The sequence below is a fragment of the Kribbella sp. NPDC055071 genome, assembly GCF_053608045.1.
This window is the reverse complement of sequence record NZ_JBSGUS010000002.1, coordinates 510,344-679,987: the sequence shown is the minus strand read 5'-3', so window position 1 is coordinate 679,987 and position 169,644 is coordinate 510,344. Positions and strand designations below refer to the sequence as shown.

The 169,644-nt window shown below is 67.2% G+C and carries 159 protein-coding genes, 2 tRNA genes and 2 pseudogenes; 82 read left to right on the top strand and 81 right to left on the bottom strand.

The genetic code is table 11. The annotated features are described in order from the left end of the window. From ACWF4Z_RS06590 to ACWF4Z_RS06575, 4 genes and pseudogenes are all read right to left on the bottom strand, one after another. A partial coding sequence (locus tag ACWF4Z_RS06590; RefSeq protein ID WP_452241929.1) for an integrase core domain-containing protein occupies positions 1-298 on the bottom strand: 298 nt, incomplete at its 3' end. 287 nt (positions 299-585) lie between these two features. Then, positions 586-822: pseudogene (locus tag ACWF4Z_RS06585) on the bottom strand (leucine zipper domain-containing protein); the annotation flags it as partial. Between the two features lie 350 nt (positions 823-1,172). Further along, positions 1,173-1,688 (bottom strand): FxLYD domain-containing protein, encoded by a 516-nt coding sequence (locus tag ACWF4Z_RS06580; protein ID WP_452241928.1) that lies wholly within the window; start codon positions 1,686-1,688, stop codon positions 1,173-1,175. 314 nt (positions 1,689-2,002) lie between these two features. Then, positions 2,003-2,602 carry a muconolactone Delta-isomerase family protein gene (locus ACWF4Z_RS06575; RefSeq protein WP_452241927.1) on the bottom strand — a complete coding sequence of 200 codons (600 nt, stop codon included), beginning with the start codon at positions 2,600-2,602 and terminating at the stop codon, positions 2,003-2,005. A gap of 123 nt (positions 2,603-2,725) precedes the next feature. On the opposite strand from ACWF4Z_RS06575, the gene ACWF4Z_RS06570 reads away from it, so the two are divergent. Both ACWF4Z_RS06570 and dnaN read left to right on the top strand, forming a co-directional pair. Then, a complete protein-coding gene (locus ACWF4Z_RS06570; protein WP_452241926.1) occupies positions 2,726-3,361 on the top strand; it encodes an AAA family ATPase in 636 nt (211 codons plus the stop codon). Between the two features lie 28 nt (positions 3,362-3,389). Continuing rightward, positions 3,390-4,532: a DNA polymerase III subunit beta gene (dnaN, locus tag ACWF4Z_RS06565; RefSeq protein ID WP_452241925.1), complete on the top strand. Its 1,143-nt coding sequence runs from the start codon at positions 3,390-3,392 to the stop codon at positions 4,530-4,532. Here the strand turns inward: dnaN and ACWF4Z_RS06560 are convergent. Next, complete coding sequence (locus tag ACWF4Z_RS06560) at positions 4,522-5,289, bottom strand: alpha/beta fold hydrolase (RefSeq protein WP_452241924.1); 768 nt, start codon at positions 5,287-5,289, stop codon at positions 4,522-4,524. The genes dnaN and ACWF4Z_RS06560 overlap by 11 nt on opposite strands. A gap of 199 nt (positions 5,290-5,488) precedes the next feature. Between ACWF4Z_RS06560 and ACWF4Z_RS06555 the strand changes: the two genes are divergently transcribed. The 4 genes from ACWF4Z_RS06555 (at position 5,489) to ACWF4Z_RS06540 (ending at position 8,993) form a co-directional block, all read left to right on the top strand. After that, a complete protein-coding gene (locus ACWF4Z_RS06555) occupies positions 5,489-6,460 on the top strand; it encodes a LysR family transcriptional regulator (RefSeq protein ID WP_452241923.1) in 972 nt (323 codons plus the stop codon). Between the two features lie 45 nt (positions 6,461-6,505). Beyond that, on the top strand, positions 6,506-7,666 hold the full coding sequence (locus ACWF4Z_RS06550; RefSeq protein WP_452241922.1) for an NAD-dependent formate dehydrogenase: 1,161 nt from the start codon (positions 6,506-6,508) through the stop codon (positions 7,664-7,666). Positions 7,667-7,925: 259 nt separating this feature from the next. Then, complete coding sequence (locus ACWF4Z_RS06545) at positions 7,926-8,105, top strand: hypothetical protein (protein ID WP_452241921.1); 180 nt, start codon at positions 7,926-7,928, stop codon at positions 8,103-8,105. A gap of 180 nt (positions 8,106-8,285) precedes the next feature. Further along, positions 8,286-8,993 (top strand): GntR family transcriptional regulator, encoded by a 708-nt coding sequence (locus tag ACWF4Z_RS06540; RefSeq protein WP_452241920.1) that lies wholly within the window; start codon positions 8,286-8,288, stop codon positions 8,991-8,993. Between the two features lie 7 nt (positions 8,994-9,000). On the opposite strand, the gene ACWF4Z_RS06535 is transcribed toward ACWF4Z_RS06540, so the two are convergent. Then, positions 9,001-9,813, bottom strand: coding sequence for a tautomerase family protein (locus ACWF4Z_RS06535; RefSeq protein ID WP_452241919.1), 813 nt, complete (start codon positions 9,811-9,813; stop codon positions 9,001-9,003). Positions 9,814-9,963: 150 nt separating this feature from the next. Between ACWF4Z_RS06535 and ACWF4Z_RS06530 the strand changes: the two genes are divergently transcribed. Continuing rightward, on the top strand, positions 9,964-10,566 hold the full coding sequence (locus ACWF4Z_RS06530; RefSeq protein ID WP_452241918.1) for a TetR/AcrR family transcriptional regulator: 603 nt from the start codon (positions 9,964-9,966) through the stop codon (positions 10,564-10,566). A 52-nt stretch (positions 10,567-10,618) separates the two neighbouring features. On the opposite strand, the gene ACWF4Z_RS06525 is transcribed toward ACWF4Z_RS06530, so the two are convergent. The 5 genes from ACWF4Z_RS06525 to ACWF4Z_RS06505 all read right to left on the bottom strand — a co-directional run bounded on the left by ACWF4Z_RS06525 (position 10,619) and on the right by ACWF4Z_RS06505 (position 17,923). After that, entirely contained in the window at positions 10,619-11,155 is a 537-nt protein-coding gene (locus tag ACWF4Z_RS06525) for a hypothetical protein (RefSeq protein ID WP_452241917.1), read from the bottom strand. A 1-nt stretch (position 11,156) separates the two neighbouring features. Next, entirely contained in the window at positions 11,157-12,656 is a 1,500-nt protein-coding gene (locus ACWF4Z_RS06520; RefSeq protein ID WP_452241916.1) for an Nramp family divalent metal transporter, read from the bottom strand. A 66-nt stretch (positions 12,657-12,722) separates the two neighbouring features. After that, positions 12,723-14,867, bottom strand: a complete 2,145-nt coding sequence (locus ACWF4Z_RS06515; protein WP_452241915.1) for an acetate--CoA ligase family protein — start codon at positions 14,865-14,867, stop codon at positions 12,723-12,725. Between the two features lie 21 nt (positions 14,868-14,888). Further along, positions 14,889-16,115, bottom strand: a complete 1,227-nt coding sequence (gene frc / locus ACWF4Z_RS06510; protein WP_452241914.1) for a formyl-CoA transferase — start codon at positions 16,113-16,115, stop codon at positions 14,889-14,891. A 92-nt stretch (positions 16,116-16,207) separates the two neighbouring features. Next, positions 16,208-17,923, bottom strand: coding sequence for a thiamine pyrophosphate-binding protein (locus tag ACWF4Z_RS06505; RefSeq protein ID WP_452241913.1), 1,716 nt, complete (start codon positions 17,921-17,923; stop codon positions 16,208-16,210). A gap of 154 nt (positions 17,924-18,077) precedes the next feature. Between ACWF4Z_RS06505 and ACWF4Z_RS06500 the strand changes: the two genes are divergently transcribed. Beyond that, a complete protein-coding gene (locus ACWF4Z_RS06500; RefSeq protein WP_452241912.1) occupies positions 18,078-18,362 on the top strand; it encodes a hypothetical protein in 285 nt (94 codons plus the stop codon). Here ACWF4Z_RS06500 and ACWF4Z_RS06495 read toward each other — a convergent pair. Continuing rightward, positions 18,323-18,844 carry a hypothetical protein gene (locus ACWF4Z_RS06495; RefSeq protein WP_452241911.1) on the bottom strand — a complete coding sequence of 174 codons (522 nt, stop codon included), beginning with the start codon at positions 18,842-18,844 and terminating at the stop codon, positions 18,323-18,325. The genes ACWF4Z_RS06500 and ACWF4Z_RS06495 overlap by 40 nt on opposite strands. A gap of 38 nt (positions 18,845-18,882) precedes the next feature. Then, positions 18,883-20,250: an OFA family MFS transporter gene (locus ACWF4Z_RS06490; RefSeq protein WP_452241910.1), complete on the bottom strand. Its 1,368-nt coding sequence runs from the start codon at positions 20,248-20,250 to the stop codon at positions 18,883-18,885. A 154-nt stretch (positions 20,251-20,404) separates the two neighbouring features. Between ACWF4Z_RS06490 and sucC the strand changes: the two genes are divergently transcribed. Both sucC and sucD read left to right on the top strand, forming a co-directional pair. Next, positions 20,405-21,556, top strand: coding sequence for an ADP-forming succinate--CoA ligase subunit beta (sucC, locus tag ACWF4Z_RS06485; protein ID WP_452241909.1), 1,152 nt, complete (start codon positions 20,405-20,407; stop codon positions 21,554-21,556). A gap of 11 nt (positions 21,557-21,567) precedes the next feature. Further along, positions 21,568-22,455 (top strand): succinate--CoA ligase subunit alpha, encoded by an 888-nt coding sequence (sucD, locus tag ACWF4Z_RS06480; protein WP_452241908.1) that lies wholly within the window; start codon positions 21,568-21,570, stop codon positions 22,453-22,455. Here sucD and ACWF4Z_RS06475 read toward each other — a convergent pair. Together ACWF4Z_RS06475 and ACWF4Z_RS06470 are read right to left on the bottom strand one after the other, a co-directional pair. After that, complete coding sequence (locus ACWF4Z_RS06475) at positions 22,438-23,463, bottom strand: LacI family DNA-binding transcriptional regulator (RefSeq protein ID WP_452241907.1); 1,026 nt, start codon at positions 23,461-23,463, stop codon at positions 22,438-22,440. The genes sucD and ACWF4Z_RS06475 overlap by 18 nt on opposite strands. A 108-nt stretch (positions 23,464-23,571) precedes the next feature. Next, a complete protein-coding gene (locus ACWF4Z_RS06470; protein ID WP_452241906.1) occupies positions 23,572-24,555 on the bottom strand; it encodes a 2-dehydropantoate 2-reductase in 984 nt (327 codons plus the stop codon). Between the two features lie 195 nt (positions 24,556-24,750). Here ACWF4Z_RS06470 and ACWF4Z_RS06465 point away from each other — a divergent pair, with 195 nt between their 5' ends. Continuing rightward, the gene (locus tag ACWF4Z_RS06465; RefSeq protein ID WP_452241905.1) at positions 24,751-25,323 is read left to right on the top strand and encodes a dihydrofolate reductase family protein; all 573 of its coding nucleotides are present in this window, start codon (positions 24,751-24,753) and stop codon (positions 25,321-25,323) included. Here the strand turns inward: ACWF4Z_RS06465 and ACWF4Z_RS06460 are convergent. Beyond that, positions 25,306-26,238, bottom strand: coding sequence for a sigma-70 family RNA polymerase sigma factor (locus tag ACWF4Z_RS06460; RefSeq protein WP_452241904.1), 933 nt, complete (start codon positions 26,236-26,238; stop codon positions 25,306-25,308). The two genes, ACWF4Z_RS06465 and ACWF4Z_RS06460, sit on opposite strands and share 18 nt — an antisense overlap. Positions 26,239-26,521: 283 nt before the next feature. Here ACWF4Z_RS06460 and ACWF4Z_RS06455 point away from each other — a divergent pair, with 283 nt between their 5' ends. Then, a complete protein-coding gene (locus ACWF4Z_RS06455) occupies positions 26,522-26,725 on the top strand; it encodes a cold-shock protein (RefSeq protein WP_363689463.1) in 204 nt (67 codons plus the stop codon). Positions 26,726-26,753: 28 nt separating this feature from the next. Here the strand turns inward: ACWF4Z_RS06455 and ACWF4Z_RS06450 are convergent, their stop codons facing one another. Genes ACWF4Z_RS06450 through ACWF4Z_RS06440 form a run of 3 tightly spaced genes read right to left on the bottom strand, consistent with a single transcriptional unit; the run spans position 26,754 to position 30,880 of the window. Further along, on the bottom strand, positions 26,754-27,236 hold the full coding sequence (locus ACWF4Z_RS06450) for a GNAT family N-acetyltransferase (protein ID WP_452241903.1): 483 nt from the start codon (positions 27,234-27,236) through the stop codon (positions 26,754-26,756). After that, positions 27,233-27,646 (bottom strand): M23 family metallopeptidase, encoded by a 414-nt coding sequence (locus ACWF4Z_RS06445; RefSeq protein ID WP_452241902.1) that lies wholly within the window; start codon positions 27,644-27,646, stop codon positions 27,233-27,235. The genes ACWF4Z_RS06450 and ACWF4Z_RS06445 overlap by 4 nt, the downstream gene beginning before the upstream one ends. A 33-nt stretch (positions 27,647-27,679) precedes the next feature. Continuing rightward, on the bottom strand, positions 27,680-30,880 hold the full coding sequence (locus ACWF4Z_RS06440; RefSeq protein ID WP_452241901.1) for a tetratricopeptide repeat protein: 3,201 nt from the start codon (positions 30,878-30,880) through the stop codon (positions 27,680-27,682). A gap of 229 nt (positions 30,881-31,109) precedes the next feature. On the opposite strand from ACWF4Z_RS06440, the gene ACWF4Z_RS06435 reads away from it, so the two are divergent. From ACWF4Z_RS06435 to ACWF4Z_RS06415, 5 genes are all read left to right on the top strand, one after another. After that, positions 31,110-32,021, top strand: a complete 912-nt coding sequence (locus ACWF4Z_RS06435) for a class I SAM-dependent methyltransferase (RefSeq protein WP_452241900.1) — start codon at positions 31,110-31,112, stop codon at positions 32,019-32,021. Between the two features lie 80 nt (positions 32,022-32,101). Next, a complete protein-coding gene (orn, locus tag ACWF4Z_RS06430) occupies positions 32,102-32,713 on the top strand; it encodes an oligoribonuclease (RefSeq protein WP_452241899.1) in 612 nt (203 codons plus the stop codon). A gap of 135 nt (positions 32,714-32,848) precedes the next feature. After that, positions 32,849-32,921 (top strand) — tRNA-His (locus ACWF4Z_RS06425). Between the two features lie 252 nt (positions 32,922-33,173). After that, complete coding sequence (locus tag ACWF4Z_RS06420; protein ID WP_452241898.1) at positions 33,174-33,662, top strand: SigE family RNA polymerase sigma factor; 489 nt, start codon at positions 33,174-33,176, stop codon at positions 33,660-33,662. Positions 33,663-33,676: 14 nt separating this feature from the next. Then, positions 33,677-34,456, top strand: a complete 780-nt coding sequence (locus ACWF4Z_RS06415; RefSeq protein ID WP_452241897.1) for a hypothetical protein — start codon at positions 33,677-33,679, stop codon at positions 34,454-34,456. 57 nt (positions 34,457-34,513) lie between these two features. On the opposite strand, the gene ACWF4Z_RS06410 is transcribed toward ACWF4Z_RS06415, so the two are convergent. The 5 genes from ACWF4Z_RS06410 to ACWF4Z_RS06390 all read right to left on the bottom strand — a co-directional run bounded on the left by ACWF4Z_RS06410 (position 34,514) and on the right by ACWF4Z_RS06390 (position 40,610). Further along, on the bottom strand, positions 34,514-35,398 hold the full coding sequence (locus ACWF4Z_RS06410; RefSeq protein ID WP_452241896.1) for a dihydrodipicolinate synthase family protein: 885 nt from the start codon (positions 35,396-35,398) through the stop codon (positions 34,514-34,516). Next, positions 35,391-37,244 (bottom strand): MGH1-like glycoside hydrolase domain-containing protein, encoded by a 1,854-nt coding sequence (locus tag ACWF4Z_RS06405; RefSeq protein WP_452241895.1) that lies wholly within the window; start codon positions 37,242-37,244, stop codon positions 35,391-35,393. Before ACWF4Z_RS06405 ends, ACWF4Z_RS06410 begins: the two co-directional genes overlap by 8 nt. 75 nt (positions 37,245-37,319) lie before the next feature. Next, positions 37,320-37,796, bottom strand: a complete 477-nt coding sequence (locus ACWF4Z_RS06400) for a hypothetical protein (RefSeq protein WP_452241894.1) — start codon at positions 37,794-37,796, stop codon at positions 37,320-37,322. Between the two features lie 78 nt (positions 37,797-37,874). After that, the gene (locus tag ACWF4Z_RS06395; protein WP_452241893.1) at positions 37,875-38,867 is read right to left on the bottom strand and encodes a cation diffusion facilitator family transporter; all 993 of its coding nucleotides are present in this window, start codon (positions 38,865-38,867) and stop codon (positions 37,875-37,877) included. A 27-nt stretch (positions 38,868-38,894) separates the two neighbouring features. Next, on the bottom strand, positions 38,895-40,610 hold the full coding sequence (locus ACWF4Z_RS06390; protein ID WP_452241892.1) for an aminotransferase class V-fold PLP-dependent enzyme: 1,716 nt from the start codon (positions 40,608-40,610) through the stop codon (positions 38,895-38,897). 83 nt (positions 40,611-40,693) lie between these two features. On the opposite strand from ACWF4Z_RS06390, the gene tenA reads away from it, so the two are divergent. The 3 genes from tenA to ACWF4Z_RS06375 all read left to right on the top strand — a co-directional run bounded on the left by tenA (position 40,694) and on the right by ACWF4Z_RS06375 (position 43,025). Beyond that, positions 40,694-41,356: a thiaminase II gene (tenA, locus tag ACWF4Z_RS06385; protein ID WP_452241891.1), complete on the top strand. Its 663-nt coding sequence runs from the start codon at positions 40,694-40,696 to the stop codon at positions 41,354-41,356. Continuing rightward, positions 41,353-42,900: a phytoene desaturase family protein gene (locus ACWF4Z_RS06380; protein ID WP_452241947.1), complete on the top strand. Its 1,548-nt coding sequence runs from the start codon at positions 41,353-41,355 to the stop codon at positions 42,898-42,900. The genes tenA and ACWF4Z_RS06380 overlap by 4 nt, the downstream gene beginning before the upstream one ends. Before the next feature lie 52 nt (positions 42,901-42,952). Continuing rightward, positions 42,953-43,025 (top strand) — tRNA-Lys (locus ACWF4Z_RS06375). Between the two features lie 86 nt (positions 43,026-43,111). Here ACWF4Z_RS06375 and ACWF4Z_RS06370 read toward each other — a convergent pair. From ACWF4Z_RS06370 to ACWF4Z_RS06360, 3 genes are read right to left on the bottom strand one after another with little or no spacing between them, the layout of a single operon-like run. Beyond that, positions 43,112-43,318: a hypothetical protein gene (locus ACWF4Z_RS06370; RefSeq protein ID WP_452241946.1), complete on the bottom strand. Its 207-nt coding sequence runs from the start codon at positions 43,316-43,318 to the stop codon at positions 43,112-43,114. After that, on the bottom strand, positions 43,252-44,592 hold the full coding sequence (locus ACWF4Z_RS06365) for a phage integrase central domain-containing protein (RefSeq protein ID WP_452241890.1): 1,341 nt from the start codon (positions 44,590-44,592) through the stop codon (positions 43,252-43,254). Before ACWF4Z_RS06365 ends, ACWF4Z_RS06370 begins: the two co-directional genes overlap by 67 nt. 13 nt (positions 44,593-44,605) lie before the next feature. Continuing rightward, on the bottom strand, positions 44,606-44,827 hold the full coding sequence (locus tag ACWF4Z_RS06360) for a helix-turn-helix domain-containing protein (RefSeq protein ID WP_452241889.1): 222 nt from the start codon (positions 44,825-44,827) through the stop codon (positions 44,606-44,608). A 770-nt stretch (positions 44,828-45,597) separates the two neighbouring features. On the opposite strand from ACWF4Z_RS06360, the gene ACWF4Z_RS06355 reads away from it, so the two are divergent. Continuing rightward, positions 45,598-46,239, top strand: a complete 642-nt coding sequence (locus tag ACWF4Z_RS06355; RefSeq protein ID WP_452241888.1) for a nucleotidyl transferase AbiEii/AbiGii toxin family protein — start codon at positions 45,598-45,600, stop codon at positions 46,237-46,239. Between the two features lie 281 nt (positions 46,240-46,520). On the opposite strand, the gene ACWF4Z_RS06350 is transcribed toward ACWF4Z_RS06355, so the two are convergent. Further along, a complete protein-coding gene (locus ACWF4Z_RS06350; RefSeq protein WP_452241887.1) occupies positions 46,521-48,359 on the bottom strand; it encodes a hypothetical protein in 1,839 nt (612 codons plus the stop codon). 678 nt (positions 48,360-49,037) lie between these two features. On the opposite strand from ACWF4Z_RS06350, the gene ACWF4Z_RS06345 reads away from it, so the two are divergent. The 6 genes from ACWF4Z_RS06345 (at position 49,038) to ACWF4Z_RS06320 (ending at position 59,825) form a co-directional block, all read left to right on the top strand. Next, the gene (locus ACWF4Z_RS06345) at positions 49,038-49,388 is read left to right on the top strand and encodes an effector-associated constant component EACC1 (protein WP_452241886.1); all 351 of its coding nucleotides are present in this window, start codon (positions 49,038-49,040) and stop codon (positions 49,386-49,388) included. Further along, positions 49,388-51,607 (top strand): caspase, EACC1-associated type, encoded by a 2,220-nt coding sequence (locus ACWF4Z_RS06340; RefSeq protein ID WP_452241885.1) that lies wholly within the window; start codon positions 49,388-49,390, stop codon positions 51,605-51,607. Before ACWF4Z_RS06345 ends, ACWF4Z_RS06340 begins: the two co-directional genes overlap by 1 nt. Before the next feature lie 112 nt (positions 51,608-51,719). Then, positions 51,720-52,928: a TIGR02679 family protein gene (locus tag ACWF4Z_RS06335; protein ID WP_452241884.1), complete on the top strand. Its 1,209-nt coding sequence runs from the start codon at positions 51,720-51,722 to the stop codon at positions 52,926-52,928. 41 nt (positions 52,929-52,969) lie between these two features. Further along, positions 52,970-54,505 (top strand): TIGR02677 family protein, encoded by a 1,536-nt coding sequence (locus ACWF4Z_RS06330; protein WP_452241883.1) that lies wholly within the window; start codon positions 52,970-52,972, stop codon positions 54,503-54,505. Beyond that, the gene (locus ACWF4Z_RS06325) at positions 54,502-55,743 is read left to right on the top strand and encodes a TIGR02678 family protein (RefSeq protein WP_452241882.1); all 1,242 of its coding nucleotides are present in this window, start codon (positions 54,502-54,504) and stop codon (positions 55,741-55,743) included. The genes ACWF4Z_RS06330 and ACWF4Z_RS06325 overlap by 4 nt, the downstream gene beginning before the upstream one ends. Before the next feature lie 56 nt (positions 55,744-55,799). Further along, positions 55,800-59,825: a TIGR02680 family protein gene (locus tag ACWF4Z_RS06320; protein ID WP_452241881.1), complete on the top strand. Its 4,026-nt coding sequence runs from the start codon at positions 55,800-55,802 to the stop codon at positions 59,823-59,825. A gap of 807 nt (positions 59,826-60,632) precedes the next feature. Here ACWF4Z_RS06320 and ACWF4Z_RS06315 read toward each other — a convergent pair. Beyond that, complete coding sequence (locus ACWF4Z_RS06315) at positions 60,633-61,535, bottom strand: LysR family transcriptional regulator (protein ID WP_452241880.1); 903 nt, start codon at positions 61,533-61,535, stop codon at positions 60,633-60,635. A gap of 197 nt (positions 61,536-61,732) precedes the next feature. Between ACWF4Z_RS06315 and ACWF4Z_RS06310 the strand changes: the two genes are divergently transcribed. From ACWF4Z_RS06310 to ACWF4Z_RS06300, 3 genes are all read left to right on the top strand, one after another. Then, positions 61,733-62,911 carry a glutathione-independent formaldehyde dehydrogenase gene (locus ACWF4Z_RS06310; RefSeq protein ID WP_452241879.1) on the top strand — a complete coding sequence of 393 codons (1,179 nt, stop codon included), beginning with the start codon at positions 61,733-61,735 and terminating at the stop codon, positions 62,909-62,911. Positions 62,912-62,992: 81 nt separating this feature from the next. Next, a complete protein-coding gene (locus tag ACWF4Z_RS06305) occupies positions 62,993-63,568 on the top strand; it encodes a type 1 glutamine amidotransferase domain-containing protein (protein WP_452241878.1) in 576 nt (191 codons plus the stop codon). A 23-nt stretch (positions 63,569-63,591) separates the two neighbouring features. After that, entirely contained in the window at positions 63,592-63,981 is a 390-nt protein-coding gene (locus ACWF4Z_RS06300; RefSeq protein ID WP_452241877.1) for a hypothetical protein, read from the top strand. A gap of 235 nt (positions 63,982-64,216) precedes the next feature. Here the strand turns inward: ACWF4Z_RS06300 and ACWF4Z_RS06295 are convergent, their stop codons facing one another. The 3 genes and pseudogenes from ACWF4Z_RS06295 to ACWF4Z_RS06285 all read right to left on the bottom strand — a co-directional run. Beyond that, a complete protein-coding gene (locus ACWF4Z_RS06295; RefSeq protein ID WP_452241876.1) occupies positions 64,217-64,564 on the bottom strand; it encodes a TraR/DksA family transcriptional regulator in 348 nt (115 codons plus the stop codon). 148 nt (positions 64,565-64,712) lie between these two features. After that, the gene (locus ACWF4Z_RS06290; RefSeq protein WP_452241945.1) at positions 64,713-66,176 is read right to left on the bottom strand and encodes a tetratricopeptide repeat protein; all 1,464 of its coding nucleotides are present in this window, start codon (positions 66,174-66,176) and stop codon (positions 64,713-64,715) included. 480 nt (positions 66,177-66,656) lie between these two features. Beyond that, positions 66,657-66,995 (bottom strand): annotated as a pseudogene (locus ACWF4Z_RS06285) (ATP-binding protein); the annotation flags it as partial. Between the two features lie 734 nt (positions 66,996-67,729). On the opposite strand from ACWF4Z_RS06285, the gene ACWF4Z_RS06280 reads away from it, so the two are divergent. After that, positions 67,730-68,560: a hypothetical protein gene (locus ACWF4Z_RS06280; RefSeq protein WP_452241875.1), complete on the top strand. Its 831-nt coding sequence runs from the start codon at positions 67,730-67,732 to the stop codon at positions 68,558-68,560. 317 nt (positions 68,561-68,877) lie between these two features. Here the strand turns inward: ACWF4Z_RS06280 and ACWF4Z_RS06275 are convergent, their stop codons facing one another. Next, the gene (locus tag ACWF4Z_RS06275) at positions 68,878-69,828 is read right to left on the bottom strand and encodes an NADP-dependent oxidoreductase (protein ID WP_452241874.1); all 951 of its coding nucleotides are present in this window, start codon (positions 69,826-69,828) and stop codon (positions 68,878-68,880) included. 49 nt (positions 69,829-69,877) lie between these two features. Here ACWF4Z_RS06275 and ACWF4Z_RS06270 point away from each other — a divergent pair, with 49 nt between their 5' ends. Then, positions 69,878-70,501 carry a TetR/AcrR family transcriptional regulator gene (locus ACWF4Z_RS06270; RefSeq protein WP_452241873.1) on the top strand — a complete coding sequence of 208 codons (624 nt, stop codon included), beginning with the start codon at positions 69,878-69,880 and terminating at the stop codon, positions 70,499-70,501. A 167-nt stretch (positions 70,502-70,668) separates the two neighbouring features. Then, positions 70,669-71,082, top strand: coding sequence for a hypothetical protein (locus ACWF4Z_RS06265; protein ID WP_452241872.1), 414 nt, complete (start codon positions 70,669-70,671; stop codon positions 71,080-71,082). A gap of 232 nt (positions 71,083-71,314) precedes the next feature. Here the strand turns inward: ACWF4Z_RS06265 and ACWF4Z_RS06260 are convergent, their stop codons facing one another. Both ACWF4Z_RS06260 and ACWF4Z_RS06255 read right to left on the bottom strand, forming a co-directional pair. Continuing rightward, positions 71,315-71,980, bottom strand: a complete 666-nt coding sequence (locus ACWF4Z_RS06260; protein WP_452241871.1) for an HAD family hydrolase — start codon at positions 71,978-71,980, stop codon at positions 71,315-71,317. A 167-nt stretch (positions 71,981-72,147) separates the two neighbouring features. Further along, positions 72,148-72,741 carry a TetR/AcrR family transcriptional regulator gene (locus tag ACWF4Z_RS06255; protein WP_452241870.1) on the bottom strand — a complete coding sequence of 198 codons (594 nt, stop codon included), beginning with the start codon at positions 72,739-72,741 and terminating at the stop codon, positions 72,148-72,150. Positions 72,742-72,829: 88 nt separating this feature from the next. Between ACWF4Z_RS06255 and ACWF4Z_RS06250 the strand changes: the two genes are divergently transcribed. Both ACWF4Z_RS06250 and ACWF4Z_RS06245 read left to right on the top strand, forming a co-directional pair. Then, on the top strand, positions 72,830-73,582 hold the full coding sequence (locus tag ACWF4Z_RS06250) for an SDR family NAD(P)-dependent oxidoreductase (RefSeq protein WP_452241869.1): 753 nt from the start codon (positions 72,830-72,832) through the stop codon (positions 73,580-73,582). Between the two features lie 31 nt (positions 73,583-73,613). Beyond that, the gene (locus ACWF4Z_RS06245; protein WP_452241868.1) at positions 73,614-74,663 is read left to right on the top strand and encodes an FAD-dependent oxidoreductase; all 1,050 of its coding nucleotides are present in this window, start codon (positions 73,614-73,616) and stop codon (positions 74,661-74,663) included. Positions 74,664-74,838: 175 nt separating this feature from the next. Here ACWF4Z_RS06245 and ACWF4Z_RS06240 read toward each other — a convergent pair whose 3' ends face one another. Continuing rightward, complete coding sequence (locus ACWF4Z_RS06240; protein ID WP_452241867.1) at positions 74,839-75,498, bottom strand: hypothetical protein; 660 nt, start codon at positions 75,496-75,498, stop codon at positions 74,839-74,841. A gap of 128 nt (positions 75,499-75,626) precedes the next feature. Between ACWF4Z_RS06240 and ACWF4Z_RS06235 the strand changes: the two genes are divergently transcribed. The 5 genes from ACWF4Z_RS06235 to ACWF4Z_RS06215 all read left to right on the top strand — a co-directional run bounded on the left by ACWF4Z_RS06235 (position 75,627) and on the right by ACWF4Z_RS06215 (position 78,790). Then, on the top strand, positions 75,627-76,073 hold the full coding sequence (locus tag ACWF4Z_RS06235) for an Hsp20/alpha crystallin family protein (protein ID WP_452241866.1): 447 nt from the start codon (positions 75,627-75,629) through the stop codon (positions 76,071-76,073). Positions 76,074-76,137: 64 nt separating this feature from the next. After that, positions 76,138-76,425, top strand: a complete 288-nt coding sequence (locus ACWF4Z_RS06230) for a hypothetical protein (protein WP_452241865.1) — start codon at positions 76,138-76,140, stop codon at positions 76,423-76,425. Positions 76,426-76,669: 244 nt separating this feature from the next. Continuing rightward, a complete protein-coding gene (locus tag ACWF4Z_RS06225) occupies positions 76,670-77,146 on the top strand; it encodes an Hsp20/alpha crystallin family protein (protein ID WP_452241944.1) in 477 nt (158 codons plus the stop codon). After that, the gene (locus tag ACWF4Z_RS06220) at positions 77,143-77,508 is read left to right on the top strand and encodes a J domain-containing protein (RefSeq protein WP_452241864.1); all 366 of its coding nucleotides are present in this window, start codon (positions 77,143-77,145) and stop codon (positions 77,506-77,508) included. Before ACWF4Z_RS06225 ends, ACWF4Z_RS06220 begins: the two co-directional genes overlap by 4 nt. A gap of 937 nt (positions 77,509-78,445) precedes the next feature. After that, on the top strand, positions 78,446-78,790 hold the full coding sequence (locus ACWF4Z_RS06215; protein WP_452241863.1) for a MerR family transcriptional regulator: 345 nt from the start codon (positions 78,446-78,448) through the stop codon (positions 78,788-78,790). 232 nt (positions 78,791-79,022) lie between these two features. On the opposite strand, the gene ACWF4Z_RS06210 is transcribed toward ACWF4Z_RS06215, so the two are convergent. The 5 genes from ACWF4Z_RS06210 to ACWF4Z_RS06190 all read right to left on the bottom strand — a co-directional run bounded on the left by ACWF4Z_RS06210 (position 79,023) and on the right by ACWF4Z_RS06190 (position 82,605). Next, positions 79,023-80,051, bottom strand: a complete 1,029-nt coding sequence (locus ACWF4Z_RS06210) for a hypothetical protein (protein WP_452241862.1) — start codon at positions 80,049-80,051, stop codon at positions 79,023-79,025. Positions 80,052-80,088: 37 nt separating this feature from the next. Then, complete coding sequence (locus ACWF4Z_RS06205) at positions 80,089-80,433, bottom strand: hypothetical protein (RefSeq protein ID WP_452241861.1); 345 nt, start codon at positions 80,431-80,433, stop codon at positions 80,089-80,091. Positions 80,434-80,536: 103 nt separating this feature from the next. Continuing rightward, positions 80,537-81,166, bottom strand: coding sequence for a ferritin-like domain-containing protein (locus ACWF4Z_RS06200; protein ID WP_452241860.1), 630 nt, complete (start codon positions 81,164-81,166; stop codon positions 80,537-80,539). Between the two features lie 12 nt (positions 81,167-81,178). Continuing rightward, positions 81,179-81,838, bottom strand: coding sequence for a ferritin-like domain-containing protein (locus tag ACWF4Z_RS06195; protein WP_452241859.1), 660 nt, complete (start codon positions 81,836-81,838; stop codon positions 81,179-81,181). 62 nt (positions 81,839-81,900) lie between these two features. Further along, complete coding sequence (locus ACWF4Z_RS06190) at positions 81,901-82,605, bottom strand: class E sortase (protein ID WP_452241858.1); 705 nt, start codon at positions 82,603-82,605, stop codon at positions 81,901-81,903. Between the two features lie 228 nt (positions 82,606-82,833). Between ACWF4Z_RS06190 and ACWF4Z_RS06185 the strand changes: the two genes are divergently transcribed. Together ACWF4Z_RS06185 and ACWF4Z_RS06180 are read left to right on the top strand one after the other, a co-directional pair. After that, positions 82,834-83,499, top strand: coding sequence for a lysophospholipid acyltransferase family protein (locus ACWF4Z_RS06185; protein ID WP_452241857.1), 666 nt, complete (start codon positions 82,834-82,836; stop codon positions 83,497-83,499). Positions 83,500-83,583: 84 nt separating this feature from the next. Further along, positions 83,584-84,222 carry a TetR/AcrR family transcriptional regulator gene (locus ACWF4Z_RS06180; RefSeq protein WP_452241856.1) on the top strand — a complete coding sequence of 213 codons (639 nt, stop codon included), beginning with the start codon at positions 83,584-83,586 and terminating at the stop codon, positions 84,220-84,222. On the opposite strand, the gene ACWF4Z_RS06175 is transcribed toward ACWF4Z_RS06180, so the two are convergent. From ACWF4Z_RS06175 to ACWF4Z_RS06165, 3 genes are read right to left on the bottom strand one after another with little or no spacing between them, the layout of a single operon-like run. Next, entirely contained in the window at positions 84,192-85,151 is a 960-nt protein-coding gene (locus ACWF4Z_RS06175; RefSeq protein WP_452241855.1) for an SDR family NAD(P)-dependent oxidoreductase, read from the bottom strand. The two genes, ACWF4Z_RS06180 and ACWF4Z_RS06175, sit on opposite strands and share 31 nt — an antisense overlap. Then, the gene (locus tag ACWF4Z_RS06170; RefSeq protein ID WP_452241854.1) at positions 85,148-85,582 is read right to left on the bottom strand and encodes an SRPBCC family protein; all 435 of its coding nucleotides are present in this window, start codon (positions 85,580-85,582) and stop codon (positions 85,148-85,150) included. Before ACWF4Z_RS06170 ends, ACWF4Z_RS06175 begins: the two co-directional genes overlap by 4 nt. Before the next feature lie 57 nt (positions 85,583-85,639). Then, positions 85,640-86,509 (bottom strand): MerR family transcriptional regulator, encoded by an 870-nt coding sequence (locus ACWF4Z_RS06165; protein ID WP_452241853.1) that lies wholly within the window; start codon positions 86,507-86,509, stop codon positions 85,640-85,642. Between the two features lie 104 nt (positions 86,510-86,613). Here ACWF4Z_RS06165 and ACWF4Z_RS06160 point away from each other — a divergent pair, with 104 nt between their 5' ends. From ACWF4Z_RS06160 to ACWF4Z_RS06150, 3 genes are read left to right on the top strand one after another with little or no spacing between them, the layout of a single operon-like run. Further along, positions 86,614-87,867 carry an NAD(P)/FAD-dependent oxidoreductase gene (locus ACWF4Z_RS06160; RefSeq protein ID WP_452241852.1) on the top strand — a complete coding sequence of 418 codons (1,254 nt, stop codon included), beginning with the start codon at positions 86,614-86,616 and terminating at the stop codon, positions 87,865-87,867. Beyond that, entirely contained in the window at positions 87,864-88,601 is a 738-nt protein-coding gene (locus tag ACWF4Z_RS06155) for a DUF1365 domain-containing protein (protein ID WP_452241851.1), read from the top strand. The genes ACWF4Z_RS06160 and ACWF4Z_RS06155 overlap by 4 nt, the downstream gene beginning before the upstream one ends. Then, entirely contained in the window at positions 88,598-89,860 is a 1,263-nt protein-coding gene (locus ACWF4Z_RS06150) for a class I SAM-dependent methyltransferase (protein WP_452241850.1), read from the top strand. Before ACWF4Z_RS06155 ends, ACWF4Z_RS06150 begins: the two co-directional genes overlap by 4 nt. Positions 89,861-89,869: 9 nt before the next feature. Here the strand turns inward: ACWF4Z_RS06150 and ACWF4Z_RS06145 are convergent, their stop codons facing one another. Continuing rightward, positions 89,870-90,583, bottom strand: coding sequence for a hypothetical protein (locus tag ACWF4Z_RS06145; RefSeq protein WP_452241849.1), 714 nt, complete (start codon positions 90,581-90,583; stop codon positions 89,870-89,872). Positions 90,584-90,745: 162 nt separating this feature from the next. Here ACWF4Z_RS06145 and ACWF4Z_RS06140 point away from each other — a divergent pair, with 162 nt between their 5' ends. Together ACWF4Z_RS06140 and ACWF4Z_RS06135 are read left to right on the top strand one after the other, a co-directional pair. Continuing rightward, the gene (locus ACWF4Z_RS06140) at positions 90,746-92,725 is read left to right on the top strand and encodes a sensor histidine kinase (protein WP_452241848.1); all 1,980 of its coding nucleotides are present in this window, start codon (positions 90,746-90,748) and stop codon (positions 92,723-92,725) included. Next, positions 92,722-93,363 (top strand): response regulator, encoded by a 642-nt coding sequence (locus ACWF4Z_RS06135; protein WP_452241847.1) that lies wholly within the window; start codon positions 92,722-92,724, stop codon positions 93,361-93,363. Before ACWF4Z_RS06140 ends, ACWF4Z_RS06135 begins: the two co-directional genes overlap by 4 nt. Positions 93,364-93,921: 558 nt before the next feature. Here the strand turns inward: ACWF4Z_RS06135 and ACWF4Z_RS06130 are convergent. Both ACWF4Z_RS06130 and ACWF4Z_RS06125 read right to left on the bottom strand, forming a co-directional pair. After that, positions 93,922-94,938: a DNA topoisomerase IB gene (locus tag ACWF4Z_RS06130; protein WP_452241846.1), complete on the bottom strand. Its 1,017-nt coding sequence runs from the start codon at positions 94,936-94,938 to the stop codon at positions 93,922-93,924. A gap of 119 nt (positions 94,939-95,057) precedes the next feature. Then, complete coding sequence (locus ACWF4Z_RS06125; protein WP_452241845.1) at positions 95,058-95,603, bottom strand: CGNR zinc finger domain-containing protein; 546 nt, start codon at positions 95,601-95,603, stop codon at positions 95,058-95,060. Positions 95,604-95,671: 68 nt separating this feature from the next. Here ACWF4Z_RS06125 and ACWF4Z_RS06120 point away from each other — a divergent pair, with 68 nt between their 5' ends. Both ACWF4Z_RS06120 and ACWF4Z_RS06115 read left to right on the top strand, forming a co-directional pair. Continuing rightward, the gene (locus ACWF4Z_RS06120; RefSeq protein WP_452241844.1) at positions 95,672-96,844 is read left to right on the top strand and encodes an MFS transporter; all 1,173 of its coding nucleotides are present in this window, start codon (positions 95,672-95,674) and stop codon (positions 96,842-96,844) included. Positions 96,845-96,947: 103 nt separating this feature from the next. Further along, positions 96,948-97,190: a hypothetical protein gene (locus ACWF4Z_RS06115; protein ID WP_452241843.1), complete on the top strand. Its 243-nt coding sequence runs from the start codon at positions 96,948-96,950 to the stop codon at positions 97,188-97,190. Positions 97,191-97,197: 7 nt separating this feature from the next. Here ACWF4Z_RS06115 and ACWF4Z_RS06110 read toward each other — a convergent pair whose 3' ends face one another. The 4 genes from ACWF4Z_RS06110 to ACWF4Z_RS06095 form a co-directional block, all read right to left on the bottom strand. Further along, positions 97,198-97,575 (bottom strand): nuclear transport factor 2 family protein, encoded by a 378-nt coding sequence (locus ACWF4Z_RS06110; RefSeq protein ID WP_452241842.1) that lies wholly within the window; start codon positions 97,573-97,575, stop codon positions 97,198-97,200. A gap of 3 nt (positions 97,576-97,578) precedes the next feature. After that, entirely contained in the window at positions 97,579-98,046 is a 468-nt protein-coding gene (locus ACWF4Z_RS06105; RefSeq protein ID WP_452241841.1) for a cupin domain-containing protein, read from the bottom strand. Continuing rightward, positions 97,997-99,550, bottom strand: a complete 1,554-nt coding sequence (locus ACWF4Z_RS06100; protein WP_452241840.1) for a flavin-containing monooxygenase — start codon at positions 99,548-99,550, stop codon at positions 97,997-97,999. Before ACWF4Z_RS06100 ends, ACWF4Z_RS06105 begins: the two co-directional genes overlap by 50 nt. 87 nt (positions 99,551-99,637) lie before the next feature. Further along, positions 99,638-100,411, bottom strand: a complete 774-nt coding sequence (locus tag ACWF4Z_RS06095) for an IclR family transcriptional regulator (protein WP_452241839.1) — start codon at positions 100,409-100,411, stop codon at positions 99,638-99,640. A gap of 14 nt (positions 100,412-100,425) precedes the next feature. Between ACWF4Z_RS06095 and ACWF4Z_RS06090 the strand changes: the two genes are divergently transcribed. From ACWF4Z_RS06090 to ACWF4Z_RS06045, 10 genes are all read left to right on the top strand, one after another. After that, the gene (locus tag ACWF4Z_RS06090) at positions 100,426-101,178 is read left to right on the top strand and encodes an SDR family oxidoreductase (protein WP_452241943.1); all 753 of its coding nucleotides are present in this window, start codon (positions 100,426-100,428) and stop codon (positions 101,176-101,178) included. Next, a complete protein-coding gene (locus ACWF4Z_RS06085; protein WP_452241838.1) occupies positions 101,175-101,657 on the top strand; it encodes a cupin domain-containing protein in 483 nt (160 codons plus the stop codon). Before ACWF4Z_RS06090 ends, ACWF4Z_RS06085 begins: the two co-directional genes overlap by 4 nt. A gap of 20 nt (positions 101,658-101,677) precedes the next feature. Next, complete coding sequence (locus ACWF4Z_RS06080) at positions 101,678-102,559, top strand: alpha/beta fold hydrolase (RefSeq protein ID WP_452241837.1); 882 nt, start codon at positions 101,678-101,680, stop codon at positions 102,557-102,559. Next, positions 102,556-103,491 (top strand): DODA-type extradiol aromatic ring-opening family dioxygenase, encoded by a 936-nt coding sequence (locus ACWF4Z_RS06075; protein ID WP_452241836.1) that lies wholly within the window; start codon positions 102,556-102,558, stop codon positions 103,489-103,491. The genes ACWF4Z_RS06080 and ACWF4Z_RS06075 overlap by 4 nt, the downstream gene beginning before the upstream one ends. An 11-nt stretch (positions 103,492-103,502) precedes the next feature. Then, positions 103,503-104,279: a 2-keto-4-pentenoate hydratase gene (locus tag ACWF4Z_RS06070; protein ID WP_452241835.1), complete on the top strand. Its 777-nt coding sequence runs from the start codon at positions 103,503-103,505 to the stop codon at positions 104,277-104,279. Next, positions 104,273-105,154 (top strand): acetaldehyde dehydrogenase (acetylating), encoded by an 882-nt coding sequence (locus ACWF4Z_RS06065; RefSeq protein ID WP_452241834.1) that lies wholly within the window; start codon positions 104,273-104,275, stop codon positions 105,152-105,154. Before ACWF4Z_RS06070 ends, ACWF4Z_RS06065 begins: the two co-directional genes overlap by 7 nt. Then, positions 105,148-106,209: a 4-hydroxy-2-oxovalerate aldolase gene (gene dmpG / locus ACWF4Z_RS06060; RefSeq protein ID WP_452241833.1), complete on the top strand. Its 1,062-nt coding sequence runs from the start codon at positions 105,148-105,150 to the stop codon at positions 106,207-106,209. Before ACWF4Z_RS06065 ends, dmpG begins: the two co-directional genes overlap by 7 nt. Before the next feature lie 102 nt (positions 106,210-106,311). Beyond that, positions 106,312-106,980, top strand: coding sequence for a GntR family transcriptional regulator (locus ACWF4Z_RS06055; protein WP_452241832.1), 669 nt, complete (start codon positions 106,312-106,314; stop codon positions 106,978-106,980). Between the two features lie 47 nt (positions 106,981-107,027). Then, positions 107,028-107,927 carry a cyclase family protein gene (locus tag ACWF4Z_RS06050; RefSeq protein WP_452241831.1) on the top strand — a complete coding sequence of 300 codons (900 nt, stop codon included), beginning with the start codon at positions 107,028-107,030 and terminating at the stop codon, positions 107,925-107,927. Between the two features lie 40 nt (positions 107,928-107,967). Continuing rightward, complete coding sequence (locus ACWF4Z_RS06045) at positions 107,968-108,939, top strand: amidohydrolase family protein (RefSeq protein ID WP_452241830.1); 972 nt, start codon at positions 107,968-107,970, stop codon at positions 108,937-108,939. Here the strand turns inward: ACWF4Z_RS06045 and ACWF4Z_RS06040 are convergent. The 7 genes from ACWF4Z_RS06040 to ACWF4Z_RS06010 are packed head-to-tail and all read right to left on the bottom strand — an operon-like array spanning position 108,936 to position 115,669. Beyond that, positions 108,936-110,126 carry a hypothetical protein gene (locus ACWF4Z_RS06040; protein WP_452241942.1) on the bottom strand — a complete coding sequence of 397 codons (1,191 nt, stop codon included), beginning with the start codon at positions 110,124-110,126 and terminating at the stop codon, positions 108,936-108,938. The genes ACWF4Z_RS06045 and ACWF4Z_RS06040 overlap by 4 nt on opposite strands. Then, positions 110,011-110,778, bottom strand: a complete 768-nt coding sequence (locus ACWF4Z_RS06035) for an NADPH-dependent FMN reductase (protein ID WP_452241829.1) — start codon at positions 110,776-110,778, stop codon at positions 110,011-110,013. Before ACWF4Z_RS06035 ends, ACWF4Z_RS06040 begins: the two co-directional genes overlap by 116 nt. Further along, on the bottom strand, positions 110,771-111,649 hold the full coding sequence (locus ACWF4Z_RS06030; RefSeq protein ID WP_452241828.1) for a fumarylacetoacetate hydrolase family protein: 879 nt from the start codon (positions 111,647-111,649) through the stop codon (positions 110,771-110,773). Before ACWF4Z_RS06030 ends, ACWF4Z_RS06035 begins: the two co-directional genes overlap by 8 nt. Before the next feature lie 28 nt (positions 111,650-111,677). Further along, positions 111,678-112,847, bottom strand: coding sequence for an acyl-CoA dehydrogenase family protein (locus ACWF4Z_RS06025; RefSeq protein WP_452241827.1), 1,170 nt, complete (start codon positions 112,845-112,847; stop codon positions 111,678-111,680). Then, positions 112,844-113,404, bottom strand: coding sequence for a flavin reductase family protein (locus ACWF4Z_RS06020; protein ID WP_452241826.1), 561 nt, complete (start codon positions 113,402-113,404; stop codon positions 112,844-112,846). The genes ACWF4Z_RS06025 and ACWF4Z_RS06020 overlap by 4 nt, the downstream gene beginning before the upstream one ends. Position 113,405: 1 nt before the next feature. After that, positions 113,406-113,975, bottom strand: a complete 570-nt coding sequence (locus tag ACWF4Z_RS06015; protein WP_452241825.1) for a VOC family protein — start codon at positions 113,973-113,975, stop codon at positions 113,406-113,408. A 56-nt stretch (positions 113,976-114,031) separates the two neighbouring features. After that, positions 114,032-115,669 (bottom strand): FAD-dependent monooxygenase, encoded by a 1,638-nt coding sequence (locus ACWF4Z_RS06010; RefSeq protein ID WP_452241824.1) that lies wholly within the window; start codon positions 115,667-115,669, stop codon positions 114,032-114,034. 108 nt (positions 115,670-115,777) lie between these two features. Here ACWF4Z_RS06010 and ACWF4Z_RS06005 point away from each other — a divergent pair, with 108 nt between their 5' ends. Then, positions 115,778-117,142, top strand: a complete 1,365-nt coding sequence (locus tag ACWF4Z_RS06005; protein ID WP_452241823.1) for an MFS transporter — start codon at positions 115,778-115,780, stop codon at positions 117,140-117,142. 66 nt (positions 117,143-117,208) lie between these two features. Here ACWF4Z_RS06005 and ACWF4Z_RS06000 read toward each other — a convergent pair whose 3' ends face one another. Continuing rightward, positions 117,209-117,853, bottom strand: a complete 645-nt coding sequence (locus ACWF4Z_RS06000; RefSeq protein ID WP_452241822.1) for an NAD(P)-dependent oxidoreductase — start codon at positions 117,851-117,853, stop codon at positions 117,209-117,211. Between the two features lie 117 nt (positions 117,854-117,970). On the opposite strand from ACWF4Z_RS06000, the gene ACWF4Z_RS05995 reads away from it, so the two are divergent. Both ACWF4Z_RS05995 and ACWF4Z_RS05990 read left to right on the top strand, forming a co-directional pair. Beyond that, complete coding sequence (locus tag ACWF4Z_RS05995; protein WP_452241821.1) at positions 117,971-118,528, top strand: TetR/AcrR family transcriptional regulator; 558 nt, start codon at positions 117,971-117,973, stop codon at positions 118,526-118,528. 46 nt (positions 118,529-118,574) lie between these two features. Then, a complete protein-coding gene (locus ACWF4Z_RS05990) occupies positions 118,575-119,504 on the top strand; it encodes a carotenoid biosynthesis protein (protein ID WP_452241820.1) in 930 nt (309 codons plus the stop codon). Between the two features lies 1 nt (position 119,505). Here the strand turns inward: ACWF4Z_RS05990 and ACWF4Z_RS05985 are convergent, their stop codons facing one another. After that, positions 119,506-120,201, bottom strand: a complete 696-nt coding sequence (locus ACWF4Z_RS05985; RefSeq protein ID WP_452241819.1) for a hypothetical protein — start codon at positions 120,199-120,201, stop codon at positions 119,506-119,508. Positions 120,202-120,329: 128 nt separating this feature from the next. Between ACWF4Z_RS05985 and ACWF4Z_RS05980 the strand changes: the two genes are divergently transcribed. From ACWF4Z_RS05980 to ACWF4Z_RS05970, 3 genes are all read left to right on the top strand, one after another. Further along, positions 120,330-122,423 (top strand): catalase, encoded by a 2,094-nt coding sequence (locus ACWF4Z_RS05980; protein WP_452241818.1) that lies wholly within the window; start codon positions 120,330-120,332, stop codon positions 122,421-122,423. 303 nt (positions 122,424-122,726) lie between these two features. Next, positions 122,727-123,461: a GAF and ANTAR domain-containing protein gene (locus ACWF4Z_RS05975; protein ID WP_452241817.1), complete on the top strand. Its 735-nt coding sequence runs from the start codon at positions 122,727-122,729 to the stop codon at positions 123,459-123,461. Between the two features lie 51 nt (positions 123,462-123,512). Continuing rightward, the gene (locus ACWF4Z_RS05970) at positions 123,513-124,235 is read left to right on the top strand and encodes a GAF and ANTAR domain-containing protein (protein ID WP_452241816.1); all 723 of its coding nucleotides are present in this window, start codon (positions 123,513-123,515) and stop codon (positions 124,233-124,235) included. Between the two features lie 84 nt (positions 124,236-124,319). On the opposite strand, the gene ACWF4Z_RS05965 is transcribed toward ACWF4Z_RS05970, so the two are convergent. Continuing rightward, entirely contained in the window at positions 124,320-125,531 is a 1,212-nt protein-coding gene (locus ACWF4Z_RS05965; RefSeq protein WP_452241815.1) for a serine/threonine-protein kinase, read from the bottom strand. 153 nt (positions 125,532-125,684) lie between these two features. On the opposite strand from ACWF4Z_RS05965, the gene ACWF4Z_RS05960 reads away from it, so the two are divergent. Beyond that, the gene (locus ACWF4Z_RS05960) at positions 125,685-127,004 is read left to right on the top strand and encodes an L-fuconate dehydratase (protein WP_452241814.1); all 1,320 of its coding nucleotides are present in this window, start codon (positions 125,685-125,687) and stop codon (positions 127,002-127,004) included. After that, positions 127,001-127,750: a FadR/GntR family transcriptional regulator gene (locus ACWF4Z_RS05955; RefSeq protein WP_452241813.1), complete on the top strand. Its 750-nt coding sequence runs from the start codon at positions 127,001-127,003 to the stop codon at positions 127,748-127,750. Before ACWF4Z_RS05960 ends, ACWF4Z_RS05955 begins: the two co-directional genes overlap by 4 nt. A 55-nt stretch (positions 127,751-127,805) precedes the next feature. Here ACWF4Z_RS05955 and ACWF4Z_RS05950 read toward each other — a convergent pair whose 3' ends face one another. From ACWF4Z_RS05950 to ACWF4Z_RS05935, 4 genes are all read right to left on the bottom strand, one after another. Then, entirely contained in the window at positions 127,806-131,780 is a 3,975-nt protein-coding gene (locus ACWF4Z_RS05950) for an ExeM/NucH family extracellular endonuclease (RefSeq protein WP_452241812.1), read from the bottom strand. A 134-nt stretch (positions 131,781-131,914) separates the two neighbouring features. Beyond that, the gene (locus ACWF4Z_RS05945; RefSeq protein WP_452241811.1) at positions 131,915-132,316 is read right to left on the bottom strand and encodes a nuclear transport factor 2 family protein; all 402 of its coding nucleotides are present in this window, start codon (positions 132,314-132,316) and stop codon (positions 131,915-131,917) included. Between the two features lie 51 nt (positions 132,317-132,367). After that, entirely contained in the window at positions 132,368-132,754 is a 387-nt protein-coding gene (locus ACWF4Z_RS05940) for a hypothetical protein (protein WP_452241810.1), read from the bottom strand. A 165-nt stretch (positions 132,755-132,919) separates the two neighbouring features. Further along, positions 132,920-133,717, bottom strand: coding sequence for an endonuclease/exonuclease/phosphatase family protein (locus ACWF4Z_RS05935; protein ID WP_452241809.1), 798 nt, complete (start codon positions 133,715-133,717; stop codon positions 132,920-132,922). Between the two features lie 143 nt (positions 133,718-133,860). On the opposite strand from ACWF4Z_RS05935, the gene ACWF4Z_RS05930 reads away from it, so the two are divergent. From ACWF4Z_RS05930 to ACWF4Z_RS05920, 3 genes are read left to right on the top strand one after another with little or no spacing between them, the layout of a single operon-like run. Then, positions 133,861-134,388 (top strand): hypothetical protein, encoded by a 528-nt coding sequence (locus ACWF4Z_RS05930; RefSeq protein ID WP_452241808.1) that lies wholly within the window; start codon positions 133,861-133,863, stop codon positions 134,386-134,388. Positions 134,389-134,412: 24 nt separating this feature from the next. Further along, the gene (locus ACWF4Z_RS05925; protein WP_452241807.1) at positions 134,413-134,838 is read left to right on the top strand and encodes a nitroreductase family deazaflavin-dependent oxidoreductase; all 426 of its coding nucleotides are present in this window, start codon (positions 134,413-134,415) and stop codon (positions 134,836-134,838) included. Between the two features lie 44 nt (positions 134,839-134,882). Then, positions 134,883-137,858, top strand: coding sequence for a tetratricopeptide repeat protein (locus ACWF4Z_RS05920; RefSeq protein WP_452241806.1), 2,976 nt, complete (start codon positions 134,883-134,885; stop codon positions 137,856-137,858). Here ACWF4Z_RS05920 and ACWF4Z_RS05915 read toward each other — a convergent pair. After that, complete coding sequence (locus ACWF4Z_RS05915; RefSeq protein ID WP_452241805.1) at positions 137,841-139,394, bottom strand: alpha/beta fold hydrolase; 1,554 nt, start codon at positions 139,392-139,394, stop codon at positions 137,841-137,843. The genes ACWF4Z_RS05920 and ACWF4Z_RS05915 overlap by 18 nt on opposite strands. Before the next feature lie 133 nt (positions 139,395-139,527). Here ACWF4Z_RS05915 and ACWF4Z_RS05910 point away from each other — a divergent pair, with 133 nt between their 5' ends. From ACWF4Z_RS05910 to ACWF4Z_RS05900, 3 genes are all read left to right on the top strand, one after another. Further along, on the top strand, positions 139,528-140,607 hold the full coding sequence (locus ACWF4Z_RS05910) for a LacI family DNA-binding transcriptional regulator (protein WP_452241804.1): 1,080 nt from the start codon (positions 139,528-139,530) through the stop codon (positions 140,605-140,607). A gap of 339 nt (positions 140,608-140,946) precedes the next feature. Beyond that, the gene (locus ACWF4Z_RS05905; protein WP_452241803.1) at positions 140,947-141,204 is read left to right on the top strand and encodes a hypothetical protein; all 258 of its coding nucleotides are present in this window, start codon (positions 140,947-140,949) and stop codon (positions 141,202-141,204) included. Positions 141,205-141,282: 78 nt separating this feature from the next. After that, the gene (locus ACWF4Z_RS05900) at positions 141,283-141,735 is read left to right on the top strand and encodes an SRPBCC family protein (protein WP_452241802.1); all 453 of its coding nucleotides are present in this window, start codon (positions 141,283-141,285) and stop codon (positions 141,733-141,735) included. Here the strand turns inward: ACWF4Z_RS05900 and ACWF4Z_RS05895 are convergent. Continuing rightward, positions 141,719-142,402: a hypothetical protein gene (locus ACWF4Z_RS05895; RefSeq protein WP_452241801.1), complete on the bottom strand. Its 684-nt coding sequence runs from the start codon at positions 142,400-142,402 to the stop codon at positions 141,719-141,721. The genes ACWF4Z_RS05900 and ACWF4Z_RS05895 overlap by 17 nt on opposite strands. A gap of 323 nt (positions 142,403-142,725) precedes the next feature. Between ACWF4Z_RS05895 and ACWF4Z_RS05890 the strand changes: the two genes are divergently transcribed. Together ACWF4Z_RS05890 and ACWF4Z_RS05885 are read left to right on the top strand one after the other, a co-directional pair. Next, the gene (locus ACWF4Z_RS05890) at positions 142,726-143,652 is read left to right on the top strand and encodes a LysR substrate-binding domain-containing protein (RefSeq protein WP_452241800.1); all 927 of its coding nucleotides are present in this window, start codon (positions 142,726-142,728) and stop codon (positions 143,650-143,652) included. Between the two features lie 113 nt (positions 143,653-143,765). After that, entirely contained in the window at positions 143,766-145,238 is a 1,473-nt protein-coding gene (locus tag ACWF4Z_RS05885; RefSeq protein ID WP_452241799.1) for a short-chain fatty acid transporter, read from the top strand. On the opposite strand, the gene ACWF4Z_RS05880 is transcribed toward ACWF4Z_RS05885, so the two are convergent. The 3 genes from ACWF4Z_RS05880 to ACWF4Z_RS05870 all read right to left on the bottom strand — a co-directional run bounded on the left by ACWF4Z_RS05880 (position 145,235) and on the right by ACWF4Z_RS05870 (position 148,449). Beyond that, entirely contained in the window at positions 145,235-146,923 is a 1,689-nt protein-coding gene (locus ACWF4Z_RS05880) for an MFS transporter (RefSeq protein WP_452241798.1), read from the bottom strand. The genes ACWF4Z_RS05885 and ACWF4Z_RS05880 overlap by 4 nt on opposite strands. A gap of 28 nt (positions 146,924-146,951) precedes the next feature. Further along, positions 146,952-147,383 (bottom strand): MarR family winged helix-turn-helix transcriptional regulator, encoded by a 432-nt coding sequence (locus ACWF4Z_RS05875; RefSeq protein WP_452241797.1) that lies wholly within the window; start codon positions 147,381-147,383, stop codon positions 146,952-146,954. Between the two features lie 103 nt (positions 147,384-147,486). Then, complete coding sequence (locus tag ACWF4Z_RS05870; protein ID WP_452241796.1) at positions 147,487-148,449, bottom strand: TolB family protein; 963 nt, start codon at positions 148,447-148,449, stop codon at positions 147,487-147,489. A 128-nt stretch (positions 148,450-148,577) separates the two neighbouring features. Between ACWF4Z_RS05870 and ACWF4Z_RS05865 the strand changes: the two genes are divergently transcribed. Then, positions 148,578-149,153, top strand: a complete 576-nt coding sequence (locus ACWF4Z_RS05865) for a DNA-3-methyladenine glycosylase I (protein WP_452241795.1) — start codon at positions 148,578-148,580, stop codon at positions 149,151-149,153. A gap of 74 nt (positions 149,154-149,227) precedes the next feature. On the opposite strand, the gene ACWF4Z_RS05860 is transcribed toward ACWF4Z_RS05865, so the two are convergent. From ACWF4Z_RS05860 to ACWF4Z_RS05840, 5 genes are all read right to left on the bottom strand, one after another. Further along, a complete protein-coding gene (locus ACWF4Z_RS05860) occupies positions 149,228-150,859 on the bottom strand; it encodes an extracellular solute-binding protein (RefSeq protein ID WP_452241794.1) in 1,632 nt (543 codons plus the stop codon). A gap of 21 nt (positions 150,860-150,880) precedes the next feature. Further along, entirely contained in the window at positions 150,881-151,774 is an 894-nt protein-coding gene (locus tag ACWF4Z_RS05855; protein WP_452241793.1) for a carbohydrate ABC transporter permease, read from the bottom strand. Next, positions 151,771-152,730 carry an ABC transporter permease gene (locus ACWF4Z_RS05850; RefSeq protein ID WP_452241792.1) on the bottom strand — a complete coding sequence of 320 codons (960 nt, stop codon included), beginning with the start codon at positions 152,728-152,730 and terminating at the stop codon, positions 151,771-151,773. The genes ACWF4Z_RS05855 and ACWF4Z_RS05850 overlap by 4 nt, the downstream gene beginning before the upstream one ends. Before the next feature lie 105 nt (positions 152,731-152,835). Next, on the bottom strand, positions 152,836-154,626 hold the full coding sequence (locus tag ACWF4Z_RS05845; protein ID WP_452241791.1) for a DUF2264 domain-containing protein: 1,791 nt from the start codon (positions 154,624-154,626) through the stop codon (positions 152,836-152,838). Then, positions 154,623-155,756 carry a glycosyltransferase WbsX family protein gene (locus ACWF4Z_RS05840; RefSeq protein ID WP_452241790.1) on the bottom strand — a complete coding sequence of 378 codons (1,134 nt, stop codon included), beginning with the start codon at positions 155,754-155,756 and terminating at the stop codon, positions 154,623-154,625. The genes ACWF4Z_RS05845 and ACWF4Z_RS05840 overlap by 4 nt, the downstream gene beginning before the upstream one ends. Positions 155,757-155,889: 133 nt before the next feature. Between ACWF4Z_RS05840 and ACWF4Z_RS05835 the strand changes: the two genes are divergently transcribed. Both ACWF4Z_RS05835 and ACWF4Z_RS05830 read left to right on the top strand, forming a co-directional pair. Beyond that, positions 155,890-156,846 (top strand): helix-turn-helix domain-containing protein, encoded by a 957-nt coding sequence (locus ACWF4Z_RS05835; protein ID WP_452241789.1) that lies wholly within the window; start codon positions 155,890-155,892, stop codon positions 156,844-156,846. A 155-nt stretch (positions 156,847-157,001) separates the two neighbouring features. Next, complete coding sequence (locus ACWF4Z_RS05830; protein WP_452241788.1) at positions 157,002-158,675, top strand: hypothetical protein; 1,674 nt, start codon at positions 157,002-157,004, stop codon at positions 158,673-158,675. Positions 158,676-158,677: 2 nt separating this feature from the next. On the opposite strand, the gene ACWF4Z_RS05825 is transcribed toward ACWF4Z_RS05830, so the two are convergent. Beyond that, positions 158,678-159,766 (bottom strand): lipocalin-like domain-containing protein, encoded by a 1,089-nt coding sequence (locus ACWF4Z_RS05825; RefSeq protein WP_452241787.1) that lies wholly within the window; start codon positions 159,764-159,766, stop codon positions 158,678-158,680. Positions 159,767-159,877: 111 nt separating this feature from the next. Here ACWF4Z_RS05825 and ACWF4Z_RS05820 point away from each other — a divergent pair, with 111 nt between their 5' ends. The 3 genes from ACWF4Z_RS05820 to ACWF4Z_RS05810 are packed head-to-tail and all read left to right on the top strand — an operon-like array spanning position 159,878 to position 162,024. Further along, positions 159,878-160,525, top strand: coding sequence for a TetR/AcrR family transcriptional regulator (locus ACWF4Z_RS05820; protein ID WP_452241786.1), 648 nt, complete (start codon positions 159,878-159,880; stop codon positions 160,523-160,525). 19 nt (positions 160,526-160,544) lie between these two features. After that, complete coding sequence (locus tag ACWF4Z_RS05815) at positions 160,545-161,411, top strand: carotenoid biosynthesis protein (RefSeq protein WP_452241785.1); 867 nt, start codon at positions 160,545-160,547, stop codon at positions 161,409-161,411. A gap of 4 nt (positions 161,412-161,415) precedes the next feature. Further along, the gene (locus tag ACWF4Z_RS05810) at positions 161,416-162,024 is read left to right on the top strand and encodes a TetR/AcrR family transcriptional regulator (RefSeq protein WP_452241784.1); all 609 of its coding nucleotides are present in this window, start codon (positions 161,416-161,418) and stop codon (positions 162,022-162,024) included. A gap of 6 nt (positions 162,025-162,030) precedes the next feature. Here ACWF4Z_RS05810 and ACWF4Z_RS05805 read toward each other — a convergent pair whose 3' ends face one another. From ACWF4Z_RS05805 to ACWF4Z_RS05795, 3 genes are read right to left on the bottom strand one after another with little or no spacing between them, the layout of a single operon-like run. Continuing rightward, entirely contained in the window at positions 162,031-163,059 is a 1,029-nt protein-coding gene (locus ACWF4Z_RS05805; RefSeq protein WP_452241783.1) for an MBL fold metallo-hydrolase, read from the bottom strand. A 17-nt stretch (positions 163,060-163,076) separates the two neighbouring features. Further along, positions 163,077-163,757: an SDR family NAD(P)-dependent oxidoreductase gene (locus tag ACWF4Z_RS05800; RefSeq protein ID WP_452241782.1), complete on the bottom strand. Its 681-nt coding sequence runs from the start codon at positions 163,755-163,757 to the stop codon at positions 163,077-163,079. After that, on the bottom strand, positions 163,754-164,725 hold the full coding sequence (locus ACWF4Z_RS05795) for an MBL fold metallo-hydrolase (protein WP_452241781.1): 972 nt from the start codon (positions 164,723-164,725) through the stop codon (positions 163,754-163,756). The genes ACWF4Z_RS05800 and ACWF4Z_RS05795 overlap by 4 nt, the downstream gene beginning before the upstream one ends. A gap of 110 nt (positions 164,726-164,835) precedes the next feature. Here ACWF4Z_RS05795 and ACWF4Z_RS05790 point away from each other — a divergent pair, with 110 nt between their 5' ends. Further along, the gene (locus tag ACWF4Z_RS05790) at positions 164,836-167,421 is read left to right on the top strand and encodes a LuxR C-terminal-related transcriptional regulator (RefSeq protein ID WP_452241780.1); all 2,586 of its coding nucleotides are present in this window, start codon (positions 164,836-164,838) and stop codon (positions 167,419-167,421) included. A gap of 1 nt (position 167,422) precedes the next feature. Here the strand turns inward: ACWF4Z_RS05790 and ACWF4Z_RS05785 are convergent, their stop codons facing one another. Then, complete coding sequence (locus ACWF4Z_RS05785; RefSeq protein ID WP_452241779.1) at positions 167,423-168,421, bottom strand: aldo/keto reductase; 999 nt, start codon at positions 168,419-168,421, stop codon at positions 167,423-167,425. Further along, the gene (locus tag ACWF4Z_RS05780) at positions 168,414-169,616 is read right to left on the bottom strand and encodes a mandelate racemase/muconate lactonizing enzyme family protein (RefSeq protein WP_452241778.1); all 1,203 of its coding nucleotides are present in this window, start codon (positions 169,614-169,616) and stop codon (positions 168,414-168,416) included. The genes ACWF4Z_RS05785 and ACWF4Z_RS05780 overlap by 8 nt, the downstream gene beginning before the upstream one ends. Positions 169,617-169,644: the final 28 nt, after the last annotated feature.

Sequence of the window (169,644 nt, the reverse complement as noted above, 5' to 3'; positions counted from 1 at the left end):
ACTCGTGGGTGAAGCGTTCGAGGAGGGCCTGGAGGTCGGCGATGGTCGCGGGCTGGTCGGGTTGGGCGCGGAGCCACTTCTTCATGGTCTGCTGGAAGCGTTCGACCTTGCCCTGGGTCTGGGGGTGCCAGGGGCGGCCGTTCTTCTGGTCCACGCCCAGCCGGCGGAGCTCGGTCTCGAGCGGGTTGCGGCCGCCTTTGCCGCCGGCCAGGCGGGTGGTGAACACCATCCCGTTGTCGGTGAGTGTGGAGGCCGGGATGCCGTGTGTGGCAACGGTTGTGCGGAACTCGGTGAGCACGATCGAGCCGGTGACTCGGTGATGGCGGTGATGCGTAGCGCGTAGCGCGTGCAGTCGTCGAGCCAGGTCAGGATCTCGGTGTCGGCGCCGGGCCTGCCGTCGGGTCGGGTGAGCCGGTAGTGGGTGAAGTCGGACTGCCAGCACTCGTTGGACATCGAGGCTTCGAACCGGATGTAGGACGACTTCGGTCGTTTGTTCGGTTCTGCAGTGACCATGCCGCGGGCGGTGAGGTGGCGGGCCACGGTGGCCCGGGAGACGGTGATGTCGTGGTGGTGGGCCAGGCGCCAGGTGATCGTTTCCGGGCCGGCGTCCAGGCCTTGGCCGGCCAGTTCCTTGCGCAGCCGCACGATCAGGTCCACAACCTCCAGCGGGATCGCGTTCGGGTTGGAGGCGGGCCGTCGCGACCGCGGCTCGAAGACCGCATCGCCGTCTCGGCGGTAGCGGGCCAGCAGCTCATACAGCCACGAGGTTGACACGCCGTAGGTCGCGGCAACTTCACGGACAGGACGGTTCTGGACCACCATCGCGGTGATCAGCAATCTGTTGGATGTCATGACCGCACGCTCAGCGCGGGCAGCACCCCATCCCGCGATCTCTGGAGACATCAATCCGGCATGTCGCGAGACACGTGTCCGGGATGTCGTGAACCACAACACTGCCGGGCGCGCCCAAAGACCCTCTGACCTGCGAGATGCACATCAGACGCTCAGTCGCCTCAGGGTGATTGCCGGCTGAGTTACCGGTACCGCCAGACAGGTCCCACCAGCGTCACCAGACGCTCGATACAAATCGGTGCGGGCGACCTCCGGGTGCCGGTGACGAATGACGAAGCCCCCCAAGCCGCACCAGTGGTTTGGGGGGCTTGTTGCGTCGCCTAGAAGGTGGCTTCCGCAGTGATCTTCACGTACTTCCCGTACGTCCCATCGGGAATGCAGTTCAGCGCCTGCGTCTGGCCGGGCTCGAGGTCACCGCTGTTGCAGCTCACGTTTCCGAGCACTGTGCCCTTGGCGTCGATGAACTTGAAGTGGATGAACGCGGTAGACGTGGCATCGCTGATGTTCTTCACCGAGCCGGTGACAGTGAAGCCACCGAGCGCCGAGTCCTTCGAGACCTTCCAGCCGGCAAGCGCCTGGTGCTTGCCGCGCTCGAACGCCACGCCTGGCTTCACCTCGATCGGCTTGTTCTTCTCGGAGTCGGCGCTGACCGACTTGCTCACCTCGTTGCCGATTGAGCCGACGATGGCCACGCATCCGCCGATCCCGAGGACGGCGAGGACCGCGATGACGATAAAGACGTTGCGTGCGGTGTGCTTCTTCTTCGGCGGCGGCGGCGCCTGGTAGGGCGGCGGCCCCTGCGGCGGATTTTGGGCATGCGGATACTGCTGTGTCACGAGATTCCCCCTACTTAGAGTGCGGGCCACCCCTGACCCGAGCCATGATGATGGCCCAACCGTCACGCTGCGTCAACTACTTGGGGTGCGCGCTCTTAGACCGCGCGCCATGAACCTTCTGCCCAGCGATGCTCGGGCGAGTGTCACGCGCCCAGGATGTTGTCGAAGCTACGGCGTCGCTGATGGTGCGCGGTTGGCGCTTCGACGACGTCGTGCGCGACTGCGCGATTACCTGATCTCTTGCTCGCGTACGGCGTCGCCGAGATGTCTGCCTGAGAGCCTTCGGGTGGCGGCTGGGGTGGGTTCGTCGGTGGCTAGGTGTTTGCGTGGGCGGGGTCGCTGGGGTGGGTGGTGAGGGGAATGATCTCGGTCTGGAGCCACTCGGCCAGTGGGAGAGTGTCGACGATCTTCTGCAGCTCGTTGGCGGTTTCGGTTTGCCAGTGGCCTAGGGCTCGGCCGTCGTCGCGGCGCCAGAGGCGGATGAGCGTTCCCTCGGCGGCGTGAGCGCGTGTGCTGGTCGCCTCGCCTGCGCGCTTCTCGTCGACCAGCGCGGGGTCCGCATCCTCGGGGATCGTCAAGGTGAAGACGGTGAAGTACTCCTTGGCGTCCGGCTGCAGCGGAGTCGGTGTGGCCGGGTCGTTCGGATGTGGTGAGAGCGCCGAGACCTCGTCGTTCCGCCAGATGCGCAGCGGCATCGCGGCCAGGATCGTCTCGAGGTGGTGGGCGTCGTCGGCCTCGAAGAGTCCGAAGGTTCGCCACTCCCCTGGCTTTAGAGGTGGGCGCCACAACCGGAGCAGTTGACCCTTCGCCGCGAGCTCACGCGAGTGGGCCGCCTCCCGACCGCGGACCTCATCGACGTTCGCCTCTGTCACACCGTCAGGTACGTGCGTCGTCATCGTGACGAGAAACTGCATCCCAACCTCCAGCGCTCGCTGTGAATCCTGCCACCAGCCATCCTCTCAGCGACTTCCTAGCGACTTCTCAGCGTCCTCTCGGGGCAGTAGGCGGTCCGCCGCTCGTCTTATCTGTACTGGCGAGTGACGGAAGGGCGACACGTGGTGGGTTTGTCGATACGACAGCGCACGGGCCGCGAGAGAGAGTTGCGGTATCCGGCGGAGTCTGTGGTGGTACTAGGTGGGGTACCAGGAGCTGGAAAGAGCACGTTGTTACGGCGCCTGTATCCGGTGGACGGCGCGTACGACGGAGTGCGGGTGTTCGACTCCGAGCGCCTGCGCGCCCAATGGATGCCTGTGCTCAGAGCTGTGCCATATGCGTGGTGGCGGCCGTTACTGCATCTGGCGTACTACGTCCTTGTGCTGAAGGCGATGCGGGCAGGCAGCGGCTCGTTAGTGGTGCATGACTGCGCCACGCGACCGTGGGTCCGGCAAGTGATCGGCTGGCGGGCCAAGCGGGCCGGACTGCCTTTGCATCTGGTGCTGATCGACGTACCGGGTGATGTGGCGCGGGACGGGCAGTGGACCCGCGGCCGCGTCGTACGGGCAGGCAGCATGGCTACGCACTGCCGTCGGTGGCCGGAGTTGTTGGCGAAGGCGGTCGAGGACCCGAGTCACGTCGTACCGGGTGCTGCGTCCGCTGTTGTGCTCACGCGAGGTCAGGCCAACCAGCTCACCCGCATCACCTTCGGCACAGATTGTCGGTGGCCGGTGATTTAGTCGTACTTCTTGCTGGTGAGGAGTGCGGATGAAGGTTCGGGTTGGTCGTGAGGTGCTGGCCGAGGCGGTCGGATGGGTGGCGAAGGGTCTGCCGAGCAGACCGAGTGTGCCGATCCTGGCCGGGATGATGGTCGAGGCCGCGGGCGGTCAGGTCACGCTCTCGGGGTTCGACTACGAGAGCTCAGCGCAGGTGAGTGTTCCGGCCGAGGTCGCGGACGACGGGCGGTTCCTGGTGTCGGGCCGGCTGCTGTCGGACATCTGCCGGAGCATGCCGAGGGACTCGGTGGATCTGAGCGGCGACGCAGCGGTCGTTCAGGTGAGCAGTGGGAGTTCGCGCTTCGTGCTGCACACCTTGCCGCTGGAGGAGTATCCGGCGTTGCCCGCGGTGCCGGCCGCGAGCGGGGTGGTCGATGGTGACGTGTTCGCGCGGGCCGTGGCGCAGGTGGTGAGCGCGTCCGGGCGCGACGACACGCTGCCCGTGTTCACCGGGATCAAGGTGGAGATCCGTGGCGCGACCATCTCCCTGCTCGCGACGGACCGATACCGCCTCGCGGTCCGGACGTTCCCGTGGGAGCCGATCGATCCGGATGTCGAGGCGAATGTCTTGATCCCGGCCAAGATGCTGCACGACGTGACCAAGACGATGGCCGGCCACGAGCTCACGCTCGCGCTCGGTTCGACCCGCGCAGGGGACGGGTTGATCGGGTTCGAGGGTGGTGGCCGGCGGGCGACGAGCCGGCTGATCGATGGCGACTTCCCCAAGGTCCGCACGCTGATCCCCGCCGAGAGCGCGATCACCAGCACCGTGACCGTGGACACGGCCGCGCTCATCGAGGCCGCCAAACGGGTCGCACTGGTGGCCGAGCGGACGGCGCCGGTCCGGCTCAGCTTCGCCGACGGTACGGCGACGCTCGACGCCGGAAGCGGTGAGGAAGCCCAGGCCTCGGAGTCAGTCGAGGCAACGCTCACCGGCGAGCCGATCGAGACTGGCTTCAACGCCGGCTACCTACTGGACGGCCTCGCCTCCTTGGGCGCCCCGATCGCCCACTTCGCCTTCACCCAACCCACCAAACCAGCCAACCTCACTGGCCTCCGATCACCCGACGACAGCCCGACAGCGGAGTCGGCGTACATCCTGATGCCGATGCGCCTGCCCAAGGTCAGCCCTTGAGGAACTCACCCTCGAGCGCGCCGGCGAGGGTTGGCGACGGAATGGTGTGAAAGGTGCCGTCGTAGCCCTCAAGCTTCCCGTGCGGTAGGGCCGCCGCGGTCTGGCGGGCTGATTCCTGCAGCCACAGCGGACTGGCGTTGCTGTACAGGACCAGCGTCTCCACTGCGGTGGAGGAGAGCAGCGACGTCGGTACGGCGCTGTCCCCCATCTGCAGGCCGTCGTACACCAGGGTGTGCGCGATCGCCTCCATGCCGGCCCACATCGGGCTCTGCCGGATTTGGTCGACCACCTCCTTCGGCTGACCGACTGCCTCGAGCATGAAGAGTTCAGCCGCGCCACCCGGGTTCCCGGCCGCGACGAACTCCTGCAACCGCTCGATGTACCGCTCCGGCACCGGCGGCGCCCCCTCGACCCGGAACGGCGGCTCGAACACCGCCTGCTTCTCGAACGGCAACCCGGCCCGCAACAGCACCAACGACCCGGACGAATTCGCACAGGCGAAGCGAGCGCCGGTCGCCGACCGCACCGCCTCCAGGTCCTCCCACTCACGCTCGACCGCGTACGGCAACGTGTCGCCGGAATCCCCACGGCCACGCCGGTCATAGTTCACCACCGTGAACGCCGACGCCAGCGCCTCGGCATCCTCCACATACCGCGAGCGAGCGGTGAACCCACCCGCTACGAGCACCAGACCCGGCCCACTGCCGTACGTGTCGTACGCGATCTCGGTGCCGTCCTGCGAGACAACCTTTTCCATCACCACTCCTGTCGCCGCGAGAGTCTCTCTCCTAACCGTCGCGTGGAAGCGCGCCAGACAGACACACCCTCCATGTGATCCACCTCACACGATCCGGTCACACGGTCCGAGACCTTCCGGCACCGTGACGACCTCACTACAGTTGCGTTATGTATACAGACGACTGGTATGCAGTCTGCACTTCAGAGCCGAGCTGCTGATGCTGCTCCGTCAGCTGGAGTATCTCGTCGCCCTCGCCCGGGAGAAGCACTTCGCCCGGGCCGCGGACGCCTGCTACGTATCCCAGCCGTCCTTGTCCGCCGCGATTCGTAAGCTCGAGCAGGAACTCGACGTACCGATCGTTCGACGCGGTCGTCGCTTCGAAGGGCTGACGCCCGAAGGCGAGCGAGTCCTGTTGTGGGCCCAGCGGATCCTCGCCGAGCAGGACGCGCTCCGGCACGAGCTGTCGGTGTTGCGCGGTGGCCTGACCGGCACGCTTCGGCTCGGCGCGATCCCGACCGCGATGCCGGTCGTCTCGCTGCTCACCACCCCGTTCTGCGAGCGGCACACGAACGCTCGCGTCACCCTCGAATCGCTGTCGTCGCGCGACATCACCCACAAGCTCGCCGACTTCGATCTCGATGTAGCGATGACGTACCTCGACGACGACACCCTCGGGCAGGTTCGCAAGACGCCCCTGTACGAGGAGCGGTATCTCCTCCTCACTCCGCAGCACTCGGAGCTGGCGGAGTTGCCGGTGGCAACGTGGGCGCAGGTCGCCGGACTGCCGCTCTGCCTGCTCTCCCCCGACATGCGCAACCGCCGGATCATGAACGGCTACTTCACCGACGACGGCGTGACCGCGACACCCTCGATCGAAAGCGACACGGTCTCCGGTCTCTACAGCCACCTGCACGGCAACCACTGGTCGACCGTGATCTCGCACGCCTGGCTGCACATGTTCGGTGTGCCCGACGGCATGCGCGTCGTACCGCTGAAGAGTCCAGCCCACGGTCCGCGGGTCGGCTTGGTGATCGCGGCCCGCAGTCCCGAGCCCGTGCTGGCCCGCGCACTGCTCGACATCGCCCGCCAGGCGGGTGTCCACGATGCCCTCGACCAACTGCTCGACGTACACCTGATGGGTTCTGGCTATCTCGACATAGCGAGCAAGTCTTTGACCGTACGACCGTGACCCGGCGAGTGTGGAAGTCCCTTCGAAACAAGGAGATTCCACCCCATGGCCAAGATCCTCTGCGTTCTGTACGACGACCCCACCGGCGGCTACCCGACGTCGTACGCGCGCGACGACATCCCCACGATCACCGGCTACCCCGGCGGCCAGACCGCTCCCACACCGAAGGCGATCGACTTCAGCCCGGGCACCTTGCTCGGCAGCGTCTCCGGTGAGCTCGGCCTGCGCGACTTCCTCGAGAGCCAGGGCCACACGCTGGTCGTGACGTCCTCCAAGGAAGGCGCCGACTCTGTACTCGACCGCGAGCTACCAGACACGGACGTTGTCATCTCACAACCGTTCTGGCCGGCCTACCTGACCGCGGAACGAATCGCGAAAGCGCCGAACCTGAAGCTCGCGATCACCGCCGGCATCGGCTCGGACCACGTCGACCTGGATGCCGCGATCGAGCACGGTGTGACCGTTGCCGAGGTCACCTATTGCAACAGCATCAGCGTCGCCGAGCACGTCGTGATGATGATCCTCGGGTTGGTCCGCAACTACATCCCGTCGTACCAGGTGGTCGTCGACGGCGGGTGGAACATCGCCGATTGCGTGCAACGCTCGTACGACCTCGAGGGCATGCACGTCGGCACGGTCGCGGCCGGCCGGATCGGGACCGCCGTACTGCGGCGGCTCGCGCCGTTCGCCGTGAATCTGCACTACACCGACCGCCACCGGCTGCCGGAGTCGATCGAGCGCGAACTCAACCTCACCTTCCACCCGAGCGCGGCCGACATGGTCCCGCACTGCGACGTGGTCACGATCAACGCGCCGCTGCACCCCGAGACCGAGGGCTTGTTCGGCGACAAACTGCTCGGCACGATGAAGCGCGGCACGTACCTGATCAACACCGCGCGCGCCAAGATCGCCGACCGGGACGCGATCGTGCGGGCCCTGGAGAGCGGACAGCTCGCCGGGTACGCCGGCGACGTCTGGTACCCGCAGCCGGCGCCGGTCGACCACCCGTGGCGGACCATGCCGCACCACGGCATGACGCCGCACATCTCCGGCTCGTCCCTGTCCGCCCAGACCCGGTACGCCGCGGGCACCCGCGAAATCCTGGAATCCTTCTTCGCCGGTACACCGATCCGCGACGAGTACCTCATCGTCGACGGCGGCCAACTGGCCGGCACCGGCGCGCACTCGTACTCCACCAAGTCCTGACCGAACCGTGTACAGCTCGACAGGACGTACACGTCCACTGGGCTCGGCCGCACGCGTGGCGGTCGACCTCGATCAGGAGCAGTGGGCCTATACGTCCTGTCGAGTTGCACAGCAACCCCCGGCCTGGGTGTAAGCCGGATCACGTCGGACGTAACCGGGATCACGTGAGACGCGGGCATAACCGGTGAGTCCGGCTGGTTGAATGTATACAGAAGGCAGAATTCAAGATGGTCCCGGAAACGCCGGGGCGGAAAGGGCAATGATGATCTTCACTCGTAGGTTCGGTGCTCTGGCGGCTCGCCCGCAGTTCCCGGATGCCCCGGAGCTGCAGCAGGAACTCACCCACCCCGTGGACCTCGACGCCGAGCTCGCCCGTCTGATCACCGATGACGAACGGCAGCACGACGACCGCAAGCGCGCCGACGAGTCGGCCGCCTGATCAGGTCGCGGCGAAACACTATGTTCGGTCATGGCACTTGGTAGACTGTCTACCAAGTGCCGTGCCGTATCTCCAGTCCGTACCGGGAAGGACCTCATGACGACCCTCAGCACAGGCCCAGGGACAGGCTCAGGGGCGGGCCCAGGATCGGGCCCCGGATCGGGCGGGGAGCCGGCCGGTGTGCGGCACGTCAAGCGGCCGACGCCGCTGCGCGAGTCCGTCTACGAGGCCCTGACCGAGATGATCATCGACGGCACCCTCGAGCGCGGCCGGCACCTCGTCGAGGTCGAGCTCGCCGGGCTGCTCGGCGTCTCCCGGCAGCCGGTGCGCGAGGCCCTGCAGCGGCTGAACAACGAAGGCTGGGTGGACCTGCGCCCCGGCTTCGGCGCGATGGTGCACGTCCCCGCCGAGGACGAGGTCGACCAGCTGCTCGCGGCCCGCGCCGCCCTGGAGTCGGAGTCCGCGCGACTCGCGGCCCGGCACGCGACGAAGGACGACCTGGCGAAACTCCGTGAGCTCTGCAAGGTCGGCACGGCGTACCAGGAGGCCGGCGACATCGACGCCACCGTCCGGACGAACGGCGAGCTGCACAGCCTGATCACCCAGATGTCCGGCAACCGTTTCCTGGTCGACTTCGCGGCCCAGGTGGATCGCCGCGTCCGGTGGTACTACACGCCGGTCGCGCCGGTGCGTGGCGCCGCCTCCTGGCGCGAACACAACCGTCTGGTCAAGGCGATCGGCGACGGCGACGAGGACAAGGCCGCCCAAATCATGCGCGAACACACCGAGCACACCCGCAAGGCCTACCACGACCTCCAGTCCGGCGCCGAGCCCGTCGAGCCGACCGAGGACGCGACTCCCCGCCGCCGTCGCCGTACGACGAACTGACCCGTCGTCAGCTCGCGGGGCGGAGTTGGGCTGTGTCGGCGTAGAGGCGGGTGCCGGCGACACGGCCGTTCGTGATCTCGAACAGCCAGAGGTTGTGGAAGACCACGGGGACACCCGTCGCCTTGGGTACGGCGGTGTTGGTCAGCTGTACGGCGAAATGCCCGTCGGCCTCGATCACCTGGTCGACGTGGCTGCTGAACGATTCCCACGTCTCGGTGCCACCGGGTGTCGTTGCGAAGAAGTCCTTGAACGAGTCGCGTCCCTTGTACTCACCGCCGTACGGCAGTGAGTCGGGTAGCGACATGACGAAGTCGTCCCGGAGCATCGGGAGGATGCGGCTGCTGTCTTTGTGCGCGAACAGCTCCGTGATCGCGTAGGCCAGCTCCCCCTTCGTGTAGACCTCACGGGAGCCAGAAGCGTCGAGCGCCTCGGCCGCGACGATGTCGGTCCCGATGATGCCGTCGGCGAAGGAGAAGTTCTCGGGTGGCGTGATGGTCATCATCACGAACACGTCCGCCGGGCTGATGCCTGGATCGATGCTGAGCAGGCGCACGAGCTCCGCGTAGAACCGACGCTTGGCCGGTACGCCGCGGTCGAGGCCGTCGGTGATCCGGACGAGGGTCCAGTCCGCCGATCGCGGACCGCCTCGGAACTCGGTCGGGAACACCATCGCGCCCGCCTCGAACTCGTGGATGAGCTGGAAGTCGTCATCCGGCTTCATGGCGAGCTCGGAGACCAGCGCGTCGTGCACCGCGCGGGACAGGGCGTGCAGGTACTCGGGCGACTTGCCGCGGACTACTGAGATGTCGACGAAGGGCATGACCATTCCTCTCCAGGGCCGGCGTTCACCGTCGACCGCTTTACTATGTAGGTCATCATACATCCCGCGCACCGCGAATTTTCAGCCACTTGAGGCTCCCGGAGCGGCCTGGTAGTATGTCGGCAGGCATATTTCAGGCAAGAGGACGGCATGGCGATGGGACGACGGTCCGACGCGAAACAGAAGATGGTGCAGGCCGCCAAGCAGCTCATCCGTGAGCGTGGCTACAACGCGACGGCCTTCTCCGACGTGCTCGAGCTCAGCGGCGCCCCGCGTGGCTCGGTCTACTTCCACTTCCCCGGCGGCAAGACGGCGCTGGCGATCGAGGCGGCCGCGGCACACGCCCACGAGCAGGTCGAGATCATCGACCGGGCCGCCGAGCAGGCCGACAGCGCGACCCAGCTCGTCGAGAACTACGTCGACCTCGGGCGCAAAGGCATGGTGGCCAGCCACTACACCCGCGGCTGCGGAATCGCTCCCCTGGTGCTCGAAGGCGGCGCCCAGGACTCGGACGAAGTAGCCGAAGCAAGCCGCCACTCATTCGCCGAGATGGTCGACCGCCTCGCCCACCACTTCGTGGCGTTCGGCGTCGCCCGCCCCACCGCCCGCACGCTCGCGAACGCCGTCATCGCGGCAGTCGAGGGAGCAATGATCACCGCCCGAGCCCAACGCTCCCCGGCCCCCTACGACGCCATCCGAACCGCCCTGACCCACTACGCAAAAAGCGTCTCTCCCAAGACAGTCGCCCCGTAACCCGAGTCGGGTTGCGGGGCGACTGGCAGGGGAATCAGGCAACGCAGGGGAATCAGGCGACGCGTTTCTTGCGGCCGCGGCCGGTGGCGGCTTTGCGGGCTTCCAGGGCCGTTGCCAGGTGGACGTACTGCTCCACCGTGCGGCGTGCGTAGAGGTTGTGGTCGAGGATGCGTGGCCACCAGTGGCGGCCGATTTGTTCGTGGAGCCAGAGGAAGCCGATCGCGAAGCCCATGCTGACCAGGGCCCGGAAGGCGAGGAACTTCCACGGTTCCGGCGGGAGGCTCGGCGTACCGGTGACGACCCACGCGGTCACGACCGCGTGGACCATCAGGGCGAGCGGGAAGCCGATCGCCCAGTAGACCGCCGCCGGCGCGAACACTCCGGCGGGGACCTTCTTCAGCGCGACCAGTACGGCGTACCCGGCACCGAACAGGACGAGTGGGACGGCGAGGCCGAGGCCGGTGACCACGGCCCACCCAAGCGGCTGACCGACGAACGCCGCCAGCCCACCGGCCATGATCCCCGCCAGGAGGCCTACCGCGGCGGCCGGCGCCGAGTACTCGGCGAGCTGTTTCAGATCGGTAGTCATGTCAGCCCACTGCCACGCCGAAGCGGAACAGGCAGTAGAACAACATGCCCAGGTAGAACACCGCGCCGAACCCGATGATGACGTTGCGGATCGGACCGGGCCGGATCTTCTTCGGTAGCAGCATGTTGTTCGTCAGCAGCAACACGATGCAGTAGGCACCCATCGCGAAGGTGGACAGGAAGGCGAGCGTGTCCAGGATCCCGGCCGGACCGTCGGCCGGACCGAACAGCAGGATCAGGATGCCGAACACGATGACGCCCCACAGGAACCCGGCGTACAGCCTCGACATCGAGAACCGTTTGGCTCCGGGGACGAAGTAGTACGTCATGTCCGCCTGGCCGCGAGAGAACGAGTCGAACAGGCCCAGCGTCGCGTTCAGGCCGATGAGCGCGATGAAGGCGAAGAACAGCGTGCCCAGGATCGGGCTACCGGCCGCGGCGAAGGCGTCGGACATCGCCTTCAGTGCAGCGTCGCGGTCGCCGCCTTCGATCAGCGAAGCGACGTTCGGGTTCTGCCGGGCCGCCGACATGGCCAGCACGGTGAACGAGATCGTCACCAGCATCGTGATCCCCCAGAAGAGCAGGATCGCGTCGAACGTGACCCACTTGCGCCAGCCCTTCCACTTCGCCATCTCCGCGGGGTCCTCGGTGTCGAACATGAACCCGCGCGACGGCATCGACTCCGCCTCGCCCTCGGCCCGCAGGCCACGGATCTTCGGGATGTGCGCACCCATGCCGGCCCCGCTGTCGCGCAGCTGCAGGGTGTACCACATCTGCTGCATACCGGACGGGCCGGCGAAGGCGATCGATCCGACCACGACCGGGAACCAGACCGACGTCATCGCCTCGTGCGGGAAGTACCCGAACGCGAACATCCCGGACAGCGTCCGGCCGAGGTCGTCCCAATTGCCGACGATGGCCGCGATCACCGACGTACCGACGACCAGTACGCCGATCAGCAGGCCGAGCAGCTTCTCGAGGAAGTTGTAGATCACCGACAACATGCTGAACAGCACACCGACGAACACCAGAGCCACGCACGCGGTGACCTGCCAGGGGATGCCGGATATCTCCTCGAAGGCGGCCGCGCCCGCGGACAGATGGCCCGGCCACATGTAGATCAGGATCGCCGCAACGTAGAAGAACCACATGATCGGCTTGAAGATCCGCGCCGCGCCGAAGAAGATGCTCTCCCCGGTCGCCATCGCGTACCGGGCCATCTCCAGCAGGACGAACGCCTGCAGGGTCACACCGACCATGAACAACCAGCGGATATCCGGTCCGAACACCAGGACGAGCCGGGGCCACATGTAGGACTCGCCCATGCCGACACCCAGTGCGACCAGGAACACGGTCGGACCGAGAATGTGCATCGACGGCGGAGCGTCCGGAAGTTTCCGGATCGGCATCGGTTCGAGCCGGCCCGCGTGCCAGACCCTCTCGGTCACGGCGGCCGCGGCGGGCTCTTCTGGTACTTCTGAGGTCTTGCTCGTGACGTCCAAGGCGGACTCCTTTATTCGACGCCAACTCGCTGGATGGATACTCCCCCGCTGACCGAACCTCCCTCGCTACGAACCGAGCGGACCCGCGTTGCGGGCCCAGCGATACTTGGCACCGAGCACCTGGACGGGCGTCTCGGTGGTGTACGGGTACGCGACCACACCGTGGTCGAACAGGTACTGACTGGCTTCCTCGACCTCGACGTCACCGGACAATGAGGCGACGACGGGCTTGTCGATGCCCTTGGCCCGGTATTCCTCGACCACCTCGGCGACGAGCTTCGCGAACACCATCGGCGGCGTCACGATCGTGTGCCAGTAGCCCAGGATGAGCGCGTGGATCCGCTCGTCCTCCAGCCCGAGCGCCACGGTGTTCCGGTACGTCGAGGGCGGTTCGCCGCCGGTGATGTCCACCGGGTTGCCGGCGGCACCGAACGGCGGGATGAACGTGCGGAAGGCCGCGTCCAGGTCGTCCGGGATCTCCATCAGCGTCAGGCCGGCGTCGACACAGGCGTCGGAGAGCAGTACGCCGGAACCGCCCGCGCCGGTGATGATCACGACGTTCTCGCCCTTGGGCGTCGGCAGCAGCGGGATCCCGCGCGCGTACTGGAGCATGTCGTTCAGCCCCGGGGCCCGAACCACGCCGCTCTGGCGCAGGATGTCGTCGTACACCTTGTCGTCGCCGGCCAGGGCGCCGGTGTGCGAGCTCGCGGCGCGCGCGCCCATGGAGGTACGGCCGGCCTTCAACACGACGACCGGCTTCTTCTTGGACACCCGGGCCGCCGTCTCGGCGAAGGCCCGGCCGTCTTTCAGGTCCTCAAGGTGCATGGCGATCAGGTTGGTGTTGTCGTCGTTCTCGAAGAACGTCAGGAGGTCATCCTCGTCGATGTCGGCCTTGTTGCCTACCCCAACGATCGCGGAGACCCCCATCCGGCTGGACCGGCTGAACCCGAGGATCGCCATCCCGATCCCGCCCGACTGCGACGAGAGGGCAACGGACCCGCGCACGTCGTACGGCGTGCAGAACGTCGCGCAGAGGCTCTCCGGCAGGTAGTAGTAGCCGTAGATGTTCGGGCCGAGGATCCGGACGTTGTGTTTCTTGGCGATGGCAACGACCTCGTCCTGCAGCTCCTGCTCGCCGGTCTCGGCGAAGCCGGACGGGATCAGGATCGCGCCCGCGACGCCCTTCTGGCCGCACTGCTCGAGCGCCCCGGCGACGAACTTGGCCGGTACGGCGAACACCGCGACGTCCACGTCACCCGGCACATCCAGAATGCTGGGGAACGCCTTCAGCCCGAGCACCTCCCCGCCACGAGGGTTGACCGGGTAGATGTCCCCGGCGTACCCGCCGTTGACCAGGTTCTTCATCACCGAGTTGCCGATCTTGCCGTCCTCGTTCGAGGCTCCGATCACGGCAACGGCCCGCGGCTTCATGATCCGGTTCATCGCAGTCAGGATCTGCTCCTGGCTGTAGCGCTCAACCGGCTTGCCGGCCTCGGCGTCCACGATGATCCGGAAGTCCACCGCGGTGGAGCCGTCCGGCCCGGCGAGCACCGGGTTCAGGTCGACCTCGGCGAACTGCGGAAAGTCCGTGACCAGGTCCGACAGCCGCTTGATCAGGTCACCGACCGCGTCCTTGTCGACCGGCTCCGCGCCGCGGATGCCTTCGAGCATCTCGCGGGCGCTGATGCCGTCGACCATCGCTCGGGCCTCGTCCGCCGTCAGCGGGGCGAGGCGGAAGGTGACGTCCTTCAGCACCTCGACCAGGACGCCACCCAGCCCGAACGCGACCACCTTCCCGAACGTCGGGTCCGTGACCGCACCGATGATGACCTCCTGCACGTCACCGCCGGTGACGAGCATCTTCTGCACCTGGACTCCGACGATCTCCGCGTCGGCCTTGTAGACCAACGCGTTGTCGACGATCGCCTGGAACGCCTTCTGCGCGGCCTCCTCCGAGTCCACCCCGACGATCACACCGCCGGCGTCGGTCTTGTGCAGGATGTCCGGCGACACGATCTTCAGTACGACGGGGAAGCCGATCTCGGCCGCGAGACCGGCCGCTCCCTCGGCAGTCGTGGCCAGCCCCTCTCCCGGGGTCGGGATGCCGTAGGCGTCCGCGACCAACTTGGCCTCGGGTGCGCTCAGCGAGGTACGGCCGTCCGCCAGAGCCTGGTCGAGGATGGTCCGGACTGCTGCCTTGTCATAGGTCATTGCGAGAGCTCCAGTTCAGGATCAGATGACGCCGGCGGCCTTGAGTTCGGAGAGTTCGGCGGTGTCGATGCCGAGCGCGCCGTAGATGACGGAGTTGTGCTCGCCGAGACCGGGTGAGGTCTCGACCTGGACCGGGGAGTCGGACAGCTTGATCGGGCAGCCGACCGTCTTGAACTTGCCGCGCTGCGGGTGCTTGACCTCGACCACCGCGCCCAGCTCGGCCAGCGTCTCGTCCTCGATCAGTTCGCGGGTGGACATGATCGGCCCGCACGGCACGTTCAGCGCGTTGAGCTTGTCCATCACTTCGAACTTCGTGTGCTGCTCGGTCCACTGCTCGATCAGCGCGAACATCTTGTCGAGCTTGTCCAGGCGTGCGGCCGGCGTCGCCCAGTCCGGGTCGTCGGCCAGCTCCGGCTTCCCGATCAGGGTGGCGATCGGGGCCCAGCCGGGCGGCTGCACGATCACGTAGATGTAGTCGTTCGGCCCGCCCGGCGAGCACCGCAAGGCCCAGCCGGGCTGCCCGCCGCCGGATGCGTTCCCCGACCGCGGCACCTCGTCGCCGAAGTTGTCGTTCGGGTACTCGGGCAACGGGCCGTGGCTGAGCCGCTGCTGGTCGCGCAGCTTCACCCGGCTCAGGTTGAGCACGGCCTCCTGCATCGCCACCGTGACCCGCTGGCCCTTGCCGGTGGTCGTCCGCTGGTACAGCGCGGCGAGGATGCCGGCGACCAGGTGGATCCCGGTGCCGGAGTCGCCGATCTGCGCTCCGGTCGCGGTCGGCGGTCCGTCCTCGAATCCGGTCGTACTCATCGCCCCGCCCATCGCCTGGGCGACCACCTCGTAGGCCTTGAAGTCCTCGTAGCGGCCCGGGCCGAAGCCCTTGATCGAGGCGAAGATCAGTTCGGGGTTGAGCAGCTGCAGGCGCTCCCAGGTGAAGCCCATCCGGTCGATCGCGCCGGGAGCGAAGTTCTCCACCAGGATGTCGGAGTTCTTCACCAGGTCGGTGAAGATCTCCTTGCCCCGCTCGGACTTCATGTTCAGCGTGATGCTGCGCTTGTTGCAGTTGAGCATCGTGAAGTAGAGGCTGTCGACGTCCGGGACGTCGCGCAGCTGCTGGCGGGTGATGTCTCCGGTCGGCGCTTCGAGCTTGATCACGTCGGCGCCGAGCCAGGCCAGGATCTGGGTGCAGGACGGTCCGGACTGCACATGGGTCATGTCGAGTACACGGACACCCTCGAGGGCCGAACTCATCCACGTACTCGCTTCGCTCCGTGCGCGGATGAGGCACGAGTCGGACTGCGTTGAATGATGAACTCGCTTCGCTCGTTCATGTCGGGTCCCCTCTACTTGTACATGGTCTGGTTCATGGTTCCGGGGGCGTACGCGTCGGGGTCGACCCAGACGTTGATCAGCGACGGCAGCCCGGACTCGCGCGCCCGCTGCATGGCGGGCCCGATCTCCTTCGGGTCCCGGACCTCTTCGCCGTACCCGCCGAGCATCTTGGCGAATTCGTCGTACTTCACGTCGCCGAGCGTGTTGCCGATCCGGCCGCGGTCGTGGCCGTACTTGACCTCCTGGCCGTAGCGGATCTGATTCATCGACGAGTTGTTGCCGACGACACCGACGAACGGGAGCTTGAAGCGGACCAGCGTCTCGAAGTCCCAACCGGTCAAGGAGAAAGCGCCGTCACCGAAGAGCGCGACGACCTCCTTGTCGGGTCGCGCGTACTTCGCCGCGAGCACGAACGGGATGCCGACACCGAGCGTGCCGAGCGGGCCGGGGTCCATCCAGTGGCCGGGCGACTTCGGCTGGACGACGCCACCGGAGAACGTCACGATGTCGCCGCCGTCGCCGATGTAGATCGAGTCCTCGGTGAGGAACTCGTTGATCTCGTGCGCCAGCCGCAGCGGGTGGATCGGGTTCGCGTCGGACAGCTGCTTGGGCAGTCGCTTCTGGTACGCCGCGTCCTCCTCGGCGCGAAGCTCCGCGAACCAGGCCTTGCGATCCGTCTTCTGCAGCCGGCCGCTCGCCGCCTGGGTGACCGCCGCCAGGATCGCCCCCGGGTCACCGACCAGGCCGAGGTCGATGTCGCGGTTCTTGCCGACAGTGCGGTAGTCCATGTCGATCTGGACCACGGTTGCGCCCTTCGGCAGCCGGCGACCGTAGCCCATCCGGAAGTCGAACGGCGTACCGACGATCAGGATCAGGTCGGCGTTGTTGAACCCGTATCGCCGGGACAGGTGGAAGTGGTGCGGGTCGCCGGGCGGCAGCGTGCCGCGGGCCGAGCCGTTCATGAACACCGGGATGTCCAGCGTCCGGGCGAACGTGGTCGCCGCCTCGCTGCCGCGCGACGTCCAGACCTGTGTGCCCAGCAGTACGACGGGCTTCTCGGCCCGGACGAGCAGGTCGGCCAGCGCCTCGATGCTCGCCGGGTCACCGATGCTCTTGGTGGACGCGCGGTAGCGACCGGCCTCCGGGATGGTGGCCGATTCGATCGGCACCGAGTTGTCCAGGATGTCGCGCGGGATCTCCAGGAACGACGGGCCGGGAGCGCCGTTGAAGCACTCCCGGAACGCCATCGAGACCATGTCGGCGGCCCGTGCGGTGTGCGGCACCGTCGCCGCGAACTTCGTGATCGGCGTCATCATGTCGACGTGCGGCAGGTCCTGCAGGGACCCCATCTTGTGCTGGTTCAGCGCGCCCTGGCCGCCGATCAGCAGCATCGGGCTCTCGGCCCGGAACGCGTTCGCGACTCCGGTGACGGCGTCCGTCGTACCGGGGCCGGCGGTGACGACCGCGCAGCCGGGCTTGCCGGTGATCCGCGCGTACCCGTCCGCCGCGTGCGCGGCGACCTGCTCGTGCCGTACGTCGACCACCGCGATGCCCTCGTCGACACACCCGTCGTAGATGTCGATGATGTGACCGCCACAGAGCGTGAAGATCACGTCGATTCCCTCGGCCTTGAGGGCCTTCGCGACCAGGTGACCACCCGAGATCGTCGTTGGGTCCTGCTCCTTGACCTGTACGACGGGCTGGGATTCCGACACTGTCTGCGCCATCTGCAGTCATCTCCTCGGAGGGCCGGGGGATCGCCCGGCGTGGCTCTTCTGTCTATCGGTGCAACGAGCTGTGTAGATTGCATACCGTATGGTGTAGTCGTAGTCTTAACCCACGCCCCGGTAGTTGTCCAGAGCTCGTGACCAGGAGGCTGTGATGACCATCCACGACGACCTCGACCGGACCCGCCAGGCCGTGCTGGCGTTGGAGAAATCCCTTATGGCGTTGAGGAATCAGCTTGGCCCGCACCTCGACGTGCTGCGGTTGCTGGACGACCTCGACCGGTGTTCGACGGACCTGCGCAGGCTCGAGCAACAGGTCGGTCCGCCGCCGCGGTACGAGCTGGTGGTCATCCCCGACGACGACACCGACCACGGGTTGTGGGGCGCCGGGGACGTCGATCACGAGGGTGTGGGCGCTCCCGGTCGCAAGGCACCATGAACTGACAGGCACTGTTTGACCAGGCTTCTCAGTCGTACGTCGCGGTCACCGTTCGCAGCTCGGGCGGTGACCGCGATCGCTTCCGCGGCCTGTTCGGTCGCGACAAACGTGCGGTAGAACGGTTCGCTCCGCCTGAGTCGGCCGAGCAGCGGCAACCACCACCCCGCCAGACCCGCGGGCTCGTCGGCAGAACCCAATAAATAAAGGGCTGTTTGGTGCGCACCCGCCAGTCGATCGCGTTCGTCATGGGTCAGCTCGCCGCTGGCCAGGGCCGTTGACACGCAGAGCGCGACCAGGCGTGCGGTGGGCTCAAAGCCGGTGCGTGCGGTGTCGAGGAAGTGCGGTGCCAGTGGGAGTAGTTCCCGGCGGCCGGCCGAGCTGGTGTGGTCGTGGACCGCCCTGGCCACGGCACTCAGGACCGGATGCACGCAGGCCGGGCGGTCTGTCCACGGTTCGCGGGCGAGTCGGGACACGAGTTCCATAACGCACGGGTCCGGGCGCGGGACCCGGGCGTACGAGCTCACTCGCCTGGCCCGGCTACCGGCGTACCGAGTTGTCGGCGGACCGATAGGGCGGGGCGGCCCGGTTGTTTGAGGAGTCGCACGCTCAAGGCCGTCAGTACGCCGAGCAGGCCGGCGCCGAGGAACAACGGCCGGTAGCCGATCGCCGCCACCAGCGAGGCCGCGACCCCGATGCCGACGAGTCCGCCGACAGCCTTGGCGGAGTAGAGGATCGCCTGGTTCTGGAGCAGGCTGTTCTCGCCGAAGAACTCGAGCACGAGGTTGGCCATGATCGCGTAGAACGCACCACCGCTGAGTCCGGCGAACATCGCGCACACCACGAAGACCGCCGCAGCCCCAGACTCCGCGGCCACGACGAGGCCGACATGGGAGAAGCCCTCGACCATCAGTACGGCGGCCAGCACCCGGCGCCGGCCGAATCGGTCCGACAGGTTGCCGGCGAACGACCGGCCGAGACCGTTGACCGCGGCAAGCATTCCGGCGGCGAACCCGGCCACCGCGACCCCCAGGCTCGCGGTGACCGCGTAGCTCACCACGAACGCGATGCCGAGCAGCGAGAGCGCCGTACTGATCGCGAGCATCAGCCACATCAACGGGAGTGCGCCGGTACGCATCGCCTCCCCTGGCCGGTAGTGCCGGACGGCCGGGATGTTGTGCGGGATGTTGCGATTGAGCTTGCGGTCGATCGCCCACGACTGCGCATCGATCTCCGCGGGCCACCAGTGCCGCGGCGGATCCTTCAGCAGACCGCCCGCCACCAAGACCACCAGCAGCGCGACCAGAGCGGTCAGATCGAAGACGATCCGCTGACTGTCCTGGAAGATCGTCAACAGCGCAATGCTCGGTACGGCGCCGATGGCGAAACCGCCCGTGACGAACCCGATCGTGGCGGTCCGCCGATCCGGGAACCACCGGGCCGAGGTGGTGATGCACGCGGCGTAGACGAGGCCGGCGCCGGTCCCGCCGAGGAGCGCGTAGCCGATCAAGACACCGCCATAGCTGTGCACGTGGGCGAGCGTGGCGAGGCCGATCGCGGCGAGCACTCCGCCGACGACGACCAGTTGGGTGGGCGTGGCACGTCGTACACGCTGGAGCCAGGCGGCCGGGATCGCGACGAGGGCCTGACATGCAACGAAGACCGCAAGCAGCCACATGGTTTGCGCGGTGCCCCAACCACGGTTCGACTCCAGGCCGAGAGCGGCGGTGCCGAACGAGTACTGCAGTGGGCTGATGGCGACCATGCACGCCCACGCGGCCCACAGCTGCCAGCGACGGGAGTGGCCGGTCAGGTCGTGGGCTTCTTCTCCGATGCGGTACCGCCGGCCGTAGACGTCACGTACATCCCGGCTGGGCATCACGTGGTTCATGGGCGCGCCTCCTGACTACTGCATACCGTATGAAGTCTGTGGTACTCCTCCGCGCTACCGCTGTCCAGACCTGGAGTGTTGCGGTCGGCCTCTTGTGACCAGATTGCATACCGCATACAGTCGCCTGAAAGCAGATCGATGCCGGGAGGCCCCCGTGGACCTGATGGAGTACCAAGCCAAAGAGCTCTTCGCCCGCCATGGCGTCCCGGTGGCGCTCGGCCGGGTGATCGAGGATCCGGCCGAGGCCGCAGCCGCTGCGGAGGACCTGGGTGGACGCGTCGTCGTGAAGGCGCAGGTCAAGACCGGCGGCCGCGGCAAGGCCGGCGGGGTCAAGCTGGCGAAGACGCCCGACGACGCGGTGGAGAAGGCCGGGGAGATCCTCGGCATGAATATCAAGGGCCACACCGTGCATCGCGTCCTGCTCGCACCGGCCGCGGAGATCGCCGCGGAGTACTACCTGTCGTTCCTGGTCGACCGGGCCAACCGCTCCTATCTGTGCATCGCCAGCACCGAGGGCGGCGTGGAGATCGAGGAGGTCGCGCACACGAATCCGGACGCGATCGCCAAGGTGTCCATCGATCCTTCGGTCGGGGTCGACGCGGAGAAGGCGGCCGAGATCGTCGCGGCGGCCGGATTCCCGGCCGGTGCCGACGACGTCGTACGGAAGTTGTGGGCGGTGTTCATCGCGGAGGATGCGTCGCTGGTCGAGGTGAATCCGTTGGTCAAACTGGCGGACGGTTCGCTCGAAGCGCTGGACGGGAAGGTGACGCTCGACGAGAGCGCGTCGTACCGGCATCCCGATCACGCGGGCTTCGAGGACAAGGCGGCCGCCGATCCGCTCGAGGCCGCTGCCCACGCCAAGGGCCTCAACTACGTGAAGCTGGACGGCTCGGTCGGGATCATCGGGAACGGCGCCGGACTCGTCATGTCGACCCTCGATGTGGTCGCATACGCGGGATCGTCGTACGACGTGAGGCCGGCCAACTTCCTCGATATCGGCGGTGGCGCATCGGCCGAGGTGATGGCGAACGGACTCGGGATCATCCTGTCCGACCCGCAGGTCCGCAGCGTTTTCGTCAATGTCTTCGGCGGAATCACCGCGTGCGACGCGGTGTCGAACGGGATCGTCCAGGCGCTCGAACTGCTCGGCGACAAGGCGGACAAGCCGCTGGTGGTCCGGCTGGACGGCAACAACGTCGACGAGGGCCGGCGCATCCTTGCCCAGGCCAACCATCCGCTGGTGACCGTGGTGGACACGATGGACGGCGCGGCCGCTCGCGCCGCCGAACTGGCTGCCGAGAACTGAAAGGGACGAGAATGGCAATCTTCCTGACCGAACAGAGCCGGGTCGTCGTGCAGGGCATGACCGGGTCCGAAGGACAGAAGCACACGAGCCGAATGCTTGCCGCAGGCACCGATATCGTCGGCGGGGTGACACCGGGCAAGGGCGGCCGGTCGGTCGACTTCGCGAAGCGTTCGATCCCGGTCTACGGCTCCTGCGCCGATGCAGTCGAGGCCACCCGGGCGGACGTGTCGGTCGTCTTCGTGCCGCCTCGATTCGCCAAGGGTGCTGTGATCGAGGCTGTCGATGCCGGCGTACCGCTGGTGGTCGTGATCACCGAAGGCGTGCCGGTGCATGACACCGCCGCGTTCTTCGCACACGCCCAGGCGTCGGGCACCACGCGGATCATCGGGCCGAACTGCCCGGGCATCATCAGCCCGGGCCGCGCCAACGCGGGCATCATCCCCGCCGATATCGCCGGGCCTGGCCGCATCGGGCTGGTGTCGAAATCGGGCACGCTGACTTATCAGATGATGTACGAGCTGCGGGACTTCGGCTTCTCGACGGCGATCGGCATCGGCGGCGACCCGATCATCGGTACGACGCACATCGACGCGCTCGCGGCGTTCCAGGACGATCCCGAGACCGACGCGATCGTAATGATCGGTGAGATCGGTGGTGACGCCGAGGAGCGCGCGGCCGCGTTCATCAAGGAGAACGTCACCAAGCCGGTCGTCGGGTATGTCGCCGGCTTCACCGCTCCTGAAGGCAAAACGATGGGACATGCGGGCGCGATCGTGTCCGGTTCGTCGGGGACGGCGGCCGCAAAACAGGAGGCGCTGGAGGCTGCCGGCGTACGCGTGGGCAAGACGCCCACCGAGACCGCCGACCTGATGCGTGCAGTGCTAGCGGTCGCGGTTTAGCGGGGCGGTACTGCGGCGGACGACCAGCTCGGTCGGGACGATGACCGGGGTGTGGTGGTGTTCGCCGGCCTTGATTTCGCTGAGGAGGGCATCGACGGCGCGGCGGCCCACCTCGGCGAACGATTGGCGGATGGTGGTGAGGGGCGGCCAGAAGTGGGCCGCCTCTTCCATGTCGTCGAAGCCGACCACGCTGACATCTTCCGGTACGGCGCGACCGTGCTCGTACAGCGCCCGCAGCAGTCCGAGCGCCATCTGATCGTTCGCCACGAAGACCGCAGTGACCTTGTCGTCGGCGGCCAGCCGCCGGCCGGCGTCGTACCCGGAGCTCGCCGACCAGTCACCGTCCAGCACCGGTGGCACCTCGCGACCGTGATCGAGCAAGGTCTGCTCCCAGGAGGTCCGCCGGCGTTGAGCGGCGTACGACGTCGGCGATCCGCCCACGTGCCACACGGTCTGGTGGCCGAGCTCGAGCAGGTGCTCGGTCGCCAGACGTGCGCCCTGCGCCTGGTCGCTGTCGACAATCGGGTAGTCGTAGTGCGCACTGGTGTCGACGACGACCACCGGCAGCCCGTCCGGCACCATCACGCCGGCCGAGTGTGCCTCGATCAGGATGATGACGCCGTCGACCGCCTGCTCCCCCAGCCGGGTGAACGCGTCGGTCATCGCGTGCTCGGTGACATCCAGCACCGGCACCAGGTTGATCGCGTAGCCGCTCACAGTGGCCGCCGTGGCGATCGCCTCCAGGGAGCGCGTCGTTCCGATCGTCGACAGCTCGAAGACGATCACGCCGATGCTGCGGTACTCGCCGCTGCGGAGCGCGCGGGCCGCCTTGTTCGGCCGGTACCCGAGCTCGCGCATGGCCGCACGGACCCGGTCCCGGGTCGCGGCATCGACGTTCTGCCGGTCGTTCGCCACCCGCGAGACCGTCTGTCCGGAGACCCCGGCGAGCCTCGCCACGTCCGCCATCGACGGGCCGCGCCGCCGTACCGGTGATCGCTGCGTCGGCATCGGCATCTCCTCCCTGCGCCGCAGTGTAGACATGTTGACGTCATCATCGCGGTTCTGCGGGAGGTGGAACAGGTGGGTCCGGCGTCGCTGTGGCCGGACCCACCTGGCTCAGGTGGCCACCGGTGTGCCGATCTTGGTGGCGAGGAGGTCGGCGACGGCGTGGACCGCGCGCAGGGTGGGCGCCTTGGTGCCGGTGAGATCGGCGAGCTCGACGACCGCGGCGAGGATGACGTCCAGCTCGAGTGGCTTGTCCTTCTCCAGGTCCTGCAGCATCGAGGTCTTGTGCTCGCCGACCTTCTCGGCGCCGTTGATTCGCTTGTCGACGGAGATCTCGGGGTGACTTCCGACGGCACGGGCGATCTCCAGCGTCTCCTCCATCATCAGCCGGACCATCGCGCGGGTGCCTTGGTGCGTGGCGATCTCGACCATCGTGGCCCGCGCGAGCGCACTGATCGGGTTGAAGGCGGCATTGCCGAGCAGCTTGATCCAGATGTCGTTGCGGATGTCCGGCTCGACCGGGCACTTCAGTCCGCCGGCGACCATCGCCGTACTGAACGCCGTGCAGCGCTCCGTGACTCCGCCACCCGGCTCACCGATCGAGAACCTGGTGCCTTCGAGATGCCGTACGACGCCTGGGCCTTCCAGCTCGGTCGAGCAGTAGACGACGCAGCCGACAGCGCGATCGAGGTCGAGCACCCGGGTCACCGAGCCTCCCGGGTCCACCGACTCGACCCGGCGTCCTTCGTACGGGCCTTTGAGGCCGTGGAAGTACCACCAGGGGATGCCGTTCTGCGCGGCGACGACGACGGTCTTGTCGTGCAGGAGCGGCTCGATCAGCGGGCCGGCGCTCGCGTACGAGTTCGCCTTGAGGCCGAGGAAGACGTAGTCGGCCGGCCCGACCTCGGCCGGATCGTCGGTGGCCGGCGTCATGGCCTCGAAGTCGCCGCGCGGGCTGAGGACGCGAACCCCGTGCGACCGGATGGCCTGGAGATGAGCACCGCGGGCGATCAGATGCACCTCGGTGCCACCACGATGCAGGGCCGCGCCGACGTACGCACCGATCGCACCCGCGCCGAGAACCGCAACCTTCATGGGTGTCCCGCCTTCCGTGGAGGTTTGGTATACCGCATACAGTAGGCGGGAGCCCGAATGCGGTCAAGATCACACCCCCGGCAAGCGCTCGCCGCTTTCAGCCCGCAGAAAAAGTTCTGTGCGGACCGATGAATCGCGGCGAGCCCGTCTGTATGTACTGGCGAAAGCTCGTTCACACCGACCAAGGAGCGCATCATGGGCCGCGTCATCGTCAGTCAGTTCATCAGCCTCGACGGCATCGTCACCGACCCCGACGGCTCCGGCCGCACGCGGGCCGGCGGCTGGGCGTTCCGCTATGGGCCGGAGCCGGTCTCGGGCGACAAGTTCCGGCTCGGTTCGATCCTGGACACCGGCGTGATGGTGTACGGGCGCACCACCTGGCAACTCCTCGGCGGACTGTTCTCGACCCGCGAGGACGACTTCTCGGTCCGGATGACCAAGATCGCCAAACTGGTCGCGTCGAACTCCCTGACCGATGTCTCCGGGTGGAACAACTCGATCCTGATCGACGGTGACCTCGTTGCGGCTGTCCGTACGGCGAAGGAGTCGCGCGACGTCGTCGTGGTCGGCAGCCTCAGCGTGGTCCACGCACTACAGGCGGCCGACCTGGTCGACGAGTACCGCCTGATGACATTCCCGACCGTCGTCGGCACGGGCGAGCACCTCTTCCCGGCCGCCGACGCCCCGGTCAACCTGGACCTGGTCTCCACGGTCCAGATCGGCCAAGCCTTACTGACGACGTACGAGCGGTCAGAGGCTCGGAGCTAGCCCGAACGCGGCGAAGACGGCTTGGTTCTGGAAGACGCGGTTGTGGGTGATGCCGGCCGCGGTGATCGTGAAGACGTGCATCGTATGCAGGCGATGGACGCCACCTTCACCGCGGTACACCGCGATGCCGGCCTGGCCGTTCGCCCCGATCGGCACCACGCGCCAGTCCGTCCCCCGCAGGTCGAAGACCCGCGCCACGAACCGCAGGTGGTCGTCGCGACCGGCGTACCAGTTGTACAACGGCGGCATCTCGAGGATGACGTCGGCGGTGAGCAGCTCGGCGAACGCAGCCACATCCGCCGCCTCGAACGCCACGATGTACTTGTCGACAATCTCCCGCGACCGCGGATCGTCAGGCTCCAGTACGTCGTCCTCCGCCAAGCCGGTGTCCGCCAGCTTCGCCCGGGCGCGCTGGAGCGCACTGTTGACCGCCGCCGGGGTGAGCTCGAGCTCCGCAGCGATCTCGGCGGCGGACCAGTCCAGCACCTCGCGCAGAATCAGCACGGCGCGCTGTTTGGCCGGTAGAAACTGCAGTGCGGCAATCAGAGCGAGTCGCAGACTCCCCTGCTTCCCGACCACGTCCGCCGGGTCGTCCGGGAACGGCTGCAACCACGGGACCTCTTCACCCCGGACGAGCGCACCCTCTGGATCCTCACCCCGCGCAACGAGTCCAGACGGCAGAGGGCGGCGGTTGCGGCTCTCCAGCTCGTTCAAGCAGGTGTTTGTGGCAATCCGGTACAGCCAGGTCCGCAGCGACGCACGTGTCTCGTCGTACCGATCAAAGGCCCGCCAGGCGCGCACCAGAGTCTCCTGCAGGAGGTCTTCCGCGTCCTGAATCGATCCAGACATCCGATAGCAGTGATGAAGCAGCTCCCGCCGGTACGGCGCCGCCTGAGCCTCGAAAGCTACGGTCACGCCCCCATTGTGTTGGCAGGACGGGCCAGGTGAGGTGGCGGGCGGTGGTCGAGGAGTGCGACACACAGAGTGGCGATGGGTGGTTGGTGGTCGACTGAGCGTGCTAGGGTTTTCCGCGGTTGCAGTTTTGCAGTTCCACGTTCGTTTCGAAGCGCCCGCGGATCAGTAATCCGCCGGGCGTTTTTCTCATATCAGGACCGTTGGTCCGATCTGGGAGGGCTGGTTGCGGCAACCCGGGATCCGGCATCCGCCGGGCTCGTAGGCCCCACAGAAGGAGCAGATCATGGCCAGCGGAACAGTGAAGTGGTTCAACGGCGAAAAGGGCTTCGGCTTCATCACCCAGGACGGCGGCGGCGCCGACGTGTTCGTGCACTACTCGGCGATCGCGACGGACGGCTTCCGCTCCCTCGAGGAGAACCAGAAGGTCGAGTTCGACGTAGCGCAGGGCCCGAAGGGCCTGCAGGCGGAGAACGTTCGCCCCGTCTGAACCCAGTAATACTGACAGGCCCGGCTTTTCAGCCGGGCCTGTTCTTTTTGCTCCACAGGTACTCACCGTCGTCCAGCTGGTCGGTGCGGATGAGTCCCGCGGCCGCAGCGACCGCAGCCGACGCAGTGTGATCCGGGTGCACGTGGGCGATGACCTGCTGCGTGTTGAGCCAGTCCACCAGGCCCACTGCGGCCTCTTTCGCGTAGCCGTGGCCTTGCCAGCGGGTCCCGATCACCCAGGCGATTTCCGCCGTACCGGCGATCACTGTCGCCTGCACGAACCCGATCAGCTCGTCTTCGTGCCGGACTACCCAGTTGAGCCACTCTTCGCCCGGTCGGCCCGGTCCGGCGAGCTGGCGGCGATAGCGCGCTTCCAGCGTCTCGACGGTCGGTGGCTCACCACCGGTGAACGTGTAGAGGCCGGGGTCGGACAGTACCTTCGCCATCTCCCCGGCGTACTCGATCCGTAGCGGCAGCATGGCCAGTCTGGCGGTGTGGAACGGCGCGATCACGAATCCACGGTAGTGCCGGACGGCTCGGTCGCTCCCTCCTCGGCCGACCCGTCCGACGCTACGACCCGCATCCAGGCGTTGGTGTGCAAATCGAACTGCGGTTTGCGTTGGTCACCGGCCTGGTACGGCGCCACCCGCTCCTCGTAGTGCAGTCGCGATCCAGCGGCGACACCGAGCCGATCCCCCGTCTCCACGGTCTCCCCCTGGCTGACCGTGAGCTCCGACAGGCCGTCGTACAGATGCCAGATCGCGTTCGACTCGACCGCGACCCGCTCCGGCTCGACCTGAACCACCACGCCGGCCAAGGTCGCCCTGATCGGCGTCCCCGGTTCGGTGCGGTAGTCACGTCCGGAGTGCCCCGTCATCCCGTACTCACGAACCACCTCGGGCTTGTGCACCGGCGCTGTCATGATCAGATGTTGCGGCGGCACCTTCAGACAGCCTTAAAGCCGGGCCGGCACCGCGGGATAGGGCGCGGGCTCGACCTCCAGCTCACCCATCCGCTGCACGTACGTGCGGTACGCCCGGCGGGCCTCACCATGGGCACCACTCGCCTGGAAGGCCGACACCAGACCGAGGTGAGCGCGCTCGTCGTACTGGTCGCGCTGCAGGATCCGCAGCAGGTATCCGGCCGCCGCATCGGGGTCACGCCGACCACGCTCGGCCAGTACGCGCGCCACCCGGACATAGAGCGCCCGTGCCTCCTCACGCATCCCAGCGGCCCAGTCCGCGTACACGTCCTCTTCCAGGAAGTCCCCGGAGTACGACGCCTCTGCAGCTCGGAGCAACCGCAGATCGCTCGTGTTCAGCCCCTCCCGAGCGTCATGGAGGAACAGCTCGACGTCCACAGCGGTCTGGTCGCCGTCGAGCCAGATGGTCGCGCGGTCCGCGCCGACGAAGCGGTCCGCCGGGTACTTCTTCTCCGGGTCGAGCACCGAGCGCACGGTCGACAGGGCGACCGAGAGCCTCGGTGACGCGACCGACTCGTCCTGATCGGGCCAGAGCAGATCCAGCAACTGCACTCTGGCGACCGGGCGGCAGCGACGGGCGATCAGGATCTTCAGCAGGTCGCGGGCCTTCTTCGACGGCCACTCACCGAGCTGGACCACCTTGCCGTCGCGCAGCACCCGGAAGCCGCCGAGGCACTCGATCCGCACGGGAGCTGGTCCGGTCTCATCGGTGGCCGCGAGCGCCGCTGCGGCGTACCGGGTCGCGCCCGCCGCCAGAAACTGTTGGTGCGCACGCAGAGCCAGGTCCCGACCTTCAGAACCATGCGTTCGGCGCGCGAGCATCAGCTGGGCGCGGGCCTCGCCGAGCTGATCGCCCAGCGCGCTGCGGATGTTCAGCACCTCGTGGAGGACCTCGCCACCGCCGGCGGCGGCGTACAGCTCAAGAGCGTCGGCCAGACCGGCGCGGTCTCGCCGCTTCCGGCAGAGCGCGGCCGCCTCCTCCGCGGACGCTGCGGCCTCGGTCTTGTTACCGGCCTGCAGAGTCACCCAACCCAGCGCGACCAGTGCACCCGAGCGCCCGAGAACGGGGCCATAGGCAACGGCCTGTCCGGCCATCTCGGCCATCTTGGCGGCCCGTTGTGGTTCCTCGACAGCCAGCACCCTGGCCAGCCCCGCCAGCGACGGCACCAAGGACTGCATGTCTTTGGTCTCCTCGCCCATCGCGATCGCCTCCTCGAAACACGCTCTGGCCATGGCTCGGTCACCACGCTGCCGGTAGACCTCGCCGAGAACGGACAGCGGTTGGGCGACCCGCTTGGACTCCAGCTTTTGGTACAGCGCTCGCGAGGCCTCCAACTCACCGATGGCCTCGTCCAAACGACCCAACTTGAGCAACGCCTCGCCACGGTTGTTCAGCGCGAGCGCCCGGAACACTGCGAAGCCGGCGCGGTCCGCGAGCTCCAGTGCGATGTCCAGCTCCTGCAGACCGGGGGCATAGTCGCCCTCGGCGATGTGGTGCGACGAACGGTTCACCCGGATCCGGATCGACTGCAGTAGGTCGCCGGCACGCTCGGCATGCTCCAAAGCCCGGACGTAGTGCGACGAGTTGCCGCGCGGGTCGCTGTCCACCGCGGCGAGCATCGCGAGCACGGTGTGCACGATGGCGAGTGCTCTGTCATCGCCCGACACCTTGGCCGACTCTTGCGCAGCACCGACCAGTGCGCGGCACTCTTCGAACTCACCACGCAGCCAGTGCGCACCGGCCCACCAAGCCTGCAGCAGCGCCTCGTCCGTTGGCTGCTGCCCGTCGATCCGGCCTCGCTGGTACATGGCGATCGCCACGTCGGTCTGGCCGCGCAGGTGGTGAATGAGACCGAGGCGCCAGGCGATACCGACCGGGATCTCCCCCTCGGGCTCGATGATCCGGTCGAAGCAGTCCACCGCGCCTTGCCAGTCCCCGAGCACCTGGCGGGCTTCGCCTTCCAGTTGGTTCATGGCCGCGTCACGCAGGTCTGATGGAAGGGATGCGACCGCGGCGACCACGATCTCGGCCAGACCGCCGCTGACCATTGCATGTCCCCGCTCTGCAAGCATCTGCGCTGCCTTGGCGGGTTCGACCGCCTGATAGCAGGCCAAGGCATCTCTGTGCTCTCCCACCGACTCGAACCAGCGGCCCGCCTGCAGTGAGAGCTCTGCCATCTCCTGCTCGTCAACGGCCAACCTGTCGTTGGCAAAGTTCTTCACCAGCGGGTTGAGCTCGTATCCGTCGGCATCACCCGCCGAGACGAGCAGGCCGCGAGTTCGCAACTGCTGCAACGTCTCAGCGCTGTCAATGAGGCCTATCGCCTGGCAGAGCGCAGATCCGAACCGCGGGAGGACAGCAACTGCCGCGACCAAGCGTCGTACCGCTGGAGGCTCCGCAGCGAAGACCTCCTCGGCCAGGTAGTCGTACAGCGGGCCGTCCGACCTCAGTGCACGCCTCAATCGCGTCGCACGCTCCTCTGCGGGCACAGTCCGCAGCGCTTCCACCGCTAGACGTACGGCGGCCGGCCAGCCCTGGACCGCTGACTGCAGCGGCTCGGCGAGCTCCTCAGTGCCTTCACCCAGCACCTTTTCCAGTACGTCGAGAGTCTCGGGGACTGTGAACGCCAGAGCGGTCGCGTCGATCTCCAGCACCTGACCACGACCGCGGAGCCGGTCGATGCCGAACGGCATCGGAGTCCGGGACGCAATCACCAGGTGCAGGCTCGGGGGCGCAGTACGAACCAGTCCCTCGATCAGCTTGGTCGCGGGGGACGTCGGGTCGAGCTCGTGCAGATCGTCGAGAACGAGGATGAGGTCCTCGTCGAGGTTCTCATCGAGTGCATCGGCCAGAAGAGCGGCGTACGCGAGGGCTCTGGTCTGTTGCTCGGCGTCCGCATCCGGTCCGCGCGGGCTCTGCAGCTCGGCCGGGATGGTCTCCAGTGCGGGCACCTGACGACGCAGAGCGGTCACCAGCGCGGACACCATGGCTGCGAGCGAACCGTCCTCCGCTCGCACCGTGTGCCACGCGCACCGCCGCTGAGCGGCCCACGCACTCAGCAGCGTGGACTTGCCGAACCCGGCGTCCGCCACCACGGTCAGCAGCCGCCGCTGGACGCCCTCGTCCAGTAGCGCTACCAGCCGCGGGCGGCTCACCGTCCCCGTCGTTTCCATCGGCCGCACTTCCTCCCCAGATCCCCGAACAGGACAGCACCCCCGCAGTGGCCGTGGCAACCGTGCTGGCCCTGATCTCCCCGTTGATCGTGAAAATCTCCCAACCTTCCCGGTTCGGGTCCCGAATCGTCCGGGGCACCGGTCCCTTGCGCCCGGGACGCGGACCCTGAGCTTGCCGGAATGGCAACAAAATGCACGGGTACGGCGTGAGTCCGCGGAGACTGGCCGCATGATCGAGATTGATTGGGCGGAAGAGGCGGGTCGGCTGCGGGCATCGGCGGAGGGCGAAGCCGAGTGGAACAGAATGGTTGCCTCCAGCCTGCTCCGGCCTGGTGACAAGGTCGCCGTGGACGTGGGCTGTGGCGGCGGTGGGATGGCCAAGGCGCTGGCCGACGTCCTCGCCGGTGGTGGGACCGTGGTGGGGATCGACGCGGACCCCGACGTACTGGAGCAGGCACGGCAGTACACGGCCGGCGCGGTTCGTTGTGAGCTGGTCTCGATGGACGGCGGTGCGGAGCCGTTGCGTAAGGCAATTGGCGCACCGGCCGATCTGGTCTGGGCGGCAGGATCCGTACACCACGCTGCCGATCAGCAAGCCGCAGTGGATGCGTTGGCGTCACTGCTCGCGCCGGGTGGTCGGTTGGCGCTCGCCGAGAGCGGTCTGCCGGCCAGGAGCCTGCCGTGGGACCTGGGTATCGGTGAGCCGGGGCTGGAGGCACGGCTCGACCTGGCGCAGGACCGTTGGTTCAAGATGATGCGTGACTCGCTGCCGGGGTCGGTGCCGATGCCGTACGGCTGGACCGACGCTCTGACTCGGGCTGGTCTCACCGAGGTCACCACACAGAGTGTGCTGACCGAGTCACCGGCTCCGCTGGCGCCGGCGCGGCTTGAGCAGGTCATCAGCCAGCTCCGGCTGCGCGTGGATCGGCTTGATCCGGCGCAGGCATCACAGGGCCATGGGCATGGTCACGGGCATGGGCACGGCCTGGTGGTGTCGGGTGATCTCGAGGGACTGAGTGCGGAGGACCTGGCGACCTGGAAGCAGTTGCTGGACCCGGATGACGAGCACTACCTCGGTCGGCGGACGGACCTCGCCGTACTGGCGGTTCGCAGTATCCATCTCGGTCACGCACCTCGCTGACCAGGTTGGCGACGTACGCCACGCCGTGCTGGGGGACGGGGGCGCTGTGCTGTCGGTGCGTCGCCGTAAGGTAAGGGCCCATGAACGACCGGCTGGTGTGGATCGACTGCGAGATGACCGGCCTCGACCTGGTGGCGGACGCCCTGATCGAGGTTGCGGTTCTGGTGACCGACTACGAGCTGAACGTGCTCGGTGACGGGATTGACCTGGTGATCGCGCCTCCACCGGCCGCGCTCGAACAGATGGGTGACTTCGTCCGGGACATGCATACCGCGTCCGGTCTGCTCACCGAGCTCGAGCACGGGATCCCGCTCGCCGACGCCGAGCAGCAGGTGCTCGACTTCATCAGCGGATTCGTGAAGGAGCCCCGCAAGGCGGCCCTCGCGGGGAACTCGGTCGGCACCGACCGGACCTTCCTGGTCCGCGACATGCCGCGGGTCGAGGCGCACCTGCACTACCGCAACGTCGACGTGAGCTCGATCAAGGAACTGGTCCGGCGCTGGTATCCGCGGGTGTACTACGCGACCCCCGCCAAGACCGGCAACCACCGCGCGCTCGCCGACATCACCGAGAGCATCGCTGAGCTCCGCTACTACCGCGAAACGGTCTTCGTCCCCCAGCCGGGCCCCGACTCCGACACCGCCCGAGCCGCCGCCTCCCTCATCACAACTCCCGAAGCCCCAACCACCTAACCGAGCCGATTTCACGCCCAATCCCCCGCCACTCCCGCCCCAACCGCCTTTGCCTGTGGTCCTCGACAGGGCCGATTTCATCCGCGGGAAGTTCATCGCTATGATTGCTCAGCCGTTGCACTTGAGCGGCAAATGGTGGGTGTAGCTCAGCTGGTAGAGCACCTGGTTGTGGTCCAGGTGGTCGCGGGTTCGAGTCCCGTCACTCACCCGAAGCCGAAGGGCGACGTATCCGCGGATACGTCGCCCTTCTGCTGTTCGGGGGCCCGCTCCTGGCAGGATGTGCGGGTGAAGTCTTCTGGGAGTTTGTGGTTCGGGTACGGCGTTGTGCTGGTCGTCACGTTCCTGGTCGGGCTGCTCGCGTTCACGGTGTGGGTTCTTTCGAAGGTGTTCTGATCTCGGTGTGACCTAAGCCGTCCGTCGGTGCGTCTCTTGAGACAGAAGCATCGACCGAGAGGCTGCGATGAAATCGATAGAGGACTTCGAGGAGTTCGCCCGCGCGGGGATACCGCAGCTGTACCGGACCGCGTGGTTGCTGACGGGTGACCGGCACCACGCCGAGGACCTGGTCCAGGAGACGCTGGCGAATCTGCTTCGGACCTGGCGCCGCATCGACAATCCGGGCGCGTACGCGCGGACCGCGCTCGTCCGCACGTACATCTCCCAGCGCCGCCGCAAGAGCTGGTCCGAGCGTCCCACCGAACACCTGCCGGAACAGGCCGCCCCGCGCAGCGACCCGGACCTGCGGATGGCCCTTCAGAGCGCCTTGGCGGAGTTGGCACCGCTGGATCGCGCCGTACTGGTGCTGCGGTTCTTCGAAGATCGCAGCGTCGAACAGGTCGCGCTCGATCTCGGCAAGAACGCCAGCGCGGTCACCAGCCGCACCGCCCGAGCCCTCGACCGTCTGCGCGCGGTCCTCGGCGACGGCGTCTACCAGCTGATCGCGCACTGAACCGGAGGAGCACCATGGACACCAACCTGAGCCATCTCATGAACAAAGCGACCGAGGACCTCGAGCCGGTCAGCACGGATCTGTACGAGCGCTCACTCGAGCAGGGCCTGCGGCTGCGCCGTCGTCGTACCACGATCCTGAGCGTGACCGGGGCCGGCGCCGTCCTGGCGACCGCCGGGATCATCGTCGGCGGCCTGCAGGCCTTGGGCGGGCCGAACGAGACGGCTGCCGCGAGTATGCCGATCCCGGAAATCAAGCCGACCGCGGTGGCCAAGCCGAGCACCCCGGCGACGGTGACGCCGAAGCAGACCCTGGCCACCCTGCGCAGCCTGATCCAGAACCGGGGCACGCTGTCACAGCCTCAGACCTGGGGCAGCGCCGCGGACGGACTCTTCGGTGCGTCGTATGTCATCGACGACGGCAAGGGCGCCGCGCAGGTCGACGTGATGCTGTCGGGCGGCGGTGATCACGGTGAGGCGAACCCCTGCCAGCCCGTCGTGGCCGGCTGTACCAAGCTCTCTGACGGGTCGTGGGTGCACGTGCTGAAGGAGAGCCCGGAGTACTCGGACGGACGGCAGCAGCAGGAGGGGGTTGTCGCCAACTACGTCATCCGCTTCTTCCCCGACGGCCGCAACATCAACCTGACCAGCTACAACGCACCGGCGGAGAAGGGCCAGCAGCACACCCGGCCGAAGCCGACGTTCACCACGGACGAGCTGGTCACGATGGCGAAGAGCAAGGCGTGGAAGTTCCCGCCGGCACCGGCCAACCAGGGCAGCAAGCCGACCAAGTGATCCCCGGAGGCCCGGCTACCCACGCGGTGGCCGGGCCTCGATCACGCCAGGCTTCGATCAGGCCGGGTTGATTAGGTACGGCTCGAGTGGCGCCAGGAGGTCGATGAGCTGCCGCAACTCCGCCGCCGTACAAGGTGCTAGTGGTGGCGCACAGTGGATCGGGCCCAGACCTCGCGCATGCAGCAGCGCCTTGACAGTCGGTACGCCGGGACGCACCGCGTGGATCCTGGTCAGGGCCGTCGCGAGCTCCTGCAGCCGGTCGAGATCGGCGCCGGGGGCAACCATCTCCAGGGCCAGACCAGGTGCGAGGTTGGCGATCCCGGGGGTGATGCCGTGGGCTCCGGCGCGCACCGCCTCCGCCAACAGCTTCTCGTCACCCTGACTCACCTCGAAGCCCGGCCGCGCTATCGCGACCAGATAGCGGAACATGTCCGGGTCGCCCGAGGAGTCCTTCACGCCCGCCAGGTGCGGCATCGCCACCAGCGCCTCAGCCACCGGTTTTGTCAACAAGGTTGACCGAGGTGAGTTGTACGCAACCACCGGCAGGCCGTGCTGTCCCAGTGCCGCGAAGTGCGCGATGACCTCGTCGTCACGGTGCTTGAAAAATGTCGGCGGACTTGCCACCACCGCGTCGGCTCCGGCCGAGGCCGCGTCATCGGTGCGCCGCTCGGCTTCCGCCGTACCAGGTGCTGTCACGTTGACCAGGATCGTCCCGTCCGGGACGAGCTCCCGCCACCGCTTCGTCGCGCCCGACACGAACTCCCCGCACACCTCGGCCGGGATCAAGGGGCCCTCGCCGTTACTGCCCAACAACATCAGCCGGCGGATCCCCACGGAAGCCATTGCCTCAAGCAACGGTCTCGCCTCCTCGACCGACGGCACCCCGGGCGCCGACATCGGAGTCACCAACGGCACCACGACACCGCTCAGCAGGTCACTCACCGCCGTTCCAGCGCTTGTCGTCGAAGAGCGTGACCTCGCCGCGTTCCATCAGCGCGATCAGACTCAGGAGGGCACCCCAGGTCTGGAACGGTTCGCTGTTCGCCTTGTCGCAGGCGCCGCCGTGCTCACTGGAGTAATTCTCGTGCACGTGGCGGTGCTGGTTCCACTCCTTCAGCACCAGCCGCGAGCTGCCCTCGGCCAACCACGTCGCCGCGTCCTTCTCCCCCGCACGCAGCAACCCCAAGTACACAAGGAAATTGACCGGCGGCCAGGCCCGTCCCTCCCAGTAGCTGGTCGCTTTGTACTCGATCTGCTCATTGCGCGGTGAGGTTGGCAGAATCCATTCACCACCGAACCTGTCATCGGCGCGCAGATGCTCAGCCACCATCCGCCCGGTCCGCTGACCGGCCCCGATCCCGGCGATCAACGGATAGAAGCTCATCGTCGACAATCGCTCGGTCGGCAGTCCGGTATCGGTCCGCCGGCTGCGATAAATCCCGCTCGCCTCGTCCCAGCACGTCTCCATCGCCCGTACGACGGAGTCGTGGCGGTCCCGCAGTTCCGCCGCGGCGTCGTCGCGACCGAGGATCTCCGCGATCTCGGCGAGCGACTCGCAATCGACGGCGTACAGGCTGTTCAGCCCCACGTCGTGCGCGGCGAGCAGGCTCTTCGTCTGGTCGAACGGGACGTCGTCGAACACCGGATGCCCGTCCCACCCGCTCTCGCAGGTGGCCCCGAAATGCTGATGGATCCGCGGGATGTCCTGCGGCGAAGGGAACTCAGGATCGAAGTACGTCGACCCCGCGCAGAGCAACTCGCCGTCCCGGCGGACCCGCCACCACCACCGGTTCCAGGACAGCAGCGCGTCGAACGTCTCCTCGAGGAACCACCGCTCACCGAATCGGCGGTACAGCTCCAGGATCGTCAGCGATCCGATCGGCGGCTGCGATCCGTCGTACGTCTTCCGGCCGGTGCCCTGCTCGACGTTCGGCACGAAGCCGTCGGGGGTGAGCGCGCGCAGCATCTCGACCGCGTTGAGATAGGCAACCTCTTTGCTCTTCGGTGCCGCGATCAAGGCGTTGAAGAACGCATCCCAGCAGAACAGCGCGTATCCGCCGCGCTTGCCGACGTTCCACCAGCGACTCACACCGGTGATCACGCGGGCCTTCGACGGCTCGTAGATGGTGTTCCACGAGATCGCGTCCCGGACGATCTCGTGATGCTGCGCGACCGGATCCGCCCCGGCCACACCGATCGCGACCGACGCGGCCGCAACAATCTCCGCGATCTCGGCCAGACTCCGCTCCCGCCCAGTGCTGACTCCGACGGCACCGGTCAGCTCCACGGCCAGATACGGGCCATCGATGTCGACGTACGGATCGTCCACGGTCGGTGCGGTCGCGAAGATGTCGACGCCGGAACTGGCGCGGAGATGGTCTTCGTGGTGAGCGACGGTTCCTGGACGGTTCCACAGGTAGCTGACGGCGACCGTCAGCAACGCGCTCTTCTGCTGGTTGGCGGTCGGCGTCACCAGCGCGACGAGATCGTCTCCGGCGTGCGCGGTCTGGACCCGGATCGTGATGCCGGCCCAACTGACCGTGGTCTCGGTGTAGCTCCCGTCGTACGCGTGCCGCCCGAGCGTGACGGTCTCGGCGCCCTCGACCCGCCGGCCGATCTGGGCTGTACGCAACGACGTTCCGCGGTAGTACTCCTTCAGCCCGAAGGACAGTCCCAGGGCCTCCGGCAGCAACACCTGGGTGAGCACACTACGCGTGTCCCAGGTGTTCCAGCCACGGCCGACGCGCTCCTGGATCCGGTCGTACGCCGCTGCACTCTCGTTCGTCATCGTTCCCTCAGAGTCTCGAGTGATGGTGGTGACAGCCTTGCACCCAAAACACTGCTAATACGAATTATTCGGGTGTCACCGGCGCCGGCGGCCTCGAAGCCACCGGTTCCCGCGCGCCCAGGCCACGACCAGTCCCACCGGGACGAGCGCGATGAATCCGACATCCCAGAGACTCCAGCGCCCGGCCTGCGGGTCGCGGACCCTGGTCGGCTTCTCGGGATCCACCTCCAGCACGGCAACCGTACCGGCGGCAGGCCGCTGCTTGATGTCCTCGACGATCACCCGCGTTCCCTCGAACGGCGCCTGCAGCTCGGCGTTGAAGGTCGGACCGCGCTGGTCGTAGTTCGCGCGGATCACCTGCGCCTGCACCAGCTGACCGCGCTGACTCAGCGCCCAGTCGTCGTACAGGAACGACGCCGACAGCCCCGACATGACCGACAGCCAGACCAGACTGAAGATCAGCCCGAACGTCGACCACTCGCCGACGGGCGTCGACAACACCAGCCGCTCCAGCCACGGCCCGTCGTCCCGGGACCTCTCCGCAGCACTCATCGGCTACCGACCACCGCCAGCACGCCGTCGGCCGAGATCGCGACGTGGACAGGCTGCACGAATGCTCCTCGGGAACCGTCAGTCGACCGGGTCGATGTACCAGGCCGGCAGTGGCTCCGGCCGCAGATCGGTCAGATCGCCTGGCCGGGACAGCGTCAGCACGGCCTGCACGATCTCGGGCCGGGCGTTCAGGGCGTCCTCGACCGAGCTGAGGACCGCGGCGACGTCGGACTCGACCGCGTTGCCGACGACATCGACCGCAGCGGCCAGGAAGATCTTGTCGGCGCCGACCCACTCCATGTGCAGGAAGGTGACGCGTTCGATCTCCGGGTGATCGAGCAGCGCACGCAGCGCCCGGTTGCGGGCCCGCGGGGTGACCGCCTCACCCGTCAGAAAGTCCATGTTCCGGTTGATCAGGAACAGCGCGACCCCGGCGAGCAGCAGGCCGACAACGATCGACCCCATCGCATCCCAGACCGCGTTGCCGGTCAGCTGGTGCAGCAGGATCGCCAGCCCGGCGATCACGATCCCGATCAACGCGGACAGGTCCTCGACGAACACCGCGCGCAGGACCGGGTTCGAGGTCAGGCGCACGTACCGCCAGGGTCGGATCATCCGCTCGGCCGCACCGGCCTTCGTCTGCCGCGCCGCCTGCATGAACGAGATCGACTCGAGGACGAACGAGATCGCGAGCACGACGTACGCCCAGGTGTACGACGCGCCCTCCTCCTCGCCGTGCAACAGCGACTGGACCCCGTGCCACACCGAGACGGCCGCGCCGACCGCAAACAATCCGAACGCGGCGAACATCGACCAGATGTACCCCTCCCGCCCGTACCCGAGCGGATGCAACTCGTCGGCCGGCTTCTGCGCCCGCCGTTCCCCGACCAGCAGAAAGACCTCGTTGCCGGTATCGGCCCACGAGTGCGCCGCCTCGGCTGCCAGCGAGGCCGACCCGGTAATCACCGCAATCACCGTCTTCGCCGTCGCGATCAGCAAATTCGCGATCAACGCGACGATCACGGTCAGAAGACTCTCGTTCCCCTCCGCCGCCCCCTCCGAACTGGTCACAAGCAGACCCTAATCCCTGACCTCCCCTCAACCCAGGCAACGGGACGGCAGGTCGAACCATCTGAGGTGGTCGAAGTGTGTGTTGACCTGGCCTTCGGACTCCGCGGTGGTTTGGTGCGCGGTGGAGAGAAGCTCGCGGGCTTCGGCCAGGTAGTCCTGGAGGGCTGATTCCGGGGCGGTGCTGTCGTGGCGGGGATACGTGAGGTTGCCGTCGGCGTCGTACCCGAGGTGGGACAGGCGCATCGGCGGCTCGACGGGACCGCGGTGGTGCCGCCAGAGACCGGTGGCGGGGTCGAAGCGATAGTCGCCGAGCAGGCGCCACCCGTCGCGGGCGACGAGTTTGACCGCCTCGACGACGTACGAGAAGACCGCCTCGGAGATGAAGTAGTTGAAGTTGACCCGGACCCACCCAGGCTTGATCCCCTCGCAGCCCTGCCCGATCTCCGCGGCGAACAGCTGTGAGCGCTCCAGATCGATCCCCAGCAACGCATGCCCGTACGGACCGGCGCACGAGCACCCACCGCGGGACTGAATGCCGAACAGATCGCTCAGCAGCGCGACTAGGTAGTTGTGATGCAGATACCGTCCCGACGGCGCCCTGACCACGAACGACACGATCGACAACCGCTCCGCGTCCAGATTGCCCAGGATCTCCAGGGTCGACTCGTCCTTCCACGCCTCAACCGCACGGCGCAGGTACGCGTCCTCATGGGCCCGAATCACGTCGATCCCGACCGCCTGCTTGAGCTGAAAAGCCAGTCCGGCCCGGATCGACCCGATGATCGCCGGGGTGCCGCCCTCCTCCCGATGCACCGGGTCTGTCAGATACCGGTGCTCGAGCGGGTTAACAAACGCGACCGTCCCACCACCCGGTACGTCGGGCACCCGGTTGCGCATCAGCTCACGTCGAGCCACCAGAACACCCGGAGTCCCCGGACCACCGATCAGCTTGTGCGGACTGAGAAAGATCGCGTCCTTGTACGACAGCGGGTCCGTATCGCGGCCGCCGTACATGTCGATCTCCACGTACGGTGCAGCCGCGGCACAGTCCCAGAACGACAGAGCGCCGTACCGATGCAGCAGGGACGACACCCGATGCGTGTTGCTGACGATGCCCGTGACGTTGCTGGCCGCCGAGAACGACCCGATCTTGAGTGGGCGATCGGCGTACTGAATCAACCGCTCCTCGAGCTGTGGAATGTCGATGTGGCCGTCGGGGTCCTGGCGGATCACCACTACGTCGGCGATCGACTCACGCCATGGCAGCTCGTTGGAGTGGTGCTCGTACGGCCCGATGAAGACCACAGGACGTTGGTCCGGCGGGATCTGGTCGGTGAGGTGGTACGTGTCGTCCAGCTCGGCCGGAATGCGCAGTCCGAGGATTCCGATCAGCTTGTCGATCGCACCGGTCGCTCCGGACCCGCAGAAGATCACTCCGGTCTCGTCGTCACCCCCAACGCTCTCAAGGATGATTCGTCGGGCGTCCTCGCGCAGACGGGTGGTCTGCAGGCCGGTGCCGCTGGATTCGGTGTGAGTGTTCGCATACCGCGGCAGCACCTCCTCGCGGATGAAGTCCTCCAGGAAGCCCAGTGCGCGGCCGGACGCGGTGTAGTCGGCGTACGTGACCCGGCGTGGCCCGTACGGCCCCGGCATCACCTGGTCGTCGCCGATCACGGACGCCCGGATCCGCTGGAGCAAAGGCGTGTCCGGCGGCATCTCCGCGCGCTCCACCTGGCTGGTCATGACTCACAGTAAGGCCGCCGAGTGACGTGCGTCCTGAGAACGTGTGGATAAAGTCAAGGGCAGTCGACCGCGAGGGAGTTGGGATGGCGTTTTCCGGCGAGTTGTGGGATCGCGGCGGGGCCAAGGTGTACGACGAGATCCTCCGGCACCCGTTCATCACCGGGCTGACCGACGGGACGCTCGACCGCGACGCGTTCCGCTACTTCATCGTCCAGGACAGTCACTACCTGCGGGCCTACTCCCGTGCGCTCAGTCTGGTCGCCGCGCGCGCGACCGACGAGGACGCCGTCAGCATGTTCGCTCTGCACGCTGCCAATGCCATCGCGGTCGAGCGCTCACTCCACACCTCCCTGCTGGAGTCACTAGGGCTGACCGCCGCCGATGTGGATGCAGCCGGCTCCGGTCCGACGACAACGGCGTACATGTCCTATCTGACCGCCGTCTGCGCCACGGGCACGTACGCCGAGGCCGTCGCCGCCGTACTGCCCTGTTACTGGATCTACCGCGACGTCGGCCGGGAGCTGGTGAAGCGGTCGTCGCCTGACCCGCTCTACCGGCAGTGGATCGCGACGTACGGCTCGGAGGAGTTCGACGCGGTAGTGGAATCCGTGCTGGCGGTCACCGACGTACTGGACGTGAGCGCCTCGGAGCGTCACCGTTGTCACCAGCACTTCAGTACGACGTGCCGCTACGAATGGATGTTCTGGGACGCCGCGTACAACGAGCTCGATTGGCCGGTGGGATGAAGGACTTCTACGACGTCGTGATCGTCGGCGGTGGGCACAATGGCCTGGTCGCCGCTACCTATCTGGCCCAGTCCGGGCTCTCAACACTCGTGGTGGAGCAACAGGCCCACACCGGTGGCGCAGCGGTCAGCGAGCAGGTGTTCCCGGGTGTGGACGCGCGCCTGTCGCGCTACTCGTACCTGGTCAGTCTGCTGCCCGACAAGATCGTCGCGGACCTAGGGCTGACTCTCGAGCTCCGCTCGCGCGCGGTGGCGTCGTACACCCCGGTACGCCGTTCTGGACGAGACATCGGCCTGATGGTCGAGCGGCCGGAGGGCGCTGCGACTCGTGCGTCGTTTGCGGCGTTGACCGGGAGCGACGCGGAGTACGACGCGTGGACGTCTTTCTACGACGCTGTGGGGTCTATGGCCGCGGCCATCGCACCTACGCTGCTGGAGCCGCTCGAGTCGGCCGATGTGCTGCGGTCACGGGTGGACTCTGCGCTGTGGGACGAGCTGATCGAGCGTCCGTTCGGTGAGTCGGTGGAGCGGCGCTTTGCCGACGACACCGTACGCGGCGTGGTCGCTACGGACTCCGTGATCGGGACGTTCGCCGGACTGCATGACGAGTCGCTGATCCAGAACCGGTGCTTCCTGTACCACCTCATTGGCAATGGCACTGGTGAGTGGCGGGTGCCGGTGGGCGGCATGGGGGCTGTTACGGACGCACTGGCTGCCGCGGCTCGGAGGGCCGGCGCGGCGGTGGTCACCAATGCGGAGGTGACTGCGGTCGAGGCCGACGGGGTGCGTGGGTCGGTCACCTGGCTCGGTGGTGACGGTGAGCGTTCGGTCGACTGTTCCTACGTGCTCGCCAACGTCGCACCGGCCACTCTGGACACACTGCGCGGGCGCGAGGGCGGCGTACGTCCGGAGGGGTCACAGCTGAAGATCAACCTGCTGCTCCGCCGGCTGCCGAAGCTCAGGTCCGGTGACGATCCGCGCCGCGCGTTCGCCGGCACCTTCCACATCGACGAGGACTACAGCCAGCTGGAGTCGTCGTACCGGACCGCGCTCGCCGGCGAGCTTCCCGCCGTACCGCCGTCCGAGGTCTACTGCCACTCCCTCACCGACCCGTCGATCCTGTCACCCGAATTGGTTGCCTCAGGCCACCAAACGCTGACCGTCTTCGGCGTCCACTTCCCGGCCCGCTTGTTTGCCTCCGACAACGACGCCGCCCGGACCGAGTCGGTACGACGGATCCTGGCCGGCCTGGACTCGTATCTGGCCGAACCACTCGACGACTGCATCGCCCGGGACCGCGACGGAAACCCGTGCATCGAGGCCAAAACGCCGTACGACATCGAGGAATCCGTCGGCATGCCCGGCGGCCACATCTTCCACGGCGACCTGCAGTGGCCCTGGGCCACCGACCCCACCGACGTCGGCCGCTGGGGCACCGAAACCGACGTCGCCAACCTCCTCATCTGCGGCTCCGGCGCCCGCCGCGGCGGCGCCGTCTCCGGCCTCGGCGGCCACAACGCCGCCATGACCATCCTCACCCGCTAACCGATTTCGCATCTCCCCCAAGCCCCTGCTACGATCCTCTTCGTTCGAAAGCGCGCCGCTAGCTCAATTGGCAGAGCAGCTGACTCTTAATCAGCGGGTTCGGGGTTCGAGTCCCTGGCGGCGCACAAAAGCCCTGGTCACGAAGCTGACCAGGGCTTTCGCTTATGTGGAGCCCATGGTTTATCCCATGGCTTTGTGTCCTACCGCACTCTCACCCGTCGGTTCCTGTCGCGTCAGCGGGGTCACGATGCGCGAGCCGATCGGTAACGTCGGGTGACCGGTTGAGAGCTGTCTCCAGCGCGGCCGCCGCTTCCGGGTTCTTCGCCCGCCGCGCCATGTAGACGTCTTGGGTCAGCGACGGTCGGGCATGCCCGAGCTGGTCCGCGATCTGGCGAGCGCTCTGCCCGGCGTCGTCCAGGATGGTCGCCGTTGTCTTCCGGAACGAGTGCGACGTGATCCAGGCGAGGGCGTCAGCCTGGCTCCCTTCAGCGGCCTCGGTCGCGAGCTCCAACAGGTCGACACGGTCGCTGCCGCGCACTCGGTAGAGGTCGAGCAGCTCCTGTGCTTCAACCACCTCAGACGTACACGAGCCGTCTCAACCAGACTAACCCGCGACTGTGGCAAGCCAAGCTTGGCTGCCGTGTCGGTCTGGGACAGCCCGGCATCGCGCCGGGCGCTCCGCAGCCGCTTCCCGAGCTCGCGGCGTGTCTCGCTGCCGATCGGCGATCGCGCCTCCCGCAGGTCCCGCCGTACGTTCGTCGGGTCGCGGTAGTCACCATCACGGTTCGCGAAGATCGGCTGATCCAACCGGCCGCCGTCCATCAGTCGGCGACGGAGCATCACCAGTCCCCATGCCGGCACTTTGAGCACCCGCTCCCCCGCGCGCGACTTGGTCTTGATGCGCAGCAGACCTTCACCCTTCACACGGATGATCTGGTGCGTGATCTCCACCTCGCACGCACCGAGGTTGACCTGGTCCCCGTGCACTCCCAGCGCCTCACCGATCCGTACGCCGGTCGCGAGCATGAACGTCGACAGGTCCGGCAGGTCAGCTGCAACCGCGCCCCGATCAGCGCGCAACTGCTCAAACCAGGCGTCTCGCTCCTCATCGGTGAGTGCACGTGCTTTGCGCTTCGATACGCTCTCGATCGTGTCCACATCCCTGATCGGGTTGAAGTCCAGGGCGCCATACCGGGCAGCCAAGCCGAGCGTTCCGGAAACGACACTCCTGCAGGTCTTCGCAGTTGGCGGGCCGACCTCGGTCTTGATCTTGCCGATCACCTTGTCGAGCAGTGGCGTGGTCAGCTCCCCGAGGCGCACCTCCCCCAGCACTGGGAGAACGTGATTGTCGAGCTGGCGCCTGTAGGTGTCTACGGTGCCCGGCGATCTCTTACCGTCCCGCACCTTCTCTTCGAGCTTCTCGAACCACATCTGGGCGGCTTTCGAGAATCGGTCCATCGCGTCGAGCCCTAAACCTCCGTTAGCGCGGCGTCGATTCTTGAGGTTTTCCAACAGCTTGTTCTCTGCGAGCGTCTTGGTTCGGCCGTTCGCCTCTACCTGCCGCACCTTTCCGTCGAAGTCGCGGTAGTAGGCGACCGACCGGTAGGACGTCGCCTTGCCCTTCTCATTCGTCGCATCAACGTAGGTCCGGGTCTTGCCCCAGCCACCCAGCGGGAGGGGTTTGCGTGCCATGTCGGGATTCCTCTCAGGCTGCGGTCTTTAGGGATTCGAACCAGGCCACGACATCGACCGGGTCGTAGCGCAGGTGTTTGCCGATTCGCACACCAACTGGCCCGTCGCCGGTCAGTCGCCACTTGTAGATCGTCTTCACCGAGATCTGGAGGTAGTCGGCCACGTCGCGCACGGTCCAGCGGGGCGCGTGGTCACCGATGTGCGTCAGGCTGAGTTCTGCGATTCCTTCGCTCACTAGTGATGCCTCCTCGTCAGGCGCAGTTGGTGTGATCGGTGGACAGGTCCGGAACAGGCCTTGGTCCCCAAGCCGTCCCAGCCGTCCCAGGCGTTGCATCGCAGGTCAGCTCTGGGACGGCTTGGGGTGGTGGGACGGCTTGAGCCGTCCCAGAGCTTGAAGCCGTCCCAGGCGTGACCTGGGCGGGGACGCCTGGGACGCCTTCCCCATCGGCAGCACCGCACGCCGCGAACTCGGACAAACCCTCCAAGCCCTCCGCCGCCAGAAACCCCTCAGCCGCAAACAAAGTCGCACACACCCTGGGATGGCCCCAAACCAGACTCGAACTCATCGAAACCGGCCGCCTCAAACCCAACCACCGCCTCATCTCCGCCCTCGCCAAGACCTACGGCATCGACCCCGACAACAAACACACCCCTGCCTTGCTCGCCCAACTCACCGACGCCACCCAACCCGCCGAATCCGACCAACTCGCCTGGATCCACACCCACGCCCTCCGCAAACCACCGCCACCGCCCTCGACCAAGCCGGCCACACCGCCCGCCAAATCGCCGACCAACTAGGCCAAGGCAAATCTCCATCACCCAAGACACCTACCTACACCGCCAACCCGCCAACTCAGCCGCCGCCGAAGCCCTCGAACACGCCTTCGACGACCCCGATCTGGCATGAGCGGCGCTCTCGGCGCGGACCGAACCATGAAATCTTGCTGATGACGACCGTTGTCAGGAACTTCCGGCTGTGCTTTGGCCCTTGACCTGCGATTACCCGTGGCCAGTACCGGGCACGAATCGATGTTGGTCTGCCTCCGACGCAGCGGCGTCGCGTTCGACGGCGCAAGCCTGAGAACCGCGCCGATTCGAGACGACGGCCGCTATCACGGGCTCAGACTCGTGATGACCGCCTCGATTGCCCGCGCACAATTCAAGCTTCAACTCGATGTCAGTGTCGGCGACCCAATCACCCCCGAGCCCCAACTCATCGAGTACCAACAACTGCTCGAGGCCGGGACGTTTACCATTCTCGGCTATCCCCTCGCCACCGTCATCGCCGAGAAGATTTCCACCGCCATCGAACTCGGCGACCTCAACACCCGCGACCGTGACTACGGCGATCTCTACCGCCTGCTACGCGCCAACACCCTCCGCGCCGACGAAGTGTCCACCGCCCTCGAAGCCACCGCAGCGTACCGACGGATCACCCTGCGACCGCTCAGCTCGAGCATCACCGATCTCCCCCAGCAGCGACAGCCGTCCTACTCCGCCTGGCTACGACGTCAAGGCCGCGCTGCAACCGGCTATCCAATCAGCTTCGCAAACGCAGTCGCCGTGATCACAGCCTTCGCAGACCCACTCATCAGCGGCAAGGCTCGCGGCATGGAATGGGATCCAGAGAACGCCCGGTCGACCTGACGAACGCGTCAACCCCGGACCGCGAGGTCGAGGTTTCGACACGTCCATCAGCAGGCTGGCCAACCGGGCTGCGCAGCCTTACGCATCTGAATCAGCGAGCAGCACTGCGCAGGAATCCGAGTCGATGTGCCCGCCTATCCTTGTTACATCTGCCGAGCGATGAGCCGAAAGTCCCAAGCGACTTCGGTTGGGGGTGTAGCCGCGGGCCGCGACGCCTGCATGCGATGCTTGGCTTCGACGACCTGCGGGGCCGAGCAGAGTGCCCGTTCCCTCTGCTGTGATCAGTTAGTCTTCGGACTGGCGAGATGGCGGCCTATGTAGCCGACGTAGATCTTGCCGTCGATCGTGACAGCATCGAGATAGTGGATGCGCGGGCTGATCGACTTCTTCGCCCCGAGCTTGAGATGGGCATCCATGTACCGGCTGCCGGATGGATCGATGCTGATTGGAACCGGAAACACTCGGCAGTCGTGAAACTTGCCGTTGTTCTTCACAGTGTCACTCTCCACCGGGCTGTGGCCATGAGCCGAATAGCTGCGATAGCCGGCCGGAACATCCTTCAGGTACGCGTGGAACCCCTGGTTGAACGCTTTCGACTCGCGAGCCCGCGCGTAATCGTTCAAGGCGAGTAGGGCGGTCCACGCCTTGGAGGCACTGTTGCCGAGCAAGTCGTGGCCATTCAACTCCTCCGCAACGCGTTGATCCGCTGTCAGGACCAGGTACTTCAGTTCGTCTTGCCGCTCGAAGAGCTCGGTGAAGTTCTCCGGTGGGTTGGTGCGATCCTCGAGCGGCAGCTCGGACCACGCGTCGTCGCCCAACCCGGCCTCCATGAGCTCGCGCTGGAGGTGCCGGACCTGGTCCTGTAGCCGACCAGTCGCCTCGAGTTCTTCTGCCCAGGACAACTGCACATCTTCGAGCTCCGATTGCAGACGCGCCTGCGTGTCCTCAAGCCTGGCGATCTGCTCGAGGTCGGACAGGAGCCTGGTACGTAGCTCGCCAACACTCTCGCGTGTCGCATGCCCATGCTCTGCAAGTCGCGCAACCGCGGCAATCGATTCGATCCCAAGGTCGGCGCTGCCCAGCAGCTCGCGTGTCAGGTCCTGAAGAGCATCGACAACTGCGACGTCCAACGCAGCGTGCGGCCTCGGCTCGGCGACTCCAGCCGGCTCTATCGTGAGGACATCTTCGGGGTCTGAGCTGACCTCGCTGGCGGAGGTCTCCTCAGAAGGACCGTCGGATAGGAAGATCTCTTGCTGCACAGCGGAGAGCTGCTCGACCAGCGTCTCCGTCTCGATTCTCTGAAGACTCCGGTCGACTCGGCTGAACCTGGGCGGCAATTGTTGGCCCAGAAGCTGCTCCCGACTCGCCCAGCCCAGCATGCGCCTGAGCTTCCAGTCAGGTTCGGCGGCAATCCGCGCAGGCCCGAGGATGCGATGCCTTCGCCCGTCAACGCGGACAGCCGGATCGGCTTCCGGCAGGAACGTCCGAATACCGCCTGCTGGAACCGCATGCGAATGCCCGACTCGATCCGCGAAGGCGACGGTAGCGTGCGGATCCATCAGATACGCGCCGGCCAGGCCAACTGTCTCTGCAAGCACCGCGCCTACCTGCTGCGTCCACGCCTGCCACGGCAATAGATCCGAACTACCCGCGACGAACACGAACCCTCGGCGGTCCGGATCGCATACGACGTCGAGAAGGTCGTCGACGTCGTCCTCGCGAACGATTACCGGTTGACCGCGCAGCATCCCCAGGCCGTCCGTTGCATCAAACGCGTCCACCAGCCGCCTGACGAGACCTGGAGTCGCAGTCCAGCTGCCCGGCTCGGCGGCATCGATCTCGAGCCAAACCGACGACGGCTGATGCGGTCCTACTTCTGTTGTGAGCTGCGTCGTCCATCCGGACGGCTCGCTCAGCCGGATTCGCCGCCGCCTCGAACCATCGGGCGACGCGTCGAGAACCACGTCCAAAAAGGTGCCCTCAGCAACAATCTGGCGTCCGGTCGGCAGCGCCTCGAGGCGGAGGCTCTTGCTCAGCAGCCAACTATGCAGCTGCCTATCGATCTCGTGCTCAAAATCCTCGACGTCACCGACCTCGAAGAAACTTCGGTAGCCAACCATCTGTCCCCCAAGCCCTCGACGAAACGGCAGCGACAAACTGCCGAACCAAGGCGGGAAAGGACGCAATTGCTCGCATCTGATGCTTCAGTCGCACGTAGCGCCGCACTCAGCCCTACGACTGTTCCGCGATCCACGGGCTGAGGTGCGGCTTTTTCCCCACCACCCGCTCCATCGCACAGTCGACACAGAGCGTTACGGAGCCCGCAACCGCACTTGCGTCAGATTTTCCGCAACCACAGCATGTTGTCGCGACGACAACGTTGTCGAACTGCTCTCTCCCCAGTCGGCAGCATCGAACACCGCGATCTGGGCCGACTGTTATCCGTGCAGGACGCCTTCTCGTTCATCCGCACACGGGCCTGCTTGGACGTCTTCGACGTCGGCAGATCGGAATCGCAGTTCTGGCGGTGACTCCGCAGCCTATGGCTCAATCGCGAGCACCGTCCTGGGCGACCCGGTTGAGGCTGTACCGGGGAGCGGATTGCGGTTGCATCTCCGGAGTCACTCACCGAACACACCGACACGTCACCTGAAGTCGAGCAGGGCACGCCTGCATACATGTGCCTCGCCGCATCAGCAGAAACCTTAACGACGCTCCGCTAGAGCTCCGGTGGCTTCGGTCACCGGATAGGCCCTACGATTGGCCGGCGCCGAGATCAGGACTGGGGAGGTTCCGCGATGAACGTGACGGTTCGGGTGTCCGGACAGGACTCCGAGGACGAGTTGCGTTCCCTCCGGGACTGGCTGGCCACGGACGACGCCTTCCGCGGACGCGTCACCATGGAGACGTCGCACCGGAGCCCAGAGGACATGGGAGCGGTGATCGACCTGCTCGTCGTCGCCGCCGGCAGCGGTGGCGCCGCAACGGTCCTGGCCGGCGCGATCGCCACCTGGTTGCGGACCCGCCGATCGGACGTGACGGTGGAGATCGTCGAATCTGCTCATCAGCGTACGGTCAAGGTGACCGCCCATAGGGTCAAGGACGCCGAGGCGACGATCCGTGGGGTCCTGGGGGCAAGTGACAGCTGATGCGACTCCCTGACCCGGCTGCCTCGCGCGCCGTGCTGATCGGCACCGGGCGGTACGAGGACTCCGGACTCGACGATCTACCCGGCGTTCACGCGAACATCACCGACCTCGAACGGCAGTTGGGCGACGAGCACAACGGGTCGTTCCAGCAACTCCAGACCGTCCACAACCCGCACCGCTCCAGCGCCGTCGGCGTGCTCCTGGGTGACGAGGCGCACGCTGCCACCGACACATTCCTCGTGTACTACGCGGGACACGGCCTCGTCGACCGACACGGAGCGCTGTACCTCGGTCTCTCCACGACCGAGCCAGGGCACGTCAACTACACGGCGATGCCCTTCGAGTTCATCCGTCACGCGTTCCTCGACAGCCCAGCAACCAATCGGGTGCTGATTCTCGACTGCTGCTTCTCCGGTCGCGCCATCGAGGCCATGAGCGACCCACACTCGCTGGTGTCCGGGCAGGTCGACATCGAGGGCACCTACACTCTGACCTCTTCTGCGGCGACCCAGACATCACACGCTCCCAAGGACGCTCGCCATACGGCGTTCACCGGTGAACTGCTGAACCTGCTCGGAAGCGGTCTCCCGAACGACGCTGCCTTCATCACGCTCGACGAGATCTACACTCACCTCGCACGTACGTTGTCCGCTCGCGGCCTCCCCCGCCCTCAACGTCGCGGCACGGGTACCGCGGGGCAACTGGCGCTTTCACGCAATCAGCACCGCTCCATATCGACCCGCACACGCGGCCTCCCACGCGCCGGGGCCGATCTCGCACCGGTCGCCGCCGAGTTCGTCGTCGTCACTGCGCAGTTGCCGTTCGATCTCGACAAGCCCACTGACGCGCCGCCGCAGTGGATCCCACGGCCGAGCGGTCTCCGCGCTGCGCTCCGCAGACAACAACCGGGATCCCAGCGAGCCGAACAGCAAGCCTGGGTCGGCTGGCCTGGTCTGGCGGACGAGAAGCCAGAGCCGTTCGACGACACCGGACTGACCGTCGTGCCTGTGCCGGTCGCGAAGGACGAGATCCATGACAGCCTCACCGGCTACGCGAACGCCACCGTTTGGCCGCTGTATCACGATGCGACCCACCGTCCGGCGGAAGACCGCTCGTGGTGGGAGGCGTACGTCGTGGTCAACCGCCGTTTCGCCGAGGCAACGGCAGGGGTGACGGCCGAGAACGCCTCGGTCTGGGTCCACGACTACCAACTGCAACTGGTGCCCGCCATGCTTCGGAGACTGCGGCCCGATCTCCGGATCGGGTTCTTTCTGGACATCCCGTTTCCACCGCTCGAGCCGTTCATGCAGTTACCGTCCCGGACGGAGATCGTGCGGGGATTGCTCGGCGCCGACGCCATCGGGTTCCACAATGCGAGGAGCGCGACGAATTTCCTGTCAGCGGCCGCCAGCCTGACCGGCCACCGGCCGGAGGCGAGCACGCTCCAGATGGAGGATCGGCAGATCACGGTGGGCGCGTTTCCCGGGTCCGTCGACGCGGTCGGCATCGAGGCGGCCGCCAGAGCACCAGAAGCGATCCAACGCGCCCGTCAGATCCGTGCGGACCTCGGACACCCGCGTACGGTGCTGCTCAGCGTGCAACGCCTCGGCCACGTCGACGGGATGCGTGATCTCGACTCGACCTTGGGTATGAATCGACAGTTGCAAGCGCTGTACGAACTGCTCGCCGACGGACAAGTGGACGCCGCGAATCTCGTCGTCGTCTTACTCGTCGACTTCGTCGCCAAGGACGGCGCGTCCACGTACCTGAACCTGGGCGGAGGCATCGAGGACTCGATCGCTCGCATCAACTCGCTCTTCGCGCCGCTCGGGCGTCCGGTCGTCCACTACTTGCAACGGTCGATGCGCCCAGCGGAACTGACAGCGATCTATCTCGCCACCGACGTGCTCATCGCCACGCCGACCCGGGATGGAATGACTTCGGTGGCCAAGGAGTACATCGCGACCCACCACAACCTGGACGGCGCCGTCGTACTGTCCGAATTCTCCGGCGCCGCACCGGAACTGACTTCGGCGTTTCTCGCGAATCCCTACAGCATCGAGAACGTCAAGACCGCGATCCTCGACGCGATCAGCGTGGATCCGGCAGAAAAGCACCGCCGAATGCGCGCACTGCGCCGCCAGGTCCTGACCCACGACAGCATTCAATGGGCAGACTCGTTCCGCGCCGCGATCACCCTCGACGCCTCTCCGAGGTAGCGATGACGACGGCGCTGCTGAGGTAGGCCGCCGTCACCCGCGGCGGCGGGATCCGACCAGCGCCGCTCCGTCTCGGAACGTCTAGAGGAGGCGGGACGGTAAGTTTAGGCGTGTGAGTACTCGTGGCTCGTACTCGTCGAGGCTGTTGCCGGTGTGGCAGGAGGTGCATAGACGACTGTCGAGCGGGCTGACGGTGTGTCGTGTGCGGGTCGGGCCACTGAGTGATGCCGAGCGGGAGGCGCTCGCTGATCTGCTGGGGCTCGACCGTCTCCCGGGCTCGTATGCGACCGTCTCGCTGAACACACTGGAGCGGGCGGTTGGCGGGAGCATCCACAGTGTCGTCACGGATCTCCTCGGACCGCTGGGAAATCGAGCCGAGGATATCCGCCACGACAAGGCCGTGAAGGCCCAACTCTGGAGCTGGCTGCGTGCCCATCCCGTCGTCCAGGCCCAGCCGGCTCTGCAGCCCTGGGTCACCGCGGTGGAGAATACCGGCGTCTTCAGCTCGGTCGACAAGACCCGCTCTGAACTGGCGAAGGTGCTCAAGGTCATTCGCGAACTCCCCGCGACCGGCGCTCCACTGCCCGTCTTCGCCGACGCGGTGCTGGGCGATCCGCATGCCTTGGACGAAGGCACGCGACGCGCCACTCTGGTTCTCAAGGCCATGGCTTCGATCTTCGACGTACCACTGCCGACCGATGCGATCACGCGTAGAACGCTGTGGGCACAAGCCGGCGTGTCTGACGACGAACTGTCGTCCACCGTGCTCGTCGCCGGATTCCGTCCAGCGGGCGCCAGCCTGGTGGCGACAGTACTGCGGGCGTGCGCTGACGCCGGCGATGCGGCCTCGCTGACGCTGCGCCAACTGCGGCGCAGCCGGCTGCGTACCGGCGTAACGGAGGCGGTCTGGGTCTTCGAGAACCCGAGCATCCTCGCCCTGGCAGTCGAGCGCTTCGGGCGTACATGTCCGCCACTGATCTGTACGTCCGGCTGGCCCAGCTCCGCCGGGATCCTATTCCTGGAGCAACTGCGCGACGCAGGAACGGTGGTCTATTACCACGGTGACTTCGACGGCGAGGGCCTGCGCATCGCGGCCTCCGTGGTGGCGCGGATCGGCGCGACCCCTTGGCTCTTGACCACCGCCGACTACATCCATGCGGCGGGCGGGGCGGGACCTCCGGTCGGACGCGTGACACCGGTCCCGTGGGACGCGGACCTCGGTGCCGAACTGATCCGGCGTGGAACTTCCGTGCCGGAGGAACGAGTGGCCGAAGCGCTTCTCGACACGCTCGCTGTACAAACTGTCGGCAGTCTGCCCTAGCCTGATTCGCGCGTGTTCGGCAGGTCCAGAGGGGAGGCGGTGTGGACTCGATCCGGATACCGCCCGAGCTGTTCCGGTTCACCTGGGGAGATCGCGCGGAGCTGTACGTCGCCATCCTGCACGCCTTCACCGAGGCGAACGAACGGCTCGACACGACCCTCGGCATCGACGACCTGACCGCCGGGTTGCGAACGTTCGGCTGGGTTCCGGCCGCGTCCGACGACACGCTGCGCAGTGCTCTCGAGCAGCTGCGCGCGTGGCAACTGGTCGACTTCATCCAGGACCACACGGAAAACTACCGGACTGCTCTAGAGTACGAGCGCAACAACGTCCGCTACTCGCTCAGCAGGCGTGGCGAGGCCGCGTTCGCGGGCGTCACACACGCTATGAGCGTGCTGGCCTCAACCGGCGCCTTGCAGACCGCGGTCCTCGACGCCATCGGCGACCGGCTGGCCGACCTCGTGGTGGAGCTCGACGGAGTCTCCGATCGGCGTGTCTTCACCGCCTTGATGGAGCTCGAATCGCATCTGGAGGCCTTGCGCACGAACACCAAGCAGTTCAACGGCGAGCTGCAGAGGTTGCTACGGGTGGAAGGCGTGGACATCGCGACGTTCCACGACGTCAAGGTGTCGACGGTTGCCTACTTGGAGGAGTTCCTGACCAATCTCGATCACCGCGCGCACCTCATCCGGACCCGGATCGAGGCGGTTCTCGATCGAGGGGTCGCCTGGATGCAGCGCCGGGCGCTGATCGGCGCCGAGCTGCCGCGGTTCAGCGGTGTCGATCCCGGTCCGGCCTGGCTCGAACGCCGGCAGGCCCGATGGGAGGGCCTGCTCGCCTGGTTCGTGGGGTCGGAGACGGCGCCGCCACGGGTCGAGCAGCTGCACACCGTCGGACGCAAGGCGATCGTCACACTGCTACAGGTGCTGGACCGGATCACTGAGACCAGACGCCGCGCCAGCAGCGCCGTGGCCGACTTCCGGGAGCTCGCGCGCTGGTTCACCGTTGTCCCGGCGCAAGAGGATCTGCACCGGCTCTGGGGGACAGCGTTCGGCCTCGCCCCGGCGCGACACGCACACCTGGCCGTCGACGATCCGGAGCTCATCGCGTCGTCGGTGTCCTGGAGGGATGCGCCGCCGGTGCCGGTCTCACCGCTGCTGCGGTCGTCCGGTCAGGTCCAGAAGTTCAGCCGGACCGGACGCGTCCGCGACGTCGCGGCGTTGAAGGCCGCCCGCGCTGAGCGCGCCGCGGCGGAGCGGGCGGAACTGGAGGCCGCCTGGGAGTTCCTCGACACCGGCGGCCCGATTCGGTTGTCGCTGATGGCCAAGCTCGACGACCAGCTCTTCGAGCGACTCCGCGAGCTGCTCGGACGGGCGTTGGACAGCGTCCCAGGACGCTCTGGACATCGACGGGCGACGACCTCGGACGGCAGGGCAGAGATTGTGCTGTGGCTTCCGTCGGACGACGCCATCGCCACCATCCGTACCCCTCGGGGCGACTTCAACGGCCCCGACTACGTTATCGAAATCCGGGCAGTTCGGAACCGGGCGGTCGGGGAGTCGGGAGACTCCGGATGAGCCAACTCGCCAATCAACTCGCACTAGCCGAGCGTGACGAGATGTCCCGCGGTATCCGCGCCGTACTCGGTGTCCCGCTCGTCACCCAGCAGACCGCACCCGAGCTCTTCGACCTCATCCGCCGTCGGCAGGAGCCGATCCGCCAATGGTTCGACTACTACTGCGGGTGGGTCCTCAGACTCGAGCCCCGCCTGGGCTACGCACGGCTGGTCAAAGTTCAGCCGTCGACGGATCCTAGCCGGCCTGTGCGGCGCCGCCGATCCGGCCGGGCACCGTTCGACCGGCGCCGGTACGCCGTGCTGTGTGTCGTCATCGCCGAGCTGCTGACCGTCCCCGTGACGACCATCGGCCAGCTGGCCGAACGCGTCCGCCAGGCAACCGCCGTCGACGAGGTCATCCCGACACTGGACACCGCCAGCAAGACCGAACGGCGAGCCTTCGTCGACGTACTGCGGCTGCTCGAGAGCTACAGCGCCGTTGCCGTCGTCGATGGCAGCAGTGACGCCTACATCGACAGCGAGGACGCGAAGGTCCTCTATCAGGTCAACACCACGCTGCTGATCCGCCTGCTCGCCACACCAGTCGGGCCGTCCACTCTCGCCGTACCGATCGAAGAAGTGCCGCATCGCTTCGAGGAGCTCCTCGTCACCATCACGCGTGAGCGCCGCTATGGCCTCGCTGCCGATCCGCTCGCCGGCGAGTCAGAGATCTCGCCCACTCAGCAGAACCTGTGGCTCCGCCACTCGATCTTCCGGCGGCTGGTGGACGATCCGGTGGTGTACTTCGCGGACATGTCCCCCGCCGAACACGCCTACGTGACCTCACCTACCGGGCGGCAGCTGCTGCGGCGCGCCGCCGAGCAGGGCGGGTTCGTCTTGGAGGAACGGGCCGAAGGCGTGCTGTTCGTCGATCCCGACGGCCTCGCGACGGACAGCCGCTTTCCTGACGACGTCAGTACGGCGAAGATCACCGCGCTCCTGCTCCTCGACACACTCACCGGACCGGCCACCGTCGAGCAGCTTCACCTGACCACGAGCCGCTTGCTGAGCGATCACCCGTCCTGGGCGAAGGCCTACCGCGACGCGGACGGACCGGCCAGGTTGGTCGACGACTCGCTCGCGGAGCTGACCATGTTCGGCCTCGCGCAGATCTCCAGGGGTGTCGTCAGGCCGCTGCCTGCTGCCGGGCGGTACGCCGTACAAGCACTGCGCACATCCGGTCAGGAGACGAATCCGTGACAGTTACACGACTTGAGCACCCACCGCACGCGCCGGCAGCTCCGGAGGACCGCTGGATGCCCAGTCGCGCCGGCATCCTCAACGTATGGCGGTACTACGACGAGGTCTTCACCTTCCACGACGGACGGCTGCTGCTCCGCGGACCGAACGGGAGCGGTAAGTCCAAGGCGCTCGAACTGCTACTGCCGTTCCTCTTCGACGCCAGCCTCCGGGCAAGTCGCCTGTCGACCTTCGGCACCGGCGAGCGCACCATGCACTGGAACCTCATGGGCGAAGGCGCGTCGGGCACGACGCGGGTCGGCTATGTGTGGCTCGAGTTCGCCGGTCCGTCCGGCTGGTTCACCTGCGGCGCGCGGCTGCAGGCCGGGTCGCACACGACCACAGTCCATCCCGACTACTTCACCACGGATCTGCGGATCGAGCCCGGCGGTCTCTCCCTGGTCAACGATCTCGGGATGCCGCTGACGAGCAGTGCCTTGACCGCGCGGCTCGGCGAGCGCGGCACCGTGCACGACAGCGCCACCGCGTACCGTTCGACGATCCGTACGACCTTGTTCCCCGGCCTGAGTGAGCAGCGGTACGACGCCCTCATCATGGCGCTGCTCCAACTCCGTACGCCGAAACTCTCCCAGCGACTCGACCCGGCGCTGCTGTCTACTCTGCTGTCCCGGGCGCTGCCGCCGCTCGACCAGCAAGAGATCGCCGACCTCGCCGAAGGGTTCGAGCGGCTCGACGCACAGCGAGAGCGGCTGCGCTCTCTCGACGCCGAGGTTGACGCGGCCGGCGATCTGGCTCGTCGACAAGGTACCTATGCCCAGCGCGTCCTGCGAGCGAGCGCCGGGAAGCTGATCAGCGCGACCACCGAGCTGGACAGACTGAGCGAGCAGGCCAAGGAGACCGCAGACGAGTACGAGACGGCGATCGCCCGGGAGGCCGAGCTCGAGCGGCGACAGGACGAACTGCGAGGCGAGATTCGCCGTACGACGGCTCGCCGGGACGGGTTGACCGATTCCGACACGTACCGGGCCGGTCGGCAGCTGGACGACCTGCGGCAACAGACACAGCGCGCCCGGAACGACGCCGAACGGACAGCCGGTCTGGCAACCCGTGCCGCCGAACAGGCCGCGGCGGACGAACAAGCTCTTGCAACCGCGACGCAGGGCGTGCAGCGCGCGGAGTCCGGCGTACGGCGGCAGGGCGACGAAGTCCGGCAAGCCGCCACGAGGGTCGACCTGCTCATGCTGACCGACGAGCTCCTGCCGGAGCCGATGGTCGACGTCCCACAGGCCAAACGTCTGTTGCGGGCCACTGTTCGCAGCCGAGACACCGAGATCCAGCAGCTCGGTGACGCTGTCGACGCGCACGAGCGTGCGGTCGTACGCCGTCAGGAGGCGGAAGCGGAACTCGACCTCGCGCGCGGCGAACTGGACCAGGCTCGGCAGGACTTGGCCGCGGCAGACGACGAACGTGACCTGGCTCTTGCCGGTCTGGTGTCGAGGCTGGCCACCTGGGCACACGACTGCCGGGAACTGGTGTTCACGAGTCCGGAGGTGCTCGAGGAACAGGCCGAGTCGGAGTCGGGGCTGCACGACGTGATCGCGGCCGCGGCGACGGTCGTCACCTCGGATGTCGCCGCGAAACGGACCACAGCCCAGGCCGCGCTCGATGCACTCAACAGCACTCGAGCCGCGCTGCAGGAAGAGCTGGTGGAACTCGACGTCGGAGAGCTCCCACCCGCGGCCCCGCCGCACCGAACGGCGGATCGCACGACGGCGCAAGGCGCTCCGCTGTGGCGGCTCGTCGACTTCGCCGCGTCCGTTCCCACAGACATACGTCCCCGGCTAGAGGCCGCGCTGCAGGCTTCGGGGCTCCTCGACGCCTGGATCACTCCGTCCGGCCACGCCCGGATTCACCACGCGGCTGACGGTCACGAGTCCTGGCTTCGTCCCGTCGGCCAGCACGACACATACGCCGATCCGGCCGGGCTCGAGCCGGTGGCCGGTCCGTCGCTGGCCGACGTACTCACGCCCGAGCGCGACGGCGTTGTGGACGAGGACGCTGTACGAGGTCTGCTCGCAGTCGTTGCCGTTGCCAACGAACTGCCCGCCGACGGGCTCGTGGCGATCGGCCTCGACGGCACCTGGCGGATGGGCGCACTGACCGGGAGCTGGGAGAAGGAGGCCGCGGCGCACATCGGCGCAGCGGCGCGGCAACAGGCACGTGAGCAGCGCGCGACCGAGATCCGCGCCGAACTGGCAGCCATCGCAGCGGACAGCGACTCCCGCACAGCCGACCTGCGCGCTCTGCAGCGTCGTCTGGACGTCCTTGGCGCCGAGCTCGCGTCTGTCCCGTCCCGTGAGATGCTCGACGACGCAACCCGGCTGTTGGCCCAGCGGCAGGCCGAGACGAACTCCGCCGACGGAATCGTTCACGGCCGGATGAAGACCGTCGAACAGCGAGAGTCCCAGGTAGCTGCCGCTCTACGTTCACTGACGCAGCTGGCCGCAGAAGCCCGGTTGCCGACGCAGCGATCGGCGTTGGCCGAGGTCAGGAATGCGTTGCGGTCCTTCTCCGATCTCGCCGAGAGCTGGCTGGACGGCCAGGCCGAGCTGAACTCGACCCGCCGACAAGCCGACGAACTGCGGACACGGGCGGGACGGTCCGCGGCCGAGGCCGGTGAACGCGCCGGCGAGGCCGCCGAGAACGCGGCAACTCACGAGGAACTCGCCGTACGGCTGGAAACCATCGAAGCGAGCGTCGGACAGGACTACCGAGAGCTTCTCGACGAGATCAGTCGACTGCGCACGACGCTCGAGGAGCTCGGCCGCGCTCAGGACGATACCCGCAATCTCCGGACCCAACTCGCACGGACGATCGGAGAGTTGAGCACCCGTGTCGAGACGGCGACGGCGGCCCACGAGCAGGCCGCTGCCGCGAGAGACGCGGCTGCCGCCGACTTCCGAAAGCTCGCCATCGGCACGTTCCCTGCTGACAGCAAGCTCCCGAACCTTCCCGACTTCGTCGAAGGTCTCGCAGCGTCGGACGGCGTCCGCGCGAGCCTGGATGCGGCCCGTCTGGTGGCGGCAGCCTGGCCGAACATCCCGCACGCACCGAGCCATCTTGCCGACGCGGTCCGGCGACTCTCGGAGAGCGTGCACGAGTGCCGCGAGTCGTTGCGATCCCGAGCCGACCTCGATCTCGAGACGGACGACGACATCCAGGTCTTCACCGCGATCGTCGACGGGCTGCGCGTCGGCGCGGCCGAACTCCTCCAGATTCTGCGCCGCGACGCCGATCAGAGCCGCCTTGAGATCACGAACCAGGAACGAGAACTATTCGACCGGACCCTCACCGGCGACACCCGTCGCCACCTCGCGAACCGGATCCGGCAAGCCAACGACCTGGTGGACCAGATGAACACCCGGCTCCAGCAGGTCCGGACCGCTTCGAGGGTCGCCGTACAACTGGTCTGGCAGGTCGCGCCCGAGCTGCCCGCCGGCACGAAGACGGCGCGCGACCTGCTGCTGAAAGACCCGGCCAACCTGTCCGAAGACGACCGGGAGTCCCTGCACCGATTCCTCCGCGACCGAGTCGAGCAAGCCAGGGCCGACGACACCGCAACCACCTGGGCCGAACAACTCGCCCAGGTCTTCGACTACACCGCCTGGCACCACTTCGTCGTCAAGGTCGACCGCGGCACGGGCGACGGCTGGCAACCCCTGACCAGGAAACTGCACGGAGCGCTGTCCGGTGGCGAGAAGGCGATCGCTCTGCACCTCCCTCTGTTCGCCGTCGTGGCCGCCCACTACCAGTCCGTTCCCACCGCGCCCCGGGTCATCCTCCTCGACGAGGTCTTCGTCGGCGTCGACACCGCCAACCGCGGCCAGATCTTCGCGCTCCTCGCCGCCCTCGACCTGGACCTGATGCTGACGTCCGACCACGAATGGTGCACGTACGGCGAACTGCCGGGTATCGGCATCCACCAACTCGTCACCGCCGCCGACGGCGACGACGCCGTCACCACCGCGAGATTCACCTGGGACGGTCACCGGCTGGTGACCGACACTGCCGACTTGCCTTAGGTGCCCCGCCTCGATCGATCGACTCTTCCCATCCGTCATCACAGACGAACTGCGCTCGGCGCTCTGGACCTCTGCCGACAGCTTCAGCCGGCGCCCGTTGTCGTCAGGCGTCGATTGCGCGCGAACGACTCCCGATTCGTCCGAGGCCGCTAGCGTTCCACGAACGTGGCGAGCTTTCGGAAGCTGTCGGCGTCCGCGCCTCTGGCGGCTGCCGCCTGTACCCACCGGTGTAACTCCTGGGCACTCACGCCGAACCGTACTTCAGCACCGTCCGGCTGAGGACCGCCGATCGCAGAACTGCCCGACGAGTCATCGACGATCAGCCGACCCCACGACGCACCTCTTTACGCACCTCAATCAGCGCGAGAGGATGGTTGCCGATGAGAACTTACGCGCAACGAGCGGCCGCGAAATCCGTTACCTGTAAGGGATCCCGAGCATCATTGAGAAACGATGATCAGCTTCAGTTGGAATTCAGCGGGTTCGGGGTTCGAGTCCCTGGCGGCGCACAACAGCCCAGGCCACCTAGGTGGCCTGGGTTTCTTCATGTCCGGCGCGCCCGAGAAACGCACCAGATTGCCCCTCTGTCGGGCTCGGCGCCCCGCGTCGGTTCGTGACTGTGCGTCATGTCACACAGGCCCGCTTCCGCGATGCCGCTCTGCCGGCCGGTCCGATCTCGTCCGGCGCCAGCGGGCCGATTCCGCCGTCGGCGGTCAGCTGATCGGTTGATGGCAGCGTTTCGAGCGCCGCCGGGCCGACTTGGGTTCCTGTTCGGTTGGTTGGGTTGTCGGTTCCGTGCTGGTCGGGTCAGGCCGCCGGGGGTGGTGCGTGGGGTGCGAGGAGAGCAACGACGTCGTCGAGTGCCGGGTGGGCGGGTTTGTGCCAAATCAGCTCAACGGGGGCCAGCAGGGGCGGGACGAGAGGTCGGACGACGATCCCGGAGACCGGGACGTGCTCGGCCATTTGCGGGACGACCGGTGCCACCCCGTCGCCTGCAGCGACCGAGCGGAGCAGCGCTTCGGGGGCGTTGATGAGGTCTGGTTGTGTGAGCACCTGATCCAGGCGAGAAGGCCCGGCAGGGAGTAGGTGGCCCATGATGTGGTCCCAGATACCGAGGAAGAGGTCGCGGGGAAACATCACGATCGTCTCAGCGGCGAGGTCGGCGACCCGGATTGCTTCCGCGTCGCCGAGACGGTGCCCGGCAGGCAGGGCGAGATGGACGGAGACCTGTTGCAGGATGGTCCCGGCGAGGTCGTGGTCCTGCGTGGCGCGGACCCAGACGATGGCAGCATCGATGGTTTCTTCGCGGACCGCGAGGATCGCCTCGTGGTCGGTGCTGGTGGCCGTGGTGACCTCCAGGCCGGAGGCTGTTCCGGACAGGTTGCGCAGGGGTCCGTCCAGGACGTGCTCCATGCCTGAGACGACGTGCAGGGTGAAGTGCTGGTGGCGGCCGTTGGCGCAGCGGACCTCGTTGCGGGCGCGTTCGGCTCGGGCCAGGAGGACGCGGGCGTGTTCGAGCAGTATCTGGCCTGCGGGGGTGAGGTGCACGCTGCGCGGACTGCGCTCGAGCAGGGTGACGTGCAGGTCCCGTTCCAGGGCCTGAACCTGTTGGGATAGCGACGGCGCGGCGATGCGCAGCCTGCGGGCAGCTCGCCCGAAGTGTCGTTCCTCGGCTACAGCAACGAAGTACCGGAGCTGTCGAAGCTCCATCGCCTGCCACGTTAGCCCAGATGACAGATCTACGTTAGGCCCCGGCTCATGTGCAGAAGAATCCTCGTCCTGGCGATGGCCGGTGGTCACTGCGAGGGTGAGTAGGCGTCGCCTCGCTCCTCGATAGATCGCATTGGAGCGACCGGGCTACTCGGCCCGCACATCCCTTGTCGCAGCACCGATCCAGGAGGCTTACCGTGAAAGCTGTCGTGTACGACGGACCGCGCACAATCAGCGTGAAGGACGTACCGGACGCGGAGATCGAACGACCGACGGACGTGCTGGTGCGGATCACGGCCACGAACATTTGCGGGTCGGACCTGCACATGTACGAGGGACGCACCGACTTCGAGACCGGCCGCACGTTCGGGCATGAGAATCTCGGCGAGGTCGTCGAGGTCGGTGCGGGCGTCGACAAGGTCAAGGTCGGTGAACGGGTCGTCTTGCCGTTCAACGTCTCCTGCGGGTTCTGCAAGAACTGCGAGCGAGGTTTCACCAACTACTGCCTGACCACCCAACCGGACCCGCAGATGGCCGGCGCCGCCTACGGATTCGCCGACATGGGGCCCTGGCAGGGAGGACAGGCTGAGTTGCTGCGGGTTCCGTACGGCGACCACAACTGTCTGCGGCTGGGTGAGGACTCGGTGGACAAGGAGGACGACTACGTGATGGTCGCCGACATCTTCCCCACCGGCTATCACGCCACCGAGCTGGCCGGGGTGGTGCCTGGGGATTCCGTGGTGATCTACGGTTCGGGGCCGGTCGGGTTGATGGCGGCTCTGTCGGCCACGATCAAGGGTGCCGGCAAGGTGATGGTCGTCGACCGTCACCCGGACCGGCTCCGGCTGGCCGAGGAGATCGGTGCCATCGCGATCGACGACTCCAAGGTCGATCCTGTCGAGTTCGTGATGGACCAGACGATGGGCCTGGGGGCCGACCGAGGGTGTGAGTGCGTGGGCTATCAGGCGCATGACCCTCAGGGCACCGAGCACCCGAACATGACATTGAACAACCTGGTCAAGTCGGTGCGGTTCACCGGCGGCATCGGCTCGGTTGGGGTCTACGTCCCACAGGACCCCGGCGGCCCGGACAAGTTGGCCAAGCAGGGTGAGGTGGCCTTCGACTACGGCCTGCACTGGTTCAAGGGCCAGACCCTGGGCAGCGGACAGTGCCCGGTCAAGAAGTACAACCGGCGGCTGCGCGACCTGATCGCCGCAGGCAAGGCCACACCTTCCTGGATCGTCTCCCACGACCTGTCCCTGGAGCAGGCGGTCGACGCTTACGAACACTTCGACAGCCGCGACGACGGCTGGACCAAGGTCGTGCTGCACCCGGACGGCTCCGGCCAACACAAAGCCGGAGCAAAGGCCCGCTGACCGCCCCCCACTCTGACCCGAAGGCAAGCAGCCGGCCTGCCCACGCGGGCAAGCCGGCACTCTCACAGAACGGAGCCAGACATGGCAGGCGAGTTGCACGGCAAGCGGGTTGCGATCCTGGCGGCGGACGGCGTGGAGCGCGTGGAGCTGGAACAACCACGACAAGCGGTGCTGGATGCCGGGGCCACGACCGAACTGTTGTCACTGCACGACGGAGAGATCCAGGCCCGCGATCACGACCTGGAGGCGGCCGGGACGTTCCCGGTTGATGTCCTGGTCAAGTCGGCCTCTGCCGATGACTACGACGCTTTGTTGCTGCCCGGCGGCACGGTGAACCCCGACAAGCTGCGAGTCGACCCCGTCGCGGTCGGCTTCGTGCGCGATTTCATGGCCACCGGTAAGCCGGTCGCATCGATCTGCCACGGACCGTGGACGTTGATCGAGGCCGGCGTCGCGGCGGGCCGGACCCTGACCTCGTACCCAAGCATCCGCACTGACCTGCGCAATGCCGGCGCGAACGTCGTGGACGAACAGGTGGCGCACGACGGGAACCTGATCACCAGTCGCTCACCAGACGATCTCCCGGCCTTCTGTGGCGCGATGGTCGAACTGTTCGGTCAGGCGGCACGGCCGATCCGGGCGGGTGAGAGAGCCTGATCGAGGCCGCGCTGGCGGTGATCGTGCAGGCCAAACCCGACAAGGGAAAGGAGGTCGCGGACTTTCTCCGCGGCGCGCACTCCGTCGTCGAGCAGGAGCAGAGGACACGGGCCTGGGTCGCTCTGCAGGTCGACGAGTCGACCTTCGGGATCTTCGACATGTTCCCCGACGACGCCCGCCAAACCCACCTGTCGGGTGGCGTCGGCCAGGCACTCGACGGCAGCGGCGACTTCGGCGTTTACGCGACGGGGTTGCCTCGCAACTCCCGCTTTGAGGTCGGACTCAGCGAGACTGTCGGCGTCCGCAACGACGGGACATTCATCGACCCGGCAGCAGTTCGATCACTAGACGAGCGCGCACGCGAGTACGTGGCGCTGGCGCCCTGCCGGCCCTCGACCCGGAGCCGCGCGTGAGTTTGTCCCTGACCGACCTCCCGTGGAGCGGCTGTCTGGGAGGCGGGCCTGATCCCTTTCGTCGCCGGTCACAATCTCTTCAAGCAGGCACCATCGCTGGGCCCGACCCTGGCCCGAGCCGCAACCAGCGACGGCGTCGACGAAGGCTCACGCGTTGGCCTTCCGGCAGCAGGAGAAGTCCGAAACCCACATCATCCCGGGGACACGAAGGTCGAGGTCGCCCTCAAGGTGCTGTTCACGTGGTCCTGAGCTGGGCGCAGGTGATGCAGGTGCGGGCTGTGGGTCTGGCTTGTAGGCGGGCTGGGGGGATGGGTTGGGCGCAGTGTTCGCACGTGCCGTAGGTGCCAGCTGATAGTCGGTCGAATGCTGCGTCGATCTCCGCCAACTGCTTCTGGATCTGTTGCACAAGCGACGAGACCTGGGATCTCTCGAAGGCGATCGTCGCGCCCTCGGGGTCGTGTTCGTCGTCGGCATTGGAGTCTCGTGCGGCTGCGACCACCTCGTCAAAGTCGCCCGTCAGGCTGGCCAGCCGTCGGAGCGCTTGTCGTCGTTGCGTCTCCAGCAGGTCGCGAGCTTCCTCCACCTATCCATCATGACCCTGCATACCAAGAACGCGTCGCAGTCCCGCACCACGTCGTTCATCATCAGGATGAACGCATTGGCGTGATCCCACATTTTCACTCATCGCGGTCGAGGCCGATCTGGGCAAATCAACTGCCACTGTCGACGGATTAGACATCGTCTTCAGGTAGCTGCCGATCGGCGCGACCGGACCGGTCTAGCTCCGCGAGCTCACGGCGTGTGGTCTGCGTGTCGGGGTGTTCGACGCCCAGGATGCGTTCGCGAACGGGTAACAGCGCGCCGAGCTGGTCGCGAGCGCCGTCCTCATCACCGGCCCGTCCGGTCCAGAGGGCGAGGTGGTGCCAAGTAGCCAAGGTGTGTGGATGCTCGGGACCCAGAACACTCTCGCGGAGAGGTAGCAACGCAGCGAGCTGGTCGCGAGCGCCCGCCTCATCACCCGCCTGTCCGGTCCAAAGAGCCAGATTGTGACGAGTGGCCAAGGTGTCGGGATGTTCCGTCCCCAGTACCCGCTCTCGGATGGGCAGCAAGGTTGCGAGCTGGTCTCGGGCACCTAGGGCGTCACCAGCCTCCCCTGTCCAATGAGCGAGGTGATGACGAGTGGCCAGCGTGTCGGGATGCTCGACCCCTAGATCGCGCTCGATGACAGGTAGCAACGCGGCGAACTGATCGCGGGCACCGTCGAGGTTCCCAGCTCTTCCCGTCCAGGATGCCAAGTCGTGGCGAGTGGTCAGGGTGTCCCGATGCTCGGCGCCCAAGACTCGCTCAGCAACAGGCAATAGTGCAGTCAGCTGATCGCGCGCGCCTACTAGGTCTCCCGCCCTCCCGGTCCAAGACGCGAGGTCGTGGCGGGTTGTCAAAGTCTCAGGATGCTCAACGCCCAAGACTCGCTCGGTCACAGGTAACAACGCAGCCAACTGATCGCGCGCACCATCGAAATCCCCTGCCCTTCCCGTCCAAGACGCCAAGTCGTGGCGAGTGGCCAAAGTCTCGGGATGCTCAACACCCAAGACTCGCTCAGTCACAGGTAACAACACAGCCAACTGATCCCGCGCGCTCCGGTGCAGGCCGACCAGTCCGAGATAGCGGGCGGTCTGGTGAGTCATACCGCACAGCTCGGCAAGCATTTCGTAGCTGGTCTCGGTCCCGCCCGTGGCCTGTTTGAAGATGTCGGCGATGTGCGGCGCGAGCATCTGCCAGGTGTGCCACGTCGTGGGGTCCTGTGGATCAAGCTCAGTGGCGTTGTGGAGCAGTCTGATCGCCAGACCGATGTAGGTGTCGTACGGCTGGGCGGCGCGAACAGGGCGGCGGCTGGTGTCGCGAATCAGGGGATGGAGCCGTACGACGGTCGCGACCGCCGGCGGGTTGGTCCGACCGAGAGTCGCCAATCCGACGCCGGCCAGAGCTTGCAGGAGAGCGGCGAGCTGCTCTCCGGTGAGCTCGGCCAGTACGGGTGAGTTCGCCAAAGTGGCGGGATCGAGGATGTATGTGGGGATCGGAGCATCGGCGAACGTGGCCAGCAACCTCAGCAGGTTCCGAGCCTGCGGCATGCCTCGATCGTCGAGTAGGTCCAGGGACAGGTCCCAGGTCCGGTCGATCGTACGACGCGCTTGCACCTCGGTGGACGCACCTTCCGGCGAGGGCGCCCGACCACTGTCGAGGGCGTCACGATAGTCAGCGAATGTGGCCGGCGATCCAGGTGCGCCGGTGCGATGAGCCTGGTGGATGGTCTGCCCTGCATTGCCAAGGGCCAGGGGAAGTCCACCGAGGCGCTGTGCCAGGGCCATGGCGTCTTCCAGAGTGCCAGCTGCGGCCCCGGCATGATCGATCAGGACGGCGGCCCCATCGGCAGGGCTAAGAGTCTCGATCGGGAGCAGCTCGTACCAGCCGTTGTGATCTCTGTCGCCGTGGCGCCCTCGGACGGGCCACGTCATAGCGTCACCGTCGCGCGTTGCTATGACCATCATGCCTCGCCGGTACCGGATGGGACGGATCCACCCACGTCCGGCGATCACCGGTTCGCCGGGCGCAGCGAGGAGCCTCGTATCGTCGGCGTTATCGATGACCAGCAGCCACCGTTGGGTCAATCTGTCCAGGAGACGCCAGACCAGATCAGGGCCGCTGCCTGTGTCGGACCAGGCATCCTCGATCTCGGCGTCAGAGGCCCCCAGTTCCGCTGCAAGCAGCTGCATTCCAGTGTCGAGCTGGGTGGCTGTGGCGGCGGATACCCACCAAACGCGAACTCCGGCGCGGCCCAGGCTCCATGCGACCAGTTGCGCAACGGTGGTCTTCCCCGCCCCACCCATGCCGTGTAGGACACACACCCGGGGTTGGTGACGGCCGCGCCAGCTGTGCAGAGCGATGAGCTGCTCAACCAGTCGATCACGTCCCCGGATGTCCGGGTCGGTTACCTCCGGCGGGCGAAGCGACGCCATCGAGGCCCGTGCAGATCCAACTCGCCGGTCGGGTTTACGCGGAGCCGTCGTCGCACCGACCCCGGACTCTCCGTTTCCACCCGCAAGACGGTCCTGAACCACAGCCGACACGACGAGCAGCATCACCACCCCGGCTGTTGCCGACCAGATCACCGCAGGGTTGTGGACCCAGCGCCAAGCCGGCAGCATCCCCGTACCAATGTTGGTCGCCATCCCAAGCGTTGCGGCGAGGGCGACAACCGCGGCCGCCAACACCGCGCCGGCGCGACGCCGGGTAGGCCCGTTCATTGCCAGCCCCTCCGCAGAACGCTTCTGTCGGCGCCGACTTCGGGTACGGCGGCGTACCTGCTTCGATCCGCTGCGGGAGTCGCGGCGATCCGGCCACGAGGTTCGCGTTCCACGATCCGATGCTTCGAGCACGACGTCGCAGAAGACGCCTGTACCGAAACGTGCCGAACCAGGCCCAGAACCCACCCAACTGAAGTCACCGCAGCCCCCTACCGGCGCGCCGCGAGGACTACGGCGCGTCACCGCCCCTCACCGTGCCCGATACACAGCCAACTGTCTACTCAATGAAGAGAACTCGGTGGTGCCGGCCAGGAGCAAATGATTGACGCTGATGGGAGGATGACTTCAAGTCGCAGAGAAGAAGTGTGCAGCAAGGTTCACCCGAAACCTCTCAGCGACTGCATCCACTGGCTTGACGACAGTTAACGCCGAGGAAGGATGAGGACGTGGCAGAAGACGGCATCCCAGGCCCCCTCGCCGTGGAAGTCTGGACGGAACCAGGCGATACAGAGAAGCCCAACGAGGATTGGCACTTCGTCGACCAGCACATCCCAGGAGTCGTCCTGCTGGACGGCGGCACCGCCCGCACGGGCACCGGGTGCCGCCACGGAGTGGCCTGGTTTACGTCCCGATTAGGTACAGCTCTCAGAAAGCGCCTCCCGACCGGACCGCTCCCACACATCCTCCACTCGGCAATAGAGCAAGTGGCCTCCGAACACCGCGCCACCTGCGACCTCAGCCACCCTGCCACCCCGTCGGCGGCCGTCGGAATCGTTCGCAGACACACAGCAGACACCTGGGAGTACCTCGTCCTCGGCGACATCACCTTGCTCGTCCAGAACGAACTTGGACTGACCGTGATCGAAGACCTCCGCATCAACGCCGCAGCCACAGCCGAGAGAGCCGCAGCAGACCGCTTCCCGATCGGAACAGCCGAGAAGACGATCGCGCTCGTCAAGATGAAGCACGCCGAGCTCAGCGAACGTAACCGCACCTACTGGACCGCAGCCGCCGACCCAACCGCCGCAGAGCACGCAATCGTCGGAACACTCAACGACGTAGCACGGATCGCCCTCCTCACCGATGGCGCCGCCCGTGCACACACCTTCGGCCTCGCCAACTGGGCACAGGTACTCACCCGCGTCACCGAACCCAACGGACCACAGGCCCTCATCAAAGAAGTGCGCGAAACCGAGGAATCGGACGAATCCGGCCGCAAGTTCCCCCGCAACAAACGCTCCGACGACGCCACCGCCGTCGGCCTAACAACAACTTGACCGTCGAGGCCGTCGCCAAGCACAACGTTAAGAATTGCGACTCGATCCCGTTGCCACGAGATTCGGCAAGCCATGCAGAGCTCAGCGGTCAGTTGTGCCCGGGAGAGAACTCCCGGAGCGGAGGCATACCCGCGGCCTCCAGATCCTCGTCGAGGCACCCCGGTTCGGCAGAGTAGGCGTCGGCCCAAATCTGAGGCTCATCGATTGCTCCAGCTCGGCATCCACGCGCTCATCGATCTGAGCTGGATCGGTGGCGCCAGCTGGATCCGCTGCTGTTGCAGTCCCAAACGTAGACGGACAGATCAGGGTCTCGACCGTCAGTGCACCAACACGATTTTCCCGCGAGCGTGCCGGGTCTCGCTCAACTCATGGGCGGCCGCGACCTCGTCGAGGGGAAACGCGGCGGCAACCGGCACGCTCAGTTTGCCCTCGGCAGCGAGCGCGACAGCGATCGCAAGCCCATGTACCGCGAGAGTGTCGGCACCCGCTCCCAGAGAGGTCCCCGTCTCGTCGGCCGGCGCACTGTGCGAGATGTGTACGCCGTGCGCTGCCGCCTCGAAATCGGCGATCGTCACCACCTTTGCCGGGTCTCCCACGATGGCGATGAGGTCCGGTAACGCACCTCCTGCACAGTCGAACGCCGCATCGACACCGGCCGGCGCCAACGCGTTGACCCGCTCGACAAGCCCGGCTCCGTACGTCGTCGGCTCAGCACCAAGGGACCGCAGGAAGTCGTGGTTGCGCTCGCTCGCGGTACCGATCACGCGCGCGCCACGAGCCACCGCGAACTGGACCGCGACCGTCCCCACAGCTCCGGCCGCACCCTGCACCAGCACGGTCTGCCCGGCCTTGACCGCGAGCAGATCAAGAACCCGCGTGGCTGTCTCGACACTGCCCGCGGCACCACCCGCTTCTTCCCAACTCCACGCGGACGGCTTCGGCGCCCAGCCGCCCAGAACGGCGAAGTCGGCGTTGGCCGCGCGACCGGTCATGGACGTCACGCCGAACACCTCGTCACCGACCCGTACGCCGCTAACGCCCTCGCCAATCTGGTCGACCACGCCCGCGGCGTCGAAGCCGGTCAGGTACGGGAATGTCGTGGGCACCAGATCGCGAAGTTTCCCCGCGCGGATGTACGTCTCACCGGGCGAAATCCCGGAGGTCCGCACCGCGATGCGAATCTCACCCGGACCGGCTTGTGGCTCCTCCACCTCGGCGACCCGCAGGACGCTGGGCGGACCGTACTCGCTGAACTCGATTGCTCTCATGCGGCCGAACGTAACGGAACACCCCGTCCGCTTAGCTAAAGTGAGAGAGGTGACGGCACAAGTGGGAACGAAGCTCCGGTCCGACGCCCGCGACAACCGGGACCGGATTCTCGCCGTGGCCAGGCTGGCCTTCGCCGCCGACGGACTCGATGTGTCGATCCGGGAGATCGCCCGGCGGGCAGAGGTCGGCGTCGCGACCGTGTACCGGCACTTCGAAACCAAGGACGAACTGCTGACCGAGGCGTTCTCCGAGCAGGTGCGGCTGTGCTCCTCGCTGGTCGAAGAGGGACTCGCCGCCGATGATCCATGGACCGGCTTCAGCACGGTCGTCGAGAAACTGCTGGAGATGCACGCGCTCGATCGTGGCTTCGCGCGCGCGTTCACCTCGCAGCTCCCGCGCGCGTCAGGTTTCACCGCCGAGCGCGATCGCTCACTCCGGCTGGCGCTGGAGCTCATCCGTCGTACCAAGGAAGCCGGCTACCTGCGGGACGATTTCGTCCTGGAAGACCTCAGCCTGGCCATGATGGCCAACGAGGGCATCCGGGCCGCTTCATCCCAGCAGCGCGTGGCAGCGACCCGGCGGTTCGCCGCCCTGATCCTCCAGTCGTTCCAGGCCAAGCCAGTCGCAGCACCACTACCGCCACCCGTGCGACTACCCCTCACTCCTCGGTAGCTTGCCGCATGACTTCCTGAACCTCCGAGGACCCGCGGCGTCGCTTTCGGCGACGTCCGGATCGAGCCAGCCCGTCGCCGCGCTGATCAGCGGTGCCGGAGGCAACCATTAACCGCGGCGATCGTAGAATGCCGATCAAAATTCCTTGGTAACTAAAGAGGAGCAAGATGAGGCACAAGATCGGCAGAGCCGCGACGGCGGTCGCGGCCCTGGGAATCGTCGCCGCCACCCTCGGCGCCGGAACCGCCCAGGCCGGTACCGGGAACACCGGCGAAGCGTTCTACCGTAACGGTCATGAAGTGGCGTACGTGATCTTCGAGTCGAGAGACTCGGGCGGACCCGAGGTCGTCGAGGTCGGCGATCAGATGGCGGACAACCACTACGTCTGGGTCGAGGTCTGGGACGCCACCGCGGGGGGTCGCAAGGCCGTCTGCTCGACCAGCGGCGTGAGCTGGAAGGTCTGCTCGGTCGACATTCCCGAGGGTCACAAGGTCCGCCTCAACGTCTACCGGCTGAACCCCACCGACTCGGACTTTCTGGGCGAACTGCACACATCGACAGGCGCGCTGCCCGTAGCGTGACCTGACCTGGGGTGGTGAGCTCGTCGAGGTCGGCGTACCACCCGTCCTCGTCGTCGCCCGCCGCGGTTCGGTTGCGGCGGGCGAAGCGGATGAAGGCGATGAGCAGGATCGGACCGAGGAACATCGCGGTCGCTGGCGCCCCGCCCGCGTGCAGGGCACGCCGTATGACCTTGAAACGGCTGGTTGCCGCCGATGAAAGCTGGCTACCGGCGTGGCCATGACGCTCTGGGCTTTAGGCAAGGGGAGTTTCGTCCAGGGCTTGGGTGAGGTCGCGTGGGGTGTCGTAGATGGCGATCGCACCGGCCTCCTGGAGTTCGTCGTCGCCGAAACCACCGGACCGTACGGCGATCGCCGGCATCCCGGCCTTCTTTGCTGCCTTGATGTCCCATACCGAGTCACCGATCAGCACGCTCGGCGCATCGGATCGTGCGCCCAGCTTCCGCAGCGCCACCTGCAACAGGTCCGGCGCCGGCTTGGACTTCTCCACGTCGGCGCTGCTGGTCCAGTCCTCGACGATGCCGCGGGCATCCAACTTGTCTACGAACACTTCGACCTGGTTCTGCCGGCCAGAACTTGCCAGCACCAGCCGATGGCCGCGCTCCCTGATTGCCAAAAGCAAATCGCGCGCACCGGGCAGCGGCGCCATCTCCTCGATCATCGCCTTGACTTCCGCACCCTGCCGCTCCCGGGCCTGGTCACCCACCCGGCGTTCGAGATCCTCGCCGCCGAGCGCGGTCAACAGCTGATCGCCGCCCATACCGATCAGCCGGTGCAAACGCCAGACCGGAAACGTCTCCCCCACCGAACGCAACGCCCGGTACCACGCGAGCGCGTGCTGGTAGTTCGAATCGATCAACGTTCCGTCGATGTCCAGGACGGCAATGATGGAGTCGGCCATGGCATCCGGTACCCCTGGACTTCGGCCCCAACCGCAGGACCACCCATCCGGCGTAGCCGCGGCTCGCGGACCTGGGACAGCAGATCGTGACTACTGCCCAGGGCAGGGAAGCCCTCGCCCGTGCGCACGACCTGCTTTCAACTGCCGAAGGCCGGGCATACGACCACCTATCTCGACTCTGGGGGCAGTAGTGCGTGCAGTTGGGTGATCAGAGACGCGGTGGTTGAAGGGGCGTCCTGGAGCAGGTTCTGGCACAGGAAGACGCCCATACTCAGCGCTATCAATGCCCATGCGGCGTCAGAAGTGTTCGTCGCCGGCGTAGTGTCCAAGCGGTCGATCAGCGTCATCAGCGCGGTGTGGAGCTCGGCGCCGACGCGGCGCTGGGACATCAAGGTGTCCGGTGCGCGAGCAGCCTCGGCCCAGACCTGGATCACCAATGCTGCGGAGCCGTCGGACTCCGGGACGGTGATCAGCTCCCGATGGATGAGATCGATGATCTCCGGTACGTCGAGCGCCGGTTCCGCTGTGGCCGCCTCGCGCACAGCCTGGACCACTGGGGCCATCACCGAGTCCGCCAGCGCTGCGATGATCGCCTGCTTGCTGGGGAAGTAGCGGTAGACCGCGCCGGTCGACAAGCCGGCCTCAGCGAAGATGTCGGGCATCGAGGTGGCGTGGAAGCCGTTGCGTGCGAAGCAGCTCGCCGCGGCGTCCAGGATCTGCCGGCGGCGGGCGTCGAGGTGCTCCTGGGTGACGCGTGGCATGTCACATTATAGAACGATCATTCGCCTTGACCTCCGAAGCGCGGTCCGCTTTCCTAGAAGAAAGATCATTCGTTTTATAGGAGAACTCATGGCTGACGCCGCACATCCACCGGTCGCGCTGATCACGGGCGGAGGGTCGGGGATCGGACGAGCGGCGGCGATGCTGTTCGCCCAGCACGGCTGGCAGGTGGTGATCAGCGGACGTCGCGAGGCGCCGCTGGCCGAGACCGCCGCCTTGCACGCCGGCATTTCCTTCGAGGTCGCCGACGTCACCGAACCGGACCAGGCCCGGAAACTCGTCGCGCGCGCCGTCGCGGCCCATGGCCGACTGGACGCCTTGGTCAGCAACGCCGGGATGTTCGGTACGACGAGCACCGAAGACGTCGATCCCGCCGTACTGGCGGCGCTGTTCGGGACCAATGTGTTCGCTCCTGCTTACCTGCTCGGCGCCGCGATCCCGCACCTGCGGGCGAGTCAGGGGTCAGTGGTCAACGTCAGTAGCGCAGCCGCGCAGAACCCTCAACCGGGCGGCGGCGCGGTCTACGCCGCCAGCAAGGCCGCTCTGGACTACCTGACCAGGTCGTGGGCCGCGGAACTGGCCGGAGACAAGATCCGCGTCAATGCGGTCGCACCCGGGCCCACCGAGACTCCCATCCTTTCCGGGGTGCTTCCACCCGACAGGTTGGCGGAGATGAAGCGCCTCGAGGCCGAGCAGCTCCCGCTCAAGCGGCGCGGCGAGCCGGACGAAGTCGCGCGCTGGATCTACCTGCTGGCCGAACCGGCGTCGAGCTGGATCACCGGTCAGGTCATCGCAGCCGACGGCGGCATGGCCGTCGCCTGAGCCCCACCCTCCACCGGGAAGGAAGCACAGCATGAACAAAGTTCTCATCGTCGGCGCTGGGCTGACCGGTCTGTCGCTGGCATCCGGGCTGCGCCTGCGCGGCACCGAGCCTGTGGTGGTCGAACAAGCGCCGGTCATCACCGAGGCCGGCTGGGCCATCGGCCTGTCCAGCCGTCATCTCGGCGCCTTGGACGAGCTCGGCATCGACTGGCGCGTCTGGCCGGGGCAGCAGACAAAGAACGTCCTGATCTTCGACGGCCGCACCGGTGTGCTCGACCACATCCGGGAGGGTAGGTCGGTCGTCTTCTCCCGCACCGAACTGCAACTCTCGCTACTCGAACCCGTCGCAGACCTGGTGCGCACGGGAGTCCGGCCCACCGAGCTCACCGACCACGGCGACCGCGTCGAGGTCCGATTCGACGACGGCCGCGCGGAAAGCTTCGACGCGGTCATCGGTGCCGACGGCATCAATTCCTGGACACGCCAGCACGCCCTGGAAGGTTCGACCACCGGCTTCACCGGATGCGCGGTCGTGCGGTTCCACGCCCCGAACGTCGACAACCTCGACGTGAACTGTATCGCCGTGGGCGACGACGCGACCCTGGGCTACCTACTGCTGGACGGAGGGAAGAAGTTCCACGGCATAGTGTTCCTCTCCGGCGACGCCGGCAACCGCCGCGAGCTCAGCCTGCCCCAGCTGGCCGACCTGTTCCCCCACGTCACCGGGCCACTCGCCGGCGTGCGCGACGCCATGCGCACCGAACCAGACAGCTACTACACCAACATCAACCAGGCCCTCGTACCGCGATGGTCGCGCAATCGGGTCGCAGTCATGGGCGACGCCGCCCACGCCATGTCCCCCATCTTGGGCCAAGGCGCAGGCGCGGGGCTGCAAGATGCCGCACTGCTGGCCGACCTCCTGACTCTGCCCCACATGCCCGTCCCGCACGCACTCGCCAGCTACGAACACATCCGCAAACCCCAAGCACAGAAGGTCCAACGCGCCTCACTCGCGACCAGCCATGCACTGAGGACGGCAGCAAAACCATCGGACATCTTCCCCGACTTCACCACGCTCTGACCTGTGGAGCAGTTGACTGTGGACTAGATGGGTGGACTCGGGTAACCGACGGGCCTGGCGACATGCATCCACGTCGGGTTGATCAAGCTCTGTGAGCGATGACGAGCAGGTACCCCGCAGGAACCTTCGCGCGGTCGGCGCATTCGTGGACCGCCGGGGCAGCGCCCTTGTCAGGTCAGGTGGCGTGGCGTAACTGGTTCGTGGTCGTGGTGATGTCGGCGGCCTGTTCGGCCAGTGTGGGGTGGGTGTGCTGGAGCTTGGTCCCGGCGTCGGCAAGCGGTGACAGCAGGGTCGCGGTGTCGGAGTTGCCGAGTGCGTGGAAGACGCGGTCGACGGCTACTTGGGTGGCGGGATCGAGGCCGTCGAGGGCGGTGATCTGTGCGGCCAGTCGGCGCAGCCGGGCTGCGTTGGTGCGGGCCCATTGGTTGACGGAGCGGTCACCGGCGCGGCGATCGCGGGCCGCCTGCACTCGCTCTTCGCCAGTCATGCCGGCGGGATCGGTGGTGTGGGGATTGAGCCGCAGGTAGCGGCGTTCGGCGGCTTGCCGGCTGGCGACTCCGAGAGCCGGCGCGATCGCGGCCCAGCTTGCTCCGTGGGCGCGGGCTGCGCCGATGAGCAGCGGCTCCCAGGCCGCGAGCCGGTCTTGGACGGCCCGCAGTCCGGCCAGGGCGGTCAGCACGTCGGCCGAGCTGGCGGTACTGGCAGTGTCCGCACGCCCGGTCGGCGCGGTGTCTCCCTGGTGGGCGACCTGATGCACGGTTTCCTCGACGGCGGCGAGCGCGGCTGACGCCGAGGGCTCCGCCTCGTCCGGTGGACTGGTGGCCGTCAGGATCACTTTCTCTTACCTCCATCACGTCAGCGATCCGCTGACATTTCCTACTTGTCATCGTTTCGATGACATGTTAAAAGAGAGGTGCGTATTGACACAACTGTTGGATGAGAACTTTCAGGAGGTGTACGACGATGTTGATGCGCACTGACCCGTTCCGGGACTTGGACCGGTTGGCCCAGCAGTTCTTCGGCAGCCAGGCGGCAGGCACGTGGTCGCGCCCGACCCCGATGCCGATGGATGCCTACCGGCGAGGTGAGCAATACGTCGTGTCGTTCGACCTGCCCGGCGTCTCGCCGGACGCGATCGACCTGGACGTCGAGCGCAATGTGCTCACGGTGAAGGCCGAGCGCCGGCCGCTCGAGCTCGGCGACGGCGTGGAGATGCAGGTCGCGGAGCGTCCGCTCGGGGTGTTCTCGCGCCAGTTGTTCCTGGGCGACACCCTGGACGCCGACCGGATCGAGGCCGCCTACGAAGGCGGCGTGCTAACCCTGACGATCCCGATCGCCGAGAAGGCCAAGCCGCGCAAGATCGCGATCAGCGCCGCGGACAGCGACGACCGCAAGCAGATCGACGCCTGACCCGGGGCCGAACCGCACACCACCCGGTGAAGCGGTGCAGCAAGTTGTCGAAGAGGTGAGATCGATGACGGCAGCCAACCAGGAGCAGACACTCGCCGAGGCCGAGGTCTTCATCGACCTCGTCCTGGGCGATGACGATCTCGTCCGCGCCGAGTTCGACGCGCTGATCGCGGCCTGCTGGGAATCGCCGTCAGAGCCTCCGCGCCGGAAGCTGTCACCACCCGGCGGCGGGAAGGCCGGGCGGCCGCCGCGGCGATGGCCGCGGCGGCACCGGTCCCCGCTCACCGACAGAGCCCCGGCGCCGCGGCCACTGGGCAGGGAGCGCGGCCCTCCACCGGCGCGAAGGCGATGATCTCTCACGATCCCCAGATCAAGATGTTGCCCATGGCAACGAAAGCCTGTTGGAGGTGGTAGCCCGGCCCCGATCGAACTTCTTGACCCGGTGATGCGGCCGCCCGCGCTGACACACACTCGACCCGCGGCGACACCTGACCCTCCGCCGCACCGTCCGTCCTAGGACGACATCACAGCGGGCTGCCGCATCACCACCGGTCCACGAGCCCTATTCACTCAACAAGGATGCAGAGGTGAGCGTGATGACCATCGACGCCATCCGGCACTCAGCGGCCGTGCGGTGGCTGCCGGCCGAACCGCTCGCTCACCTCGACGACATCCACCACCGGACGAGTCGCGGCCTGCGCGCGCTCACCGCTGCGGCACCCTGCGGCGGGGAATCGTCGCCAGGGGTCGATGTCGAAGAAACCGCCGACGAGTTCGTGATCGACCTCGACCTACCCGGTGCCGCGGCGACCGAAGTGATCGTGGAATGGAACGACCGGCACCTCATCGTGCACGCCCAGATCCCGCAGCGCCCCCACAGAGGGCCCCTGCGCCGGCACACCCGGCGGACCGGGCCTGTACGCCACCTCATCACCCTTCCCGGACCGGTGCGGGGCGACAAGATCACCGCCACCCTGACCAACGGCGTACTCACCGTCCACGCACCCAAAACCCACCCCTGCCCCTCGATCTACCTCATCGACGCCGACGCTCCTGACGGGCACCTGCCATGACCGCGCCATCGCTCGACCCGTACGCGATCCTGGGCGTGACCGCCGCTGCCTCCGACGACGACCTCGACCACGCCTTCCGCGGACTCATCCGTCAGCTTCACCCCGACACCCGCACCCCAGAGTCCGCCGATGACGCCGACCGGCGCCTACAGGACCTCCTCAACGCCTATGCCACCCTGCGCGACCCGATCCGCCGCGCCGCCCACGACCGCGCCCTGGCCCAGGCAGCCGCACCCAGCACTCCTGCGCTGCCGACGCGGGGCGCCCAGGCCGTGCCGATCCGACTCGATCCAGCGATCCGGATCGGCCCAGTGCGGTGGGAACCGGCAGCATCAGGAGGAACCCACCATGGCACCCGCTGACGACACCAGGACCCACCGCGAGAACGGCGTCTGGAAGACCCCGCTGGCGCCACAGTTCTGAACCCCTCGCCACCAACCGCTAGCGGCGGGGCCGCTTCCTCGATGCCTCTCCCCCTCCGCAAGCTACCGGCAGCTCATCGCTCGACGGCGGCAGTTCTCAGCCCCAGGCCGAGACCGGGGATCGCCCGCGGCCACCGCGTGGGGTGTGGAGAGCGACCGCTGCAGTTCCCGTACCCCAGCCGCGTGGCCGGACAGCTGAGTGGTAACTCGGCCAAAGCGAGCGCCGTGCGGTGAGGGAAGTTCTCTCGAGGAGCTGCTGAAATCTGTGGTGGCGGGATTAGACATTGCCAGACTGATTGTGTAGTGTTCTTCGTGTTGACAGAGAAGAACAGCGAAGCTGACGTGGACAGCTACCGATCTGTCCAAAGGTTGTGAAGTGGCACGACGGCGGGTTCCGCCGGGCCGATCAGTGAAGGGGCTCGGGTTCCGCCAAGATCCGGTCAGAGTCACTGGAGCCAGTGGTCGCAAAGGGTTCCACGCTTGACGGATGGAAGTAGTTGGTGAAGTCGCAGTTGGTAATCGCAGTAGCAGTAGGTAGTGCGCAGTTCCGTACTCGCAGTTGCTGTTTGTTGTTGAGGTAGCAGTAGGTAGTTGTTGTTCGAGAGAGAAGGGAAGGGATTACACCGTCGGATCGCCCGCCAGTGCCAGTACTTCGCCAGGCGGGTGCCGTAGTTCCATCAGATGGGAAGGTGGTCTTCGGTTACGCATTCAGCGATCCCCGCAGGAACAGCCCCCACGTGGCGTGCTGCGGACAGGCAAGGTCGGCCTCACGGCCGGTAGATGGTGACAATCCACAACCCCTGGGCCCCGGTGCTTCGGCACCGGGGCCCTTCGACATGGAGGTTCGATGACCCCAGACCTGCACACGGAGACACCAATGAGTTCACCCCCGACGACCGGGACGGCCAACTTCGACGACGAGGACTACCCCGCCTACACGATGGGCCGGGCGGCCGAGATGCTCGGCACCACGCCGGGATTCCTGCGCAGCCTGGACGAGGCGAAACTGATCACCCCACAACGCTCCGAGGGGGGCCACCGCCGGTACTCCCGTTACCAGTTGCGGATCGCCGCCCGGGCCCGCGAACTCGTCGATCAAGGCACAGCCCTCGAGGCCGCCTGCCGGATCATCATCTTGGAAGACCAACTCGCCGAGGCTCTGCGACTCAACGAGCAGATGAAGGAACAGGACCGGCAGCGGCGACACGACCAGGCCGAATAGATTCGGTGTGAGCATCGGAGAGTCGTCTCGGGGGAAGCCAAACGGCCTGGCCGCCAGCGCCCGGTCCCAACTAGCAGGCGATTGGACCGGACTCGCCCGTCATGCGCTGGCAGGCCGGGTAAGGCTCACCCCGACCGGCAGGCCGGCGTATCGACTCAAACGTCAGGGGGATGGACGCTGGGGTACCGCGGTCGTGGTCGGCCGCGATCACACGCCGTACGGGCGAGGTCGGCTACAGCGCGAGAGGTGCCACGAAGCGGCGGCGCGGGCGGAGACCGAGCCGCATCAGCCGCAGGTGGCGCAACTCGCGGGAGCACAGCGCCACCTTGCCTGCGAAGCGATGGTCGTTCTGCTCGTGCACCTGCGAAAAGAGGAGACCGGCTTCGCGCATCGCCCGCACTGCGGCGCTCCTGCTCCCGTGCGCTTCGAGGTGGTGCGCGTAGTCGAACAGGGCGCGTGCCAGTTGACGCTTGTGCCACAGGACATGCGCAGCGAGCTCCCGGTAGGCCTCGACAGCCACCCGCATGTTCTCGACCGCGTCGGCGTAGCGTCGTGCCGCGTAGTCGTCCCGCGCCCTTTCCGCGTACGTTTCCGCCTGTGCTTCCCGGGCTTTCAGGTGCGTGCTCTTCTCGTCCTCACTCTGGGCGGCCCGTCGGGTGAGCTCTTCCGTCGTCATCGCCTGGGGAGCCGAACCGAGCATTGCCTCGCGTCGGGCTGCCGCTTCATCGACCTTCGCCACGTACACGCTGCTGTGCTGCGCCAACTCCTGAAAGGTCCTGAACGCAACCTCCGCCAGTCGCCGCGCCTCGACCTCTCCGGTCTCGGCCTCGTACTTCGCGATGAGCTCGGCCAGATCGAGCTGCAGGTTCGCGGTCTCGGCATACAACGCCGCGAATCGGTCCTTGAGAGCACCCTGGCCGGGCGAGAACAGTACTGAGTCATCACCCAGCCGACGGGTGACCCGCTGCGGGTTGTTCAGCTCGCGATCGAGTCTCGAGTAGACGTCCATCGCCTCACGTGCTGCGGACAGGGCCTGGTCGCCGTCGCGGAGCGAATCATGGACCTGGCTCTTGACCGCCAAAGCCTGCGCAAGCAGTACGACGTCGTCGTCCCGGTCGGCCAACGCGACAGCCTCTTCGGCCGCGGCCACCGCGAGCTTGCTCTGCTTCAGCGCCGAATCCCAACGACCATCCTGCACAGCCTGCCTCGCCCGCGCCTGCGCCCGCCGTGCCCGCGCGCTGGAGTCTGCCGCCGACGCCATCCTGTCTCCTTCTCGATCGTCCACCAGCCGCTATTCGTCACGTGTTCGACTCGATCAGCGTATGCAAGACCGGCCGATACCCTGCGAGGTCCTCGAGCGTGGCGAACCGGAGCTCGAGCCAGTCGGTGCGGGTCGGCTCCTTGACGATCGCGGAGTCATCCGCGTAGTCCGCACGGATCTTTCGCCACCCTGCGCGAGTGATCCGGATGTCGATGCGTCCCGGCGCTTCGCTGTGTGCGATCTCGCGTTGACCTAGCCGGATGGCCGGCTTGTCGCCGTACCGGGACCGACACTCCTCGACCGCACCAACAGTAAGCACCAGATCGACGAATCGATCCCAAATTTCGTCGGCGCCTGCCACCTCATCGTTTGGTTCGCGCATGAAGGCCATGATCGCAGCCCACCGCCTCATCGCGGGCCAGAGCGAGCAAACCCGATGACGGCCCGGTCGCCCCCGAGTACGACCGGGCCGTTCGGCGACAGAATTAAAGGGTGATCGCGGCAACGACCTTGGCAGGGTCCTGCAGGAACGGCGCCACGGCCTTGAGGACGTCGGCCTTCGGAATGCCTACCTCGGTCGAGCCTGCGTACACGCCGCCCTCGGCCTTCAGCCCGAGCAGGTTTCCGACGACGGCCGCGTGTCGGGCCTCGACACCGAAGATGCCGGCCGCTGCCTGCAGGATCATCTTGTCCTTCACGAAGCCGGCCGCACCCAGGTACGCGCCCACACCCTTGTTCTCGAAGATGTGTGCCGTCGTCAGGTAGCTCTTCCGGTTGGCAAAAGCGCCACCGAAATCGACGGCAGGCGCACCGACCGGACTGCCGCCGAGCTTCTGGATCGTCGCGGTGATGGTCGCGACGTGCGACGCCTCGTCGGCGCCGATCTGCATCAGGTACTGCTTCTCCTGGCCGGACAGCAACCCCGCCTTGTTGCCCTGCCGATAGAACTCTGCCTCGAGATACTCCAGCGTCAACGCATAGTTCAGTACGTCGATGTCGCTGCCGAAGTCCTTCGCAGCGGCCAGTTCGAACCCGTGGGTGAGTGCGCCCAGCGCAGCCCCCGCCGGTACGGCGGAAGCATTGCCGTGCACCAAGTCGCGAACGGTGTCAGTCATGTGCTGTTCTCCCTACTTCGCGATGAACGGCATGGCGGCCTTGAGCACCGGTGCCATGGCGAGGTGAGCCTCGATCGGCGCCGGGAACGGATTCCCGCCGGAGATCTGCGCGATGATGGCGGCGTGCCGGGACTCGACGCCGGCGATGGACGCGGCGGCGGCCAGGATGTCGCCGTTCTTCACCAGCGGCACCTGGCCGTGGTACGCCTTCACCCCGAGCTCCTCGAAGATGCCCGCAGTCTTCAGGAACGCGGCCCGGGTCGAGAACGTGCCGGTCGGGAACTTCACCTTCGGAGCGGCGACCGGCGTACCACCCAGATCCTGGATGGTCGTCCTGACCGCCGTGACGTGGTTGGCCTCGTGTTGCTGGATCGGCTCGACCAGCTCCAGCTCGCGGCCCTTGAGCAGCTTGGCCTTCAGACCCGCTGTGTAGAACGCCGATTCCAGGTACTCCAGGGTCAGCGCATAGTTGAGGATGTCGAGATCGCTCTTGTCGACCTCGGCACCGAAGCCACGGTCGGCGTTGCCGAAGGCAACTGGATCGCCGGCGCGGGTGGCGACGTACGTCAGACCGACGCCGATCAGGGCCGCGTTGCGCAGGAAGCTGCGCCGGCTCTGCTCGTCACGGAACTCGAGAACCGGACGGCCCCCGAAGATCTGCTTGATACCCATGATTCTCCTTTTGGTGGATCAATTCACCGTGCGAACAGGTCAAGAGCCGGGGTATCGCCTCCTCAACCGGCGCGCGCCTGGACGACGATGCGCTGGTAATGGGCGGTGATCGGGTTGCACGCGAACAAGGTGATGACCTTGGCGCGTGGGTCAGTGGGCTGCTGGAGAATGAACTTCACGTACTGCGCCTGCGGGACGATCGTGGTCTTCACGACCTTGTACGTCGTCCGCCGGGAGCCGACCGTTGCGATGATCGGGTCTCCCGGACGAAGCCTGTCCAGGTACAGGAACGGCTTCTCGTGGGTGCTGCGGTGACCACTGATCACACTGTTACCCGGGCTGCCCGGCAACGGCGTACCGGGCCAGTGCCCGACGCCCGCCACCAGCGCCGCCTCGTCAACCCCGTTGTTCAGCGGCTGCTTCACGCCGAGCCGCGGGATCTCGAGTTCACCCAGTCGCAACTGTTCGCCGGGCTTGGCCTTGATCGCCTCGATCGGGACACCCTCTGCAGGGTTGTCGCCGGCACTGAACTGCGGTTCGACCGGTTTGCCGTCCCGGAGCTGCTCGAGCATCCGGTTGACCAACGCATCATCGGTAGTTGCCCCAGCCAACGGCCGCGCCGACGTCGACGCACCAGCCGCCTGCGCCGGGGCGTTGGCCGACTGTTTGCCTCCGTCGGGGCCGAACACAACGACGGCGAACGCCACCAGGACAGCAAAACCGACACTGCCGGCAAGCCAGCGCCAGACCGGCGTCCAGCCTCTCACCGGCCCGCACCGACAGAACCGCAGATGGAGTGGGCGTGACCTTCGACTTCCGGCACTGCCGATCAGCTCCTCACGAGAATCATTGAGGAGACTTCGGAGCACCCGACGACCCGGATGGGTCCGATCCCGAAATCGCGCACCACTCGACCCACCCACGACGCATCGGATGCGGACCGCGTAGACAGCGTCTACTATTGCCGTAGACACTGTCTACTTCGTGGGGGTCACATGTGGTACTGGCTGTTCAAACATGTTCTCGCCGGCCCTGCGCTGCGGCTGATCGGCCGTCCATCGATCGAGGGGCTGGAACACATCCCGCGCCACGGTCCGGCGATCCTGGCCGGCAATCACCTCGCGCTGGCCGATTCGCTGTACCTGTGTCTGCTCGTCCGTCGTCGCGTCACCTTTGTCGCCAAGTCGGAGTTCTTCGACGGCCGCGGCGTGAAGGGCCGGGTCCGCTGCTGGTTTTTCACGGCAACGGGTCAGGTCCCGATCACCCGATCCGGCGGCCGGGCCGCACGCAGTGCTCTGGACGCGGCCTCCGCGATCCTCAATGCCGGTGGACTGTGGGGAATCTATCCAGAAGGCTCCCGATCGCGTGATGGCAGGCTGTACCGCGGCAAGACCGGCGCGATGCGGGTCGCCCTCGCCACCGGTGCGCCGGTGATCCCGGTCATCGTCCACGGCACCGACCAGGTCAACCCACCCGACAGCCGCCGCTGGCATTTCGGCCGGGTCCACATCACTATCTGCCCGCCACTCGACCTCGCGCCGTACGTCGGCCAGCGGATCACTCAGCAAGTCGTCCGCCAGGCCACCGACCATCTGATGAGCGTTGTGCAGCAGCACTCCGGTCAGGAATACCTCGACATCTACTCGCCCCGAGTCGCTTGAGGAACGTCATCGACCGTACGGCGGCGGGCGGGCGTCGTACGGTCGCTACAGCTGGAGGCGCGAGCAGTGCAGGACAATGTCGCCATGGACAGCATCTCGCTGCGCGATCGACTGATCCGGGACGGCATCGACTTGCTCGAGGAGGAGGGCCTGGAAGGGCTCACCTTGCGCGCGATCACCCGGCGTACGGGCGTCTCCCATGGCGCACCCCGCCGGTACTTCGCGACCCACAACGCTTTGCTGGCGGCGATCGCCGCAACCGGGCTGGCCGATCTCACGTCGCGCCTCGGGCCGATCGCGGGCGATACCGCCGCGCCGGCAGAGGACCGGCTGGTCCAACTCGGCGTGAGTTATCTGGCTTTCTCGAACGAGCGGCCGGCGATGTTCGAACTCATCTTCCGGCACGACCTGCTCGAAGGCGCCGGCGGCAATCTGCGGCAGACCTCGCTCCCGCTCTTCGACACCGTCACAACACTGATCCAGGAAGCACGTCCCGAAGCGACCGACGCGCGCGAACGCGGACTCGCGCTCTGGGCCAACCTTCACGGCCTGGCCACGTTGCGCAGCACCCACGCCCTGGAAATCCTCAACCTCCCCGACGACAACCCCACGCTGTGGATCACCCGCATCGTCCACACCCATCTGACCGACACACCCGACTCTGGAACCACAGCGGCTCGGCGGGATCGTGGTCAGGTGAGGTCGGCTGCGTTCAGGCAGTAGTTCCAGGCGTGCAGGCGGTCTGCTTCGGTTGTTCGGGTGTGCCGCAAGTAGTGGGTCGGGCGCTTCCTGCGGTCGTGCCAGAAACCGCCCGTGGGTGGCGGCGGCTCCGTGGCTGCGAGCCAGACAATCGTGTCGGCACCCTGGTCCGCCGACCGCAGCAGCAGCCTGGCTGCCTTCGCGAAGCCAGGTAGTGACGAGGTCAGCCCTGGTGTGTCCGACCAGCCTGGGTGCATTGCGTACACGCTGATCGCATCGTCGGCGAGCCGAGACGCCAACAGAGGTGTGAGCTCGACCTGAACGCGCTTGGTCCGTGCGTACGCCGTCGCACCGCGATACCCATGCCGCACGTATTCCAGATCGTCTGCCGGCAACGGCTGGGCATACATCCCTCCGGACGAGACCAAGACGACCCGCCCAGCAGTAGACGCCAGCGCAGGCCGAAGTCGCTCGGTCAGCAGCAGCGGCCCGAGGACGTGCGTCGCCAGCGTGAGCTCGTGCCCTTGGGCGCTCTCCTTTCGCCGCGGCGGCAGGACGCCCGCGTTGTGCACGAGGACGTCCAGCCGGTCCACCTCGAGTCCCGCGGTGTAGCGCGCGATGTCGTCCAGGTCAGACACGTCGCAGCGGTCGACCTCGAGCTGCGCGCCGGGCACTTCTCGATGGATTTCTCCGACCGCGGACGCAGCCCGATCGACGTCGCGGACCACCAATCGCACGCGCGCACCGCGCCGTGCGAGTTCGGTCGCGGCAGCCTTGCCGAGTCCCGATGACGCACCGGTGACGATTGCGGTCTTTCCGCGCAGGGCGTCCGACCGCGGATCATCGGCGGGCCACCGGCGGCTGCGCACCCAATAGCCGATGCGGGTGTATCCGGGAACGACGGCTCGGTCGAGCGCTGTGTCGAGGGCGTCACCGAGGACCCCCGGGATCATGGCAGTCGGCCAAGGGCATCGCGCAACCCCTGCTCGGCGTTGTCACCGAGCTTTTTGAACTGCGGACGCAGGAACGGCTCGGCCAACCGCGCCAGCCCCTTGAGCCGGAACTCGGCACGGTAGCTGACGGTGGTGCCACGATCATCGCCGCGGAATGTCATCGTGTCGCGGGCGACGACAGTCTTGTTCTCCCCGCGCAACACAACCCGGAGCGGTCTGGCCAGTTCTTGCACGACATAGATCAAGTCGCTCTCCCGGCCCGCGAAGCGCGACGTGTTCCGGTACGTCGTACCGATCCCGCCATCGCCGTCGGTCCGGACTGTTCTTACGGTGCCGGGATCCCATTCTTCGGTTGTCTCGAAGTCAGCGAGATAGTCGAACACCTGAGTGGCTGGTGCGGTGACGACTACCTCTCGCTCGATCACGATCATGGCTGCGTCCTCCGTTCGATCGGGTCCGCGTGGTCCGCGGTGGTCAGGGTGAGGGAATCAGCGGTCGGCCCATCGCTCGGCCGCGGTGACTGGATCCTCCGCGACGTGTTCGGCGCCGACCGCATCGGCGAATTCAGCAGACGCGCCAGGGCCGGCCAACGCGACCGACCTCTGTCCGCTGAGCCGGACCAGATCGGACCTGATCGCCTCGAACCGGGCGGGGTCAGCGGCAGAAAGCATCACCAGGTCTGGCTCGAGCAGCGCCGCGGTCTGCTCGATGTCGGAGGCCGGCGAATCAGCGCCGAGGTAGGTGACGCGCCAGCCCGCGCGCCGCAGAACCAGCCCGAACGCCAACAGGGCGATGTCGTGCAACTCGCCGGGCGGACAGGCGAGCAGTGCGCGCGGTCCCCGGCCCGTGCTCCACCCGGCGGACATCCCGGCCAGCCGGGACCTGATCAGGTTGCTGGCGAAGTGCTCCTGGCCAACAGTTACCTCTCCGCGTCCCCAGCGCTCGCCGAGATCGTGCAGGTACGGGAGGAGTACGTCGCGGACCGCGGCCTCGATGGTCAGCGAGCCGAACAGTTGATCCAGAACGACGTGCGCGACCCGTTCGTCAAGTTCGTCGAGCGCCTGCTGCAGGGTCGACGTACCGCTCGGCTCGGCACTGTCGTCGACCCGGCGGGATGAGGGTTCGGCCAGCACCGCACGTGCCGCCTCGGCCGCGGAAACTCCATCAGCGAGGTACGCCCGCATCCGGCGAACCCTCCGCAGATCCTCATCCGAGTAGAGCCGAAACCCACCCGGAGAGCGATCAGGTGCGAATAGCCCGTAGCGGGTCTCCCAGGCGCGCAAGACGTGCGGGGTCACCCCCGCGCGCTTGCTGAGCGCGCCGATCCGCAGACCGCCCTGCTGACTGGAGGTGTCCATGCTCACATGCTACAGACCTTCGACACTGGCATTGATCCGCGCTGGATCAGCTGCCTAGACTCTAGACAATCCTTAGACAGCAGTTCAGCCCACGGGAGGTGTCGATGAACGAGACCGTTGCGGTCGTCGGCGCCGGCGTGTCCGGGCTGACCGCCGCCTACCTGTTGGCTCGCAGCTGTGACGTGACCCTCTACGAAGCTGATCCGAGACTCGGCGGCCATGCCGACACCCACGACGTCACCGACCCGGCCGGCCGCCGGCTGGCAGTGGACACCGGGTTCATCGTTCACAACGACCGCACCTATCCGCTCCTACGCCGATTGTTCGCCGAACTCGGCGTCAAGACCCGGCCGACCGAGATGAGCATGAGTATCAGCGATGCTCAGACCGGCATCGAGTTCGCCGGCGGCCGTGGCGCCGCCGGGATCTTCGCGCAGCGCCGGCGGCTGCTCGACCACAAGTTCCTTGCGCTCCTGGTCGAGATTCGCCGCTTCCACCACCGCGCCGCCGCGTACGTCGACCGCAGCGGGGACGAGGACCTCACCACCTTGGGCGAGTTCCTCCGCGCCGAAGGATTCAGCAGTTCCTTCGTCCGGCTGTACGCAGTACCTGTGGTGTCCTGTGTCTGGTCCTGCGGCGGCAGGTCCGCACTGTCTTACCCCGCGCGGTACCTTTTCCGCTTCCTCGACCACCACGGAATGCTCTCGATCGGCGGCGCGCCCCAGTGGCGCACTGTCACCGGCGGATCGCACCGGTACGTCGACGACGTTGCGGAACGGCTGCACGCAGTCAAAGCCGGCATCCCAGTGCGAACGGTGGAGAGGCACGCCGAGGGCGTACGGCTCACCGACGCGTCCGGACGGATGCGCACGTTCGGGCGGGTGGTCCTGGCGACGCACGCCGATCAGGCCCTCGCCCTGTTGGCCGATGCCACCCCGGCGGAGAAGGAGGTGCTGGCGCCGTTCGGGTACAGCCACAACGAGGTCGTGCTGCACACCGACACCTCATTGCTCCCAGCAACGAATAACGCGAGAGCGGCCTGGAACTACGTCGTACGCCGCTCCCCCGACGCCCCACTGGTCACGTACTGGATGAACCGCCTCCAAGGCCTGGAGACCGACGAGACGTACCTCGTGACCCTCAACGGCGGGGATGGCATCGACCCGGCAAAGGTGCTGGCCCGGATGGACTACCGACACCCCGTGTTCACGCCGGAGGTAGTGGCCGCGCAGCGGCGGCTGCCGTCGCTCAACACGGGGCGCACCGCCTTCGCGGGGGCCTACCACGGGTGGGGCTTCCACGAGGACGGCTGCAAGTCCGGCGTGGCAGCCGCCGCCTCGTTCGGAGTGATGTGGTGACGCGCGTCCCGGCGGTGCCTGCGCTGGTGATCGGAACGGTGCGGCACGGCCGAGCCGGTCCCGTGCGGCACGCGTTCCGGCATGGGGTCTACCAGTGGCTGGTCGACCTCGACGACCTGCCCCGACTGCCCTGGTACCTGAGACATCTTGCCCGGTTCGACGTCCGGGACCACTTTGCTGGAACCGGCCCCGCGATCAAGGACGACCTTCGCCGATTTCTCACCGCCCACGGCGTCCATTTCGACGGACGAGTCGTGATGCTCGCGAATGCCAGAGTGCTCGGGCACGTTTTCAACCCACTGAGCGTGTTCTGGTGCATCGACCACGCGGGCCGAACGCTGCATGTGGTCGCCGAGGTGCACAACACCTACGGCGAACGGCATGTCTACTTGCTCGACCTCGACGAGAGCGGTGCAGCCGAGATCGACAAAGAGTTCTACGTTTCGCCGTTCAACGACGTATCCGGCCGGTATCGAATGGACTTCCACCTCGACGCGACCCGGATCCGGGTGTCGATCTCGCTGTCGCGGCACGGCAAGCAGTTCTTCGGCGCCGGCTTCGACGGCGTGCCCCGGCCCGCGACCCGGCGAGCTGTCCTTGCGACCGCGGTCCGGATGCCACTGATGCCTCAACGGGTCTCAGCGCTGATCCGCCTGCACGGAGTGTGGTTGTGGGCCAGGCGCCTCCCAGTCGTCAGCCGGCCCGTGCACGCTGTCCAGAAGGGAATCCAATGAGCACGCTGACGATCGCCGACCCGCTCTGCGTACGGCATCCCATCCTTCGGCCGTTGTGCGTCCGAGCCCGGATCGCCCGGCTCATCGTCAGCCGAATCCTCGATCAGGTCCCGGTGCGTGCCGTTCATCCTGACGGGACCGTCTGGGGTGGCGGCCCGACCGATGGTCCGACACTGCGGATCGTCCGGCCGGACGCCTTGTTCGAGCGGCTCGCGCACAACCCGAAGATCGGGCTCGGCGAGGCCTACATGGCGGGCGACTGGACGGCCGCGGACGGCACCGACCTCGGCGCCCTCCTGACTCCGTTCGCGGCTCGCGTCGCCGGCCTGCTACCGCGACCGCTGCTCCACCTCCGCGGCCTGGTCGAGCAACGCAGTCCACGCAGCCAGCGCAACACCATGATCGGTGCCCGAAGCAACATCAGCGCACACTACGACCTGAGCAACGCACTGTTCGCGGCCTTCCTTGATCCGGGGATGACCTACAGCTCCGCCATGTTCGACCGCGACGTACCCCTGGCCGCACAGTCGCTGGCGGACGCGCAAGCACGCAAGATCAATCGCATCCTGGACCTCGCCGAGGTCAGGCCTGGCAGTCGCGTGCTCGAGATCGGTATCGGCTGGGGAACGCTGGCGATCGCCGCGGCGGGCCGAGGCGCGCGGGTCACCGGCATCACCTTGTCGACCGAGCAGCTCAGCCTGGCCGAGCGACGCGTCGCCGACGCGGGGCTGACCGATGTGATCGACCTGCGCCTACAGGACTATCGGGAAGCCACCGGTTCGTACGACGCGATCGTCAGCGTCGAGATGATCGAGGCGGTCGGCCAAGAATACTGGCCCGCCTATTTCCGGACCTTGGACAAACTGCTGGTGCCCGGTGGAGTTGTCGCACTACAGGCGATCCTGATGGACCACGATCGGATGCTTGCCACCCGACGCTCGTTCGGGTGGGTCCAGAAGTACATCTTTCCTGGCGGCATCATTCCGTCCCGAACCGCGATCGATGAGACCCTCGCCGCGCATACCTCACTCGCCGTCGACGTCGATCACCGTTTCGGGCCGGACTATGCCGAGACCCTGCAGCGATGGCGGCACACGTTCATCGCGAACTGGCCGGCGATCCACGCCGACGGATTCGATGAAACCTTCCGGCGGATGTGGGAGTACTACCTGGCCTACAGCGAGGCCGGCTTCGCGTCCGCCTACCTCGACGTCGGGCACCTACGCCTCACCCGACCAGACGACCACCCAATGCACTAAGTTCTGCGCCTACCTTTGCAGCGGTGGTAGGTCGAAGTTGTCGTTGGAGGATCTGAGTAGCGCGACCGACGCGCCCGCGAACCCGATGGCGGCGACGACCAGGCCGGCGCCGGCGGCGAGGTGACCGGGCATGAAGGGGTGGGTGAAGCCGCCGAGGGCGAGGGCGATGCCCATCCAGGCCGGCGCGACCTTGCTGCGCCACAAGGCGATCCCGAGCAGCAGCAGTCCGAAGGTGACGGCGAGGATGAAGAGCAGACTACCGATCTGCACGGTCGCCTGCTTCTCGTAGACGTCCGCGAATTTCTCCATCACCCCGGCGTCGAGCCCGTCGTGGACGGTGAGGAACTCGGGCGTCACCACGCCGGGCAACAGGAAGAAGCCGGCGCTCATCCCACCGACCGCGAGGAGGCCGCCGGCGGTGGCCAGTCGTGGCGCCGTACGCCGGGACACCCACGCCGCCGCGAACATCGCGGGGATGAGCAGGAAGAACGGCACCTGGAGCCACTGCATCAACTCGAACCGGCCGGGGTCGGCCGCGACCGCGTCCACTGTGGTTTTGAAGGCCGCATCGCCGCCGACCGGGCTGACCAGGTAGTAGAGGCCCATGAACAGCATCGGCAGCGGTGCGACCACGGCGAGCAACACCCGCCAGAAGCCGCGGACATCGCGTGGCCGGCGGACGGCCTTCTTGCTTGCGGGGGTGGTGACTTGCGTTTCTGACATGACTTGCTCCCAACCGCTGAAGTGGATGTGTTGGCTTCAGCGTCGGCCGCGACCGCCCCCGACCGGCAGGTGCGCGGCCTGTGGCCCAGGCGAGAAAGGTTCCTGGGTGATCTGGGGGCAGACCCCTACTCGATCAGGGGCGACCGGCCTGATGATGAGCAGATGAGCGAGTCCGGGCCGAGCGACCGACGCCGTACGGCGGCATCGGTCCTGCTCGCCGTTGCGCTGCTGGAAGCCCTCGTCACCGCCGTGGCTGCGCCTGCCTCCGACTTGAGCTGGGCCAGACTGACCGACCTGTTCGTCGTCTCCAACGCAGCCATCGGTCTTTGTCTGGCTCTCGCCGGGTGGCCGATCGCGTACTACCGGCCGAGAAACCCGATCGGCTGGTCGTTGCTGGTGGGCGGCTGTTGCTACGCGTCGACCGCGACCGGCCTCAGCGTGCTCGCCTGGCTGGGCGAACCCACGGTCGGGTGGAGGCTTCTTGCGACGGTGACGAACGGCGGTTGGGCTCCGGCCCTGGCGCTGTTCATTCCGCTGACGCTCGTGCTGTTCCCCGACGGACACCTGCTCTCGGGTCGCTGGCGTTGGCTCGTCGCGGGGCTGGTGGTCAATGCGGTGCTGTGGACGGCTACCGGCGTCCTGGATCGCAAGGGTGGCCTGTCGGCCGAGATCGGCATCCCGGGGTACCCGCACTGGACTGGGTTTGCCGCGGTTGATGTGTTCGGCGCGATCAGCAGTGCCGGGTTGCTGGTCAGCTTCGTCGCGGCCCTTGTGGCGGTGGTACTGCGTTATCGCAGCGGATCGGAGCAGGTCCGCCGCCAGGTGCTGTGGTTGCTGCTCGCGCTGCTGATCATCGTGGCCTGCTTCGGGCTGGAGAACCTGGTGCCGTCCGAGTCGCTGGTGCTGGGCGTTCTGCCGCTGCTGCTGATTCCGCTGGCGATCGCGATCGCCGTACTGCGGTACCAGTTGCTCGACATCCGGCTGGTGGTGTCGCGGTCCTTGCTCTATCTGATCCTGGTCGGTGGGGTCGTCGTCGCCTACTTCGGTCTGATCGCGCTGCTCGACCGCAACGCGTCGGTACTTGCGACGCTGGTGATAGCGCTCGCGTTCAACCCGGTCCGGGTCTGGCTTCAACGCCTGATTCATCGCGCGTTCTACGGTGCCCGGCGGGATCCGGTGCGGGCGATCGCGGAAGTCGGTGCCCAGATGGGGTCGGGCGAGGGGTTGCCCGGCGTACTGACCGCCCTCTGCCGGGTGATGCGCTTCCCGGCCGCGACGATCGTTGTCGAGGGCAAGCAGCTTTCGGCGTACGGCGAACTGCCCGCGGCCCGGCATGCGATCGAGTTACGCTCTGGGGAGGACCGATTCGGGGAACTCGTGGTGGGGCTGCGCTCGGGTGAGTCGCGGGTGAATGCGGCCGACGAGCAAGTGCTCTCGTTGCTCGCGGCACCGTTGGCGGTCGCAGTACAGGCCAAAGGGCTGGCTGATGACCTGCGGGACTCCCGCGAGCGGATCATCAGCGGACGGGAGGAGGAGCGCCGCCGGATCCGGCGGGATCTGCATGACGGGCTGGGACCGGTACTGACCGCGGTGGTGCTGAACGCCGACGCGGCTCGGCGATTGATCGAGGCCGAGCCGCAGCGCTCGTCGGCCTTGCTCGCCGAACTGCGGGACCAGGCGATCGGTGCGGTGGAGGAGATCCGCCGGCTGGTCTATGAGCTTCGGCCGCCTGCGTTGGACGGGCTTGGGCTGCTGGGAGCCTTGCGCGAGTACGCGGCGATGGCGTCGCGTCGCGGTGATGGCGGCGCGCTGACGGTGACCGTGGATGCCCCGGCGAAGTTGGCGGAGTTGCCCGCCGCCGTGGAGGTGGCCGCTTACCGGATCGCCACCGAGGCACTCACCAACGTCATCCGGCATTCGACGGCGACGACGGCCGCCGTACGGCTTAGTGTCGACACCGACGTACTGCGGCTCGGCGTCCTCGACAACGGGACGAACGCAGGCCCAGAGTGGAAGGCAGGAGTCGGGCTCACCTCGATGAGCGAGCGAGCCAGCGAACTAGGTGGGCGGTGCGAGATCCGGTACGACCGCACCGGTTGCACGGTCGACGTCGTACTGCCGTTGGAAGGGGCTCGTCGATGAACCTGAGGATCGTGGTCGCAGACGACCACGGCATCGTCCGCGAAGGCCTCGGCGCGTTGCTGTCGGCCCACGCCGGCTTCGAACTCGTCGGCACTGCCGCCACCGGCGCCGAAGCCGTTCGCTCGGCGGTCACCCTGCGCCCCGACGTGCTGGTGATGGACATCCAGATGCCCGACCTGACCGGGATCGAGGCGACCCGTGAGATCGCGAAGGTCGCGCCCGAGGTCGCGGTGCTGATGCTGACGATGTTCGACGACGACGAGTCGGTGTTCGCCGCAATGCGGGCCGGCGCACGGGGGTACGTACTGAAGGGCGCCGCGCCGGACAACGTGATCCGGGCGATCAGCGCGGTCGCCGCCGGCGAGGCGATCTTCGGTCCAGGGATCGCCCGCCGAGCGCTCGCCTACCTGTCCGGCCCACACCCCGACCAGCCCGCGTTCCCCGAGCTGACGCCGCGCGAACGCGAGGTCCTCGACCTGATCGCCACCGGCCTGGGCAACGCCGCGATCGCCCACCGCCTCGCCCTGGCCCCGCCAACAGTCGGCAACCACATCACCAGCATCTTCGCCAAACTCCAGGTAGCCACCCGCCCCGAAGCCATCATCCGAGCCCGCACCGCCGGCCTCGGAAACCCCTAGCCAGCTCCTTCCCAGGTGCGCGTCAGATTCCGCATCCGCTGGAGCCGCACGATGTCCGACCCGCTGTGCTGTAGCCGGACGCCATTCGTCGGCAGGTTGGCGGCGCGGTTCCCGGGTACCGGTAGGCGTTGTCGCCAGACCTGAATGTCCCGGTCCCTGGACCGCCGTCCCGCCGTCTCTCAGGTGACCCCATCCGGCTGCGTCCTCGGCCGGCTCCAGCCCTTACGATTCGAGATCTTCATGGCATTGAACAGTGCTCTTCCTGCCGGGCCTGATGAACCGTGCCGGCTGGATCACCTGCAGCTTCCCGCGCACGTCCAGGTGTGGGCGTACGGCACCTGGCGGCCGGGCTGGCTGATAGGGCGTGAGAATCTGCCGCTCGGCTGGCACGGCCTTGTGCAGTATCACTACGGAGACTCGTCCGAAGCCACCGAATGGTTACCGGCCAACCGAATCTCCACGGACAGCCACCCAAGGACCCAGGTCTGACCACCGTGCGATGCCGCACCGGCCGCCAGAAGGTCATCGACCGCGTCACAGTTCAGAACCGTGGCGGCGTCAGGAGTCGTTGTCCTTGAGGAGGCGGGCAACTGATGGCTCGAGCTTTTCACGGACTGCCTGGGTGTCGAGGTCGTCGGAGCCGGTCTGCTTGATCGCACGGGCGATCGTCCGGCCCTCCTCGTACTGGGAGATCACTCGTGGGTCGACGTACGAACTGCGCGCGACGACAGGCGTGTTGCCCAGGTGGTCGGAGACCTCGGTCAGCATCTCCTTGACAGCCTTCTTCGCCGCCTTCTTCGTATCCGGCGGATCGGCCTCGGCGAGATCGGCCGCGGCATGCACGGTGGCGGTCCACGTCCGCAGATCCTTCACCGTGTACTGGTCTCCGACGATCTCTTGGAAGCGTTCGTTGATCAGACCCGCGTTGAGTTCGTGCCAACCGTCCTTGTCGCGATAGACAAGCAGCCGCGGGTTGTCGTGCCGACTGCGCTTGAGGGCGGACACCGCGACCACGAGCTTGTCGTCGTCCAGTTCAAAGGTCCGCCGGGTACCGCCCTTGGCCACGTAGTCGAACACGAGCAGACCTTTGCGCACGACCACGTCGGTTCGCAGCAGCGTTGCGGCTCCCCGACTGCCCGACTCTGCGGCGTACCGGTCGTTGCCGACCCGGAACACACCGTGGTCGAGCATCCTGAGCGCAGTGGCCAGGACTCGTTCGCGGGTCAGACCTTTGGTGCACAGATCACGCTCGACGGCCGTACGGAAGGCCGGCAGCCGATTGGCGAGCCGCTTGACCCGGTCGTGCTTGTCGGCATCCTTCGTACTGCGCCACTCCACGTGGTACAGGTACTGCCGGCGCCCTGCCTCGTCGGTCCCGACCGCTTGAATGTGACCGTTCGCCTGCGGACTGATCCACACGTCCTTCCAAGCGGGCGGAATCACCAGAGCCCGGATCCTGTCCAGAGTTGCGGCGTCCGTGATCACGTTGCCATCGGCATCCAAGTAACTGAACCCCTTACCGTGCCCACGCCGACCAAGGCCGGGCCCGTCAGGATCGCTGCGCTTCAACCTCATCGGCAGCTCGCCGTTCCCTTCATAGTTCTCCCTCGTCAGGCAGAACGTCGCGACCCGCTCACTGCCGAACAGGGGGACTGCCTGGTACCCGCAAGCAGCCACGCGAAACCGGCCACCGGCTAGGTGCTGGATCCGCCCGATTGGCGGGCCCGGTAGGACGCGACGCGGGTGCGGCTGGAGCAGGTCGGAGTACAGAACCGGCGGACGCGACGCTGGGCCGCATTGACGAAGACGCGATCGCAGTCGGCTGCGGCGCACGCATCAATCGCCTCAAACCCGTGCCCGGCGGCGAATCCCGCGAGCCCGAGCGCCGCCCCGGCCGCGAGCCACTCGGCCCAGGACGCCTCGGGTCTGGCCACGTGGACGTGCCACGGCGACCCGTCGTGATCCGACAGATACGGGCGTACGGCGTACTCCGTCAGGAGCTCGTTGAGGATGCCTGCCGCCTCGGCCGCCCCGGCGTGGAAGACCGGGCGGATCCGCTCGCGGATCGCCTTCACCTGCGTCAGGTCATGCTCGTCGACGGTCGCCGTCGGCTCACCGTGCTCGAGCAGGAACTCCGCCAATGCCTCGGGTGAGGTCAGCCGCTCCGGATTGCGGGACTTGGTGTTCACCAGGTCCACAGCGATCCGGACCATCCGCTCCGGCGCCAGCACTGTCTCCACTCGACGTAGCGTAACGCATTTGTTACGGTAACGCGTAACGGCAATAAATGCGTTACCCAGGAGGTTCCATGCTGACTCGCTATCTGACCGCCGCGACACTCGCCCGGGTCGGGGACGAGATGGTCGCCTTCACGCTGGTCCTCCTCGTGCTGGAGCGGACCGACAGTCCCGCTCTTGCTGGGCTCACGGGCGCCGCCTACGCACTACCCGCCATCGTCACCGGCCCACTGCTCGGCGCATGGCTCGACAGAACGGCGTACCGGCGCACTGCGCTGGCTCTGAACCAGGCCGTGCTGGGCTGTGTCATGGTCTCCATGCTGGCCGTGGTCGGCCACGGCGCTGCTTGGATGGCGCCCGGCCTCGCTGCAATCGCCGGTACGACGTTGCCGCTGGTGAGCGGAGGATTCACCAGCATGCTGCCGAGCCTGGTTCGGCAAGAGCAGTTGCCGCGCGCCAATTCGCTCGAAGCCGCCAGTTTCGGTACCGCCACGATCACCGGGCCTGCCGCTGCGGCCACTATCGCCGCAGTGGCCTCGGTCGAGACGACGGTGGTGGTCATTGTCGTCATCGCAACCTCGAGCATTCTTGCCATCGGCAGACTCCCCGTGCTCCCGGCGGCCGGAGGCGGCCACGATCCTTTCCTCAGCTCGGTGGTTGGTGGCTTGGTTCACCTGGCCCGGCATCCGAGACTGCGGGCGTCAACAGTGACGTCGACGCTCCTGATGGGCGTTATCGGGATGCTGCTGATCACCCTGCCGCTCCATATGGCATCGCTCGGCATGCCCCGCTCGGCGGCCGGCTACCTCTGGACTGCCCTGGAGTTGGGTAGCGTCACCACGGCCCTGCTTCTGGGCCGCCTCTCGACCCGGTGGCGTCCGGAGCATGTGGTGATGTTCGCGGTTGCCGCCTACGGATTGGCTTTCACGGCTTGGCCGGCGGTCACCAACTTCGCCGTCCTCGTGGTTCTGGCAGCGGCGACCGGCCTCCTGGAGGGGCCGATGATCCCGGCGATGTTCGCCGCTCGCCAGCAGTACAGCTCATTGGAACTTCAAGGGCGGGTCAGCACGACGGCCGCCAGCCTCCGGGTCGGAGTGGCCGCGCTCGGCCAGGCAGCAGGTGGCGTGCTGGTCCCCGCGGTCGGCACACACACCGCGCTCCTGGTGATCGCCGGCAGCCTGGTCGGCGCCTCCGCTCTCGGCTACATCTCCAGCTACCCCAAAAAGCAGCTGGCCCACGCCTGACCAGCCGCTCACCGCCACTCTCGCGCGTCGTTGGTGCGGGGCTGGGTACCGGAGGGGTTGGAGCCTCCGGGCTTGTTTGTTCAGTGAGGAAGGGGGCTTCAGGATGTTCGAGATCGCTGAGGCTGTGACCGCCGCTGTCGACTTGGGCGGATTGGTGAAAGGCCGGGTCGCGACGGGTACGCCCGGGATTGTGATCGAGCGACTGACTGACGACGAGGGTACGACGACCTACTCGGTCGAATTCACCATCGAGCAAGACGATCTGCTGACAACCCATTACACGACGTTGCACCAGCTCGGCGGCGACTGCCTGAGTCGGACCTCAAGTCCCGGTCCAGCGCATTGACAGGGAGCTACGCGGGACGCCCGACGAGTGCCGGGGTGAGGTCGACGTGGACTCGGTAGTCGGTGATTTCGTTGTCGTGTAGTTCGATGACGGTGACGCAGGGAAGGGCAACTGGGGTGCCGGTGGGGGTTTCTGTGTGGATGGTGAAGCGGCAGAAGAGTTGGTCGCCGAGTTCGGCGACCTGGTCGATCGAGTGCCGGAGCCCGGGCAGGGCTCCGGCGGCACCGGCGGTTGCGGCCTCGATCGCTTGCCGGCCGACCAGCGTCGGCTCGTTGGCGAACGTGTACGTCGCGCCGGCCGCGAACCAGCGGGCGAAGCCGGCGGCATCGCCCGCGTCGACCTGGGCGCACATCGTCCGCACCATCTCTTCCCGTGCAGACGGCACGCGTCAGCCCTTCTTCTGCAGTTGCAGGCCGAACTCGGTCATGATCGCGCCGATCCGGGCCATGTCCCGCGGCCCTGGCGGCAGCTCGCTCAGCGCCCGGTAGTAGTTCTCCAGCCCACCGGGCGATACCACCGCGACGATTCGGGTCTCCAGGTCGAACGGGTTGTGGAACATGTGCGGCACCCCACGCGGCATCAGCAGCGACGCACCGGCCTCGACAATGTGTTCCTGGCCGTCCAGCTCGACCCGGACCTTGCCCGCCGTACAGATGAACAGCTCGTCCTCGCGGGTGTGGATATGGGTCGGCGGTCCACCCAGCCCCGGCGGTACGACGTACTCGAACAGCGAGTACGCGCCCTTGGTGTCCTCGCCGGTCAGCCGGACATGGATGCCCAGGCCGATCGCTCCGACGTTGACACCGTCATCGGGATGCATCACTCGGTGCTGGCTGGGTGCTTGGGTCTCGGTCATGGTCGTCCTCCGGTACGGCGGGTTCAGTCGAATGAACTGGGTGAGTTGTGGCGAGGCGCTGGAGCAGCCGTGGCGTGAGCTTGCCGTACGCCGCCGGCGAGACGGGGTTGAGCCAGTGGGAGGCTCTGGTCGCCTTGGAAATCTGCAGGCCGAGATCGCCGAGCACTTCGTCGACGTTCTTCAGCGAGAACGGGATGATCTTGGTTCCCCGGCAATGGTGTGTCGCGGTGGCGTCATCCATGAACGCGAGTTGGTCCACCACCGCCTGTCTGCGCTGCTCCACCGGCGGCAACTCCAGGGCACCGGCCAGATCCGCGGCGATCCACAGCGCGGCCATCTCCGCGTTCAGCGGCGAGAAGAACGATGAGTTGTAGCCGTTGAAATACAAGCCCGGTACGTCGATCGGCTGGATCTGCCGGTAGAGCATGAAGTTGCCGCGAGCATCGAACAGCGACTGCTGCAGCTCCGCACCGAGGAACGGCACTCCTTGGACGAACCCAGTGGCACACACGATCAGGTCGGCCGGCAGCACACTGCCATCGGCCAACTCCGCGCTCGGCTGCCCGTCGACCACGAGCAGCCGCCGGATCGTCATGTCCCGGTGTACGACGATGCTGCCGGCCGCCACGCCCTCGAAGAACCCCTCGGTCGCCAGCCCGATCGCGCCTTTGACGATGTCCTCCATCTGCCCCGGCGGGACCAGACCGGCCTGCGCGAGCTTGAACTGCCGGACAGACACCGAGCCGATGGAATTCAGCATCGAACGGCGCATCCCGTTGCCCGGCCCGTGCAGGAACTTCTCCATGCCGCGCAGCCGCAGATACCGGAAGAGCGCCTCGCCCAGCCTGGTCAGCAGCAGCATCTTGAAGTTGAGTACGCCGCCGACCTTGCGCGGGACCTTCCACAGCAGCTGCCGAGCGATCACATCGGTCCTGGCCGCGACGGCGCTGATGGGGACGGTCACGTCGCAGGCGGACTTGCCGTAGCCGACCACCAGCACGTGCTTGCCACGAGCTTCTTCGGCGTCATGGAATTCCGTTGCCGCCAGCACCTTTCCGCCCGCTTCGGCGTACTCGGCCCGGCCGTCGAAGTCCGGCACCGCCGGTTCACAGAAGACGCCGTTGGCGACGACGACCCGGTCGTAGCGGGCCGAGCCGGAGTCGGTGCCGACCATCCATCCGTCGTACGCCGGAACCACGCTGGTCACTGTGGTCGACAGCCGCAGCAGCGGGTCCAATCCCGACGCAGTCGCGTACGACGCGAGGTACTCCTGCACCTGCGCGCCGGTCGGCCACTCGGGGAACCCCTTGGGCATCGGGAAATCCGAGAACGAGTACTGCGCCGCCGGACTCTGCGTCGTCAGCCCGGGGTAGCGGCGCGTGCGGCTCCAGACACCACCGACATCGGGCGCCCGGTCGAAGATCTCGACCTCGTGGCCGCCCTGGCCGAGCACCTTCGCCGTTGTCAGGCCGGCCACGCCGGCCCCGATGATCGCGATCTTCATCGGACCTCCCTGTGTCTTGGCTCACAGCCTGCGGTCCGGCCGGGCACCCGACAACAGCTGGTCCCACTGAGCGGGACTCAGCCCCGGTCAGCGACGCTGCGAGTACGCACGCGAAGCAGCGGAGGCGGCCAGACAGACCGCCGGAGCCATCCGGTCCTCCCGAACTCCAGCCATCGGACCGGTCACCGATACGGCCGCCACGATCACGTTGAGCGGGCCGAAGATGGGCGCGGCGACACAAGCCACACCGACGTTGCCCTCTTCGCGCTCAGCGGCCCAGCCCCGATCCGGGATCGAGGCCAGCTGACGGCGCAGCGCATCCGGCGATGTCGTCGTCCGCGGCGTGCGCGGCTCGAGACCCGCAGCCAGTACGGCGTCCACGGTCGCGGCCGGGGAGAACGCGAGAATCGCCCGGCCAAGCGCCGAACAGTGCGCGGGAATCCGGCCGCCGACCTGCGACAGCATCGGCATCCGCCGGTGTCCGGTGATCTTGTCGACGACCAGGACGTTCACTCCGTCGAGGACACCGAGTTGCACCGTCGTGCGGGTCGCGGCGTACAGGTCCTGCAGGAACGGGAGGACCGCCTCGCGCAACTCGTGCCGGACCGGGGCGAGTCCGGAGACCTCGAACAGCTTGTTCCCGATCCGGTACCGCTCGCCGGGTTTGTCGAGCCAGCCGAGCCGGATCATCGTGCTTGCCGTCCGGTGCACAGTGGACCGCGGCAGGGCGCTGCGACGGACCAGCTCCGCCAGGGTCAACTCGCGGTGGGTGGCGTCGAAGGCGTCCAGGATCGCTGCGGCGCGATCGAGTCCGCCTGCACCCGAGTCCCGCTCAGCGGGACTGATCGTTGGTGGCGTCATGACTTCCCCTCACGCTGGGCGACACACGTTACAACCGCAGCCGGGAGGTCGCCATCAACGCCAGAACCGCGCTCGTCGGCGGTGGAGCCGCCGGCATCGGCCGCGCCGCCGCCGAGGCACTCGTCGCCGACGGCCACCGGGTCACGATCACCGGGCGCGCCGCCGAGGCCCTCGAGTTGGCGGCCAAGGAGCTGTCGGCCGAGGCGATCGTCGCCGACCTTGCGGACCCGGCGGCGGAGCTGAACCCCACGCAGTACGACGTACTGGTCATCAACGCCGGCGGTCCCCCGCCCGGCCGGATCCTGGAAATCGGCGACGCCCAATGGCATGCGGCGTTGGAGCTGCTCTTGCTCGGGCCACTCCGGCTGGCCCGCTCCGCGCTGCCGGCCATGGCCGAGCGCGGCTTCGGCCGGATCATCGTGGTCACCTCGAACGCGGTCCGTCAGCCCCAGCCCGAGCTCGCGCTCTCCACGGTCCTGCGAGCCGCGACGACCAGCGCCGCCAAGTTGCTGTCCCACGAGTACGCCGACCGCGGCGTGACCGTCAACTGCGTCGCACCGGGCGCCACCGATACCGCCCGACGTCGCCAGGTCCTCGCAGCCCGCGGCGACGCCGACGGCCGGAGCGACAACGCGGCCATCCCGGCGGGCCGCCCGGCGCGGCCGACCGAGATCGGCGACGTCATCGGCTTCCTGGCCTCGGACCGGGCATCCTTCGTGAACGGCACAGTCGTGACCGTCGACGGCGGACGAACGGAGACCCCATGAACACCTTTCAGCTCACCGACTTCCTGGCCGGCCTCACCGACCGGGTGGTGCCGGGCGAGGCGCGGCCGCTGGTGGTCCGGGCGGACGAACTCGAGCCGCTGCCGGCGGCCGCCGTACACAACCCGTCGGAGCTGGCGATCGCCGGTCGCCTGCCGACGTTCGGGTTCGAGATCTTCCACCAGGTGATTCCGGCCGGGCTCAGCTCCGACATGCAACGTCACCACCACGAGACGGTCCACTACGTCATCAGTGGGCGCGGCCACAGCGAGGTGGAGGACGACACCGTCGAGTGGGCCACCGGCGCGTGCATCTACACGCCGCCGTGGACCTGGCACCGGCACTACAACGACGCCCCGGCCGAGCCGGTCGTCTTCCTCACGATCGAAGGCTCACGGCTGGTCGCCGCACTCGGGCTCACCCGCCGCCAGAGCGCCGGCCTGGCAAGTGTCGCGGAGGCCCGCGCGGCCTTCCCCGACTGACAAATCAGAAGGAGCAGACGGTGGCGCACACCAGTATCTGGGCAGAGATCAGCAACACCCCGCACGAACTCCGGTACGTCGACGTCGCCGGTGTCAGGACGCGGATAGTCCAGGCCGGGAGCGGGCCACACCTGGTGCTGCTCCATGGCACGGGCGGCCACCTGGAGGCCTACGCCCGCAACCTCGCACCGCTGGCGGCACACTTCACGGTGACGGCGTACGACATGGTCGGCCACGGCTGGAGCGACCTGCCGGACCAGCCGTACACCATCGACGTCCTCGCCGAGCATCTTGTTGGTCTCCTCGACGTACTCGGGATCGACCGCGCACACCTGTCCGGCGAGTCGCTCGGCGGCTGGGTCGCGGCCTGGACTGCCTCCCACCATCCCGACCGTGTCGACGGGCTGATCCTCAATACTCCTGGCAACATCGCGAACAAGCCGGAGGTGATGGAGCGGCTCAAGGCCAGCACAATGGCCGCCGTCACCGACCCCAGCGACGAGACCGTCCGGCGACGCGTCGAATGGCTCTTCCACGACAAGAGCCAGGTGACGGACGAACTGGTCCGACTCCGCCAGGCCGTCTACACCCGACCCGGCTACCTGCGAGCCATCGAGAACACGTTGGTCCTGCAGGATCCCGCCGTACGCCGTGACTACGCGTGGGACTCGTCGTGGGTCAGCCGCATTGCCGCCCCGACTCTTCTGCTCTGGACCAGCCACGATCCCACCGGTGGACTCGACGAGGCTGAACTGCTCCAGAGTTGGATCCCGCGGTCGCGGTTGCACGTCATCGACGACGCCGGCCACTGGCCGCAATGGGAGCAGCCCGCTGAGTTCCTCGCCGCGCATGTCGAGTTCCTTCGCTCGGTGGCGCCATCGACGAACGGTGCGGTCCGATGAGCGAACTGGTCGGTTTTGTGGGGATCTCGCACTCGCCGTTCGCGACCCTGCTCGCCCCACCGGGCGCCGGCGAACCGGGTGCACAGTTCCTGTCCGACGCCGAACTGGTCGCCAAGGCCGTTGCCGAGTTGGCCCCGGATGCCGTTGTGGTGATCGGGCCGGATCACTTCCACGCGAACTTCTACGACGTGATGCCGCCGTTCGTCGTGGGCGTCGAGACCGCGCTCGGGTTCGGCGACTTCGGCAGCAGCACCGGGCCGCTGCCGGTCGAATCCACACTGGCCTGGGAGGTCTACTCAGGTCTCGGCGACTCCGGCTTCGACCCCGCGTTGTCGTACTCGCTCACCGTCGATCACGGCATCGTGCAGGGCTACGAGATGGTGACCGGCGGCGCGAACATCCCGATGGTGCCGATCGTGCTCAACACCGCGGCCCCTCCCCTGCCCTCGTTGGGCCGCTGTCGCGACCTCGGCCACACACTCGGCCAGGTGCTGCGGGCATCGACGTACGACGGCCGCGTCCTGGTCGTCGCCAGCGGCGGGCTGTCGCACTGGCTGCCCTCGAACGATCCGCGCGATCCGTCCATCCCCGACCCCAAACGGTCCGCGCTGATCCACGGCCGGCTGGACGCCGCCGCGTTCTCGGCCGAACGTGAGCCGCGGGTTCGCGCGATGGGCGGCAACCCGGCCGCCCGGGTGAACCGCGACTGGGACACCTGGTTCCTCGAGGCCTTGCGGAACCCGGACCTCGAACCGGTCGTTGCCCTCGGCCACGACCAGCTCGAGGAGAACGCCGGCAGCGGCGGTCACGAGATCCGCTGCTGGCTCGTCGGCCATGCGGCCGTCGGTCTGCCGGTGACCTGGACCAGCTACGAGGCCGTCCCGGAGTGGATCACCGGCATGGGCATCGGCACAACCTTCGAGATCGCGTGAGGACAGAAACGATGAACCTTGCCACCGTTGTCGACGCTCTCGGCCAAGCAGAGCGCGACAGCCGGCCGATCCCGCCGCTGCGCGAGACCTGGCCGGACCTGACCGTTGTCGATGCCTACCAGATCCAATTGCGCACCGTCCGCAGCAGGCTGGCGTGCGGCGGAGTGGTCCGTGGCCACAAGGTCGGACTCTCCTCGAAGGCCATGCAGCAGCTGCTCGGCGTCGACGAGCCCGACTACGGTCATCTGCTCGCGGACATGGAGCTGTCCTCCGATCGCCCCGTCTCTGCCGCCCGCTATTGCGCTCCACGGATCGAAGCCGAGGTCGCCTTCGTGCTCGGTAGCGCGTTGCCGGGTGGTTCGTGCACCGAGGAGGACGTGCTCGCGGCCACGGACTACGTCGTACCGGCTCTCGAGCTGATCGACAGCCGGATCGCTGGTTGGGACATCACGATCGTGGACACCGTTGCGGACAACGCCTCCTCGGCGGGCTACGTCCTCGGCCGGGATCGCGCGAAACCCGATGAGCTCGACCTCCGCGGGATCGAGGCCCGACTGTTCCGCAACGGCGACGAGGTGGCTGCAGGCCGCTCCGATGCGGTGCTCGGGAATCCGGCGACAGCCGTCGCCTGGCTGGCCAACAAGGTTGCTTCCTTCGGAGTCACGCTCGAGGCCGGCCAGGTGTTCCTGCCGGGTGCGGTGCATCGCGCGGTCGACGTACGAGGTGGGGATTCCTTCGAGGCTGTCTTCGACGGACTCGGCACCGTGTCGATGGACTTCTCATGCTGACCGCCGCGATCGTCGGCCCGGGCAACATCGGCACCGACCTCATGTACAAACTGCTCCGCAGCGAGGCGATCGAACCGCGCTGGATGATCGGCGTCGATCCGGCCAGCCCAGGACTCGCCCGCGCCCGGCACCACGGCCTCGAGGCCAGTCCTGAAGGTGTCGAGTGGCTGCTGGGCCAGGACGAACTGCCCGATGTCGTCTTCGAGGCGACGAGCGCGTACGTTCACCGGCGCTACGCACCTCGCTATGCCGAGGCCGGCATCAGGGCAGTTGACCTCACGCCGGCCGCGGTCGGCCCCGCGTGCATCCCGGCGGTCAACGGCGACGCTCATGCCACCGCCGCGAACCTCAACATGGTCACCTGCGGCGGACAGGCCACGATCCCGATGGTGGCCGCGGTGGCCCGGGTCGCGTCGGTCTCGTACGCCGAGATCGTTGCCTCGGTCGCCTCACTGAGCGCAGGCCCCGGTACCCGACAGAACATCGACGAGTTCACCCGGACCACGGCCCGGGCGGTCGAGACGATCGGGGGTGCCGAACGTGGCAAGGCGATCATCATCCTCAACCCCGCCGATCCACCGCTGATCATGCGGGACACGATCTTCTGCGCCGTCCCGCCGGACGCGGACCGCGAGGCGATCACGGCTTCGGTTGGCGAGATGGAGACCGCTGTGCAGAAGTACGTCCCTGGCTATCGGCTGCTGCAGGAACCGCAGTTCGACGACCCGTCACCACTCACCCGCGGCGCCACCAAGGTCAGCATCTTCGTGGAGGTCGAGGGAGCAGGCGACTACCTGCCGCCGTACTCGGGAAATCTCGACATCATGACTGCCGCTGCCACCAGAGCCGGCGAAGGGATGGTCCTCGGATGCTGAACCGTACTTGGCGACAAACCGACCCTGCGGGTGATCTCGACCTTCGTCTGACCGACACCTGCTTGCGCGACGGCTCCCACCACAAGCGGCACCAGTTCACGGCCGACGACGTACGGGCGATCGTCGGCGCACTCGACGACGCCGGCGTACCGGTGATCGAGGTGAGCCATGGTGACGGGCTGGGCGGGTCGTCGTTCAACTACGGCTTCAGCCTGACGCCCGAGCAGGACCTCATCAAGCTCGCCGCGGACACGGCCCGCCACGCCAAGATCGCGTTCCTGCTGTTGCCTGGAGTCGGTACGAAGGACGACATCCGGCAGGCCCGGGACAACGGCGGCTCGATCTGCCGGATCGCCACCCACTGCACCGAGGCCGATGTCGCCGTACAACACTTCGGCCTGGCCCGCGAACTCGGACTCGAAACCGTCGGCTTCCTGATGATGAGCCATACCCAGACACCGGACGTGCTCGCTACCCAGGCCCGCATCATGGTCGACGCCGGCTGCCAGTGCGTGTACGTCGTCGACTCGGCCGGCGCGCTGATCCTGGAAGGTGTGTCGGACCGGGTCGCCGCGATCGTCGCGGAGATCGGCGACCAGGCGACCGTCGGCTTCCACGGCCACGAGAACCTCGACCTCGGCTGCGCCAACACCGTGCTCGCGGTTCGCGCCGGCGCGACCCAGATCGACGGCTCGGTACGCCGCTTCGGCGCCGGCGCGGGCAACACCCCGCTCGACGCCTTCGTCGGCGTCAGCGACAAGCTCGGCTGGAAGACCGGCGTCGACTTCCTCAAGATCATCGACGCGTCCGAAGACGTCGTCCGCCCGGTCATGGGCGAAGAATGCCGGCTGGACCGGATGACGATGATGATGGGCTACGCCGGTGTCTACTCCAGCTTCCTGAAACACGCCCGTACCGCCGCCGAACGCTACGGCGTCTCCGGCCCCCAACTCCTCGCCGAAGCAGGCCGCCGACACCTGATCGGCGGCCAGGAAGACCAACTCATCGACATCGCCCTCAATCTGCAAGCGTCGGCGTCAGGACCTGGGAGGTGAATAACGCGGATGAATTCTCGCCAGCGACTGATATAACTGATGTCATCTGCCGTTATAGTTGATCTTGTCGAGTTGCTCTCTCCAGGAAATGAGGCGGTTGCGGTGCCGTCGCCCGCTGTCCGGCCGGTCGAGAACCGTTCGGTGACCACGCAGGTCATCGCCGAGCTCCGACGCTCGATCCTGTCCGGAGCGTTGCCACCGGGAGAGAGCTTCTCCCTGCGCGATCTCGCCGGTCAGCTGAACGTCAGTTTCATCCCGGTCCGCGAGGCGCTGCGGGATCTGGAGATCGAGGGGCTCGTCGTCACGCGGCCCGGGAAGAGCGCGACGGTAGCCCCACTGGACCGGTCCGACCTGGACGCGATCTACCGGCTGCGGCGGATCCTCGAGCCCGAGCTGGCACGGCGGTCCGCTGTCGCGATCACTGCTTCCGAGCTCGACCGTCTCGATGCCTTTTCCGAACCGTTCGGCGACGACTGGCGCAGCCCTGAAGCCATCGACGCGCGCCACGACTTCTACGTGGGGCTGTTCGCCCCGGCTGCGACCCCATGGGATGCGCGCCTGATCAGCTCACTCTGGCGGGCGGCCGAGCGTTACTTCCGGGCCGGATTCGACCGGCTGGAGTCCGACGCCGACGCACATGAGCGGCTCGTGCGGGCACACGACGGCCTGGTCTCGGCGTTCCGCAGTGGCGACGCCGACACCGCGGAACGCGCCGTTCTGGATCACCTCGACTACAGCCGGCAGGTAGCTCTCGCGTCCATCATCGAGTAGATCCGGCGGGATCCAACTCGTCCAGCCGCGTCCGACGGAGATCAACCATGACCGAACCGGCGACACCGTCAGCCCCACCCCCGGTTGCCCTGCCCGGCAACTGGGGAAGGTGGGGCCTCGACGATGAGCGCGGCACCCTCAATCTCGTCACCGCTGAGGCCAGGCGGCGCGGGGTCGACCTGGCCCGGATCGGACGGACGGTCTCCCTGGCTCGGCCGATCAGTACGGTCCCGCTGGCAGGAGGCGGACCCGCCGCACAAGGCATGTATCCGATGCCGAGCCCGATCGTGCAGATCATGAACTACACCGGTCCGTCGCCGGCGCTGACCGACGTTCTCATCGTCAACAGTCATCACCTCGGGATCACCCACATCGACGCGCTCGCCCACATCAGCGTCGACGGACTGGTCTACCCGGGCGTGCCGATCAGTCAGGCAGCGGCCGGCGGCACGATCCGGCACGGCTCGACAACGGCGTTCGCCGACGGAATCACGACGCGAGGGGTATTCCTCGACCTGGCCCCGGACAGCAGGCTGGCACCTGACCACTCCGTGACAGCCGCGGATCTGGACGAGGCCGCGCAGCGCGCCGGCGTTCAGGTGGAGTCCGGCGACGCCGTCGTCGTCCGGGCCGGCTGGACCGTGTCCGGCAACGCCGAGGAGTCGGTGCCGTGGTTCGGTCTGGACGCGGTTCGCTGGCTGGGCGAACACGACGTCGCTCTGCTGGCAGGCGACATCGGCGACCGGCCGCCGCGGCCGGGCGGGACGCTCCCGCTGCACGAGGTCGCTTTGGCCCGCCTCGGTCTCCCGTTGATCGATGGCGCGGCGGTCTCGGCGCTGGCCGCGACGTGCAGTGAGCTCCAGCGGTGGGAATTCCTGTTCGTGGTGGCGCCGATGCCAGTTCGCGGGTGCACCGGCGTACCGGTCAATCCGCTCGCCGTGTTCTGAGGCCGCACGTGCCGACATCCCTGCCCCGGACGGAGTACCGATGACCAGCATGCACCGGCCCGAGCCGCGCACCGGAGTACGGCGGATCGACACCCACACCCACGTGGTACCGCCTTTCTACCTCGATGTGCTGCGATCGACCCCGGGATATGCCGGCGCGCTGGTGGAATGGAGCTCGGAGGCCGCGCTCGAGGCGTTCGACCGCCTGGGAGTCGAGACCGGGATCCTCTCGATCTCCAGCCCCGGAGTGCACCTCGGACAGGACACCACCGCAGGGACGCTCGCTCGCAGGGTCAACGAGTACTGCGCCGAGGTGGTCCGAGCCTGTCCGAAACGCTTCGGGTTCTTCGCATCACTCGTCTTGCCCGACCTCGAAGGATCGCTGTGCGAGGCCCGCCACGCCCTGGACGAGCTCGGCGCCGATGGCGTGATCCTGCTGGCGAATGCCGAGGGCGTCTACCTGGGCGCACCGCAATGGGATCCGCTCCTCGAGCTGCTCGACGAGCGGGAAACCGTGGTATTCGTGCATCCGACCGCCCTCGCCGGCCCACCTGCGCCGGGCCTGTCCCCCGCTGTCGTCGACTTCCTCGCCGACACGAGCCGGGCCGCCGCCACGCTGGTGCGCAACGACTGTCTCGACCGGTTCCCCCGGATCCGCTTCCTGCTTTCTCACGGTGGCGGCTACGTCCCGTACGCCGCCACCCGCATCGCCGCGATGATCTCCGCGGAGGCCGACGAGGACGCCGTCATCGCCCAGCTACGACGCTTCTATTTCGACACCGCCCTCGTCGGCGGACCCTACGCACCGCACTCGCTGCTGGCCTTCGCCGACCCGCGTCGCCTCACGTTCGGATCCGACTGGCCGTACGAGTTCCGCCGTCACCAGTCAGCGGCATTCACCGCGCGGTGGGACGCGTTCGCGCTGACGGACGACCAGCGGAACGCGATCGATCGCGGCAATGCCGAGCAACTCTTCCCCCGGCTGGCCACCCACCCGTCGACGGCAGGTTAGACGAAGAATTTGGCCGGGTCGGGATCTGTGGCCCGGCCGAGCAGAATCTGGCCCGCCTTGGCCTGCATGCCGTCCTCGTCGATCGTCACGTGGCTCAAGAGCGTCTGCAGGTCTCGGAGGTAGTGCTGGGTCGGATCGTCGGAGCGGAAGATCGCACTGCCGGATCCCCGGCGGACGAGCTCCACGGCCTCCCAGGCGGCCCGGCAGACACTGAGGCAGTCCAGTTTGAGCAGAGCGCGTGTCTCGGCGGACTTGCTGTCCGGTCTCGCGGCGTTGACCGCCACCGAGTCCTGAACGGCCTGCCGCAGCATCGTTCGGGCGACCCGCAGCGCGGACAGCGCCCGGGCGTACCTCAGCTGGCCTGCCTCGGTGTCACCGGACAACTCCGGCCGGAAGGCGGCCCGGTGCCGATCCAGCCGCTCTCGATAGGCATCCAGGACGGCCTCGGCACCGCCGACGGCAAGCGCCGGGAAGATGAACACGAACAGGTCGCCGATCGCGTCCGAGTGCACGGGTTCGGGATGCTCGACCTCCGCCGGCCTCGGTCGGTAGTTGAAGCTGTCGAAGAGCCTGGTCCGCGCTCGGGGTACGAACTGGCCGGCCATGCTGATGGTTTGGCTGCCGGTCCCCTGCATTCCGGCCATGTACCAACTGTCCTGGACGTCGACGTGATCACGTTCGACCAGGAACAGGGTGATCTCCTCGTCTCCCTCGATGATGGCCGGCACCTGCACCCAGCCCGCGTTCATGACCCCGGTCGCATAGCCCCAGGACCCGCTGACCAGGTATCCACCGTCGGTCGGTACGGCGGTGCCCGGCGGCCGGCCGACGAACGTCACTCTCGGGACCTCGCCGTCGCGGAACAGCTCGGCCCGGGCCGATCGCGGATAGCGCGCGGCCATCCACGCGTGTGCGGTGAAGAAGGTGAGGGTCCAGGCCGCGGACAGATCGCCGTGCGCAAGGATGCGAGCCTGCTCGACGAACTCCTCGACGCCGCCACCCGCACCGCCGAGCGATCGCGGTACGAGGAGGCCGAAGAGCCCGGCGTCCACGGCGGCAGCAACGGTGGAATCAGGGAGCCGGCGCAACGATTCCGTGGCCGCCAACCGCTGACGCAGCTCCGGCACCATCGCCCGGGCCGCCCCGAGAATCTCCGCCGGCTCGCGCAATCCTGAGTTCGTCATCACTGTGCTCATCTGCAATCCCTTCCAGTTGTTGGGCTTGGCTCGGTACCGCGGCGGATCTGAGCATGCCGGTGACCCTGCGGAGCTCGTCGAGCATCGCGATCGCGGCACCGTCGCGCTCGACACTCGGGCGTACCGAGCCGTCCTCGGCAAGCTGCTGCGCCGCGAACGCGACATTGACTGCCTCGAAGATCGGCACCATCCGCAGCGTCGTGACCACCTGCTTGAGCTGCTGGATGGCGCGGGTCCCGGCGCCGATACCGCCGTACCCGACGAAGCCGACCGCCTTGTCGGCCCACTCGGCATGCAGGTAGTCGATGGCGTTCTTGACCGCCGCGCCGTAGCCGTAGTTGTACTCCGGCGTGACGAAGACGATCGCGTCGGCTGCCGCGACCTGCCGGCTCCACAGCTTGGTGTGATCATGCAGATATCGCCCGAGCTTGGGGTGATGCGGCTCGTCGTGGAACGGCAGGTCGAGTTCGGCCAGGTCGGTCACGGCGATCTCGAAGTCGCCGTGCTCGGCCGCAACCTGGCAGAACCACTGCGCGTACGCCGGACCGATCCTGCCTGGCCGGACACTGCCGATGATGACGAGAAGCAAGGGCTTGGACATGTGCTTGGCTCCGTGGTCGGTGGGCTGTGGCTCGTCACGCATCGACGAAGGTCTGCTCGAGTTCCCCGATGCCGGCGACCCAACTGGTCAGCTGCTCACCCGCGCGCAGGAAGCGTTGAGGTTGCCGGCCCAGGCCGACGCCGGCCGGCGTACCGGTGAAGATCAGATCACCGGGCTGCAGAGTCAGGATTGTGGACAGCTCGCTGATCAATCGCGGGACGGAGTAGATGAGTTCGCTGGTCCGTGCGCGTTGCAGCTCCACACCGTCCACGGCGCAGCCGAGGGCGAGATCGTCACGTACATGGCCCGCCGACTCGAGTTCGTCGACGGTGACGAGCCATGGCCCGGTGGGTGTGAATCCCGCGAACGACTTCCCAAGACCGAACTGAGGCGCCGTGCCTTGCAATTGGGTGATTCGTTCGGAGAGGTCCTGGCCGACAGTCAGGCCGGCGACGTGTGACCAGGCGGCAGCCTCGGGCACCTCTCGACTCGTCCGTCCGATCACGACGACAAGCTCGACCTCCCAGTCGGTGTGACCTCCGCGAGGTAGTGCAACCGTGCTGATCGGGCCACTCAGACTGCTTCTGAACTTCGTGAACACCGGCGGAAGTCCGGTGGGCGCGGACAGACCCGACTCGGCCACATGCTCGCGGTAGTTGAGACCGATCGCGATGATCTGGCCGGGGGTAGGCGACGGCGGACCGAGCTGCTCCCGTTGGTAGACAGTCGGCGGCTGCGTGGGCTCGAAGGTGCCGGCCCAGTCCGTGAAGAGCTCCCACTGATCGAACACGTCGCCCGGGTCAGGACCGAACTTCCGGCCAGAGCCGGCTTCGACGTCGTAGCCGGTCAGGTTCTCGGCCGTGGCGTCTGCGGCGAGCAATACCGCACGTCCGTTCAGATTGGCGAATCGCATCTGCACTCCTTCGTCTGGCAGGTGGCATTCAGATCAGTGGGCTGATCTGGTCTTGTCGACCGAGTAGCGCCTTGCCGTAGATCTCGTAGTTGACGGCCGGGATCGTGAGCGCGTGGCGTGCCGCGACGGCGGAGTCACGCCAGATGCGCTGCAAGGGATTCGCGTCGGCGAAGCTGCCCGCACCATGTGCCGACATGAGGATGTCGATGGCCTGACCGATGCACTGCACGGCCCTCGCGGTGTCGGCGCGCACTCTGGCCCTGGCCAGGAGGTCGGGATGATCTCCGGCTTCCGCCGTACGATCCAGATCGTCAGCCGCTCGGAACGCGTGGAGCTGGGCCGTGTCGATCAGGACGGCCGCCTCCGCGATCTGAAGCTGGAAGGCGACCGAGTCGGCTTGGGCCGTGTAGTAGGTATACGAAACGGGCTTGGTCGCAGCGGCCGACGTCACCAGCGCCAACGCCTTCCGCCCCAGGCCAAGCTGTGGCGCGGCCAGGACAAGAGCAAGCAGCGGCCCGAAGGCCAAGGGTGCCTGGTCGGTGCCGGGATGGCTCCCTTTGACGGCCGCCGGCACGGACAGGACTCGGTGTTCCGGCACGAAGACGTCGCGGGCGACGAAGCAGTTCGACGCCGTGGAGCGCATTCCTGCTGCGAACCAGGTGTCCTCGAGATGCAGGTCGGCGCGGGGCACGAGGGCCAAGCCCTGATCCACGACCGCGCCGGACTCGTCGGTGATCGGAGTTCCCAGCACGGCCCAGTCCGCGTGCCAGGAACCAGAGGTCCAGTACCACCGGCCCGTCACCTCGTGGCCACCCTCCACCCGCCTCGACTCCGCGGTCGGCGCGAGTGCACCGACGACCCTGGCATCGGGTGAGTCCTTCCAGACCTCGTCCTGCGCCCGCTCGGGGAACAGACCCACGAGCCAGGAACATACGTTGCATAGGGCAACTACCCAGCCGGTGCCACCGTCGGCTTCGGCGACCGCGGCGGACAGTTCCAGCATCGTCCGCGCGGATGCCTGGCAACCGCCGTACGTCCGGGGCTGGGACAACCGGAAGATGCCCGCACCGGTGAGAGCGGACATGACCTCCTCGGGGATCCGGCGATCACGTTCGCCCTGCTCGGCGCTGTCCGCGATCAGTGCGGACAGTTTGTCGACCCGGGTGCGGAGCGTCTGAGCTGACGGCGTCGCACTCACGAGGCACAGGCTGCGATCTGGTCGGCGATCTCGACGACGCGGCGGTCGGCGAACCGTGAATGGGTGCCGAAGGTTCGATACGCGTAGATCAGCGGAGCCCTGTCCTGCCGGATCGCCTCGACCACCAGACCGAACAACAAGGTGTGGTCGCCGGCGGGCACCACTTGTGCCAGGCTGCAGCGCATCCAGCCGGCCGAGCCCACCAACCGCGGCGCGCCTGCATCGTCTCGCCAGTTCGAGCCCGCGAACCGATCGATACCCCGGGTCGCGAACCGGGTGGCGATCTCCGCCTGGCCGTGCCCGAGCAGGTTGACACCGAACACCTTGCTGTCCAGCAACCGTGGCAGCAGGGAGGCTTTGTTGTCGAAGGCAACAGATATCAACGGCGGGTCCAGGGACAGCGAAGCGAACGAGCTGACGGTAGCTCCGTACGGATTGCCACCATCGGTCGTCGTCACGATCGTCACCGGCGCACAGACCGCCGACATGAACTCACGGAACCGGAATGCGTCGACGCCGTCGCCCAGCTCCGGCTGACCGGAGGCTGCGCCGGACACCTCACACCGTCCCGAGCAGAATGCCCAGCGGCGCAGGCCGGTTCTGTTGCAGCGACCAGGCGCGATCCATCAACTCTGCCGCCGTCGCACCACCGCGCCGGGCCGCGAGCATGGCTTCCGGATCGAAGGCCGGACCAACCGAGTCAGCGCCGTACTCCGGGCCGTTCATGTACGCCGTGGCCTCGACGGGTGCGGCGAAGTTGTCCACCTGCAGCTCGACGAAATGACCGTCCGGGTCCTGGTAGTACATCGACGTCGTCACACCGTGCGCGATGCACACGGTCGGCACGATGCGCTTTTCGCGCAGTACGACGTACTGCTCCAGCAGGTCATCGAGACTTCCGAACGTGTACGCCGTGTGATGCATGGACGCGGTCGCCGGCGGCTGGGGCACGGTGTCGATCGGAGGATGGATCAGCGCCACCCGGTGATGCTCCTCGTCGAACGTGAGGAAGGTGAGCGCCTCGTCGGTGTAGACCACGTGCGCCTCGAGAACCTGGCAGTACCAATCGGACATCGCCTTGCCTTGACCTGTCCGGAACACCACATGAGCGAACGTCGGTGCCGTCATCTGAACTCCCTCGATCGGCCCGTGGCCACCAGCTGCCTCGGGATGACAGGAACATATCAATTATATGTTATAACAGCAAGATCGCTCAGCAAGCGCCGGGCGTCACGGGGAACGACATCGCCGGACCAAGCCACGATGTGATCGGGTCGAACGATCGTCACGCGGGCACCGAATCCGGCCGCTACCGCCGCGGGAATCTCCGCGGAATCCAACGGCATACCGATTCCTTTGGCCGTAGCGATCAGGTCGGCTACGTCGACGTCCGCTGGAGCCAGGACCCGGTAGCGACGTCCGACCAGGTCCAAGGTGGACACCCCCGGCCCGATCCACACGTGTGGAATCCGGCGGCCGGCTTGCACATGCCGGGCCCAGTCATCGATGGCACGCGCATCGGGAACCGGCTCGCCGACGGCCAGGGGAATGATCGGCGAAGCCGTATAGCGATGCCCGAGCACCAGGTCGTAGCTGAAGTACTCGGCTCGCTTCGTCGCCTGGATGCGTTCGGCCGCCCGGATGCGCGCAGCACTGCCGTCAGCGCCGGTCTCGTCAAGTCCGGCCTCAACCAGGGAAGGGGCCAGGACCGCGTTGTTGGCAGTCGCCTCCTCGATCACCCGCTGATGCAGCGGTCGCCTTTCGACCGCATAGGTGTCGAGCAACTCAGGCCCGGCCCAGCCATCGAGCACGGCCGACAGCTTCCACCCCAGATCAACCGCGTCTCCGATCCCGGTATTGAGTCCGTGCCCACCGAACGGTGGATTGAGATGGGCAGCGTCCCCGACCAGGAACACCCGCCCGACAGAGCAGCGATCGACCAGTTTCATCCGGGCCGTCCATGGATCGATGCTGACGATCTCCACCGGCAGCGTTGCTCCGACAGCACCGTGAACCAGCCGCACCGGGTCGAGGTCTTCGGAATCGCCGTTGACGCCGAAGGCGATCAGCCACCAGGTGCCGTACCGGTCCACGGGTCCCATCAATCCAGGAGTCTCGCCGTTCAGCAGCCACGTCTGCACCGCGGGCGGATGCGGCAGCAGCGCCATCAGTTCATCGCTGCGAAAGACAACTCCGGTGTTGGAACCGCCGGCTCGACTGCCCTCGTACGCCGCGCCGACGGCCGGACGCACCGCACTCCGGGCACCATCGGCCCCCACGACATAGGTGGCTGCGAGTTCGTGGTGCCCGCCGTCGGCGGCGCGCACGGTGACCTTCACCAGGTCCGCGGACTGCTCGACGGCGACGACCCGTGCACCGATCAACAGAGTGCAGGCCGGCAACTCCGCCACGACCTCCCGGAGCAGATCCTCCAGAACGTACTGCGGCAACTGCTGCCCCTGCTCCGGAGAGACTCCGATGTCTTCGAGGCCGAGCGCACCGTGAAACCTGTAGATCTCCCGTCCCAGCAACGTCGTCGCGAACGAGACATCCCGGGACCACTCGACCGGCAGCGGGGCTCGCGCCCGCAGACGTGCCGCGAGGCCCCACCTGCGGAAGTGCTCCATGGTGCGCACATTCAAGGTCTTGGCTCGAGGTCGGGTGCGCGTTGGCGACAGCCGAGGTTCGACGATTGTGCACTTGATGTCCCGCAGGCCCAGCTCAACCGCCAAGGCCAATCCGACCGGGCCCCCACCGGCAATCAGGACAGGCGTCGAGCCATCCGATCCGCTCGGCAACCTCTCGGACAACAACGGCGACATGACCGACCTCCTGAGTCACTGACCACGAGCCCTTGTAGCACTCCAGACCTGCTGTTATAACATATTTTAAATAGCGAACCTGGTGATCGCTGGACACAAGGAGCCACCATGAGTCGTCAGCCCCAACCGGCCAAGTTGATGCGGAGCCCGTGGCGAGTGGTCGGCGGTGCCGGGCTGGCGCAAGCCGTCAGCCTCGGGCCGCTCGTCCTGAGCACCTTCAGCCTGTTCGTCATCCCGATTGCCGCCGAGACCGGTTGGAACAGAGCCACGGTCACGGTGGCCTTCACGGTCATGGGCGTCGGGTTCGCCCTCGGAACACCGATCGTCGGACAACTCCTCGACCGCTTCGCCTTCCGGCTGATCGTCGTACCGGCATATCTTCTCTACACCCTCTGCCTGGCATCGATCCATCTTGCGCCGCGCAGCCTGCCGCTTTTCTACGTGCCGTTCTTCTTTGTCGGCTTGTTCGCCAGCGGGACGTTCATTCCGTTCTCCAAGGCCGTGCTCAGCTGGTTCGACAACAAGCGCGGTAGGGCCATCGGCTTCACGGCAGCTCTCGGTGCGCTCGGCGCGATCCTCACTCCGTTGCTGGCGAGCGCGCTCATCGAGACAGTCGGGTGGCGAGCGGCCTACCCGTGGATGGCACTCATCGCGCTGCTCCTGTCCATCAGCATGGTCCTGAGTTTTGTCCGTGTCCGGGCCGAACGCAGCGTCAGGGGCCGCTTGGTGAGTCGAGCGGCCGACGCGGATCGGGCCGTCAGCCTGGAAGTGCCCGGATTGACGCTTCGCGAAGCGTTCAAGGGAAAGCAGCTGTGGATCATCGGCGGAGTCCTGTGCGTCGCCGGTATCGCGGTCATCGGAATTCAGGTCAATGTGGTGCCCATGATGACCGATCAAGGCATGCACCGAAATCAGGCGGCCCTACTGCTGACGATCTACGGTGTGGCGTCCCTGCTGGGCAGATTCGCGGGCGGTTTCCTCCTGGACCGTTTTCACGCACCACGCATCGCGGCCGCAATTCTTCTGTGCCCGGTAGCAGGCATGCTCCTCCTGCACAGACCGTTCGCCAGCGCCGCCGCCGGTATCGCCCTGGTGGGACTCGCGTTCGGCATGGAAATCGACCTACTCGCTTTCCTCACCAGCCGGTACCTCGGCATGCGCCGATTCGGATCGCTGCTCGGTATTCTTCAGTCGGCCGTGCTTTTCTCGACCGCGTTCGGGCCTTTGCTGATCGGGATCGGATACGAGACAACCGGTACCTACACCGGATTCATGCCGTACGTCGGCGGTGCGCTCGTCCTGTCCGCGGTCGTCGTCCTTCTCCTCGGCCCCTACCGCTATCCCCCGGTCGCCGGCTTCGACCGAACCGCAGCCCAGGACGAACTCGCCGCAGCCCAGAAACTGGCCGACCTCGCCAGCACCGAACGACCCGCAACCCCACACACCGAACCGATCCCCACCGAAACCCGATGACCTCCGTCACCTTGCTTCCCACCCTCGCCGACGTCGAAGGCTTGCGAGAGCTACCTGGCCGCCGCATCACCGACCGGAGGTGATGATGGCGACCGAGTGGCTGTAGGTCCGGTCGTGGAGCTGGTCGAGCATGAACTCGGCGACGTCGGCGCGACTGATCCGCCATGGGCGCCGAGGCGTCAGATGCGTGTCGGGCCGATAGACCCCGGTCTGCGGCCCGTTGGTGAGCAGGATCGGGTAGATCAGCGTCCAGTCCAACGCACTGTCACGCAGTAGCCGTTCACCTTCGGCCTTGTCGGCGAAGACGCGCCCGAGGAACAGCCTGTACATGATCCTCAGAAGCAGTGGAGCCTCGCGCAGGGAGTCGCCGACCCCGAAAGCGGACAGAAACACGAGCCGATCCACGCCCGTGCTGGTCATCGCCTCGACGATGACAGGTATCGCTCGCGCCATCAGGCCCGGAGATCGCGTTCCCCTCACCGTCTGCTCGGTGCCCAACGCGCTGACAACCGCGTCCTGACCCTTGACGGCCGCGGTGACCGCAGCCTGATCGTCGGTCACCTCGCCGGTGATGACCTCGAGCCGCGGATGCCGCAGGTCCAGCCGCGCGGCATCGCGGACGAAGGCGGTGACCTGATGGCCGGCCTCGAGCGCCTGACGCACCACCTCACGGCCCGTCGTACCGGTCGCTCCGAAAACGATGATCCTCATGACGCAGCCTCGATTACTCTTGCCGGGATACTTTCGCTACGCTACCGTAGCGTATCGAAAGCAGGCAAGGGAGCGACAATGACTGCGGAGCGGACTCGGGTCCAGACAGGGCGCCCGATGAGCGAAGAGGTTCACGGCGCGATCCACCGCGCCACGCTGGAGCTGCTGGCAGAGGTCGGCTACGAGGGCCTGTCCATCGCCCAGGTCGCCCGGCTCGCCGGGACCGCCACGACCAGCGTGTACCGGCGCTTCCCCGGCAAGCAGGAGCTGGTCATCGCGACACTCCGCAACGAGATGCGAGGCATCACGAGAGACGTCCCCGACCGTGGATCGCTCCGGGCAGACCTGGTCGAACACGTCACCAGCATCATCGAGTTACTGACCCCCGAACGCGCGCGGATCATGGCAGGACTGCTCCTGCCGATGCGTAGCGAACCGGCACTTGCGGAGGTGTTCCGGCAGGAGGTCACGGCGATCCGAGCCGACAACTGGCAGCGGATCTTCGATCGTGCCGCTGCCCGCGGCGAGGTGACCGCGAACCCGCGGCGCATTGCGTTCCTGGCCGAGATCCCACCGTCGGTCATCTTCCACCGCGTCGCCGTGCTGCAACTGCCGATCGACGCCGGCTTCGTCGCCGACCTGGTGGATTCCTTCCTGCCCGCCCTGACCAGCTAGACCGACGCCACCACGCCGGCCCCACACATTTCCACCGGAGGCCACCATGCAAACCACCGAGCCGCAGGCACAGGATCCCGCCGAACTCGCGGGCGCCGGATCGTCAGAGACCACCGCCGGCCGCGGGCGCCGCCACCCCAGCTGGTCGGTGGTGCTCTGGTTGCTCACAACCGTCGCCGTCGCACTCGCGCTTGTCCTGCCGCTGAACGGCGGGTCGGCCGCCGGGACGGTTCTCCTGTTGTTCGTCCCGTTCTCGCTCGTCCACGGTATCCGCCGGTACGGGACGAAGGCGCTTCTCGCCTTCCTCGTCGAAACGCTTGTCGTGAGCAACTTCTTCGAAAACCTCAGCATCAGCACCGGATTCCCGTTCGGCCACTACCACTACACCGGCACCCCCAAGCTGATCGACGTGCCCATCCAGATCGGCCCGATCTACTTCGGCCTCGGCTACGCCTGCTGGATGGTGGCAAGCACCCTGCTCGACGCAGCCGACGCCCGCCTGGGCCTCCGCGGCGGGACCGGCCACCGCATCGACATCGTCGCGCTACCCATGCTCGCCGCCGCCCTGATGGCCGTTTACGACCTCGGCACCGACTCCATCGCCTCCACCGTCAGCCACGACTGGATCTGGGAGCACGGCGGCGGCGTGTTCGGCGTCCCCTTCACCAACTACCTCGGCTGGTGGCTGACCACCTATCTCTTCTTCCAGATCTTCGCCCTCTACCTGGCCCGCACGCAGACTCCCGTGCACACGGTCGGCGGACGCGGCGCCCTCCTCCAACCAGTCCTGCTCTACGCCTCACTCGGCCTCACTTCAGTGACGTACTTCGTCGCCGCCACCGACCAGACCTACACCGACGCAACCGGAACCAGCTGGAACGGACACGCCCTCAACGAGACCATGATGACCATCAACCTGCTCTCCGTAGTCGTCTTCGCCTTCCTCGCCGCCATCAAACTCGCCCGGAACGACTGAGTCAGTGGCCGAGTAGGCCGATGGCGAAGGAGACGACCAGGATCGAGAGCATCAGGGCCGAGACGGATTCGACGGCCATCAGGAGCTTGGCTCGGACCGAGAGGGGCATTGTGTCGGTGGGGCTGAAGGCCGAGGAGTTGGTGATCGACATATAGAGGTAGTCGACGAACCCCGGGACCCAGCCGGACTTGGCCGACGACCGCTGCGACACCTCGCTGATCGCGTCGTGGTCCTCGTCCTGCGGAAAGCGAAAGTCGGCGTCGGGCAAGCCGGGCCGATCGACGCGGTACCGGGTCACCGGCCCGCCCCGGTCGAGTTCCCAGTACGCGAGCGCGAACACGAGAACGTTCGTGAGCCACACCTGTCCGGCCGCGGCCAGCAACTGTGCCCCCGCGGTCGCCTCTCCGATCAGCAGCGACCGGATCAGCAGCACCAGGGCGGTGGTGTTGGACAACGCGATCAGCAGCACGAGTCCGATCGACAACCGCCGCAGTAGCCGGTTCTCCCTGCTCATCCGGCGTGGATTGGCCAGAACCAGCGGAATGAACAACAGCAACTCCAGCCCCGGAACCACAAACCGCGGGCCGATCTGCAAACTGCTGGGCAGCAAGGCGTACAGCCCGATCGCCGCCACCACCCCGACAGCAGCCGGCAATCGCGGCTCCCCCGGATGCGCCGGCTTCCCTTCATCACCCACGCGAGCCACCCTCCCACGAACCCGCACCGCGAGCACCCCGGCACACCTCGCGGCGCCATACGCAGGAAGGGCAAGGAGGTGTAGTCGCGGGTACCGGGGACCTGACCGCACCACTTCTGAGGAGTCTCATGCCCCCGAAACGTCAAGCGTCCCGTGCTCCGCGCCGATCGACTGCCGCGCCGGCCGCGCCCGCGCAGCAGCCCGAGGAGCGGCCGGTCGAGGCAGCGGAGGGTCGCCTGCAGACGAGTTCGCTCCTCACCACCGCCCAAGGTGTGCGGCTTCCGGACACCGACCATTCGCTGAAGGCCGGGCCGCGCGGCCCCAGCTTGATGGACGATTTTCATCTGCGCGAGAAGATCACTCATTTCGACCATGAGCGGATCCCGGAACGCGTGGTGCACGCCCGTGGGGCCGCGGCGCACGGCACCTTCACGGCGTACGGCAACGCGGCAGCGGCGACCAAAGCCGGGTTCTTGCAGCGTGGCCGGCAGACGCCGGTCTTCGTCCGGTTCTCGACTGTGCTCGGCTCCCGCGGCTCGGCCGACACCGTCCGCGACGTCCGGGGTTTCGCGACGAAGTTCTACACCGACGAGGGCAACTTCGACCTCGTCGGCAACAACATGCCGGTGTTCTTCATCCAGGACGGGATCAAGTTCCCCGACATCATCCATGCCGGCAAGCCGCACCCGGACCGCGAGATCCCGCAGGCGCAGACGGCCCACGACACCTTCTGGGACTTCGTCTCGTTGCACACCGAGGCGACCCATCATGTGATGTGGGCGATGTCGGACCGCGGCATTCCCCGTTCGTACCGCACGATGGAGGGTTTCGGCGTCCACACGTTCCGGCTCGTGAACGCCAAGGACGAGACGTGTCTGGTCAAGTTCCACTGGAAGCCCGTGGCCGGCATCCACTCGCTGGTGTGGGAGGAGGCTCAGCTCGCCGCCGGAACCGACCCCGACTTCCACCGGCGCGACCTTGCCGACGGCATCGACGCCGGCGCAGCACTGGAGTTCGAGCTCGGCCTGCAGCTCATGCCTGATTCCGACGACCAGACCTTCGAAGGTATCGACCTGCTCGACCCGACCAAGCTCGTGCCCGAGGAACTCTGCGAGGTGCAACTGGTCGGCAAGCTCACCTTGGATCGGAACCCGACGAACTACTTCGCCGAGACCGAGCAGGTCGCGTTCCACACCGGGAACCTGGTGCCCGGGATCGAGGTCACCGACGACCCGTTGATGCAGGCCCGGCTGTTCTCCTACCTCGACACCCAGCTGACCCGCCTCGGCGGTCCGAACTTCACCCAGTTGCCGATCAACTGCCCGCATGCCGCGGTGAACGACAACCTTCGCGACGGGATGCACCAGACCGCAGTACACCGCGGCATAGCGCCGTACCTGCCGAACAGCCTCGGCCAGGAGGGCGAGCCCGTTGCTGCGGAAGTTGACGAAGGCGCGTTCGTTCACGTGCCTCGTGAGGTCAGCGGCCCGAAGGTACGGGCCAACCCGGCGTCGTTCTCGGATCACTTCTCCCAGGCCGCGCTGTTCTGGTCGAGCATGACCGAGGTCGAACGGGCGCACATCGTCGAGGCCTTCACTTTCGAGCTCAGCAAGTGCTACGAGCAGGCAATCCGCGAACGGATGCTCGGCGTCCTCGCCAACGTCGACGCCGAGCTGTGTACGGCGGTCGCGGCCGGACTCGGCCTCCGTGCACCGGACGGCACGCCCACTGCTGATCCAGTCCCGTCGCCCGCGCTGTCCCAGATCGTGACGACTCCCGGACCGATCACGGGACGGGTGATCGGAGTCGTCGCCGCCGACGGAGCCGATCTGGCCGGCATCACCAAGCTTCGGCGAGCCGTCGAGGCCCAGGGCGCCGTACTGCGGTTGCTCGCGCCCTCCGGTGGTGAGATCAAACGCGGTCGGTCGCGGCAGACGGTCGATCGCACGCTCCTGACCACTCGCTCGATCGAGTACGACGCCCTGGTCGTTGCCGCAGGCAACCCCGCGCTGGCCGACGTCAAGCTGACCGTTCTGCTCGGTGAGCTCTTCCGGCACTGCAAGGTGATCGGTGCCTGGGGCGACGGCGACCAGGTACTCTCGGCCGCCGGCATCGACACCTCCGCAGCCGGCATCGTGCTGGGCGAGACCGTCGCCAAGCCCTACACCGCCGACCTCTTCGCCGCCGTCGGCCTCCACCGAGCCTGGGACCGCACCCAGTAGCGGCGGCGCCTATCGACCTGGTCGCTACTGTTTCCATCGGAACGGGTGCGGGTACGGCGTCACTACAGAGCATCACCGCTGCCCTGGCCCCGGTGGCTCTTCATCGGAGTGCCTAATTGGGGGTCTTTCGTGTCCCGGACAGTCCTGTGAACGCCTCGCATCTCCGGCCGGGCTCGGCGCAGCCTCGGCGCGGCGGTTGCCTTGAGGCTGTTGCGGCGGGCATCGTAGGCACGCGACGTCAAGGCCGTGTCACGGTCTACCGTTCACGGCGCGCGAATACCGGCCCAGGGCGGATGTGAGGCAGTGGCATCGCTACGGGTACAGCAGATCCTCCTCGAGGTCCTGGCCGGCGACCAGCCCGACCCACCCGGCCTTCACGGTGACACGGTGTGGCGCAGGTTGTGCGCGTCGGCGGCCAAGTCGGTCCCGGTGACCGGGGCTGGAGTGGCGCTGATGACACCGACCGGCCACGGCGGAACGCTCGCAGCCACTGACGGGCCGGCCGCGGTGATGGAGAACCTGCAGCAGACTCTTGGCGAAGGACCCTGCTTGAACGCTTTCCACGACCGACGCCCGGTCCTGGAACACGACCTGGCCCAGGCTGCAGCGCGCTGGCCAGGCTTCGCGCCCGCCGCGACCGAGTCAGGGATCGCGGCCATTTTCGCGTTCCCACTTCAGGTCGGTGCGATCCGGCTCGGCGTCCTCGACCTCTACCGCGACACCCCTGGCCCACTCGACAACCTTCAGCTGGGCGAGGCGCTCGACTACGCGGCCGCCGCGACCACCGTGCTGCTGGACCTGCAGTACGACGCGGTTCCCGGCGGACTGCACCCGCAGCTCGCCGACGCCGCCGACAACCATCGGGCGATCCACCAGGCCACCGGCATCATCACCGTTCAGGCATCGGTCGGCATGAACGAGGCGCTGCTGCTGCTTCGGGCGCGCGCCTATGCCGATGACCGGTCGCTGCTGGAGCTCGCCGAGGACGTGGTCGCCCGGAGGGTGACCTTTTACCCCGAGGACGATCATCATGAATAACACGTCCATCCCGTGTCTTCGGGACCTTCCGACCTCGAAAGGCGGCAGCAGATGAGCAGGGAGCAGCGCCTCGCAGAGGTTTTCATCGAGCTCGCCGACACTCTCGTTGACGACTACGACGTCCTCGACCTCCTCCACACCCTGTGCGAGCGCAGCGTCGAGCTCCTGCAGGCCGACGCGGCCGGCCTGATCCTGGCCGATCAGCGCGGTCTGCTGCACGTGATGGCCTCGACGACCGAGGAGGCGCGGCTCCTGGAGCTGTTCGTGCTGCAGAACGACGAGGGGCCTTGCCTGGACTGCTATTCGACCGGTGAGCAGATGGTGAACATCGAGCTGGACGAGGTCGCAGATCGCTGGCCGCGGTTCTGGTCCGCAACGATCGCCGCCGGCTACCGCTCGACCCACGCGATCCCGATGCGGCTCCGCGGCCAGGTGATCGGGGCAATGAACCTGTTCTGCGCCGACCGCGTCACCCTGTCCGACGCAGATGTCGCTTTGGGGCAGGCACTGTGCGACATCGCGACGGTCGGGCTATTACAGGAACGCACAGTACGACGAGGCGAAGTACTGGCCGAACAACTGCAGTCCGCCCTGAACAGCCGAATCCTGCTCGAGCAGGCCAAGGGTGTCATCTCTGAACGAGCCGGCGTCAACGTCGACGATGCGTTCGTCTTGATGCGGACCCACGCCCGCCGCAACCATCTGCAACTGCGCGTCGTCGCGAGCGCCGTCATCGACGGCACCATCGGACCCGCCGAATTCACGGCCAACTAGCTCCATCCGGCACCGGGCGACCCGTCCTGGGCAAGATCACCATCGTTCGTTCGTCCGGCTCGAACTGGTCGGGCCGGCGGGCCTTCAGGGCTTGGGCTTCTTCGGCTTTGAGGGGCCATGCTTGTCGGGTTTCGCCGGCTTGCCTGGCTGGGGCTTCGTCGGCGCTGGTCGCGAGGCCGATGGCTTCGCGGTGGCCGTAGGCGCCGCGGAGGGCCTGGAAGTCGTCGTGCGGACGACAGTCCGGGCAACTGTCGGCGTTGGCGGTTTCGACGAAGGCGGAACGGTCGGCGGCGTGGTGCGTTGGACGTCCGACGGGCTGAGATCGGAGGTGGCGGGGAGCTGTAGGTCGGTCGCTCCGGAGAGGACGCCGAACGTCGCGCACACTGCGAGAGCGGCAACTCCGAGGAGCACCGGCCTCAGGACTTTCCGCCGTCCAGGCAAGACCGCCGTGGTCGTCAGGTCGGCTTCGGCCCTCGTGACGACAGACGGCCGCACACCGCTTGCGACCTCAGCCGCGGTCGGCCGTTCCTCGGGGCCTTTGCTGAGCATCCACAGTGTCAGCGCCTCGATCTCGGCGGGCAGCTCCGGCTGCAGCTTCCGGGGTGGCGTCGGTTCGCGCTGGACGTGCTGAAACATCACGGACGCAGGGTTGTCCGAGACAAAGGGCGGACGTCCGGTGACCAGCTGATAGAGCACGCAGCCGAGCGCATAGACATCGGACGCCGGCTCCGCGGGCTGTCCGAGCACGCGCTCCGGCGAGAGGTAGTGACTGGTGCCGATGATCTGTCCGCCCGCGGTCATGGTCGTGGTGGCATCGTCGAGGAACCGGACGATGCCGAAGTCGGCGACCTTCACGCAGCCGTCGCCGGTCAGGAGAAGGTTGTCGGGCTTGATGTCGCGGTGGACGAGACCCTGCGCGTGCGCGGCGGCCAGCCCCGCGGCCGCCTGCCTGATCAGTTGCTCGGCACGGTCCGCCGGAAGTGGACCGACGCGCTTGAGCTCCTGACCCAGTGTCCGGCCTTGGACCAGCTCCATCGCCAGGAAGCAGGCCGCGCCGTACCGACCGAAGTCGTAGGCCGCCACCACGTGGGGATGGCGCAGCCGGGCACTCGCACGCGCTTCGCGTAGGAAGCGTTCTCTCGCGGCAAGCGTCTCCGGGATCGGCAGCAAGACCTTGACGGCGACGTCACGGCTCAGCACCAGATCCGTCGCCCGGTAGACCTCTCCCATCCCGCCACGGCCAATGGGAGCAACGACTTGGTACCGGCCCGCGATCACTTCCCCAACTCGCCTCATCGCCACTAGGTACCCGCAAGCAAACCAAGACGACGGCGCCGAACTTCAGCCTAGTATTGATCCTATGAATTGGACGCCAGGTGCCGCATAATTCCTGCTAATCGACAGAGATGTTCGTGAAAGATCCCATCTATCTGTGCAGAGTGAGGCGCAATGCCACGGATCACCTCGGTGGAGGTCGTCGACGTCCGCTTCCCGACCTCGTTGACCCACGACGGCTCGGACGCGATGAACAAGGACGGCGACCACTCCGCGGCGTACGTCGTCCTGCACACCGACGCGCCGGCGCTGTCCGGGCACGGCTTCACGTTCACGATCGGCCGCGGCAACGATCTGTGCGTCGCCGCGGCGACGCAGCGGGCCGAACCGCTGATCGGCCGCGACGTGGACGAACTGTGCGAGGACCTCGGCGGCACCTACCGGGAACTGCAGTCGGACAGCCAGTTGCGCTGGCTGGGCCCGGACAAGGGCATCATCCATCTCGCGCTGGCGGCGGTGATGAACGCGGTGTGGGACCTCGCGGCCCGGCGAGCCGGCGTACCGCTGTGGCGACTGCTGTCCGAGATGTCCCCCGAACAGCTGGTCGATGCGGCCGATCTGCGCTACCTCGGCGACGTACTCACCCCGGACCAGGCCTTCACTCTGCTGGCGCGCCAAGAAACGGGCCGCAAGCAACGAACTGCGCAACTCCAGACAACTGGCTATCCCTGCTACACCACCTCCGCGGGCTGGCTCGGGTACTCGGACGCCAAGCTGCGCCGACTCTGCGAGGAGGCCGTTGCCTCAGGCTACAAACACGTCAAGCTCAAGGTCGGCGCCAACCTCGACGACGACCTCCGGCGCTGCGGCATCGCCCGCGAGGTGCTCGGTCCGGACGGTCACCTGATGATCGACGCGAACCAGGTCTGGGAGGTCCCACAAGCGATCGAATGGGTGAAGGCGCTGGCCGAGTTCGAGCCGCTGTGGATCGAGGAGCCCACCAGCCCCGACGACATCCTCGGGCACGCGGCGATCCGCAAGGCCGTCGCCCCCATCGGTGTCGCCACCGGCGAGCACGGCATGAACCGGGTGCTGTTCAAACAGCTGTTCCAGGCCGGCGCCATCGACTACTGCCAGCTCGACGCCGCCCGCCTCGGCAGCGTCAACGAGGTACTCGCGGTCTACCTGCTCGCCGCGTGGTTCGACGTACCGGTCTGTCCGCACGCAGGCGGTGTCGGCCTGTGCGAACTGGTGCAACATCTCGCGATCTTCGACTACATCGCGGTGTCCGGCAGCCTCGACCGCCGCGTCACCGAGTACGTCGATCACCTGCACGAGCACTTCGTCGAGCCGTGTGTGGTCCGCGATGGCGCGTACGTGCTTCCGGACGCGCCCGGCTACAGTGCCGAAATGCACAGGGAATCGCTCGAGATCTTCACGTTCCCCGACGGCGGCTACTGGGCCGCGCGGACCACCGGGGAACCGGTCCGATGAGTTCGAGCGCAGCCACCGCGCGGACTCGGCCGCCTGGAGGATCGCAGACCGACATCGTGGTGGAAGGTGTCCGGCAGATGATCGTCGACGGACGCCTCCACCCGGGCGAGCGCCTACCCGTCGAGAAGGAGCTCGCCGCCGCCTTCGGCGTGTCCCGCAACGCACTGCGCGAGGGCGTCCGGGCGCTGTCGATGATCGGGGTACTCGAGACGCGTCAGGGCGCCGGAACGTACGTCACCGCGCTGGATTCGACCATGCTGCTGGCTCCGATGGGATTCGTGGTGGATCTGCACCACGGGAGCGGACCTCACCATCTCCACGTCGTCCGCCGGATCCTGGAGGTCGAGGCCGCCGCGCTGGCGGCGCAGCAGATCGACGCGGACGCCCTGGTGGCGGCTCAGGAGCTGTTGAGCCACAACGCGACCGAGCTGGCCCTCGAGCAGCCGAATCACGAAACCGTGATCGAGAACGACATCGCCTTCCATCGCATCATCGCCGAGGCGGCCGGCAACCCGGTGCTCGGCGCGCTCATCGATGCCCTGGGCGGACGCACGATGCGCGACCGGCTGCGTCGATCCATCTCACAGCCCGGCGCCGACGAGACCGCCCACCGCGACCACCTCTCGATCCTCGCCGCGCTCACCGGCCACGATCCCGACCGCGCCCGGATCCGCATGGCTGCCCACTTGTTCACCGTCGAGGACTATCTCCTCGAACGAAACACGGTGGACTCGACCACGAACTGAGACGTGGGGATCAGCCGGCAGCCCAGGCCACCTGGGTGGCCTGGGCTGCTTCACGCTATTTCAAGGTGATGGGGACCGTCGTTACCTGGGTCGGGGCCTTGGGGTAGGTGACCGTGATGCTGACGGTGACCGCACCCGGGTGCCGTGGGGCCGTCTTCCAGAGCAGGAAGAACGTGTGGTCGAGCGGGTTGTAGAGCGGGATGGTTTGCGGCAGGGACTGGGCGCCGCCGGCCGAGACCGTGACCCTTCCGTTGACCAGGAGCACGAGCGCGGTGAGGTCAGGGATCGGATGACCCGCGGCGTCGACGAGCTGGAACCTGATCGGGACCAGGGATCCGGCCTTCGCGCTGCTGCCTGCGGTCGGCGAGAGTACGCGGATGCCGTACCGGACGAGCTGGCTCAGTGAGCCGGTGCTTGGCTGGTACGACGACGTACCGGAGAAGCTCGCGGTCACCGCGTGCGCCCCGACCCCGAGCGTGCTGATCGGCTGGCTGGTCGCGACGCCGTTCACCACCGGCACCGGGGATCCGAGCGCCGTACCGTCCACCGTGAACGACACGGTGCCACCGGTCGGTGCACCGGAAACCGTTGCGGTGAAGGTGATCGGGGCGCCGATCGTGGCCGGGTTGGCCGACGACGTGACCGTTGTCGTGGTCGCGGCGGGCGTCACAGTCATCGTGACGGCCAGGTTCGCCGAGCCGGCCGCGTTGGTGGCTCGCACGGTGAACGCGAAGGTGCCGGCATCCGTGGGCATACCGCTGAGCTGACCGTCCGATCCCAGGTTCAGGCCGGGCGGCAGGGTCCCCGACGCCAGGCTCACGGTGCCGGTCGCGGTGAACGTGAAGGCGTACGGCGAACCGACCACGCCCGCGGGCGGAGTACCGGTAATCGTCGGGGGCACGTCGACGTTGAGCCCGACCAGAACCGGGTCGTGATCACTGGTACGGAAGCGATCCGGGGCGTACAGCGACGCTACCTGGCCAGGTGTCTTGAAGTCGGTGTTGTAGTCCAGCACCGACGGCTCATCCGCGTTGTGGTGCGCGTCGCCGGCACCACTCACCTGCGCCGCGAGCGATCCCGACGCCATCACGTAGTCGAGGTAACCCCACTGCCCGTCGAACACGTAGGAGTACGCGTCCTGGCCGTGGAACGCCTTGACCTCGTTGACGTACCCGGCCGCCTCGAGGGCGGCGATCGGGTCCTCGCCGGCGTAGGAGTTGAGGTCTCCGACGATCAGTACGTCGGGGTCACCCGCGCCCGGCACGACCGTGCTGCCGATCCACGATGCCAGCTCCTGGGCTTGCGCCGTACGGTGGGCGTTCCAGCAGCTCTGCCCGTCGAGCTGGTCGGTGTCCGGACCCGAGGTGGGACAGGACCCCTTGGACTTGAAGTGGTTCGCAATGACGGTGAACTTCGCACCGGCCGGGGTCTGGAAGGTCTGCGCTATCGGGCGCCGCTCGTACAGCGGGTTCTGGTCGACGAACGTGTCGCCGGCAACCGGCGTCACCGCGGCCGTCTTGTAGAGCAGCCCGGCCTTGATCGCGTCGGTGCCGGCCACATCCGTGACCCCGGTCGCCGCGTCGGGATTGATGAACGCCCAGGTGCCCGGACCGTCAACGGCGTTCAGCGCGTTCACGAGCGCCTGCACCGCGCTGTCCGCGCCGTACCCGTCGTTCTCCATCTCCATGTAGCCGATGACGTCCGCGCCGAGGAAGCGCAGCGATGCGACCTCCTTGGCCAACTGGCGCTGGTACTCGGTGGTGTCGGTGGCGCCTCGGCAGTCGGTCGTATCACCCAGTGTGCCGAGGTGGCAGCCGGTGAACGTGTTGAAGAAGTTCAGCAGGTTCGCGCTGGCGACCCGGATCCCGGCCGTGCCGACGTTCGGCGGCGCGGTCGGCCGCTCGTTGACCGCTTCGAACGTCGCTGTGCCGGAAAGGGATCCGATCGGGCGCAGCCGGTACGCGTTGCCGCTGGCCGAGTTGCCGGCCCAGGTGTAGCTGAGCACACCGACCGGATCGGTGACGGTGTCGCCGCCGCGCAGCGTGTTGCTCGCCGACAATGGCTGCCCGCCGCGCCCGAACACGATGGGATCCGGGTTCTGCGCCTGGGTGGCGTCGTCGATGATCAACTGGTTCAAGTCGTTCGCGTGCTGCGCGGCTTGCACGGCCGCCTGGTCGGTGGCCCGGATGTCCGCCGTCGGCTGCCGCAGGCGCCCGCCGGAGGACACCACGACCTGACCGAACCGGCCGAGCTGGAAGTGCTCGGTGACAGTCAGCGTCTGGTGGAAGCGCACGAGCATGCCTTCGTACGGCTCGAGATCCGTGGCGCTCGCCCTCGGCAGCGTCACGTCGGTCGGCGCCACGGTGCTGGTCCCGCAGACGGCGACGTTGGTCGTCGACGCGGTGACCTGCGTCTGGCCCTGGAACTCCGAGACCGGACCGGTCACCTGCACGGTGTCCCCGAGGGACACCAGGTTGGCGCCGTTGTCGAAGACGAAGATCCCGTCCGAGGTCGCCGGATCACCATCACCGGCGTCCTGAAGGTAGAAGCCACGCAGGGCGGGCTGCGCACCCTCGTAGTCACCGACCACGGTGCCGCGGACGGTCACCGTCTGCCCGGCGACCGGACTGATATCGGTGGTCCCCTCGACAGATCCGATACTCGCCGTTGTCCCCGAGCACGGGGTACCGACGGTGACCGTTGCGGTCCTGCTGTCTGCCTGCCCACCCGGACCGGTGACCCGCGCCCAGTACGACGTAGTCGCGCTCAGCGCCGGCGTGGTGAACGAAGCGTCCGAGCCGACCGGGTTGGCGGTGTCCGGCGCGGTGCCCTGGAACCACTGGTAGGTAAGGGGTCCTGTGCCGGATGCGGCGACGGTCAGGGTCGCCGTGCCGCCGGCGGTGATCGTCGCGTCCTGCGGCTGGGTGGTGATCGCCGGCGCCGTCGTACCCCCGCCACCGGTCGGTGCGAACGCAACCCCGCGTATCGCAGTGTTCGCGGCCGCTGTGAACAGCGTCGTCGCGGTTGCGCTGATCGGCGCGCTGTACGCAGCCGTGTCGTCCACCTTGACCACTGCATTGCCGGTGGTGGTCGCGAAGAGGGTCACGCCGGTCGGAGACAGTGAGCCGGTGAGGCCGCGCACCCCGCTGGCGGCGGGACGGAACGAGCCGCGTGCGGTCCAGGCGGTGCCGTCGAAGGAGAACTTGAGAATTCCGCCGTTCGGGCTGGCCGAATCGTCAGCGACGTACAGGGTGTCGTCTCCCGGCACGGCCGGATCGCTGTCCAGCGCTACGAATCCGTACGGGCTCGCTGCCGGCACGGTGAGAGCCGTCGTTTGGGCGCCGGTCACCGGCAGCCCGCTCCCGACCGCGTACACACCGGTGGGTGCGCTGCCCGTGGTCACCGACAGCTGTCCGCCGAAGATCCCAGCCGCCCGCAGGTTGGTCGGCGCGGCGCTGTTGATCTGTGTCGTGGTGCCCGAGCTGCCCAGAGGAACCAGCCGTACGCCTCCGCTCGCCCCGACCGTCCAGAACCGGCTGCCGTCGGCGGTTACCGCGCCACGCACATTCGTTCCGCTGAAGGCGTCAGTGATCGCGGTCGAGGTGTCCACGGCACCGCTGCCGTCCACCCTGGCCACGACGCGGCTGACTGTGCTGGTCGAGGACGCCGCGACGGAGGCCGTCCCCTGGTCGGCGTCGTACCCGGCGAGCGTGAGATACCGCCCGTCGGCCGACAGCGCCAGCGCGCCCTCAGACGTCGCCGAACCACTCACGGTGAGCCGGCGGTTCGCACCGGCCGCCGAGGTCGGCAACGGAGTCGACTGCACCAGCGTGCCCGCCGGCGTGTACTCGTCGAGGAACACCGGAGCAGCGGCGCTGGACAGCGCGCTGCCACCATCCCCTACCCGAGTGACCACGATGTTGCCCGCGGCGAAACCCGCAGCCTGCGCGGCTGGTTGCACCACCAGACCAGAAACGATGACTGAACCCACAACGGCACCGGTCAGCAACCGGCGTACTTTCGGGCGCACAGCGATCTCCCCCCGCCCAAGAACCCCACCGACGAAACGCTCGGATGCTACACACCCACTCCGGCCGAAGGAAGACCCGCCAACAGACGTTCACCAACCAGCCTCCCGGCAGCACCTCACCAGATCCGAGCGACTCAGACTTGCAACACTGATGTTGCAGCTATCGTCATCCGCGGACCGGCGTGGCCGGCCAGGCAGAGCCACCGGTCGTCCGAACGAATCCAGGTCTGTGTCATCGGCATCCGAAACTCCTCGGTTCCCTGTCCGACATCGACCCGATCGGTGACGACACAGCGCAGGACGGCCACGTTGCCTACGACAACTACCGCTACGTCGGCCAGGCTCTGTGCACTCCACCGCAGTGATCCACCGGTGTTCGACGCTATGTACGCCTCCCGGTCGAACCCGGCGCCACGGTGCGAAGTCCACCAAAACTCCGGATGCAGGCAAGCCCGCAACTCGCCCACATCACCCGCAGCCAATGCTGCCGCCCGCCGCAGCGCAGCCGCCACCACCTGCTCCTCCACCGAACCCATGGGCCCACTATCCCGTTAGCGGCCAGTCCTTGGCACGCAGGTAGGTCAAGCTCAGTTGATCTTGATGGTGATCGGGGTGCTCGGGGCGGAGACGTTGCCTGCGGCGTCGACGGCTTGGACTGTCACCGTGATGACTGTGCCGACCGGGACCTCGCAGAACGGGGACAGCAGGTTCACGACCGGCGCTGAGGTGGCCCTTGGCTTTGTCCTGACGCCGTTGCTCACGTTCCGCACCCAGTAGAACGACACGGCTCCGCTGTTGTCCGTCGACGCCGACCACGCCACCGACGACTTGCTCCACGACTGGTCCGGCCCCACCTGGTGGACGTTGGCGGGCACCGACGGCGGCGTGGTATCCACACCTGCGGCGTACGCCGAACCATTGACCACACCCGAAGCAACGACCAGCCCGAGTGCCAAGAATGCTTTGCCGCCCATCGAACTCCCCTTTCCCTTCACGCTGTTCACACTCGATCAACACGAGGTGAAAGCCTCAGAAGTTCAACTCCCCCGAACCTTTGCGCCTACGCGCAACAGCCGAAGCCGGCCGCGCTCAACCGCAGGACCATTGCTTCCAGCAACTATCAGGGGCAGCCGCGGTCGTCAGCGGTCGTGCCAGCGGAGGTCGCAGATCACGGCGCGGTGGTCCGACGGAAACGTCCCGTCGACCGCCGCGCCGGCGATCGCCACCGACTCGACGTCCACCAGTTGATCCTCGTGCCCCGGCCGGAAGAACACGTGGTCGATCCGCTGATCCACCAACTCCGGCCCGGCTTCCAGTGGTGCCGAGGGATGCGTCGACGGCAACGTGATGGCGTCGTACGCCCCGCCGCCGGCGATCCAGGCATCGGTCAACACATCGGTGAGCGGCCTGAGCACGGCGCTCCCGGCGGCCGCATTGAGATCTCCCACAGCCAACACAGGGCATGGGCCGTCGGTCGAAGGGTCCGTGGCCAGATCGGCCAGCAGCGCGGCCTGGGCTTGACGGTCGTCGCTGTAGGTGGTGGCGTGCTCAAGACATGCCACCTGGATCGGCAGAGGCCCGGCCGGATGTTCGACCACAGCGCTCAGGATCACGGGATCCCAGGATCGGTGGCGAGCCGGCATCAGCACCGCCTGCTGGCGCAGGATCGGCCACCTGCTGAGCAGTGCCACCCCGAGCTCGACGCCCGCGTGATCCTGCACAGTCGGCGGATTCGGTGGTGCCGGGTACGACGGTGCCGCGAACGCCGCGTGGAATCCCAGCGACTCTGCCAACTCATCGGCCTGGCTGCGCCCATCGGCGTTCCACACCTCCTGCAGGCCGACCAGATCGGGCGTGAACTGCTCGATGGTCGCCAAGATGCCCGGCTGTCGTTCTCGCCAGCCCGGACCGAACCGCCACCACACGTTCCACGTCATCACGCGAACCTGATGATCCACCGTCACGTCCTCCTCTCCACCCCCGCAGCGAGTTAGCGTTACCCAGCCTAGAGCTCTACTTCAGCTCCAAACCATGGATCTGGTCGGTCACACTGGCTTTCGCCGTTCTCAACGCCGCGTACATGGGAATCTGGCAGATCCTCGGACCGGTCATCGCCCTCGACACCATCGGCGCGCAGGGCTGGGGGCTGGCCCTCAGCGCCCGCGCGGTCGGCTCACTCCTGGCCACCGTCGTCATGGTCAAACTCACCGTCCACCGACCCATGATCTGGGCCATGTCCCTGATGACCCTCGCGGCCGCTCCACTCATCCTGCTCGGCACCGGCGCGAACACCAGCTGGCTTGCCACAGCAGCCTTCGCCGCAGGACTGGCCGCCGAATTCTTCACCGTCGTGTGGTCGACCGTCTGCCATCTCAACATCCCCGAACGCCTCCTCTCCCGGGTCGGCGCCTGGGACGAATTCGGATCCTTCGTATCCATCCCCCTCGGCCAGCTCTCGGCCCCACTCCTGGCCGCCGCCTTCGGCATCACCACTGTCGCCACCACCGGCGGCGCACTAGTGGCCGTCGCCCTCCTGCTACCTCTCCTCGTCCCATCCCTCCGCCGCCTGGAGATGAACACCAGCCAGAAAGCTGCTGACGACACCTGATGCCAGGAGAGGTAACGTTATCTCGTGGCCGAACCCGCGTCGCGCAACGATCAGGCGATCGCCGAGTTCCGTGCGAACGGCGGTCGCCTCACCGGTCCGCTCGCAGATACGCCGGTGTTGCTGCTACACCACACCGGCGCCCGCAGTGGCGCTCCGCGAGTTACCCCGCTGGTGTACTCGCGGCATGCCGGCGGCCGCTTGGTGGTCGTCGCGTCGAACGGCGGAGCGGCAGGCAATCCCGCCTGGTTGCACAACCTACGAGCCCACCCCGTCGCTACCGTTGAGATCGGCACCGACACCCTTCCGGTCCGCGCAACCGAGCCGGTCGGCCAGGATCGCGACCAGCTGTGGGCGGAGGTCATCGCACGCTACCCGTCCGTCAGCAGCCATCAAGCACACACAGCTCGGAACATCCCACTGGTCGTGCTGCTCCCGGCCTTACCCGACTAACTGGCACAACTGCTTCGTGAACCCCCCGGCCGTATCGTGATGCTGTGACGTACGGCGAGGCGGTCGGGCCCGGGCTGAAGGTCGAGCTGTTGGGACCGATGCGGGTGTTCGCCGAGGGTCGCCAGATCGTCGTCACCGGTGATCGTCAACGGACCCTGCTCGCCGTACTGGCGATGTCGGCCGGCGAGCGTGTCTCGGTCGAACGACTGGCGACGGCCATGTGGGACAGTGACCTGCCCGCCGACCCCCGCAACGCCGTACAGCTCTATGTGGCGCGGCTTCGGGCCGAGCTCGGCGCCGAAATGATCAGCACCAAGCAGGCGGGATACGTGCTGCACGCAGGGCCGGATCAGGTCGACGCCTTGCGGCTCACGCAGTTGCTCGACCAGGCTGCGCAGGACATGCCTGCGGAGAGACAGCTGCTGACCGAAGCGTTGGCTCTGTGGCGCGGTACGCCGTTCGAGGACACCGGCTCGGCCTGGCTGGTGACTGCTGTGGCGCCACGACTGGTCGAGCGGTACCTGGCCGGGGTCGAACGACGGATCGATCTCGATCTCGCCGACGGTCACGAACTCGACCTGGTTGCCGACCTCGTCGAGCTGACGAGCCGCCATCCGCTACGGGAATCGTTGTGGGTCAGGCGACTCGTGGTTCTGGCCCGGTCCGGGCGGCATGCCGAGGCGTTGGCGTCGTACGACGCAATTCGTTCGTTGCTCGCCGATGAGCTCGGCACGGATCCGGGTCCCGAACTCCAGGCGGTTCACGCCGACCTGCTCGCCGGCCGGACGCCTGCCGCGCCGGACGATCGGACCGTCCCTCGGCGCCTCGTGCCCCGACAGCTCCCTGCCGACATCGGCGGGTTCACCGGCCGCGCCGCGGATCTGCTGTGGCTGGAAGCGAGGCTCGACCGCGGCCAGGATCCGTCGCGGCGGTCGGTGCCGATCTGCGCGATCGCGGGTGCGGCAGGCATCGGCAAGTCGGCGCTCGCGATCCACACGGCACACCGGTTCGCGGATCGCTTCACCGACGGACAGCTCTATGTGGATCTGCAGGGTGCCACCGCGGGTCTGCAACCGCTGGCGCCGCTGGAAGTGCTGGGCCGGTTCCTGCGGGCTCTCGGCGTGGGGGCGGCTGCCATCCCGGCCGATCCAGACGAGGCCGGCGGGCTGTTCCGTTCGTTGGTGGCCGATCGGCGGCTGCTGGTCGTGCTGGACAACGCGGCCAACGCCGCACAGGTCAATCCACTGTTGCCGGCCGGGCCTGGCTGCGGGGTCCTGGTGACGAGTCGCCCTGTCCTCACCGGCATCGAAGGCGCGCAACAGCTGCGTCTTGACGCACTTGCGCCGACAGAGGCAATCGAGCTGCTCGGCCGCCTGGCCGGGGCCGAGCGGATCGCCGCGGAGCCGCAGGCGGCCGCCGAGGTGATCCGGTGGTGTGCGTCGCTGCCGTTGGCTCTCCGGATCGCGGGTGCGCGCCTGGCGACCCGGCCGACCTGGCTCGTCGACACGCTGGCCGAGCGCCTCGCCGATGCGGGCCGGCGGCTGGACGAACTGGAGATCGGCGAGGCCGGCGCCCGCGCCAGCTTTGCCGTGTCGACCGAGCAGGCACGCAACAGCATGGATCCGCTCGATCGGGCCGCGGCCAGGTCCTTCGGCCTGCTCGGTGCGTTCGACGGCCCCGAGCTCGGAATTCCGGTCGCGGCAAAGCTGCTGGATGAGCCGGATGCCGCCGCCGAGCGCGTGCTCGAACGGTTGGTGGACATTCAGCTGCTGGAAACGCAGTCGCCGGGCCGGTACCGCCTGCACGATCTCCTACGGCTCTACGCCCGCGAGCTCGCCGAGCAGGAGCCGGAGCAGGTGCGATCGGCCGCGTTGGTACGGGTCCTGACGTTCTATCTGGCGACGACCTGGCAAACCCTTCGGTTGCTGCGCCCCGGCGACTACCGCCTCGCGCGAATCGCCGGCGGTGGTACCGGTGGTCTGGATTTCGCCGACGACCTGGCGGCCCTCGAGTGGCTGGACACCGAGCGCATCAATCTGGTGGCCGCCGTTCAACAAGCCGCAGCCTCCGGCTCTGCCGACGCGGAGGAGCTGGCGGTGCATCTGGCGCACATGCTCTATGGCTTCTTCTTGCTGCGTGGGGACTTCTCGGACTGGGTGCAGGTCAACCAGGCCGCACTTGGGATGGCGCGGGAGCGGGGCGATCTTGCCGGTCAGGCACAGGTCCACAACGATCTCGGCGTACGGAGCTGGCGACTCGCGAAGTACGACGAAGCGGTCGCCAGTCTGGCGGAAAGCCTCACCATCCGACGCACTCTCGGCGACCTACCAGGTCAGGCCGCCACTCTGGTCAACCTCGGCCTCGTGTACCAGTGGCAGCGCCAGTACGGCGAGGCGCTTGCTTGCCTGGAGGAGAGCCTCGCGATCTCCGGGCGCATCGAGGATCCGCGTGGAGCGGCAGGTGGCCTGGCCAATCTGGGCGACATCTATCAGCGGCAGGAGCGCTACGAGGAAGCGCTGACAGCACTGCAGGAAAGCCTCGCGATCAGCCGCGAGCTCGGTGACCGCCGGAGCCAAGCCACGGCGCTGAGCAACCTCGGTGCGCTCTACAGCCGGCAGGAGCGCTACGACCTGGCCCTGACCGCCCAAGAGGACGCCCTGGCGATCTTCGGGGAACTCGGCGACGGCGACGGCGAAGCCTTCTGCCTGACCGACATCGGTGTCGTACAACGACGTCAGGGGCATCATGACGATGCGCTGGCGCGACTGCGCGACAGCCTCGCCATCCGCCGGCAGTTGGGCGACCTGCACGGCCAGGCAGAGACACTGCGCGAACTCGGCGCGACGTTGCACGAGCTCGGTCGGATCGACGAGGCATGCGACCGCTGGAAGCACGCCTTGGTGCTCTTCGAACAGGTGTCGACCGCCGATGCCGAGCAGGTCCAGACGCTTCTCGCCGACTGCGCACGAGGGGTTCGGGCCGTGGCCCGAACCCCCGATCACCTACCGGGCAACCTGTAGCGCCGACCGGGCCGGTGCCTTAGCGGCGGCGGTAGCGGCCTCCGGGACCGGCAGCGGTAGCGGCGCGCAGGTCGTGTCGGCGCGGTCACCGGACTTGCGCGGCGGCAAGGTTCCGTTGGCCAGGTAGGCCGCGACCTGGTTGTCCAGACACGCGTCACCAGACAGCGAACTGCCGTGCTCGGTGCCACCGGGCAACGCGATCAGGCTGGCATGCGGATACCGTCTGCGGACCTCGAGGCTGCCCTCGAACGGCGTCGGTCCGTCCAAGGTCTGGTCGATCAGCAAAGCGCTGCTCACCTTGCTCCCGTCGACCTGCAGCGGGGCGTGGGCGGGCGCAGGCCAGGATCGGCACGGCAGGTTGTACCAGGCATTCGCCCAGGTCTCGAACGGCGCCTTGGCAAAGGTCGCCCAGTTGTCGCGCGCCCAGGTCGACCACTGCTGCGGCCACGGCGCGTCGGTGCACTGGACGGCGCTGTACACGGCGTACGAGTTGTCGTTCCCGAGGCCGTCGATGAGCAGATACAGGTCCTCGAGGTTGGCCACGTCGTTGGTGTGCACGTAGCGAGCGAAGGCATCACCGAGGAGCGTCCACGACGCGTGCTTGTAACCCGTGGGCAGGAAGATGTCGACCCACTCGTCGCCGCCGATCTTGCCGTCGGCCGGATGCAGCGTCAGCTTGGCCTCGGTCTGGTAGAAGAGTTTCTCGACCGCCTTCTCAGTGGTGCCGAGGTGGTAGACGTTGTCGTAGTCGGCCAGCCAGCCGAACCAGATCTTGATGATCGTGTTGAAGGCGACGTCCTGGTTGAGATTGGCCTGGTAGAAGACGTTGCGCGGATCGACGTTGCTGTCCAGGACCATTCGCCGTACGTGGGCCGGGAACAGGGTGCTGTAGACCTGGCCGAGGTAGGTGCCGTAGGAGAAGCCGTAATAGTTGATCTTCTCGACCCCGAGCGCGATCCGGAGGCTGTCGAGGTCCTTGGCGTTCTCGATCGTGGTCATGTGCTGGAGGATCGGCCCGTTCGCCGTGCAGGCATCGGCGTAGCCCTTGGTGCGGCTGGTCCACTGGTCCACGATGGACGACCGCACCGGGAGATAGGTCGGACGGTTGAAGCCGAAGAAGTTCGGGTCGCAGGACAGGGCCGGCTGCGACGATCCGACACCCCGTGGATCGAACCCGATCCAGTCGTAGTAGCCACCGGCGCCGTTCGGTACCAACTGTCCCCACGTGGACAGCCCGAGCCCCGAGGCCCCGGGGCCACCCGGGTTGATCAGCATGACGCCCTGGGCCTGCGCATCGGGCACGGTGTGTTTGATCCGCGAGATGGCAATCTTGATCTTCGGGCCGGCCGGGTTCGCATAGTCCAGTGGCACCGGCACCAACGCGCACTGGGCGCCGGCATCCTTCAGGCCGGGATCGTCGCATACCTGCCAGGCGATGGACTCTGCCCGCGCCGGCGCAGCGGCACCCAGCGAGGTGAGCCCGGCCGCGACGACAGCCGCGGCGGTCAGCACCCTGAGCGCAGTAAGTCTTCTCATCGAGACCCGCCCTCCTTGCGTAGAACCCTCGGATGCCGGGGACGCTAGGTGGGTCCGACTTCAATCCGCCATCAATGCGACTTCGCCGACCTCACACGCGACGGTGTAGTGGCTTGGTTAGAGTTGATGGCGTGTGGCTCGTGTCCGGACGACGATTGACGTGCTCGAGATGGTGACTGGCCGGCGGGACGACTTCGGTCGGCCGACGCAGCGCCGGCCGACGGTTGCCGATGTCGCACGGGTCGCGGACGTGAGCCTGATGACGGTCTCGCGGGTCGTGAACCAGGTGGTGACGGTCGACCCGGAACTGCGGAACCGGGTCCTGGCCGCGATCGCGACGACGGGCTATCAACGCAACCGGACGGCACACGCGCTGCGATCGGCCCAGCTGGGGACCAGCGTCGGCCTGCTGATCGAAGATCTGGCGAATCCGTTCTACTCGGCGATCGCCGCAGGTGCGGCAGATGTCGCACTTGAACACAACACGCTGCTCTTCACGGCAAGCTCGGAGGAGGATCCGCAGCGGGAAGAGCAACTGCTGATGGCGATGTGCGAACGCCGGGTCAACGGGCTGTTGATCGTTCCGACCAGCAGCGACCATTCGTACCTGCAGCAGGAAGTTGCCCTGGGCACTCATGTCGTCTGCCTGGATCGCCAGGCCAAGGGGCTCAAGTCCGACGCGGTCGTCATCGACGACAAGGGCGGTACGCAGCAAGCGATCGAGTACGTACTGAGTCGCGGCCATCGGCGGATCGGCGTACTGATGGACTCACCCGAGATCGCCACCATGCGGATCCGCCTGGAGACTGCCCAGGTGGAGCTTGCCAGTGCCGGTCGGCCGGTTGATCCAGGCATGGTTCGCGATGACGTGCACGATCCCGCGGCCGCGGGTGCCGCCGTACTGGAACTGCTGGCGGCTCCGGATCCACCGACAGCCGTCTACTGCGGCAACAACCGGATCACCATGGGCGTGATCGAGGCATTGATGGGAACCGACGCCGACCTGGACGTCGTGGGCTTCGACGACTTCGAGGCCGCGCCCCTGATGCCCCGACCCGTCACTCTGGTGAGCTTCGACGCCCGCGCGATCGGACGGCGCGGCGCCGAACTGCTCTTCCGCAGAATCGACGGCGCAACCGGCCGCCGCCGCCGCGTAGTCATCCCCACCCACCTCGTCACCCACGGCCTAGGCACCACGACCACCCCCTCGTAACACCCACCGAGAAACCACCCTGCCCGAGCGCAGGCACTCCCCCGCGACCTGTCGTGAGGTAACGTTAACTTGCCCGACGACCGACTCATGGAGTCACTCAAGAGAAGGGAGCAACCATGTCCAATCGCGAGCAGTGAACCAAGCAGTCCCTCGAACCGAACGCGGCGGCGGCGAGCGCACAACACCAGTCACACGGACGCTCGTCCGCTGGCCTGCTCTGCGAGGTAACGTTCTCTCGCGGTCGGGTCGAGCGCGACTGCTGAGTTGTTGGCGATGGTAGGGGCGGGTGGTGACGCGGTGACGTGTGCCTGTGGGGTACGGGTTGGGCAGCCTTGGCGGTTGCGCGATGCGCTCTGGAGTCCTGCTTCCTTTGTCGGTGGCGTGGTGTGGCTCGGGGTCGGGATCGGCTCGGCTCTGGCCGGTTTCAACCCGTTCGGCCTGATCCTGCTGGGAGTCCTGGTGGTGCTGGTGCTCGGATCGCTTGTGTCCCAGGCGATCCGGGGCCACCGCGGGTTCTGTCTGCTGGGACGCGGGTTGTGGTTCGGTATCGCCGTACCGGGCCTCCCGCTGCGGATCCTGGGCGCCTTCAACTCCTGATCCAGGTGCGCGACAGGCAATTGACAGCCTGACGAACGATAGTGCCGGGCAACGCCCTCGTTCGAAAGGACCGGTGACATGGTCGACATCCTGCACAGAATCGGCGTCGAGTCGTCGGTGAAGTACGTTTACGAGACCTTGGCCACGATTGACGGGCTCGCCGGTTGGTGGACCGAAGACACTCGCGGAGACAGTGAACTCGACGGAGTCATCAGATTTCGCTTCGCCGGCGCACCGGCGCCTGGTGGCTTCGACATGAAGGTGCTCGAGACCGTGCCCGACAAGCTCGTGCGCTGGAAGGTCGTCGAGGGACCCGAGGAATGGGTCGGCACCGTCATTCGCTTCGAGCTCAGCCAGGACGGCGACTTTGCGATCGTGATGTTCCGGCACGAGGGATGGCGCGAACCAGTCCCGTTCATGTACCACTGCAGCACGAAGTGGGCGACGTTCCTCATGAGTCTCAAGAAGCTCGTCGAAACCGGCTCCGGCGATCCCGCACCGGACGACGTACGCATCAGCAACTGGCACTGAATTCCACGGCCCATTGCACACCATGACCAGCGAGGCTGGTGAGGAAGTCGGCAGGGTCGAAGGCCTGCGCCGGTGCGAGCACACCCGACTTGGTGCCGTCGGCAACTAGTCGGTGAACGCCCTCGACGGCGATCACCGCCGTACTGCCCTGCATGTCCGTGCCGTGGACGAAGCCGCGCGCGTGCTGACCGTTCTCGCCGTCCGCCTCGACCACGATGATCCAGCGGGCGCTTTGGCGTCCGGCCGGCGGCGGTCCTTCCGGCAAGGCCTCGATCAGCTCTGGAGTAACAGCAGCGAGCCCGGGGACGAGATCCGCCGTCGTGACACCCTCCACGCGCCGAGCTTGGACGTGGCGTGGGACCGTGACGACCGCGGGGAGCGGAAACTTGACCACGGGAATCGGATCACCCGCCAAGAACCGCAGCGAGGTCCGGTACGCCGGGATCCCCTGATCCCACCGGCCATCGGCGTACCCGAGACCGCCGGTAGCGAATGTCTCCAGATTCGCCAGCACGGATCGTAGTGTGCCCCGCGTCGGGGGCGCCGAGCCCCGAACCAGTTGGAGCCCGACGACGAGCTCGCGGACCGGCTGGACGCGCGCCGCGACGAGACTGGCGAGCAGGTCGCTGGGCAGTCCGTCGTCGTTGAGCGACGGTACGACGGCCACACCGCCGGCCGCTGCAGCTGTACTGACCGACTCGAAGACTTGTTGCAGGTAGAGCTGTTCGCCCGAGATGTCGACGTACTGGCACCCAGCCGCGATGGCCGCCTGGACGGACGGTCACCGCCGGCGGCGGTGCGGCGGTCCGCTCCGGAGGCGTCGACAGCGGCGAGTCGCATTCGCCACCGCCTTCAAACGCGAACTAGGCCAGGCTCCTGGCACCTACCGCACGTCAGCCATCGAAGCCACCACACCTCTGTAGCCGCCGCTCAGCGCCGGCGGGCGTGCTTTGCCGCCCCTGGCTCCCGAAGGCCGTAGGCTCGACCGTCATGGCTCCTGGGGACTGGAAGAGACTTGATCTCGGGCTGTTGATTCCGTTGAGCGCGCTGCTGACCGAGCGCAGTGTCACCAAGGCCGCGGACCGGTTGTCGATCGGGCAGTCGTCGATGAGCGAGATCCTGGCGAAGCTGCGGCGCCACTTCGACGATCAACTGCTCGTGCGCGACGGGCGCACCTTCCAGCGGACGCCGTTGGCCGAGTCCCTCCTGGAGCCGCTCGAGGACCTGCTGGTCTCCGCCCGCGAGGTGCTGAACTGGGGCCAGTCGTTCGACCCGGCCACCGCGCGGCGGAGCTTCACGGTGATGGCCAGTGACTACGCGGCGACGACGCTGCTCCTGCCGGCGCTGCGCACACTGACGGCCGATGCCCCTCGGGTCCAGGTCAGGGTCGAGGACCTTCGGACGGACATCGTCGATCCGCTCCGGAACGGACAGATCGACCTGTTGCTGTGGCCGCTGCAGCTCAAGATCCCCGACCTGGCGAAGTTTCCCCGCGCGCCACTGTTCACCGACGAGTTCGTGACCGTGGCCGACCGGGACAACCACGCGGTGACCGGGCCGCTGACAGCAGCGGAGCTGGTACGGCGGCCGACCGTGAAGATCAACCCGATCGTCGCCCAGCTCCAGCCGCTCCCCGACTTCTGGCTGGAGGAGCAGGTTCTCCCCGCGCGAGCAGCACTCACCGTCGGTTCGTTCACGCTGGCGCTGCATGCGGTCTCCGGTTCGGAGCTGATCACGACGACCCAGCGCAGACTGTTCGAGCGGCTCGGACCGACGCTCGGGTTGCGGGAGATCCCGATGGCCATGGAAGCGCCCAAGCTCACGCTCGCGATGTTCTGGCATCCGCGCAACACCACAGCGCCCGCTCACCGCTGGCTGCGCGAACGTCTGACGCAGACGGCTGGTCAGCTGCGGTAGGCCTGGCGTTGCGGGATGTATCGGACCAGCCGATGAAGGTCATCGAAGATCGAGGGTTCTCGGGGCTGGGCGGGCGTTGTTAGCGTCATCCTCCACCCGAAGCGGAGGCTCCCTTGACTGACAGCCACAGCAAGCAGACGAAGTCCGAGGGTGAGGGGGCGCTCGCGCGGGTTGCGCTGAGATTCACCGCATTCACCGAGAAGTGGTTGCCGGACGCGTTCGGGTTCGTGCTGGTCGGCACGTTCGTCGTACTGCTGTTCGGCCTCGTCACCGGCGAACCGCTCCTGAAGCGCCCCGACACTCCGACCGCGACCAAAGGCTTCGGCCTGGTCGATGCCTGGGGCATCGGGTTCTGGAGCCTGATCACCTTCACCCTGCAGATGGCGATGATCATCATCGGTGGGTACGCCGTCGCCACCAGCGGACCCGTCGCCCGGTTGATCACCAGACTGGCACGGATCCCGAAGAACCCACGGAACGCGGTCGCGTTCGTGGCCGCGGTCGCGATGCTGGCGTCGTACCTGAACTGGGCGTTCAGCCTGATCTTCGCCGCGATCCTGGCGCGCGAGGTCGCCCGAAACGTTCCGAAGGCGGACTACCGCGCCCTCGGCGCGATGGCGTTCCTCGGACTCGGAACGGTCTGGGCACAAGGCCTGTCCGGCTCGGCAGCGTTGCAAGTGGCGAGTGCGAGCAGCAGCCCGGCGCCGGTGCAGGAGGTGATCAAGGCCGGCGGTCACGCCAGCGGTCTGATCCCGCTGAGCGACACGATCTTCACCTGGCAGGCAATCGTCGCGACGTTGATCGTGTACGTCGTGGGCGTCGCCATGGCCTGGCTCATCGCGCCGGGTGAGCGCAGTTCGAAGACCGCGACCGATGTCGGCATCGAACTGCGACCGTTGGTCGGTCCAGGTTCGGTGGAGGACAAAGTCACCGAAAAGCGTCGCCCTGGTGACTGGCTCGAGCACTCGCCCGTGTTCAGCCTGCTGATCGTCCTGCTCGGCGCCGTCTACCTGGTGCGGTACTTCGACGGCAAGAGTTTCGTCAGCGCACTCGACCTGAACACGGTGAACCTGATCCTGTTCCTGCTCGCCATTCTGCTCCACTGGCGCCCGTGGCGGATGGCCCGCGCAGTGCGAGACGGCGCGCCCGCGGCGGCCGGCGTACTGCTGCAATTCCCCTTGTACGGCGGGATCTTCGGCATGATCGCCTACACGGGGATCTCGGCCCGCCTGGCCGGCTGGCTCGTGCAGGCGAGCAACCAGTTCTTCTTCCCGCCGCTGGTGGCGATCTACTCGTGCATCCTCGGCGTCTTCGTGCCCAGTGGCGGCAGTAAGTGGGTGATCGAGGCGCCGTACGTGCTGGATGCGGCCAACCAACTGCAGGTCAACGCCGGCTGGATGGTGGTTGTGTACGACCTCGGTGAGGCGAGCGCCAATCTGCTGCAGCCGTTCTGGATGCTGCCGACGCTCGCCATTCTCGGCCTGAAGGCCCGCGACATCATGGGCTACACGTTCACGATGTTCCTGGCGTGCTACCCGGCCGCCCTGATCGCCGTGACCCTGCTGGCTCCTCACGTCACGGGCTAGGCGGTCAGGTCGTGGGGGGTCTTGCCGGGTTCGACCAGGACTACGGTTCGGGTGGCGGTGTGGGTTACGGCGGTGGTGAAGCTGCCGTCGGCGAATTGGGCTCCGGGGCCTCGGGGTGAGCGGCCTACTGCGATCAGGCGGGCGTCGATGTCGTCGGCGTGTTGGGCGAGGGCGCGGCCGGCTGCGGCGTGGTCGCCGACGCTGGTGAGGACCTGGCCGGTGGCCGCGATGCCCTGGGTGAACAGGCGGTCGAGGTGGGACAGGACGGCGGCGCGGGCCTGCTCGGCGTCTTCGGCGTCGATGGCCTGCTCTTCGACGACGGCGGTCTCGCGGACGTGGACGACCTCCAGCGGGCGGCCGGCGTCGCGAGCGATGACCGCGGCGGCGTCGACGATCTCGGCGGCGTCCGGGGTAGCGCTGACCGCGACGATGACAGGCTGGTACGCCGCTGTCGGCGCAGCCCCGACACGCTCCAGACTCGGGCGCATCGTCTCCCCCTCGACCGAACCCTGCTCGGCCGCGGTGACCAGTTTGTGGCCGGAGGCAAGGACCGCGATCGCGAGCAGGAACGCGACGCCACCGACGTAGAACGGGACACCAAGGTTGGTGGCGTCGGCGAGCTTGCCCGCGACGAACGGCGCGAGCCCGCCGCCGATGAACCGGACGAAGCCGTACGCCGACGACGCGACCGGCCGCTCCACCGGCGAGACGAGCATCACCGCCTGGGTGGTCAGCGTGTTGTTGATGCCGATGAACGCGCCACTGATGATGACCGCGACGATGACGGCCGCCGGAGTGTCCACACCGATGGCGATCACGGCCATCACGATGCTGAGGCAGAACAGGTTGACGTACAGCACCGGCGCCGTACCGAACCGCGCCTGCAACCGCGGGGCGAAGAACACGCTGAACGCCGCGACCAGCAGACCCCAGCCGGTGAAGACCAGGCCGAGCTTGTGGGCGTTGAGTTCCATCGGGTACGGCGCGTACCCGAGCATCGTGAAGAATCCCCAGTTGTAGAGCAGCGCCATGATGCCCATGGTCAGCAGACCGCGGTGCCGCAACGCCTTGAGCGGCGCGGTCAACGATGTCTTCTGGGCCGGCTTCGGCAGTGTGGGGACGAACGCCATGGTCGCGACGAGAGCGATGAACATCAGCACCGCGACGCCGAAGAACGGCCAGCGCCAGCCGATGCTGCCGAGTTCACCGCCGAGCAGTGGCCCGACCGCGATGCCGAGACCCAGTGCCGTCTCGTACAGGATGATCGCCCCGGCGAAGCCGCCGCTGGCCGAGGCCACGATGACTGCGAGGCTGGTCGCGATGAACAGCGCGTTGCCCAGTCCCCAGCCGGCGCGGAACCCGACGATGCCGCCGATCGAGTTCGACGTACCGGCGAGCGCGGCGAACACGACGATGAGGATCAGGCCCACGATCAGGGTGCGCTTGGCGCCGATGCGGCTGGACACCCAGCCGACCACGAGCATCGCGACCGCGGTCACGACCAGGTAGCTGGTGAACAGCAGCGACACCTGGCTCGGTGTGGCGTGCAAGCTGCCGGCCAGTGCGGGCAGGATCGGATCGACGAGCCCGATACCCATGAACGAGACGACACAGGCGAACGCCACCGCCCAAACGGCACGCGGCTGCTTGAACGGGCTCGGGGCAGTCCCGTGGGACGCGGTCATATCCAGGATCTCCTCACGATGGATGCGGTCAGTCGGACGGCCGGGACTCGACCAGCCGGGCCAGCGCGGGCAGCGCGGCGGCGATGGCGGCCCGGTCCTCCGGATCGAGGCGGTCGAGCGTCTGCTGGAGCGCGTCGGCCCGCTCGGCACGCCGCTGCTTGAGCAGATCCAGACCGGCCTCGGTCGCCTCGACCAGGACGGTCCGGCGGTCGTCGGGCTTCGCGATCCGGCGCACCAAGCCATCGCGTTCCATCCGGGTGACCAACTGGGTCATGCCCGGTTGCGAGGCGCGCTGGGCGTGCGCCAGCTCCGTCACTCCGACAGCGCCGTCACGGCCCAGCCGGTGCAGCGCGGCCGAGGCTGTCGCGCTGAGGTCGCCGGCGGTCGACACCTGGCGGATGAACGTGACGAGTTGCTCGAGCACCACGACGAGCTCAGTGCCGGAAGCATCCGATTGCATAACCTCATTATGCATAACATCCTTATGGATGTACAGCGGCGAGGCTCACAGCGGCGGCCCGGGCCCAGCCGAGGCGGTCTGGGCTCAGCGAGGCGGTCCGGGCTCAGCGCCAGTCGGCGAAGTCCTCGAAGGCGGCGGTGTTCGTGACCCGAGACAGGTGCCGGCCGTCGGTCGTCAGCGTGTAGAGGTCCTCAGGCCCGCCCTGCTGCGTGATCAGGCCGACGACGAGGTGCTTCCCGTCCGGCGACCAGTTCGGGCTGAAGGCGAAGGCAGCGCCCGTAGGGATCCGGGTGACCCGACCGCCGTGCGCGCGGATCACCGACAACGTGCCGTCCGCGCCGGCGAAGACGATCTTCGAGCCGTCCGGCGACCAGTGTGCGAGGCCGTTGTCGTGGGAGTTCGGTACGCCGTACTCCGTCAGCTGGTGTAGGTGCTTGCCGTCGCTCGTGCCGACGTACAGAGCGCCGGTTTGGCCCTGGTCCGGGACGGTCGGATCTGGGCCCGGCTTCGCGCGCATAAAGACGAAACGACTGCCGTCGGGCGAGAATCCGCCGGGGATATCGCCTCCGCCGAAGTCGCCGCTCGGCGGGTAGGGGTTGGTCGTCAGCCGCTGCACGGAACCGCCGTCCGAGGCCCGGATCGTGTAGATGCCGTTCAGCGCGGGATCACCGCCGGCCGGTCGACTGACCTGACAGAGCAACCGGCGTCCGTCCGGCGACCACGCCGTACAGCGGATGTCGGCATCGCTTGGCAGGGCCGGGACAGTCAGCAGGCGGAAGCCGGAGCCGTCGCCGGCCACGGTGGCCGGACGCGCGCCTCCGGTCGGCGGGAACGCGAACACGAGCATCGAGCGGCCGCTTGGAGACCAGACCGGGTCGTCGGCCACCATCGGCAGGCTCACCAGTCGCTCATGCCGGCCGCTCAGGTCGGCGACCACGATCCGCGGCTCCCCCGTCGCCTCGTCGTACCGGCTGAACACGATCCGCCCCTGGTCCACGCCCGCCCCCGCCGAAGCAGGTACCGCGAGCAACGTCCCAGCCGTCAGCAACGCCGTCAACACCCGCACCGCCACACCCCCTGGCTCGTTTGCGCCAACGATCCGCGCCCACCTTCAGAAAGGCTTAAAGGTTCCTGGAACACATCACACGATCGAGTGATGCAGACCGGTGAGATCTCGGGGGCAAGCTGGTCGCTATGAAGGCTGACGTGATCCGTGGCGCGGACGGGGTAGCACGGTGCGGGTGGGCCGGCGAAGCTGGTACGGCGCTGGCTCGCTACCACGACGAGGTCTGGGGCGCCCGGACCTCCGAAGACTCGGAACTGTTCGAGGCACTCACGCTGGGAGTCTTCCAAGTTGGTCTGAGCTGGCAAATCGTCTTCAACAAACGAGAAGCCTTCCGCCGCGCCTTCAAGAACTTCGAGGTAGCCAAGGTCGCCCGAATCACCGACGACGAGATCGAGCTCCTCGTCACCGACGCATCGATCATCAGGAACCGGGCGAAGATCCGCGCGACCGTGGACAACGCCCACGTGATGATCTCCGCGGCCCCCGCACTGTCCGACCTCGTCACCCAGTACACGACCGACCGCAAACGCGCCCCACGCCACCTCGCCGACCTACCCACCTCGACCCCCGCGGCCACGTCCCTCACCAAACAGTTGAAGTCCCAGGGCTACCGGTACGTCGGCCCCACCAGCGTCTACGCGTTCCTGCAGAACGTCGGAGCCGTCAACGACCACCTCCACGGGTGCTTCAAAGCATCCGACTGACCACCGGGTGGACACGACCAATGCCGTCGGCGAACGGCCCGGGCAGCAGCACGATGGTCGGGGCGACACCTGGCCTAGAGCTGCTCTTCGTACTCCTTGCGCATCGCGTCCCCGCCGCTACTGCGCCACGTCTTGACCAGGGCGTCGAGGGTGGAGATCGACTTGCGGGCCTGGACGATTTCCTTGATGCCGTCGGCGAAGGCTTTGTCCAGGACGGTGTTCTTGCTGGCGTTGGTGTTGGAGAAGAGGCCAACGGTGGGATTGACGGCCGTCTTGGCCAGCACTTTTGTTTGGTAGGCGTGTTGTACGTCGGCATCCTGCGGCCGCCCGGGTTGGTACAGGACCGCGGGCGCGTCGGCGAGGTAGCGGATCGGGAGGGCCGTGTTGGTCACGCCGGACGAGGTCAGGTTCGGATCGCCGTCCTGGTTGACGGTGTGATCGACGCCCTGCTGGCCGAAGACCCGGTAGACGTACTCCTCGGTGCCGAACGGCGCGGCCAGCCAGTTGAGCATCCGGAGGATCAGCTCGATCTTCTTCGGGTCCGTCTGCTTCTTCAGAGCGGTGATCGAGTACACGCCCGAGCCCTGGTACCACGGAGCCAACCCACCGCCGGCTCGGGTGTAGATCGGCATCAGCCCCAGCTTGAACTTCGGGTTCCCGGCACCGCTCACGATGTACTGGGTCCAGCCGAGATACCCGTCGATCGCGTTGATCGCAATGGTTCCGGCGGTGAACAGGTTCTTGAACGGAAGCTGGTCCGAGAACGCGTCGGGATGGAGGACACCGGCCTTCCACAGGGCAGCGAGGTCCGCGATGCCCTGCTTGTACTCGGCGGACTCGTACTGATGGGTGAGCTTGCCGCCCTCCTCGCGCCAGGTGTTCGGCGCCTCGTTCATCATCATCAGGAAGTCGCGCACGTGGGCCCAGTAACCGAAGGCCCAGCGCCTCGATTTCGGATCGGTCAGCGCCTTCGCGGTCGCGGTCAACTCGGCGAAGCTCTTCGGCTCCGGCGACACCCCGGCGGCTTCGAACAGGTCCTGCCGGATGAAGCTGTAGAACTGGGCCGCACCCCGCGGGATCGGGATGCCGTAGATCCCGCCGTTGAAGACCGCCGACTTCCAGGTCCGGGTGGGGATGTTCGCGAGATTCGGGTACTTCGTGATCGCGTCGCCGGCGAGGTGCTCGTCCAGACGGGTGAATCGCTTGTCCAGCAGGGCCGGCAGGTTCGCGATCGTCCGCAGCTGCAGCACGTCGGGCAGCTCGTTGCCGGCGATGGTGGTGGCGAACTTCTGTTCGTAGTCCGCGGCAGCGACCATCTGCAACTTCAGATCGATACCGAGCCGATCGTTCAGGCCGGTCCAATAGCTGTTCCGGCTCAGGCCGGGCGGTACGGCGTAGAAGATGTTGCTCATCCCGGTGATCGTCTCGCCGTTCCCCGGCTTGTCCGGTACCGACTTCGCCCGCTGCTTCGGGAAGTGCCGGAACGCCGCATCGACCCCGCTCGCCGTTGCCGGAAGATCAGGTTTGAGCCCCGAGTACGCGACGTACGTCGGGAGCGCGACCTTGCTGTTCGATGCGACCGAGTTGGCCTGACTGCTACCGCCACCGCTGTTGCAGCCGGAGACCGACCCGATCCCCAGGAGCGCGGCGGCTCCTCCTCCGGCGCTCACCAGGAACGACCTGCGCCCGATTGCCCTGTACGACATGACTTTCTCCTGACTGGATTGTCAACCTTTGACGGCGCCGACCAAGACTCCCTTGGCGAAATGCTTTTGCAGGAAGGGATAGACGACCAGGATCGGGACGAGCGCGACGACCAGGATCGCCATCTGCAACGGCAGTTGTGGCGGCATCGCCTCGGCTCCGGAGCCGACCTGGTCGCCTCCGATCGTCGTCTGGTTCACGACGAAGGTCCGCAGTACCAGGGACATCGGCCATTTGTCCGTGCTCTGGATGTACAACATCGCGTTGAAGAAGGCGTTCCAGTAGCCGACCGCGTAGAACAGGCCCATCACCGCGAGTACTGCCTTCGACAGTGGCAGCACGATCCGGACCAACGTGGTTGCACTGGAGGCACCGTCGATCGCGGCCGACTCGAACAACTCCTGCGGCAACTGCTGGAAGAACGCCCGCATGACCAGCACGTTGAAGGCATTCACCATCACCGGCAGGATCAGCGACCACCAGGAGTCCAGCAGGCCCAACTGCTTCACGACCAGGTAGCTGGGGATGAGCCCCGGGCTGAACAACACCGCTCCGAGCACCACCATCAGCATCGGCTTGGAGCCGGCCGCCTCCCGCCGAGACAGCCAATACGCCAGGCCGGCGGTCGCGGTCAGCGAGAGCAACGTCCCGACGACCGTGATCGCGATCGAGATGGTCAAGGCTCGCGTGACCACTCCCCCGGACAGGATTGCCCGGTACGCCGAAACCGACATCCCACCCGGCCACAGCACCATGCCGCCGCCGGAGCCGTCGATCGTCTGCTGATCCGCGAGGGACGTCGCCAGCACCGACCAGAACGGGATGACGACAAGCAGTACGGAGATCCCGAGCGCGACCGACTTCGCCAGTTGGGTCAGCGGATTCGGCGGCTCCATCCAGATCGGACGATTGCTCATTTGCGGTAGACCCCCTGTTCGCCGAACAGATGGGCCAGCTTGTTCGCGCCGACGACGAGCAGGATCCCGACGACGCTCTTCACCAACCCCGCGGCGGCGGACATGCCCCAGTCGCCGCCGATGATGCCGTTGTTGTAGACCCAGGTGTCGAGGACCTCGCTCGGCCCGGTCCCGACCGGTCCTTGTTGCAGAATGATCTGCTCGAAACCGACCGACAGGCTGTCACCCAGCCGCAGGATCAGCAGCAGGATGAAGATCCCCTTCAGGGCCGGCAGGGTGATGTGCCACAGCCGCTGCCGGGCGTTCGCGCCGTCGACCGCCGACGCCTCGTACTGCTCCTGGTCGACCTGGGCGAGTGCCGCGAGGAAGATGATCGTCCCCCACCCGGCGTCCTTCCAGATCACCTGCGTGGTCAGCAGTACCTTGAACAGGTCGGGCACTCCGATGATGTGAAACATCGGCAGGTCGTTCTGGATCAGGAACGTGTTCAGCATGCCCGCGTTGCCCAGCATCTGCTGGAAGATCGCGACCACGATCACCCACGAGAGGAAGTGCGGCAGGTACAGCACGGACTGCAGCAGCCGCTTGAGCCGCTCACCGGCCAGGCTGTTCAGCAGCAGCGCGATCCCCAACGGGATCGGGAAGACGAAGACGGCCTGGACGACGGTCAGGATCAACGTGTTGGCCAGTGCGTTCAGGAAGGCCGGATTCCCGTCCCACAGGAACGAGAAGTTCCGCAGCCCGACGAACGGCGCGTCGCCGATGCCCAGATACGGCTGGTAGTCCTTGAAAGCGATGATGTTGCCGAGCAGCGGGAAGTACTGGAACAGGATCAGCGCGGTCGCGCCCGGCACTCCGAGCGCCACCAGCACCTTGTCCCGCCGCAAGCGCTGGAACCGTCGTGGCGACTCGTGGGCCGTCGCGGAGCTCCTGGTGCCGGCCACAGTGATGGCCATGAATCCCTCCTTGCCGCCCTCGTCGTTTCTGGGATGTTATTGAGCGGCGACGACAGGGCACTACCGGCTGGATTGACCGAAACTAGGACAGGATTTGCGGCCCGCTCAGATCGTGACTGCGGTGCCGTCCGGCCAGGTCACCGTCGGGCGACCGGATTCGGACACCTCGCCGGTGGGCCATTCGGGTGAGCTCGTCCCCAGCCAAGAAGCGACCACGTACCACCGATCCGCAGCCGGCGAATCAAAGCGACACCACGGGACGTCGAGGTCGGCTCCGAAGGGAGTCTCGAGCGCATGTGTCGCGGTGCCGGTCGTTCCGCCGAGCGTGAGTGGCACGACGGCGCTGACCAGGTCTGAGCGAGCGCCCGGGGCCGGCTTGCGCGGGACGGCGTAGCCCGAGATGACCAGCGCCTCGGCGCCACCGCCAGGCGAGATCCGAACCGCGCGTACCTCAACCGGCCCGCGGACCAGCGAGACACACCTCAACTCCGGACCGGCGTCGAACCCCGACTCCCCGAATCTCGCGAGGTGACGGCTGTCGGCGCGGCCATCGTCGATGTGGACAAGCTCGATCAGGGGTCGCTGCGACCAGCGGCCGGCGGCGTCGATCAACGCGATCTGGTTGTCCACTGCCTGGCCCGCCGAGCCGTCCGCCAACGGCACCGGAGCGGTCGCCGTCGAGTACCCGAACCTGTTGTACAGCGGACTTTCGGCCCCCGGCGTCGCTCCGCTGTGATCGACCCCGTGGTTGATCACCCTGACGATGCCGTCGGACGCCGTACCCGAAACCAACCAGCCGACGGGGCGAATCGCGTGAACCCGATCGACGACCGGCGCAGGCGGCTCCGGTTCCGTCCACACCGGATGGGATTCCGGAAGCAACAGCCCGGCGAACCCCAGACTCGCCCAGTACGGCGAGCCGGGACCGGAGTACGGCTGACGCATCGGCTCGAACCGATCGAACCAGCCGAGACTGAGCAGGCCGTCGCGGTCGTAGGCGCCTCGTTCGACGAAGTAGTCGATCGCGCCCATGCACGTACGACGAAGCCGGCCGGGCGGGAGCGGATTCGCGTCGAAGACGGCGCCGGTCCACAACGCGCCGACCACCGCGTGCCGATACACCAACGACCTGCCTTGGTACAGCGGTGCCCCGTCCGCACCGAACAGCTCCGAGGCACTGGCGACGTACGCCCTGAGCCGGTCCGCATACCGGGCCTGGCGTGCCGCGATTCCCGGTTCGCCGACGGAGATTCGGCAGTACCACAAGGAGAACAGCTGCATCGCGAAACCGGCGTACCAGTCGACGTTTCCGCCACGCCCGTCCGGCCGGCCGTCGCTGTGCCAACCCTCGCCCAGGTAGCAGGTGTCCAGGTACTCGAGGAACGAGTCGACCCTGGCCTGATCGTGCGGTCCGCCGACCGAGCGCAGGAAGGCCTGCGTGACGTTGTGGAACCAGTACCAGTTGCTCTCCGGGTACCACGCGCCGATGGACCCGGCCAGCCAATCAACCACTCGCTCCTGGACGGCCGAGGGCAAACGGTCCCAGATCCACCGGCGCGTTTCGTGCAGCGCGATCGAGACGGCCGCGGCCTCCACGCGTGCCTGCGTCGTATCGGCCAAGGACGGCCACCGCTCAGGCGAGGAGGGATCGGTACCTGCCGTCAGCCCGCGGGCGTACCAGCCGGCAAAGTCGTGCGGATCGGACTCCGCGGTCGACAACCGAAATCCCACCGCCAGGAACGAGCGCGCGAAGGCTTCCAGCCCATCGGAACTCGGACCCGCCTGACTCACCGGACCTGGCAGGTCGAACCGGGCATGATCCGGCGTCGCCCAGGGCCGCATGGCCAGCAACGACTTGTCCGCCAGGTCGGCAAGCCGCTGGTACGGCGAGGTCATCCCTTCGTCCCGAAGACCCGGCGGATCTGCTCGAGGTGACCGTGGCGATGGAGAGTGTCCGGCTCCAGGTAGCTGCCCTCGGTCCACTCGTTCCAGGCGTTGATGATCACCAGCGGAACGTTGCTCTGCTCAACGAATTCCCGGACCTGTTCGAGCGCACGACCGAACTGCTCCGGGGTCGCGTCCGAGATGATGTTGGTGTGCGGATAGCCGAGTGCCGGGTTCAACCGGTCGGACTGCACGGTCCGCGGCGAGGAGTCCCAGCCGACCGTGAGGTTGGGGTAGTAGGGCTGGTCGTACTCGGCGGTGTACCGCTTCCACCCGTCGGCGGCCTGCTCGAGCATGTGGGCGTACGACGTGAGCAGCGTCGGCATCCCGTGGTGATGCACCCAGACGTACGACGTGACGCTGTCGAAACCGAGTTGGCCGATCAACGTCGGACCGTCGAGCGCGACACCGTCCTCCGGCAGCACCGGCTTCTCCCGGGTGATGGCGTTCAGGTGGATGTCCCCGATCCCTGCCCGCACGGCCCGGTTGCGAAGACCGTCCAGCGCGGCCTTGGCGGCGTCGACCCCGCCAAGCCCCTTGATCAGCGTCTCGAGTTCGTAGATCGACAGGTACGGACGGCCGTCGATCCGCAGGTACGCCGGGTGCCCGAAGTACCGCTCGATCAGGTAGTCCGTGGCCGCTTCGAACTGCTCCGCGTCGACGGTGCCGGACTCCAACTGGGTCGCCGGCGTGCCCGACTTCCACGGATGGATGTTGCTCCAATGGTGGTTCGCCCACATCACCGCGAATTTCAAGTCCTGTGCTGCCGCGTTGGGCATGAACGCCGCTTCGAGCGGGCGCTGCAGGTACGGTCGGCCGCCGTACCAGTACCAGTCGAAGACGAAGGCGTCCACGCCGTGCTCGGTCGCCATCGCGATCTTGCCCGCCATCACGTCCGGATCCGCCTCGTCCAGGTACCCGTCGAGCGGGATCCGCGGCTGCACATGACCCTCGAACCGGGACTCGGCGCGCTTCACCAGCTCCCACTCGGTCCAGCCTTCGCCGTGCCACTGCTCGTTGCGTGGATCGACGTGATAGTTGGGAAAGTAGTACGCCGCGATGGTGACGTCGCGTTGAGACACAGGCTTCACTCCTCGCCGGGGACGCTGCCGACTGTAGGCCCGTGATGAGCCCTGTCCCTGTTGGTGGTGATGTGATGTTATTGACCGCCAAGGCGTCGCACCTTCGCGAGGATTGAGCGAAAGTAGGACAAAAGTGGCCAGTAGGCGCAGCAAGCCACGCTACGAGCGCGCCGCTGTCTTCAACCCGGACGGCCTGCCGGTGTGGGCGGACCGGCACCGGCTGCCCGCGGACATCGCGGCGCACGACCACGACTTCTTCGAGATCGCCCTCGTCACGCAGGGCCGCGGACTCCACATCGCGGCCGACGGCGACCACCCGATCGGCCCCGGCAGCGTCATCGTCGTACCGCCGAATCAGTGGCACGGGTATGCCCAGTGCGAGGACCTCGTGGTCTTCGACAGCTTCGTCGCGCCCGAGCTCATCGACGGCACGTTGTCGTTCCTGGACGCCGAGCTGCCGTTGATGCAGAGCGTCCACAGGTCGAGCCTTCCACTGCCGCAACGCGTCCAACTCAGCCAGTACGACGTGAGCCTGGCCGTCGCCGAGTTGCACAGCATGGGCGACACCACGCCCGCACGACGCTCACGCATCGAGCTCGTCGGTCACCTGCTGATCTATCTCGACATCTTGAACCGTTCCTGGTCACCGGAGCAGGCGATCCATCGCCGGTCGATCGCGCCACTGCATCCGGCGGTGTCCCGCGCGGCCCAACTGATGGAGGAGGATCCCGGCCGGTCCTGGACGCTGGCGCAGCTCGCCAGAGCGACCACCACCGAGCGGACCCACCTCGTCCGCCTGTTCCAGCGCGAGCTCGGCGCACCGCCGATCGCCTACCTCAATCGCCTGCGCGAGCAGGCGGCGGCCAGACTCCTGGTCCAGACCGACGAGCCGGTGGCCCAGATCGGTGCCCGCGTCGGGTGGGAGGACGCCGGGTACTTCGCCCGCAGATTCAGGGCCGCCTACGGCCTCAGCCCGTCGGCCTACCGCAACCGGGCCCGCACCGGCGAGGCCCGCTACCACGCCACCGGCGAGGCCGGACCACCGCTTCCGGTCAGCGGCGCCCGCTTCGGCGGCCAGATCGTCGGTTGAGATCGGCCAGATCGTCGGTTGAGATCGTCGGTTGATGCCGTAGGCAACGACTACAACTTCGTCCTACTTTCCGTCAACCCGAGCAAGGGTCCGGCCGGCTCGATGTCTCATAGCATCACCCGCATCGGACTCTGGGACCTGGTGGAGGTTGACCCATGAAGCTTCGTCGTCGTGATGTGTTGAAGGCAGCAGCGGCCGTGTCGGGTGGGGCCGTCCTCGGCCTGCCGGGCCGCGCGTCCGCAGCGTGCGAGGCGAGCCCGACAGTGGTCGGTGCGATCCGCTGGGATGCCTGGGTGGGCAGCGCCTGGCACGTCGGCAGCACGGTGAACCGCACGCTGTCGCCAGCGAAGTACCAGTTCCGGTTGCCGTACTACTCGATGATCACGGTGCCCGCCCGTCTCCTGGTCGACCAGAGTTTCGACGCGGAGACGACCGGTGCGGCCCCGGCGGGGTGGACCGTTTCCGCAGCGGCCGGCACGAGTGTGGCGGTGGGGGTCACGTCGGACCGCACCGGCAAGAGTGTGCACCTGCACGACGAGTCCACGTCGGTGATGGCCTCGATGACTCATTCCTTTGCCTCACAGAGCCATGCCGTGACGATCGAGTTCGACTGGAAAGAGACGGTCGCGGGCAAGTGGGCGCGGGCGTTGCTGGTCGACGGCTCGACCGCCGCGATCGATATCGCGACCACCTCGGATGCCAGCGGCAAGCGCCTGACCATGCGTGCGCCGGACGGGACCTGGAAAGTCATCCAGGCCATCGCCGACGACACCTGGTACTCGATCAAGGTGATCGCCGACCCGGCACCCCCGCAGGAGACGCCCTGGGTCGACGTCTTCGTCGACGGCGTACGACGGATCAGTCACGCACCGCTGCTCGTGGCGGGCGCGACGTTCGACAGCCTTGCCGTTCGCACCAACGAGACGCTGACCTCGGACCTGTACGTCGACAACGTCCGCGTCTCGGTGACCGAGTCGGTCAACGCCGACGGAGCCAACCAGACGGTCATGGATCAAGAGATCCAGTACGCGGCCGCCGCCGGCATCGACTACTGGGCCTTCCTGTACTACCCCCAGGATCCGCTGTCGCGAGGCAGGAAGCTGTACCTGTCCAGCGCGCACAAGAACGACGTCAGCTGGTGCGCACTCCTGGACGGCAACTTCATGGGAGCGTTCGACACGAATCTGGCGGAGCTGGCGACACACTTCGGCGAATCCAACTACCAGAAGGTCCTCGGCGGCCGCCCGCTGCTGTATTTCTTCTCCGATGCCACGGCCGACCGCGTCACCAAGGTACGGGCCAAGGCGGCGGCGGTCGGCGTCGCGGATCCGTACATCGTCGTCATGGGCTGGACAGCCCAAAGCGCCGCGGACCTGAAGACGTTGGTCGGAGCTGATGCTGTCAGTAGGTATGCGACCGGCGGGACGAACGGCGTCTCGTACGCAAATCTCGCCGCGGCCGAGACCGGCCTGTGGACCGACTATGCGACGGCGGGCGGGCAGGTCGTCCCGACGGTCTCCACCGGCTGGGACAACCGCCCGCGCTACGACTATCCGGTCTCCTGGATCGCCGACTACACGCCGCTGAAGGACAATTGGGTGCAGCAGGCAACGCCCAACGAGATCGCCAGTCATCTCGGCGGAGCAATCAGTTGGAACGGCACGCATTCGGCGAACGCACCGGCCAACACAGTCATCATCTACGCCTGGAACGAGTTCGACGAGGGCGGCTGGATCTGCCCGACTCTGTCCGAAATCAGGGACTCCGGCCGCCCTCTCCGCCTCGATGCCATCGCCGGAGTCGCCCGCACAGCAAAGCGCCGAAGCTGACGTCAGGCGCGGGCTTTGCCGAAGTACATGAGCTCCCAGAGCGCGTCGTCGACGTGGTTCTCGGTCAGGGTCTCGCCCTCGTAGTGTTCGACGCGGACCTCGCCGACGAATCGCAGGTAGGCGCCGTCGAAGCCGGCGAGCTTCGCGGCGGCCTTCTTCGGGCCTGAAAGTTGGTCGGCGAACTTGACCTTCGACAGGTCCGCGTGGCGGGTGTAGGTCACGACGTACCTGTCGTTGTCGTCGGTGTACGTGTACCGGGTGACGTTCGCGACCGGCTTGCCGGTCTCCGTGTCGGTGTAGGGACCGAGCTCCTCGAAGGTCACCTTCGACTTGTCGTCCGCGATGAGCTTGCCGTCACGGGCCAGCATGAACACGGGCAGCGTCGCGTACCCGTACTGCTTCTCCGCGGTGATGTACGACGCGATCACCGAGTACGGACCCGCCGATCCGCGAGCCCAGTACCAGTGGTGCATGAGCTTCAGCATCAGCGTGTTGCCCCAGTTGTGGTCGTGGTACCCCACCCCGGTCGTGGTGCTGGTCTTGCCACCGACGCTGTACGTCGCCTCGACCCTGCCCTCGGGCACCGACGGAAGCCAGGCGAACACCTGCTGTCCATCGTCACCGAAGAGCCAGTGGCCTGACTCCGGACGCCAGGCCGGCACCTGCCCGGTCAACGTGACGTCGACCTCGATGTCCTCGACCTTCGCCCGAATCGTGTAGGTGTGCAGATCGCCGGCGAAGACGTTGTCGCCGATCCGGACGTCGCAGGTGTCGGTCGAGGCCGTAAAGGCGTCCGCGTCGAACTCGGCGAGCTTCTCCAGCGTGGTGCCGTCCGTGAGCGTGAGGTCGATCCGGATCATCGGTGCGAGCGGCTTGTCGATGGCGGTGAACTCCTTGGTGAAGAACACCACGACGAGCTTCACCCCGTCGTCCAGGTGAGCGTCGAAGTACCACCACTCGTAGCTGCCCGGCCCCCCGTCGGTGCGCAGGCCGTCCTCGTGGGGCTTGATCGCCCCGGCCTCGATGCCGAACCGGGCGTAGTCGGCGCTGGTGTTGCCCATCCTGGCGGGAAGGGTGTGGTCACGTGCCATCGGTCTTCTCCTTGGGGCCACGGTGCTGTACTTTAATGTCCAGTTGGATATTTAATCCCAGCATGCCCCCGCCCCCCTGGTCTGGGCAAGTCTGGGGCCGGACGGAGGACAGTGAGCGTCCAGAGTCGAGGCCGCGGCCGCCCGCGGGCCGGAGACGAACTCGACGTCGGCCCGCTCCTGCAGGGAGCCCTCGAGGCTTTCGCGGAGAAGGGGTACGACGGCATGTCCGTCCGTGACCTGAGTCGGCGACTCGGTATCAGCCACGCCCTGTTCACCGCGCGGTTCGGCTCCAAAGAGGGTCTGTGGTTCGCGGCCATCGACCACGCTCTGGCCATCGCGCGGGACTCGTGGCAGCAATTGGCCGGCGACCCCGAGCTCGACGACCTGGAGGCGCTCCGCCAGGCCATCGTCGCCCAGGTGAGATTCTCCGCCGCACATCCGGAGGTGCTGCGAATCATCGCCCACGAAGGCGCGATCGACAGCCCACGCATCCACTACGTTCACGACCGGTTCGTCAAGCCGCTGCGTCCGCTGGTCGAGCGGCGCATCGACCGGCTCGTCGCCGCCGGCCGGCTGCGTCACGTGCCGTACGCGACCGTCCACTACCTGGTCGTCCAGGGCGGCGGCGCCCCGTTCGCGAGTCCCGTCGAGACCGCCCTGCTCGGCGGGCCGCCGCGGTCGGATCCAGACGAAGTCCGCCGGCACGCGGAAGCAGTGGCCGACATCCTCATCGCCGGCCTGACCCCCACACCAGCCTGAGACACAACCGGGAGTTTCAATGTCTGTCAATCAACGGTCCGACCGGACCCGGTGGGCGATGTGGGCCCTGACCGCGGTCATCCTCGCAGGCCTGGTCGTCTCGGCGTTCGCGCCCGGCTTGAGGCTGCCCGTGATCGTGGTGCAGGTCGTCTTCGTCCTGGCCCACGGGGCGCGGCGCTACGGCTGGCGCGCCATCGCGGTGTTCGTCGTGGCCGGGCTGGTGATCAGCAACATCCTGGAGAACCTCAGCATCCAGACCGGCTTCCCGTTCGGCCACTACCACTACACCGGCGGCGGCAAGATCTTCCAGGTCCCGTGGTTCATCGGTCCGGCCTACCTGGCCACCGGCTACCTCGCGTGGATCGTGGCCACGATGCTGCTCGACGACGTACGACGCAGGTCACCCTGGCTGATCACGATCGGGACTCCCGTGATCGGCGCGTTCGCGATGACCGCCTGGGACCTGGCCTTCGACCCCACCGCGTCGACCATCAAGCAGAACTGGATCTGGGAGAACGGCGGCGGCTTCTTCGGCGTCCCACTCGTCAACTACCTGGGATGGACCTTCACCGTCTACCTGTTCATGCAGGTCTTCGCCCTCTACCTCCGCAGCCGCGCACTCCCATCCACCCAACAAGAGCGGACCCCCAGCGACCTCCAAGCCGTCCTGCTCTACGCGGCAACCACCATCTCGTTCTTCGTATTACTCGGCACCGGCGACCACACCACCGTCACCGATGCCACCGGAGCCACCTGGAACACCGCCGACATCTACGAAACCTCAGCCCTCCTGGCCATCTACGGCATGACCTTCATCGCCCTCCTAGCCACACTCAACCTGGCCCGCCGCCACTACACCACTTCCCTAGCGAGCGCTATAGAATAACCCCATGAGGACAGGGCGGCCGCGGGGGTTTGATCGGGGGGAGGCGCTTGAGCGGGCGATCATGGTGTTTTGGGAGCATGGGTATGACGCGACGTCGATTGCGTTGTTGACTGAGCGGCTTGGGATTGGGACGCCGAGTTTGTATGCCGCCTTTGGGAACAAGCGGGAGCTGTTCCTTGAAGCGCTCAACCGGTATCTGCAGACGTACGGCGGATTCAGTGGGCGCGCGTTGGCCGAGGAGCCGACCGGCCGTAAGGCGGTGGAGCGGGTGCTGCGCGAAGCTGCCGCGGCCTACACCGGGGCCGGCCACCCGCCTGGCTGCCTGTTGCTCACAGCCGCCACGAACTGTTCACCGCAATCGTCCGACCTCAAGCAGCAGCTCCGGGACATGCGCTCCCAGAGCCTTGGTGCCCTCGAAGCGAAGCTGCGGGCCGACGTCCGGGCCGGAGCACTCCCGGAGTCGACCGACCTGCACGCGCTGGCGACGTTCTACTCGACGGTCATCCAAGGCATGTCGGCCCAGGCACGCGACGGCGCGTCGCACGACGACTTGAACGCGGTCGCCGCCGCGGCACTGAAAGCCTGGCCGACAAAACCTCGACGAGCGAAGTAGCCGGAGTTACGGATGGACCTGGGACCCGAAGCCCAGGTCGAGACGGACGGACTCGAGGATGAGGAACGTCGTGGTCGCCGTGTAGACGTCCGCCGCGGCAAGCACCCCGAGATACTTCTTGATCACCGGCTCCGACGCGTACCGGACCTGTGCCGCCTGGTACTCCTTCACCGCCGCCCAGGCGTTGTTCCCGTACTTCGCGAAGTACGGCGTCGGATCGACCGCGGCCAACGCCTGCTTCACGCCCGCGATGATGTCGTCGATGTACTGCCGGTACACGACCATGTCCTGCCGCGTGCCGAGCCGGCCGATATGACCACCGATGTAGTGCTTCCACGGATACGACAACGCCTTGGCCGGGGCCGCGATCGAGCCGGGCACGTCCTCGTTGATGTTGAAGAAGTCGAACGGCACCCACCCCGGCAGGTTGACGTCGACCAGCATCAACGTGTCGTGGTCGGGGAGGTGGATGTAGATGTTGTCCGGCGTGTGGTTGGTGCCGTGATAGGCCAGCTCGATCCGCTCTCCCCCGACCCGCAGCGTACGGCGGTTCTCGAAGGTGACATCGGGCACCGGCCTGGTCGGATCGTTGTCGCGGGCAAGCAATCGCTTGTTCTCGGTGTGGCCGATCCGCGTGACGTGCTTGCCGAACAGCGACGAAGCCCCGGTGTGGTCGGCGTGGTGGTGTGAGTAGACGAGGTGGGTCACCTTGTTCGACACACCGTTCTCGGCCGCGATCTGGTTGATCGCACGCTGCAGGTTCTGACCGATCGACGGTGGCGCGTCGAACAACACGACTCCGTCCTTCGTGGTCAGGAACGCGGCCTGGTACGTGCTGTCGGTCACCCAGTAGAGGTTCTTCTTCACCCGGCCGACGAAGAATCCCTGCGCGTTGACCGCGGGCCCCAGCGCCGACGGCGGGATCGGCGCGTAGTCCGGCAGGGTCTCGGCGTTCGCGGGCAGCTCCCCGAGCATCGGGACCATGGCGGCCATCGCGGCACCACTGGCGAGGAAGGTACGACGATTCGTAGACATGACAGTCCTTTCCGAACTCACGCGCCGTACGTCGGCACGATCGCGCCGCTCACGACTGCGGCGGCATCACTGACCAGGAAGGCGATGACCTCGGCCACGGCCTCCGGTTTCACTGCGTGGGCGAGTACCTCGGGCGGGAGGTACGGCCGGTTCTTCTCGGTGTCGAGCAGCGCCGGCGCGACCGCGTTCACGCGAATCCCGTCCGGCCGCAGTTCGAGGTCGAGGACGCGGACGAGGTGCACGAGGGCGGCCTTGCTGACGGCGTACGTCGTCATCCCCGGCGCCGCCTCGAGCCCGGGACGAGCCGCGACGTGCACCACGGCGCCCGCACCGCGCTCACGCATGTACGGCGCGACCGCCTGCGTCAGCCAGAGCGCGGCGCCGGCGTTGACGTCCAGCATCAGCTGCAGATCCTCGGGTGTTGCCTCGAGCGCGGAGCCGAGGTGATAGGTCCCGAGGGTGTTCACCAGGATCTCCGGCGGACCTGCGGAGGCCGCGATCTGGTCGACAAGGCTCTTCGCGGCGGCCGGATCGGTCGCATCACCGACCTGCTGCGCGATCCCGTCCGGCAGGAGCTTGAGCCCATCCGCGTTCCGATCCACACCGACGACGGTGAAGCCCGCACCGGCCAGCTTCGCGGCGGTCGCGCGACCGAGCTCACCGCCGGCACCGACGACGATCGCGACCCGGGCGCTCATGGGTGCACCTGCGATCCGCCGCCGAGATCGAGCCGGATCGACTGCAGGATCGAGAACGTCGTGGTCGTCGTCAGCGCTGGTACGTCGGCAGCCCCTAAGACGCCGGTGTACTTCGCGATGATCGGTGTGGCGGCGACCTCGGTCACCGCATCGAGATAGCCGACGACCCCGGCCCACGCGTTCGCGCCGTACCTGATGAAGTAGGGCGTTGGATCGACCGAAGCCAGCGCGGCGTGCGAGCTGTCCACGATGTCCGCGATGTACTGCTGATGCAGGACGACGTCGTCGCGGCGCCCGAGCTTGCCGAGATGACCGCCGACGAAGTTCGTCCAGGAATACTCCATCGCACGGTCCGGAGCCTCGATGTAGCCGGGCACGTCCTCGCTGAGGTTCAGGTTGTAGATCGGCACCCATCCGACGTTCACGACGTCGATGAGCATCAGCGTGTCGTGGTCGGGGAAGTGGATGTAGATGTTGTCGGGCGAGTGGTTCGGCCCGTGGTACGCGAGCTCGACCCGTGAGCCACCGACCTCGAGCGTGTAGTTCTCCTCGAACGTGACCTCCGGCGCCGGGCGCGCCCGGTCGTTGTCGCGCTGGAGCAGTCGCCGCGTCTCGGTGTGCCCGATCCGCACGACGTCGCCGAACAGGTACGACGCACCCGCATGATCGGCGTGGTGGTGTGAGTACACCAGGTGGGTGACCGTGTTCGGCAGATTCTCCGCGGTGGTGATCTCGTCGATCGCGCGACGGAGGTTGCCGCCGATGGTCGGTGGCGCGTCGAACAGCACGACGCCGGCGGGCGTCGCCAGGAACGCGGCTTGGTAGGTGCCGTCCGTGACCCAGAACAGGTTGTCCTGAACGCGACCGACGGCGTAGCCGTCCGCGTTCAGCGCCGGACCGAGCGCGGACTCTGGTACCGGAACGTAGTCCGGCAGTTGCGGCGCGCCGTCGGCGCCGGAGGTGGACATCGCGGCTTCTCCTTCTGATCGGAGGCGATCTGTGCGGCTCCAGACTCGCCGCCGGGCCGATTGCCGGTCGTCGCCTGATTCCGGTGATTTCCGCGGGTTAGGCTGACCGGGTGTCCGGACGAACTGGCGCAGCCCCGCAAGGGTTGGTCGACCGCCACGACCTGATCGCAGCGCTCGACCGCGCCACGGCGAAGCAGGTCACGATCGTGTCCGCGCCGGCCGGTAGCGGGAAGACATCGCTGCTCCGCAGCTGGTCCGAGCACACGCCCGTCCGTACGGCGTACCTGTCGATCCGGCCCGATCAGTACGACGCCCAGCTGTTCTGGCTCGCCCTTCTCGCGGCCGTCCGGGCAGCGACCGGTCGAGCCGACGGCGCTCCCCGCCCGCCCGGATTCAACGGTCCGGCGGCCGTTGACGCCGTACGGTCCGAGCTTGCGGGCGAAGAGCTCATCCTGATCATCGACGACCTGCAGGAGCTCAATTCCGCCGAGGCAACCGCCCAACTCACCACGCTGCTGACGACGTTGCCCGCGGGAGTTCGCGCCGTCGTCGCCACCCGTGGCGAGTCAGGGCTGCGACTGCAACGGCTACGGCTTGCCGGTGAGCTGGCCGAGATCCGCGGTGCGCAACTGCCGTTCACCGAGGCGGAGACGCGCGACCTGCTCGCCACTGCCGGCATCACGCTCTCGGACCGAGCGATCGCCGTACTCCAGGACCGGACCGAAGGCTGGGCAGCCGGACTGCGGCTCGCGATCCTGTCGCTTGCCGGCCATCCGGATCCCGAGCGGTTCGTGGCCGAGTTCTCCGGCACCGATCGGACCGTCGCCGAGTATCTCCTGGCCGAGATGCTCGACCATCAACCGCCGGAGGTGCAGCGACTCCTGCTCCGCACGTCGGTGCTGGACCGGGTCAACGGCGAGCTGGCGGATCTCCTCACCGGCACCTCCGGCTCCGAGCGGATCCTGCTCGCTCTCGAGGACGCCAACGCATTCGTGGTGTCGCTCGACCACGAGCGGACCTGGTTCCGTTACCACCATCTGTTCCGGGACCTGCTGCGGTTGGAGCTTCGCCGGACCGAAGACGTCCATGAGTTGCATCGGGCCGCGGCCCGATGGTTCGCGGGCCATGCGGACGTTGCGGAGTCGACGCGGCATCTGCAGGCGGCCGGCGATTGGACCGCGGCGGCTCAGCTGTTGACCGATCACGCCCTCAGCCTCACCCTCGACGGCGAAGCAGCCACGGTCGCCGCCTTGCTCGGCTCCTTCCCGAACGGCGCCGAGCCGCGCGGCCTGGCGCTCGCGCACGCCGTCGCCGAGCTCAACCGCGGGCGCCCGGACGAAGCGACGGCCTACCTCGAGGTCGCCAGAACCGATCTCAGCGAGGCTCCCGCCGACCGTCGGCACCGTCTGCAGACCACGATCGCCGCCCTCGACCTGCTCGGGGCCCGCCTCAGCGGAAACTTCGACGGTGTGATCGAACGAGTCGACGCGTTGCCCGCACCCACCAGCCTGTCCAACGCGGACGTTGCCCTGAGCAACGATGCGCACGCGACCGCGCTGCTCAACCTCGGGGTCACGTCGGCCTGGTCGCTCCGGCTGCCGGAGAGCGAAAAGTTCCTCCTGCAGGGTGTCGAAGCGGCGCGCGAGATCGGCCGGCCGTACCTCGAGGTCGCCTGCCTGGCTCACCTGGGATTCACCGCCACCCGCGACTCGTCGGCCCGGGCCCGCAGGTACTGCGAGGACGCGATCGAGCGGGCGACCCACTACGGCTGGGCGGCCGAGCCGGTGATCGCCCCGGCGTACATCACGCTCGCCGGGGTCCACAGCTGGACCGGCTCGTTCGACGAGGCCGAGCGGTGGCTCACGCTGGCGCGGAACGTCGTACCGGTCGGGGCCGAGCCGGGCACCCAACTGCTGCTCCACTTGGCCGCTGCGACCCTGTCAGCAGGACGACAACAGCACGAGGACACACTGGCCGAGCTGATCACCGCCGGCCAGGTGCGCATGGCCGGCAGACACGCGTTGGCCGGCCGGGTGCTCGGCTGGACCATCGAAACGCAGGTCCGCCTGGGGCAGCTCGCCGAAGCCCGCGCGGCTCTCGCCGCCATTGACGACGGACTGCTGTCCACCGGTGAGCTTCGCAACGCCATCGCCGTACTCCGTCTCGCCGAACAGCGACCGGCCGAGGCTCGGGCCGAGCTCCGCAGTGTGCTCGACGGCACCGCACCGAGCAACCCGGTCCTCACCCTGATCGAGTCCAACCTGCTCGACGCCCTCGCCGCTCGGATGCTCGGGGACGACCCATCGGCACGTGCCGCGGCCGAACGAGCACTGCAGCTTGCCGAGCCCGATCGCAGCCTCCTTCCGTTCGTGATGACCGGCGCGGCGCCGCTCCTCGCCGGACTTCCGACGCACGGTACGACACATGCTGCGCTCGTCACCGACATCCTCGACGCGACGTCGGCCCGCGCGGCGGTCCCGTCGACCGTGGAACCGCTCAGCCGCAGTGAACTACGCGTGCTGGGTTACTTGCCGACGAACCTCACGCGCCCCGAGATCGCCGGCAAACTGTCGGTCTCGCTGAACACCGTGAACACGCACATCCGCCACATCTACACGAAGCTCGGCGCCACCGACCGTTCCACGGCCGTGCAACGCGCCCGCGAACTCCGCCTCCTGTCAGCCGCCCGCGGCTAGCTCAAGCAGGTGTTGGTACGGCGGGATCGAGCAGGCCTGCGGACCGGAGATCGGCCCAGAGTTCGGCCGGGATCTCCACGCTGAGCAGGTCAAGATCGGCATCGAGTTCGTCCACCGTCCGCGCGCCGATCAGGACGGTAGACACCCGTGGATGCGCCAGCGGGAACCGTAGTGCAGCGGCCGCCAGCGGTACGTCGTACCGCCGGCAGATCTCCTGGATCGCCACGGCCTTGGCGACGACCTCGCTCCCAGCGGGAACGTAGTCGAACGACGCCCCTGGCGCGGGATCGACGAGCACTCCGCTGTTGAACACCCCGCCGATCACGACGGAGACACCACGCTCCTCGCAGGCCGGCATCAGATCCGCCAACGACGACTGGTCCAGCAAGGTGTATCGACCCGCCAGCAACACAACATCCAGCTCGCACGAGCGCACGAGCTCCGTCAGCGGCGCCGTGGTGTTCATCCCCGCACCGATCGCGCGCACCAGCCCGGCCGCACGCAGGTCGCGAAGCGCCGCGTACCCGGTGGATGCAGCCTCGGCCAGATGCTGATCGGGATCGTGCAGCAGCAGTACGTCGAAGCGATCCAGCCCGGTCCGCTCGAGACTCTCCTCGACCGACCGCCGGATGCCGTCGTAACTGAAGTCCCACACCGGGCCGACGGGCGGAACGTCTCGATAGAACGGCACCCCGTCGTGGTACTGGGTCTCGTCCCGCGGAGCGTCCTCGCGCAGCAATCGGCCGACCTTCGTCGAGACGATCAGGTTCTCCCGATCGACCTTTGCCACTGCACGACCGACACGCATCTCCGCGAGGCCATGCCCGTACAGCGGCGCGGTGTCGAGGTACCGGATCCCTTGGTCCACAGCGTGATCGACGACCGCAATCGCGTCCTCGTCGGTGAGTGCCTGCTGAAAGTTGCCCAAGGCAGCAGTGCCCAGACCGATACGCGGCACCGACAGCTCGGTCCGGCCGACTCGGACGGTGTCGTCATGCATCCGCGGTCCGCCCGCCCACTCCACGCACCTGCCACTTCTCGCGAGCGACCTTACGCACTGCCGTCGACGCACCCGGAGTCTGCGGCCGCTCGGCGAACCCGTCGTTCACCACGCTCCGCGACTCGAACACCTCCTGCGTCCACGGGATGAATTCCAGCAAGGCCGGACTCTCGCTGAGGACCACGCCGGCCAGGTGCTGGTGGACCTGCATCATGTCCCCGGCGTGCGGCACCAACCGCAACCCGCGCGCGGCCGCATGCTGAGCGACCTGCAACCACTCGGTCACACCACCCAGCCGGGTGACATCGGGCTGCACAACGCGGATCGCGTCCGCATCGATCAGGCTGGTGAAGGCGTGGTACGAATACACGCTCTCGCCCGCCGCGACATCGACCGTGCCGACGGCCTGCAGCCGACGATGCGCGCCGAGATCGTCGGCGTGCACCGGCTCCTCGATCCAGTCCATGCCGGCTTCCGCGAGTACCGGCATCATCCGTTGCGCGGTGGAGAGATCCCAGCGCTGGTTCGCATCCGCCATCACGGTGATGTCCGGCCCGACAGCTTTCCGGACGGCGCGGATCCGCGACGCGTCCTCGCGCCAGTCCGGCGTACCGACCTTGATCTTGACCCGCCGCCAGCCGCGGTCGATCAGCGAACCGAGGTCGCGGACCACCTCGGCGACGCTCAGGTTCAGCCAGCCGCCGTCGGTGTTGTACGTCTCGATCGGATCGGCCGAACCGCCCAGCAGCCGCCACAACGGCACTCCCGCGCGCTGAGCGGCGAGATCCCACAGCGCGATGTCGACCATCGACAGCGCCATGTGGACGACGCCGGCCCGACCGATCCAGTGCGTCGGCAGCCAGTAGAGGCGTTTCCAGGTGCCGAGGATGTCTTCCGACGACGCGCCGACCAACGCGGGCGCGTAGTACCGATCGATCACCTGGCACAACAGTTCGGGGCCGGTGTGTACCCCGGAGATGCCCGTACCGACTCTCCCGTCGGCCGTCCGGATCTCGACGACGGGGACGATCCACGACTTCAGCGCGGCCGTGGAGTCGGCCAGCGGCTGCGCCAGCGGGACGGCGAGCGCGTACGTCTCGACCGAGACGATCACATTGCCCTCCTCCCCCGGCGCGAGATCGTTCCGCGCCGGCGACAACACGCCCAGCGCTTCCTCCGGTATGTCGAGTTCCACTCGGCGCCCCTCCGTCGCTGGCTGATTC

Bases quoted from the DNA above. Each gene is read 5' to 3' on its own strand.
- ACWF4Z_RS06575 (WP_452241927.1), bottom strand. From the start codon at position 2,602: ATGCAGTTTCTCGTCACGATGACGACGCACGTACCTGACGGTGTGACA.
- dnaN (WP_452241925.1), top strand. From the start codon at position 3,390: ATGAAGGTTCGGGTTGGTCGTGAGGTGCTGGCCGAGGCGGTCGGATGG.
- ACWF4Z_RS06560 (WP_452241924.1), bottom strand. From the start codon at position 5,289: ATGGAAAAGGTTGTCTCGCAGGACGGCACCGAGATCGCGTACGACACG.
- ACWF4Z_RS06555 (WP_452241923.1), top strand. From the start codon at position 5,489: ATGCTGCTCCGTCAGCTGGAGTATCTCGTCGCCCTCGCCCGGGAGAAG.
- ACWF4Z_RS06550 (WP_452241922.1), top strand. From the start codon at position 6,506: ATGGCCAAGATCCTCTGCGTTCTGTACGACGACCCCACCGGCGGCTAC.
- ACWF4Z_RS06545 (WP_452241921.1), top strand. From the start codon at position 7,926: ATGATGATCTTCACTCGTAGGTTCGGTGCTCTGGCGGCTCGCCCGCAG.
- ACWF4Z_RS06535 (WP_452241919.1), bottom strand. From the start codon at position 9,813: ATGCCCTTCGTCGACATCTCAGTAGTCCGCGGCAAGTCGCCCGAGTAC.
- ACWF4Z_RS06530 (WP_452241918.1), top strand. From the start codon at position 9,964: ATGGCGATGGGACGACGGTCCGACGCGAAACAGAAGATGGTGCAGGCC.
- ACWF4Z_RS06525 (WP_452241917.1), bottom strand. From the start codon at position 11,155: ATGACTACCGATCTGAAACAGCTCGCCGAGTACTCGGCGCCGGCCGCC.
- ACWF4Z_RS06515 (WP_452241915.1), bottom strand. From the start codon at position 14,867: ATGACCTATGACAAGGCAGCAGTCCGGACCATCCTCGACCAGGCTCTG.
- frc (WP_452241914.1), bottom strand. From the start codon at position 16,115: ATGAGTTCGGCCCTCGAGGGTGTCCGTGTACTCGACATGACCCATGTG.
- ACWF4Z_RS06505 (WP_452241913.1), bottom strand. From the start codon at position 17,923: ATGGCGCAGACAGTGTCGGAATCCCAGCCCGTCGTACAGGTCAAGGAG.
- ACWF4Z_RS06500 (WP_452241912.1), top strand. From the start codon at position 18,078: ATGACCATCCACGACGACCTCGACCGGACCCGCCAGGCCGTGCTGGCG.
- ACWF4Z_RS06495 (WP_452241911.1), bottom strand. From the start codon at position 18,844: ATGGAACTCGTGTCCCGACTCGCCCGCGAACCGTGGACAGACCGCCCG.
- ACWF4Z_RS06490 (WP_452241910.1), bottom strand. From the start codon at position 20,250: ATGAACCACGTGATGCCCAGCCGGGATGTACGTGACGTCTACGGCCGG.
- sucD (WP_452241908.1), top strand. From the start codon at position 21,568: ATGGCAATCTTCCTGACCGAACAGAGCCGGGTCGTCGTGCAGGGCATG.
- ACWF4Z_RS06475 (WP_452241907.1), bottom strand. From the start codon at position 23,463: ATGCCGACGCAGCGATCACCGGTACGGCGGCGCGGCCCGTCGATGGCG.
- ACWF4Z_RS06470 (WP_452241906.1), bottom strand. From the start codon at position 24,555: ATGAAGGTTGCGGTTCTCGGCGCGGGTGCGATCGGTGCGTACGTCGGC.
- ACWF4Z_RS06465 (WP_452241905.1), top strand. From the start codon at position 24,751: ATGGGCCGCGTCATCGTCAGTCAGTTCATCAGCCTCGACGGCATCGTC.
- ACWF4Z_RS06455 (WP_363689463.1), top strand. From the start codon at position 26,522: ATGGCCAGCGGAACAGTGAAGTGGTTCAACGGCGAAAAGGGCTTCGGC.
- ACWF4Z_RS06445 (WP_452241902.1), bottom strand. From the start codon at position 27,646: ATGACAGCGCCGGTGCACAAGCCCGAGGTGGTTCGTGAGTACGGGATG.
- ACWF4Z_RS06440 (WP_452241901.1), bottom strand. From the start codon at position 30,880: ATGGAAACGACGGGGACGGTGAGCCGCCCGCGGCTGGTAGCGCTACTG.
- ACWF4Z_RS06435 (WP_452241900.1), top strand. From the start codon at position 31,110: ATGATCGAGATTGATTGGGCGGAAGAGGCGGGTCGGCTGCGGGCATCG.
- orn (WP_452241899.1), top strand. From the start codon at position 32,102: ATGAACGACCGGCTGGTGTGGATCGACTGCGAGATGACCGGCCTCGAC.
- ACWF4Z_RS06420 (WP_452241898.1), top strand. From the start codon at position 33,174: ATGAAATCGATAGAGGACTTCGAGGAGTTCGCCCGCGCGGGGATACCG.
- ACWF4Z_RS06415 (WP_452241897.1), top strand. From the start codon at position 33,677: ATGGACACCAACCTGAGCCATCTCATGAACAAAGCGACCGAGGACCTC.
- ACWF4Z_RS06405 (WP_452241895.1), bottom strand. From the start codon at position 37,244: ATGACGAACGAGAGTGCAGCGGCGTACGACCGGATCCAGGAGCGCGTC.
- ACWF4Z_RS06400 (WP_452241894.1), bottom strand. From the start codon at position 37,796: ATGAGTGCTGCGGAGAGGTCCCGGGACGACGGGCCGTGGCTGGAGCGG.
- ACWF4Z_RS06390 (WP_452241892.1), bottom strand. From the start codon at position 40,610: ATGACCAGCCAGGTGGAGCGCGCGGAGATGCCGCCGGACACGCCTTTG.
- tenA (WP_452241891.1), top strand. From the start codon at position 40,694: ATGGCGTTTTCCGGCGAGTTGTGGGATCGCGGCGGGGCCAAGGTGTAC.
- ACWF4Z_RS06380 (WP_452241947.1), top strand. From the start codon at position 41,353: ATGAAGGACTTCTACGACGTCGTGATCGTCGGCGGTGGGCACAATGGC.
- ACWF4Z_RS06365 (WP_452241890.1), bottom strand. From the start codon at position 44,592: ATGGCACGCAAACCCCTCCCGCTGGGTGGCTGGGGCAAGACCCGGACC.
- ACWF4Z_RS06350 (WP_452241887.1), bottom strand. From the start codon at position 48,359: ATGGTTGGCTACCGAAGTTTCTTCGAGGTCGGTGACGTCGAGGATTTT.
- ACWF4Z_RS06345 (WP_452241886.1), top strand. From the start codon at position 49,038: ATGAACGTGACGGTTCGGGTGTCCGGACAGGACTCCGAGGACGAGTTG.
- ACWF4Z_RS06340 (WP_452241885.1), top strand. From the start codon at position 49,388: ATGCGACTCCCTGACCCGGCTGCCTCGCGCGCCGTGCTGATCGGCACC.
- ACWF4Z_RS06325 (WP_452241882.1), top strand. From the start codon at position 54,502: ATGAGCCAACTCGCCAATCAACTCGCACTAGCCGAGCGTGACGAGATG.
- ACWF4Z_RS06320 (WP_452241881.1), top strand. From the start codon at position 55,800: ATGCCCAGTCGCGCCGGCATCCTCAACGTATGGCGGTACTACGACGAG.
- ACWF4Z_RS06315 (WP_452241880.1), bottom strand. From the start codon at position 61,535: ATGGAGCTTCGACAGCTCCGGTACTTCGTTGCTGTAGCCGAGGAACGA.
- ACWF4Z_RS06305 (WP_452241878.1), top strand. From the start codon at position 62,993: ATGGCAGGCGAGTTGCACGGCAAGCGGGTTGCGATCCTGGCGGCGGAC.
- ACWF4Z_RS06275 (WP_452241874.1), bottom strand. From the start codon at position 69,828: ATGAGAGCAATCGAGTTCAGCGAGTACGGTCCGCCCAGCGTCCTGCGG.
- ACWF4Z_RS06265 (WP_452241872.1), top strand. From the start codon at position 70,669: ATGAGGCACAAGATCGGCAGAGCCGCGACGGCGGTCGCGGCCCTGGGA.
- ACWF4Z_RS06260 (WP_452241871.1), bottom strand. From the start codon at position 71,980: ATGGCCGACTCCATCATTGCCGTCCTGGACATCGACGGAACGTTGATC.
- ACWF4Z_RS06255 (WP_452241870.1), bottom strand. From the start codon at position 72,741: ATGCCACGCGTCACCCAGGAGCACCTCGACGCCCGCCGCCGGCAGATC.
- ACWF4Z_RS06250 (WP_452241869.1), top strand. From the start codon at position 72,830: ATGGCTGACGCCGCACATCCACCGGTCGCGCTGATCACGGGCGGAGGG.
- ACWF4Z_RS06245 (WP_452241868.1), top strand. From the start codon at position 73,614: ATGAACAAAGTTCTCATCGTCGGCGCTGGGCTGACCGGTCTGTCGCTG.
- ACWF4Z_RS06235 (WP_452241866.1), top strand. From the start codon at position 75,627: ATGTTGATGCGCACTGACCCGTTCCGGGACTTGGACCGGTTGGCCCAG.
- ACWF4Z_RS06230 (WP_452241865.1), top strand. From the start codon at position 76,138: ATGACGGCAGCCAACCAGGAGCAGACACTCGCCGAGGCCGAGGTCTTC.
- ACWF4Z_RS06225 (WP_452241944.1), top strand. From the start codon at position 76,670: ATGACCATCGACGCCATCCGGCACTCAGCGGCCGTGCGGTGGCTGCCG.
- ACWF4Z_RS06220 (WP_452241864.1), top strand. From the start codon at position 77,143: ATGACCGCGCCATCGCTCGACCCGTACGCGATCCTGGGCGTGACCGCC.
- ACWF4Z_RS06215 (WP_452241863.1), top strand. From the start codon at position 78,446: ATGAGTTCACCCCCGACGACCGGGACGGCCAACTTCGACGACGAGGAC.
- ACWF4Z_RS06210 (WP_452241862.1), bottom strand. From the start codon at position 80,051: ATGGCGTCGGCGGCAGACTCCAGCGCGCGGGCACGGCGGGCGCAGGCG.
- ACWF4Z_RS06205 (WP_452241861.1), bottom strand. From the start codon at position 80,433: ATGCGCGAACCAAACGATGAGGTGGCAGGCGCCGACGAAATTTGGGAT.
- ACWF4Z_RS06200 (WP_452241860.1), bottom strand. From the start codon at position 81,166: ATGACTGACACCGTTCGCGACTTGGTGCACGGCAATGCTTCCGCCGTA.
- ACWF4Z_RS06195 (WP_452241859.1), bottom strand. From the start codon at position 81,838: ATGGGTATCAAGCAGATCTTCGGGGGCCGTCCGGTTCTCGAGTTCCGT.
- ACWF4Z_RS06185 (WP_452241857.1), top strand. From the start codon at position 82,834: ATGTGGTACTGGCTGTTCAAACATGTTCTCGCCGGCCCTGCGCTGCGG.
- ACWF4Z_RS06180 (WP_452241856.1), top strand. From the start codon at position 83,584: ATGGACAGCATCTCGCTGCGCGATCGACTGATCCGGGACGGCATCGAC.
- ACWF4Z_RS06175 (WP_452241855.1), bottom strand. From the start codon at position 85,151: ATGATCCCGGGGGTCCTCGGTGACGCCCTCGACACAGCGCTCGACCGA.
- ACWF4Z_RS06170 (WP_452241854.1), bottom strand. From the start codon at position 85,582: ATGATCGTGATCGAGCGAGAGGTAGTCGTCACCGCACCAGCCACTCAG.
- ACWF4Z_RS06165 (WP_452241853.1), bottom strand. From the start codon at position 86,509: ATGGACACCTCCAGTCAGCAGGGCGGTCTGCGGATCGGCGCGCTCAGC.
- ACWF4Z_RS06160 (WP_452241852.1), top strand. From the start codon at position 86,614: ATGAACGAGACCGTTGCGGTCGTCGGCGCCGGCGTGTCCGGGCTGACC.
- ACWF4Z_RS06150 (WP_452241850.1), top strand. From the start codon at position 88,598: ATGAGCACGCTGACGATCGCCGACCCGCTCTGCGTACGGCATCCCATC.
- ACWF4Z_RS06145 (WP_452241849.1), bottom strand. From the start codon at position 90,583: ATGTCAGAAACGCAAGTCACCACCCCCGCAAGCAAGAAGGCCGTCCGC.
- ACWF4Z_RS06140 (WP_452241848.1), top strand. From the start codon at position 90,746: ATGAGCGAGTCCGGGCCGAGCGACCGACGCCGTACGGCGGCATCGGTC.
- ACWF4Z_RS06135 (WP_452241847.1), top strand. From the start codon at position 92,722: ATGAACCTGAGGATCGTGGTCGCAGACGACCACGGCATCGTCCGCGAA.
- ACWF4Z_RS06130 (WP_452241846.1), bottom strand. From the start codon at position 94,938: ATGAGGTTGAAGCGCAGCGATCCTGACGGGCCCGGCCTTGGTCGGCGT.
- ACWF4Z_RS06120 (WP_452241844.1), top strand. From the start codon at position 95,672: ATGCTGACTCGCTATCTGACCGCCGCGACACTCGCCCGGGTCGGGGAC.
- ACWF4Z_RS06115 (WP_452241843.1), top strand. From the start codon at position 96,948: ATGTTCGAGATCGCTGAGGCTGTGACCGCCGCTGTCGACTTGGGCGGA.
- ACWF4Z_RS06105 (WP_452241841.1), bottom strand. From the start codon at position 98,046: ATGACCGAGACCCAAGCACCCAGCCAGCACCGAGTGATGCATCCCGAT.
- ACWF4Z_RS06100 (WP_452241840.1), bottom strand. From the start codon at position 99,550: ATGAAGATCGCGATCATCGGGGCCGGCGTGGCCGGCCTGACAACGGCG.
- ACWF4Z_RS06095 (WP_452241839.1), bottom strand. From the start codon at position 100,411: ATGACGCCACCAACGATCAGTCCCGCTGAGCGGGACTCGGGTGCAGGC.
- ACWF4Z_RS06085 (WP_452241838.1), top strand. From the start codon at position 101,175: ATGAACACCTTTCAGCTCACCGACTTCCTGGCCGGCCTCACCGACCGG.
- ACWF4Z_RS06075 (WP_452241836.1), top strand. From the start codon at position 102,556: ATGAGCGAACTGGTCGGTTTTGTGGGGATCTCGCACTCGCCGTTCGCG.
- ACWF4Z_RS06070 (WP_452241835.1), top strand. From the start codon at position 103,503: ATGAACCTTGCCACCGTTGTCGACGCTCTCGGCCAAGCAGAGCGCGAC.
- ACWF4Z_RS06065 (WP_452241834.1), top strand. From the start codon at position 104,273: ATGCTGACCGCCGCGATCGTCGGCCCGGGCAACATCGGCACCGACCTC.
- dmpG (WP_452241833.1), top strand. From the start codon at position 105,148: ATGCTGAACCGTACTTGGCGACAAACCGACCCTGCGGGTGATCTCGAC.
- ACWF4Z_RS06050 (WP_452241831.1), top strand. From the start codon at position 107,028: ATGACCGAACCGGCGACACCGTCAGCCCCACCCCCGGTTGCCCTGCCC.
- ACWF4Z_RS06045 (WP_452241830.1), top strand. From the start codon at position 107,968: ATGACCAGCATGCACCGGCCCGAGCCGCGCACCGGAGTACGGCGGATC.
- ACWF4Z_RS06035 (WP_452241829.1), bottom strand. From the start codon at position 110,778: ATGCGTGACGAGCCACAGCCCACCGACCACGGAGCCAAGCACATGTCC.
- ACWF4Z_RS06030 (WP_452241828.1), bottom strand. From the start codon at position 111,649: ATGCGATTCGCCAATCTGAACGGACGTGCGGTATTGCTCGCCGCAGAC.
- ACWF4Z_RS06015 (WP_452241825.1), bottom strand. From the start codon at position 113,975: ATGACGGCACCGACGTTCGCTCATGTGGTGTTCCGGACAGGTCAAGGC.
- ACWF4Z_RS06010 (WP_452241824.1), bottom strand. From the start codon at position 115,669: ATGTCGCCGTTGTTGTCCGAGAGGTTGCCGAGCGGATCGGATGGCTCG.
- ACWF4Z_RS06005 (WP_452241823.1), top strand. From the start codon at position 115,778: ATGAGTCGTCAGCCCCAACCGGCCAAGTTGATGCGGAGCCCGTGGCGA.
- ACWF4Z_RS06000 (WP_452241822.1), bottom strand. From the start codon at position 117,853: ATGAGGATCATCGTTTTCGGAGCGACCGGTACGACGGGCCGTGAGGTG.
- ACWF4Z_RS05995 (WP_452241821.1), top strand. From the start codon at position 117,971: ATGAGCGAAGAGGTTCACGGCGCGATCCACCGCGCCACGCTGGAGCTG.
- ACWF4Z_RS05990 (WP_452241820.1), top strand. From the start codon at position 118,575: ATGCAAACCACCGAGCCGCAGGCACAGGATCCCGCCGAACTCGCGGGC.
- ACWF4Z_RS05980 (WP_452241818.1), top strand. From the start codon at position 120,330: ATGCCCCCGAAACGTCAAGCGTCCCGTGCTCCGCGCCGATCGACTGCC.
- ACWF4Z_RS05970 (WP_452241816.1), top strand. From the start codon at position 123,513: ATGAGCAGGGAGCAGCGCCTCGCAGAGGTTTTCATCGAGCTCGCCGAC.
- ACWF4Z_RS05965 (WP_452241815.1), bottom strand. From the start codon at position 125,531: ATGAGGCGAGTTGGGGAAGTGATCGCGGGCCGGTACCAAGTCGTTGCT.
- ACWF4Z_RS05960 (WP_452241814.1), top strand. From the start codon at position 125,685: ATGCCACGGATCACCTCGGTGGAGGTCGTCGACGTCCGCTTCCCGACC.
- ACWF4Z_RS05955 (WP_452241813.1), top strand. From the start codon at position 127,001: ATGAGTTCGAGCGCAGCCACCGCGCGGACTCGGCCGCCTGGAGGATCG.
- ACWF4Z_RS05945 (WP_452241811.1), bottom strand. From the start codon at position 132,316: ATGGGTTCGGTGGAGGAGCAGGTGGTGGCGGCTGCGCTGCGGCGGGCG.
- ACWF4Z_RS05940 (WP_452241810.1), bottom strand. From the start codon at position 132,754: ATGGGCGGCAAAGCATTCTTGGCACTCGGGCTGGTCGTTGCTTCGGGT.
- ACWF4Z_RS05935 (WP_452241809.1), bottom strand. From the start codon at position 133,717: ATGACGTGGAACGTGTGGTGGCGGTTCGGTCCGGGCTGGCGAGAACGA.
- ACWF4Z_RS05930 (WP_452241808.1), top strand. From the start codon at position 133,861: ATGGGAATCTGGCAGATCCTCGGACCGGTCATCGCCCTCGACACCATC.
- ACWF4Z_RS05915 (WP_452241805.1), bottom strand. From the start codon at position 139,394: ATGAGAAGACTTACTGCGCTCAGGGTGCTGACCGCCGCGGCTGTCGTC.
- ACWF4Z_RS05900 (WP_452241802.1), top strand. From the start codon at position 141,283: ATGGTCGACATCCTGCACAGAATCGGCGTCGAGTCGTCGGTGAAGTAC.
- ACWF4Z_RS05890 (WP_452241800.1), top strand. From the start codon at position 142,726: ATGGCTCCTGGGGACTGGAAGAGACTTGATCTCGGGCTGTTGATTCCG.
- ACWF4Z_RS05880 (WP_452241798.1), bottom strand. From the start codon at position 146,923: ATGACCGCGTCCCACGGGACTGCCCCGAGCCCGTTCAAGCAGCCGCGT.
- ACWF4Z_RS05875 (WP_452241797.1), bottom strand. From the start codon at position 147,383: ATGCAATCGGATGCTTCCGGCACTGAGCTCGTCGTGGTGCTCGAGCAA.
- ACWF4Z_RS05865 (WP_452241795.1), top strand. From the start codon at position 148,578: ATGAAGGCTGACGTGATCCGTGGCGCGGACGGGGTAGCACGGTGCGGG.
- ACWF4Z_RS05860 (WP_452241794.1), bottom strand. From the start codon at position 150,859: ATGTCGTACAGGGCAATCGGGCGCAGGTCGTTCCTGGTGAGCGCCGGA.
- ACWF4Z_RS05855 (WP_452241793.1), bottom strand. From the start codon at position 151,774: ATGAGCAATCGTCCGATCTGGATGGAGCCGCCGAATCCGCTGACCCAA.
- ACWF4Z_RS05850 (WP_452241792.1), bottom strand. From the start codon at position 152,730: ATGGCCATCACTGTGGCCGGCACCAGGAGCTCCGCGACGGCCCACGAG.
- ACWF4Z_RS05845 (WP_452241791.1), bottom strand. From the start codon at position 154,626: ATGACCTCGCCGTACCAGCGGCTTGCCGACCTGGCGGACAAGTCGTTG.
- ACWF4Z_RS05830 (WP_452241788.1), top strand. From the start codon at position 157,002: ATGAAGCTTCGTCGTCGTGATGTGTTGAAGGCAGCAGCGGCCGTGTCG.
- ACWF4Z_RS05825 (WP_452241787.1), bottom strand. From the start codon at position 159,766: ATGGCACGTGACCACACCCTTCCCGCCAGGATGGGCAACACCAGCGCC.
- ACWF4Z_RS05815 (WP_452241785.1), top strand. From the start codon at position 160,545: ATGTCTGTCAATCAACGGTCCGACCGGACCCGGTGGGCGATGTGGGCC.
- ACWF4Z_RS05810 (WP_452241784.1), top strand. From the start codon at position 161,416: ATGAGGACAGGGCGGCCGCGGGGGTTTGATCGGGGGGAGGCGCTTGAG.
- ACWF4Z_RS05805 (WP_452241783.1), bottom strand. From the start codon at position 163,059: ATGTCTACGAATCGTCGTACCTTCCTCGCCAGTGGTGCCGCGATGGCC.
- ACWF4Z_RS05800 (WP_452241782.1), bottom strand. From the start codon at position 163,757: ATGAGCGCCCGGGTCGCGATCGTCGTCGGTGCCGGCGGTGAGCTCGGT.
- ACWF4Z_RS05795 (WP_452241781.1), bottom strand. From the start codon at position 164,725: ATGTCCACCTCCGGCGCCGACGGCGCGCCGCAACTGCCGGACTACGTT.
- ACWF4Z_RS05785 (WP_452241779.1), bottom strand. From the start codon at position 168,421: ATGCATGACGACACCGTCCGAGTCGGCCGGACCGAGCTGTCGGTGCCG.